Origin of the sequence: Nonomuraea gerenzanensis (genome assembly GCF_020215645.1) — a bacterium.
GTDB classification, from domain to species: domain Bacteria; phylum Actinomycetota; class Actinomycetes; order Streptosporangiales; family Streptosporangiaceae; genus Nonomuraea; species Nonomuraea gerenzanensis.
The window spans coordinates 3270603-3497454 of sequence record NZ_CP084058.1; the positions used below are offsets into that span (position 1 = coordinate 3270603).

At 70.5% G+C, this 226852-nt stretch carries 211 protein-coding genes, 1 tRNA gene and 1 pseudogene (2 of these 213 only partly in view); 117 read left to right on the top strand and 96 right to left on the bottom strand.

The window, feature by feature from the left end:
- Positions 1 to 85: the 3' portion of a fibronectin type III domain-containing protein gene (locus tag LCN96_RS15570; protein WP_225273341.1), read on the top strand. Its footprint begins 1754 nt before the window's first position; the window shows 85 of its 1839 coding nt (coding positions 1755-1839); the start codon falls outside the window, past its left edge; its stop codon occupies positions 83 to 85.
- 179 nt (positions 86 to 264) lie between these two features.
- Here the strand turns inward: LCN96_RS15570 and LCN96_RS15575 are convergent, their stop codons facing one another.
- Complete coding sequence (locus LCN96_RS15575) at positions 265 to 750, bottom strand: hypothetical protein (protein WP_225273342.1); 486 nt, start codon at positions 748 to 750, stop codon at positions 265 to 267.
- 1204 nt (positions 751 to 1954) lie between these two features.
- Here LCN96_RS15575 and LCN96_RS15580 point away from each other — a divergent pair.
- On the top strand, positions 1955 to 2260 hold the full coding sequence (locus LCN96_RS15580; RefSeq protein ID WP_225273343.1) for a hypothetical protein: 306 nt from the start codon (positions 1955 to 1957) through the stop codon (positions 2258 to 2260).
- Positions 2261 to 2349: 89 nt separating this feature from the next.
- Here the strand turns inward: LCN96_RS15580 and LCN96_RS15585 are convergent, their stop codons facing one another.
- Positions 2350 to 2568 carry a DUF4277 domain-containing protein gene (locus tag LCN96_RS15585; protein WP_225273344.1) on the bottom strand — a complete coding sequence of 73 codons (219 nt, stop codon included), beginning with the start codon at positions 2566 to 2568 and terminating at the stop codon, positions 2350 to 2352.
- Between the two features lie 689 nt (positions 2569 to 3257).
- Positions 3258 to 5819 (bottom strand): FG-GAP-like repeat-containing protein, encoded by a 2562-nt coding sequence (locus tag LCN96_RS15590; RefSeq protein WP_225273345.1) that lies wholly within the window; start codon positions 5817 to 5819, stop codon positions 3258 to 3260.
- 291 nt (positions 5820 to 6110) lie between these two features.
- Here LCN96_RS15590 and LCN96_RS56560 point away from each other — a divergent pair, with 291 nt between their 5' ends.
- Positions 6111 to 10028 carry an ALF repeat-containing protein gene (locus tag LCN96_RS56560; protein WP_263657484.1) on the top strand — a complete coding sequence of 1306 codons (3918 nt, stop codon included), beginning with the start codon at positions 6111 to 6113 and terminating at the stop codon, positions 10026 to 10028.
- A 32-nt stretch (positions 10029 to 10060) separates the two neighbouring features.
- Positions 10061 to 10546, top strand: a complete 486-nt coding sequence (locus LCN96_RS15610; protein ID WP_225273346.1) for a hypothetical protein — start codon at positions 10061 to 10063, stop codon at positions 10544 to 10546.
- 218 nt (positions 10547 to 10764) lie between these two features.
- On the opposite strand, the gene LCN96_RS15615 is transcribed toward LCN96_RS15610, so the two are convergent.
- A complete protein-coding gene (locus tag LCN96_RS15615) occupies positions 10765 to 11058 on the bottom strand; it encodes a hypothetical protein (RefSeq protein WP_225273347.1) in 294 nt (97 codons plus the stop codon).
- Positions 11059 to 11147: 89 nt separating this feature from the next.
- Here LCN96_RS15615 and LCN96_RS15620 point away from each other — a divergent pair, with 89 nt between their 5' ends.
- Together LCN96_RS15620 and LCN96_RS15625 are read left to right on the top strand one after the other, a co-directional pair.
- Positions 11148 to 11834 carry a hypothetical protein gene (locus LCN96_RS15620; RefSeq protein WP_225273348.1) on the top strand — a complete coding sequence of 229 codons (687 nt, stop codon included), beginning with the start codon at positions 11148 to 11150 and terminating at the stop codon, positions 11832 to 11834.
- Positions 11834 to 12004, top strand: coding sequence for a hypothetical protein (locus LCN96_RS15625; RefSeq protein WP_225273349.1), 171 nt, complete (start codon positions 11834 to 11836; stop codon positions 12002 to 12004). Before LCN96_RS15620 ends, LCN96_RS15625 begins: the two co-directional genes overlap by 1 nt.
- A 120-nt stretch (positions 12005 to 12124) precedes the next feature.
- Here the strand turns inward: LCN96_RS15625 and LCN96_RS15630 are convergent, their stop codons facing one another.
- Together LCN96_RS15630 and LCN96_RS15635 are read right to left on the bottom strand one after the other, a co-directional pair.
- Positions 12125 to 12547, bottom strand: coding sequence for a DUF5709 domain-containing protein (locus tag LCN96_RS15630; protein ID WP_225273350.1), 423 nt, complete (start codon positions 12545 to 12547; stop codon positions 12125 to 12127).
- A gap of 176 nt (positions 12548 to 12723) precedes the next feature.
- Entirely contained in the window at positions 12724 to 13092 is a 369-nt protein-coding gene (locus LCN96_RS15635) for a GNAT family N-acetyltransferase (RefSeq protein ID WP_225273351.1), read from the bottom strand.
- A 209-nt stretch (positions 13093 to 13301) separates the two neighbouring features.
- On the opposite strand from LCN96_RS15635, the gene LCN96_RS15640 reads away from it, so the two are divergent.
- Complete coding sequence (locus LCN96_RS15640) at positions 13302 to 13919, top strand: GNAT family N-acetyltransferase (RefSeq protein WP_225273352.1); 618 nt, start codon at positions 13302 to 13304, stop codon at positions 13917 to 13919.
- 75 nt (positions 13920 to 13994) lie between these two features.
- On the opposite strand, the gene LCN96_RS15645 is transcribed toward LCN96_RS15640, so the two are convergent.
- From LCN96_RS15645 to LCN96_RS15660, 4 genes are all read right to left on the bottom strand, one after another.
- Positions 13995 to 14621 carry a TetR/AcrR family transcriptional regulator gene (locus LCN96_RS15645; protein ID WP_225275987.1) on the bottom strand — a complete coding sequence of 209 codons (627 nt, stop codon included), beginning with the start codon at positions 14619 to 14621 and terminating at the stop codon, positions 13995 to 13997.
- Between the two features lie 26 nt (positions 14622 to 14647).
- Positions 14648 to 15097 carry a hypothetical protein gene (locus LCN96_RS15650; RefSeq protein ID WP_225273353.1) on the bottom strand — a complete coding sequence of 150 codons (450 nt, stop codon included), beginning with the start codon at positions 15095 to 15097 and terminating at the stop codon, positions 14648 to 14650.
- Positions 15098 to 15361: 264 nt separating this feature from the next.
- Positions 15362 to 15787 (bottom strand): GNAT family N-acetyltransferase, encoded by a 426-nt coding sequence (locus LCN96_RS15655; RefSeq protein WP_225273354.1) that lies wholly within the window; start codon positions 15785 to 15787, stop codon positions 15362 to 15364.
- A 72-nt stretch (positions 15788 to 15859) separates the two neighbouring features.
- Positions 15860 to 16777, bottom strand: a complete 918-nt coding sequence (locus LCN96_RS15660) for an NADP-dependent oxidoreductase (RefSeq protein ID WP_225273355.1) — start codon at positions 16775 to 16777, stop codon at positions 15860 to 15862.
- Positions 16778 to 16987: 210 nt separating this feature from the next.
- On the opposite strand from LCN96_RS15660, the gene lpdA reads away from it, so the two are divergent.
- From lpdA to LCN96_RS15685, 5 genes are all read left to right on the top strand, one after another.
- Complete coding sequence (gene lpdA / locus LCN96_RS15665) at positions 16988 to 18415, top strand: dihydrolipoyl dehydrogenase (RefSeq protein WP_225273356.1); 1428 nt, start codon at positions 16988 to 16990, stop codon at positions 18413 to 18415.
- A 351-nt stretch (positions 18416 to 18766) separates the two neighbouring features.
- Positions 18767 to 19276 carry a molybdopterin-dependent oxidoreductase gene (locus LCN96_RS15670; RefSeq protein ID WP_225273357.1) on the top strand — a complete coding sequence of 170 codons (510 nt, stop codon included), beginning with the start codon at positions 18767 to 18769 and terminating at the stop codon, positions 19274 to 19276.
- Positions 19269 to 20090 carry an FAD-binding oxidoreductase gene (locus tag LCN96_RS15675; protein ID WP_225273358.1) on the top strand — a complete coding sequence of 274 codons (822 nt, stop codon included), beginning with the start codon at positions 19269 to 19271 and terminating at the stop codon, positions 20088 to 20090. The genes LCN96_RS15670 and LCN96_RS15675 overlap by 8 nt, the downstream gene beginning before the upstream one ends.
- A complete protein-coding gene (locus tag LCN96_RS57395; protein ID WP_225273359.1) occupies positions 20087 to 20407 on the top strand; it encodes a DUF6510 family protein in 321 nt (106 codons plus the stop codon). The genes LCN96_RS15675 and LCN96_RS57395 overlap by 4 nt, the downstream gene beginning before the upstream one ends.
- Before the next feature lie 161 nt (positions 20408 to 20568).
- Positions 20569 to 20874 carry a DUF427 domain-containing protein gene (locus tag LCN96_RS15685; protein ID WP_225273360.1) on the top strand — a complete coding sequence of 102 codons (306 nt, stop codon included), beginning with the start codon at positions 20569 to 20571 and terminating at the stop codon, positions 20872 to 20874.
- 25 nt (positions 20875 to 20899) lie between these two features.
- On the opposite strand, the gene LCN96_RS15690 is transcribed toward LCN96_RS15685, so the two are convergent.
- Positions 20900 to 21577: a DNA-3-methyladenine glycosylase family protein gene (locus LCN96_RS15690; RefSeq protein WP_225273361.1), complete on the bottom strand. Its 678-nt coding sequence runs from the start codon at positions 21575 to 21577 to the stop codon at positions 20900 to 20902.
- Between the two features lie 203 nt (positions 21578 to 21780).
- On the opposite strand from LCN96_RS15690, the gene LCN96_RS15695 reads away from it, so the two are divergent.
- Entirely contained in the window at positions 21781 to 22536 is a 756-nt protein-coding gene (locus tag LCN96_RS15695; protein ID WP_225273362.1) for an SDR family oxidoreductase, read from the top strand.
- A 390-nt stretch (positions 22537 to 22926) separates the two neighbouring features.
- The gene (locus tag LCN96_RS15700; protein ID WP_225273363.1) at positions 22927 to 23565 is read left to right on the top strand and encodes a sigma-70 family RNA polymerase sigma factor; all 639 of its coding nucleotides are present in this window, start codon (positions 22927 to 22929) and stop codon (positions 23563 to 23565) included.
- 49 nt (positions 23566 to 23614) lie between these two features.
- On the opposite strand, the gene LCN96_RS15705 is transcribed toward LCN96_RS15700, so the two are convergent.
- On the bottom strand, positions 23615 to 24202 hold the full coding sequence (locus tag LCN96_RS15705) for a GNAT family N-acetyltransferase (protein ID WP_225273364.1): 588 nt from the start codon (positions 24200 to 24202) through the stop codon (positions 23615 to 23617).
- A gap of 267 nt (positions 24203 to 24469) precedes the next feature.
- On the opposite strand from LCN96_RS15705, the gene LCN96_RS15710 reads away from it, so the two are divergent.
- From LCN96_RS15710 to LCN96_RS15730, 5 genes are all read left to right on the top strand, one after another.
- A complete protein-coding gene (locus LCN96_RS15710; RefSeq protein WP_225273365.1) occupies positions 24470 to 24850 on the top strand; it encodes a nuclear transport factor 2 family protein in 381 nt (126 codons plus the stop codon).
- 9 nt (positions 24851 to 24859) lie between these two features.
- Positions 24860 to 25681: an isocitrate lyase/PEP mutase family protein gene (locus LCN96_RS15715; RefSeq protein ID WP_225273366.1), complete on the top strand. Its 822-nt coding sequence runs from the start codon at positions 24860 to 24862 to the stop codon at positions 25679 to 25681.
- 145 nt (positions 25682 to 25826) lie between these two features.
- Complete coding sequence (locus LCN96_RS15720) at positions 25827 to 27128, top strand: MFS transporter (protein WP_225273367.1); 1302 nt, start codon at positions 25827 to 25829, stop codon at positions 27126 to 27128.
- A gap of 216 nt (positions 27129 to 27344) precedes the next feature.
- Positions 27345 to 27725, top strand: coding sequence for a nuclear transport factor 2 family protein (locus tag LCN96_RS15725; RefSeq protein WP_225273368.1), 381 nt, complete (start codon positions 27345 to 27347; stop codon positions 27723 to 27725).
- Positions 27726 to 27919: 194 nt separating this feature from the next.
- Positions 27920 to 29179: an MFS transporter gene (locus LCN96_RS15730; protein ID WP_225273369.1), complete on the top strand. Its 1260-nt coding sequence runs from the start codon at positions 27920 to 27922 to the stop codon at positions 29177 to 29179.
- 668 nt (positions 29180 to 29847) lie between these two features.
- Here the strand turns inward: LCN96_RS15730 and LCN96_RS15735 are convergent.
- Positions 29848 to 30114, bottom strand: a complete 267-nt coding sequence (locus LCN96_RS15735; protein ID WP_225273370.1) for a MerR family transcriptional regulator — start codon at positions 30112 to 30114, stop codon at positions 29848 to 29850.
- On the opposite strand from LCN96_RS15735, the gene LCN96_RS15740 reads away from it, so the two are divergent.
- Together LCN96_RS15740 and LCN96_RS15745 are read left to right on the top strand one after the other, a co-directional pair.
- Positions 30107 to 30925, top strand: coding sequence for a methyltransferase domain-containing protein (locus LCN96_RS15740; protein WP_225273371.1), 819 nt, complete (start codon positions 30107 to 30109; stop codon positions 30923 to 30925). The genes LCN96_RS15735 and LCN96_RS15740 overlap by 8 nt on opposite strands.
- Before the next feature lie 238 nt (positions 30926 to 31163).
- Positions 31164 to 32165 (top strand): saccharopine dehydrogenase family protein, encoded by a 1002-nt coding sequence (locus LCN96_RS15745; protein ID WP_225273372.1) that lies wholly within the window; start codon positions 31164 to 31166, stop codon positions 32163 to 32165.
- 21 nt (positions 32166 to 32186) lie between these two features.
- Here LCN96_RS15745 and LCN96_RS15750 read toward each other — a convergent pair whose 3' ends face one another.
- On the bottom strand, positions 32187 to 33092 hold the full coding sequence (locus LCN96_RS15750; RefSeq protein WP_225273373.1) for a helix-turn-helix transcriptional regulator: 906 nt from the start codon (positions 33090 to 33092) through the stop codon (positions 32187 to 32189).
- Between the two features lie 267 nt (positions 33093 to 33359).
- On the opposite strand from LCN96_RS15750, the gene LCN96_RS15755 reads away from it, so the two are divergent.
- From LCN96_RS15755 to LCN96_RS15765, 3 genes are all read left to right on the top strand, one after another.
- Positions 33360 to 33593, top strand: coding sequence for a heavy-metal-associated domain-containing protein (locus tag LCN96_RS15755; RefSeq protein ID WP_225273374.1), 234 nt, complete (start codon positions 33360 to 33362; stop codon positions 33591 to 33593).
- A gap of 223 nt (positions 33594 to 33816) precedes the next feature.
- Positions 33817 to 34425 (top strand): TetR/AcrR family transcriptional regulator, encoded by a 609-nt coding sequence (locus LCN96_RS15760; RefSeq protein ID WP_225273375.1) that lies wholly within the window; start codon positions 33817 to 33819, stop codon positions 34423 to 34425.
- A gap of 125 nt (positions 34426 to 34550) precedes the next feature.
- Positions 34551 to 35924 (top strand): MFS transporter, encoded by a 1374-nt coding sequence (locus LCN96_RS15765; RefSeq protein WP_225273376.1) that lies wholly within the window; start codon positions 34551 to 34553, stop codon positions 35922 to 35924.
- A 144-nt stretch (positions 35925 to 36068) separates the two neighbouring features.
- On the opposite strand, the gene LCN96_RS15770 is transcribed toward LCN96_RS15765, so the two are convergent.
- Positions 36069 to 36740: a GNAT family N-acetyltransferase gene (locus LCN96_RS15770; RefSeq protein WP_225273377.1), complete on the bottom strand. Its 672-nt coding sequence runs from the start codon at positions 36738 to 36740 to the stop codon at positions 36069 to 36071.
- Positions 36741 to 36800: 60 nt separating this feature from the next.
- On the opposite strand from LCN96_RS15770, the gene LCN96_RS15775 reads away from it, so the two are divergent.
- Together LCN96_RS15775 and LCN96_RS15780 are read left to right on the top strand one after the other, a co-directional pair.
- Entirely contained in the window at positions 36801 to 37328 is a 528-nt protein-coding gene (locus tag LCN96_RS15775) for a carboxymuconolactone decarboxylase family protein (RefSeq protein WP_225273378.1), read from the top strand.
- 226 nt (positions 37329 to 37554) lie between these two features.
- Complete coding sequence (locus tag LCN96_RS15780) at positions 37555 to 38202, top strand: serine hydrolase domain-containing protein (protein WP_225273379.1); 648 nt, start codon at positions 37555 to 37557, stop codon at positions 38200 to 38202.
- A 50-nt stretch (positions 38203 to 38252) separates the two neighbouring features.
- Here the strand turns inward: LCN96_RS15780 and LCN96_RS57645 are convergent.
- The 3 genes and pseudogenes from LCN96_RS57645 to LCN96_RS15790 form a co-directional block, all read right to left on the bottom strand.
- Positions 38253 to 38555, bottom strand: a pseudogene (locus LCN96_RS57645) (IS30 family transposase); the annotation flags it as partial.
- Between the two features lie 95 nt (positions 38556 to 38650).
- Positions 38651 to 41320 carry a family 78 glycoside hydrolase catalytic domain gene (locus tag LCN96_RS15785; RefSeq protein ID WP_225273380.1) on the bottom strand — a complete coding sequence of 890 codons (2670 nt, stop codon included), beginning with the start codon at positions 41318 to 41320 and terminating at the stop codon, positions 38651 to 38653.
- Between the two features lie 19 nt (positions 41321 to 41339).
- A complete protein-coding gene (locus tag LCN96_RS15790) occupies positions 41340 to 42677 on the bottom strand; it encodes an MFS transporter (RefSeq protein ID WP_225273381.1) in 1338 nt (445 codons plus the stop codon).
- A gap of 201 nt (positions 42678 to 42878) precedes the next feature.
- Here LCN96_RS15790 and LCN96_RS15795 point away from each other — a divergent pair, with 201 nt between their 5' ends.
- From LCN96_RS15795 to LCN96_RS15805, 3 genes are read left to right on the top strand one after another with little or no spacing between them, the layout of a single operon-like run.
- On the top strand, positions 42879 to 43517 hold the full coding sequence (locus LCN96_RS15795; RefSeq protein WP_225273382.1) for a TetR/AcrR family transcriptional regulator: 639 nt from the start codon (positions 42879 to 42881) through the stop codon (positions 43515 to 43517).
- Between the two features lie 54 nt (positions 43518 to 43571).
- Positions 43572 to 44171 carry a TetR/AcrR family transcriptional regulator gene (locus tag LCN96_RS15800; protein WP_225273383.1) on the top strand — a complete coding sequence of 200 codons (600 nt, stop codon included), beginning with the start codon at positions 43572 to 43574 and terminating at the stop codon, positions 44169 to 44171.
- Between the two features lie 24 nt (positions 44172 to 44195).
- Positions 44196 to 45011, top strand: coding sequence for an SDR family NAD(P)-dependent oxidoreductase (locus LCN96_RS15805; protein WP_225273384.1), 816 nt, complete (start codon positions 44196 to 44198; stop codon positions 45009 to 45011).
- Between the two features lie 46 nt (positions 45012 to 45057).
- On the opposite strand, the gene uidA is transcribed toward LCN96_RS15805, so the two are convergent.
- Both uidA and LCN96_RS15815 read right to left on the bottom strand, forming a co-directional pair.
- Complete coding sequence (uidA, locus tag LCN96_RS15810) at positions 45058 to 46809, bottom strand: beta-glucuronidase (RefSeq protein WP_225273385.1); 1752 nt, start codon at positions 46807 to 46809, stop codon at positions 45058 to 45060.
- Positions 46809 to 48008, bottom strand: coding sequence for a glycoside hydrolase family 1 protein (locus LCN96_RS15815; RefSeq protein ID WP_225273386.1), 1200 nt, complete (start codon positions 48006 to 48008; stop codon positions 46809 to 46811). The genes uidA and LCN96_RS15815 overlap by 1 nt, the downstream gene beginning before the upstream one ends.
- Positions 48009 to 48098: 90 nt before the next feature.
- Here LCN96_RS15815 and LCN96_RS15820 point away from each other — a divergent pair, with 90 nt between their 5' ends.
- On the top strand, positions 48099 to 48764 hold the full coding sequence (locus LCN96_RS15820) for a TetR/AcrR family transcriptional regulator (RefSeq protein ID WP_225273387.1): 666 nt from the start codon (positions 48099 to 48101) through the stop codon (positions 48762 to 48764).
- A 13-nt stretch (positions 48765 to 48777) separates the two neighbouring features.
- On the opposite strand, the gene LCN96_RS15825 is transcribed toward LCN96_RS15820, so the two are convergent.
- The 5 genes from LCN96_RS15825 to LCN96_RS15845 form a co-directional block, all read right to left on the bottom strand.
- On the bottom strand, positions 48778 to 49605 hold the full coding sequence (locus tag LCN96_RS15825; protein WP_225273388.1) for a carbohydrate ABC transporter permease: 828 nt from the start codon (positions 49603 to 49605) through the stop codon (positions 48778 to 48780).
- Entirely contained in the window at positions 49602 to 50531 is a 930-nt protein-coding gene (locus tag LCN96_RS15830) for a carbohydrate ABC transporter permease (protein WP_225273389.1), read from the bottom strand. Before LCN96_RS15830 ends, LCN96_RS15825 begins: the two co-directional genes overlap by 4 nt.
- Positions 50528 to 51823 (bottom strand): ABC transporter substrate-binding protein, encoded by a 1296-nt coding sequence (locus LCN96_RS15835; protein ID WP_225273390.1) that lies wholly within the window; start codon positions 51821 to 51823, stop codon positions 50528 to 50530. The genes LCN96_RS15830 and LCN96_RS15835 overlap by 4 nt, the downstream gene beginning before the upstream one ends.
- A 48-nt stretch (positions 51824 to 51871) precedes the next feature.
- The gene (locus LCN96_RS15840; protein WP_225273391.1) at positions 51872 to 54013 is read right to left on the bottom strand and encodes a hypothetical protein; all 2142 of its coding nucleotides are present in this window, start codon (positions 54011 to 54013) and stop codon (positions 51872 to 51874) included.
- A gap of 105 nt (positions 54014 to 54118) precedes the next feature.
- Entirely contained in the window at positions 54119 to 55336 is a 1218-nt protein-coding gene (locus tag LCN96_RS15845) for a glycoside hydrolase family 1 protein (RefSeq protein ID WP_225273392.1), read from the bottom strand.
- Positions 55337 to 55612: 276 nt separating this feature from the next.
- Here LCN96_RS15845 and LCN96_RS15850 point away from each other — a divergent pair, with 276 nt between their 5' ends.
- Complete coding sequence (locus LCN96_RS15850) at positions 55613 to 56638, top strand: LacI family DNA-binding transcriptional regulator (RefSeq protein ID WP_263657485.1); 1026 nt, start codon at positions 55613 to 55615, stop codon at positions 56636 to 56638.
- 355 nt (positions 56639 to 56993) lie between these two features.
- Positions 56994 to 57425: a DODA-type extradiol aromatic ring-opening family dioxygenase gene (locus tag LCN96_RS57400; RefSeq protein WP_404823969.1), complete on the top strand. Its 432-nt coding sequence runs from the start codon at positions 56994 to 56996 to the stop codon at positions 57423 to 57425.
- 572 nt (positions 57426 to 57997) lie between these two features.
- On the opposite strand, the gene LCN96_RS15860 is transcribed toward LCN96_RS57400, so the two are convergent.
- A protein-coding gene (locus LCN96_RS15860) for an IS3 family transposase (RefSeq protein WP_404823970.1) occupies positions 57998 to 59463 on the bottom strand; the annotation gives its coding sequence in 2 pieces (ribosomal slippage) (positions 57998 to 59124 and positions 59124 to 59463; 1467 coding nt in all).
- Between the two features lie 845 nt (positions 59464 to 60308).
- Here LCN96_RS15860 and LCN96_RS15870 point away from each other — a divergent pair.
- From LCN96_RS15870 to LCN96_RS15905, 8 genes are all read left to right on the top strand, one after another.
- Positions 60309 to 61229, top strand: coding sequence for a hypothetical protein (locus tag LCN96_RS15870; protein WP_225273395.1), 921 nt, complete (start codon positions 60309 to 60311; stop codon positions 61227 to 61229).
- Between the two features lie 34 nt (positions 61230 to 61263).
- Positions 61264 to 63405 (top strand): hypothetical protein, encoded by a 2142-nt coding sequence (locus tag LCN96_RS15875; protein WP_225273396.1) that lies wholly within the window; start codon positions 61264 to 61266, stop codon positions 63403 to 63405.
- A 76-nt stretch (positions 63406 to 63481) separates the two neighbouring features.
- Positions 63482 to 64132 (top strand): hypothetical protein, encoded by a 651-nt coding sequence (locus LCN96_RS15880; RefSeq protein ID WP_225273397.1) that lies wholly within the window; start codon positions 63482 to 63484, stop codon positions 64130 to 64132.
- Positions 64133 to 64213: 81 nt separating this feature from the next.
- The gene (locus tag LCN96_RS15885; RefSeq protein WP_225273398.1) at positions 64214 to 65011 is read left to right on the top strand and encodes a hypothetical protein; all 798 of its coding nucleotides are present in this window, start codon (positions 64214 to 64216) and stop codon (positions 65009 to 65011) included.
- Positions 65012 to 65441: 430 nt separating this feature from the next.
- On the top strand, positions 65442 to 67463 hold the full coding sequence (locus LCN96_RS15890) for a tellurite resistance TerB family protein (protein WP_225273399.1): 2022 nt from the start codon (positions 65442 to 65444) through the stop codon (positions 67461 to 67463).
- Positions 67460 to 68779, top strand: a complete 1320-nt coding sequence (locus tag LCN96_RS15895) for an ATP-binding protein (RefSeq protein ID WP_225273400.1) — start codon at positions 67460 to 67462, stop codon at positions 68777 to 68779. The genes LCN96_RS15890 and LCN96_RS15895 overlap by 4 nt, the downstream gene beginning before the upstream one ends.
- On the top strand, positions 68751 to 71693 hold the full coding sequence (locus LCN96_RS15900) for a DEAD/DEAH box helicase (RefSeq protein ID WP_225273401.1): 2943 nt from the start codon (positions 68751 to 68753) through the stop codon (positions 71691 to 71693). The genes LCN96_RS15895 and LCN96_RS15900 overlap by 29 nt, the downstream gene beginning before the upstream one ends.
- A 270-nt stretch (positions 71694 to 71963) precedes the next feature.
- A complete protein-coding gene (locus LCN96_RS15905) occupies positions 71964 to 76829 on the top strand; it encodes an NACHT domain-containing protein (RefSeq protein ID WP_225273402.1) in 4866 nt (1621 codons plus the stop codon).
- A gap of 153 nt (positions 76830 to 76982) precedes the next feature.
- Here LCN96_RS15905 and LCN96_RS15910 read toward each other — a convergent pair whose 3' ends face one another.
- A complete protein-coding gene (locus LCN96_RS15910; protein WP_225273403.1) occupies positions 76983 to 78110 on the bottom strand; it encodes a hypothetical protein in 1128 nt (375 codons plus the stop codon).
- A 291-nt stretch (positions 78111 to 78401) separates the two neighbouring features.
- Here LCN96_RS15910 and LCN96_RS15915 point away from each other — a divergent pair, with 291 nt between their 5' ends.
- The 3 genes from LCN96_RS15915 to LCN96_RS15925 all read left to right on the top strand — a co-directional run bounded on the left by LCN96_RS15915 (position 78402) and on the right by LCN96_RS15925 (position 81543).
- Positions 78402 to 78956 (top strand): transglutaminase domain-containing protein, encoded by a 555-nt coding sequence (locus LCN96_RS15915; protein WP_225273404.1) that lies wholly within the window; start codon positions 78402 to 78404, stop codon positions 78954 to 78956.
- Positions 78949 to 79620, top strand: a complete 672-nt coding sequence (locus tag LCN96_RS15920; protein WP_225273405.1) for a 3'-5' exonuclease — start codon at positions 78949 to 78951, stop codon at positions 79618 to 79620. Before LCN96_RS15915 ends, LCN96_RS15920 begins: the two co-directional genes overlap by 8 nt.
- 276 nt (positions 79621 to 79896) lie before the next feature.
- Positions 79897 to 81543 (top strand): endonuclease NucS domain-containing protein, encoded by a 1647-nt coding sequence (locus tag LCN96_RS15925; RefSeq protein ID WP_225273406.1) that lies wholly within the window; start codon positions 79897 to 79899, stop codon positions 81541 to 81543.
- A 52-nt stretch (positions 81544 to 81595) separates the two neighbouring features.
- Here LCN96_RS15925 and LCN96_RS15930 read toward each other — a convergent pair whose 3' ends face one another.
- From LCN96_RS15930 to LCN96_RS15960, 7 genes are all read right to left on the bottom strand, one after another.
- Complete coding sequence (locus LCN96_RS15930; RefSeq protein ID WP_225273407.1) at positions 81596 to 82573, bottom strand: thiopeptide-type bacteriocin biosynthesis protein; 978 nt, start codon at positions 82571 to 82573, stop codon at positions 81596 to 81598.
- Positions 82574 to 82602: 29 nt separating this feature from the next.
- On the bottom strand, positions 82603 to 83763 hold the full coding sequence (locus tag LCN96_RS15935) for a lanthionine synthetase C family protein (protein WP_225273408.1): 1161 nt from the start codon (positions 83761 to 83763) through the stop codon (positions 82603 to 82605).
- The gene (locus tag LCN96_RS15940) at positions 83760 to 86906 is read right to left on the bottom strand and encodes a lantibiotic dehydratase (RefSeq protein WP_225273409.1); all 3147 of its coding nucleotides are present in this window, start codon (positions 86904 to 86906) and stop codon (positions 83760 to 83762) included. Before LCN96_RS15940 ends, LCN96_RS15935 begins: the two co-directional genes overlap by 4 nt.
- A 7-nt stretch (positions 86907 to 86913) precedes the next feature.
- Positions 86914 to 87063: a hypothetical protein gene (locus LCN96_RS15945; protein WP_225273410.1), complete on the bottom strand. Its 150-nt coding sequence runs from the start codon at positions 87061 to 87063 to the stop codon at positions 86914 to 86916.
- Positions 87064 to 87108: 45 nt separating this feature from the next.
- Positions 87109 to 88365 (bottom strand): methyltransferase, FxLD system, encoded by a 1257-nt coding sequence (fxlM, locus tag LCN96_RS15950; protein WP_225273411.1) that lies wholly within the window; start codon positions 88363 to 88365, stop codon positions 87109 to 87111.
- A gap of 117 nt (positions 88366 to 88482) precedes the next feature.
- Entirely contained in the window at positions 88483 to 88731 is a 249-nt protein-coding gene (locus tag LCN96_RS15955) for a hypothetical protein (RefSeq protein WP_225273412.1), read from the bottom strand.
- Between the two features lie 359 nt (positions 88732 to 89090).
- Positions 89091 to 89399: a hypothetical protein gene (locus tag LCN96_RS15960; protein ID WP_225273413.1), complete on the bottom strand. Its 309-nt coding sequence runs from the start codon at positions 89397 to 89399 to the stop codon at positions 89091 to 89093.
- Between the two features lie 498 nt (positions 89400 to 89897).
- On the opposite strand from LCN96_RS15960, the gene LCN96_RS15965 reads away from it, so the two are divergent.
- Positions 89898 to 91076, top strand: a complete 1179-nt coding sequence (locus LCN96_RS15965; protein WP_225273414.1) for a helix-turn-helix domain-containing protein — start codon at positions 89898 to 89900, stop codon at positions 91074 to 91076.
- Here the strand turns inward: LCN96_RS15965 and LCN96_RS15970 are convergent.
- The gene (locus tag LCN96_RS15970; protein ID WP_225273415.1) at positions 91073 to 91900 is read right to left on the bottom strand and encodes an alpha/beta hydrolase; all 828 of its coding nucleotides are present in this window, start codon (positions 91898 to 91900) and stop codon (positions 91073 to 91075) included. The two genes, LCN96_RS15965 and LCN96_RS15970, sit on opposite strands and share 4 nt — an antisense overlap.
- A 194-nt stretch (positions 91901 to 92094) precedes the next feature.
- On the opposite strand from LCN96_RS15970, the gene LCN96_RS15975 reads away from it, so the two are divergent.
- Entirely contained in the window at positions 92095 to 92271 is a 177-nt protein-coding gene (locus LCN96_RS15975) for a hypothetical protein (RefSeq protein ID WP_225273416.1), read from the top strand.
- 1687 nt (positions 92272 to 93958) lie between these two features.
- Positions 93959 to 95725, top strand: coding sequence for a tyrosine-type recombinase/integrase (locus LCN96_RS15980; RefSeq protein WP_225273417.1), 1767 nt, complete (start codon positions 93959 to 93961; stop codon positions 95723 to 95725).
- Between the two features lie 409 nt (positions 95726 to 96134).
- On the opposite strand, the gene LCN96_RS15985 is transcribed toward LCN96_RS15980, so the two are convergent.
- From LCN96_RS15985 to LCN96_RS15995, 3 genes are all read right to left on the bottom strand, one after another.
- A tRNA-Ile gene (locus LCN96_RS15985) sits at positions 96135 to 96208 on the bottom strand.
- A 288-nt stretch (positions 96209 to 96496) separates the two neighbouring features.
- A complete protein-coding gene (locus LCN96_RS15990) occupies positions 96497 to 97945 on the bottom strand; it encodes a S1 family peptidase (protein ID WP_225273418.1) in 1449 nt (482 codons plus the stop codon).
- An 84-nt stretch (positions 97946 to 98029) separates the two neighbouring features.
- The gene (locus LCN96_RS15995) at positions 98030 to 98962 is read right to left on the bottom strand and encodes a LysR family transcriptional regulator (RefSeq protein WP_225273419.1); all 933 of its coding nucleotides are present in this window, start codon (positions 98960 to 98962) and stop codon (positions 98030 to 98032) included.
- Between the two features lie 96 nt (positions 98963 to 99058).
- Between LCN96_RS15995 and LCN96_RS16000 the strand changes: the two genes are divergently transcribed.
- Positions 99059 to 99286 carry a DUF6158 family protein gene (locus tag LCN96_RS16000; RefSeq protein WP_148440223.1) on the top strand — a complete coding sequence of 76 codons (228 nt, stop codon included), beginning with the start codon at positions 99059 to 99061 and terminating at the stop codon, positions 99284 to 99286.
- Positions 99283 to 99525: a hypothetical protein gene (locus tag LCN96_RS16005; protein WP_225273420.1), complete on the top strand. Its 243-nt coding sequence runs from the start codon at positions 99283 to 99285 to the stop codon at positions 99523 to 99525. Before LCN96_RS16000 ends, LCN96_RS16005 begins: the two co-directional genes overlap by 4 nt.
- A gap of 87 nt (positions 99526 to 99612) precedes the next feature.
- On the opposite strand, the gene LCN96_RS16010 is transcribed toward LCN96_RS16005, so the two are convergent.
- The 4 genes from LCN96_RS16010 to LCN96_RS16025 all read right to left on the bottom strand — a co-directional run bounded on the left by LCN96_RS16010 (position 99613) and on the right by LCN96_RS16025 (position 104126).
- Positions 99613 to 100278: a hypothetical protein gene (locus tag LCN96_RS16010; RefSeq protein ID WP_225273421.1), complete on the bottom strand. Its 666-nt coding sequence runs from the start codon at positions 100276 to 100278 to the stop codon at positions 99613 to 99615.
- Positions 100279 to 100461: 183 nt separating this feature from the next.
- The gene (locus tag LCN96_RS16015) at positions 100462 to 101871 is read right to left on the bottom strand and encodes a vWA domain-containing protein (protein ID WP_225273422.1); all 1410 of its coding nucleotides are present in this window, start codon (positions 101869 to 101871) and stop codon (positions 100462 to 100464) included.
- Positions 101868 to 103100 carry an AAA family ATPase gene (locus LCN96_RS16020; protein ID WP_225273423.1) on the bottom strand — a complete coding sequence of 411 codons (1233 nt, stop codon included), beginning with the start codon at positions 103098 to 103100 and terminating at the stop codon, positions 101868 to 101870. The genes LCN96_RS16015 and LCN96_RS16020 overlap by 4 nt, the downstream gene beginning before the upstream one ends.
- A gap of 72 nt (positions 103101 to 103172) precedes the next feature.
- A complete protein-coding gene (locus LCN96_RS16025) occupies positions 103173 to 104126 on the bottom strand; it encodes an NADP-dependent oxidoreductase (protein ID WP_225273424.1) in 954 nt (317 codons plus the stop codon).
- Between the two features lie 57 nt (positions 104127 to 104183).
- On the opposite strand from LCN96_RS16025, the gene LCN96_RS16030 reads away from it, so the two are divergent.
- The 3 genes from LCN96_RS16030 (at position 104184) to LCN96_RS16040 (ending at position 105806) form a co-directional block, all read left to right on the top strand.
- On the top strand, positions 104184 to 104594 hold the full coding sequence (locus LCN96_RS16030) for a winged helix-turn-helix transcriptional regulator (RefSeq protein WP_225273425.1): 411 nt from the start codon (positions 104184 to 104186) through the stop codon (positions 104592 to 104594).
- Between the two features lie 205 nt (positions 104595 to 104799).
- On the top strand, positions 104800 to 105579 hold the full coding sequence (locus LCN96_RS16035; protein ID WP_225273426.1) for a putative hydro-lyase: 780 nt from the start codon (positions 104800 to 104802) through the stop codon (positions 105577 to 105579).
- A 20-nt stretch (positions 105580 to 105599) separates the two neighbouring features.
- Positions 105600 to 105806: a hypothetical protein gene (locus LCN96_RS16040; RefSeq protein ID WP_225273427.1), complete on the top strand. Its 207-nt coding sequence runs from the start codon at positions 105600 to 105602 to the stop codon at positions 105804 to 105806.
- On the opposite strand, the gene LCN96_RS16045 is transcribed toward LCN96_RS16040, so the two are convergent.
- Entirely contained in the window at positions 105748 to 106344 is a 597-nt protein-coding gene (locus LCN96_RS16045) for an AAA family ATPase (protein ID WP_225273428.1), read from the bottom strand. The two genes, LCN96_RS16040 and LCN96_RS16045, sit on opposite strands and share 59 nt — an antisense overlap.
- A gap of 87 nt (positions 106345 to 106431) precedes the next feature.
- Between LCN96_RS16045 and secY the strand changes: the two genes are divergently transcribed.
- A complete protein-coding gene (gene secY, locus LCN96_RS16050; protein ID WP_225273429.1) occupies positions 106432 to 107721 on the top strand; it encodes a preprotein translocase subunit SecY in 1290 nt (429 codons plus the stop codon).
- A 21-nt stretch (positions 107722 to 107742) separates the two neighbouring features.
- Here secY and LCN96_RS16055 read toward each other — a convergent pair whose 3' ends face one another.
- Both LCN96_RS16055 and LCN96_RS57405 read right to left on the bottom strand, forming a co-directional pair.
- On the bottom strand, positions 107743 to 108450 hold the full coding sequence (locus LCN96_RS16055; protein WP_263657486.1) for a response regulator: 708 nt from the start codon (positions 108448 to 108450) through the stop codon (positions 107743 to 107745).
- The gene (locus tag LCN96_RS57405) at positions 108447 to 109019 is read right to left on the bottom strand and encodes a sensor histidine kinase (RefSeq protein WP_225273430.1); all 573 of its coding nucleotides are present in this window, start codon (positions 109017 to 109019) and stop codon (positions 108447 to 108449) included. Before LCN96_RS57405 ends, LCN96_RS16055 begins: the two co-directional genes overlap by 4 nt.
- A 36-nt stretch (positions 109020 to 109055) precedes the next feature.
- Between LCN96_RS57405 and LCN96_RS57410 the strand changes: the two genes are divergently transcribed.
- Entirely contained in the window at positions 109056 to 109388 is a 333-nt protein-coding gene (locus LCN96_RS57410) for a hypothetical protein (RefSeq protein ID WP_397351902.1), read from the top strand.
- A gap of 309 nt (positions 109389 to 109697) precedes the next feature.
- Here LCN96_RS57410 and LCN96_RS16070 read toward each other — a convergent pair whose 3' ends face one another.
- The gene (locus tag LCN96_RS16070; protein ID WP_225273431.1) at positions 109698 to 110081 is read right to left on the bottom strand and encodes a PPOX class F420-dependent oxidoreductase; all 384 of its coding nucleotides are present in this window, start codon (positions 110079 to 110081) and stop codon (positions 109698 to 109700) included.
- Between the two features lie 46 nt (positions 110082 to 110127).
- The gene (locus LCN96_RS16075) at positions 110128 to 111039 is read right to left on the bottom strand and encodes a phosphotriesterase family protein (protein WP_225273432.1); all 912 of its coding nucleotides are present in this window, start codon (positions 111037 to 111039) and stop codon (positions 110128 to 110130) included.
- A gap of 185 nt (positions 111040 to 111224) precedes the next feature.
- Here LCN96_RS16075 and LCN96_RS16080 point away from each other — a divergent pair, with 185 nt between their 5' ends.
- On the top strand, positions 111225 to 111644 hold the full coding sequence (locus tag LCN96_RS16080; protein WP_225273433.1) for a TIGR02611 family protein: 420 nt from the start codon (positions 111225 to 111227) through the stop codon (positions 111642 to 111644).
- Between the two features lie 70 nt (positions 111645 to 111714).
- Positions 111715 to 112647 (top strand): TolB-like translocation protein, encoded by a 933-nt coding sequence (locus tag LCN96_RS16085; protein ID WP_225273434.1) that lies wholly within the window; start codon positions 111715 to 111717, stop codon positions 112645 to 112647.
- On the opposite strand, the gene LCN96_RS16090 is transcribed toward LCN96_RS16085, so the two are convergent.
- Positions 112642 to 112935, bottom strand: a complete 294-nt coding sequence (locus LCN96_RS16090; protein WP_206067080.1) for a GroES family chaperonin — start codon at positions 112933 to 112935, stop codon at positions 112642 to 112644. The two genes, LCN96_RS16085 and LCN96_RS16090, sit on opposite strands and share 6 nt — an antisense overlap.
- 121 nt (positions 112936 to 113056) lie before the next feature.
- Here LCN96_RS16090 and LCN96_RS16095 point away from each other — a divergent pair, with 121 nt between their 5' ends.
- The gene (locus LCN96_RS16095; protein ID WP_225273435.1) at positions 113057 to 113620 is read left to right on the top strand and encodes a DUF1349 domain-containing protein; all 564 of its coding nucleotides are present in this window, start codon (positions 113057 to 113059) and stop codon (positions 113618 to 113620) included.
- Here the strand turns inward: LCN96_RS16095 and LCN96_RS16100 are convergent.
- Positions 113607 to 114554, bottom strand: coding sequence for an endonuclease/exonuclease/phosphatase family protein (locus LCN96_RS16100; RefSeq protein WP_225273436.1), 948 nt, complete (start codon positions 114552 to 114554; stop codon positions 113607 to 113609). The genes LCN96_RS16095 and LCN96_RS16100 overlap by 14 nt on opposite strands.
- Before the next feature lie 35 nt (positions 114555 to 114589).
- On the opposite strand from LCN96_RS16100, the gene LCN96_RS16105 reads away from it, so the two are divergent.
- Positions 114590 to 115846: an ArgE/DapE family deacylase gene (locus LCN96_RS16105; RefSeq protein WP_225273437.1), complete on the top strand. Its 1257-nt coding sequence runs from the start codon at positions 114590 to 114592 to the stop codon at positions 115844 to 115846.
- Here the strand turns inward: LCN96_RS16105 and LCN96_RS16110 are convergent.
- The gene (locus LCN96_RS16110) at positions 115797 to 117092 is read right to left on the bottom strand and encodes an FAD-dependent oxidoreductase (RefSeq protein ID WP_225273438.1); all 1296 of its coding nucleotides are present in this window, start codon (positions 117090 to 117092) and stop codon (positions 115797 to 115799) included. The two genes, LCN96_RS16105 and LCN96_RS16110, sit on opposite strands and share 50 nt — an antisense overlap.
- A gap of 111 nt (positions 117093 to 117203) precedes the next feature.
- Between LCN96_RS16110 and LCN96_RS16115 the strand changes: the two genes are divergently transcribed.
- Positions 117204 to 117797 (top strand): TetR/AcrR family transcriptional regulator, encoded by a 594-nt coding sequence (locus tag LCN96_RS16115; protein ID WP_225273439.1) that lies wholly within the window; start codon positions 117204 to 117206, stop codon positions 117795 to 117797.
- Here LCN96_RS16115 and LCN96_RS16120 read toward each other — a convergent pair.
- From LCN96_RS16120 to LCN96_RS16130, 3 genes are read right to left on the bottom strand one after another with little or no spacing between them, the layout of a single operon-like run.
- Positions 117794 to 118600: an ABC transporter ATP-binding protein gene (locus tag LCN96_RS16120; protein WP_225273440.1), complete on the bottom strand. Its 807-nt coding sequence runs from the start codon at positions 118598 to 118600 to the stop codon at positions 117794 to 117796. The two genes, LCN96_RS16115 and LCN96_RS16120, sit on opposite strands and share 4 nt — an antisense overlap.
- Positions 118600 to 119607 carry a FecCD family ABC transporter permease gene (locus LCN96_RS16125; RefSeq protein WP_225273441.1) on the bottom strand — a complete coding sequence of 336 codons (1008 nt, stop codon included), beginning with the start codon at positions 119605 to 119607 and terminating at the stop codon, positions 118600 to 118602. The genes LCN96_RS16120 and LCN96_RS16125 overlap by 1 nt, the downstream gene beginning before the upstream one ends.
- On the bottom strand, positions 119604 to 120668 hold the full coding sequence (locus tag LCN96_RS16130; protein WP_225273442.1) for a FecCD family ABC transporter permease: 1065 nt from the start codon (positions 120666 to 120668) through the stop codon (positions 119604 to 119606). The genes LCN96_RS16125 and LCN96_RS16130 overlap by 4 nt, the downstream gene beginning before the upstream one ends.
- 86 nt (positions 120669 to 120754) lie before the next feature.
- Here LCN96_RS16130 and LCN96_RS16135 point away from each other — a divergent pair, with 86 nt between their 5' ends.
- Complete coding sequence (locus LCN96_RS16135) at positions 120755 to 121774, top strand: ABC transporter substrate-binding protein (RefSeq protein WP_225273443.1); 1020 nt, start codon at positions 120755 to 120757, stop codon at positions 121772 to 121774.
- 21 nt (positions 121775 to 121795) lie between these two features.
- On the opposite strand, the gene LCN96_RS16140 is transcribed toward LCN96_RS16135, so the two are convergent.
- Positions 121796 to 124216 carry a helicase-associated domain-containing protein gene (locus tag LCN96_RS16140; RefSeq protein ID WP_225273444.1) on the bottom strand — a complete coding sequence of 807 codons (2421 nt, stop codon included), beginning with the start codon at positions 124214 to 124216 and terminating at the stop codon, positions 121796 to 121798.
- A gap of 78 nt (positions 124217 to 124294) precedes the next feature.
- Complete coding sequence (locus LCN96_RS16145; RefSeq protein ID WP_225273445.1) at positions 124295 to 124789, bottom strand: ATP-binding protein; 495 nt, start codon at positions 124787 to 124789, stop codon at positions 124295 to 124297.
- A gap of 373 nt (positions 124790 to 125162) precedes the next feature.
- On the opposite strand from LCN96_RS16145, the gene LCN96_RS16150 reads away from it, so the two are divergent.
- The 6 genes from LCN96_RS16150 to LCN96_RS16175 all read left to right on the top strand — a co-directional run bounded on the left by LCN96_RS16150 (position 125163) and on the right by LCN96_RS16175 (position 128568).
- On the top strand, positions 125163 to 125984 hold the full coding sequence (locus LCN96_RS16150; RefSeq protein ID WP_225275990.1) for a helix-turn-helix domain-containing protein: 822 nt from the start codon (positions 125163 to 125165) through the stop codon (positions 125982 to 125984).
- On the top strand, positions 125985 to 126221 hold the full coding sequence (locus LCN96_RS16155) for a DUF397 domain-containing protein (RefSeq protein WP_043632079.1): 237 nt from the start codon (positions 125985 to 125987) through the stop codon (positions 126219 to 126221).
- A gap of 100 nt (positions 126222 to 126321) precedes the next feature.
- Positions 126322 to 126567, top strand: a complete 246-nt coding sequence (locus LCN96_RS16160; RefSeq protein WP_225273446.1) for a 3'-5' exonuclease family protein — start codon at positions 126322 to 126324, stop codon at positions 126565 to 126567.
- Between the two features lie 62 nt (positions 126568 to 126629).
- Complete coding sequence (locus LCN96_RS16165) at positions 126630 to 127388, top strand: hypothetical protein (RefSeq protein WP_225273447.1); 759 nt, start codon at positions 126630 to 126632, stop codon at positions 127386 to 127388.
- A gap of 20 nt (positions 127389 to 127408) precedes the next feature.
- The gene (locus LCN96_RS16170; protein ID WP_225273448.1) at positions 127409 to 128308 is read left to right on the top strand and encodes a maleylpyruvate isomerase family mycothiol-dependent enzyme; all 900 of its coding nucleotides are present in this window, start codon (positions 127409 to 127411) and stop codon (positions 128306 to 128308) included.
- The gene (locus LCN96_RS16175) at positions 128308 to 128568 is read left to right on the top strand and encodes a sigma factor (protein WP_225273449.1); all 261 of its coding nucleotides are present in this window, start codon (positions 128308 to 128310) and stop codon (positions 128566 to 128568) included. Before LCN96_RS16170 ends, LCN96_RS16175 begins: the two co-directional genes overlap by 1 nt.
- A gap of 19 nt (positions 128569 to 128587) precedes the next feature.
- Here LCN96_RS16175 and LCN96_RS16180 read toward each other — a convergent pair whose 3' ends face one another.
- Both LCN96_RS16180 and LCN96_RS16185 read right to left on the bottom strand, forming a co-directional pair.
- On the bottom strand, positions 128588 to 129166 hold the full coding sequence (locus LCN96_RS16180) for a histidine phosphatase family protein (protein ID WP_225273450.1): 579 nt from the start codon (positions 129164 to 129166) through the stop codon (positions 128588 to 128590).
- 27 nt (positions 129167 to 129193) lie between these two features.
- Positions 129194 to 130105: a TIGR03621 family F420-dependent LLM class oxidoreductase gene (locus tag LCN96_RS16185; RefSeq protein ID WP_225273451.1), complete on the bottom strand. Its 912-nt coding sequence runs from the start codon at positions 130103 to 130105 to the stop codon at positions 129194 to 129196.
- 128 nt (positions 130106 to 130233) lie between these two features.
- Between LCN96_RS16185 and LCN96_RS16190 the strand changes: the two genes are divergently transcribed.
- The 10 genes from LCN96_RS16190 to LCN96_RS56570 all read left to right on the top strand — a co-directional run bounded on the left by LCN96_RS16190 (position 130234) and on the right by LCN96_RS56570 (position 138604).
- Positions 130234 to 131001, top strand: coding sequence for a phytanoyl-CoA dioxygenase family protein (locus tag LCN96_RS16190; RefSeq protein ID WP_225273452.1), 768 nt, complete (start codon positions 130234 to 130236; stop codon positions 130999 to 131001).
- The gene (locus LCN96_RS16195; protein WP_225273453.1) at positions 130986 to 131945 is read left to right on the top strand and encodes a phosphotriesterase family protein; all 960 of its coding nucleotides are present in this window, start codon (positions 130986 to 130988) and stop codon (positions 131943 to 131945) included. The genes LCN96_RS16190 and LCN96_RS16195 overlap by 16 nt, the downstream gene beginning before the upstream one ends.
- The gene (locus LCN96_RS16200; RefSeq protein WP_225273454.1) at positions 131942 to 133165 is read left to right on the top strand and encodes a cytochrome P450; all 1224 of its coding nucleotides are present in this window, start codon (positions 131942 to 131944) and stop codon (positions 133163 to 133165) included. Before LCN96_RS16195 ends, LCN96_RS16200 begins: the two co-directional genes overlap by 4 nt.
- The gene (locus tag LCN96_RS16205; RefSeq protein ID WP_225273455.1) at positions 133159 to 133965 is read left to right on the top strand and encodes an SDR family NAD(P)-dependent oxidoreductase; all 807 of its coding nucleotides are present in this window, start codon (positions 133159 to 133161) and stop codon (positions 133963 to 133965) included. Before LCN96_RS16200 ends, LCN96_RS16205 begins: the two co-directional genes overlap by 7 nt.
- A 9-nt stretch (positions 133966 to 133974) precedes the next feature.
- A complete protein-coding gene (locus LCN96_RS16210; protein ID WP_225273456.1) occupies positions 133975 to 134844 on the top strand; it encodes a Gfo/Idh/MocA family protein in 870 nt (289 codons plus the stop codon).
- A gap of 199 nt (positions 134845 to 135043) precedes the next feature.
- Entirely contained in the window at positions 135044 to 135991 is a 948-nt protein-coding gene (locus tag LCN96_RS16215) for an ABC transporter substrate-binding protein (protein ID WP_225273457.1), read from the top strand.
- 1 nt (position 135992) lies between these two features.
- Complete coding sequence (locus LCN96_RS16220) at positions 135993 to 137027, top strand: FecCD family ABC transporter permease (RefSeq protein WP_225273458.1); 1035 nt, start codon at positions 135993 to 135995, stop codon at positions 137025 to 137027.
- Positions 137024 to 137797, top strand: a complete 774-nt coding sequence (locus tag LCN96_RS16225; RefSeq protein ID WP_225273459.1) for an ABC transporter ATP-binding protein — start codon at positions 137024 to 137026, stop codon at positions 137795 to 137797. The genes LCN96_RS16220 and LCN96_RS16225 overlap by 4 nt, the downstream gene beginning before the upstream one ends.
- A complete protein-coding gene (locus LCN96_RS16230) occupies positions 137794 to 138435 on the top strand; it encodes an adenosylcobinamide amidohydrolase (protein WP_225273460.1) in 642 nt (213 codons plus the stop codon). Before LCN96_RS16225 ends, LCN96_RS16230 begins: the two co-directional genes overlap by 4 nt.
- A gap of 46 nt (positions 138436 to 138481) precedes the next feature.
- Entirely contained in the window at positions 138482 to 138604 is a 123-nt protein-coding gene (locus LCN96_RS56570; protein WP_263657488.1) for a hypothetical protein, read from the top strand.
- On the opposite strand, the gene LCN96_RS16235 is transcribed toward LCN96_RS56570, so the two are convergent.
- Positions 138601 to 140262, bottom strand: coding sequence for a hydantoinase B/oxoprolinase family protein (locus LCN96_RS16235; RefSeq protein ID WP_225273461.1), 1662 nt, complete (start codon positions 140260 to 140262; stop codon positions 138601 to 138603). The genes LCN96_RS56570 and LCN96_RS16235 overlap by 4 nt on opposite strands.
- Positions 140259 to 142274 (bottom strand): hydantoinase/oxoprolinase family protein, encoded by a 2016-nt coding sequence (locus LCN96_RS16240; protein ID WP_225273462.1) that lies wholly within the window; start codon positions 142272 to 142274, stop codon positions 140259 to 140261. The genes LCN96_RS16235 and LCN96_RS16240 overlap by 4 nt, the downstream gene beginning before the upstream one ends.
- 103 nt (positions 142275 to 142377) lie before the next feature.
- Here LCN96_RS16240 and LCN96_RS16245 point away from each other — a divergent pair, with 103 nt between their 5' ends.
- From LCN96_RS16245 to LCN96_RS16270, 6 genes are all read left to right on the top strand, one after another.
- On the top strand, positions 142378 to 143841 hold the full coding sequence (locus LCN96_RS16245; protein ID WP_225273463.1) for a zinc ribbon domain-containing protein: 1464 nt from the start codon (positions 142378 to 142380) through the stop codon (positions 143839 to 143841).
- Complete coding sequence (locus LCN96_RS16250) at positions 143841 to 145715, top strand: serine/threonine protein kinase (RefSeq protein WP_225273464.1); 1875 nt, start codon at positions 143841 to 143843, stop codon at positions 145713 to 145715. The genes LCN96_RS16245 and LCN96_RS16250 overlap by 1 nt, the downstream gene beginning before the upstream one ends.
- A gap of 79 nt (positions 145716 to 145794) precedes the next feature.
- The gene (locus LCN96_RS16255; protein ID WP_225273465.1) at positions 145795 to 146451 is read left to right on the top strand and encodes a response regulator; all 657 of its coding nucleotides are present in this window, start codon (positions 145795 to 145797) and stop codon (positions 146449 to 146451) included.
- Between the two features lie 77 nt (positions 146452 to 146528).
- On the top strand, positions 146529 to 148655 hold the full coding sequence (locus tag LCN96_RS16260; RefSeq protein ID WP_225273466.1) for a DUF6421 family protein: 2127 nt from the start codon (positions 146529 to 146531) through the stop codon (positions 148653 to 148655).
- Positions 148652 to 149281, top strand: a complete 630-nt coding sequence (locus LCN96_RS16265) for an SDR family NAD(P)-dependent oxidoreductase (RefSeq protein ID WP_225273467.1) — start codon at positions 148652 to 148654, stop codon at positions 149279 to 149281. Before LCN96_RS16260 ends, LCN96_RS16265 begins: the two co-directional genes overlap by 4 nt.
- Positions 149278 to 150330, top strand: coding sequence for a threonine aldolase family protein (locus LCN96_RS16270; RefSeq protein WP_225273468.1), 1053 nt, complete (start codon positions 149278 to 149280; stop codon positions 150328 to 150330). The genes LCN96_RS16265 and LCN96_RS16270 overlap by 4 nt, the downstream gene beginning before the upstream one ends.
- A gap of 31 nt (positions 150331 to 150361) precedes the next feature.
- Here LCN96_RS16270 and LCN96_RS16275 read toward each other — a convergent pair whose 3' ends face one another.
- Together LCN96_RS16275 and LCN96_RS16280 are read right to left on the bottom strand one after the other, a co-directional pair.
- Entirely contained in the window at positions 150362 to 151762 is a 1401-nt protein-coding gene (locus LCN96_RS16275) for a phytoene desaturase family protein (protein ID WP_225273469.1), read from the bottom strand.
- Between the two features lie 3 nt (positions 151763 to 151765).
- On the bottom strand, positions 151766 to 152425 hold the full coding sequence (locus LCN96_RS16280) for a DUF305 domain-containing protein (RefSeq protein ID WP_225273470.1): 660 nt from the start codon (positions 152423 to 152425) through the stop codon (positions 151766 to 151768).
- Between the two features lie 133 nt (positions 152426 to 152558).
- Between LCN96_RS16280 and LCN96_RS16285 the strand changes: the two genes are divergently transcribed.
- The gene (locus LCN96_RS16285) at positions 152559 to 153272 is read left to right on the top strand and encodes a DUF3105 domain-containing protein (RefSeq protein ID WP_225273471.1); all 714 of its coding nucleotides are present in this window, start codon (positions 152559 to 152561) and stop codon (positions 153270 to 153272) included.
- Positions 153273 to 153362: 90 nt separating this feature from the next.
- Here the strand turns inward: LCN96_RS16285 and LCN96_RS16290 are convergent, their stop codons facing one another.
- Both LCN96_RS16290 and ald read right to left on the bottom strand, forming a co-directional pair.
- Positions 153363 to 153860 carry an EF-hand domain-containing protein gene (locus LCN96_RS16290; RefSeq protein ID WP_225273472.1) on the bottom strand — a complete coding sequence of 166 codons (498 nt, stop codon included), beginning with the start codon at positions 153858 to 153860 and terminating at the stop codon, positions 153363 to 153365.
- A gap of 88 nt (positions 153861 to 153948) precedes the next feature.
- Positions 153949 to 155064, bottom strand: a complete 1116-nt coding sequence (ald, locus tag LCN96_RS16295) for an alanine dehydrogenase (RefSeq protein ID WP_225273473.1) — start codon at positions 155062 to 155064, stop codon at positions 153949 to 153951.
- 150 nt (positions 155065 to 155214) lie between these two features.
- On the opposite strand from ald, the gene LCN96_RS16300 reads away from it, so the two are divergent.
- The gene (locus LCN96_RS16300) at positions 155215 to 156234 is read left to right on the top strand and encodes an excalibur calcium-binding domain-containing protein (protein ID WP_225273474.1); all 1020 of its coding nucleotides are present in this window, start codon (positions 155215 to 155217) and stop codon (positions 156232 to 156234) included.
- On the opposite strand, the gene LCN96_RS16305 is transcribed toward LCN96_RS16300, so the two are convergent.
- From LCN96_RS16305 to LCN96_RS16315, 3 genes are read right to left on the bottom strand one after another with little or no spacing between them, the layout of a single operon-like run.
- On the bottom strand, positions 156231 to 157616 hold the full coding sequence (locus LCN96_RS16305; protein WP_225273475.1) for an NCS2 family permease: 1386 nt from the start codon (positions 157614 to 157616) through the stop codon (positions 156231 to 156233). The genes LCN96_RS16300 and LCN96_RS16305 overlap by 4 nt on opposite strands.
- A gap of 54 nt (positions 157617 to 157670) precedes the next feature.
- Complete coding sequence (locus LCN96_RS16310; protein WP_225275991.1) at positions 157671 to 157964, bottom strand: EF-hand domain-containing protein; 294 nt, start codon at positions 157962 to 157964, stop codon at positions 157671 to 157673.
- Complete coding sequence (locus LCN96_RS16315) at positions 157939 to 160107, bottom strand: xanthine dehydrogenase family protein molybdopterin-binding subunit (RefSeq protein WP_225273476.1); 2169 nt, start codon at positions 160105 to 160107, stop codon at positions 157939 to 157941. Before LCN96_RS16315 ends, LCN96_RS16310 begins: the two co-directional genes overlap by 26 nt.
- A gap of 95 nt (positions 160108 to 160202) precedes the next feature.
- Between LCN96_RS16315 and LCN96_RS16320 the strand changes: the two genes are divergently transcribed.
- Positions 160203 to 161696: a helix-turn-helix domain-containing protein gene (locus LCN96_RS16320; RefSeq protein WP_225273477.1), complete on the top strand. Its 1494-nt coding sequence runs from the start codon at positions 160203 to 160205 to the stop codon at positions 161694 to 161696.
- A 15-nt stretch (positions 161697 to 161711) separates the two neighbouring features.
- On the opposite strand, the gene LCN96_RS16325 is transcribed toward LCN96_RS16320, so the two are convergent.
- Positions 161712 to 164552 carry an AfsR/SARP family transcriptional regulator gene (locus LCN96_RS16325; protein ID WP_225273478.1) on the bottom strand — a complete coding sequence of 947 codons (2841 nt, stop codon included), beginning with the start codon at positions 164550 to 164552 and terminating at the stop codon, positions 161712 to 161714.
- 464 nt (positions 164553 to 165016) lie between these two features.
- On the opposite strand from LCN96_RS16325, the gene LCN96_RS16330 reads away from it, so the two are divergent.
- The 4 genes from LCN96_RS16330 to LCN96_RS16345 all read left to right on the top strand — a co-directional run bounded on the left by LCN96_RS16330 (position 165017) and on the right by LCN96_RS16345 (position 169582).
- Positions 165017 to 166300: a helix-turn-helix domain-containing protein gene (locus LCN96_RS16330; RefSeq protein ID WP_225273479.1), complete on the top strand. Its 1284-nt coding sequence runs from the start codon at positions 165017 to 165019 to the stop codon at positions 166298 to 166300.
- A gap of 59 nt (positions 166301 to 166359) precedes the next feature.
- On the top strand, positions 166360 to 167010 hold the full coding sequence (locus LCN96_RS16335; protein ID WP_225273480.1) for a copper resistance CopC family protein: 651 nt from the start codon (positions 166360 to 166362) through the stop codon (positions 167008 to 167010).
- Positions 167007 to 168983 (top strand): cytochrome c oxidase assembly protein, encoded by a 1977-nt coding sequence (locus LCN96_RS16340; RefSeq protein WP_225273481.1) that lies wholly within the window; start codon positions 167007 to 167009, stop codon positions 168981 to 168983. Before LCN96_RS16335 ends, LCN96_RS16340 begins: the two co-directional genes overlap by 4 nt.
- Positions 168984 to 169192: 209 nt before the next feature.
- Positions 169193 to 169582, top strand: a complete 390-nt coding sequence (locus LCN96_RS16345) for a sensor histidine kinase (protein WP_225273482.1) — start codon at positions 169193 to 169195, stop codon at positions 169580 to 169582.
- An 11-nt stretch (positions 169583 to 169593) separates the two neighbouring features.
- On the opposite strand, the gene map is transcribed toward LCN96_RS16345, so the two are convergent.
- The gene (gene map / locus LCN96_RS16350) at positions 169594 to 170442 is read right to left on the bottom strand and encodes a type I methionyl aminopeptidase (protein WP_225273483.1); all 849 of its coding nucleotides are present in this window, start codon (positions 170440 to 170442) and stop codon (positions 169594 to 169596) included.
- Between the two features lie 5 nt (positions 170443 to 170447).
- Between map and LCN96_RS16355 the strand changes: the two genes are divergently transcribed.
- Both LCN96_RS16355 and LCN96_RS16360 read left to right on the top strand, forming a co-directional pair.
- On the top strand, positions 170448 to 170651 hold the full coding sequence (locus tag LCN96_RS16355) for a hypothetical protein (protein ID WP_397351903.1): 204 nt from the start codon (positions 170448 to 170450) through the stop codon (positions 170649 to 170651).
- Positions 170652 to 170678: 27 nt separating this feature from the next.
- Entirely contained in the window at positions 170679 to 171671 is a 993-nt protein-coding gene (locus LCN96_RS16360; protein WP_225273485.1) for a LysR family transcriptional regulator, read from the top strand.
- Here the strand turns inward: LCN96_RS16360 and LCN96_RS16365 are convergent.
- Entirely contained in the window at positions 171646 to 172224 is a 579-nt protein-coding gene (locus LCN96_RS16365; RefSeq protein WP_225273486.1) for a hypothetical protein, read from the bottom strand. The two genes, LCN96_RS16360 and LCN96_RS16365, sit on opposite strands and share 26 nt — an antisense overlap.
- 172 nt (positions 172225 to 172396) lie before the next feature.
- Here LCN96_RS16365 and LCN96_RS16370 point away from each other — a divergent pair, with 172 nt between their 5' ends.
- On the top strand, positions 172397 to 173542 hold the full coding sequence (locus LCN96_RS16370; RefSeq protein ID WP_225273487.1) for a lipase family protein: 1146 nt from the start codon (positions 172397 to 172399) through the stop codon (positions 173540 to 173542).
- Positions 173543 to 173600: 58 nt separating this feature from the next.
- Entirely contained in the window at positions 173601 to 174254 is a 654-nt protein-coding gene (npdG, locus tag LCN96_RS16375; RefSeq protein ID WP_225273488.1) for an NADPH-dependent F420 reductase, read from the top strand.
- Positions 174255 to 174328: 74 nt separating this feature from the next.
- Here npdG and LCN96_RS16380 read toward each other — a convergent pair whose 3' ends face one another.
- Genes LCN96_RS16380 through LCN96_RS16405 form a run of 6 tightly spaced genes read right to left on the bottom strand, consistent with a single transcriptional unit; the run spans position 174329 to position 179935 of the window.
- On the bottom strand, positions 174329 to 174934 hold the full coding sequence (locus LCN96_RS16380) for a response regulator transcription factor (RefSeq protein ID WP_225273489.1): 606 nt from the start codon (positions 174932 to 174934) through the stop codon (positions 174329 to 174331).
- Positions 174931 to 176139: a sensor histidine kinase gene (locus LCN96_RS16385; protein WP_225273490.1), complete on the bottom strand. Its 1209-nt coding sequence runs from the start codon at positions 176137 to 176139 to the stop codon at positions 174931 to 174933. The genes LCN96_RS16380 and LCN96_RS16385 overlap by 4 nt, the downstream gene beginning before the upstream one ends.
- Positions 176140 to 176168: 29 nt before the next feature.
- Entirely contained in the window at positions 176169 to 176888 is a 720-nt protein-coding gene (locus tag LCN96_RS16390; RefSeq protein WP_225273491.1) for an ABC transporter permease, read from the bottom strand.
- Complete coding sequence (locus LCN96_RS16395; RefSeq protein WP_225273492.1) at positions 176885 to 177766, bottom strand: ABC transporter ATP-binding protein; 882 nt, start codon at positions 177764 to 177766, stop codon at positions 176885 to 176887. The genes LCN96_RS16390 and LCN96_RS16395 overlap by 4 nt, the downstream gene beginning before the upstream one ends.
- Positions 177767 to 177811: 45 nt before the next feature.
- A complete protein-coding gene (locus LCN96_RS16400; protein WP_225273493.1) occupies positions 177812 to 178501 on the bottom strand; it encodes an alpha/beta hydrolase in 690 nt (229 codons plus the stop codon).
- A gap of 12 nt (positions 178502 to 178513) precedes the next feature.
- Positions 178514 to 179935, bottom strand: coding sequence for an aminotransferase-like domain-containing protein (locus tag LCN96_RS16405; protein ID WP_225273494.1), 1422 nt, complete (start codon positions 179933 to 179935; stop codon positions 178514 to 178516).
- 59 nt (positions 179936 to 179994) lie between these two features.
- Here LCN96_RS16405 and LCN96_RS16410 point away from each other — a divergent pair, with 59 nt between their 5' ends.
- Positions 179995 to 181167: a trans-sulfuration enzyme family protein gene (locus LCN96_RS16410; RefSeq protein WP_225273495.1), complete on the top strand. Its 1173-nt coding sequence runs from the start codon at positions 179995 to 179997 to the stop codon at positions 181165 to 181167.
- Positions 181168 to 181178: 11 nt separating this feature from the next.
- Positions 181179 to 182117: a serine/threonine dehydratase gene (locus LCN96_RS16415; protein WP_225273496.1), complete on the top strand. Its 939-nt coding sequence runs from the start codon at positions 181179 to 181181 to the stop codon at positions 182115 to 182117.
- Positions 182118 to 182168: 51 nt separating this feature from the next.
- On the opposite strand, the gene panB is transcribed toward LCN96_RS16415, so the two are convergent.
- On the bottom strand, positions 182169 to 182999 hold the full coding sequence (gene panB / locus LCN96_RS16420; RefSeq protein ID WP_225273497.1) for a 3-methyl-2-oxobutanoate hydroxymethyltransferase: 831 nt from the start codon (positions 182997 to 182999) through the stop codon (positions 182169 to 182171).
- Between the two features lie 149 nt (positions 183000 to 183148).
- Between panB and LCN96_RS16425 the strand changes: the two genes are divergently transcribed.
- The 6 genes from LCN96_RS16425 to LCN96_RS16450 all read left to right on the top strand — a co-directional run bounded on the left by LCN96_RS16425 (position 183149) and on the right by LCN96_RS16450 (position 190729).
- Positions 183149 to 184399, top strand: coding sequence for an MFS transporter (locus LCN96_RS16425; RefSeq protein ID WP_225273498.1), 1251 nt, complete (start codon positions 183149 to 183151; stop codon positions 184397 to 184399).
- A gap of 125 nt (positions 184400 to 184524) precedes the next feature.
- Complete coding sequence (locus LCN96_RS16430; RefSeq protein ID WP_225273499.1) at positions 184525 to 186087, top strand: DHA2 family efflux MFS transporter permease subunit; 1563 nt, start codon at positions 184525 to 184527, stop codon at positions 186085 to 186087.
- Between the two features lie 103 nt (positions 186088 to 186190).
- Positions 186191 to 186814 (top strand): TetR/AcrR family transcriptional regulator, encoded by a 624-nt coding sequence (locus tag LCN96_RS16435; protein ID WP_225273500.1) that lies wholly within the window; start codon positions 186191 to 186193, stop codon positions 186812 to 186814.
- A gap of 386 nt (positions 186815 to 187200) precedes the next feature.
- The gene (locus LCN96_RS16440; protein ID WP_225273501.1) at positions 187201 to 189018 is read left to right on the top strand and encodes a right-handed parallel beta-helix repeat-containing protein; all 1818 of its coding nucleotides are present in this window, start codon (positions 187201 to 187203) and stop codon (positions 189016 to 189018) included.
- Positions 189015 to 189425, top strand: coding sequence for a cupredoxin domain-containing protein (locus tag LCN96_RS16445; RefSeq protein WP_225273502.1), 411 nt, complete (start codon positions 189015 to 189017; stop codon positions 189423 to 189425). The genes LCN96_RS16440 and LCN96_RS16445 overlap by 4 nt, the downstream gene beginning before the upstream one ends.
- Complete coding sequence (locus LCN96_RS16450; RefSeq protein WP_225273503.1) at positions 189422 to 190729, top strand: hypothetical protein; 1308 nt, start codon at positions 189422 to 189424, stop codon at positions 190727 to 190729. Before LCN96_RS16445 ends, LCN96_RS16450 begins: the two co-directional genes overlap by 4 nt.
- Before the next feature lie 3 nt (positions 190730 to 190732).
- Here LCN96_RS16450 and LCN96_RS16455 read toward each other — a convergent pair whose 3' ends face one another.
- Both LCN96_RS16455 and LCN96_RS16460 read right to left on the bottom strand, forming a co-directional pair.
- Complete coding sequence (locus LCN96_RS16455; RefSeq protein ID WP_225273504.1) at positions 190733 to 191512, bottom strand: ABC transporter permease; 780 nt, start codon at positions 191510 to 191512, stop codon at positions 190733 to 190735.
- Positions 191509 to 192453 (bottom strand): ATP-binding cassette domain-containing protein, encoded by a 945-nt coding sequence (locus LCN96_RS16460; RefSeq protein WP_225273505.1) that lies wholly within the window; start codon positions 192451 to 192453, stop codon positions 191509 to 191511. Before LCN96_RS16460 ends, LCN96_RS16455 begins: the two co-directional genes overlap by 4 nt.
- Before the next feature lie 48 nt (positions 192454 to 192501).
- Here LCN96_RS16460 and LCN96_RS16465 point away from each other — a divergent pair, with 48 nt between their 5' ends.
- The gene (locus tag LCN96_RS16465) at positions 192502 to 193266 is read left to right on the top strand and encodes a TetR/AcrR family transcriptional regulator (protein ID WP_225273506.1); all 765 of its coding nucleotides are present in this window, start codon (positions 192502 to 192504) and stop codon (positions 193264 to 193266) included.
- Here LCN96_RS16465 and LCN96_RS16470 read toward each other — a convergent pair.
- Positions 193240 to 194391 (bottom strand): hypothetical protein, encoded by a 1152-nt coding sequence (locus LCN96_RS16470; RefSeq protein WP_225273507.1) that lies wholly within the window; start codon positions 194389 to 194391, stop codon positions 193240 to 193242. The genes LCN96_RS16465 and LCN96_RS16470 overlap by 27 nt on opposite strands.
- Before the next feature lie 82 nt (positions 194392 to 194473).
- Between LCN96_RS16470 and LCN96_RS16475 the strand changes: the two genes are divergently transcribed.
- Positions 194474 to 195181 (top strand): TetR/AcrR family transcriptional regulator, encoded by a 708-nt coding sequence (locus LCN96_RS16475; protein ID WP_225273508.1) that lies wholly within the window; start codon positions 194474 to 194476, stop codon positions 195179 to 195181.
- Here the strand turns inward: LCN96_RS16475 and LCN96_RS16480 are convergent.
- Positions 195135 to 196022, bottom strand: a complete 888-nt coding sequence (locus LCN96_RS16480) for a PP2C family protein-serine/threonine phosphatase (protein WP_225273509.1) — start codon at positions 196020 to 196022, stop codon at positions 195135 to 195137. The genes LCN96_RS16475 and LCN96_RS16480 overlap by 47 nt on opposite strands.
- Before the next feature lie 92 nt (positions 196023 to 196114).
- Here LCN96_RS16480 and LCN96_RS16485 point away from each other — a divergent pair, with 92 nt between their 5' ends.
- Positions 196115 to 197197: a sigma-70 family RNA polymerase sigma factor gene (locus LCN96_RS16485; RefSeq protein ID WP_225273510.1), complete on the top strand. Its 1083-nt coding sequence runs from the start codon at positions 196115 to 196117 to the stop codon at positions 197195 to 197197.
- Complete coding sequence (locus tag LCN96_RS16490; RefSeq protein WP_225273511.1) at positions 197184 to 197582, top strand: nuclear transport factor 2 family protein; 399 nt, start codon at positions 197184 to 197186, stop codon at positions 197580 to 197582. Before LCN96_RS16485 ends, LCN96_RS16490 begins: the two co-directional genes overlap by 14 nt.
- On the opposite strand, the gene LCN96_RS16495 is transcribed toward LCN96_RS16490, so the two are convergent.
- The gene (locus tag LCN96_RS16495) at positions 197583 to 197948 is read right to left on the bottom strand and encodes a MerR family transcriptional regulator (RefSeq protein ID WP_225273512.1); all 366 of its coding nucleotides are present in this window, start codon (positions 197946 to 197948) and stop codon (positions 197583 to 197585) included.
- An 80-nt stretch (positions 197949 to 198028) separates the two neighbouring features.
- On the opposite strand from LCN96_RS16495, the gene LCN96_RS16500 reads away from it, so the two are divergent.
- The gene (locus LCN96_RS16500; RefSeq protein WP_225273513.1) at positions 198029 to 198661 is read left to right on the top strand and encodes an SDR family NAD(P)-dependent oxidoreductase; all 633 of its coding nucleotides are present in this window, start codon (positions 198029 to 198031) and stop codon (positions 198659 to 198661) included.
- A 58-nt stretch (positions 198662 to 198719) separates the two neighbouring features.
- Here LCN96_RS16500 and LCN96_RS16505 read toward each other — a convergent pair whose 3' ends face one another.
- From LCN96_RS16505 to LCN96_RS16540, 8 genes are all read right to left on the bottom strand, one after another.
- On the bottom strand, positions 198720 to 199472 hold the full coding sequence (locus LCN96_RS16505; RefSeq protein ID WP_225273514.1) for a GNAT family N-acetyltransferase: 753 nt from the start codon (positions 199470 to 199472) through the stop codon (positions 198720 to 198722).
- Complete coding sequence (locus LCN96_RS16510; RefSeq protein ID WP_225273515.1) at positions 199469 to 200560, bottom strand: hypothetical protein; 1092 nt, start codon at positions 200558 to 200560, stop codon at positions 199469 to 199471. Before LCN96_RS16510 ends, LCN96_RS16505 begins: the two co-directional genes overlap by 4 nt.
- Before the next feature lie 45 nt (positions 200561 to 200605).
- Positions 200606 to 201100 (bottom strand): SRPBCC family protein, encoded by a 495-nt coding sequence (locus LCN96_RS16515; protein WP_225273516.1) that lies wholly within the window; start codon positions 201098 to 201100, stop codon positions 200606 to 200608.
- Positions 201097 to 201540, bottom strand: a complete 444-nt coding sequence (locus LCN96_RS16520; RefSeq protein WP_225275992.1) for a metalloregulator ArsR/SmtB family transcription factor — start codon at positions 201538 to 201540, stop codon at positions 201097 to 201099. The genes LCN96_RS16515 and LCN96_RS16520 overlap by 4 nt, the downstream gene beginning before the upstream one ends.
- 77 nt (positions 201541 to 201617) lie before the next feature.
- Positions 201618 to 203393, bottom strand: coding sequence for an NAD+ synthase (locus LCN96_RS16525; RefSeq protein ID WP_225273517.1), 1776 nt, complete (start codon positions 203391 to 203393; stop codon positions 201618 to 201620).
- 52 nt (positions 203394 to 203445) lie between these two features.
- Positions 203446 to 204885 (bottom strand): BTAD domain-containing putative transcriptional regulator, encoded by a 1440-nt coding sequence (locus tag LCN96_RS16530; protein ID WP_225273518.1) that lies wholly within the window; start codon positions 204883 to 204885, stop codon positions 203446 to 203448.
- 49 nt (positions 204886 to 204934) lie between these two features.
- The gene (locus tag LCN96_RS16535) at positions 204935 to 206788 is read right to left on the bottom strand and encodes a sensor histidine kinase (protein ID WP_225273519.1); all 1854 of its coding nucleotides are present in this window, start codon (positions 206786 to 206788) and stop codon (positions 204935 to 204937) included.
- A 126-nt stretch (positions 206789 to 206914) separates the two neighbouring features.
- Positions 206915 to 208108: an MDR family MFS transporter gene (locus LCN96_RS16540; protein ID WP_225273520.1), complete on the bottom strand. Its 1194-nt coding sequence runs from the start codon at positions 208106 to 208108 to the stop codon at positions 206915 to 206917.
- Positions 208109 to 208167: 59 nt separating this feature from the next.
- Here LCN96_RS16540 and LCN96_RS16545 point away from each other — a divergent pair, with 59 nt between their 5' ends.
- The gene (locus LCN96_RS16545) at positions 208168 to 209142 is read left to right on the top strand and encodes a DUF5937 family protein (protein WP_225273521.1); all 975 of its coding nucleotides are present in this window, start codon (positions 208168 to 208170) and stop codon (positions 209140 to 209142) included.
- On the opposite strand, the gene LCN96_RS16550 is transcribed toward LCN96_RS16545, so the two are convergent.
- Both LCN96_RS16550 and LCN96_RS16555 read right to left on the bottom strand, forming a co-directional pair.
- A complete protein-coding gene (locus LCN96_RS16550; RefSeq protein ID WP_225273522.1) occupies positions 209133 to 210164 on the bottom strand; it encodes a terpene synthase family protein in 1032 nt (343 codons plus the stop codon). The two genes, LCN96_RS16545 and LCN96_RS16550, sit on opposite strands and share 10 nt — an antisense overlap.
- A gap of 23 nt (positions 210165 to 210187) precedes the next feature.
- Entirely contained in the window at positions 210188 to 210733 is a 546-nt protein-coding gene (locus LCN96_RS16555) for an EF-hand domain-containing protein (protein WP_225273523.1), read from the bottom strand.
- Between the two features lie 156 nt (positions 210734 to 210889).
- Between LCN96_RS16555 and LCN96_RS16560 the strand changes: the two genes are divergently transcribed.
- Entirely contained in the window at positions 210890 to 212251 is a 1362-nt protein-coding gene (locus tag LCN96_RS16560; protein ID WP_225273524.1) for a glutamine synthetase family protein, read from the top strand.
- Here the strand turns inward: LCN96_RS16560 and LCN96_RS16565 are convergent.
- Positions 212233 to 212829 (bottom strand): AAA family ATPase, encoded by a 597-nt coding sequence (locus LCN96_RS16565; protein ID WP_225273525.1) that lies wholly within the window; start codon positions 212827 to 212829, stop codon positions 212233 to 212235. The two genes, LCN96_RS16560 and LCN96_RS16565, sit on opposite strands and share 19 nt — an antisense overlap.
- A gap of 478 nt (positions 212830 to 213307) precedes the next feature.
- Between LCN96_RS16565 and LCN96_RS16570 the strand changes: the two genes are divergently transcribed.
- A complete protein-coding gene (locus tag LCN96_RS16570; RefSeq protein ID WP_225273526.1) occupies positions 213308 to 214021 on the top strand; it encodes a PaaI family thioesterase in 714 nt (237 codons plus the stop codon).
- Positions 214022 to 214071: 50 nt separating this feature from the next.
- Here LCN96_RS16570 and LCN96_RS16575 read toward each other — a convergent pair whose 3' ends face one another.
- Positions 214072 to 214926 (bottom strand): alpha/beta fold hydrolase, encoded by an 855-nt coding sequence (locus LCN96_RS16575; protein ID WP_225273527.1) that lies wholly within the window; start codon positions 214924 to 214926, stop codon positions 214072 to 214074.
- Between the two features lie 21 nt (positions 214927 to 214947).
- Between LCN96_RS16575 and LCN96_RS16580 the strand changes: the two genes are divergently transcribed.
- Positions 214948 to 215637, top strand: a complete 690-nt coding sequence (locus LCN96_RS16580; protein ID WP_225273528.1) for a type 1 glutamine amidotransferase — start codon at positions 214948 to 214950, stop codon at positions 215635 to 215637.
- Here LCN96_RS16580 and LCN96_RS16585 read toward each other — a convergent pair.
- Positions 215543 to 216121: an HXXEE domain-containing protein gene (locus LCN96_RS16585; protein WP_225273529.1), complete on the bottom strand. Its 579-nt coding sequence runs from the start codon at positions 216119 to 216121 to the stop codon at positions 215543 to 215545. The two genes, LCN96_RS16580 and LCN96_RS16585, sit on opposite strands and share 95 nt — an antisense overlap.
- 81 nt (positions 216122 to 216202) lie before the next feature.
- On the opposite strand from LCN96_RS16585, the gene LCN96_RS16590 reads away from it, so the two are divergent.
- Entirely contained in the window at positions 216203 to 219130 is a 2928-nt protein-coding gene (locus LCN96_RS16590; RefSeq protein WP_225273530.1) for a bifunctional [glutamine synthetase] adenylyltransferase/[glutamine synthetase]-adenylyl-L-tyrosine phosphorylase, read from the top strand.
- 60 nt (positions 219131 to 219190) lie between these two features.
- Entirely contained in the window at positions 219191 to 220219 is a 1029-nt protein-coding gene (locus LCN96_RS16595) for a hypothetical protein (RefSeq protein ID WP_225273531.1), read from the top strand.
- Here LCN96_RS16595 and LCN96_RS16600 read toward each other — a convergent pair.
- Positions 220203 to 221558, bottom strand: a complete 1356-nt coding sequence (locus tag LCN96_RS16600) for an aminotransferase class I/II-fold pyridoxal phosphate-dependent enzyme (protein ID WP_225273532.1) — start codon at positions 221556 to 221558, stop codon at positions 220203 to 220205. The genes LCN96_RS16595 and LCN96_RS16600 overlap by 17 nt on opposite strands.
- A 164-nt stretch (positions 221559 to 221722) precedes the next feature.
- On the opposite strand from LCN96_RS16600, the gene LCN96_RS16605 reads away from it, so the two are divergent.
- The 6 genes from LCN96_RS16605 to LCN96_RS16630 are packed head-to-tail and all read left to right on the top strand — an operon-like array spanning position 221723 to position 226654.
- Positions 221723 to 222607 (top strand): substrate-binding domain-containing protein, encoded by an 885-nt coding sequence (locus tag LCN96_RS16605; protein WP_225273533.1) that lies wholly within the window; start codon positions 221723 to 221725, stop codon positions 222605 to 222607.
- Positions 222604 to 223404, top strand: coding sequence for a deaminated glutathione amidase (locus tag LCN96_RS16610; RefSeq protein ID WP_225273534.1), 801 nt, complete (start codon positions 222604 to 222606; stop codon positions 223402 to 223404). The genes LCN96_RS16605 and LCN96_RS16610 overlap by 4 nt, the downstream gene beginning before the upstream one ends.
- 31 nt (positions 223405 to 223435) lie before the next feature.
- A complete protein-coding gene (locus LCN96_RS16615) occupies positions 223436 to 224455 on the top strand; it encodes an ABC transporter substrate-binding protein (protein WP_225273535.1) in 1020 nt (339 codons plus the stop codon).
- Positions 224452 to 225360 carry an amino acid ABC transporter permease gene (locus LCN96_RS16620; protein WP_225273536.1) on the top strand — a complete coding sequence of 303 codons (909 nt, stop codon included), beginning with the start codon at positions 224452 to 224454 and terminating at the stop codon, positions 225358 to 225360. The genes LCN96_RS16615 and LCN96_RS16620 overlap by 4 nt, the downstream gene beginning before the upstream one ends.
- Positions 225357 to 226121, top strand: coding sequence for an amino acid ABC transporter ATP-binding protein (locus LCN96_RS16625; RefSeq protein WP_311132306.1), 765 nt, complete (start codon positions 225357 to 225359; stop codon positions 226119 to 226121). The genes LCN96_RS16620 and LCN96_RS16625 overlap by 4 nt, the downstream gene beginning before the upstream one ends.
- A 5-nt stretch (positions 226122 to 226126) precedes the next feature.
- Positions 226127 to 226654 carry a GNAT family N-acetyltransferase gene (locus LCN96_RS16630; protein WP_225273537.1) on the top strand — a complete coding sequence of 176 codons (528 nt, stop codon included), beginning with the start codon at positions 226127 to 226129 and terminating at the stop codon, positions 226652 to 226654.
- A gap of 28 nt (positions 226655 to 226682) precedes the next feature.
- Here LCN96_RS16630 and LCN96_RS16635 read toward each other — a convergent pair whose 3' ends face one another.
- On the bottom strand, positions 226683 to 226852 hold the 3' portion of the coding sequence (locus tag LCN96_RS16635; RefSeq protein WP_225273538.1) for a LysR family transcriptional regulator. 661 nt of this gene lie beyond the right edge of the window; the window shows 170 of its 831 coding nt (coding positions 662-831); the start codon falls outside the window, past its right edge — the gene reads right to left on this strand; the stop codon is at positions 226683 to 226685.

A 226852-nucleotide genomic window follows, 5' to 3' on the forward strand; every position in this document is an offset into this window, starting at 1 on the left:
CAGCACCACCAGCTTCGGCTTCCAGGCCGGCCGCCCCGGCGGCAACACGGCCCTGCCCTCCGGATACACCTGCACCAGCGCGTAATCTCGCGACCGGAGATCGGCCCAGCCCCCAGGCGAACGTCTCGGCGGGGCTGGGCCGCACCCGTTCTTCCTCACCGCTGCTGACAGCGCCGGCGCGCTGGTGACGGGCGCGGTATCCGTGCCCGCATGCGAGAAGGCCATCCGCGGTGAAAGCGGACGGCCTTCCGGGAGGCGGGAGCCTCAGCTGTAGGAGTAGGACTGCGCGCTGCAGCCGGTGATGTAGGGCCCGGGGTAGACCTGCTGGGTGGAGCAGCCCCAGGTGGCGGTCAGGGTCGTGGCCGAGGAGGGAATGCTGATCGCCGGTCCGTTGGTCCAGCCGACCTGGTCGTACTGGTGACCGCCGCTGCAGATGGCCGACACGCTCACCGAGGTGCTGCCGCCGGGCAGGCTGATCGTGAACGACCACGTGTGGTTCACCGGGTTCGCGACCATCGAGCTGTAGGGCATGGTCACGCCGTACGAAGGAGGCGAGGAGCCGACCGAGACGTACGAGGCGTACCAGTCGCGGGTGTCGCCGGAGTAGTTGACGTTGAGGCAGTCCACCGTGGCGTTGAGCGTCAGGGTTGAGGCGGCGGCGGGCTGCTGCGTGGTCACGACCATCGCGGCGGTGGTGGCCAGCATCACGCCGACCGCCAGTGTCCGGCGGATCAGGCTGCGAGCGATCATGGGGTCCCCTTTTCTTCGCGCCGTTGACTGTGGAGATTTCGCCAGAGTTGCCGGCCTCGCCGGCCGCCAGGGCCTCCGCCCCGATCGGGCGTGGGGGCGGACGCGCACGTCGGTGAGGCCGGTGAATCCGTATCCCATGACGTGGTGGTCACCGGGCACGCACGACACCATGGTGGTTTCATCGGCGTGAGCCACATTGTTCTGATGGGTCTCGGTGGAACCCGGATAGCACCGTCCCGCTACAAGGAGAGATATCCACCGATGTGCAAAACTCGCTGGTTGCAGTGGGCACAAGGGCGCGGATTCTGTGCAAAGATTTGCCATCTCTCCCTGCCGCCGGTCGCTATCCAGAGCGCGCGGGCCGCGCGCCCGAGACGCCCGCGGGATATGCCTTCTCGAGGGGAGGATCACACAATGGCCACAGAGTGGACAGTCCCATAGAAAGGACCGCTCTCCGAAACAAGCGGTGTATCGCGCTTTCCGTACGGTCCGTAAAAGGGCGGCGATCTCGCCCCACGGATCAACAGGCTGGTCGCGGGCCATGTGACGCCGTGCGATGCGGCGGTCGTACCCGCGTCATCACAGTCGTCCGCGCGGCGGTGTTAGTGAAACTTTCAACACGGTGACGCCTGCGGCGAGCTGTCGAGGCTCGCCGTCCGGAGATGCTGAACGCCGCGGGGAGCGACCCGCACTGCGCGAAGGCTGGCTGTTCTCCGTCTCCTCGGTGGTGAGGTCCTCCGGGTGTTGGCCGGACTGCTTCAGCGCCTTGTTCTCGTCACAAGTGCCGATGCGGCCCCGCCAGCCTGTCGGCGACGACCGAATGCGAGGAGCTACCTGCCTGGGGAGGGGCGCGGCGGGCAAGGGCGCGGACCTGGTCGTGACCGTCCTGCCGGCCGGGTTCCGCCAACGGTATCCGGGTCGCACGTGTCACCGGCACGTGGGATCCGGAGAATCTGTATTGGGCCAACAAGCCCGCCTTCACCACCGAGGACGCCTCCACCAACTTCCACCTGGCTGGACAGCATGGAGTGGAACGTCATCGGCATCACCCAGAACTGGGCCGCCGGCGCCGCCAACCACGGTCTGGTGCTCAGGTCGCCCGGCGAGGCCAACATCGACAACCACCGGGTGTTCACCGCTACGGCGGCCATCGCGGCCAGGTTGGCATACCGATCAGCTTCGAATCGCCGATCATCAGCATCGGTTGCGGGCCGGCCAGCCGCTGCAGCGCCTGCATCGCGCCGATGACCTGGCCGACCTCGCCGGCCCCGCCGTCGGAGGCGCGGTGAAAGACCGGGATCGCCCCATCGGAGCTGACCGCCGGCCCGGCCTGGATCTGTTCGAGATCCGGCCGGCGGTCCTGGGGATGGCCGAACTTCGGCGCGGCGAAGCCGGGCTCGGTCTGCTGGTAGTCGCCCTGCAGCGAGATCGAGGTGAGATACCAGTGCAGGCGCCCACCTCGATGCCGAGCGCCTCGATCGCGGCCGGCCCGACCGAGCCGGCCAGGTGATCGAGGTGCGGGGCGATGGCCTCCAACGCCCGGCCGATCCGGTCATTGTCGAGCAACTCCGGATCCACCCCGAACGCCTCGCCCATCGCTCACTCCTGCACGTGCACCAGCGGCGCGGGCGAAAACAGCCGGTGGGTCACCAGCACCTCGATCACCTGCCCGTGCGTGAGTTCCGCAGTATCGCGTACCGGAGAGGCCGCGTCCACCAACTCCCGGATCCGCAACCACGGGCAGAACCCCGCGATGACCGGCAACGCTCCCAGCATCTTCTCGACACTGGCCTGACCCCACTGCGCACGCTGTCTCACCGGGCCACGTCATACCGCGCGACGATCACCACGGCAACCCGGCGATCTTCACTTACCTCGACGTGCGGAAACGGGGGCTAGCAAGACAGACGGGACAGGTACGTTCCAACCCCATATCCCTCACGGCCCCCTCCACCGGCATGCCTCAACCGTTCCCGCTGGGCCCGTAAGAGTGCGCCTGCCGATCATTACATCCGCCCATGTCACGACCATGTGAGGCCTTCGCGTGGCGGCGCGAACTCAGGGCCACCCGGGGGACGGCAACGCGTGCGGCAGGATGATCAGTCGTGCCCCTTCGCCTGGCCACCGTTACGAACACGTTCGCCGCGCTGCGGTTGCCGCCCCTGAGCGATCGGGTGAGGACGTGGAGGCACTCGCTCTACGCCACCAGATCACGGTCCTCCGCCGCCAGCTCGGCGCCGATACCCGAGCCAGATTCGCACCCGAGGACCCGAGCCTTCTTGCCGCTCGTCCATGACGACTACCGCGCGAGCGGCCCGATCGCGCAACGCCACCCAGAGGGGACCAACTGGGAGGGCCTCGGTGTCGCTCCTGTCTGTCGCGTGAACTGCTCGGCCGGGGCGGCGACGCAGCGGCCGGCCATGCTGTCCCGTGCGGCAGGAAGACAGCATGGCCGGTGCGATGATCACGACCAGTGGGCTGAACACCTGCGTCCGACCCGACACATGTCAGCCGACGGCGGTGACGACCCATTCAGGGACGATGACCCCACCGGAGCGCGGCTGGTACCGGGTGCCGAAGCGACCGTTACCCAGTCCGGGATAGACCCACAGATCGCGGTCCCCGCTGACGGCGACCAGGTCGGTCTTGCCGTCACCGCTCAGATCCATGGCCGCGACCTTGTAGTTGGTCCAGCCGCTGCCAGCGTGGGTGCGGGCGCCGAGGGTGATGCCGCTCTGGCTCGTGTTGGGATAGAACCAGAGGTCACCGTTGCGGTCGATGGCCATGATGTCGGTGCGGTTGTCGCCGTTGAAATCGAAGGGGAAGGTGCGGTAGCCGGTCCAGCCGCTGTTGCCGATCTGGATCCTGGTGGCACCCGCTGCCCCGTCCGGATAGTGGAACAGCGTGCCGTTGGCGTTGTGGATGGCGAACAGGTCGGCGTGCGGGTTGCTGTTGGCGTTGCCCGCGGTGAAGGTGTATTTCTCCCAGCCGGAGCCGACATCATCTCTGCTACTGGTGGTCAGATATCCGCCCTTGTTGGGATACATCCACAGAACGCCGTCGGAGCCAGACCTGAGGAGGTCGGCCAGGCCGTCCCCGTCCCAGTCGGTGACGACCCATCCCATGCCCCAACCGCTGCCGATCTTGACCCGGTTGCTGACGCTGACCGTGTTCTCTCCCGAACTGCTCTGGTTCGGATACATCCACAGGTCACCGGCGCTGTCGGTGAGAATGAGATCGTTGCGGCCGTCTCCGTCGAAGTCGTGGTTGTTCTTGGCGGGCGTCAGCGAGACCCTGTTCCAGGTCTGGACCGTGGACAGCACACCGCTGAAGTAGCCGCCGAGGCTCGCGGCGCCGGTCTTGTGCGCGCCTACGCGCAGCGCGCCGGTGGCCTTCCACTTCGTTGTGTGCCGGACACTGGCGACGTTCTGGCCGTTGACCCAGAGGATCACCAGGCCGGAGGCGGCTTTGTAGGTCACGGTGACCTGCGACCAGACACCCAGCGCAGCGCTGCCCGCGGGCGCGACGGCGGTGTCCCAGACGGGACTGGCCACGTCCGACTGGCTCATGGCGAAGTGCCAGGCCCCGTTCTGGATCCAGAGCTTGAAGCCGGCGGTGTTGACGCCGTCCTGGGAGAGTACGGTGCCACCGGCGGTGGAGGGGGGCGAGTAAGTGCCCTGGATGGTGGGTTTGGCCCAGGCGCTGAGGCTGAAGTCGGCGTCGGTGACGACGGCGGGGCCGCCGGCCGCGAGCGTTCCGGTGGTGCGGTCGAACGCGATGGCCGGGCTGTAGGTGTCGCCGGTCTTCCACGTCGCGCCGGCGGTGGCGGTCAGCGGGAGGCCTGTTCCGGTGAAGGCGCTGTCGGCGACGGTGCCGACCGCGGTGCCCGACGTAGCCGTGGCGGGCAGGTCGGCCAGGGTCCAGGTGTGGTCCGCCGCGGCGGTGGTGATGGCGTTGACCCAGGTCGTCAGATCGTCAGCGCGGGCGGCGGTGAGGGAGCTGTCGCTCCCGGCGGGGTCGGGGCAGCCGGCCTGGCCCGCCTGGCTGAGCACGGCGGCGAGCTTGCCGCCGTTGAGTACGGGTGCACCGGCCATCCCGCTGCACACGAGCGGGCCGGTCGCGGTGGTCAGCGTCGTGGCGGTCGCGGCCGTGAAAGTGACCTGCGCGGTGCGCTGCTGGTCGTTGGTCCAATCGGCGGCGGTCACCCCGGCGCGGCTGTAGCCGACCGTGGACAGTTCGACACCGGTGGGGGCGGTGGTGGCCAGCGGGATCGGGGTGATCCCGTCAACCGGGGTGGCCAGCCGGGCCAGGACCACGTCGCGGCCGGGCCGCGGGCTCAGCCAGTCGACCTTGATGCCGGCCTTTCCGGGGAACGTGACGTAGGTCGCGCCGGCCGGCGCGCCTTCGGCGAGCTGGGGCTGGTTCGGGTCGGGGGCCAGGCAGCTCACGGCGCCCAGCACCCAGCTCGGCGCGACCAGCGTCGCGGTGCACTCGCGGCCGTCGCCGGCGAGTTTGCCGACTGCCGCCTGTGCTCCGGTGCCGGGCGCGGGGCCGGTGCCGGCGCGCAGCTGCAGCAGCATGGTGGGGGAGGCGGTCGGGTCGGTGCCCTCGCCGACTTGGGTGTAGCCGTCAGGGTCTACGTCGACGGTGAGGCTTTCGCCGTCGTTGTTGCGTAGTCTGGCGGTCATTCGGTGGCCGGTGCCCTCGCGTAGGCCGTCCCCGCGGATCTCGTACACGCCGGGAACTTCGAGGTTCAGTACGCCGGAATTGGCGGTTACTTGGAAGCAGACACGGCCGATTCCGTCGGCGCCGATGGCCTCGTCGGTGGTTCGGACCTTCAGCAGGCCGATGTCACCCTGCACCGGCGTGGCGCAGTCGGCCAGCAGGATGTGGCCGTCGCCGGAGATCAGCCTGACGTTCTGCGCCTCCAGGATCTCCGCCGCACCAGGGTAGGGATAGACGCCGTTGTCCACCAGTGACGGGAGCGAGATCGCAGACGCGCCGGCCGCCGCCGGCCAGGCAGCTACCGATAAGGACGCTGCCATCGCTGTGGCGACGCCCAGCGTCACCCAGCGTGGGGATAACTTCATGACCACAAACCTCCGATGTCGCCTGTGCGGAAGTTCCGATAGGCCTGCCAACGCTTGAAGGGTTCACGACCCGTTCACATTGCTCGCGCCTCTGCGGATAGAAACGAGGCTAAAGAAGCCCGGTATGCCGGTGGTATATCCGATCATGTCTGGGATTGCCCGGCATTCGAGCATCGTGTGACACTCCGCTCTGCTGAATGGAGGGTGAACCGGATTCGCCTCGTCAGCGCTTCCCGTAGGCGAAACTTTCGAGCGGTGATGGAGGCTGCGGTGCAGCTGAACGTGTGTGCGCGGATACCCATACGGTGGCAGGCGGTGATCGCGACATGCACGGTCCTGGCTGTGCTTGCCGGCCTGCTGCACGCGCCGCCGGCGTATGCCCAGGGGACGGTTCCCGCTGATCGCCCCCTCGTGGTGTCGGCCTGGCAGGAGGGCGGTCCGCAGGTCCGATTAGCTGCCGAGGCCGCGTTGCTGGGTTCGGACGCTCAGGTCAGCGCGTTCCTGGATGGCGGATGGGCCCAGGCCCAGCGTCTCGATCAGCGGGAGAATCTTGCGCGGGTCATCAGTAACGGTGGTCCCGCCCTGCGCGCGAAGGCTCAGGCCGCCCTGGACGCGGACGTCGCAGGTGACCAGAACGCGATCCCCACGTTCCTGAAGAGCGGTTGGCAGGGCCCGTCGGACATCGACACCCGGGTGTCGGTGAACCAGCTGATGGCCTCCGGCGGCGATCAGGTCAAGCAGGCGGCGCAGGCCGTACTGGACTCCGGGACCGCCGAGGAGATGCGGAAGTTCCTGGAGTCCGGCTGGCAGGCGCAGTGGAACACCGACCAGCGGCTGCGGATCAACCAGGCCATAGCCACAGGTGGCCCGCAAGTCCGCGCCGCGGGCCAGAAAGCACTGGACGCAGGTGCGCCGGAGGCGCTGGAGGCATTCCTCTCCTACGGCTGGGCCGTGGCCTCGGCGCGGGACGAGGAGACCGCGACTCTAGAAGACCTGCTGGGCCAGGCGAAGGAGGCCAAGGCGCTGGCGGAGCAGGAGACCGCCAACGCCACGAGCGAGGCCGATCGCGCCAGGGACTCCGCAGCCGCGGCGCGCCGGTCGGCGGCGGAGGCCGCTGCCGCAACCGCGGCGGCACGCGACAACATGGCTGAGGCGAAGGCGCAGGCCAAGCGGGCGGCCAGGGCGGCGGAGCAGGCGGCTGAGGCGGCGCAGGTGGCCGTTCAGGCTGCGGCTGCGGCGAACCGGGCGGCGCGTGCCGCAGCCACCGCGGCGGCACGCGCCGCGCAGATGGCGTCGAAGGCCAACCAGAAAGCTTCCGAGGCTTATCAGCACGCCGCAGCCGCGGCCGTCGATGCCACTTTTGCGGAGAACGCACGGCAAGCGGCGCAGGCAGCCCGAAGGATCGCCCGGGAGACGGACGAGTTCGCCGAGCTGGTCAACTTGGCGCTCACGGCGGTCAGGGAAAACTCCCATGCGGTCACAGCGGCTACGGCTGCGGCTGAGAATGCTCTGGCGGCAGCGGCTGCCAATGACGAGGCTGTACGGTACGCCAACGCGGCCGGCGCGGACGCCCAGGAGGCGGTCGCCGCGGCGGCAAGGGCACGGGCCAACGCCGAGCGGGCCGCGCGGGCGGCACGGGCGGCACAGACGTACCTCCAGACAGCCATCGATGCCGCGATCAAGGCGCGAGACGCTGCCATCAAGGCGGCAGCCAACGCCCGGGCCGCGGCCGTCGCGGCCCTCGAAGCCGCCGAGCACGCGGGCGACGCCGCCAAGGCGGCGGAACGGGCCACCGAATACGCCAACCTGGCCACCACGGCCGCGCAGCAGGCGCTGGACACCGCGACCCAGGCCGCCGCGGTCTACGATGCGGCGCGTGTCGCCGACGCAGAACGCCTGGCGGTGGCTCGGGACGAGGGGTTGGAGACCGCCCGGACAGCCAACGTCGCGTATGAGAGGCAGCAGCGGGCCGCCGACTGGGATGTCGACCAGGCCGCCAAACGCGACGCCGAGACCAACAGGCTCATCGCGGTGGTCCTCGACCCGGCCACCGAGCGCGCGGCCGCGGTCGCGGCCGCTCGCAAGGTCGCGCTCAATCTGGCCGGCGGCCAGAGCGCCTGGACCAAGCAGGCGGCGCTGGGCGCACTGGGTGGCGCCGACGATCTCGTGCTGGAGTTCGTGCGCGCCGGCCTCGCCCGCGCTGAGGCGCAGGACAACCGCATCGCGGTGACCAAGCTGTCGGTGGCCGACAACGCCGCCCTGGAGACGGCGGCCATGAACGCCCTGGCCGGCAGCGACCAGACGGTTGCGACCTTCCTGCGTACGCAGAGCTATCCCGGCCGGTACACGGCGGACCGGCTGAAGGTCAACCAGATCCTGGCCGCGGCCAAGACGGCCGGCGATGTCGTGCTGGCGCAGCGAGCCGAGCAAGCCCTTGAGGCCGACACGCCGCAGGCGTTGCGAGACTTCCTCGACACCGGCCAGTACACCGCGGCGGTCATCGGTGAGCGGGTGCGGGTCAACCAGATCCTGGCCAGCCCGGACAGCGGGCCGGAGGTGAAGGCGGCAGCGCAGATAGCCTTGGAGGGACCCGCTCCGGGCCTGCGGCAGTTCCTCAGCACGGGCCGGTTCACCGCGGCCGAGCGGGACCACGAGACCGCGGTTCACCTCGCTGTGGTCGCCGGCCTGCTGACGAAGATCAGCCAGGCCGCCGAGTCGGCCGTGGAGAGCGCTCTGGAAGCGCAGGCCGTAGCCGCCCGCGCCCGCGACGACGCCGCGTTGGCCGCATCCTACGCTCAGCAGGCGATCGACTCGGCGCAGCGGGCCGCCGGCTACGCTCAGCAGGCCAGGGTGCACGCCGACCGAGCCGCTGCCTCGGTGGAGAAGGCCGCGGCCGCGGTCAAGACCGCCGTCGGGGCGGCCACGAAGGCCAGAACCTCCGCCCACAGCGCCCTCCGGTCGGCCACCTGGGCGATCGCCTCCCACGCGATGGCCGTCGACGCCGCCAACAGCGCCACCCGAGCAGCACGCCTTGCCTACAATTCGGCCATCAACGCCGGTCAGAGTGCCGACGCTGCCGCCAGGGCGGCCGATGCGGTTGCCAAGGACTATGAGTACGCCGCCGGCGCGGAAATCGCCAAATGCGACTTCGAGTACAACCGGGATGACTATGCACGGCTGGAGGATGCATACGGCTTAGAAGAGGGCAAGTTCTATCGCGACTGCATCTACAACATCCTCGGGGATCCGGAGGAGCTGGCCACACGGGTATACCTCAACTCCGCCTTCTGTGACATCTATCCGCAGGACAGCCAGTCCTACGAGAACTGCATCGCCTCCACATCGGCTCCCGGCTTCGAAGCGATACAGGAATACAACCTTACCTTCGAGGCGCTCAGGTATGCGCTCACGATGTTCGAAGTGGGGTGGATGCCGGCCATTGTCGGCTGTCAGGTCACACTGGTCTGCGGAGCAGCGCTTACCGTCGCCACGGTTGGTGTTGAAATATATCGTTTCGTCCAGGGTGACCAATCGCTGGCCAAGACGCTGCTCAACCTCGGCACCATCGCTCTTGAATCGCTGGCCGGATATGGGATCGGAAAACTGCTCAGCAGTGGGTTCCGGGCGCTCAAGAGGGCCTTCGCAGCTTCCAAGACGGGCACGAGCGCGATATCGGAGATCCGTAGGGGCCTGCTCCAAACCGAGCAAAAGCTGGTCCTCGCGCACGTCCGGACCATGCTTGCCAGCGAATACCCCACGGTCAGGGACACCGCCTTCTTCTGGTCCGGCCGCACAGAGATAGCACCTGACAAGTATGTGTCTGCCGGACCCGATCTTGTCGCTGAAATTGCGAAGGCGAAGGGTGGCACCTCGCTCGAAATGCTCATGGACAGCCGTGGGATCCCACAGGCGCAAATTCCGAAAGAGATAGAGTGGGACCCCTGGGAGGTGCCATGGGATGCCATCCAGGACCAGGTCAATGATGCGTGGACCCAGATCTCCCTGAATTACGCACGAAATGCCTCCGGCGTGGTCAGGGTGGTGCACGGAACAAGCCTGCGCCCGGGCAACGTCTGGGAGACGACGGAGTTCCCCGCGCTCAAGGCCAATCCCAACGTCACCAAAATAATCAGAATAACCATCGTCGACGCGACCACGCGGACGGAGGACGTGATCTTCGAGCGATAGTCGACAGCAGACCGCGCTGGTATCCTGTTTCGGTGGAATTTGCGATCAGTGAAGAATGGAAAGAACGGGTCGTCTACCGGGAACAGGATGCCGGCTTCACTTTCGACTGCGCCTGGGGCGTCAAGCCTCACACCGTCTTCGTGCCATCCGCCGCATACTGGCCGCAGGCGACTCCGGCCTGGATGCACGATCGGCGGGACGAGATCATCGGTCGCCTCCGCGCTCATCTGGGTGCACGCTACGTCATCGAGGAGTTCGAGAAGAGCGACACCGGTCCCCGGCAATGGGTGACGGTTCTCGGGGCCCGCCATTCGGACGGGTCAGTTCCCGGCGAGTGGATCGCCGTGCTCATGGATCCCGACGAAACAGCCACCCCCCACGCCTCCTGGACGCCCGAACAGCGCAGTCAGTTCTTCGCTGATCACGCGGGGCGGGTCGGCGGCGGGTCCACACCGGACGAGGCGGTGGAAGATCTCCGGCAGCGGGTCGGCCGGCCCGAATTGCGCTGGGGAACCTGAACGAGACATCCGCGTGCCGCAGCCACAAGGGCTGTGGCCGGGAACGGTCAGATCCACGTCACAGCCACCCGCACTCCGGCGCTCCTTGCCCGGGTGAGCGACCCGGCGGGCAGGCCGCTGCGCGCCGGGGCCGAGATCGAGCACGACCCGGCCGCACCGGACGGCCAGGGCACCGGCCAGATCTGGATCGGCAGCGTGGATAACGTACCGGAAGGCAGTCAGGCGAGCATCGCCGTCCTGGCGAACACGCTGTCCGACGGATGGAAGGTACGCTGGCGGGTCCGCGCGGTCTCACCCACCGCTACCTCCTCCTGGTCGGACTGGCAGACCTTCACCATCAACCTGCCTGAACCCAGCGCTACCGGCCTGACCATCACTCCATCCAAGGTGGTGGACGGCACCACGGTGACCACCACGCTCACCCCGGCGTTCGCGGCCAAGGTCACGGATCCCGCCGGCGGGGCGCTGCGGGCGAACCGGTCCGGTGTGTGCCTGCCGATGATTACATCCACCCAGGTCATGACTCTGCGAGGGCTTCTCAGGGGTCCGCGAGATCCGGTCACCCGGGGAGACGGAAGCGCGTACGGCAGGATGATCCGCCGTGCTCCTTCGCCTGGCCTATCTGACCGTCATGAATGCGTTCGCCGCGCTGCGGTTGCTCCCCATGAGCGATCGGGACAAGGACGTGAAGATTCTCGTCCTGCGTCACCAGATCGCTGTCCTTGAACGCCAACCCGGCACTGACACCAGAGTGAGATTCGCTCCCGAGGACCGGGCCTTTCTCGCCGCGCTCCTGACCTCGCTGCCGCGCGAGGTCCTTCGTCGGCTGTGGCTCCTCGTTCGGCCGGACACCGTCCTGCGCTGGCACCGCGATCTGATGGAACGACGTCACGCCCATATCTGTCGGCCAAAGCGACGTGGGCGCCCACCCACCATCCGTGCCCTCATTCTGCGTCTGGTTCGGGAGAACCCCGGCCGGGGTCATCGGCGGGTGCATGGTGAGCTCACCACGCTCGGTATCAAGGTCCCGCCGTCCACGGTGTGGGAGATCCTCGAACAGGCCGGTCTTGATCCGGCGCCCGAGCGGGCGTCCATCACGTGGGCCGACTTCCTGCGCTCGCAAGCCGACGCCCTGCTGGCCTGCGACTTCATCGAAACCCTCACTCTCAGCGGCAACGCCAGTACATCCTGGCAGTCATCGAGCACGCCACCAGGCGCGTCCGTGTTCTCGGCACCACCGCTCACCCGAGCGCGACCTGGGTCATCCAAGCGATCAGGAATCTGGTGATGGATCTGGACGACGCGGGCTGCCGGCCGCGTTACTTGATCCGAGACAAGGATGGGAAGTTCCCCGCCCTCGTGGACGAGATCCTCGCCGAGGCCGGCATCAAGACAGTCCTCACAGGCATCCGAATGCCGCGGATGAACTCCATCAAGACGGACAGGTTGCCGCCCTGATCGTCTACAACGTGGGTTCCAGGGGCGATCGCAACACCTGACCCGGTGGGTGTTGCTTGACCAAAAAGCGTCGGTCAGGGCTTCCGCGGGATGGAGCCAGAACTGCTCCTTGGATCCCTCCTACACCTCGAACCGGTCGTCGGAGACGATATGGATCGCGGCCTCCTCCGCGGACGCGCCCGCACGGTCGACGCCGATGTCTTCGGCCCAGAGATCCGATGACGGGTCGCCAGCTTCTTGGGTGGCCCAGACGAGCCGCCCTGCCCTCAGATATCCGACCTGGTCGTCGATGAGCTCGCCGTCGGTATCGGATGCGTCACCGATCCCGTCACCGAACTCTTCGGCTGCGATGTCGGGAACCTCATGGGCAAGTCTCTGGCTGAAGGGTTCATGGGTGCGAGCTTCGTCGGCGGTCAGCCCCCAGGCCAGGCTGCCGATGGGGCGATCCCCCGGCAGATAGCCGGGGCCGTCGCCGTCCTCGCCGAGTTCGTCGTCATCGAGACTCTCCTCTGGTGGCAGCAGTCCGGGGACGTAGTCGTCCATGGTTTCTCCTCAGTGGGTTGCATGGTGGGCTGGGCCGACCGGATCGCTGGTCAGGGACTCGGCCGTGTACGGCCGAAGGCGGTGAGCAGCGCTGGCGACGGAGCTTGGCCGTGCCTGGGTGACCGGGTCGCGGCTGAGTCGCTGGAAGCTCAGCAGGCGTCGGGGGCCCGGTGGTCTCAGTCGCCGGCCTTCGTGCTCACCGACTCGGCGGCAGCGCGATCGGAGTAGCCCGGGTGCCGGGGGTCGATCAGATCGGTATGGGTGGTCGTTCGTGAAAGGTAGTCGGCGACGAAGGGGCAGATGGCGGTGATCGTGCCCTCGCGGGCGCGGATCTCGTCGAGCACGTGCCGCACCATCGCGCTCGCCACGCCCTGGTGCTGTTGGCTCGGCTCCACCTCGGTGTGCAGCAGGGCGTACCGGTTGGGCTTCAGATGGGTGTAGTAGAGCCAGCCGACCAGATCGCATGCGCGGTGAAGCTCGAACCGCCCTTGATCGGTGTTGTCGATCAGCACCTCGGTCACCGGTACCTGTTCCTCGCCGCTCATCGGCTCACCCTTCCAGCGTGGAGGTACGCCGCGCCCTCGTGCACGCCTGCCATCCGGACTGTCCCATCCACGTGTGACGTCAATCTGCTGCCAACATACACATAGGTACCATATATTTGGACTATAAGGTCCCGTTTTCCCTCTCGGGATTGCTCGGGTCCGCCACCGATGACGAACGAGCCGAGAAGAGGACAGGGAGCACTGACGTCATGGACGATCTGCACGTCACCATCGAGCCTGAGCGCATCGTCACCCCGACCCTCATCCTGCGTTCCTGGTCCGCCGAAGATGCCCAGGGGGCGTTCGAGATCTACGGGGACCCGGCAGTCGCCCGGGCCATCGGCAGGCGGCGGCCTGTGCGTGATCTCGCCGAGATGCGGGAGTCGCTGGGAGGCTGGGATCTGCGATCGTCACGGAGCCCTGTGCCGCAGGGCCTGTGGGCCGTGGAGGCGGCCGATGACGGCCGGCTGCTCGGCGGCGCGACCCTGCTTTCCTTCAGCCCACGCGATCCCCGGCTTGTGATGGGATGGCATCTGCGGCCCGAGGCCCGTGGCCGTGGCGTGGCCGGCCAGATCGGCCATGCGCTGGCACACCAGGCCTTTCTTGCCCCCGACGTCGAGGAGCTCTTCGTGGCGGCGCCGGCGCAGAACGCCGGCAGCCTCGCCGTCGCCAGGCGGCTCGGAATGACCGCCGTCGATGACTTCACCTGGGTACGCGACGGCGTGCGGCTCGAGGTGCTGCGGATGGGCCGGGCGGACCTGCACAGGATCCGGCCCGGGATCTCGCTGGACCACTCCTATGACCCGGACGGGTTGAACGACTGGTGAGCTCGACGACGGCGCCCGACGTCTCCTCGAGACCTGATCGATCGCCGGGCCGAATCGCATGCCGCCGACGTTGGCTCAATCGGCAGACAGGCTCTCGATGTACGCCAGCGCCATGTCGATGGAGGTCGCCATAGGTGTGACATCGCGCGCGGTCTGGGCCAGCATGTATCCGCCCTGGAGAGCGGCGATGAGCCCGGTCGCGAGCTGGTCGATGGGAGCCTCGGCCGGAAGTGTGCCCTTGTCCTGAAGCCTGCGCAACACGCCTGCCAGGAGCTCCTGCCATTCGCTGAAAAGCTGGACCAACGCCCGGCGCGCGAGCTCGTCCTGATCGGAGACCTCCGAGGCCAGCGTGCCGAGCGCACAGCCGTAGGCGCCGTGCCGTAGGGAGTTGCTCTGTACCAGCGCATCCCGCCAGCGTCGCAGGCCCGGGATGGTCGAGACATGGCCGAGGGCATCGCGCTCACGCTGGATGACGCGTTCTCCCACGTGATCGATGACGGCTCGCACGAGCGCTTCCTTGCCGTCGAAGTGGTGGTACAGCTGCGACTTGCTCACTCCACTCGCTGCGAGCACGTCGTCGAGCGTGGTGTCCCCGACTCCCTTGACGTACATCAGGTCGGCCGCTGCGGCGACGATCCTTGCCCGCGTCTTTGCGCCGCGCGCCGTCAGGCGTCTGCCAGTGTGCGAGTCAGCGGTCGTCATCACGTCTTCATGTTACTGATATCGGACTACTCGTTCTCCGTCCTCGCAGGGCTGTCATCCTCGGCTCCTGCAAAAGGCGCGAGCGCGATGTCGAGCGCGGCGTTGAGCGGCCAAGGGTCTCGTGCGATCTGGCTCAGGGTGCTGCCTCCGTGAAGCGCTGCAAGGATCAGCACGGCGGTCTTCCGGACGTCGACATCCGCTCGCGAGGCCTGCGCGGAAGGGCACGGCGAGTCTGCTGCGGCGCCGGACTTGAGCAACCGGTCCAACGTCTCTGCGATGAGCTCGCACCAGCGCTCGAGGAGATCGGCCCGCTCGGGCGCATCGCCCGATTGCCGCAGCGCCAGCACGTACGGTGATCGCGGGGTCATGAGCTCCTTGACGACGCGGCGACGCCAGCAGGCGAGCTTGGCCCGGTCGGTGACGCCAGACAGGGAAGCGCTTTCGCGGGCCAAGACTTCCGCGAAGTGTGTCGTCATCAGTCCCTCCCGGCCAGTCGAAATCGCTCACATATTCTGCCACGGGATGGGACTAAAAAGTCCAAAAGAGGTGCGTGGGGCACGCGCGGCTGGTCCGTGAACGGCTGCCGAGCTGTGCCACAGACGGTGATGCTCACGGTGCCGGCGTCGAGCACGCCGGCCGGCACCCGGCCGGTGACCTGGGCCGAGATGAGGTTCTTCTCGAGCTGCTTGAGGTCAACGGCCGGGTCATGGGCGATGATGCGGCGCCAGGAGCAGCCAAGGTCATCGGTGGCCGTTGGCTACTCCGGGGTGCTCGGGGTCGACCAGGTCGGTGTACTCGGGGTGGTGATCGATGAAGGCGCGTACGACCGGGCACATGATGGTGACCGTCTTGCCCTGCGCGCGCACGTCGTCGAGGACGCGTCTGATGAGTTCGGTGGCGATGCCCTGTTTGCGGTACTCGGGGAACACCGAGGTCGCCAGCAGTACGAGCCGGTCGTCGCCGGCGACGTCGTAGGGCAGTCCGGCGATCTCGCGGTCGTCGAGGATGGCCTCGTAGATGCCGGCGTTCTCGTCATTGACGACTGTGAAGTCGAACGCGGGAGCACGGGGATCGTCGATCACCTCGTCCATGAGGACGCTCTGGTCCTCGCTGAGGGAGTTCTTCCCCTCGGGGTACTCGGAGGCGTAGCGGGTCGGGTCGGTCATGGGATGCTCATTCGTGGTCACTCGTTCGCAGGCCGGGGCCGGTCATACGTGTTCTGGGGTGTGCCGGATCCTTCAGGGACGAATACAAATGATCGTCTTTCCTTTGATCCGTTCAGTCGGGTTGAAGGCGGCGACGGCGTCGTCGAGGGCCGCCACGTTACCGATGTTCGTGCGCAGCCGGCCGTCCCGGACCCGCTGGACGATCTCACCCAGTTGTGCGCGATCGGCCTCGACCACGAAGTCGACCGCCAGGCCCCCGGCCGGCTGCGCCTCGGGCGGGCCGGCGATGGTCACCAGCATCCCGCCGGCGCGGACCAGGCCCGCGGACCGCCTGGCGATGTCGCCGCCGATCACGTCGAAGACCAGATCGACCCCGCCGACGTCTTCCAGGGTGTCGTGGTCCAGGTCGACGAACTCCTGCGCGCCGAAGTCGAGCGCCGTTCTCCGGTCGGCGGCACGTCCGGTGCCGATGACGTAGGCGCCGGCCTCCTTGGCGAGCTGGGTCACCATCGAACCGACTCCACCGGCCGCGCCGTGCACGAGAACGCTCTGCCCCACCTCGAAGCGGCCGTGCACGAACAGTCCCTGCCACGCGGTCAGGCCCGAGATCGGCAGGCTCGCCCCCACCGTGAAGTCGACGTCGCCCGGCAGCGGCGCGAGATTACGCGCCTCGACGGCCACGAACTCGGCCAGGGTGCCGTCACGAGTCCATTCCGCGAGCCCGAACACCCGCTGCCCCACCGACAGTCCTCTCGTGCCATAGCCGAGCGCGGTGACCACCCCGGCCACCTCGTGGCCGGGGATCGACGGCGTGCGGTCCCGGCCGAGGCGGTCGGTCCACGTTCCTGGCCACGTCAGCTCGCCGGGGGTGAATCCCGACGCGTGAACCTCAACCAGAACATCGTTCCCCGTCGCCTCCGGCTCAGGCCGTTCCGCCAGCGTCATCCCGGCCGTTCCCGCCGCCTCGTCCGTCACCACAATGGCCTTCATCGGTACGCCTCTCGCTGTATCAGTCGCTCGCCGACACGAAAACTTCGGCTCATCCCCTTGGTGACGCGGGACGTCCCTGTCTTACCCGGCTGATCGGACGATCTGCGACGGGGAACGCAGCCCCGCCGCGCCGCCTCCGAGGCCAGGCGTCGCCTGAACGCCGCCGTTCCCCGGTGCGTTGGGAAGTCCCGTCGTGGACCGGCGTGACGTATGGCGCGACCGAGGCGGTCTAGGCTCTGGCTCGTGACCCATTTCGATGTCCTTGTCCTCGGTGCCGGCCCGGGGGGATACGTCGCCGCCATCCGCGCCGCGCAGCTCGGCAAGTCGGTCGCCGTCGTCGAGGAAAAGTATTGGGGCGGTGTCTGCCTCAATGTCGGCTGCATTCCGTCCAAGGCGTTGCTGCGCAACGCGGAGATCGCCCACATCATCACCCAGGAGAAGGACACTTTCGGCATCACGGGTGAGCCGGGCATGGACTTCGCCGTCACCCACAAGCGCAGCCGTGGCGTCGCCGAAGCGAGCGCCAAGGGCGTGCACTACCTGATGAAGAAGAACAAGATCACGGAGATCAACGGCTGGGGCACCCTCACCGGGCCCACGTCGATCGGCGTCGTCAACGACTCCCGGACCGCGTCCTACACCTTCGACAATGTGATCATCGCCGTTGGTGCCACGGTGCGGCTGGTACCGGGGGTCACGCTCTCCGAGAACGTGGTCACCTATGAGGAGCAGATCCTCACCGATCAGCTGCCGAAGTCCATCGTCATCGGCGGTTCGGGCGCGATCGGGGTGGAGTTCGCCTACGTGCTCAAGAACTTCGGTGTCGACGTCACCATCGTGGAGTTCCTGGACCGGATGGTGCCGACCGAGGACAGCGATGTGTCCAGGGAACTGCTCCGCGCCTACAAGAAGCTGGGCGTCAAGGTGCTGCTGTCCACGGCGGTCAAGGGCGTCCAGGACACCGGCTCCGGCGTACGGGTGACGGTGGCCCCGTCCGCCGGCGGCGACGAGCGGCTGATCGAGGCTGACAAGTTCCTGGCAGCCTTCGGCTTCGCGCCGCGCACGCAGGGCTTCGGCCTGGAAGCCGCCGGTGTCGCGCTCACCGACCGTGGTGCGATCGCGGTCGATGCTCGCGGTCGCACCAACGTCGAGGGCGTCTACGCGATCGGTGACTGCACCGGCAAGCTGATGCTCGCTCACACCGCCGAGGCGATGGGCGTGGTCGCCGCGGAGACGATCGCCGGCGCGGAGACCATGGAGATCGACTTCGACATGATCCCGCGGGCGACGTTCTGCCGGCCGCAGATCGCCTCCTTCGGATACTCCGAAGCCCAGGCGAAGGAGAAGGGATACGACGTCAAGGTCGCGCAGTTCCCCTTCTCTGCCAACGGCAAGGCCCGTGGGCTGGCTGAAGGCGTCGGATTCGTCAAGGTCGTCGCGGACGCGACGCACAACGAGTTGCTCGGCGCGCACATGATCGGCCCGGAGGTCACCGAGCTGCTACCCGCGTTGACGCTGGCCCGGCAGTGGGACCTGACGGCCGACGAGGTGGCCCGCAACATCTTCGCTCACCCGACACTGTCGGAGGCGATGAAGGAAGCCATCGAAGGCATCGCCGGCCACATGATCAACCTCTAGCCGTCTCCGCACCACAGCCGCGTCTGTGCATGATCGACGGGTGCCGCTCGCACACGCTGACGTAGCCGGGGGAGGACCTCTGCCCCGAACCAGCGGCCTCCCGGAGAAGCGCGCTGCGCGCGGCGGACTGCGTGCGCGTTGACAGTGGCTGCGGCAGGACCTTACGTTGGACTAAATCGTCCATTGTCGAGGTCGCTGTCGCCATCGGCCCCGACCGTGCGACGCCCACCACTAGAGACCGTTGAGTCTGGAAGAGAGCACAGGGTGACAATCTCCCGTGGCTTCTTCGGCCATCACGATCCGCGTGCCGTCGATCTGCCGCCCGGTCAGCATCTGACCCACGGATTCCCCGTGCTGACGGCCGGGCCGACACAGCTGATCTCGACGGAGGTGTGGAGCTTCACCATCACGCCTGAGAGCGGCCAGCCGAGGCGGTGGAGCTGGACCGAGATGATGGCGCTGCCCTCCGAGGAGATCGACGTCGACATCCACTGCGTGACCCGGTGGACGAAGCTCGGGACCCACTGGCGGGGCGTGGCACTCGACACCTTCTTCGAGGAGGTCGAGACCGACTACGCATACGCGATGGTGCATTCGTACGGGGGCTACACCACGAACCTCCCCTTGGAGGACCTTGTCGGGGGCAAGGCCTGGATCGTGTACGAGTATGAGGGAGAGCCGCTTCACGTCGAGCACGGTGGTCCGGCCAGGCTGCTGGTGCCCCATCTCTACTTCTGGAAGTCCGCGAAGTGGGTGAACGGCGTCTCGATGCAGCGCTCCGACGAACCGGGCTTCTGGGAAGGCTTCGGCTATCACAACTACGGGAACCCATGGCGCGAGGAGCGCTACGCCGGTGACTGACACGACTTCGACCGGGGGTCAGGCCGACGGCTCTGCTGAGGAGGCTCCGCCAGGAGGCATTCACTGGCGCAAGGCGACGCTCATCGGTCTGCACCCGCAGTCCTGGCATTCCCGGACACTCGCCCTGGACGTCCCCGGCTGGACCGGCCATCTGCCCGGTCAGCACGTAGACCTACGTCTCACAGCCGCGGACGGCTACTCGGCCCAACGCAGCTACTCGCTGGCGGAGCCCGCCGCGTCCAGCCGCGTCGCCGTCACCGTCGATCTCCTGCCTCACGGCGAGGTCTCGCCGTACCTGGTGGAGAGCATGGAGCTCGGTGACGAGCTCGATGTGCGCGGGCCCATCGGCGGATGGTTCGTCTGGGAGCCGGGGGACCCGTCCATCGGGGGCGGTCCGGTACTCCTGATCGCCGGCGGGTCAGGGGTGGTGCCGCTGGTCACCATGCTGCGAGCCCGAAAGCGAGCAGGGGATTCGACGCCGACGATGCTCGTGTATTCGCTTCGCGGCCCCCGCGATCTCATGTACGGGCCCGAGCTGGAAGAGTTGTCGGCCGATCTGTCCGCACCAGGGTCCGCCGAAGTGCGGCTCGTCTACACGCGCAAGATCCCCTACGGGCACCCCCGTCCAGCCTCACACCTCGCGATCGAGGACATCGAACCGCCGTCCGCGTGGCCGGAGCCCCTGGCGGTCCGGGTCTACGTGTGCGGATCCTCTGGCTTCGTCGACCACGCCACACGCCTGCTCCACAAGGCGGGATACCCCGACGATCGCATACGCACGGAACGATTCGGACCAACAGGAGCTGATCGATGAGCTCGGATTACTCGCCCCCGGCCACGCCCCACGGCGGCGCCGATTCAGGTGCGGTCTTGGACGGCAACGCCGCCGCCGGTGATTTCGCCGGGATCCTCGCAAGCGACCCGACCACCGTCATGGTCCGCTGCGGTAGCTGCGGCGCCACACAAGCGTTCGGACAACTGTCGGCATACCTGGGCGGACCGGGAACCGTGCTGCGCTGTCGCCGGTGTGAGGCGATGGTCGCCCGCGTGGCCAGGACACCACGGGGCACCTGGCTCGACCTCTCGGGCTCCAGCTCATGGCTGTTCCTGCCCACCCCAGGTCCCGCCTGACCGCGACCGCCGGGCGGCCAAGCCGCCCGTTCCGACACGAAGGTCCGGCCTGGACTGGGAAGGGCTGATGAGGGGTACGGGGTGGGTGCTTGCCGGTGCCCGCCCTGGGCCGGTCGCGAGGGCGGATGCGGCCGGGTGAAGGATCGATGAGAGGAAGCGGAATGAAGGCTGTGGTCGGGGAGACCGTCGTGGCCGAGGCCACGAACGAGGCGGTTGTCAGGATTGAGGGAAATGTCTACTTCCCGCCGGACTCGGTCGTGGCCGGCGCGCTCCGCGACAGCCCCACCCCCTATGCCTGTCCCTGGAAGGGAAGGGCCCAGTATCACGACGTCCTGGCCGGCGAGACGGTGCTCCATGACGGGGCTTGGTCCTACCCGGACCTCTACGAGTCGGCGGTGGCGCGTGTAGGCCGCGACTTCAGTGGCTATGTCGCGTTCGATCAGGGCCAGATCCGGATCGAGAGCTGACCGGCCACGACGATGACCGAACAGGTCAGCCATGCGCAGGAAGAACGGCAGGGCGCAGTTCCCACATGTGACCCCTCAGGTACGACGTGGCATACGACCGATACGGTTGCCACGGCCCACTGCGCCGCTCCGCGGCCTTCGGCGTGATCACGCTGTTCAGCTGATCGAGTACGGTGATCGCTTGGCGCACAGTGAGGTCACCGGCCAGGAAGATGTCTGACCTGCGCAGGTAATGCAGCATGAACCGTTGCGCGGACGATGGACCGATACCGGGTACGGCCACGAGGAGGGCGTGGATCTCGGCATCCGTCATGGTCGCGAGTTCGTCGGGATCCAGCAGGCCGTCATCCACGCGTTCGGCGAGTGCACGGATCGTCCTGGATTTCTGGTGAGACAACCCGGCGTCGCGCAGGGTCCGTGCGTCGGTCGAGACGACACGCTCCGCAGTGATGGCGCCGCCGAACTGCGCGAGCAGCCGATGGTAGATCGCCAAGCTGGAGGCCCTGCTGAGCTGCCGCGAGGTGACGGCGAAGGAGAGCCATTCGAGCGGGCTGCGCACCGTGACGGGCAGATGCGCGTCGTAGGCATCGATCGGCCCGGTCGACTGCACCCACCGGGCGAGCGGGTCGTCGAGCGAGCCCAAGTACTCAGCAGCCGCATGCTGCTCCTTGGTCGCACGCTTCCCCGTACGGGTCATGGTCATGGTCACCAGCCTGGCAAATCTGGACGATATAGTCCAGTAGAGGTTTGTGCTCCGGACGGACCGGCTAGACATCCAGGTACACGATGAGGGCGGGAACCGGCTCGCCGGCCTGCGAGCTCGGTGACCGAGGGCGAGTTCTCCTGCCCGCCTGGCACCCACGCGATGCCATGGGGCTGTCCAGCCGAGCCAACAACGAGGATGGGATGATTGTCATGTCGGCACGTACAGCCCTGATCACGGGCGGCACCAGCGGAATCGGGAAGGCGGCCGCGCGGACTCTGCACGAGCGCGGTTACCGCGTCGCTGTCACCGGACATCGTCAGGAGAGCGTCGCCCGGGCGCGGGAGGAGCTGCCCGACGACGTCCTGGTTCTGCAAGCCGATGCACGGTCGCTGTCGGACACCGACCGGGTCGTGTCCGAAATCGGAGCGCAATTCGGCAGCCTGACCACGCTGTTCCTGAACGCCGGTGTGAACCATCCGATGACGCTGGAGACCTGGGACGAGGCCGCCTACGACGATGTGTTCGCCGTCAACACCAAGGGAGTGTTCTTCACCCTGGTCAAGGCGTTGCCGCTGCTGTCCGACGGTGCTTCGGTCATCGTCACCGTGGGGATCGGAGCAACACGCAGCCTGACCGGTAGCAGCGTCGCCGCCGGGTCCCACGGTGCGATGCTGGCCATGATCCCGACTCTGGCCCTGGAGCTCGCGCCGCGCCGCATCCGCATCAACGCGGTCAGCCCCGGAATGACCGACACCCCGATGACGCGGGCCTCGATCCGGACGGCGACCGAAGACGTCGCGGGGACGATGACCGCGATGGCCGAGCGCAACCCCTTCGGCCGCCTCGGGACGCCGGAAGACGTCGCCGGGACGGTCGCTTTCCTGGCTTCGGACGATGCCGCGTACGTCACCGGGCAGGAGATCGTCGTGTCCGGGGGCGCAGGCTTGGCCATCTGACCGAAGCGTCACAGATGGGCGGGCCCGCTCTGCCGGCATTCGGCGTCGCCGCCCGACGCGAAGCGTGGCGCCAACGCGCGCCATCTCGTTGACCATCGTCCATGGCCGCGTGGACGACAAAGCGCACCACGCATCCGGCGATCAGCGAAATGCTCACTGGGCTCGACCGGACGCCCTTTCTCCGACCGACCCGCGCGACGCGGACTGGGGCGAAGCGATGGCGATGCCGGACCAACTGGACTATAGAGTCCTCTAAGTGCGGCCATCTACGAGACAGAGCGCATTTGGACGGACTATATCGTCCATTATACGGTGGGCGTAGGCGCGGTGTCGGGAGCGGCTCGACCAGCGCGTACACGGCTTGTACCGCTCTGACGAAAGAGGTTTGCGGTGGACGACTCGGAGATCGATCAAGAGAACCGCCGATGGGTGCGGGATCTCGCCGCCGCAGGCCCACGGAGAGAAGCGACATGCGCCGAGTTGTATCCCTTGCTGCTCCGCGTCGCGCGTTCCGAGGCTCGTCGACGCGCCTCCCTCCTCAAGCTGGACGGCCCGGAACTCGAGGACATCGCCCATCAGGCCGCCGCTGACGCGCTGATGGCCGTCACCGAGCGGTTGGACACCTTCCGGGGCGAGGCGCGGTTCACCACGTGGGCGAGCAAGTTCGCGATCCTCAACGTGGCCACGAAGATGAACCGCCACTTCTGGCGTCGCCACGAGATCCCCTACGAACAAGAGGATTGGTCCAAGCTCGCTTCTCGGCTCGACGTCGGCCCCGAGGGTGAGGCGCAGATGCGGGAATTCGCGGACGCTGTCTCGGCTGCGGTGAACGAGAACCTGTCCGACCGGCAGCGGCTCGTGTTCGTCGCGACGGTTCTCGACGGCATGCCGATGGATGTTCTGGCCGAAGAGCTGGGCTCGACCCACAACGCGCTGTACAAGGTGCTCTTCGACGCCAGGAAGAAACTCCGTGTCGCGCTGGTGGCCGATGGCTACCTGCCTGAGGCGCCTGTGATTCGGTCGGCCTGAGGGTCGCCTGCAGCCATCTCGATCGAGAACGACCGGGCGTGAACCGGGATCAGCGTTCGACGGGGCCCGGCTCGAGCGCGGAGGTGTCCAGGTCGCCCTTGCGGAGCCGGAAGACCTGAAGCCGCAGTTCGTAGTACTTCTCCGTTTCTCCGACCCACTCCATCCCGATGCGGCGGGCGGCGCGTGCACCGCGATCGTTCTTGGGCCGTATGACGGCGAAGACCTCTTCCTCGCCGTTGCTGAAGGCGTAGTGGGCCAGAGCGTGACCTGCCTCGGCCGCCAGCCCGCGGCCCCACGCCCAGCGAGCGAGCTGGTAGCCCAGCTCCAGGTCGTCGCCCTCTGGCGGCAGCGGAAGGATCTGCCCCGAGCCGGCGACACGCCCGCTCTCGGTCTCTTCGATCACCCACCGGCCAGTCGGACGCCCTTCGGATCCCAGGGGTGCGGCGATCCATCTGGTGATCACCGCCCGCATCTGTTCGAGATCGTTGACGCGATCCATGGCCGGGGCCAGCCACCGGGAGACCTCCGCGCTGCCGTAGATGTCGAGCGCCTCCGCTGCGTCTGCTTGATGCCACGGACGCAGCCGCAATCGTGGTGTGCTGATGGTCGAGCCGACGATGGTGACCTCGTGAGACAACGCTGCTCCTCGGCGGGGGACAGGACACACCCAACAGGGCGATCAGGGCTGATTACACTACGCCGGATCGGACGAAGCCGTCCATCCAAGCTCCCGGGTCGAGCCAATTCGGCTCATGCTCCGCACGCTTGCCTAGTGGCGTCAAGGTGACCTAGCTTGGACTATATAGTCCTATTGGGAACACCGGCCGAGCCGGGGCCGCGCAGACGGCGCGGAAACGACGACCCAGCCGCGGTACGCCGAATCGCATTGAAGAAGGAGCGAGAGATGAACGACACCAAGTCGTCGGCCGGAGATCTGGCGATCCTCGAGCAGCTCAACCTTGACTACAACCGTTCGGACCAGGCCAGCGATGCCAAGCGCCTCGGTGAATTCCTCGCTGAGGACTTCATCGTGCAGACACCGGGTGTCACCCGCAATCGTGAGGAGTACCTCGAAGACATTGCCCAGCCCCGACCCTTCAAGGATCAAGTTCTGCACGAAGTCAAGATCCGAATCCTCGGCGATGTCGCGCTGATCCACGGCAGGGTGACGTACACCATGATCGCCGATGGGGTGGAGCACGACGCGCTGTACACGGACGTGTACCAGAAGCGTGAGGGCGCCTGGCTCTGCGTCTCCGCCTGCGCGATCGCCCCCGGCGCCTGACCCGCCGCCATGTCCGACGTTGCGGTCCAGACGCGCTACGAACAGTTCGCCGAACTCCACCGTGGCCCCGGCACGTTCATCATGCCCAACGCATGGGACGGCCCCTCGGCCCTGCTTTTCAAGGAGGCCGGGTTCACGTCCATCGCCACCTCTTCAGCGGTCCTCGCCGCGACCCTGGGCCGGCTCGACGGCATCCACGCTGTCAGCCGAGATGAGCACCTGAACCATGCCGCCCTGCTCACGTCCGTGAGCGGCCTACCGATCAACGGCGACTTCGAGGACGGCTGCGGCAAGACTCCCGAGGATGTCCGGGCCACTGTCGACGCTGCCGTCGCCCGCAATATCGCCGGCATCGGAGTTGAGGACACCACTGGTGACCCCTCCAGCCCGATTCGTGACTTCGACGACGCCGTTCGCCGCATCGAGGCCGCCGCCGCGGCCGCGTACGGACGGATCGTTCTGACTGGCCGGACGGACAACTTCCTGTGGGGAATCTCCGACCTCGATGACACTATCCGCCGTCTCTCCGCCTACGCGGAGGCAGGAGCTGACGTCCTCTATGCGCCGAGCCTGCCGGATCTGGCCTCCATCAGCGCAGTCGTCAGGGCCGTCACCCCCAAGCCGGTCAACGTCCTCGTCGGTCCCCAAGCCGCGGTTACCCTCGCGGACCTCCAGACAGTCGGTGTCCGCCGGATCAGCCTCGGGGTCGACCCCTACACGCACGCTCTCGGAGCAACACAAGCGGCTGCGGCGAAGCTTGCGAAGGGAGACCTGACGGCACTCGCATCCGATCTCAACTTCGGCCACATCATCGACCTCATCAAGGGCTAACGCGGCCGCGCAGCCCCGCACTTGGCGCATAGAGCCACTTCTCGCCGTGAGCCGTTCCGCCCGCCCGAGGGGCTCGTGCAGATACGCCGTGGCGCGCTAACCGAGCAGAGTCCGGTCAGAAGCATGCGATCAGCCAGGAGAACACATGATCGAAAACGAAGAGCCGACGCTGACGCACGACGCATCGCAGATACGCGTGGTCACGGCATCCTTCTGCGCCGCGGCCGTCCGCGTCCCGGCCCAGACTTCAGCCGCCCGCGCTGCTGCCACTGGTGCCGAGGCCGGTAGCAGGCGGGGCTGGGCGTCCGTCGGTGCGGTCGCGCTCGGTGCGTTCGTCATCGTCATGACGGAGACGCTGCCAGTGGGGCTGCTACCGGAGATCGCCGACGGATTGCATGTCTCGCTCGGCCTCGCAGGGCTGATGGTGCTCGTGCCGGGCTTCAGCGCGGCGGTGTCGGCGCCGCTGTTCTTCCTCGGCTCCGGCCGCTTCAACAGGCGCTCCGTCATCGTCGTCCTGGGGCTGACGGTGCTGGTGTCGAACGCGGTCGTCGCAGTGGCGCCGGACTTCGTCCTGGTGCTGATCGCCCGTATGATCTTCGGCGCCACTCTCGGGGCCTTCTGGACCGTGGTCTCACCGGTCGGACCCAAGCTGGTGGGCCCGGCTGGCGGCACTCGCGCCATCACCGTCATCGCGGCCGGTATTTCGGGTGGGACGGTGGTGGGGCTGCCTGCGGGGCAGTTCCTGGGCAACCTCGTCGGCTGGCGTCTCACTTTCGCCATTGCGGCGGCGGCGACGCTGCTCGTCGTGGTCGTGCAGGCAGTCGTGCTGCCCGGTATTCCGCCGGACGGGCGTACACACCTGCGTGATCTCGTGGGAGTCGTGACACGGCGGGCCGCCCGGTTCGGGATGGCAGCGGGCGCGATGGTGTTCATCGGACAGTTCGCCGCCTGGACCTATGTCACCCCGTTCCTGATGGACCACACGCAGCTGTCCAGCGGCGTGATCTCTCTGCTGTACGTCACCTACGGCATCGGTGGCATCGTCGGCTCACTCATCGCTGGATCGCTGTTCAAGCGCGGCGTGATCGGCAGCTTCGCCGGGGCGGCGGCGGTGGTGGCCGCCCTGCTCATCGCGCTGGCGAGCGTGGGCGCCATACCTTGGGCTGCCGGCCTGTTGCTCGTGCTGTGGGGCTTGTTCTGGGGAATCGTGAACCCGGGAACGCTGGTCTGGATACTCGACGCGGCCCCGGAGTCCCCGGAGGCCGCATCGGCGGTGAATGTGACGAACCTTCAGATAGCCCTGGCGGCAGGGTCCGGCCTCGGCGCGATCCTGGTCTCGTCGACAACCTTGCGGGCGGTGTTCTTTACGGCGGGCTTCATCGTCCTGGCCTCCGCCGTACTCGCCGTGGTGGCGGGGCGGGTCGTCACACTCGTCCGGAGGGGATGAGGAGACCGGAACGAGGCAAGGGGCTTACATCGCCCCTCGGCGTCATCCCGCGCTGGCCGCCAAGGGCCGGCGGCGCGAGGGCCGCGACGAACGAGCGAGATCGCGACAGTGAAGGTAAGACGGCGCCGCGATCCGACACCAATCAATCAGACCATGACGCAGTTCTTTGTGCGCACCTACAACGAGCACCGAACCGCACAGAGTAGGAGCAAGAAGATGAACGACACCAAGCAGTCGGCCGAAGACCTGGCGATCCTCGAGCAACTCAACAACGATTATGTCCACTCCGACCAGTTCAACGATGTCAAGCGCTTCAGCGAGTTCCTTGCCGAGGACTTCATCGTGCAGCTTCCGGGAATCACCCGTGACCGTGCCGAGTTCCTCGACTACATCGCCGAGCCGCGCCCCTTCGAGGATCTCGCCGTGCACGACGTCAACATCCGCATCCTCAGCGACGTTGCGCTGATCCACGGCCGGAGCACCTACACCATGCTCGCGGATGGAGCGAAGCAGGAAGCTCTGTATACGGACACGTACCAGAAGCGTGAGGGGACCTGGGTCTGTGTCTCCGCCTGCGCGATCGCTCCGGGCGCCTGACGGTGCCTGCGAAGCTCCTGGTCGCGACGTGGCAACAAGCCGAGACCGTACGGTGAGCCGCCCCTCATGATCCTCTCCGACATGCCCGGCTGCTCCGGACGGTGGAACACTTCCCGAGGACTCATCCGAGAAGGCCCACCGCACGATCCCGGCTACGTCGCCGTGCGCACCGCGCAACCTCCAGAAGCGCTGGCATGGTCCGGAAAGAGGAACACGGCTCGATGCGACACGTGACCCCAGCGACCAGCCTGGGCGGCCGGGACACCAGGCTCCGGCTGGCGTTCGTTTCCGCGGTGGTCTCCCTGATGGCCGTATTTGCCGCAGTGGGCTCGACGATCCCGCTGTTCAACATTTACCGAGCCGAGGACGGACTCACCACCGCCGGGATCTCGCTGACCCTCGTCGCCTACTCCGCCGCTACTCTCAGCACCCTGCTGACGCTGGGACGAGTGTCCAATCATGCAGGCCGGCGGCCCACCGCGATCGTCAGCCTCGGACTGCTCGTACTGGGTTGTCTGCTGCTTCTGAACGTGCACGACCTCGGCATCCTGATCGCCGGCCGGTTCCTGATGGGTCTTGGCGCCGGGCTGGCGAGCAGCAGCCTCACCGCCTACATCGTCGATGCCGCACCGACCAGGCCGACCTGGCTGGCCTCCGTTGCCTCCAGCCAGACAGTCATGCTCGGACTGGCCGTCGGTGCCATCGCCTCCGGAGCGTTGGTTCAGTTCGGCCCCTGGCCACGCAACCTCATCTACCTGATTGTCGTCGGTCTGTTGCTGCTGTCCGCCGCACTCGTCGCCATCAGCTCGGATACCGTGACCCCGGCGCCGGGCGGTTGGCGGTCTCTGCGGCCCAGCGTTCGCGTACCGGTCCGAGTCAGGCATCTGCTCCCCGTCGCGGCCGCGGTGTTCCTGGCCACCTGGGCGACCGGGGCGTTCTACCAGACCCTCGTGCCCGCACTGGTCGAAGATCAACTTCATACCGACAGCCCGCTCGTCCTCGGACTGGTGTTCGCCGCTTACATGGGCCCCAGCGCTCTGGGCGCTCCCCTGGGAAGCCGTTTCCCGCCGGCCACGGCTCAACGCATCGGCATGATCGCCTTCCTGGCCGGATGGATCGGCGTGATCACAGCGATTACCACCGGCGCACTGCCATTGTTCATCGCCGCCACCATCGTCGCCGGGGCCGCTCAAGGCATCGCCATCAGCGCCGCCACCCGTGGCCTTCTCTACGGCAGCAGGCTGACCGACCGGGCCCCGATCTTCGCCGTGGTCTATCTCCTCAGCTACAGCGGTGCGACCATCCCCAGCCTCATCTCCGCACAGCTCTCCAGCGTGTTCTCAGTGCCGCACCTCACGCTCGGATACGGAGCACTCGCGCTCATCGCCACCCTGCTCACCGTCATCGCCGTCCGCAACCCGCACGCTGGCACGATCAGCCAGCCCTCTGAGTGATCATGACAATGTGATGTACCGGTACAGCAGGTTCTGGCTGCCGGTGCAGCCGAACTCTTTGATCTCGGCGGGCATCTACTACGTACTGGGGCCAATCGCCTACCGGCGCAGGGCAGACCTGACGAAGGCTGATCCGCGCCGTGCACCTCAGGCACCGCGAGCCGTGCAACCGCTTCGAACGCCTCCTGCAACAAGTGACCCGGACGTGGCGCTGCACTACTGGGACTGGACGCAGGACCCGCGCGCCGCCGACGACGGCAACGGCGGCTCGGTGGACCTGACGGCCGATGCCTTCTTCGGCACCGCCGGCGGCCTGGTGCAGGGCATTCTGGCGGCGCTGCACAACGGCGACCAGGTTCAGGGCAGCCGCGACCAGACAGGCGACCCCGCCGACCCGCCCCCCGGCCATCAAACGGTTCTGCGATCCCGGCGCGCCGGGCGTGAACCCCGATGTCACGATCGTCACCAGGATGGCCCACTCCGGTGGCCGGCCTCTACCGGGTGCGCCTGCGCGCGAGCGGAACGTCGCTGCGCGGCGAGCCCTTCACCCGGGGAGAACTACGCACGATCCCCATGTGGAATCGCGTCGACGACCGGATCCGGACGGGAGACGGACGCGCGTAAGACACGGACCTGGCCGGCACCGCGTGTGCCGGCCAGGTCCGTGATCACTGCCCGACCGGCACCGCAGACGGGGCGGCGGCCTGCTCGACGCGTTCGGTGAGCTCGGTGGTGGTGAGCATCTGGCGGAGATCTCCAGGCCGATGCCGGCTTCCCTGGCGCGCAGGATCACCCGCGATCCGGTAGAGGTCGTCGCGGCTGTAGCGGCGGCGATCGCCCTCCGCGCGGGCCGGGGCCAGTAGCCCCATCGCCTCCCGATGGCGGAGCACGTGCGGCGCGAGCCCGAACTGGGCTGCGACGTCGCCGATGGCCATCACCGGATTTGACTTCATGTCGGCATTAAGTCGCATGGTGGCGTACATGTCCAACGACACAGAACTCATCAAGCTGCTCGACCTCGCCGACGCCCTCCCGGCAGCCGCCATGCTGCGCGCCCGATCGTACGAACTGCTCAGGCTCCAGCCCGGAGACACCGCCGTGGACGTGGGCTGCGGCGCGGGCCGGGCGGTGGCCGAGCTCAACGACAGGAGGGTCACGGCGGTCGGCGTGGACGTCAGCGAAGAGATGATCACGGTTGCCCGGCGGCGCTGGCCCGATGCCGACTTCCGCGTCGGCGACGCCTACCGGCTTCCCCTGGGCGACCACGAGGTGGCTGGATACCGGGCGGACAAGGTCTTCCACGAACTCGGCGACCCGGCCCGGGCCTTGACCGAGGCCGCCCGCGTGCTGGTCCCCGGCGGCCGGATCGTGCTCATCGGGCAGGACTGGGACACCTTCGTCATCGACTCCGATCAGCCCGCCCTCACCCGGACCATCGTGCAGGCCCGCGCGGACCTGACCGCCAGCCCGCGCGCTGCCCGCGGCTACCGCAACCTGCTGCTGGACGGCGGATTCGGCGAGGTGGAGGTGGAGGTGCACGTCGGGGTTTTCACTGGCAAGACGATGCTCGGCATGCTGACCGGCATCGCGCAGGCTGTGCACGCGGCCGGGATCATCACCCGGGAGCAGTGTGACGCCTGGACGGGCGAGCAGGCGCGACGAGCGGAGCAGGATCGGCTGTTCCTCGCGCTGCCGCTGTTCCTCGCCTCCGCCACCCGGACGGATGGTCATTCGTCAAGCGGCTGATGGGGGCGGGGCAGGGTGGTGAGCAGGCCGACCAGGGCGTCGAAGGTCCAGCCCCGCCAGCGCGCCCGGCTCCAGCCGCGGCTGTGGTGAACAGCTCGGTGGCCGCCGCGATGATGCGGGCGCGGGTCGATCTGGTCCGCGCCGCCCTCCCGTCCTCCTTCTCGGAGGTACGGCCGCTGTCGTGTCGTCCTGCGCTCACGGCTTGACTATAGCGGCACTACGAAAACATTCTTGTAGTGTGACTACGAAGAGAGCGGGAAGCGGTGGTGTCGTCCTGATCCTCGGCGGATACGGCGCGGTCGGCCGCGAGGCCGCGCTGGCCCTGTCAGGACGTCCCGGCACGCGGGTGATCGTCGCCGGCCGCCATCCCGGCCGGGCCCGGCCCCTTCCCGGCGTGACACCGGTACGCGTGGACGCCGCCGACCCCGCCGGCCTGGCCAGAGCTCTGGAGGGCGTCACGACGGTGCTCATGTGCGCCGAGACCGGCGACGCCTCCGTCGCCCGCGCCTGCCTGGAGCGCGGCATCGGCTACGTCGACGTGTCGGCCTCCCACGACGTGCTGGCCTCGATCGAGGAGCTGGACGACCTCGCCACGGCACACGGCACGACCGCCGCCCTGAGCGCCGGCCTCGTCCCCGGCGTCACCAACCTGCTGGCCCGCGTGGTCGCCGAGCGGTCACTGGGCAGCGACCTGCGCATCGGCGTGCTGCTCGGCTCGGGGGAGCAGCACGGCTCCGCGGCGATCGCCTGGACGCTCGACGGGCTCGGCGTGCTCGAAGGATCGTGGACGATGGCCTTCCCCGAGCCGTACGGAACCCGTACCGTGCATCGCTTCCCCTTCTCCGACCAGTACACGCTGCCCCGCACGATCGCCGTGCCGGCCGCCCGCACGGGCCTGTGCCTCGACTCCCGCCTGTTCACCACGCTGTTTGCCGCCGCCCGGCAGCCCGCCGTCGCAGGGCTGCTGCGCCGTCCCCGCACACGAGAGCTGCTGCTCAAGGCGCTGACGAAGATCCACCTCGGCGGTGAAGGGTTCGCCGTGACGGTCAACGCCGGGGCGGCTCAGGCGTCGTTCAGCGGGCGCTCGCAGAGTCGTGCAACTGGACGCGCAGCCGCGCTGCTCGTCCGCCACCTGCCGGGGCTGCCGGCCGGCGTGCGCCACATCGAGCAACTGGTGGACCCGATCGCCTTCCTGACCGAGCTGGCCGCCGACGGGTACGTCCTCGACGTTGATGGCTGAATCGCTCGGCAGGCCAACCTGTCAGCCGGGGTCGAGCCAGCCGAGCCGGGCCGCCCGCACGCCTGCCTGGAACCGGCTGCTCGCGCCCAGTACCGCCGTCAGCTCGCTGACCAGCCGGGTGATGGTCCGCGTCGAAACGCCCATGCTGCGCGCGATGGCGGAGTCCTTCGCCCCCGCGGCGAGCATGCGGAGAACCGCGAGCTGCTGCTCGGTGAGCGACACGCCATCGGCTGACCGTGGAACGTCCTCGGGCTCCGAGGCCGTCGTCCAGCAGTAGTCGTAGATCGCCGCCAGGGACCTCACCACGCCGCCGCCGCGAATCAGCACGGTGCCGGCCTGTAGCGACTCCGGATCGGCTTGGACCACGGCGGTGTGACGGTCGTAGATGAGCATGCGCGTGGGGATCACGGGCGTGACGCGCACCTCGATGCCGCATCTGCGCCATTCGCCCATGAACTCACGGATCAGCGGGTTCGACATGGCGATCTGCGCGTGCAGAGCGCGCAACCGTACGCCGTTGCGGGCGGTGGTCTCGCTACGGGCCAGGCCCGCCTCCAGCGACTCGCGGGTCCACGGCGCGACCGGATGCATGCCGAGCACTTCGTGTTCAGCCTGTTCGGCCAGCTCGTCAATGCGCTCGGACAGGTGTTCGCGGCGGTCGGGCCAGGGGAAGAACTCCACATGCGCGTGGTTGTCCGCCGGTCCGGACATGCCGAGATAATGCTTCGCCAGCGAAGCCGTCTTGACATGCTGCTCGACCAGGCTGTCGAGCAGCCGATGGCTGCTCTGCAGGCTCCGGTTGAGCGCGGTGGCGACGTCGGCGGCGGTCTGCGTCTCAGGATTCAGCAGCTGGAGCCGGACGAGCTGGGAGCGAGCGCGGTCGATGTCCGCCGCCGCCAGGCGCAGCTGCTCGGCGGCCTCGGGCAACGACTCTCCTCGGTCCCGCATGCGGGCGTACAAGGAACGCGCCACACTGTCATCCGCAGCAAGCGGCCCCCCGTCCACCACCGAACTCCCTTCCTGGCGCTGGTTCAACGCTGAACAGTGACATATCCGGCCCTTTGTGGCAAAAGGTTCCGGTTTCCGCCATGTCGCGTTTCGGAAGCGTCTGATACCTCCACGCCGGTACTTCTGTGCAGCACGATCTGTGCTGACGCGGCGCAGTACTCGCCGTGAAGCAGAAGGAGGAATCCAATGATCACTGTTGCCTACAGCCTCGTCGCCTACCGCATCACCGGCCTGTCCCCAGAGACCTGTGATCACTGCCTGGCCGCCATCAAGTCGGAGCTCATCCAGGTGCCAGGAGTCGTCGGTGTGGAGGTCGATCCGGCTGCGGGGCGGGTGAGCGTCCTGACTGACGGCCCTGTCGGCGAGGAACAGGTCCGCGTGGCCGTGGAAGCCGCCGGTTGCGCCGTCGCGGACTCCTGAGGGTTTGGGCACCGGGTCCACCGGCACCGTTCTGGTGGACCCACTTCAGTCGCCGACTCTGACCCTACTAGGGAACCTTGCAGATCAGGGCTACGGCGACGACACGCGTGCATGGTGCTGTGCCACACCAGGATCGGTGCGGCCGGGGCGTGCTGGTGGCGTGGTGCTGTGTTGCCCGGTCATGTTGGTCGGCCGCGGCGGGTGGGCGTCATAGGGTGGTCGCATGGTGAAGGCCGCCTCACGACAGTCCGTGCCCGTCCGGCGAGCCGACGCCGAGCGCAACATCGCGGCCATCCTCGCAGCGGCTACGCGCCTGCTGAGCTCCGACCCGGCCGCCAGTGTCGCGGCCATCGCCAAGGCCGCCGGGGTGGGACGAGTGACCCTGTACGGGCACTTCCCGTCGCGTGAGGCGCTGGTGGAGGCGGTGCTGAACCACGTGATCGGCGCTGCGGACGCGGCGCTGGAGGACCCGGCGCTGGAGACCGTGCCGGCGCCGGAGGCCATGGCGGCCCTGCTGCGTTCGTCGTGGGAGATCCTCGACCAGCACCGCCGGCTTTTCGTGGCCGCCGATCGGACGATGGCGACCGAGCGGATCAGGCAGCACCATGACCGGCCTCTGCGCCGGGTGGAACGGCTCATCGAGCGCGGGCGGCGTAACGGTGACTTCCGCACCGACCTGCCGCTTTCCTGGCTGGTGTCGATGTTCTTCTCACTCGTGCACGGCGCCGCTCAGGAGCGCGAGGCGGGCCGGCTGGCTCCCGAGGACGTGGAGCGCGTGCTGATCACCAGCATGCTGTCGCTACTGACGGACGGCGTGCCCGCCTCTTCCTGAAACTCGTCATGCCCTACCGGGGTATCCGCATGCGTGCTAACTTGAACATCACTGTTCGAGTTAAGGGGTTCTGGATGATAGAAACCAAGTCTCCGCACGCGTCTGCGCCTGCTGGCGGATGGACCGTGCTGGTGCTGCTGTGCCTGGCCCAGTTCATGCTGATCGTGGACATCACCGTGGTTCAGGTCGCGCTGCCCGCGATCGGCACGGACCTGGCGCTCGGCCGCGAGGCGCTGACCTGGGTGGTGACCACGTACACGCTGTGCTTCGGCGGCCTGATGGTGCTCGGCGGGCGGCTGGCCGACGCGCTCGGCGCGCGCCGGACGCTGCTCGCCGGGCTGGGGCTGTTCACGGCGGCCTCACTGCTGTGCGGGCTGGCCGCCACCGGCCCAGCACTGCTGGCCGGGCGGGCGCTGCAAGGGGTGGGGGCCGCGCTGCTCAGCCCCGCCGCCCTGGCCGTGATCACCGCCACCTTCCACGGCCCGCGGCGCGGGCGGGCGCTCGGTGTGTGGGCCGCCATCGGCGGCACGGGAGCGGCCCTGGGGGTGCTGCTCGGCGGCATCCTGACCGCCGGCCCGGGCTGGACCTGGGCGTTCTTCGTGAACGTGCCCATCGGACTGCTCGTGCTCGCCGCCATCCCCGCCGTCGTGCCCGCCACGCGGGGACGGGCGGAGCCGGTCGACGTGCCCGGGGCGCTGATCGTCACGGCCGCGACGGCGCTGCTGATCTACGGGCTCGTCACCGCGGGCGACGCCGGCTGGGGCGCGGCCGGCACGGTGCTGCCGCTGACCGGCGCGGGGCTGCTCTACGCGCTGTTCGTGCTGGTGGAGCGGTCGGTACGGGCTCCGCTCATGCGCGCCGCCACCCTGGCCAGGCGGCCGGTCATCTCCGGCACGTTTGTCATGCTCGTCGCCACCGGGCTCATGCTGGGCCTGTTCTTCCTCAGCTCGCTCTATTTGCAGCGGGTGATGGGGTTCGGCCCGCTGCGGACCGGGCTGCTGTTCCTGCCCGTGGCGATCGCCATCACGATCGGCGCCCAGGCGGGCGGGCACCTGATCGGCAGGCTCGGCGGGCGGCCGGTGGCGGTGGCCTCGTTCGTGCTGACGGCGGCGGGCGCGGCGCTGATGACCCGCATCTCACCGGACGCCGACCCGTACCTGACGCTGCTGCCCGGATTCGTCCTGGCGGCGCTCGGCATCGGGCCGGCGTTCGTCACCGCCACCACGACGACCATGGCCAACATCCCGCCCGGCGAGAACGGCGTCGCCTCCGGCGTCATCAACACCTTCCACGAGCTCGGCGGCTCGATCGGCGTGGCGGTCGTCTCGACCGTGGCCGCGGCGAGCCTGGCGCCCGGCGGCGCGGGCGGCGTCGGCGGGTTCGTCTCCGGGCTGACACTCTGCGCGGTGGTGGCCGGCGTCGCGGCGGTCGTGTCACTCGGCCTGGTCCCGCCGGGCCGGCCCGCTGCGGCCTTCGTCGGGCACGGCCATGGGCACTGAGGCGCATGGGCACTGAGGCGCATGGGCACTGAGGCGCATGGGCACTGAGGCGCATGGGCACTGAGGCGCATGGACACTGAGGCGCATGGGCACTGAGGCGTCGAGAGCATGGCCGCCGCGCCTCGATGCGGGTAGCGACGGGTGTCAGCGGGCCTCGGTCGTGCCGTAGGCGAGCCATCCCAGGTCACGGAAGCCGGCGGCCTCCGCCACGGCGGCGGAGGCCAGGTTGACGGGATCGTGCATGTCGGTGGGCAGGGCGCCTTCGTCCAGCACACGCCTGGCCGCCTGTGCGACGAGCCTGCGCGCCAGACCGCGGCCGCGTGCCGGGGGAGCGGTCACGACGGCCAGCTCGTGCCCGTAGGCGTCGTGCCGCTTGATGCCCACCCCCGCCAGATGCTCTCCTGTCGCGGGGTCCGTGGCCGCCAGGACCTCCCCGTCGAACGGCAGCAACCAGTCCGGCACGCCGGGCGCGTCGGCGGGCACCCATTCGCCGGCGTCGGGCAAGGATTCCGGGCGGGTGGTCCAGCGGTAGACGGCGGTGAACCAGCCGCGTTCAGGGAAGCCCACCAGGTTAGGGATCATCGGTCCCACGAGGTCGAGATCCCCGTCCTTCGCGTACTGCTTGCTCACGCTCGCGGCGGCGTGCGGCGGGACCGACAACACCCCGCCCTCAGGGCTCGACACTCCGAGGGCGGGGTGCAGCTTGCCGTCCCAGCCGGGCCGCTCCCGTGCCGGCGAGCCGATGACGTCCAGCTTGATAGTCGTGGGCCAGCCGCCCAGCCAATGAGACAGCTGCCGAACCAGCAAGCGCTCCATCGTCATTCCCTTCTTGTACCCTAGGGGGGTATGGTACATCGATGGCACTGAGGAGGACACGTGAGACGTTTCGCCCCGCTTGAGCCCGCGACCGCGCCCGGCAGGTCGAAGGAGCTGCTGCAGGACATCCTGGACAGAAGAGGCAGTGTGGGAGAGATGGCCGCCACCATGGCGCACTCCCCGGCGCTGCTAGAGGGCTATCTGAACCTGTCCCGCGCCATGAAACGGGTCAAGCTGCCGCGGGCCCTCAGCGAGAAGGTCTCGCTCGCCGTCCAGGAGTGGATCGGATGCGGCACCTGCATACAGGCGCACATCGAGGCCGGGCGCGCGGCCGGGCTCAGCGAGGCCGACATCGCGCTGGCGCGGCAGGGCACGGCCGCCGACGCCAGGGAGGCGGCCCTGATCGCCGTGGCCGTCCGCGTGCTGGCCGAGCCGTCCTCCCTCACGGACGCCGACGTCGCCGAGCTGCGGGCGCGCGGGTGGAGCGACCGGATCATCGCAGAGATCGTCGGCGTGGTCGCCCTGAACCTCCTGACCGGCGCTTTCAATCTTCTGGTGGGCTTGCAGCCGGAGGAACGCACCGCATAGCCGCCATTGAGCGGCAGGTTGGCCCTGGAGGTGGACGCGCCAGGGGCTTGAAAGAGGTGCTTGCCGTGGAGGCCAGGTGTTGAGTCAGGGGGCGAGACGCCGGTGACACCCCTGGTGGCGGGGTTGTTCACTCTGACAACGGGTCCGGCAAGTCACGGCTCCTGGCTAGCGCTTGATACCGGGCAGGGGTATTTTCGGAGAAGTTGACGTGTGGGAGGCGTGCAGCATGAGTGACGCATTCGGGAGGCCCGACGAGGCTCAGGTGGAGGGGTTCGTCGCGGACGGATACGGCAAGGTACGCGAGGTCTTCCAGAAGCTCGTCCACGACGGCCGGGAGACGGGGGCCGGCGTGTCGGTCTGGCGCGACGGGCAGGAGGTCGTCCGCCTGAGCGCGGGGTGGGCCGACGCCGCGCGGCGCCGTCCCTGGCACGGCGGCACGCTGGTCCAGCCGTACTCGCTGTCGAAGTCCTTCGTGACCCTCGCGGCCCTGGTGGCGGTGCGCGACGGCCTACTGGCACTCGACGAGCCGGTGGCCAGGTACTGGCCCGAGTACGGGGTCAGGGGCAAGGACCGGACGACGCTGCGCCACGTTCTCACCCACCGGGCGGGCCAGCCGCGGTTCCCGGCGGAGGCGGCCGGCCTCGACCTGCTCGACGACGCCGGGCTGCGCGAGAGCCTGGCCCAGGCGGCGCCCGAGTACGTGCCGGGAACGTCGCTCGGCGAGCACGCGCTGACCTACGGGCATCTGGTGGACGGCATCCTGCGCGCGGGCGCCGGCACCACGCTGGGGGAGACGTTCATTGACCTCACGCGGCAGCTCAGGCAGGCCCGCGGCCCTCTGTCGTGGGCCCGCCTCATCGTGGTGGCGAAGTGATCAGTGAGTTGCCTCCGGCGTCAGAGTTCATGACCTCTGACGGGGAAGGCGGTCCGCGGGTCGCGGTTGCGACGTACTACCCGGCTGGCCGTGGCCGAGTCGCGATCGAGCTCCCGGGCGATCGTACCCAGAGGGTTCCCGGCTCGGGGCGGATCGGCCATGACGATGCACTCTTCTTCCGAAGGAACCGTGGCGAGATGGCGTCGTCTCGGGCTGCTCGGTGATCGGTGGGCAGAAGCGCTCACGCCCGGCTCGGCCGACGATCTTCCTTCCGTACCTTCAGCGGGTGCCGGTCTTTGCGGTTGATGCCGAGTTCCCCGGCACGCAGCCGAGTTGCTCATCCCCTGCGCCATGAGGTGACGGTATTGATCAAGTCTGTCCGTGAGAGGGGCGGGTCCAAGCTTTACGGCCATCCGGCGCACCTTGGCCAAAGCAACACCCCACAGGGTCAAGTGCTGCGATCACCTCTAGAACTTCTAGAACCCAAGTCGCCAAACCGGCCCAAGGACTCGTGCCAACAACCAGAGCGGCCGGGTTCGACCCGGTACGTGTTGCCGCCGGGGAAGCGGATCTGCGCTTGGGAGCCTGCGGGGACGTCGGCCGAGATGGTCAGGTGGCCGTCCTGGACGTGCCAACTGACGGTGATCCTTCCCTGAGGGCTGTCGAACGTGCCTTCCGCCCACGTGATCGACTCATGGAGCACGGGCGCGACGACGAAGGACTCCCAGGCGACGGAGCCGGGCGCCTGGGACAGGCCGAGGGTGTGGGTGTGCAGGAAGCGGACGACTGCGCCCTTGCTGTAGTGGTTGAGGGAGGCGGTGGCGGTGCCGTGCTCGTCGACGCCGTCCCAGTCCTCCCAGATGGTGGTGGCGCCCCGGTCGAGCATGCCCAGCCAGGAGGGGGAGGTGCGCCGGCGCAGCAGCCGGTAGGCGACGTCGGCGTGGCCGGTGTCGGCGAGGACGGGGAGCAGGTCCGCGGTGGACAGGAAGCCGGTGGTGAGATGGCCGCCGGCCGCGTCGATGAGGTCCACGAGGTGGCGCGCGGCTTTGCCACGCAGGTTCTCGGGCACGAGGCCGAAGGCGAGGGCCCGGACGTAGCTTGCCTGGCTGCCCGCCTTGGTGCGGCCGTCGGCGTCGAGGAACTCAGTCTGCCAGGCGTGGCGCACCTGCTCGGCCGTGGCGTCGTAGCGGGCGGCGTCGTCGGTGTGGCCGAGCACCCGCGCGGCGGCGGCGAGGGTGCGGGTGGATCGGTAGAGGTAGGCGGTGCCGACCTCGCCCTTGTCGGCGCTGTACCAGGCGATGGGGTCGCTCATGACGGGGTCGATGAGGGAGCCGTCGGCGGCCCGCTGCTTGGGTTCGGCCCATTCGCCCCAGTGGAAGGAGCCGTCCCACAGGTACTGCTCGTGGGGGAGGCTTCCGGTGCGGGAGGGGTGAGCTGAGGTGCGGGCGGTCGTGAGCGCCCACTCGACCCAGCGGCGCATGGCCGGCCAGTTCTCGGTGAGGGCGGCGGTGTCGCCGTAGGTCTCGTAGAGCACCCAGGGGACGTGGACGATGGCGTCGCCCCAGCCCGCCGAGCCGGTGATCGCCTCCGCCATCGGGTCGGCGCGGGTCTTCAGCCGGTTGGCGTCGGGGGAGGAGTTGACCACGCGGCCGTCGGGGAGTTGGTCGTCGCGGACCGAGCGCAGCCACTTGCGGCTGAAGCCGTCCACGTCGAACAGGCGGGCGGCGGTCGCGGCGAAGATCTGGTAGTCGCCGGTCCAGCCGAGGCGTTCGCGGGTGGGGCAGTCGGTCGGGATGTCGACGGCGTTGCCGCGGAAGCTCCAGCGGGCCGCCTCGTGCAGCCGGTTGAGGTCGTCGTCGCTGCAGGCGAAGGTGGCCGTGGGGCGCAGGTCGGTGTGGACGGCCCGCATGGTGATGCTCGCCGGGTCGATGGTGCGGTTCAGCCTGGCGTAGCGGAAGCCGTGCACGGTGTGCCGGGGCTCGAACACCTCGCCGGGCCGGCCGGCGGAGACGACCTCGTCGCGCTGCACGAACGGGATCGGCTGCTCGCCCGGCTTCTGGCTGTCGAGGTGGGAGGTGGTCAGGTCGCCGGTGGGGGAGAGGTGTTCGCCGTGGTCGATCACGGTGCGGGTGCCGGCCGGGCCGAGGTCGGCCAGGCTGATCCAGCCGGAGGCGTTCTGGCCGAAGTCCACCACGCAGCCCCCGTTGTCCAGAGGGGTCACCGAGCGCGGGGCGAGGTCCTCGACGCGGCGCACGGGCGGCGCGGGTGACCAGCCGATCGGCGGCGCGGTGACCGCGTCCACAAGGACGGGACGGGGTTCGCCCGGCGGGGCGGTGAAGTCGGTCGTCTGGCCGTCCATGAGGTCGGCCGCCACGACGGGGCCGCGGCGCGCGGTCCAGCTCCCGTCCGTGACCGCCACCGTCTCGGTGCCGTCGGCGTGGCGGACGTGGAGCTGGAGCCGCGCGGCGGTGATCGTGCCCCAGCACTCGCGCTTGCGCCAGGTGCCGACGCCGCCCCGGTACCAGCCGTCCGACAGCACGATCTCCAGGTCGTTGACGCCGCCGCGCAGCAGTGCCGTGACGTCCATGGCCTGGGCGTACAGCGTGTCGCCGTACGACGTCCAGCCCGGGGTCAGCTCGGCCGTTCCGGCCCGCGTGCCGTTGACGAAGGCCTCGTAGACGCCGAGCGCGGTCGCGTACAGCCGGGCCTCGGTGATGTCGCCCCGCAGCTCCGCGCGGCCGGAGAGCACGCAGGGCGAGGCGACGTCCTCAGGGGGCGAGATCCAGCGCGCCGACCAGTCGCGGTCCAGCAGGCCCGACTCGAACGCGTGCCACGGCGACCATCGCGACGACGAGCCGCCCAGGTGCGTGCGCACCCGCCAGGTGACGTGCTGCCGGCCGCGCAGCGGCGGCAACGGCCACGCCACGAACAGGTGCCGCGCCGAGGTGACGTGATCGAGCGTCGGCTCGGCGCCGTCCACGCTGATCTGCAGGTCGTAACCGTCCTGACCGCTCCACTCGCGCGGCAGCTTCCACGACAGCCGGGGCGCCGGGTCGCAGACCGGGAATTGGTCCCCGCCGCTGTCGATGCGCAGGTCGTAAGGCGATTGGCTGATCATGTTCTCTTTCTGCCTGGATTTACCTGACGGACTTGACCTTGAGGAGGATGAGCAGGCCGCCGGCCAGGGCGAGCACGGCTCCGGTGAGGTAGAGCAGGGTGTAGTTCCGCTCCGCGCCGGTCATGCCGGCGGTGATGATGAACGGGGCGGCGAGCGGGGCGATCGCGCTGGGGATCTTCTGCGCGAACGCGACCACCGCCATGTACCGGCCCGCCTGCGCCCGGTCGGGCAGCACCGCGAAGACGATCGCCTGGTCCACGGCGGCGAACACGGCGATGGCGAGCTGCATCAGCACCGCGCCCGCGATCAGCGGCGGCAACGAGTACGCGAACGCGTCGACGCACGCCCCGGCGACGAACAGCAGCGAGCCGATGAACGTGAACAGCTTGCGCCGCCGGAGCTTGTCGGACAGGAAGCCGCCGGCCAGCGCGCCCACGGACGCCGCCACGACGCCCAGGATCCCGATGGACGCCACCACCCCGGCGACCTCCTTGACGGGCAGGTCGAGGCGCTGGGCGTAGAAGAAGGTGCCGAACGTGGTGTTGAAGTACAGGCCCATGAAGAAGATGAAGCGACCGAGCCAGTTCCACCCGAAGTCCGGATATTTCCTGGGATTGAAGACGAAGCTGGCGAACAGCTCCCTCGCACTGACGCCGGTGGAGCGGACGAGCTCGTACGAGCTGCCCTCCGACTTCAGGAGCGGCAGCAGGACGATCATCACGAAGCCGATCAGCCCCGGCACCATGAACACCAGGAACGTGCTCGACGAGACCGCGTAGGCGACGCCGATGCCGATCACCGGGGCGATCTGCGTCGTCAGGCCGGTCAGCGCCGACACCCGGCCGCGCTGCTCCTCGGGGACGTGGTCGGCCTGCAGCGTCTGGATCGCTCCACCCGCCACCGACCAGCCGATCATCCCGAACACCCAGCCCAGCCCGATCAGCGGCACGGTCGGCGCGACGGCCACGACCGCCAGCGCGGCCAGGCCGAGCACCGACCCGGCCACCATGAAGGGCGCCCGCCGCCCGTACCGCGACCTGGTGCGGTCGCTCCACATGCCGATCAGCGGGCTGAGCACGAGGTAGACGAGCTGCGCGGCGCCGGTGACGTAGCCCAGCACCTCCTCCTGCCCCGGCGCGATCTCTGAGATGCGCACCGCGAGCGCGTACGTCAGCGGCACCATGAGCGCGATCGACGCCCCGAAACCGGCGGTCATCAGCAGCGCGAGGTAGCCCGCGCCGATGCGCTGCAGCGGCGGCGCCGCGAGGTCCGCCTGGTCGGCGCCGGGCGCGGTCACGGGCCGGGAGGCCGCGGCGTCCACGGCGAGGGCATCACTGTCCGGTCGTTCTTCGGCCACTGGGGCTCCTCAGGGGTTGGGGTGGTGCTCTCGGCGCGCAGGCCCCACGAAATGCAGCGCGCGTTTCAGAAGATCTCTAGCGGTCGCGTCGATGCGCGACTCCCCCGCACAAGGCAAAAGTAACCACAGTGGAAACTTTTTAGCAATACTAGAATCCGGATCAATCGCCGCCGAGGGCGCGACAGCAGACGGAGGACGTGCGTGGCCGCTGAACAGGGCAAGGAACCCGCAAGGCGCCGGCGGGGCCAGAACGCCGCCACTCCGGCCCGGCGCGCGCAGATCGTCCGGGCCGCACTGGAGGGCTTCGCCCAGCACGGCTACGAGCGGGCGTCCCTGCGGGACATCGCCGCCCGGGCGGGCGTGACGCACGCCGCGCTGCTGCGGCACTTCTCCGGCAAGGACGAGCTGCTCCTGGCCGCCCTGGCCCAGCGGGAGGCGGACGAGGAGAGGCTGGCCGAGGAGATCATCCGGTCCGGGCTGAAGGGAGGCAGCGTGCTGGGCGCGGTGCTGCGCGAGGAGTTCGGCAACCCCGGCTACCAGCGCAACTGGCTGGCGCTGTCGATCGCGGCGACCGACCCGGCGCATCCCGCGCACGAGTTCTTCGTCACCCGGCGCGAGCGCATGCGCACCCGCTTCAACAGCAGCCCGCTGCCCACCTCGCGCGACAGCGCCTACCTGTCGGCCGACGAGAAGGTCACGCTGGTGCTGGCCATGGTCGACGGCCTGCGCATCCAGGCCCTGCTGGACCCGTCCCGCGACCCCCTGCGGCTCCTGGAGGTCTTCATGAAGCTGGTAGTCAGCCCGGAGGAGGGCGGTCTGGACGCCGCGGAGGCACGTTAAGCTACACCTGCAAGAAAACTTGCAGGTGTAGTTTTTCGAAGGGCAGGATGCGTCGTGGCCACCAGCGAGAACACCGACCGGCGCGTGCGCCGCACCCGGTCCGCCCTGGCCGGAGCCCTGATCGAGCTGGCCGAGGAACGGGACCTGTCCCGCATCAGTGTCTCGGACGTGGCCGAGGGCGCGGGGGTGAGCCGCTCGGCCTTCTACGATCACTACCGCGACGTCCACGAGCTGGCCGAGGACGCCTGCACCGCCATGATCGACGACCTGATCGAGTCCCTGCCCGGCCCCGCCCTCGACTCGGCGGACCTGGTCCGGGAGGCGATCGCGTCGCTGACGGCGTTCTTCGGCAGCCTGGCCGGGCACGCCGGCCTGTACCGCGCGCTGCTCGGCTCGCAGGGCAGCGCGCGCGTCGCCGGGCACATCCGCCGCCGCGTCGCCGTGGTCATTCATGACCGGCTGCGGCAGGCCGACGCCGGCGAGTGGCCGGAGCGCGTCCCGCACGACGTGACGGCGGCGTTCACCGCCGGCGCGCTGCTCGGGGTGGCCATGGACTGGCTGGAGCGCGGCTGCTCCCGCCCGGCGGCCGAGATGGCCGAACTGACCTGGCCGCTGCTGAACGCCCAGTACCGCGTCAGCGCGAGCCGGATCTGATTTCTTATTTCAAGGAGATATTTCATGTCCACTGCTGATGTGTCGGGCAAGTCCCTTGCCGAGCTGGTTTCGCTGAAGGGGCGGCGCGCGGTCGTCACGGGCGGCGGCCGCGGCCTGGGCAAGGCCATCGCCGCACGCCTGGCCGAGGCGGGGGCCGACCTGCTGATCGGCGACCTCGACGAGGGGCTGGCGGTCGCGGCGGCCAAGGAGCTGGCCGGGCGGCACGGGGTGCGCGCGATCGGCGCCGCCATGGACGTCACCGACGCGGCGGCCGTCTCCGCCGCCGCCGACCGCGCGGTCGCCGAGCTGGGCGGCCTGGAGGTGTGGGTGAACAACGCGGGCATCTTCCCGGCCGTTCCCCTGCTGGAGATGACCGAGGAGACGTGGGACCAGGTGTTCGCCGTGAACGCGCGCGGCGTGTTCGTCGGCGCGCGCGAGGCCGCCCGCCGCATGTCGGCGGCCGGCGCGGGCGGCGTCATCGTCAACATCGTCTCCACCGCCGGCTTCCGCGGCAGCGCCCCCGGCCTGGCCGCCTACGTCGGCTCCAAGCACGCCGCCCGCGGCCTCACCCGTGAGCTGGCCCTCGAACTCGCCCCGATGGGCATCCGCGTGCTCGGGGTCGCGCCGAGCTTCGTCCCCACGGAGGGCAACATGGCGATGGCCGCGGCCGCCGGCGTGAACCTCGCCGACCTCCCGCCGACCGACCTCATGCTGAACAGCCCGATCGGCCGGGTCGGCACGCCGGACGACATCGCGCGCGTCGCGCTGTTCTGCGCCTCGGACCTGTCGGCGTTCATGACCGGCAGCACCCTGCTGGCCGACGGCGGCGACACCGCCTGACCCGCCCGCCCACGCCCGGGGTGGCCCGCACCGCCCCCGGGCTCCGCTACCGCGGGTTCGCGGGCTTCCGGCCGGCGAGCGGCTTCCAGCGAGCCCGCAGCGCGTGGGCGGCGGCCTTGGGGCGGCGGTCGCGGGTGAAGACGCCCTTCTTGTTGCCGTCCACGCGGTGGATGCCGTGGGCGGTCTGGAAGTCGGCGAAGTTCCATACGTGCTCGCCCACGAACGCCTCGATCCGGTCGAAGACACGGTGGTGCATCTCCAGGTAGGCCTGCTGGTACTCCTCGGTCCACGGCGTGTCCCAGACCGAGTGCAGACCGGGCTGGGTGTCGGCGCCGTACTCGCTCATCATGACCGGCTTGCCGAACCTCTCCGCCCAGCCGCGCAGGTCGCGCTCCAGGTAGACCTCGGCGGTGGCCAGGTCGCCGGTGGCGATGTACCAGCCGTAGTAGCGGTTGACGCACACGACGTCGAACAGGTCGGCGATGCGGTCGTTGTCGTGCGTGGCGAACATGACCGCGGAGGAGGTCACCGGGCGGGTCGGGTCGAGCTTGCGGGTCAGCGCGACCAGCGGCTCGAAGTACTCGCGCGCGCCCTCCTCGTTGGAAGCGGGCTCGTTGGCGATGCACCACATGACCACGCTCGGATGGTTCTTGTCGCGGGCGACCAGTTCCCGGATGGCTTGGGCGTGCGCCTCCCGGGTGGCCTCGCCGAACGTCTCCGGCGAGAACGTGGGCCGGGGCGGGGCGCCGGTCAGGCCGGAGGCGACGGCCAGGTTGAGGCCGACGGCGGCGGTCTCGTCGATGACGACGATGCCGTGCCGGTCGGCGAACTCCATGACCTCCTCGGCGTACGGGTAGTGGGAGGTGCGGAAGGAGTTGGCGCCGATCCAGTCCATGAGCTGGAAGTCGTGCACGAGGTAGGCGTCGTCGTGGCCCTTGCCGCGTACGGGCGTGTCCTCGTGCCTGCCGAAGCCGGTGAAGTAGAACGGCTCGCCGTTGATGAGGAACTCGGTGCCCCGTACCTCGACGGTCCGCACGCCGAACGGCTGCGGGTAGGAGTCGCCGTCGAGCTCGGCGACCAGCTCGTACAGGTAGGGCGCGCCGGGCCGCCACAGGACGACGTCCTCGATGCGCAGGGTGCCGGTGGCGCCTTCGCCCGCCGCGACCTGTGTGCCGGCGGCGTCGAGCACGCGCACCCGGACCGGCGCGGGTTCGCTGGTCTCCACCGTGTACCGTACCGTTCCGTCGAGGTCGGTGACGATGGTGATGTCCTGGACGTGCACGGGCGGGCGGCTGTAGAGCCAGACCGAGCGGGCCAGCCCGGCGTAGTTGTAGAAGTCGTGCAGGTAGGTCTGTCTCCTGCGCCCGCCGGCGGTGACGGTGATCGTCCCCGGCGGGATCGTGGTCTCGGTCAGCTCGTTGCCGACCGCGGCGGTGAGGCGGAACTCCTGCCCGGCGCGTACATGCTCGGTGATGTCGGCCTCGAACGGCGTGTAGCCGCCGCTGTGCTCGGCCACCAGCACGTCACCGACGTAGACGCGGCCGTGGTGGGTGGCGGCGTCGAGCCGCAGCATGATCCGCTCGCCCGCCCAGCCGCGCGGCACGCGGACCTGGCGCTGGTACCACACCCAGCCGACGTGGTCGCGGATGGCGGGGTCGGTGAACAGGTCGTTGTAGCTGGCCGGGACCGCCGCCTCCAGGGTGGTGTCCAGCGGGCCGGGGCCGCCGTCCAGGGCGAAGCGCCACAGACCGTCGAGGTTGACCAGCTCGCGGGTGGAGGTGGAGCGGGGCTTGAGCATCAGACCTCCCCGCGCCGGGCGACCTCGCCGAGCCAGGCCAGGCTGGGTTTCGGGTGGCGCTCGAACGTCTCCCGGTCCACGGCGATGAGGCCGAAGGTCGGCTCCCAGTGGCCCCACTCGAAGTTGTCCAGCGCGCTCCAGTGCAGGTAGCCGCGCACGTCAACGCCGTCGTCCATGGCGGCGAACAGGTGGCCGAGCGCCTCGGAGGTGTAGGCGATGCGCCGGGTGTCGTCGGCGGTGGCGATACCGTTCTCGGTGACGAGGATCGGGGTGCGGCCGGTCACCTCCCAGGCGTGCCGGACGGCGATGCCCAGTGCGTCGGGCCGGTAGGCGTTGCCGACCTGGGTGTTGTCCGGGCTTTGCGGGTGCGGGACGACGCCGTTCTCGTCCACGGCCTGGCTGGAGTAGGACTGCACGCCGATGAAGTCGTCCCCGCGGGCCGCCTCCAGGTAGAGGTCCTCGCGGACCTGGCGCACCTCGCGCAGCCTGGCCTCGTTGCCGGGGGTCGCGGTGAGCGCCTGGCAGGCCACCGTCCAGCCGACGGCCGCCCCCGTACGCTCCTTCAGCACCTCGCGGGCGGCGTGGTGCGCCTCGGCCAGCCGGACGCCGATCTTCGGGTCGGGGTCGGGCAGCACCGGCCGGGCGGCGCCCTCGACGGTGGGGCTCATCCAGTCCTCGGTGGACCGCTGGGCCTGCGCGTCGCGGGCCATGCCGATCATGAGGGCGAGCATGTTGGGCTCGTTGATCGTGCACACCCACGCGACGCCGTCCAGAATGCTCGCGGCCTCGCTCACGTAACGCCGGAAGCGCTCGATCGCCTCCTCGCCCAGCCAGCCGCCGGACTCGGCGAACCAGCGCGGGTTGGTGAAGTGGTGCAGGGTGACGACGGGGGTCAGGCCCAGGTCGAGCGCGGTGTCGATCATGCGGCGGTAGTGGGCGAGCTCGGCGCGGGAGAACTCGCCGGGGACCGGCTCGACGCGGGCCCATTCGATGCCGAAGCGGTAGGCGTTGAGCCCGGCCTCGGCCAGCAGGCGCATGTCCTCGGCGTAGCGGTGGTAGCTGTCGATGGCGTCGCCGCTGCGCTGCATGCCGGGCATCGCCTGTTCGAGCTGCCACCAGTCGCTGTTGACGTTGTTGCCTTCGATCTGGTGCGGGGCGGTCGCCGCGCCCCAGAGGAAACCGGAGGGGGTTTTGGGCATGGTTGAGTTCCTTGCTCGAGAGCATGGGGGTGACGCTGGTGGCACGCTAGCATGAAAACCGAATCGCGTTACTAATTTGAAGGGACGTCCATGACGGCACCACCCGGCAACCGCGGCCCGTACGCGAAGACCGCAGCGGTACGGCGCCGCGTCCTCGAAGCCTGCGTGGAGGCCTTCGGCGAGACCGGCTTCTACGGCGCGACCATGAAGGACCTCGCCAAGCGCGCCGGCATCAGCCACACCGGCCTGCTGCATCATTTCCCGCGCAAGGAGGACCTGCTGCTCGGTGTGCTGGCGCTGCGCGACGAACGCGGCACCGAGTTCCTGCAGTCGGCCAAGGTTCTGGACCCGGCGGCCGACCCCGTCGAGATCCTCGAAGGCATGATCGCCGTCATCGTGGACAACGAGCTCCAGCCGGGCCTCATGGAGCTGCACTGCGTCGTGTCGGGCGAGGCGACCTCGCCCGACCACCCCGCGCACGCCTACTACGCCGAGCGCTACCGCAACCTGCGCCGCTTCTACGCCGAGACCTTCACCGCGCTCGCCGAGCGCGGGCTGCCCCCGTCGATCGACCCGGAGACCCTGGCCACCATGACGGTCTCGCTCATCAACGGGCTGCAGGCGCAGTGGCTGTTCGACCGCGACACGGTGAGGGTCGAGCCCGCGATCCGCCGGTTCTTCCGCGCGGTCATCCCGGGGTTGCCTGGAGAGGCCGACCTTGGTGGCGAGGGATACCCCTCGGACGGACGCGGGTGAGGAGGGGGCTCGCCTACTTGATCGCGCCTGCTCCGATGCCCTTCACGATGTGCCGCTGCGCCATCAGATAGAAGATCACCACAGGCACGATCGAGATGGTCGTGGCGGCTAGGAGGATCTGCTGCTGCGGCGTCTCGGCGGAGGAGAAGGCGGTCAGACCGCGCTGGACCGGCATGAGGGAGTTGTCGTCGAACAGGACGAGCGCCATGAGGTATTCATTCCAGGCACCCAGCCCCTGGATGACCGCCACGGCGGCGAGGCCGGGGCGGGCCAGCGGGAGGATCACGCTCCAGAAGACGCGCAGCGGGCCGGCGCCGTCCAGCGTGGCCGCCTCCTCCAGCGCAGCTGGTTGGCCGACGAAGAAGCTGCGCATGATGAGCGTCGACATCGGAATGCCCGAGGTGATGAGAATCAGGACATAACCCACGGGGTTGTTCGTCAGGTTCAGCGAGATGAGCAGTTTGTACTGCGCGAGGAACATGGCGGGCGCCGGGATGATCATCACGGCGAGGATGATGAACGTGAACACGCCCTTGCCGGCGAAGTCGAGCCGTGCGAGCGCGTACCCGGCGAGGCTGGACACCAGCAGGATGCCGACGACCGCGGAGCCGGTGTAGAGCACGCTGTTGCGCAGGTAGACGCCGAGGTCACCCTGCACCCACGCGGTCACGTAGTTGTGCCACTGCGGGTCGGCGGGCAGAAAGCTGTCATTGGCGAGCAGCTCCGTGAGGCTCTGCAGAGAGCCGGACAACATCCACAGCAGGGGGAACAGCGCGATCAGCGCGGCGACGCCGAGCAGCCCGTACAGGCCCAGCTTGTGGATCGATGTCTTGCCGCTCATACGCGGGACCTCCGCCTCGTGATCGCGAGCTGGAGCACCGACAACAGCACGAGCGCGCCGCCAAAAATGACCGACATCGCCGCGGCGCTGCCGTAGCGCCAGTTGACGAACGCCTCGTTGTAGATCGCGAGGGTCGGCACCATCGTGTGGTTGCCCGGCCCGCCGTTGGTCAGCACCTGCACGGTCCCGAAGATCTGGAGTGCGGCCAGCAGTGTGAGCAGGCTGACGATCGAGGTGACCGGGGCGAGCTGCGGCCACGTGATGTACCTGAACCGCTCCCAGCGGTTCGCGCCGTCGAGCTCGGCGGCCTCGTACAGCTCCTTCGGCACGTCCTGCAGTCCGGCGAGGAAGAGCAGGAAGCCGAACCCCCAGTGAAACCAGACGAACACCGCCGCCACGACGGGCAGCGCGACGGCCGGATCGCCGAGCCAGTTCTGCCCGTCCAGGCCCACCAGGCCGAGCAGCCGGTTCAGCACGCCCGACCCGGGCGCCAGGATGAAGGAGAACAGCAGGCCGACGACGACCACCGACAACACGCCCGGCAAGTAGAAGACGGTGCGGAAGAACGTCTTGCCGCGGGTGACGCTGTTGACGGCCAGTGCCATGCCCAGGGCGACCCCGTTGCCGACGATGAACCCGACGACACCGAAGAAGACGACGTTGCGCATCGACGCCCAGAAGATCGGATCGGAGGCGACGAAGGCGTAGTTGTCGAACCCCACCCAGGGGGTGTCGGGGCTGACGCCGTCCCAGGACTGGAAGCTCAGCAGGATCGCCTGCCCGAACGGCGTGATCGTGAAGACGCCGATGAGCGCGATGGCCGGTGCCAGGAACGACCAGCCGATCAGGTTGCGCCGGAGTGCGCGCTTCCCGCGCGGCGTCCGGGAGGGACGCCGCGCGGGAAGCACAAGCTGCCGCGTCGTCATGACGTGCGGTCCTGCGCCGCCTGGATGGTGGTCAGCGCCTCGTCCACCGTCGTCTCACCCAGCACCAGACGCTGGGACTCCGTCCTGATCGCGGTGTTCACGTCCGGAGTGAAGGTCGTCGACATGACCTGCATGTCCTTCACGCCGGAGGCGAACCCCGCGAGCTGGGCGGGAATGTCCGCGCCGGCCAGGAGCTCCGGGTTGCTGGGCAGGATGCGGGCGTCCTTGGCGAACACCGCCTGCTGTGCGGGCTCGGTCAGCCACTTGACGAACGCGAGGGCCTCCTTGGCGTGCTTGCCCCTCGGGTTGATCACCGCGCCCTTGCCAGGGATGCCCGGCGAGCGCGGGTTGTGGATGCCGCCAGGAGCCTTGGGCAGGCCGGTGGAGAAGTAGTCCTCGAATTCCGGGTTCGTCCGCAGGCCCACCGAGACGCCGGGGGCGGCGTCGAAGATCGCGCCCATCGACTTGGTGAAGAAGGCGGACTCCACGTTCGGGTGGTCGTCCTGGCCGCCGGGGATGGAGTCGTTAGCAAGGACACCGGCCTTCTTCAGGTCGAGCAGGAATTGGAAGGCGTTGCGCCAGCCGTCCTGCTTCCAGCTCGCCTTTCCGTTGAGGGTCGCCGCGATCTCGTCGTCGGTCAGCCAGTTCGAGGCGAGACCCTGGATGACGTTGGGCGTCTGCGAAGCCGCGATGGCGAACTTCGCCTTCTTCGCGGCGAGCGCGTCGATGAACTCGGTCGTCGTCGCGGGCGGCTTGTCTGCCGAGACGCCGGTCAGCGCGGGGTTGATGAGGAAGCCGTACGTCTGGGTCTCCCAGTGAACCGCGTAGGTGCCGGGCTTGACCCCGAGGTTGTTGCCCTCCTGGAACGCCGACATCTTGAGCACGGCGGGGCTGAAGCTCTTGCTCCACCCGGCGTTCAGCTCGGCGGTGAGGTCCATCGCCCAGCCGGCCTTGTAGAACGGCGCCATCTGGGTCGCGTCGAACGACGAATAGACGTCGGGCATGGACCGGGACTGCGCCTTCGCCTGCAGCTTGGGCAGGTAGTCGGCCGGTCCGGGTGAGTCGATGGTGATTTTGACGCCGGTCTTCTGGGTGTACTGCTGCGCGAGTTTGGTGAGCGCGGCCTCCTGCCCGCGCGACTGGTTCATGAAGGTCAGCTCGACGGCCCCGGTGGTGGCGGGTTCGTCGGACGGCGAGCAGCCCGCGAGGGCGAGTGCCCCGACGACCGCCAGTGATGCGGCCACGATGGTGGAACGGCGACGGGCGCCGCGTGCTGTGGTGTTTGTACCCATGGTTCTCGCCTTCGGAAGCCGTGGACGGGAGAGCTGGAAACGTTCGGTTCAGGGGTGGGGCATGACGCTGGGGTGGGGGAGCGCGGGTAGCCCCTCCGCGGTGATCAGCCAGCCGTCGGGGAGCTCTGCCCCCTGGTTCACCGCCGTGGCGAGGTGTGCCATCGCGGCCAGCAGTCCTCCGTTGGCCGGGAGATAAACCGTGAGGAAGCCCGGTATTTGTGGATTGTGTCCATTGGGGAGGAAGACGTTCTTGGGGGAGGGGAGCAGGAGGGCGTCGATGGCGCGGCTGGTGTCGCCGAGGCGGGCCGCGGTCATGGCCATGACGGGGTAGTCCCAGCCCCAGGTGGACTGGAGGTCCCAGTGCTCCCAGACGGAGTCGAGCGTGGCCGACATCGTGGCGGGGTCCACGAGGTGGGTTTCCGGGAGCCAGCCCAGCGCCATGAGCATGGACGGGTGGTCCTTCCGGATGAGCAGCGGGGGAGTCGCGATCGCGGCGTAGGTTCCGTCGGGAAGCACGGTGGGCCGGCGCATGTTCCGCGCCACCCGGTCCCATTCCTGGTTCGCTTCGAGACCGAGCTCGACCCTCCAGTCGTTGGCCACGCGGAGCGCCCATGACCAGTACGCCAGCTCGAAGGTCGGGTCGGCGTTCGTCGCCCGGTCGAGGAGGTAGCTCTCCTGCGCGGGAATGAGCGGCGGCGGCAGCTCGTACGAACCGTCGCGTTCCTCGGCGAAGTCGGCCATGAAGTCGGCGGTCGCCTCGACGAGCGGGTAGTGCTCGCGCAGGAACGCCTCTCCCCGGCCCTCGCCACGCAGCAGCTCCAGCAGGTAGATGACGTGCGGTTGCTGCCACAGTAGGAAGACGCCGATGTTGCTGGGCGACTCGCGCGCGGACGGATCGGTCTGCTTCGGCCAGCGGGCACCGCGGCATCCCTGCCGGCGGGCGGTCACCTTCCCGGCATCAAGGGCGCCGTGGTACCAGCGCAGGCTGCGCTCCAGCAGATGTCCTCGGCCCCACAGCGAGAAGTGCGCCGCGTGCCACCAGTGCATCTCGAGGTGGAACTTGCCCGTCCAGGTGTTGTACGTCAGTCCGGACTCGGCGGGAGGTGTGGCTCCGGCGCTGTTCACGGCCGTGAGGTACTGCGACAGGACGATGCGCCGTTCCAGCTCCCCGGCGCGCGCGTCGGTGCTGCCGGCGAGGCTGATCGCGGCGCCGGTGCTCCAGTGCTCCGCCCACCATGCCCTCGCGGAGTCGCGGACGGCGGAGAAGCCGCGCTCATCCTGCTGCCGGTCCGGCGCCAGCGTCACCACGACCTCGAGAACGGCGGTGTTCGCGTGCGCGACGACGGAATCGGCCGCCTGCCGCAGGCTGCCGGTGGTGGAGACGCTGACACCGTAGGTGAGCGTCTCCACCGTGCGCCGTGCGTTCCAGTGGTGCTCCGCGCGCCGGTCCCAGGTCGTCTTCTGGGCGAGCGGGAGTTCGAAGGCGGCCAGGTCGTCCGGCTGGTCGTCGAAGACCCAGGCGACGCCCCAGCCGCGGAGCAGCAGGCCGGACTCGACGCGCACGGCGAAGCGGTGATCGTGCGGGTCGGCGACGGTGGTGACGCGGACGGGCTCGCCGTCGAGAACGTACGCGGCATGGATCGTTCCCGTCCACAGGTCGAGCTCGGTACGGACGTCCGACAACGCGGCCGGATGGCCGGGCCCGGTTCCGTCGGGGCGGACCAGGGCCAGGCGGCCGAGGTGCGCCCGGCGGGGGTTGAAGTGGTACCAAGCCCCGGTCACGAATTCCTCGGCGATGGGGTCACCGGCCCGTTGCAGGCCCATGCGGTCGAGGTAGGGCACCGGGCCGCGGGACGTCTCGTACAACGTGGTCGCGTCCTCCAGCCGCAGTTCCCGGTCGGCGCGGGTCTCGTACCAGCCCCAGGTCGACTGGGTGCGCAGCGGGATCTGGAAGTCGTCGGCGTCGAAGACGCGCGGGCGCTGCTCGGGTAGCCCGGTCAACCCGTCGCGCACGACGCGATGCGGGTCGGGGACCAGCTCGTGGAACGACGGGAACGTTTGCAGCCCGGAGACGTCGACCGTGAGTGCGATGTCGCCGTTGCCGACTGTCAGTACGTCGGCCGGGTGAGCGGACGTCAGCACGGGGTTGTGCCGTCGTACGAGCCGGCGGCGGTCGATTGCTTCGGGCATCCTCGTCTTTCCTCTTGCTTCTTCAGTGTCGGCCGCGATGGTGGCAGGGACCGTGGGACGACACGCGCGTGCTGTTCGAACAGCAGACTGCCGGGTCTCACTGCCTCAGAGCGCGTTGGCCTTGGCGACACTGCCCAGCCACGCGAGGCTGGGCTTGGGCCGGCGCTCGAACGTTTCCCGGTCGACGGCGACGAGACCGAACGTCGGATCCCAGTGCCCCCATTCGTAGTTGTCGAGCAGGCTCCAGTGGAGGTAGCCGCGCACGTCCACGCCGTCGCCCATCGCCGCGGACAGTGCGGTGAGAGCACCGGTCGTATAGGCGATGCGGCGGGAGTCATCGCCGGTCGCGATGCCGTTCTCGGTGACGACGATCGGCACGTCAGGCAGTACGTCGGCGGTGTGCCGGACGGCGATGCCGAGGGCGTCGGGGCGGTAAGCCGTTCGTACGAGGGTGTTGTCCGGGTGGACGGGGTGCGGTTCGATGCCGTCCGGCCCCACCCACTGCGCCGAGTAGGCCTGCACGCCGATGAAGTCGTCGCCGCGCGCCGCCTCCAGGTACAGGTCCTCCCAGACGTACTCGAGCCGCCGGCGCACCTCTTCCGCTCCGGGACGAGTCTCGAACGCGCGGCTGGCGACCGTCCATCCGACCTGAGCACCGGTGCGCTCCCGCAGCACGTCCCGGGCCGCATCGTGCGCTTCGGCGAGCCGGCGTCCGATCTTCACCGGCGGGGCGGGCTTCACCGGCCGGGGCGTGTCCGCCTCCAGCGTGGGGCTGAGCCACTCCAGCCCCGAGCCGGGGTTGAGCGTCGCCTCTGCCTCGCGCACCATGATCGCGAGCATGTTGGGCTCGTTGATCGTGCAGATCCACTCGACGCCGTCGAGGATTGAGGTGGTCGTCTCGGCGTAGGCCCGGAAGCGGTCCACGGCCCGTTCCCCGCGCCAGCCGCCCTCCTCCGCGAACCACCTGGGCGAGGTGAAGTGGTGGATCGTGACGAACGGGGTGACGCCCGCGGCGAGACACGCCTCGATCATGCGCCGGTAGTGCGCGAGCACCGCGCGGGACACCCTGCCTGGGGCCGGCTCGACGCGCGCCCACTCGATGCCGAAGCGGTAGGTGTTCAGGCCCGACTCCGCGACGAGCCGGATGTCCTCGGCGTAGCGGTGGTAGCTGTCGAGCGCGTCGCCGCTGCGCTCCGCTCCCGGCATGCGCTCCTCCTGTGCCCAGAAGTCGCTGTTGACGTTGTTGCCCTCGACCTGGTGCGGTGCGGTCGCCGCGCCCCAGAGGAAGCCGTCGGGGAAGGTGTGCATTCGTCTCTCGATCATGGTTCGTCGCCGCGGGAATCATCGGCGGAGGCCGGGGGCGGCCCCCCGAGTGGCAGTTAACGTAGCTGTTACGCCACGCAGAGGTCAAGGAAAATGTGTACCGGTCTACGACACTTTCCCTGGCTGTGTTCCTCCTCGAATGGATCTACCGTTATTCTGCATAGACCGGTCTACACACGTGACGATCTCGGCGCCGTAGGATCGGGGAGAACTTCGGTTGGAGAAGGGAAGCCCATGGTCGCGCCCGAGCGACGACGACGAGCAACCATTTCTGACGTGGCGAAACACGCCGGGGTGTCCAAGGCGGCGGTCTCCAAGGTGATCCGCAACGACTACGGCGTCAGCGACGCCATGCGTGAGCGCGTTCAGCGGGCCATCGACGAGCTGGGCTACCGCCCCCAGTCCGCCGCACGAGCGCTGCGCGGCAGGGCCTACACCATCGGCGTGCTCCTGCAGCACATCGGGGTTCCGTTCTACGCCGAGATCGTGACCGGGCTGGTGGATCAGCTCGCTGAATCCGAATATCAGGCGATCATGATCCAGGGCGGCACGCGCGACAAGACCGAGAAACGCGCCATCGATGCCCTCATCGACCGGCAAGTGGACGGCATACTGCTGATCGCTCCCCTGTCCGGCCGTACGCACCTGGAGCAGGTGGCCCGCGAGATCCCCATGCTGGTGCTCGGCCGGCACGACCGGTCGCCCGCCTACGACTCGATCGTCGACGACGATCGGATCGGCTCCGAGCTGGTCATGGAGCACCTGCTCGGGCTCGGTCACCGGCGCATCGGGCACATCACCTTCGAAACCGAGCATGGGCAGGGCGCCGACCGGACGCCGCAGATCAGGGCCGAGACCTACGAACGAGTGATGCGCGAACACGGGCTGGCCGAAGAGATCGTTGTCGCCACGACCTCCTACACCGAGGAGGGCGGCTACCGCGGCGCGCAGGAGCTGCTGAGCCGGTCGCCACGCCCCACGGCGATCTTCGCCGGCTCCGACGAAGCCGCTCTCGGTGTCCTGGCCGCGCTGCACGATGCCGGCCTGTCCGTCCCCGGCGACGTCTCCGTGGCCGGCTATGACAACACCAAACTGGCTGCTCACCCGAACATCGCGCTGACCACCGTCAACCAGGACGGCGTCGTCATGGGCCGCACGGCCGGGCGGTTGCTGCTCGAACGCATCGAAGGTCGCACGTCGGCCGCCCACTTCTCGGTCATTCCCAGCCTGGTCGTGCGGAACTCCACCGCCTCTCCTCGCCCGTGCCCCAGCGAGACCGGAAACCAACCGCCGTCGGGGTGAGGGCGTGTCAGAGCGTTCTACGAGCGCAGTGGTACTGCCCCGGGGCGGCCATCTTCGGCTCAGCTGTGGGAGGTTGAGGCCATCTATCGCCCCTGGCCGATCGAACGCGCTCGGTCGTCGAGAGGCGACGATTCGACAATTGCGGTGATGCTCCAGCCCATCTCCGCGTGCGACCCGCTCTCTTTGATGCGGACGCCGAAAGGGGCTGCTCGCCTGCGACTTCTTCCACGCCGGTGCGGAGGCGGCCACGTCATCCGCTGGTCCACCGGGGGATCGGCCAGGCGGCGCCGATGGTGGCCGTGCACTTGTCACGGTTACACACCGTTCATGGTCTCACCCAGCACAGCAGAGCAGAATGTGCACCCCTCACGCGGCCTGGACCACGGCGCCTGGGTTCCGCTCATGGCCATGTACCCTTTGGCCGACGTCCCTGTCCTCCAGCTCAGCCTGCCCACCTGCGACCGCGCCCGGCTCCTGGGACCTCGGAGCCCGCCTCGCCCCGTTGCGCGACGAGGGTGTCCTCGTCGTCGGGTCCGGCCACATGACTCACGGTCTGCCCTACGTTACCCGGGAGATGCTCCAGGGCGCAGTCCCCGCCTGGTCCGCCGACTTCGACGCCTGGGCCGCTGATGCCCTCACTCGTGGTGACATCGACCAGCTCGCCGCCTACCGCGACAGTGCGCCTGCCGACAATTACATCCGTCCAGGTCATGACTCTGCGAGGGCTTTGCTTGGCGTACGCGAGCTCCGGCCCCCCCGGGAGACGATAGCGTGTGCGGCAGGATGATCTGCTGTGCTCCTTCGCTTGGCCTATCTGACCATCACGAACGCCTTTGCCGCGCTGCGGTTGCTGCCCATGAGCGATCGGGACAAAGACGTGGAGATCCTCATCCTGCGTCACCAGATCACCGTCCTGGAACGCCAACTCGGTGCCGACACCAGAGTGAGATTCGCACCCGAAGACCGGGCTTTTCTGTCCGCTCTCCTGACCCCGCTGCCCCGCGAGGTTCTCTACCGGTTGCGACTCCTGGTTCGCCCGGACACCGTAGTGCGCTGGCACCGCGATCTGATGAACGGCGCCATGCCCGTACCTGCCGGCCGAAGCGGCCCGGGCGCCCACCCACGGTCCGCTCCATCCGCGCCCTCATTCTGCGCCTGGTCCGGGAGAACCCGGGCTGGGGCTATCGGCGCGTTCACGGAGAGCTCACCACGCTGGGCGTCAAGGTCGCACCATCCACGGTCTGGGAGATCCTCAAGCAAGAGGGCTCGATCCGGCGCCCGAGCGAGCGTCCACCACCTGGGCGGACTTCCTGCGCTCGCAACGGAACCTGTCAATTTGATCAAGGCAGTTGAGCTGGGCTAATTGTGTGTCGTCTTCTCTGTGGCGTCCTTCGGTTCGTTGGTCTTGGGCTTGTTGATCCAGGCGGGTCCGGGCAGGTCGGGCGGGGTGGGCAGACCACCGCTGGCGAATCGTTCGGGGTGTGTGGCGTGGGCGGCGGTCAGGACGGTGGCGCGCCGGTCGCGGATGGCGGCGGCGCGGCCGTAGTGCACGTCGACGGGGTGGTGGTAGCCGATCCCGGAGTGGAAGTGATCATGGTTGTACCAGGCGTAGAACTCCTGGCAGAAGACGCGGGCGTGTTCGATGGAGCCGAACCGGCCGGGGAAGATGGGGCAGTACTTCAGTGTCTTGAAGCTCGCTTCGACGTGCGGGTTGTCGTTGGAGGTCCGAGGCCGGGAATGAGACTTGGCCACGCCCAGGTCGATGAGGAGTTCGGCGAGGGTCTTGGAGGTCATCGAGCTGCCGCGGTCAGCGTGCAGGGTGAGGGTGCCTGCGTCGATGCCGTGCTTGCGTGCGGTCGCTTCGATGAGGTGTCGGGCCAGGTCAGCCGATTCGCGGGAGGCGACCATCCAGCCGACGACGTAGCGGCTGAACAGATCGATGATGGTGTAGAGGCAGTACCAGACGCCCTTGTCCGGGCCGCGCAGCTTGGTGATGTCCCAGGCCCAGACCTGGTTGGGGGCGTCGGCGACCAGCTCGGGCACCGCCCGGGGCGGATGGGTCGCCTGCCGGCGCCGGTCGGTGCCCACCTCGCCGTGCTGGCGCAGGATGCGGTACATGGTCGACTCCGACGCCAGATACACGCCCTCGTCGAGCAGGCTGTAGTAGGCGGTGGCCGGGGAGGCGTCAGCAAAGCGCTCGTTCAGCACCGCGCGGACCTGGTCGCGCTCGGCCGGCGACAATGCGGCCGGGTGCGGCTTGCGCGGCCGGGCGGGCCGCACCGGAGCCGGGCTCTGGCGGTGGTGGCGATACCAGGTCGCCTGCGACACCCCGGCCGCCGTGCAGGCGTTGCGCCGCCCCAGCAGCGGCACCAGTTCCTCGATCGCCTCGGCCTGGGCAGCCTGGAAGGTCTCGGTCACTGCTCGCCCCGGCCCGGCGGTGTCTCGCTGCTGGTGGCGAGCTGATCCAGCAGCGCGAAGAGCTTTCCCTGCACCTCGATCACCTGGCGGGTCTGGCCAAGCTCGGCACGCAGCCGCTCGACCTCCGCCTGCAGCTTGTCGATCTCCTTGTCACGCGGGTCGGCCTTCGGCCGTCCGACCGGACGGGCCAGCGCCTGCTCCGCACCGTGATCCCGCGCGGTGCGCCAGCTGGAGATCAGCGACGAGTACAGGCCCTCCCGGCGCAGCAACGCGCCCTTGCCCGCCTTGTCCAGACGGTCGTACTCCTCCAGGATCCGGGCCTTGTAAGCGGCGGAGTAGGAACGCGGACGCCCTCGTTCACGCACCTGAGGATCAGGAACCTCCGGATCCGGCTTGCTTGCTCCCACGAAGGGATGTCTCCTTCCCCACCCTCAGCACAGAGTTTCATGCCTATTTGCTACCTCTGTCCATTTTGGCAGGGAGGGCGGTTCGATTAATGTCGCTCAGTGTCGACGAGTGTCGATCTGTGCCGTTGTGACAGGGATTCTCCACGGCGTCGTGTCTGGCTGTGTCCGTGAGTGTCGCGCCGGATCGCATACGCGCGAGCAACCACCGAGCAACCACGCGTTCTTGACCACCGTCATCCTGTGCCATTTGTCCCCTTTGCCTCGGCACGGGTGTAGGGCCAGGTCTTCGTGATGAGGCCCAACCCAACGGCAGACCGAACGCGTACGAGCACCCGCCAATCAGTCATCGGCAGGAGATGTGCGTCTGCTCGTCAGGATGACTTGCAGTTGCTTCGGAAGCGACGCAGAGATTACTTGACGCGTATGGATGAGACTATCGGCCATCATAGAACTCCGAGCGTTCGGCCGTGTGTGGGGGCCCGTACACGGAGACCACCAGGTTGCCGCCGTGCGCGTCTGTCAAGGCGGGGCCAGTCCCGTCGAGTCCCCTTCGACCAGGGGCGCGTTCCATTCCAGCCGCCCTGTCAGGGTCGCGACGCGACGTGCTTTCGCATGCCGTGATAAGACAAATTGTGTATTTTTTGCTATGGCTGTCGCATGCAAGTTCGAATAACTTAGTGCTGACAGGCTGCTGACTGGCCAAAATTACATATTTTGGGCGGCGAAATAAGGCAGTCCGATCGCGCGCTCATCTCGGCGGTCTTCGTGGCGCAATTTTGTCGGTGGCAGCTCGTACGCTGACCGCGACAGTTCAAAGGGCTCGCGAGAACAGGTGGGTGATCCGTATGAACGATCGACTCTCTTCCCCCAAGGCCACTGGAGGAGCCGGAACAATCTTCGAGTATCAGTTCGCCGCCATCATGTTCAGTCGACTCCTGCGAGGCGCGCACGTCCCCATTGCGATTCAGCTCCCACTAGACCGGATCGGACTGCAGCAGCAAGTAACCGGCCATCCCTTCGACGACCTCGTCGCTCACGCCTTCCCTGCTCACACCGGGCCGCGCATCCAGATACAGGTGAAGCAGAAGATCCACATCCGGGGCAAGGACCAGGACTTCATCAAGGTTATGGCCGCTGCTTTGCGAGCCGTTCGAGAACAAGAAGCCGAGATCGCCGACGGCGCCCTACGGCTCGGCCTGGTCGCAGGAGGGCCGATGAATGATCTCGCTGAACTAAGAGAGGTCACAGAGATGGCCCGAACCATGCCGGATCACCAATCTCTGCACGCGCTACTTGGTGAGCACGTCACTAGCAGTCGGATAAGAGATCGCCATGCCCACGTCGTCGCCGCGGTTGCGTCGGCGGCCGCGGTGCAGGGCGAAGACGAGGCGGCAGCTCTTACTCATCGAGTACTCGGCGCCCTGCATGTCTGGCAAGTCGATCTGGGACCGGATGGTCGTGATACGCGATCAGAAATGGACCAGCTCGAAGTAGCCTTTTCGGGCAAAGTAAGTGCTGTTGCCCTATTCGCGCACCTATGCGATCTCGCACAAGAATATGGACCACGGGCCGGTCAGATAGATGCGCCATCTCTGCGCCGTGTGCTCCGAAGCAGATTCGGCCTTCAACTCGACCAAGGGCCAGCAGGTGGCGCACTGGACGAGAACAAGAAAGTCTTGAAAATATCGGTAACCACCAAGGGGTCGGGGCCAACCTGGGTGGCCGAAACCCAAACATTCCACAATCTAGACTTCCGCGGTGCCTGAACATCCATCCTCCAAATCAACATCGAGGTAGAGCATGAACGGCATGACCCCCGTAGGACTTACGGCCCACAATCACGATGACGACACCTCGTCGGCCGCTCCCTCGTCCGAAAATCTCGAGGCGGACCCCGAGAATCCCCTGCTAGCGACCGACAACGGCACCGAACCCTTCCCCCGGGAGACCGAGGTTGCCCCTGGTGCGTTCGATGACGTCGCCCCTGACACCTCTCCTGCTGAGACCGATGAGGGGACCACGCCCGCTTCGAAGGAGGCCGAGGCCATCACCGGGGTCTCCGTCGTGGTCGATGGGGAAGGGAACACTACCTTCGCCGCCTGGATGCAGGGCTTCCACTATTACTCCGGGGACCATGTAGAGCCCACACCCGTTCCAGACAGGGATCTGGCCGCGTGTGCAGAAGGACGCTTCGTGCCGCCGGCCTCGGGATGGGAGGATGCGGCGACAACACTCGCCAGCCAGGGGATCGTCGTACTTCTTGCTCCGGCAGGCAGCGGTCGGCGCACGGCGGCCCTGCGCCTTCTCTCCGATCGGTGCAATGGATCAGTCCTGTGCGATCTGGAAACTGCCTGGCAAAGACCCAACGTCAAATGCCTGCAGAACGTGCCGGCCGGGGCCGGAGGCTACCTGCTGGACATGTCCGAGCCCGCCGAGAAAACACCGAAGAAGGGCTTCGGCGTAGCGCTAGTTCAATGGGCGGCGCAGCGCAAGCGCCAGGGAACCTACCTCGTAGTCATTACCACGGAAAGCGCCTGGAGCGGTCCATGGGCAGACGAAGCCATTGATGTGGTGGTGGCACTCGGCTCCCCGGACGCTAAAACACTGGTTAAACGGGAGCTGACCCAGCACAAGGCTGCGCACCGCAGCGGTATGGTCGACGACCACAGACTTCAGCCAATCTGGGATTCTAACCCCAGCGCCGAAGACGCTTGCCAGCTCGCCAAGAAGATCGCTGCCTCTCGTGATGCGGACCCTCAACCCATCGTCGACGAATACACGGGCTGGACATCCTGGTTCACAGACTTTCCTGACAAGCTACACGCCAGGGTCGTTCTCTGGGCCGGCGCTCTATGCGATGGCGGCCGCCGCGAGTCGGTGCTCCGGATGTCGGACGCGCTGATCGAGCTATTGGGGGACGATCGCAGTCCTGCGGAGATCCTGGGCGGAGCCATATCGTCCAAACGATTCGACGCCGCGCACCTCAAGGAAACGGGAGATCGCGTCCAACTCCCTCCGGACAAGCATGGGCTGCCTTCGGCCGTGCTCCGCCACTTCTGGCGTGAGTTCCCCACCCAGCAAAAGCGCTTCGTGGGCTGGGCCACCAATCAGGCAGCCGAACTGCCCGTAGACGATGCTGAACGGGTAGCCGATGCTCTGGTAGAGCTCGGTGCCCATCATCGCGCAGGGGAGGTGTTCAAACAGTTGCGTGACACGCTGGCTCCTCGGCGCCGCGCCCTGGCGGTTCGAGCGCTGTCGGCGGCTGCCCTGGATAAGCGCTCCGGCCCTTATGTGCGAGGTCGCCTCTATACCTGGCTGTACGACTCACCCGCCCAAGGAGTGATCGACCTCGTTGCCGAGGTCTGTGGTGGTACCTTCGGCACCAAGATGCCCCTTCGCGCGTTGGCGCGGCTCCGCCTTGCCGGCGAGCACTCGGCATTCGGCAGCCTGCCGGTCGCTCAGGCATGGGTCTCGCTGACCGAGACACATCCGACGTATGTACGCACCGCAGTCACATCGTGGCTCACTGGCGATCGCTACCCCCGCGCCGGACTGGTGGCCTTCATGGCGCTAGCATCCACCAGCGTCGGTAGCGTGCTGCTCTTTGGTGAAGATGGGCGCGATCTCGAAGTCGAGAGCACCCAGACCATGATCGTCAACTGCCTTCGCCAAGCCCTGGGAGAGCCCGAGGCCATAGCGGCCGCCGACACCATCATCCAGAACTGGGCTGCCCAGGCCGATGAGGGTTCACTTCCAAGACGGGTGGTGGTAGACATGCTCGGCGCGGTGTTCACTGGTGACCGCTACCAGGACATCAAGAGATTCCTGTCGCAGGAAAAACTCCCTGACCCGGGAACTCTCTGGCATGAGATCCTCACAAAGGCCCTTCTACCTACAGGCTCCCGGGAACCGGCCTCCGAAACAGCGGCACGGGCTGAGTGACATGCGGCTCCTGCCGTGGCCGCGGAGTGCTGCATTCCGTACGGCCCTGCCGACACATGTACCCGGAATCCACGTCTTGGCGGACGGGCGCGTCTGGTTCAGATACGGCGGAGCAGAATGCACGCTGACCTCGGCCAGGGCGGCGCGAGCCGCCGCCTTGGCCGAGGTCTATGGCGCAGCTGCCGCACGCGTTTCGTGCCGCTTGCCGAGAGAAGTATTCAAGGCGGAGCAGCAGCTCGCACTTGATCTCGCTACATGGCAGCAGGCTAAGAACTATCCAGGTATGCGATTCAAGGCACGCATCACTCTGACACTCACCAGCGAGAATGCAAAACGAGCCGTCCTCTATGAGGAAGCATTGCGCGCCGGGCAGCTTGAACAGACGCTCGCCGCCGACGAGCTCGGCCACCTCAAGAAAACAGCACTGGTGGACATAAGGACAGCCCGAGTCTGGTGGTTCCAGCAGCACCTTATCCAGGGGAAGTTGCTCGAGTCGTGGGACTCTTTCGACGAGGTTATCCGTCCTATGATCAACGATCATACTCAAGACGCCGCAAGTCGGTTTGCGCAGGTATTTGCAACAGCCGCACAACGCGCGCTGGATGACCCAAGTAAGGTGCAGGACCTGCGTCTAATGGCTCACATGCTGCTTACCACTGCAGGATGGCAAGATCTTGCCGATGAGCTCAAAAACGGTGGCGTTCAGTCCAGCAACGGGGACTCGTAGTGCGCACCGGAGAGTGATGCATCCACGGTTTCAGTCGCCTATGATCGGCGCTCTGCTAGCCGTCGATAGTGGGGAGCTGCCATGTCTGCCGGTGCCGACGAACCTATGTGGACCGATATTCTGGCGGCCATCGGGGGCTTGATAACCGGCATGATCTCGCTGATCGCTCTTGGTGTCGCGATCTACGCAGCGACCAAAGCCGGACGCCAGGCCAGCGCGGCCGAAGACCAGACCATTGCGACGCAGCACTCAGCCGATGGCACGTGGGATCAAGCAATGTCGGCGCGCCAGCAGTTCGAACTGGCGGAGAAGATCCGCCGGGAGCAGCAGGAGCCGCACATCGTGGTGGACATCCACCCGTCGCCTCACGTCAGCAGCGTCCTCATTCTCGTCATCGAGAACATCGGCTCCACAGTCGCCAGGGATGTGCGAATCGCCTTCGACAAGCCGATCGAACGAGCGGTGGAGGACAACCCCAATCAGCACAGACTGAATGAACACCGCATCTTCACCGAGGGCATTCCGCACATGCCTCCGCGGCACCGTATCGAGCTGCTCTTCGACTACGGGCCAGATCGCTTTGAGGCGGACCTCCCGATGGCGTACACCGTGACTGTGGACGCCGAGTGGACTGGCGGGCGGGTTGACACGCTGACCTATCTCATCGATCTCTCGGTCTACTACAACGTCAACTACCTTGGGGTCAAGAACCTGCACGACGGCGTGAAGATGCTCGGAGAAGTCAAGAAGCAGCTCGAGCTTATGAATAGGCACGCCAACCGACACGCCAGCTCGCTGATGCTGGCCGACCGATCGTCCCGGCTCGGCGAGTTCCGCCGCGCAATCCGGACTGTCTTAAGAGCCACGATTAGGCGTTAGCCGTCCGCTGCCTGGGCGGCGGTGCTCGGCGTCCATCGCCAGCCCGGGCAGGTAAGGCACTAAGTGGTGCCGCTCTAAATATTGGACGGTCCAAAATATCTATAAGTGCTGCGGTCGTTGCACCGGATCGGTAACAGTCGATCCTGCTGATGCTATGAGGAAGAGAAGGAACTGAGGTTCCTTCCGCGAAGTGGGGGATGGCCTCGGGCGTCTTAAACGTTGAGCCGAGCGGGCTGAGCAGGGGTGATCAGTGAGCTTCTTGGACCGGTTCCGGCGTGAACCCCCTCCACCGATGAGGACCGCTCCGCCATCTGTATCCGCTCAGCACCCGTCTTCTGCGCGCCCTGGTCGCCACGCGATGCACGCTTCCGCGCCGCCGGCGCCACAGGCTCATCCGTACGCTCCCGTAGATCCGTGGCTGCGTCCGGGAATGGGCATCACCATCGCGGGCTACAACATCGTTGGCGGGCTCCTCTACGTCGGTACGCAGTTGGGCACGCCATCGGGATACACGGTGGACCCGGCGCTGATCAACCCGAACTTGCCCGTTGACCTGCGTCAGCCGGACTGGGGCGGGCAGGGTTTGGACTACTGGCCGTCGTACAGCGACATTCCACCGCAGTCGAGGGCTGCCTATCTGGCCTGGCTCGCCGATGGGCGGCGCTTCCCGCAAGTGCCGATCGGTTATGTGTTCCTCTACTTCTACGGGCTGGAACGGCGGGTGCTGTACGACCTGCAGCGGGACCGTTCCATGGCGGCCTCCGAGCTGCCGATCATCCATCAGGAAGTCCGACGTCTCCTGGCCGTCTACGGCGGCCACAAGGCTTTCAAGCGCTACGCGGGACAGTTTGAGCAGGTGCTGGACATGTTCACGGCTGAACCCTCCGCGAAAGCGCCGGAGCCCACCCGCGACTACCCGCCCCCGTTACGGTTGCGTGCCGGCCTGGGAACGTTCGCGGCACAAGGCGTACCCGTGCCCGCCGACTGGGCGTTGACCTGGATCCGCTCGCATCCGGATTACTACCCGCGTACCCCTGCGACCCGCTGCGCCGCCGAGTTCGACGCGCTCTTCGTGCAGCGCTATGCCGCCCGCCATGGCCAGGGGCTCATGGTCCGGCCGGGCCGCAAGGAGGTCACCCTGGACTACCGGCCCGCCAGCGCGGGCTTTCACAGCGTCGCCGAGCTGACCTTGCCTGGCATCCCCGACGTGCTCGGGTACGCAGCGCCGACCAGGAAGCTGACCGCGCTGGCCGACGAATGCACCTCGGACCTGGAGGCCTACAGCCGTTACGTCGGCCGGGTGCCCGACGGGCAGCGCTCGGTCCAAGCGCAGGCGCTGCTCCCGGCCGAGCTGGTGAACCTGTCCGGCGGTGGTGCCGGGCAGGCCATCGCGTGGGCGCGCCACCGGCTCGGCACCCAGGAGCTCGCCGTCGTGCCGGTGGGGGAGTTGTCCGCCTTCATCTCCTCACCTCAGGAAGCGAGGCCGGGCAAGAAAGACGTCGTCGCGATGGCGCAGGTGCTGGGCCGGGCGGGCGTCGGCATCGAACCCGATCCGCGCCTGGGCGGTCCGGTGCTCACCTCGGGCAGCATGGTGTTGTTCGCTGCCCCGGACGGCCCGACGGCGGCCGCCTCGGACGCCTACCAGGCGGCGACGCTGCTGCTGCACCTGGCGGCGGCGGTCAGCGCCGCCGACGGCGACTTCGACGAGAGCGAGCAGCGCCACCTGAGCGACCATCTGGAGCGGGCCCTGCACCTGACCGCCGAGGAGCGGCGGCGCCTGCACGCGCACCTGCGCTGGCTGACCGTCACCCCGGTCAAACTCACCGGCCTGACCCGGCGCATCGCGGGCATCGACGCGGCCCAGCGCCAGTATGTGGCGGAGTTCCTGACCGCCGTGGCCGGGGCCGATGGCCGGATCTCGCCGGACGAGGTGAAGACCCTCACCAAGATCTACCGCCTGCTGGAGCTCGATCCCGCCTTCCTGCCGACCTCCACCAGGCCGACGGCGGCGACGGAGCCGGTGGTCGTCCGCCCAGCGCGACCAGAACGCGGTTACGCCATCCCGCAGCAGGCCGAGCAGACCGTCGCCCCGCTCGTTCGGCTGGATGCGGCGGCGATCGCGGCCAAGCTGGCCGAGACCGCACGCGTTGGCGCGCTGCTGGGCTCGATCTTCACCGAGGACGAGCCCCCGCCGGCCGCCGCGCCGCTACCCGCCGCCGCACCCGTGGCCGGGCTCGACGGGCAGCACTCCGGATTGGTGCGCGAGCTGGCCTCGGCGGAGCAGCTCGCGCGGGCGGAGTTCGAGCAGCTGGCGGCGCGCTGGAAACTGCTGCCGGACGGCGCGCTGGACCGGATCAACGAGGCCGCCTACGAGCTGGCGGGCGAGCCGCTACTGGATGGTGACGACCCGATCTGGGTCGACCGGAACCTGCTGGGAGAGATGCTGACGTGACTTCGACCGCGATCCGTCCCCGAGAGCGTGACGCCCTGCTGCAGTCCCTGCGGGCCGGCGTCGTGCCGCGCATCGGGCAGCGCCACATCCAGGTGGGACGTGAGCCCGAGGTGAAGGCGCTGGTGACCGACCTCGACCGGATCTCCGACGGCGGGTCGGCGGTGCGCTTTGTGATCGGCGAGTTCGGCGCCGGTAAGACGTTCTTCCTGCATCTGGTGCGTTCCGTCGCGATGGAGAAGAAGCTGGTCACCGCGCACGCCGATCTCAACCCGGACCGGCGCCTGCACTCCAGCGGCGGTCAGGCCCGCGGCCTGTACGCCGAGCTGATGCGCAACCTGGCCACCCGCGCCAAGCCGGACGGGGGAGCGCTGAGCAGCGTGGTGGAACGTTTCGTCTCCACCGCGCTGGCCGAGGCCCAGCAGAGCGGCGCCGACCCGGCGCAGGTCATCCGGGCCAGGCTGGCGCACCTGAGCGAGATGACCGGCGGCTATGACTTCGCCGAGGTCGTCGGGGCCTACTGGCGCGGCCACGACAGCGGCGACGAGCAGCTCAAGTCGGCGGCGGTGCGCTGGCTGCGCGCGGAGTACGCCACCAAGACCGAGGCCCGCTCGGCGCTCGGCGTGCGCACGATCATCGACGATGCCGCCGTTCACGACCACCTGAAGCTGATGAGCCGCTTCGTTCGGCTGGCCGGCTACGACGGGCTGCTGGTGTGCCTGGATGAGATGGTCAACCTCTACAAGCTGTCCTCCACCCAGGCGCGCAACTCCAACTACGAGCAGATCCTGCGCATCCTCAACGACACTCTGCAGGGCACCGCCGCCCACCTCGGGTTCGTCTTCGGCGGCACCCCGGAGTTCCTCGCCGACACCCGTCGCGGCCTGTTCAGCTACCCCGCTCTGCAATCACGCCTGGCCGAGAACACCTTCGCCGCCGCCGGCCTGGTCGACTACTCCGGCCCAGTGCTGCGCCTGGCCGCGCTCACCCAGGAGGACCTGTACGTCCTGCTGACCAAGCTGCGCCACGTCCAAGCAGGCGGCGACACCTCCCGCTATCTGCTGGCCGACGACGCGCTGGCCGCGTTCATGTACCACTGCGCCAACCGCATTGGCGAGGCCTACTTCCGCACGCCCCGCACCACGATCAAGGCGTTCTGCGACCTGCTGGCCGTGCTGGAGCAGAACCCGGGCGTGGACTGGCGGCAGATCCTGCCCTCGGTGGAGCCGGTGCCGGAGACCAATCCCGACCTGGCGCCACTCGACGAGGACACCGACGGAAGGCCCGGCGATGACGACCTCGCCTCCTTCCGCCTCTGACGCCTTCGAACGGCTGCACCCCAAGGTCCAGCAGTGGATCTGGCAGCAGAACTGGCGCGAACTGCGCGAGGCCCAGGAAGCCGCCGTCGCGCCGATCCTGGCCGGTGATCGGGACGTGCTCGTCGCCGCCGCCACCGCCTCGGGCAAGACCGAGGCGGCGTTCTTGCCGATCTGCTCGGTGCTGACCGAGCAGCCGGACACCGTCGGGTTCGCCGCCGTCTACATCAGTCCGCTCAAGGCCCTCATCAACGACCAGTACGGGCGGCTCGACCAGCTCTGCGACCACCTGGGCATCACGGTCTCCCGCTGGCACGGCGACGTCGCCGCCTCATCCAAGAGCAAGCTGCTCGACCGTCCCCGGGGCATTCTGCTGATCACCCCGGAGTCGCTGGAGGCGATGTTCGTTTTGCGCGGCTGGAAGGTCCGCGACTTCATGGCCTCTGTCCGCTACCTCGTCATCGACGAGCTGCACTCCTTCATCGGCACCGAACGCGGCGCCCAGTTGCAGTCCCTCCTGCACCGCCTTGACCTGGCGGCCCGCCGCCGCATCCCTCGCATCGGCCTGTCGGCGACCCTCGGCGACATGGGCAAGGCCGCCGACTTCCTGCGCCCGCGGGCCGGCGACGACGTCACCGTGATCGTCTCCAGCAGCGACGCGCAGGAGCTTCGCTTGCAGATCCGCGGCTACGTTCAGACCGCCCCCGTGCTCGACCCGCGCGCCCGAGCCGCCCACGAAGCGCTCGGCGAGGAGGTGACCGCGGACGATGTCGCCACCGGCGACCGGCTGGCCATCGCCGACCACCTGTTCGCCACGCTGCGCGGCTCGCACCACCTTGTCTTCGCGGGCTCCCGCGCCGCCGTCGAGGACTACACCGACCTGCTCAACCGCCGCTGCGAGGACGCCCGCGTACCGGAGGAGTTCGTCCCGCACCACGGCAACCTGTCCAAGGACATCCGCGAGCACGCCGAAGCCCGCCTCAAGGACCGCACCCGCCCGGCCACCGCCGTCTGCACCTCCACTCTGGAGATGGGCATCGACATCGGCTCGGTCACCTCCATCGCGCAGATCGGCGCCCCACCCAGCGTGGCCGCCCTGCGGCAACGCCTCGGCCGCTCCGGCCGGCGCGGCGGCCCGGCCATCCTGCGCCTGTACGTCAGTGAACCCGAAGCCACCCCGGCCATCCACCCGGCCGACGAACTACGCGCCCAGCTCGTGCAGTCCATCGCCACCATCGAGCTGCTCCTGCAACGCTGGTACGAGCCCCCGGCCGCCGAGGCCCTGCACCTGTCCACCCTCACCCAGCAGCTCCTGTCGCTCATCGCCCAGCACGGCGGCATCACCCCCGCCGACGCCTACCGCACCCTGTGCGCGCAGGGCCCCTTCCGCGCCGTCGACAGCCCGACCTTCGCCACGCTGCTGCGCGACCTCGCCGCCGCCGACCTCGTCCGCCAGGAGAACGACGGGCTGCTGCTGCCCGCCGAGACGGGGGAGCGGCTGGTCAATCACCACACCTTCTACGCAGCCTTCGCCGCTCCGACCGAATACCGCATTGTCACCGAGGGCCGCACGCTCGGCAGCCTGCCCATGGAACAACCGCTTCCGGAAGGGAGCCTGATCATCTTCGCCGGCCGGCGCTGGCGCATCCTGACCATCGACACCCACGCCAAGCTCATCGAGGTCACCCGCGCCTCCGGCGGCCGGCCGCCTCGCTTCACCAGCGTCGGCCCGCTCGTGCACGACCGCATCCGCACCACCATGCGGCGCCTGTACGAGGACACCACGGTCCCGGCCTACCTGGACGCCGCCGCCCAGAGTCTGCTCGCCGAGGGCCGCGCCGCCTACCGCCGTCTCGGCCTGCACGACACCCCGCTCGTCGGCTACGGCAACGACACCCTGCTGTTCCCCTTCCGCGGTGACGCCATCATGACCACCCTCGGCCTGGCCCTGCACGCCTACGGCGTCGACGTCGTCCGCTACGGAGTCGCGCTGCTGATCAGCGACACCTCCCCGCAAGTCGCCGCCGGCCTGCTGGCCGACCTGGCCGCGGAGGGTGTTCCCGACGCCCTCGCCCTGGCCGCGCTGATCCCCGACAAGCGCGTCGACAAGTACGACGACGTCATCGGCGAGGAACTGCTCACCCGCTCCTACGCCCGCCGCCTCGACGTCACCGAAACGCAGCAGTCCATCAGCGCCCTCGCCACCACCACCGACCGCACCCGCGCGGTCACCTTGGACACGCCCAAGGCTGCCGCGCCGCCGCGCCGTCACCGCATCGGGTCGCTGCCGTACGCCGTCGTCGACATCGAGACCACCGGCCTCGACACCCGCAAGGCCCGCATCGCCGAAATCGCGATCATTCGCCTGCACCCCGACGGCAGCGAAGACCGCACCTACTCCACCTTGGTCAACCCGGGACGCCGGCCAGGCCCCACCCACGTCCACGTCCTCACCGAAGGTCAACTGGCAACGGCACCTCATTTCCCGCAGATCGCCGGAGACGTGGCGGCCATGCTGGACGGCGCGGTCATCGTGGCTCACAACGTCCGCTACGACAGCGGAGTCCTCAGCACCGAATTCGCCCGCGCCGGGTACGCCCCCGACAACCTCATGACCTTGTGCACCCTGAACCTGGCGCGCCGCTTCGGGCTGCCACTGCCCTCCCATCGCCTCGCCGACTGCGCCGCCGCCGAAGGACTCGACCACGGTCCAGCGCACCACGCCGAGAGCGACGCCCGAACCTGCGCCGCCCTGCTGCGGATCTACCTCGAACGGGCAACGGCACAGGGACTGCAGTGGTTCGGCGAACTCGGCGTGCTCGGACGACTTCCGGCGAGGCCGTGGTGTCCGGCACCCGTTTCCGCCCTCGCCCGACGCCGTGTTATGTCGGGGCGAGAAGACCTTCATGAGCCGTAGTCGAATGGGACCTCCGCGGCAGACCACGCTCCTCTCGCTTCTCGGTATCGGCGCCGTCCTTTTGGTTGAGCTGCTAGGACCGCGGATCCCGACACCGCCGAACGTACTCAGCCTGATCCGGGCTGCTGCAGCTCTATTAACTAACAGAATGCGTACCGTAGGTCTGTCCTAGAGCAGGAGATCTTAATGACACGAAGCTCGGCGGGTGGGGCTGGGGCAGCTGGAGGCGTGGGGCATGAAGCCCGATGCCTCGCTTGGGCCGCGGCGCACATGCTGGCTGAGGAGCCCCTGCCGTCCTGGGCTGGTGGCCATAGGGTCGTCGCGATCGGCGGCCAGACGGAACGGCCGGTCGATGACGTCGGGATCATCACGGACGTCGATGGCTGTGTGACCGTCCAAGCGAAGAAGGCCATGGATCTGGCCAAGGCGGCGTCATCCGCAATGGCGGAGGCGCTTGAGCAAGTGGTCGATATCGCAACGATCGGCGTACCTGACAGCCCGTCACGTCTTGACCAACTGCGTCCGCTCGATCCGGCGAGGGACCGTGTCCTCATTCTGACCGACGATGCGGCCCCGAAGACCGTCAACGAGATGTTGGCCCCGGTGATTGATCGCTTGCGAGACCTGCCAGCCACAGTACCCATCACAGAGGTGTATCGGAACAAGGGCGAGGAGAAGGCATTCAAGCTGCTCGAGGCTCACCTCGGACGAGTGTGGACAGGTCGCCATGGCGTGCAAATGGGTGAGCAAGATCTGCGCGCTCTTGGCCGGGTGCTTGGTGTCTACGCGGTGCATCTCGTCGATGGAGGCAGCCATGCCGCCGCAGCGCGGGAGTTGATCAAGGGCATTGCTCCAGACGCAGGCGACGTTTCGCGGATATGGGATCGGCTGGAACTAGAGGCTCGCCGCCTGGCCGAGGATCGCACCTACCTTGACCGAAGTGGACTCGTTCGGCGTCTGGAGGAGGAAGGCGTCTACCTGCTTCCCGTAGCGCGGCTTCGGCCCGATATCGCTCGGCTGCGTAGCCGTTCAGCGGGAAACCTCGCCACGATCTTCGGGGCATTGACGATTCATGCACCCGAGGGTCCTGTTTCGCTTCCGAGAACGGTTCTTCCGGCCGTTCTCGCTGCTGATGGCAACCTCGCAATCATAGGTGAACCTGGTGCGGGCAAGACCGTCATCCTTCACGCCTTGGCGACCCAATGTCAGGCACGGGGGATGGACGTAGTCGTGCTGCGGGCCAACGACCTCGGTGCCACGCGGGGGCAGACTCGTAGCGAACTCGGCGTGACGCACGATCTCGATGACGTGCTGGTCGGCTGGCCAGGGTCGGGCAGCGGAGTCGTTGTGATCGATGGGCTGGACCAGGCACGTGGAGCTGATCCATCGGTCTGGATGGCGGAGCTCGTCAAGAGTCTCAGCGGAACACGCTGGAGGGTCGTGGCGACTATACGCAGCTACGATCTCCGACACGGACACCGCTGGCGGCGCATGTTCGCCGGCGCTCCGATCGAACAGCAGCAGAGCGATTCTGCCTTCTCGAACGTCCGACACATCGTCGTACAGAACCTATCCCAAGCCGAGCTTGCCCCGCTCCAGTCCAGCAGCCCTCGACTATGGCATCTGATCGAGGGCGCCGAACCACGATTGGCGGACCTGCTCGCCAACCCCTTCAATCTCGATGTTGCCGGGGAGTTGCTCTCTGATGGTCTAACAACCGACCTTCTGGCGGTGCGCAGCCAGGTCGATCTGCTGCATGCCTACTGGGAGCGACGCGTAAACGATGAACCATCAGGTCGAGTGGACCGCACGCGTGCACTCGGCTCGATCGTGGGCCGCATGGTTGCTCAGGGCCGTCAGACGCTGAACCTCACCGATCTACCGGCAACGGCCTCAAGCTCTGCCGTGGAGGCCCTTACCAGTAGCGGCGTGCTTCGTGACGCTCCGGCAACTGCAGGCCACGCCGCAACACCCATCGAGTTCGCTCATCCAGTGCTGTTCGACTACGCCGTGGCCATGCTGGCGCTGGGCGACACGAATCGGCCCGACAGCTTGGCAGACGTCCTCGACGGATCGCCGAACCTTGCCATCACCGTCCGTCCCAGTCTCCACTATCGGCTCGCCACGGTATGGAAAGACGACGCGTCCCGCGACGTGTTCTGGAAGCTCGCCCTACGGCTGGCATCGCGTTCAGAAGGCCATCCACTTGCCGTGCTCGCGGCCGGCCGGGTCGCGGTCCTTGAGGTTGAGCAGCCCAGCGATTTCGAGCCGCTCGGGGCCGCGTGCACCGCTGCCACCGGTGACTCGAATGGGCGATGGACTGTCGTTGACGCACACGAGATGGCCTTTCTCGTAGCGGCCACTGGTGCCTCCGCTCCCGAAGCCGCGTTCGCGGGCCTGACGGTGATGAGTGCCAAGCTCGCGCAGGAGACGCGAAGCGCCGACGATGTTGGACTTGCGCTGCTGGCGGTGCAGCTCCCGCTACGCGCGTTCAATGACGATCTCGGCATGGTCCAACGCCACCTCGGCGAGCTGGCTGATGTAGTGGTGGCCAGCATGAGCGTGGCAAGCGCCGACCGCAGTGACCCTTCCCGGGCCCAGCTGGCGAAATTGAGTGGTCGTCTCCTCTCCCTGGTAGCGGTGGCAGATCCATCTCCCGTCGCCGCCATCATCGTGGAGGCTTGCCAGCCGACGGCGATCTACGCCTGGGGCGTGTCTCACCTGCGCCCGCTCATTGAGAAATTGCCTGAGATCGTGCGATTGGACCCCGAACTGGCGGTTGCGCTCGCTGCCTCCGTGTGGGAGTTCCAAGAGACCCGTGACGAGCCGACGCCCGTACTGGACAGTCTCATCCTCGGTATGAGCAGCAACCGCCGGCAAGATCTCGACGGTGCGAGGTATCAGGTAGGAAGCAAGTTCCCCGCCATTCTGCAGGCAGACCTGGCCGCCGCGACCAGGATTCTGATACGCGCAGCTGAAACAGAGCAGCGCTACCCTCCAAATCCGCTCACGGACTACACCGCTACGCCCAGGCCTCTACTCGGCGATTCTCTGCAGTTTTCGGCCGGACACCAGGTGCTCCTGCCCATGGTGCAGGCATGGACCGAGCAGCTTGTGCAGACGGCCGACGCTGCTGAGGATGCGGCACGCGATGCCGCGGGAGCCGTTCTAGGGGAGCGCCTGAGCCAGGTCGTGGCACATGTGATCCAGAACCTGCGTCACGCCGAGGTCTGGCAGCATCTGCTTCTTCGGGCGTCCCTCGCGCAACGGCCAAGTCTAGCCCGAGCGCTCTTTCCTGCTCTGCTTTCCCCGAACCTCTTTGATCATCCCACAACACGCCATCAGGCGGCTCAGGTGGCGCTGCGACTTTCGCCTTTGCTTAACGGCCCTGAGCACGCCCAGCTCGAAGAGGCTATCCTGCAGATCGCCGCCCCCCATCCCTCGAATGATGGCTGGGAGGGCACGACGGACATACTCGACGCAGCGTGTACAAGAATCATCGGCAGTTTCTCTGAGCAGAATCTACAGACAGTTGAAGCCCAGGCGCGTTGGCTGACGGCCAGCCAGGACCCGGGTTTCGAGGGCGTTCCTGCCCCCGATGAGAGCCAGTTCGACAGTATCGAGGCGGTGTGGGATAGCCCATCGCCTGAACCTGGCACTGTCGCCTATTACCGCGACGCGGTCCTGCAGGCAGCCGAACGAATTAGAAGTAAGGATCCCGCTGAACGCGCCGACGCGGAAACCCAGCTGATCAACCTCTGGGCATTGCTCAAGCCGGCGGTCTCACCGGAGGGACGTGAGCGGAGCGAAGGCGACGAGGACAGTCTCTACGATCTGGCGCTGAGAACAGCCGAGCAACTCGCAACCGTTCCTCAGTGCGCCCCCGCCACAACGCTGGGCAGTGAGATTTTCGGAGCGCTGCTTGGCGCCCTGCCATCGGCATCGGCGCCGGCACTAGTCGATGATGTCAGCGGCACGTGGCATGTGCGGCCCGCTCCCGGTTGGAGCATGACCGCAACCATGAGTGCCCTGCAAGGTCTCGTATATCTCATCGGGCGCACTGACTGGCGTGATGCACACCGCGAAGACCTCACCGCGGCGCTTAGCCCGTTCCTCGACAGCTCAAATCCGGCCTATCGATTCGTCTCCCTGAAAGCGCTCGTGGTCATCTATGAGCAACCGGCTGAATTGCTGACTGAACTTGGACGGCGTCTAGTACAAGAGTCTGACCAGCATGTCAGCGCGTACTTGCTTCGTCATCTGAGTACGCTAACTCATAAGTTTCCTCAGGATGTTGACCGCCTGCTACGAGATCTTGCGAACCATCCGTCCTGGCTGGTGCTTACGCCAGATCCCGCAGGCGATAAGGTTGAGCTGCGTGACAGCCGATCGACCCAAGCTGTTCATCTGCTGTCCGCTCTCGCGACTATCCATGCCACTGCTCATGCGGAAACCGTGGTCTGCACATGGTGGAGTAATCCATGCGATCACCCAAACCGAGTCACGCAATCCATGAGATCCTGGCGTAGCCTCCTCAATCCGGACGACGAAGTGCTCAGAGGGGCTCAGAGGCAGGCTTTCCGCATTATCAACCTCGGCCTGAATAAACTCGGTGAAACTTGGGTCCAGCGGGGATCCGCTGGACAACCACCACACACCATGGCATGGGAGCGAGGGGCGCGTTCCGCCAGGATTGCGGAGGAGATCGCGCAGCAACTTTACTTCGCTAGCGAGGCAACTCAATCTTCACCCCTAGAACAGCCGGCATCGGGTAAGGATTTCCGCAAGTTCTGCAGCTACGCCATGCCAATCCTGGACGCCCTTACCAACGTGCAGCACCCGGCCGTAACCCATCACATTGTGCAACTGGCCGACGTCCTCTGTTCGTATGAGCCGCACGCAGCAGTCCTGACCGCCGAAAAGGCCGTAGTCGGCGATAGAGGCTACGCCCGTGAAGCGCTCGGGCTGGACGCTACCCTGAGCCTGGCCAGGCGCTATTTGACCGATCATCGCGATCTCCTCCGTACGGACGTCCTCTGCTTGACCGCTATCCGGGCGCTCTTGGAGGTGTTCGTACGAGTTGGCTGGGACCAAGCGCTGAGGCTCTCCGAAGACCTTGACGAACTGTTCCGATGAACGTCAACATACGGCACTCGGCGCTACGCCGGAGTCAAGGAAGCCACCAGTACGCGTACACACGCAGCCTCGGTCGAAGCTGCGTTTTGGGCGCTGCTCTGCGGTTGTAGGGATCGAACATCACGGCCGCTGAAGGGAACACAACCCGTGGCGCTACAAGAGGCGCTCGCGATGAGCGGTGGCTTCCTCCCGAACTTCCGCGAAGAACGCCGCTGTCCGGCGCTTTTGCCACTCCTCATCGTCGAGGTCTTCAGCTTCGTCGAACTCGGTCGCGTCTTCGGCGTACAGCAGCCAGCAGCCACGGATGCCGCTGAGCAGGTCCTCCAGAAGGTCGAGGGCCGGGCGGGCGGGGTCCAGAGGCGTGATCCGCAGGCCGAGCGCGTCCAGGCTCGGCTCGGACTGGTCCTCGCTCCGCTTGTCGAGCAGTTGCTCGGCGGCGGTGATGCGCTGCTGAAGTGCCGTGATGTCAGGGATCTCGCCTTCCGCGACCCGGAGGGCGTTGCGGATCAAGGGCATCACCGCCTGGCGAGGCGTGGCGCCATCGGCCATTAGCTCCAGGACGAGGGTGGGGGTTTCGTGGGGAAGTGCCTCGATGTTGTCGGCTTCGACCACGATCTGGGTGACGGGCAGCCCGGTGGAATCGCCGGTGACGGTGGCGGCCGCGTCCAGCCAGTGGGCGGCGGCGATGGCGGCTGCGGCCGGGTCGATCTCGGTGAAGAGTGCTTCGGGGCCGAAGGGGTTGTCGTGCAGCAGGTTGCTGGCCTGGGCGACTTGAAGCGGGGAAGCGTCTTCGCGGGTGAGGGTGACGGCCTGGCGGGCGCGTTCGGACAGATTGCCCAGCTCGGCCTGTTCGATGGCGGCCAATTCGGCGCCGACGTCGATGGTGACGCGGGTGGTCAGCTCGGCGGCGTTGAGGACGTGCAGGGCTCGGCCGACCTGGTGGGCGGCTTCTTCTACCTGGATGTAGGACTGGATCATGTAGCCGTCGGCGGGCAGGTTGGGGTTCGTCAACGCGGTCAGGACACTGGCGAAGGCGTCGCGTTCTTCCTGGCGGCGTTCGCCTTCGGAGTTGGGCTCGTGGCTGTCGGCGGCGCTGGCCGGATGGGTGTAGCACCGCCAGCAGGTCTCGGAGAGCTGGGTCAGGGCCTTGGCGAGGTTCAGGGCATCGTGGCTGGAGATCCCGGCAGGAAGATCGGCGACGTCCACCGCGGTGTCTCCTGCCCCGGTGCTCCAGGAGGCGATGAGGGCGTTGCGACGGTGATCGACGGCGTACCGGGTCAAGGGGGCTCCTCACAGATGCGCGAAAACGGTGCTGGGACACGCCCAGCATGGAGCATTGGGGGTCTGCGAGTACCGAATTCAAGGGCGAGTCTCTTCTTTGCTCGTCTCTGTCGGTCGGTCAGCGAAGGGTGATGCGACGCGGGCGTGGATGGGCTCGAGGTGTTCGGGCCCGGAGCTCGGCTACGGCCCGGCGTCACGTAGCCCTCGATTTTGCCCTTCGAACTGGCGTGAACTGCTGGAATCGGTGCGGAGTGAGATGCGTATGGGGGAGGTTGGGGGTACCGTCGGCGCGTGGATGCGCATGCTGAGCGGATCGCTTTGTTCCTTGCTGTTCGGGACGTGCCGTATGCCACGGACGGCGCCCATGACGCCGACACGTTGATGACGCTGGGGCGCGGCGATTGCCTGGCCAAGTCTGCCTACTTGATCCGGGGCTTCCTGGCGCTCGGTTACCTGGCACGGCGGGTCCGGTGGCTGTATCACCTGCCTGATCGACCGGCAGAAGTACGGCTGCTGCCCTCGAGGGAGGACGTACATTCGGCTGTCGAGGTGCTGATCGAAGACCGATGGACGCTGGTGGACGCCACCCATGATCCGCCCCTGACCGCCGCCGGGCTGGCCGTGGCCGAATGGGACGGCATCACCGACGCCGTCCCGGCCTACGAACCGCGTGGGCCACTGTGGCGGCCGAGGGACGGACCAGAACCGGTGCCAAACGCCGGCATCGACGAAACCGCCGACGTCGACAGCGGCGACCGCTATCAGACGGCATTCAACCGGTGGTTGCGCCAGGTCCGCGCCGGAGCTGCAACGAACGCACGCGGAACGGGGGCAGCGGATGTCTGACGCCTCACCGCTCTGCGGCGATGCCGCCTTTGCCCGCCACACCTACCTCATCATCGACTTCGAGGGGTTGACTCCCGCCGGGAGGCCCACCGTTCCGGTAGAGGTGGCGGTCCTCGCCCTCACCGTCGCCGGCGACGGGCTGTCGCCGCTGTGGAGTTTTGAGTCGCTGATCGCACCGCCCGCCGAGGTGCCCGTCACCTCCTTCGACGAGCGGATGACGGGCATCACCGCGGCGATGCTGGCCACGGCCGCCGGCCCCGCGCATGTCATGGCTGACCTCGACCGTCGGCTGACAGCGCCGTCGTACCGGCTGGTCGCCCACCACGCGCCCACCGAGGCGGGGCTCATCGCCCACCAGCGTCGGCACTGCCCCGTCTTGGCTGCTGTTCCGCTGCTAGACACCGTACGGCTGGCTCGCGCGCTGTACCCGGAGTTGCCGTCGCACCGGCTGGACGATCTCGTGCGGTATCTGCGGGTTGAGCCGCCTGCGCGTCGTCATCGGGCGATGCCGGACGTGCGGGCCACGGCGCGCATCTTCGAGCGCCTGGTGGCTGAGGGCGGACGCGCGGGTCGCTGGCGCACGCTTCTCGATCTTGACCGGGTGGGTGGGCTGGCGCCCAAGCGGCTGCCATCATCGGCCGGAGCTCAGGCCGGTCTGTTCTGAAGCCACGAGGCTTGGCGAGGGCGGCCTGCACGGTTTGGAGAGAAGCGTTCGGCGCTCATGGTGGCATGCCGTTCTCCTGCTGGAGCTCACCTTCGAAGTTGGGCTCGTGGCTGCAGGCGGCACTGGCCGGAGGGGCTAACTGGGAGTGCCGACAGGTTGAGGTCTTAAATGACCAAGTCCACCGAATGCGCCCATGCGTCCCCGTAGAGCGAGAGGGGGCAAACTGTCCGAGGCGGCCGCTATGGTGGCACTTGACGAACAGTGAGGAGTCACTGCATGGCCGCTACTCCGCACGAAAACCGCATCCGGAAGTTCCTTGCGCAGCGTCTGCATGTGCTTGAGCCGGGTCTTCGTCGGGTCGATGAGGAATATATCCTCGTCAATCCTTTGGGTGCTGGAGGCAGGATAGACATTCTTGCACGTGACCAGCACCAGATGTGGGTGGTAATTGAACTTAAAAGATCGAATCAGACCGCTCGTGAGGCCACGCAAGAGATCGCGAAATATGTCGAGCTGCTTCGACGTGAGAAACGGCTACCGGCTGACCGTATCAGGGCGATCGTGGTTGCGCTTGAGCCCCAGTGGAAGGAGCTCTTGGCCCCGCTGAGTAATCTTGAGCGTGACTGGCATCATGATCTTCGCGGCTACAGTCTACGGGTAGACGATGAAGGTATTCCGCTCGATGCGCGGCGCATTGATCTCCTTCCGGAACCGCTTGACCAGAAGCTCACATCGATTCACTTCATCTACCTGTTCGGACACCGGGAAAGCCGGGATCGGTGCTGGAGTCAGGTGGTTCGTTGCGCTGCAGAGGCGCACATCGATGACCTCGTTGGCGTTGACCTCGACTATTGCGGCCCTCCGGGGTTCGTGCGTAATCCATATGCCTTGTATCTGGGCCTCGGCCGCGTCGACCCTTCCAAGGGTCTACCGCCCTGCGAGAGCGAGTGTGACCACGAGACCTTGGATGAAGAGGACCGTCGCAACTATGATTATCCCGATGAGTACGACGCATTGTGTCACCTGACTAGTTCAGTCTTTGGTGACGAGTTCGAAACCGCTGGCCCCGGCAAGTTCTCAGACCTGGTCAATCATCCTCACTGGAAGATCGGTCAGATCCGGGCTGCTGGGTCCTTTGCGCTCGGCCTGTACGAGGCCGACGATCTCATCGCTGCTTTACGTGGAAACGATGGCGGGGCACGAGTTCTCTTGCACAGCAGCGCCAGTACAAAAATCGCGTCACGCTGGGCCGAGCTCAGGCAAGCGGCAATGGGATGCCTTGCCACCAATGACGAGTGGTCTGAAATCGTCAGTGGTTGGTTTGACGCGATAGGTGCGCTGCCTTACGAATACGATGTCAAGCTGCACATATACAATCCGTGCGATCTCATCGCGACCTTGGTTTTCGCGCTACCAGAGGGTCTTCGTGAATATCGCTCAGAAGTCATAACAAAAAGTCTTACCGAGTATGTGCCGATGGTCATGGCGGTAGCCCGGCCACGCGACGGAGACGGTGCACATTTCGTGCTGCGAGGGATGCTGCACTGGAATGGCGTCGCAGTCCCTGACTTGCGTCGGCGCATCGGGATCGTCTTTCGTGACCCAATGAGTTGGCATGCAGTCAGAGCTGCTGGTGTTTGTTGGCAGGCTGATCGTGAGCTGTTGCAAATTCTCGGTATGTGGTACGTGGCCCATGCGTCGGTTTTTCGGCCGAAGCCTGAGGGAGGACTTGAGGAGCTTGACAACATGATACTACTGCCCAACGAGCTGAAGCCTGAGACTGTGGAGAGCTGGGGTGGTTTGTTCTCCTTGGTTGACTTCATTGAGCGACACCGCGAAGAGACCTTTCTGCTTGTTCAGGAGTACAGGAAGGGCCTCCATGTCGTCGATACGAGAAATATGCCCTCTTCTCGGGACGCTTGAGACGAGCGTTGCCGACGCACTCCGGCGCGAGCTTTGCCTGTGAGTTTTATCTTCAGTGCCGCTGACGAGTCGGAGTTACGGTTCCCGCGCTCCGTGCGGTTTCGGTAGGGAGAAGAGCCTCGGATGCGGCGCGACTGAGGATGGCTTGTGTGGCGGCAGGCAGGCCGAGACGGTTCCAGTGAAAGATAATCAAGTGGGTAAGAACATGGCGGACGCCCCGGTCGAGGTAACCAGCCGCGGCAGCTTCACCGAGGGAGTCTCCAGCGTTGCGGAAGGCGGCTGCCCAAGGTGTGGCGAACGCGCACGGTCCTCGCCAGATGCCTGAGGCCGTGTCGGAACCAACCAAGGGGCGGATCTGCTCGGCCATGGCTTCCCGCATGCTGGCCGGTGTGCTGGTGGGGAACGGGCGCAACTCGGTGATGCTGGTCCACAGGTTACCGCGTTCGAAAGGATCCAGTCCGGCCGCGTTCTGCAGTGTGGTGCACAGCAGCACGGACATCTCCTTGCGGCCGACCTCTGGCGGGGGTTGGCGCAGGTAGGACAGCATGTGGCGGCTGTCGGCGCAGAACAGGGTGTGGGCGATGTCGGTGCCGACCGCTCCGCCGAATGAGGCGACTTCGGGTTCGTAGATGGCGGGCCACCACCGGGTGAGCACGCCGGATGTGGCCAGGTCGTTCAGCACACGGTTGACTGCGGCCTTCACCTCGGAGACCTGGCCGCTGCGCGGGCGTAGCCGGAGCCGCCAGCATGGGTGCTTGCGGATGAACCACCACTCACTGATCAGGTCCTGGAGCCGGTCCAGGCGTGGGCCGAGGTCGGTCACGGCGGCTTGCTCGGCGCCTTCCCAGTCGGGGAACTGGATGCGGATGCTGTACCAGCCGTGATCGGCGACGCCGGTCTCCAGCGCGTGGTATCCGGCGGTCTGGTAGGTCTCGACTGCGTCGGCGAGGGTTTCGGGTCGGGTGTTGATCGCGGCTGCGGCGACGTCGGTGGGGGTGCCGGAGAGGACGGCCAGCACGGCGTCGGCCATCTTGCGTGATGCGGGCGGCTGTGTGGGTGTCAGGTGATGAGCAGGCATGTGTCCCATCCGGTGTGCGGGGGCGTTCGGTGGGTGGCGGTGTGCATGGCCAGGGCGAGGCCGGCGGCCCCGTCGAGGAGGCCGGTGTCGTTCTGCGCGATGGCGGCGTGCTCGGCGAGCAGTTCGGCCAGGACGGGCAGGTGGGTGCTGAGGGAGGAGGTGCGGGCGTCGCGAGCGGCTCGCCAGACGGTCTGGTAGACGCCGGCGACGCCGTGGCAGAGCCCGGGTTCGGTGAGCTGACGTAGCTGGGCGGGGTCGGTGAGGCAAGCGGTCAGGGCGTATTCGGCCTGCTGCTGGCGGGCGGGGTCGCCGAGGGCGAGGGCGGCGAGTTGCTGGGCGCGGGCGTGGCCCGGTGTTCCGTAGCACCAGGACGGTCGTGCCGGGCGGGTTTGCCGGGTATGGCCGGTGCGAGTTTCGGGCAGGGTGATGATCTCGGGCCACCATGGGCCCGCTGGGTCGTGCTGCTGCCAGGTGTCGGTCCAGGCGCAGATGCGGGCGATCGCCTCGCTTTGGCCGTCCACGCTGATCCCGGATAGGAGGGCCCGGGATAGCAGCGCCAGGGGGCCGGAGATGCCGTGGGCCATGCCGAGATTGCCGTGTCCGCCCGTCGTGCCTGGCGTGCGGCCGCCGGTGGGCTGTTCGTGGGTCCACCAGCCCGGCAACTCGTCGCGGCCGAGAGGTTGGGTGAGCTGGACGAGGTAGATCAGGACGTCGGCGAGCAGGTCGCTGCCGGGGTGGCGGCGCAGCAGATGCGCGCCCAGCCCCGTCAGTCCCTTGAACAGGTCGAACTCGGCCAGAGACGGTTGCGTGCCAAGGTCGATGCGGGTGTGGGCCCGGTCGAGACGCTGCCGGACCAGCAGGGCGACGTGGTGGTCGAGGGTGGCCAGGGCGTGCTCGTCTCGGTCCGGCCAGACGGTGGTGCCGTGCAGGGCGAAGGCGAGCGCTGGTGCGCCGAACAGCAGGTTGGCCTGCGGGCCGAGGGTGAGCGGTGCTGAGGTGGCGTCCGTGAGCCAGGCGTGTGCGATGTTCCAGTCGTCGTGGCCAGTGGCGGCACGTTCGATGTGGAGGAGTGCGATGCCGGCGGCCCCGCGGCTCAGCGATTGGGGGTGCCCGTGTGGTTTGAGGGCCAGGGCGGGGTTCACTGGTTGTTCCTGTGGACGTGGGCGAGGGCGGCGGCGCGGGCCAGTCGTAGGCACAGGCGTTCGCTGTCGGCGTCGAGGCCGGCCATGCGGGCGTGGTGCAGGTGCAGCAGGGACGCCAGAACGTTGTCGGCGTTCGGGCCGTGCCCGGTGGTCAGGAGCGCCCGGTAGCGGGTGACCGCATGGCATCGCCGCCGCCATGCGGTCACGGCTTGGGTGCCGCCGGGCAGGGCCTGTACTGCGGCCCAGTCGCCGGATGGGTCGGCCAGCCGCATCGTCTCGTCGTACAGGCTGCGGTTGATCGCTGGGGTGGCAGTGCGTGGGATGCGGTGGATGAGCCAGTCCATCCCGGCGGGCAGGCTGCCGGTGAAGGCGGCGGTCAGGTTGGTGAGGCTGGCGGCGATGACCGCGGCCGGGGGAGCGGCTTGATCGGTGAGGGGGAGCTGGGCGAGTACGGCTGCGGAGTCGGCCGCGAAGACCTGCTCGGCGGCGGTCAGGGTGGGGCCGCTGCCGTATCGGCCGGGTTCGGGATAGTAGGTGTCGAACACGATGCCGCGTAGCAGCCCTTGATTGCGCAGGGGTTCGGCCCAGGCGCTGGCCTGTTGAGCGGCCTTGCCGTACCGGTTGGGGTTGTGGAGGGGGAGCCGGAGCCGCAGGTGGGGTTCGGGGGTGTGGTGGCGAAGGAACCAGGCACCGTTTTCGGGGCCGTGGCGCCACGCGCTGAGCAGGTTGGGCAGGTGGTCGGTGAGGATGTGGGTTTGCGCTTCCGGGTGGGCGTACAGGCGGGCGTACAACCAGGGGGAGACGCCTGGTGGATGGCCATGATGGTGGACCGGCCGGTACCGCCGGGTGATTGGTGGGGTTGCACGCTTGGCGGGGGCGGTGGTCAGCGGGAGGACGATTTCGTGGACGTGTCCGCCGGTCCAGCCGTAGGCGTCCCTGCTGGGTGCTTCGGTGAGCGTGGCGGTTTGAAGACGATTCAGGTGGGTGCGGAGCAGGGACAGGTGGGCGGGCTCGGTCAGGTCGAGTTGCAGCCGGACATCGTCCTCGCCGAGGAATACCTGATCGGGGATGCGGTGGTGGTCGCGGTGGCCGCGCCAGGCTTGTTCCCACTGAGGCCAGGTGGCGCGCGAGCCGGGCAGATCGGTGGCTGCGATGTTCCAGGTGGCGGGGTGGAGGATGGTGCGGCGGTAGCGGACGCGCGGCAGGAAAGGAAGTCCGGTGGCGGCGCCCCAGGAGAAGGGTGTGCAGGCGGCTGCCCGTGCGGTGCTGATCTCGCACAGGAACCGGGCCAGGGGGTGTGTGGCCCGGCGGAGATCGAGCGCGTTGACCATGAGCGGCTCGACGAGCTGCCCGCGCGAGAGGGAGAGCAGGAAGAGGCGGTGTGCGTCGGCACTGACCGCCAGGTCCTCCAGCGGGAGCGTCTGGCTGCTGTGGGGCTGGTGCTCGCCGAGCGGCACGACGGTGGTGATGGCGGGGCTGCGGGCGAGGTTGGCCGCGCGTGCTGATAGCGGCGGGCAGGAGACCTGCGCGAGCATCGCGCCGGGGTGGAGCGTGGGCAGCGCGGCCAGTGTGCCGGTCAGCCGGTCGCGGTCGGTGGGTTCCAGCAGGTGCAGGAAGCGGCCCGCGGTGGTTCCGGCCTGGCGGGCGGCGCTGAGCACGGCGAGCGTGAACTCGCCACGGTCGATGGCCGTAAGAGTCGGGGCGTGTAGCGCGAACCGTAGCTCGGTGTGCGGCACCGGATGCGGTGGCCGGTCGGCGTCGGTCGCGAGGTTGTTCAGGGTGGTCTCGTCGAGCACGACGTCGCCTCCTTCGAGCGCGGCCCGTTGGGCGAGGCGCAGGAGGGTCCGGTCCCGGGGGGTGAGCGACGGCGCGGCAGGGGTGGTCGTGGAGGTTCGGTAGCCGGCTGGGTAGCCGATGCCGATGTCGGTATCCACGGCGTGGGTGAGCGGGACGACGGCGTCGATGCCCCACCGTTCCAGGAACGCCGTGTGCCAGGCCTGCCAGGCCGGGTTGCCCTGTGGGTGCGGGGTGAGCTGGACCAACGCGGAGGCAGCGGCTTCGGCTTCGGTGGCGACTGCCCGGGGGAGGGCCGCCGTCCAGTCGAGGCGCAGGTCTACCGCGAGCTCGGCCGTGATGTCGTCGCACATGGTGGCCATCCGCTTCGTGGCGGACACGCGCAGGGCATGTCGTTCCACGGCTGAGCCGGTTCGGCCGTGGTGGGTGAGGTCCTTCTGGATCGCCTGCAGCTCCTCGATCAGGTGGAGGGGTGGATCGGGGAGTCGGGCCAGCTCGGTGATGATGTGGCCGAGGGGGTCGGTCACGGTCATCGGCGGGTTGATGCTTGTGAGGAGAATGCCGTGCTCCGCCAGAGCGGCCAGTAGTGCATCGAGGTCGTGCGGTGCATGGTCAGGGAAGGCTTCGATCAGTATGGCGCCCAGCCGGCCGATCCTGATCGGGGTTCGAGCGGCCTTCATGACCGCTTGGACGGGCGCGGTGTTGCGCACGGTGAGGTCGCAGGTGCCTGTCTGACCGGGCGCGAGACGGCAGGGGAGTACGAGCCGCTCGCCGCGTGCGAACACCAGGTTGTTGACCGTCGCAGGCAACTGCGGCAGCACGCCGGGGTGGGCTTCCACTCGCCTGATGAGTGCTGTCACCCACGCGGAGTCAGGACGGGCGAGGGCACGGTGCTGCTTCCCGCGCTGCAGGTTCGTGGTGTCACCGATTCGCGTGGCGGCGACGCCGGCGAACACGCCGAACGGGGTGGCACGGCTGGTGGCACGTAGCAGATAGCGCAGGGTGGACTGGACCGCGCTCTGGATGCGGTGCGGCTGTTGGATACGGCCTGCGCACACGCCCGCGATCTGGTCCGCCAGGATGGGGCTGGCCACCTCGATGGCCTCGACGAACGCCGGGTCGGTCCGGACGTGGCGCAGCCAGCTCAGCCATCCGGCGATATGGCCGGCGCTGGTGCCGGTCAGGTCCGGCCATGGAGGGAGATCTGGCCTTGAGGTGAAGGCGCTGGCGCGGATGACCGCGGCGTCGGCGTGTTCGAAGCGGGGGGTGATCAACGGTTCTTCCTGACGCGAATGAGCAGGTGAAGACAGGCCAGGGGACCGGCTGTGTTTCTCGGGCCGGTCCCCCAAGGGGTTGTTAGCAGGTGACGCCGGCGCTGTCGTCGGTGCCGCCGCAGCCGTCACCGGTGCAGTCCTCTGAGTCGACCCTGGCGGCCGTCACGTTGGCGCGGGTGAATCGCACGTCGAGGTCCAGGTCGCTGCGGCCTTGCTGGGTGCGGGCAGTCATGGTGGTGCTCCTTCCATCGAAGAGAAATAGGGGTGGTGCGGTGCTTCACTGGGCCGGCTGCGGCCAGTGCAGCACGATCGTGGTGTGCCGCTTGTGCAGCACGAGACCGGCAGGCAGGCCGGTGTCCGGGGTTTCGGCCGGGTAGACGGTCATGCTGGGTGCCGGGCGGCCGTGCTGGTCCCACTGGCGGATCTGCTCGGCGAACGTCTCGGCCGCCTCCGCGGCGGTTGGGCCGTGGGCGTAGACGCCGAACTCGAACGTGGTTCGCTCGCGGTCGAGGGGACGCAGTTTGGCTCGGTAGGCGAGCGTCTGCCGGCTGATGGTCGCTGGGGTGCCCAACCGCCATGAGGGGGCGACAACACCGGCGTCGAGGGCTTCCTGTTTGGCGGTGAGGAGCGCGAATCCGTGCAGGTGAGTGGCCAGCCACAGGTCCTGGTCGTGGAAGGGCTGCCGTTTGCCTACCGTGACGCCCGACCAGGCTTCCGCTCGTGGCGTGGACAGCACCTCATCGAGGGTGGTGGTGTCGAGGTGCTGGTCTTCGTCCAGCCACAGGCCGGCCTTGTCGTGGAGAGGCACCGCGTGGCCCTGGTGCTGGCCGCTGCCCTGCATGGGTACGAAGCCGCACATCAGCGGTCGGCCGTGGCTTTCGAGGAGGGGACCGCGGCGGTCCAGCGCCCAGGATCGGGTCAGGCCGAGGGTCCGCAACGGCAGCACCAGGCGGCCGCCGTCGGCGAGTTGGCTCAGCCACGCCGGGGCGATGTCCCACGTCCCGGCCGTCACGATGATCGCGTCGAACACGCTGCCGGCCGCGCCGTACTCGCCGTCGCCCTGCATCACCTGGACGTCGTCATAGCCTGCGGCGGCCAGGCATGCCTTGGCCCGGTCGATCACGTCTGAGTCGATGTCCATCGTGGTCACCGATCCGGTGGAGCCGACCATCTCGCTCAGGAGGGATGCCTGGTAGCCGCCGCTGCCGATCTCCAGTACCCGCTTGCCGGACAGGTCGCCCGCCTGGCTGAGCATCATGGCGATGGTGGGCGGGGCGGATACCGTGCTGAGCATGATGCCCCGGTCGGCGTCCCGCTTGGCGACTACCGAGTCGCTACCGTAAGCCGCCTCGAGCGACGCGCCGGGCGTGAACAGATGCCGAGGCACCTTCCGCAGGGCGGCCTCGACCGCCGGGGGCACTGTGATCCCTAGCTGTTCCTGTCCGGCGATGATCTGGTCGACCATGGCGTCACGGAGAACCGCCGCTTGCTTGCCCGTCTCTGCGCTGTCACTTGCCATGTCGGACGTCGTCACGCTCGTCTCCTGTTCCTGGGCCGCCGTGCGAGCCGTGTCGATTCCGGTAGTCATAGGGTGGCCTGCGCTTTCTTGGTCGTGGTGGGCAACTGGCCGATGGTGGCCGGTGGTGGACTGCTACGAGGGCTCGCCACGCCGCCCCTCGTCTGTCGGGATGGAGGTGTCGGGCTCCGGCCTCTCCTTGCGGCTGAGATGCTCGGCGTGGTGCCGTTTGACCAGGGCGATGTAGGTATTGAGAGCCTGGCGGTAGCGGCCCCTGTTGGTCTCCTCATAACGATCGCCGCTTCGGCGCAGCACGAAGAAGACGCCGCCCCCGGACGCGAACTCATACAGCCCGCAGCACGAGGTGTGCCTGACTCGCAGCACGCCGCTCGGCGTGTACGGCTTCCACTCGAACGCGGGATCGTTCTGCTCTGGCGCAACCGTCTGAGGTCGGCCGGCTCCTGCCAATGTCTGCTCTCTCCACCCGGGCCTGACTGTCTGCTGGCGTGGGATGAGCAGTAACGGGATCGTGGTCCTTGTCGGTGCGCTTGGGGCGTCACACGTCTGGTGAAGGCGGGGGAGACGGAAGGACAAGCGTGCGGAGGCGTCGCCCTCGACCCGGGCAACCATGTGAGCAGCGCGAGAGAACGCGACGTGCAGGGAAGACGTCCCCCTACGACCGGCCGGGCGCACACGCGGAGAGGCGGTCGGCCGGCTCGGCGCGGCCTCGTCCACGCCTTGACTCAGCACCTGGGGCTCCTGCCGTGATGGCCGGGAAGCGTGTCCCTCAGCATGAGCCACGGCTCGAGACGAAGCTCTCCGATCCGCTCATTGACAGCCCGCAGCAGTTCCTGCGGGTTGGAGGCCTTGACGTAGATGCCCACGGGGGACGGGCCTTTGTAGAAGCCGGTGAGGTGACGCCCGGCTACCTCCCACAGCACGAGCAGGAGGCCGCCGTGCTGCTGCTGGAGCTGAGCAGCCCACGCCTGACCCGTGTCGTCGTTAGTGCCCGCGGGCCGGGCGACAGGAGGGGCGGTAGCACGGCTTCTCATGTGAGCCCCTCGATCAGGTGCCGCTCGTCGGCACGGTGCCCCGGACTGGCTCCGTCCACTCGGAACTTCGGCCGTCCGAGCACGAGCGCGGGGCGCTCCTGCGTCGGGCGTGGTGACGTAGACCGGTCGTAACCTCGGGCGATCCGCCTGGGCTCCGCGAGGCTCTTCGGACGTGGACGGTCACCGGGAAAAGCGGTGTTCGCCGTGGTGAGCATGTTGTTCATCACGACGCCGTCCCACTGCGATCTGCGTACGTACCGATCGTGGCGGCTCTACGCTTCCTCATGGGTCAGGACCTCTTCCTGATCAAGGCCTCGGGATCCCCCGGTGTTCACGCACCGGGGCCGAGGCCGCCCTACTTCGTGGTGAAGGGCGCTGGTGGCTTCAGCCCTCGGGAGTAGCGTTGTCGGCACAGGCAGTGATGGTCTAGGGGTGGACTGTCCGCAAGGGTGTACGCGGAGTTGCGGACACCCCTGCGGACGCGACAGGGAGCGCCGCATGGACATGGAGACGTTCGGTGGGACGCTTCGACGTCTACGGCTACGTGCTGATATGTCCCTGCGTGAACTGGCCCGGCTGGCTCATTGCAGCAAGACCCACGTCGCCGATCTGGAGAGCGGGCGGCGCGCACCGACCCGGCCCATCGCCGGCGCCCTGGATGAGGCGCTGGAGGCCAAAGGTGAGCTCGTGGCCTTGGCCGACGACCGTCAGCGTGTCGTTGTGTGGCCGGCGGCGAGCATGGACGCGCTTCCGTCCGCCGCGGTGATCTCGGAAGATCCTCGCCGCTACGTGGACGGGACCGTGGTGGGACAGCTGCACGTCCAGCTCGACGCGAGCAAAGCCGATGACGGTGCTCTCGGCCCGTCCGCCGCGTTGCCCAAAGTGCAGATCGTGCTTGCGGCCGTGCAGCGCTCCGTCCGCGAGGTGCGGCCTCAGATCCGGCGGCCACTGCTGGCCGTAGGAGCGGACGCCGCGGAGTTCGTGGGCTGGCTGTACCGCGATCTTGGGGATCTACCCACGGCAACGTACTGGTACGACCGGGCCATCGAGTGGGCCCAAGAAGCCGACGACGGCCCCATGCAGGGCTACGTGTTGCTGCGCAAGTCCCAGCTCGCCTACGACCGGCGCGATGCGCTGAAGGTGCTGACCTTGGCGGAAGCTGCCGGCCTTGAACGGTGGCAGTTGCCGGCGCAGGTCAGAGCCGAGGTCGCGCAACAGCAGGCCCGCGGCTATGCCATGGTCGGTGAGCCCATGGACAGGGTGGAGCGGGCGCTCGGCGAGGCCGTTCAGTGGCTCGACATGTTCGAGAGCGGCCGTGGCGACGGTGGTACGCACCTCAGCAGTACGTACGGCCGCGCCGACCTGACCTTGCGAACGGCCAGTTGCTACATCGAGGCCGGGCTGCCGGCGCGGGCGGCTGGCCTCTACCAGGAGGTATTGGACGGCACGTCGCTATCTCGACGGGACCGAGGCTACTTTCTGGCCCGCCGGGCCTTCTCGCTGGCTCTGGCCGGTCAACCCGACGAGGCCGCTGCTGTGGGCCTGGTGTCGGTGCGGCTTGCCAATACCACCAGTTCCCGGCGCACCAAACGAGAACTGGAACGCGCCGTTCGCGCTCTCGGGCCGTGGGCCGCGCGACCCGGACCGAGGGAACTGGAAGAGGCGCTACGTGCTTAGCGGTCCTGCTGGGTCAGCCACTCGGCTACCGTCCGGATGACGAACGCCTGCCACTCCTGGCTCTGCGGGTCAAGGTACTGCGGGTCATCGTGCACGGCGAAGCCGTGCTGAGCGCCGTCGATCTCGACAAGCCGGCATGGCGCCCGAAACTGCGGCACTGCCGCCCTGGACGCTTCCACCGGCACGAAGGTGTCCTTGGTGCCGTGCACGATAAGCGTGGGCGCGGCCACCTCGCCGAGTGCTTCGTGGGGACGCAGCCAGAACACCTCGTTGTAGATGGCCCGTCCGTGCTTCAGGGCCGATGAGTGGAGGAGGTAGCCCTGGCTGCTCAGTTGCGACGCGGCCTCGTCGGTCAGGTGGTCGTTCTGCCAGAAGGGACGGCTGTCGATCGTGCGCTCTTTGTAGTTCAACCGAGGGTTGAACAGCACCAGGCGGGAGATCTCGTCCGGGCACTTGGCGGCGTAGTAGGCCGTGATCCCGCCGGTGAAGCTCGTACCGAGCAAGGTGAGCTCTCCCGCGCCGGTCGCGTCACTGACGTGCCGCAGCGCGACGCGGATGTCGTTGAGGATGGCCGAGAGCGTCAGCTCTTCTTGACGACCCTCGCTGTCCCCATGGCCGCGCAGGTCGAAGCGCAGGGACGCCAGGCCGACGTCGCTCAACCCGCGGGCCAGCCGGGTGAAGAAGCCACCCTCCTCGCGTGTCACTCCGCCGCCATGCACCAGGACGACGGCATGACTGGGTGGTTCGGCTGGTGTGACGAGTGTTCCGGCGAGGTGAAGGCCGTCGATGGTGCGGATAGTGATCTCTTGCTCGGTTGCCGTCACCTACAGCAGCATAAAGACGGCTCCGTCAGCGTGGAAGCATCCACCATGGCCCGGCGGGAAGAGAAGCAAGGTCGCGTCCCCCACGTTCGACCTGTCCGACAGCGAGACCGTGCAACGCGAGGCCGAACAGGCCAAGCAGATGGGCTTCTCCGGCAAGAGATCCGTGCACCCGCCACGCCGCCATCCTGCGCACGGTGTTCACCCCCTCGCCTGAAGAGCTCGCGCACGCCATCGTCGCCGCAGGCACACGCAGCAAAGGAGGAATCACCTCCGTCACTGGGCAGATGGTCGGGCTGCCCTTCTTCGCCGCAGCACAGCGCCTGATCGACACCGCCGCGCCGACACCCCGCGCACGCCCGGCCTTGCCTTGACACCGGGCGTGCAGGTGGGGGTTGATATCGGGCCCCCCGTCCGGCGCGGAGGGGGCCGGGTGGGCGGGGCTGGTCGGGTTCGCCTCGCGTTGGGGGCGGGGCGAACCTGTTCCGGGCAAGGGAGAGAGCCGGGTCAGTCCCGGTCTCCGGATGGCGTGGTCGGAGGGTGGGCGGTAGCCGGAGGCGTCTCGTGTGGGGGCAGATTTCGCTGATGGAGATAGGGGTAGCGTTCCCTGGTGCGGTTAAGGCTGCTACCCCGCCAAGGTGTTGTTTTTGCGGGTCTTCCCGGTTTCGGGCAGTGCGTTGGGCGGCCCGACTCGTCTAGAGACGAGTCTCGCGAATATGTGTGTGAGCTAATGGCTGGCTCTGTCGCTGCTGGTGTCCCGTGTGGCCTTTTATGGGGCCCTGGATGGGCGGGCCTGGTGGAGTCGTCCCGCGTCAGGGGCGGGGCGGCTTCGCCGTCGAGCCCAGTTCCCATAGGACGGGTGTGAGTAGTTGCCGTGTCTGCTCGCGTACGGACAGCAGGCCCGCTATCGCTGGTGTTGCGTTCGCTGTGGCGGGTTCACAAAGAGGGCGTTGATCGGTGTCGCGCTCGGTGTCGCGTTTTGTTGTCGCGTCCAGTGGTGCCGCTGAGAGCGCGACATCCGGTGGGTTGCCGTCTGCTCAGGTCATGCGAGTTTCGGCTGGTGCGATGGCCGGCCCGAATCGCCTTAAGGCGACTCCTGTGAATATGTGTGCGTGCGGGTGAATGGCTGGCCTGCCGCTGCTGGTTGTCCTGCGCGGACGCTTTCTCTCCTGTCTGTCTCCTTCTTCCCGGCGGGAAGCGGTCGGCCGCGGCCGGCCCCTGTTGTGACCTTGCCGCGAGCGGCGAGCAGTCTCCTCGTCTGGAGCGTCACCGGGGGTTGACATGTGGCGAGGCGGCGGGGTCGGGGAACCCGTGCGGGTGGGCATGGTCGTCGGGCGATCGGCCGGGGGACGCGCACGGCTTCGGTACCGCCGTAGGGCTGTTGGGCCGTGCGGGTGTGGCGGGGTGGGGCCTAGGCGGTGGTGAGCGTGTTGTCGGTCCCACGGGCGCGTTCGTGCCGCACGTGCCGCACGTGCCGCCTGTGCTGTCCGTCCTGGCGGCGCTGCCCGTGCTGTCTGTGTCGTCTGTGGAGGCGCTGGCGGAGATTTGTCTCCTAAGGTCGCGGTTTCGAAACCGCGTGCCGCTGTTGGCCGCTCGGCGCAAGTGCCGATGCGGCTTGGCCAAAGGTTGACCCGTCGTGCGGTCCCAACTCGGCCTTTCTGGCCGGTATTTCAATAAGTGACAGGGGTGAGCCCGTGCGCCGGATCGGGGCGTCTGATGGTGATCGTGCAGTCCGGCCACTTCGCCGAATCTCGATGCTGCGCCGTGCCGCCAGATGAAGCCGCCGCCATGCGATCAGCGCCAGGCTCTTCTGCGTCAGGCCGGCCGTCCTGCGTCGGGGGCAAGCAGCGGCACATGTCCGCGCCCGGTCGGCGCGCGGGCCGGGGCAGGTGACCAGCGGATATCGCTTGACATGGGTGGTGGAGGTGGGCGTCGATACCGACCGCCCCGGACCGGCCGGTGGCCCCGGTACGTCCCCGCTACGGGCCCATAACGGGCTTGTACGGGCCGATCGGGGCCGTCCTGAGGCCCGGGGCATGGCAATCCCCTTCCTGGTCGCCGATGGCGGTCCGCGTGGTGATGGGCCCCGGTACGGCGCTGCGCCGCCGGTCGCGTCCGCCATCGGCCGTGCCCACGGAGGCGCCGGGGATGGGGGAGCGCCGAAGGAAGAACGACGTCGAGCACATCGGCGACGCAAGGTCAGCGAACAGCAGGAGAGGCGCGACAGCGACGATGAACGGAACCACCTTCAAGACGTGTTCCTGCCGGGACGAGGAGACCGGGAAGAAGCTGGGCAAGGCCTGCCCGAAGCTGCGCCGCCCGGGCGGTGGGGAACGGTGGAGCAGCACGCACGGCCGGTGGGCCTACCAGTTGGAGTTGCCCTCGCACGCGGACGGGCGGCGGCGCAACCCGTTGCGACGGCGCGGGTTCGCGACGCTGGAGGAGGTCGAAGCGGAACTAGAGCAGGCCCGGGCGCTGCTGGCGTTGGATGAGGACCCGCACATCCAGCGGAAGGTCACAGAGCTGATGCTGTCGGTGCTCAAGGACGCCAAAGCTCTGCCCGCGGTGGAGGAGGTGCGGCGCAAGGTCCGTACCCGTCAAGATCTCAACCCCACCGTCACGGTGGCCGAGTGGATGACGGAGTTTCTGCGGCGCAAGCGGAAGATCGACGTCACCACCCGCCGCTCCTACGAGGCCCACATCCGCCTCTACTTCGTCCCCTACCTGGGTGACATCCGGCTGGATCGGCTGCGGGTGTCGGATGTGGCCGGGATGTTCGATGCGATCGAGGAGTTCAACGACGTCATCACCACCGCCCGCGCCAGTGGGGATGCGGAGGAGCGGGCTAAGGTGCGGTATCGGCGGCCGGTCGGTCCGGCCACGATGCACCGTATCCGCGCCACGCTTCGGCATGCGCTGAACATCGCGATTAAGCAGGATCGGTTGATCGACTTCAACCCGGCCGCGGTGGTCGAACTGCCCGATGCCGCCTCTCCCAAGGCGCTGGTGTGGACCGATGAGCGGGTCGCTGCCTGGAGTCGCGATCTGCAGCATCGGCTCGATGTCGAGCAGCGGCGGCGCGGGGCCGCCAGGCTCGGCCGTGCCGCCATGGTCAACGTGTACGCGTCCACGGAACGGCCATCACCGGTAATGGTGTGGACGCCCTCGCACACCTACGCCTTCCTCGCCCAGGCGGCCACCCATCGGCTGTTCGCGCTGTATCGGCTGATTGCCCTGCGTGGGCTGCGCCGGGGCGAGGCGGTTGGGCTGCGCTGGAAGGACGTCGACCTGCCCGCCGGGGTCGCCGGGGTGCACTGGCAGATCACCCAGTTGGGCTGGGAGCCGGTGCAGGGCAGGCCGAAGACCGAGGCCAGCGACCGCACTATCGCCCTGGATGAGGACACCGTCACCGCGCTACGCGCACACCGCAAGCGACAGGCTGCCGAGCGGCTGGCGGCGGGCGAGGGCTGGGTCGACAGCGGGTTCGTCTTCACCGACGAGATTGGACGGCCGCTGCATCCGCAGCAGGTCAGCGACCAGTTCTACCAACTGGCCTTCCAGGTGGGGCTGCCGCCGGTGCGGCTGCACGACCTTCGCCACGGCGCCGCGTCGCTGATGCTGGCCGCCGGGGTCGATCTGAAGGTGGTGCAGGAGACGCTCGGCCACGTGTCCTCCACCTTCACCCGTGACACCTACACCAGCGTCTATCCCGAAGTGGCCCGCGCCGCTGCGGAATCAACAGCCGCCCTGGTCAACACGGCCGCCAGCGGCGCTCAGACGGCCCGGCTGATCACCCTGCCCACCCATGCCGCAGACACCGCCATCTGAACCACCGAACTCCCACAGGCCCGCCTATCCCTCGGCGGGCCTGTGCCTTGTCTGGGATGGCGACCGCACAGCCGATCGATTGCAATGGAAGCGGGCAGGGAGGATCCCCTCGAGAAGCAGTGGATCTTTTATCTGCTGGTCAGAAATGCCAGGCCGGGGCGACGAGCCGGCTTGGACAAGGCCTGACCGCGTATCAGGCCAAAGCTGACCAGCGACGCTGTAGGCACCTTCTGGCTTGATCTTCTGATGATCGTCACCGGGGTCTGAACTGACAATGGCGGTCTAAATGATCTACCACCGCACACAGTCCGAACACAAGAGCAACCACCGAGCAACCAACCATGATCAAATACGAGATTCGAGGCCGGCGGAAACCGAGAAACCCCAGGTCGGACGCGGTATTGGTGAGTAGGGCGGGTGGGACTTGAACCCACGACCCACGGATTATGAGTCCGATGCTCTAACCGGCTGAGCTACCGCCCCTAGATGAAGTTGTCCGCCGCACGCCAGCCACCCCAAAGGATCACGCCAGCCCCCGCGCAAGGCTAAGGCTAGAGCATCGAACCCGGTTGTGGCGCCCGGCCGGACGGGGAGGGAGGCCTCCGCCGACATCATTCCATGCCGGCCGACCTCGTGGCAGCCCAAGCCGATCAATTTCACCCACCCCAAGGGCGGCAGGAGGTGGGCAGCGAGTGCTGGGGTGCGCGAGCGAGGGTGCTCGGGCAGGGCGCGCGCCCCGCAGCACTCGCTGCCGTGGTCGGTGACAGGGTGTTACGGGCGGTTCAGGCCGAGTGTGTACGCACCCGAGCCGCTGTACGCGTGCACCCGGTACCGGTAGTACCCGGCGGTGCCGTTGTAGGAGAGGGTCTCGTCAGGGTTGGGGCTGGTGCCGCTGGCCACCACGGTCCAGGACGAGCCGTTCCAGCGTTGCAGGTAGACGTCGAAGTCGACGCCGTTGGGGCCGTCGAGGCAGGCTGCGTGGGTGCCGGAGACCGTTGCCTGGTAGTAGGAGTTGTTGGGCTGGTAGGCGTTCTGGTTGGAGGTCAACGAGCCGCTGTACGTTTCCTCGTAGCCCTGGCAGCCCGTCGGGGGCGGTGGGTCGGTGCCGCCGGCCGTGACGAGGGTGAGGCCGCCGACGGAGAGGAGCTCGGCGATGGGCTGGAAGTAGGTGGTGCCGCCCACCGAGCAGTTGCCGGAGCCGCCGGAGGTCATGCCCTGGGCCTGGTCGCCCGAGATGAACGAGCCGCCGGAGTCGCCGCCTTCCGCGCACACGTTCGTGCGGGTCAGGCCCGTCACCGTGCCCTCCGGGTAGTTGACGGTGGAGTTCAGCGCCTGGACGGTGCCGCAGTGCCACTGGGTGGTGGAGCCCGAGCGGCAGATCGAGCCCTGGGGCTGGGTGACGGCCGCGCCGCGGACGGGCAGGATGCCGGCGCTGTAGCCGTTGACGACGCCGGGGGCGGTCCAGTTGGTGTTCGTGGCGACCCAGGCGTAGTCGTTGCCGGGGAAGGAGGAGATCTGGAACGTCCCTTGCGCCACCCGGTTGTAGCCGGTCGTGGTGATGCCGTTGCTGCCGCAGTGGCCGGCGGTGGTGAAGCCGAGCTGGGTGCCGCGCCTGGCCGCGAAGCCGATCGAGCAGCGGTAGCCCTCGGAGGTGTAGTAGGCGTCGCCGCCGCGGATGTCGTAGAACAGGCGCGGGCGTTCGGCCGAGGCCTCGAACGTGACCGCGCCGGCGTCGGCGACGCCGCTGCTCGCGACCCAGGCGCGGGCGGCCTGCTCGTCACTGGTGAGGACGACGACGGAGTTGCTCTGCGGGGAGACGGCCCAGCTGTGGATGGAGTCCGGCGGCGCCGCCCGGTCGAGGCTCGTCTTGACAGAGGTGAGCTGGGCGTACGAACGCGGGACGACCCGGGCCCTGGCTCCGGCGCGGGTGATCTCGGTCGTGTCGGCGCCGGACGTGCTGGCCACGACGAGCGCGCTTTCGGCGCCTTCGTACCAGATTCCGGCATAGCGGTCGCCGAGCTTCTTGCTCAGGGCGGGTGCGGCGGCGTTGCCGCGCGCCTCGTTGGCCAGGCGGTTGATCGCCTGTTCCGCGGTGATGCCGAGGTCGCGCTGCAGGGAGTCGACCACGCCTGAAGGGGGTTTCGCGTTGGCGACGGCTGGGGTCGCCGTCACGAGTAACGCGCCGATCGCGATGGCGATCAGCGCCGGGGTACGGCGCATGGATGTCTCCTCGCTGCTGGGGGTGCCGTCACGGTAACGGCGGTCCCGGACGAGGAGGAGTACTACTTTGCCCCTATCACGGTGTTATGGAGCGGTGCCGTAACCCGGATTTCGTACCAGCCAGTCGTAGTAGACCGGGCTCCGGCGTACGGCGTCCATGTGAGCCTGTTTGGCCTGTCCGACCACCCAGGCGGCTTCGGGTGCGGTGGGGTGGCGGCCGAGGAGCTGCCGCCAGCGCAGTGGCGCGCCGGCCAGCGGCACCATGATCAGGCCCTGGGCGGCCTGGTGGGTCGCCTGGCAGAGCACGACGGCCCGCCCGACCTGCGCGAGATGGGCACAGGTCGGCACGTCGGTCTCGTAGATCGTGCCCGGCGTGAACCCGGCCCGCGCGCACGCCATCGCGAAGCAGTCCGCGAAACAGCCGTCGCCGGGCGTCACCGCCCACTGCTCGTTCGCGAGGTCCGCCAGCTCCACCTCCTTCTCCTTGGCGACGGGATGGTCCTCTCCGACCAGGCAGAAGACGGGATCGAGGCTGATCGTCTCCCACAGGAGCGTGCCGGTGGGGGTGCCCGAGTCGCCGCAGGCGCCGGTCAGCACGTAGTCGAGGCGACCGAGCTCGACCATGCTGTTCAGCTCGTGCGTCGACCAGGACGTGTACGTGCTGACCTTCCGCTCCGCGGCGAGCCGGTCGACCAGGCCGCCGAGTATCGGCCCGTTCGTGGCGCCGATGCGGAAGCCGGGGGAGGGGGTGTGAGCGAAACGTACGGCTTCGTCCTGCAGTTCTTTGGCTGCGGGGAGAAGGACGCGTGCTCTGGCGAGCACGAGTTCGCCGAGGCGGGTGGGCCTGGCGCCGTGGCGGTCACGCTCGAAGAGGGCGCCGCCGAGCACCCTCTCGATGCGCTTGAGCTGTGCGGTCAGGGCCGGTTGTGCCAGCCCGAGCAGGGACGCGGCCTTGCTCACACTTCCCGCGTCCGCGACCGCGCGGACGATCCTGAGGTGCCTGAGCTCGAGGTCCATAACGGGAAGGTAAGGCGGCGATCTCTTACAAACAATGCCTCTATGTCAGGAATTGTGACAGATATTGGTCGGGGGTTCCTGGGGTAGGGGGAGCGCATGACGACGATGGGAATCGATCCGGCCCAGCTCAGCGACGATGATCTGGTACGCGAGCTGCGCCAGCTGCACACGACCCGGAGCGATACTTTTTTCCACGGGTCCGACGACGCACTCGACCGCCACACCTCCCGCACGAACGAGCTGGAGGCCGAATACCTCCGCCGCTACCCCGACCGCGAGGTCGACCCGCTGCGGCTGAGGGAGGGAGCGAGGCAGCGATCATGACGGAAGGTCACGATGTGCAGGCCCTGTCGGACCTGGACATCCACGTGTACGAGGCCGTCGCCTCCCAGGCTGTGGAGTCGGGCGGCGGGGGTGCGGGGCTCGGTGGGGTGGTACGGGCCTCGGGGATGGATGAGGAGGAGGTTCGGGCCAGCCTGGCGAGGTTGGTGGAGCATGGGTATGTGGTGCCGTATGGCGATGGGTACGGGTTGGGGCCGCATACGTTCGAGGTCGAGTACTGAGGGCTGGGGCCGCGTGGGTTCGAGGTCGAGGGTCTGAGGGCCGAGGCCGCGTGCGTTCGAGGCCGAGTGCCTGAGGGCCGTGGTCGGCTATTGAGGCGTGCGGTGGTCCGGGCCGAAGGCTGACAGCGCGCGGAGGACGGCCGCCTGCTCCGCCGTGACCCCCGACGCGCGCTGGCGGGCCGCCTCCCCGGGTGAGAGCCCGGCCGCGCACCAGGCCGCCACCTCGGGCAGGGGCACGGCGCCCCACCAGGAGGTCATGATCTCCACCGCGGGCCGCCGCACCCCGGCCGCCTCGGCCGCCGTGAACCCGAGTGCCCGGAACACCCGCGCGTCCCCCTGGTCCACCCGGTGCCGCGCCCACTCCTCGGCCTCGGCCCCGTCCCAGCCGGCGTCGGCGTACGCACGGGCCACGTCGGCGGGCACCCCAGCCCGCAGCAGCCGTCGCAGCACCTCCACCAGCTCGGCGGCGGGCGCGGCGGGCTCCGGCGCGGCCAGTCGCCGCGCCAGCCAGGGGACGCGGCGGGGGCGCTCGCCCGCGAGATGCCTGCGGGCGGCGTCGTGCGGGGCGACGCCCAGCTCGTGCCAGCGCACCGCGTCCTGCGGGGTCATGCCGGCTCGCTGCCAGGTGATGATCGTGCCGGGGGTGGCGGCGGCGGTGCTCCACAGGCGAGCCTGCGCGGGGACGGTCACGCCCGCCGCACGCCAGGCTGCCGCCTCCTCCGGGGCGAACCCCTGCTTTCGCCATCGCCGCATCTCACCCTGCGTGAAGCCGCTCCACTCCGTCATCGCCTCGTCCCCCTTGCGCGACGCCTGTTCACTCCGGTCCTCTGCGGGAAGTTCGTCCACTCCGGTCCTCTGCGGGCAGCCTGTCCGCTCCGGTCCCCCTTCGGGCAGCCTGTCCGCTCCGGTCCCCCTTCGGGCAGCCTGGCCGCTCCGTCATCGCGGGCTCTTTGCGTCCGGTACGCGTACCGCGCTCGCCCAGGCGGGGGCCGGGTGCCGGTCGCCGAACAGGCAGGCGATCACGTACGGGCGGGGGCGCCGGGCCGGCCACGGGGTGTCGCCGTCGGTCAGCACGACCAGTACGTCGGTCTTGTGGTCGGCCGCCTCGAAACCGGGTCGCAGGTCCGTGCCGCCGCCGCCCATCAGCTTCACCTGGGCCGCCGTGCGTACGCGCTGGGTGGGGTGCGCCTCGGTGTCGCAGCAGATCACGTCCAGCCGGCGGTGCCCGGTGGCGCGCAGCACGCCGTCCAGCTCGGCGAGGGCCTGTTCGAGTGCGGGACGGGTGACGCTGCCCGACGTGTCCACCAGGACGGTGACGCGGGGGAGCGGGCGTACCAGGGCGGGCAGGACGATCGTCGGTGTGGTTGCGGCGCGTCTGGACGGGCGGCGGTAGCTGTAGTCCACCCTGCCCGCGGTCTGGGTCAAGCCCCTGCGGACGAGCCTGGCCAGGCGGGCACGCCAGTCCACCTCCGGGTGGAGCGTGTGTTCGGCCCAGCGACGCCAGCGGCCGGGGGCCGTTCCTCTGGCTTCGATCTCGGCGGCCACCGCTCTGGTGAGGAGCTCGCGTTCCAGGGCGGTCAGGGCTTCCGGGCCGGTGAACGGGGGTGGGGAGCAGGGGGTCAGGTGTTGCGGGGGTTCTATGAGGTCGAGCAGGTCGGCGTACCGCTCGGCCAGGAGGCCGTCGGGCAGGCCGAGGGTGTCGGGGGAGATCGCGTCGGCGGGGGTGCCGGGGAGGTCGTCGTTGACCTCGGCGTCGGCGGCTTGGGCCCAGCGCAGGGCGTGGTCCTGGTGGTTCTGGTACGGGCGGGAGCGGGTGGGGTGGTCTCTGAGGAGGTGTCCTACGTGGTGGAGCAGCCACCAGGCTAGGCCGGGCACCGGGATGGTGGGGGTGGTGGCGGGGTTGAGGTGGAGGTTCCAGTGGGCGTCGGCGGTGGGGTGGTGGGGGGCTGTGTCGTGGGGGAGGGGGGTTATGGCGAAGAGGGCTGAGGCGAGGTAGGGGGCTTGCGTGGCTGCCCATAGACGGGCGCCGGCGAAGCGTTCCAGCGCTGCTCGTGCGGCGGCCGGATCGGCGTTCCGCGCGACTGGATCGTTGTTCCGGGTGACCGGACCGATGTTCCGTGGCACCGGACCGTTGGTTTGTGAGCCTGGACCGTTGGTTTGTGAGTCTGGGCCGTTGTTTCGTGCGACTGGATCGTCGTTTCGCGGCACCGGATCGTTGGTCCGTGGCACCGGATCGGTGGTCCGTGAAACTGGACCGTCGTTCCGGGCGAACGGATCGTCGTGCGGGGCATGTGGGACGTCGGCGTGGTCTGGCGGTCCCGGGTCGCGGGGGTTGGGCTCGTTCATGGCATCAGCCCCGCGGACCGCAGGATCGGCGCCAGCTCCAGCACCGTCGGTGGTAGGACGGCGCCGTGCGGGCGGTGGGCGGCGAGGGAGCGGGCAGCGGTGGCCGCCACGTCCGGGGTGCGCCGGGCGACCCGGCCGATCACCGTCCATGCCCGCTGCCAGGCGTCCGCGCTTCCGTCGGCGGTCACGTGCGCGACCACCGAGCCGAGTACGGCGTGCACCCGGTCCACCCGGTCGGGCAGCGGGGCGGCGGGGTCGGCGAGCAAGGTGGCGGGGTCGGGCAGGTCCAGGTCGCGCAGCCAGGACAGCAGCTCGAACCCGGCGGCCTCCCCGACGGCGCCGACCACCAGCTCGGCCCGCACCCGTTCCATGCCAGGGGCCGCCGCCTCCACCCGGGGCGTGCCGGTGGACGTGCCGGCCGGTGTGGTGCCGTCCGATGTGCCGGCTGGAGTGGTGCCGGTGGACGTGCCGGCCGGTGTGGCGCCGTCCGATGCGCCGGCCGGTGTGGCGCCGTCCGATGTGCCGGCTGGAGTGGCGCCGTCCGATGCGGCGGCGTCGGTGGACGTGCAGGCCAGAGCGGTGGCCGCCAGCTCCCACGTACGCGGACTAGGCCAACCCCGCCCACCCCCCTCAGGCACCACCAACACCAACTCAGGCCGCACCCGCAAAAAAGCCCCCACCAACGCCCGAGCCCGCCCCGTACAAGCCCCATCAACCTCCCCAAACCCCCCAGCAGGCGCGGAGAAGCCACCGATGAACCCCTCCGCCACCGACTCGGCGCTCACCCTCCAGTCCAGATGCACGAGTCGGTTGGCGAGCGGCGCCGACAGCTCCCACCCATCGGCGGCCTGCTCGGGCGGGTTGGCGGCGGCGACGATCCGCACCTGCGCGGGCAGGGCCAGATCACCCACCACCCGCTCCAGCACCACCCGCAACATCGCAGCCTGTACGGCGGGCGGCGCCGTGGTCAGCTCGTCGAGGAACAGGATCCCGCGCCCCGCGGCCGCCAGCCGCTCCGCCCACCGGGGCGGCGCGAACCAGGTCTTGCCCTCACGCAACATCGGCAGCCCCGCGAAGTCGCTCGGCTCCCTGATCGAGCCCACCACGACCTCCACCGGCAGCCCGAGCCGCTCGCCCAGTGCCAGCACGGCCGAGGTCTTCCCGGTCCCCGGTGCGCCCCAGAGCAGGACCGGCAGGTTCGCCGCCACGGCGACGGACAGTGCGTCCATGTACAGAACCCCCTCGCGTCAACTTTGATTGACCTCTGCAAGGGTCAACGTAGGTTGACGCGAGGGTGGTTGTCAAATCTCCAGCACGAGCTTGCCGACGAAGTCGCCGCTCTCGATCAGCGCGTGCGCCTTGGCGGCCTCCGCCAGCGGGAAGACCCGGTCCACGTGCACGTTCATGGATCCCTCCGCCGCCAGCGCGGCCACCGCGGCCAGCCCCGCGTGGTCGGGCTCGACGACGAACACGCCGTGCCGCACCCCCGCCGCCGTGAACGCCTCCACGTCCGCGGGCGTCACCCCAGATACGGCGATGAACGCGCCCCCCGGCCGGATCAGGGGCAGTGACCTGGCCGGATAGTCGCCGCCGACGATGTCCACCACGACATCCACCTCGGACACGGCCGAGGCGAAGTCCACGGCGGTGTAGTCGATCACCTCGTCGGCCCCGAGCCCCCGGACGAACTCGTGCTTGGCCGCCCGCGCCGTGCCGATCACGTACGCCCCGCGCAGCTTGGCGAGCTGCACCGCCAGGTGCCCGACCCCGCCCGCGGCGGCGTGCACGAGCACCCGCTGCCCCGGCGAGACGTCGGCGATGTCCGTGAAGCCCTGCCACACCGTCAGCGCCGACATGGGCAGCGCCGCCGCCTGCACGTGCGTGATCCCGGCGGGCTTGAGCGCGAACTGCCGTGGCCTGGCCACCACGTACTCCGCGTAGGCCCCGGCGTAGCGCGGGAAGTTCAGCATGCCGAACACCTCGTCGCCCGGCTTGAACCGGCCGACGTACTCGCCGACCTCCTCGACGACGCCCGACACGTCCCAGCCAGGGGTCAGCGGCGGCTCGGTGTAGTCCGGCGGGTACGGGACGCGCCGCAGTTTCCAGTCCGGCGGGTTGATCCCCGCTGCCTCGACCCGGACGAGCACCTCGTGCGCCAGCGGCCGGGGGCGGGGGACGTCGGCGAGCTCCAGGACCTCGGGCTCGCCGTATGAGCGATAGACGATCGCGCGCATGTTCTCAGTCACAGAGAACATGCTGGTCAGACTGGTTCCTCTTGTGAAGAAGGCACCTGATTGGTATTCAGGTACCTGATGGATACCACCTTTCCCGACCTCCGTAGCTACGGTGGTGCGGACGCGTACCTGCGGGCCTGCAAGCCCAGCGCCGTGTTCGGCCTGTTCACCAACAAGTGGACCGGGCTGGTCATCAGCGCCCTGCTCGGCGGGCCCCGGCGGTTCAACGAGCTGCGCAGGATGCTCGACGGGCTCACCCAGAAGATGTTGTCGCAGACCCTGCGCACGCTGGAGCGCGACGGCCTGGTCATCAGGAGCGTCTATCCGACGATCCCGCCCCGGGTCGACTACGAGCTCACCGACCTGGGGCGCAGCGCCGCCGCCATGTTCCAGGCCATCGGTGAGTGGGCGGGCGCGCACGCCGACGAGGTGATCGCCGCCCGACAGGCCTACGACGAGCGGGCCGAGGAGCCGGTCAAGCCTGTCTGACCCCGCGAACGGCCCGGAAAGCCGGTCAAGCCCGTCTGACGGGCTGAGCGGGCCGAGCGGACCAAGCGGACCAAGCGGGCCGAGCGGGGCGAGCGGGCCGATCAAGACCGTCCGCAAGACCGGGGAAGCCGGTCAAGGCCGATCTGACAGACCGAGCCGGCCCCCCGTAGTGGACCTTCGTATCCCACGCTCCTACGCTCAAGACGTGGATGTCGCCGACCTGAGCCCCGCGCAGGCGCGGGAGCGCTTCCGCACCGGCGAGCGGGTGCCCACCGCAGGCTGGTGCCGGGGCTGGACGCAGGCCAACCTCATCGCCGTGCCCAAGCGGCTACGGTACGAGCTGCTGCTGTTCGCCCACCGAAACCCCCAGGCGTGCCCGGTGCTCGACGTCGGCGAGCCCGGTGCGTGGTCCACCGAGCTGTTCGCCGGCGACCTGCGCACGGACCTGCCCGGCTACCGGCTCTACCGCGACGGCCGGGCGGTCGCCGACCTCGACGAGGTGGTGGCCGAGTGGCGTGCGGACCTGGTGCCGTTCCTGATCGGCTGCAGCTTCACCTTCGAGCGGGCGCTGCTGGCCGCCGGGGTGCCGGTGCGGCACCTGGAGTCGGGGACGAACGTGCCGATGTACGTCACCAGCCTGCCCTGCGAGTCGACCGGGAGCCTGTCGGGGCCGCTGGTCGTGTCGATGCGGCCGGTGCCGGGCGACCTGGTGAGCACCGCCGTCGAGGTGAGCGGCCACTACCCGATGGTGCACGGCAAGCCCGTGCACGTCGGGGACCCGGCCGCGATCGGCATCGGCGACCTGGCCAGGCCCGACTACGGCGATCCGGTGGAGGTGCGGGCCGGGGAGGTGCCGCTGTTCTGGGCGTGCGGGGTGACGCCGCAGGCGGCGGTGCTGGCCAGCGGCATCGACTACGCGATCGGCCACCTGCCGGGGCATATGGCGATCATGGACGTCCGTGACGACGACTATCTAGTGACATAACGAGATATTTCGCCGTATGGGTGGACGCGCTGGACGCCGTCACGCGCGGCGAGCTGCATCCGGACGCCGTGAGCGAGGAGGGCCTCGCCCTGGCGGCCAGCCTCATCGCCGGCCCGATCTCCCAGCAGCTCGCCAACGAGCCGGGCGCCACCTACGAGGAGGGCCGCTTCACCCGGCTCGTCCCCCGGCTGCCCGCCGTGTTCGCGGCGGTATACCCGCCGCGCTGAGCTGCGCCCCGATCGCCGGCGCACCAGGCCGGTTGTCGATCTCCAGATGCGGTACGGCCGGCGGCTCGTCCACCCGGATGGCCCGCAGGTAGTCGCCGAACGCCGCCAGCTTGCCCGTGTCCCTGCCCAGCCCTCTGGCCGTCAGCCGCTCGCGCAGGGTCGGCCCGTCGGAGCGCACCCACAGCAGCCGCACCGGCGGCCCGCCCAGCTCCGCCACCCACCGCGCCCACCTGGCGGCGTCGTGCACCTGCGTGGTGAACGGCCCGTCCAGCATGACCGGGCAGCCGTGCTCGCGGACCTGCCTGGCGATCCTGGTCAGCCCCGCGTACTCGTGCCGCTTGATGTGCTCGTCGTACCACGGGCCCTCGCGCTCGCCGTCGGGACGGCCGTGGGCCCGCAGCACCTCGGCCGCGAAGTCGCCGTACACGGTGTCCTTGTCGAGCAGCGCGGGCACGGGGGACAGGCGGGCGAGCAGCTCGGCCGCCACCGTGGACTTGCCCGCGCCAGGCGGCCCGCTGATCACCCAGAGCGTGCTCACGAGATCACCGTATACGCGGATCTGCGTACGAGGGTGCCTCGCCTCGGCGGACGACCGCGACGCGCCCGGCCAGCAGACTCGGTGCCCATGCTGACCGTCTTGACCAGAGTCTTCCGATCGCCGGACCTGCGGGGAAAGGTGCTGTTCACGCTGGGGATCATCGTGCTGTTCCGGCTCGGACAGCTCCTGCCCGCCCCCGGCGTGGACATCGTGGTGGTGCGCCGGTGCCTGGGGTCCGCCAGCGGTGGCGTGTTCGACATGGTGCAGCTGCTCAGCGGGGGCGCGATGCTGCAGTTGTCGGTGTTCGCGCTGGGCGTGATGCCGTACATCACCGCCAGCATCGTCATGCAGCTGCTCGCGGTGGTCATCCCCAGGCTGGACGCGCTCAGGAAGGAGGGGCAGAACGGCCAGGCCAAGATCACCCAGTACACCCGATACGCCACCGTCGGCCTCGCCGTCCTGAACGCCGGCACCATCGTGGCCCTGGCCCGCACCGGGCAGCTCCTGCCCGGCTGCTCCCAGCCGCTGCTGCGCGACGACGGGCTGCTCGCCGTGACGGTGATCGTGCTCACCATGGTGGCCGGGACCTGCGCGGTCATGTGGATGGGCGAGCTGATCACCGAGCGCGGCGTCGGCAACGGCATGTCGCTGCTGATCTTCACGCAGGTGGTGGCCGTCTTCCCGGCGTACCTGTCGAAGATCTTCGTGCTCAGCCCGGTGAGCTTCGTGGTGATGATCGGCGCCGGGCTGTGCCTGGTGGCCGCCGTGGTGTTCGTGGAGCAGGCGCAGCGGCGGGTGCCCGTCTCGTACGCCAAGCAGCTCATCGGCAAGCGCATGTACGGGGGCAGGAACACCTACATCCCCATGAAGGTGAACCAGGCGGGCATCGTGCCCGTCATCTTCACCTCGTCCCTGCTGTACCTGCCGTCACTGGCCGCGCCCCTGCTCGGGCCGGAGGCGCGGGCGTGGGTCGAGCTCAACCTCACCGCCGGGACGCATCCGCTCTACATGACCGCGTACGTGCTGCTCATCGCCGGGTTCGCGTACTTCTACGTGTCGATCACCTTCAATCCCGAGGAGGTGGCCGACGGGATCAGGAAGTACGGGGGGTTCGTGCCGGGGATCCGGCCGGGGCGGCCCACGGCTGCCTACCTGGCGTACGTGCTGAGCCGGTTGACCGCGCCGGGGGCGTTGTACCTGGGGGTGCTGGCGTTGCTGCCGCTGGTGGCGTTCGCGATCCTGCGGGATCCGGGGACGCAGCAGAACTTCCCGTTCGGCGGGACCAGCATCCTGATCATGGTGGGGGTCGGGCTGGACACCGTGAAGCAGATCGAGGCCCAGCTCCAGCAGCGCAACTACGAGGGCTTCCTGAAGTGAGGGCTTCCCGAAGCAGGACACTCAACCGGGCAACGCCAGGCCGGCGCGCATCGCGAACACCACGAGCTGCGCCCGGTCCCTGGCGTGCAGCTTGACCATGGCGCGGCTGACGTGGGTGCGCACGGTGTCGGGGCTGATCGTCAGCTCCCCGGCGATCTCCTCGTTCGACCGGCCGGTGGCCACCCACGCCACCAGCTCCCGCTCCCGGGGCGTCAGCGTCTCGATGCCCTCGACCGGGCGCGCGTCGCCGTGCCCGCCGAACAGGCCGATGACCTTCCTGGTGATGGCGGGCGAGAGCAACGCCTCGCCGGCGGCCACCACGCGCACCGCGTTGACCAGCTCGTCGGGGGCGCTGTCCTTGAGCAGGAAGCCGCTGGCGCCGGCCTGGAGTGCGGTGAAGACGTACTCGTCCATGGCGAACGTCGTCACCACGACGATGCGGGTGCCGCGCAGCTCGGGGTCGGCGGCGATCGCCCACAGGGTGGCCAGGCCGTCCATGCCGGGCATGCGGATGTCGAGGAGCAGGACGTCGGGGCGGGTGCGGCGGATCAGCGCCAGCGCCGCCTGCCCGTCACCGGCCTCGCCGACGCACTCCATCCCGGGCTCCCGCTCCAGCAGCGCCCGCAGGCCCATGCGCACCACGGCCTGGTCGTCGGCGACGGCGACCCTGATCAGCCCCGTCGGCCCGGCGGTGCCCGCTGCGCGGGTGGGCTCCTCCACGGTGGTCACGCCGAGACCCGCGGGAACCGGGCCTCCACGCGGAATCCGCCGCCCTCGCGGGGACTGGCCGTGAGGTGGCCGCCCGCCTCGCTCACCCTGGCGCGCATCCCGGCCAGCCCGCGCCCCTCGCCCGCGCCCGTCGCGCCGATGCCCCGGTCCGAGACCTCCACCACGAACGTGCGCGAGTCGCCGGAGGCGCGCACCAGCGCCCGGGTGGGGCCCGCGTGCCGCAACACGTTGGTGAGGGACTCGCGCACCACCCGGTAGACGGGGCTCCGGAGGTGGGTGGGCACGGTGATCGCCGGGGGCTCGACGTCCACGGGCAGGCCCGCCGCGCGGACGCCGTCGATGAGCGCGGCCAGGTCGCCGGCGGGCGGGTCGATGCCGTCGAGCGCCGCCCGCAGGTGGGCGAGCGCTGTCGTGCTGGTCTCCCTGATCGCGCGCAGGGAGGCCCGTGCCTGCTCGGGGTCGTCGTCGAGGGTGACGAGCGCCAGCCCGGCCTGCATGGCGATGGCGGCCAGCCCGTGACCGGCGGCGTCGTGCACCTCCCCGGCGATCCTGGCCCGCTCCCGCACCACCGCCGCCTCAGCATCCGCCCCGTCGACGCGTGCGTCGTGAACGCGTGCGGGGTCAACGCGTGCGCCGTCAACGCGTGCGCCGTCAACGCGTGCGCCGTCAACGCGTGCGCCGTCAACGCGTGCGCCGTCAAAGCCTGCGCCGTCAAAGCCTGCGCCGGGGAACGCCGCGTCGGCGCCGTCCAGGCGGGGCGTGGTCGTCTCGTCGGGCGGTGCGACGGGGCCCGCGTGCCAGGGCCGGACCGTCGCCGTGGGAGCGGTGCGGGCGGCGGGGATGCCCCATGCCACCGACCGGCCCTGGGACTGGCCCGCGCCAGGCGGCTGTGCCTGGGTTGCGTCCGCGCGGGGCGGCGATGCCCGGGATGCGCCTGAGACAACCGAAAGCCCATGGGACCGGCCCGGGACGTGCGCCTGCTCGGCCGCGGCCGACTGCAACCGAGGCGTCTCCGCGTCGGCCGCGGCGGCGGCAGCGGCCGCGCGCGCCTGCGCGAGCCCGCTGAACGACCACGGAACGGCCAGCCACCCGGCCCACGCCAGCATGACGACGACCGGCACGTCACCCAGCCGGCTCAGGCGCGACAGCGCGGCGAGCGGCCTGCGCAGCCGCCCGGTGCTCGGCGTGTCGTCGGTCGCCATCCCCCCACCCGCTCAGGCTCGTGTAGCCCCGATCCTAGCGAGCTTTCAGACGGTGCGGCTCGACCGAGCCCCGTCCAGCCCCCAAGAGATGATCTTGCTGGGCACGAGGTGGATGACCTCGCGGGAGAAGAACGGCACGGGCGGCTCGGCGTCCGTGAGCGCGACCGCCGTGCCGCGGATCTCGATGCCCCTGGCCACCCAGGGATCGACCGAGGCCAGGTCGTCCACCACGAAGGACACCGTGCTGCCGCGCTGGATGTTCTTGAACTTCTTCGACACGCCCAGGGCGTGCCCGCCGATGACGATCGTGCCGTCCTGCACGAAGAAGCCGACGGGGTTGTTCTGGACCTGGCCGTCGGCCGCCACCGTGGCGAGGCGGCCGAGCTGCTGGCCTGCGAGGTAGCCCAGTTCCGCTGTTGTGAAGATCATGCGGTTCAGTCTGCAACCTTGACATAGGTTGAGGTCAAGGCGGGGCTCAGGTGGCGAGCCCCTGGGTCAGCCAGCGCAGCGGGTTGTCGTGGGTGATCAGGCGGATGACGTCCTCGGCCGTGCCCGCCTCGCGCAGCCGCGGCAGCAGCGCCTGGAACAGGTGGGCGTACCCCGGCCCGTCGTAGCGGCGCACCTGCGCCACCCGGCTGAGGCCCGTGCTGAGCAGCAGGCGTTCGGCGTGGCCGTCCTCGATGAGGCCGAGCGCGATCCTGGCCGCCTGCTCGGCGCCCAGGCCCAGCGTGCCCAGGCTCACGTACGCGCCCGACTCGGCGATCTTCCTGGCCGCGCCCAGGTCGGTGCCCGCGTAGCCGACGGCGATGCGCGAGCCCGGCAGGTTCTGGCCGAGCAGGATCTCCAGCAGTGCCAGGGCGTTCTTGCCGTGGGTGGCGACGGGCAGGCGCGAGCGCAGGGAGGCGCGGGCGGCGGCGACCAGGCAGCGCTCCTCGCGCGCCGTGGGCTCGGCGCCCCAGCAGCCGACCTCGCCGATCACGCCGGGGAAGACGCCCGTCCCGTCCACGCCGCTGACGATCTCCTCCATCAGGCGGGCGGTGAGCGTGTCCACGTCCTCGTCGCCGACGTTCGTGAACGGCTCGGCGAACAGGCCGGTCGAGGCGATCACCGGCACCCGGCTGCCCGCCGCGATGCGGGCCAGGGCGGCGGCGTCGCGGCCCATGCCCATGCAGGTCAGGTCCACGACCAGGCCGAGCTGCTCGGACTGGCGCAGCTCGCGCAGCTCCGCGCTGACCGTCATCTCCTCGTCGAGCCAGCGGTGCGGGTCGGAGTCGATGCCGACCGCCCAGCGCATGTCGGTACGCAGGTGCTCATGGGGGAGAACGGTGCCGTCGATGGCGGCCAGGCGTACAGGGCCGGTGACGGTACGGAGCAGAACCTCGGGCATAACAGACATTAACCGATGTTTGCCGGATAAATGCTGATCAGGCGGGAAATTTTACCGATAGAAGGGTTTGGTGGTTTGCTAGTCGTCTGCAAGTGGGCAGGGGGAACCGGGTCGTATCCTGGGTGGCACACTGACAGCCGGGGGGACTTGTGCCGATTCCGAACTCCGACACGGGCGAAGCCGACGTGATCAAGAATGAGGCCGCCGATCATTCCAGCATGCCCGGGCGCCGCTCCGGGTTCCGAGGCTGGCTGGACGGCGTACGTTCCACGCGCGCGGGAGCGCTCACCCTGAAGATCGTGGTCGGCGTGATCGGCGCCGTCATGGTCATCGGCGGGTTGATCATGGTGCCGTTCCCCGGCCCTGGCTGGCTCGTGGTGTTCGCGGGCCTGGCGGTGCTGGCCACCGAGTTCCACTGGGCGCACAAGGTGCTGGAGTTCGGCAAGCAGACGCTGCACGCCTGGACGGAGTGGTACAAGCGGCAGGGCTGGACCGTGCGCATCATCGTGCTGATCGTCACGGTGGCCGCCGCGGCGGTGATCGTCTACTTCGGCCTGCTCACGCTGGGCATCGACGTCATCGAGATCGCCCAGCGCTACATCTGACCCCGCCCGCATCCAGACCCGGTGGTTATCACCGCCGGGATCGCGGCGCTCCGCTGTCTATTCTGCGGGCGTGATCGCTCACCTGGTCGTCGCGCTGTCCCTCACGTTCTCCACCGCCGTCGCGCCCGCTCGGGCGGACGTGGTGCTCCCCGGCACCGGTGGTGTGAAATATCAGGAAAAAGCGGGCGATCCGGTACGTCTGGCCGCCTACGGGCTCGGCACCCGGCGCACCTACCTGCGATCGGCCACCGGCAACGCCTTCACCTGGGAGAAGACGCTGTCCGAAGTGTCGGTCTCGCCGGGCGACCGCTGGACCGCCGGCGTACCGGCCGCGTACCGCTCCGGCTACGACAGCCTCGTCGTCACCGACCGCACCACCGGGCGCAGCACCAGCATCCGCACCGTCAAGAAGCCGATGACCGCCTCCTACGTGTCCTGGTCGCGCGACGCCAGGCGGGTGGCGCTCACGGTCGAGCGGAAGAGCGCCGGCAAGTGGCGGGTGCTCGGCTTCACGGTCGTGGACGTGGTCTCCAAGACCGCCCGCACGGTGCGCATCTCCGGCCTGAGCGCGGAGGCGGGCTTCTGGTGGAGCCCCGACGGCAACCTCGTCTCCCGGCACGGCGCCGGCCTGCGCGTCCACCGGGTCTCCGACGGGGCCGTGCTGCGCACGTACGCGGGCGCGGGGCTGCCGACGGGGCCCGAGGACGCGTTCTCGCCCTCGGGCAGGCGGCTGGTCACCTGGTGCCCGGCACGCCTCAGCGAGCACGTCTGCCTGATCGACCCGGCCACCGGCAGGATCGCCCAGCGGGTGGCGGCGCGGCCGGAGGCGGTGTTCGGCTGGTGGGACGACAGCCATCTCATCGCCGTCGTGGCGCACCGCGGCGCCTACCGCCTGGCGGTGCTCGACCTGCGCGGCCGGGTGACCCGCGTGCTGGCCGGCCTGCCCGCCCGGACGTGGGCCGCCGACCTGTGGCTCAACTTCACCCGGACGCGGGCGTCATAGGTACAGGCCGGTGCCGTGGTCGGTCTCCTGGGTGGCCACGGCGTGCAGGTCGCGCTCGCGCATCACCAGGTACACCTTGGCGTGCACCTCCACCTCGAACTGGTCCTCGGGGTTGAACAGCACCTTGTCGCCCACCTTGACCGAGCGCACGTTCGTGCCGACGCCGCAGACCTCGCCCCACGCCAGGCGGTTGGCCATCTTGACCGTCGCGGGAATGACGATCCCGGAGCCGCTGCGCCGCTCCTCGGCCTCCTGCTCCAACCTGATCATGACTCGGTCGTGCAGCATCTGAATCTCGAACTTGGGCTCTACCACAGGCTCAAGTTTACGAGCAGCCGGAGGCGCGGACCCCCAGGACGCTCACACCGGCGACCTACCGTGACCGGGGTGATCATGGCAGGATGACGTCATGATCATGGCCTTCGGCGAGACCGGCTGGCAGTGGCTGAACGCTCCGGGGCAGTGGACCGTGGACGACGGCCTGAGCCTCTTCTGCGACCGGAGCACGGACATGTGGCGCACCACCCACTACGGCTACGTCACCGACAACGCGCACCTGTTCGGCCGCACCGTCCCCGGCGACCTGCGGCTCACGGTCACCTTCACCGGCGAGTACGCCGAGCAGTATGACCAGGCCGGCGCCGTGCTGCGGATCGACGAGCAGCACTGGATCAAGGCCGGGGTGGAGTACGTCGACGGCGGCTTCCACCTCAGCACGGTCGTGACCAGGCAGTTCTCCGACTGGTCGGTGCTGCCGCTGGGACGGGCGGCCGGCTCGGTGACGTTCGACCTGGAGCGGACGGGCGACGCGGTCACCGTGCGCTACGGCCTCGACGGCGCCGCGCCGGAGACCATGCTGCGCCTGGCCTACCTCCCGCCCGGCGAGCCCGCGCTGGCGGGCGCCATGGCCGCCGCCCCCGTCGGCAAGGGCTTCGCCGTCCGCTTCACCGACCTGCGCCTCACGGCAGCCTGAGCTCGGCGAACACCGGCCGGTGATCGGTGCCGTGCAGCTTCAGCACCTGGAAGCCGCGCACCGCCATCCGCGAGTCCGCCAGCACGTGGTCGATGGTCACCCCGGGCGACTGCACCCACGACCCGAACTGCGGCCAGGTCACCACGAACCCCAGCCCCATCACGTCGGCGGCGTCCCGGTAACCGGAGGCCAGCAGGTCCCGCACCGCCAGGTGGTCGAGCGTGGCGTTGAAGTCGCCCGCCAGCACCCGCAGCGCGTCGCCGCCCCTGGGCAGCGCCTCCAGCCCCGCCTCCCAGCACGGCTGCCGGCCGATCCGCTTGGGCGCGCACGGGTGCACCGAGACGACCTCGATCCGCTTCCCGCCCGGATGCGACAGCCACGCCCTGGCCTGGCCGAACGCGCCGATCTTGATGAATCCGCCGTCCTTGAGCGGATGCCGCGCGTACACGGCGGACCCGCCCACGCCCGTCAGCGGCTTGGTGACCGCGTGCGGCAGGGCCCGGCGCAGCCCGGCCCGCTCCAGCCGCCGCATCGCGTCCGGTGTGAACTCCTGCAGCGCCAGCACGTCCGGTTTCAGCCGCCCGACCAGCGCGACCAGCTCGGCCGAATCGGCCTGGCCGACCATCAGGTTGGCCGCCAGCACCCGCAGCTCGGGCCCGCCGGCGTCGGGGTTGCCGTCCGTGAGCCCGCGCGGCAGCACGGCGGGCACCAGGGCCAGCACCGACACCAGCGCGAGCGTGCCCGCCGCCCACCGCCGCAGCACGCAGGCCAGCGCCAGCGCGAGCACGGCCGCGCACACCGCGTACGGCGTGTACGCCACCGCCGGCACCCACGGCCAGTCCGGCTCGGACCCGCTCAGCCGCACCGCCGCCCACAGGGCGAAGGGCACCACCACGATCCAACTCGTCCACGTACGCACGACCTGTATCGCCATAAATCCGGGTTCGGGTTCATGAGAAGGTGTGCACCATGCAAGAGGCAGAGACCAGGGTCCTCGACGCCATCGACGAGGCCGAAACCGTGAACCTGCTGGCCGAGACCGTCAGGGTCCCCAGCGTCACCGGCACCGACGCCGAGTCCGACCTGCAACACCGGATGGCCCGCCTGCTCACCGAGGCGGGCATGGACGTGGACGTCTGGAAGCTCGACCTCGCCGGCCTGACCACCCGCCCCGGCTTCCCCGGCACCGAGGCCCCGAGGGTGGAGGGGTACGGCGTCGTGGCCGTCACCCCGGGCGGCGAGGGCCCGCCCGCGCTGGCTCTGCAGGGTCACGTGGACGTCGTGCCGACCGGCGACCTGGCCAAGTGGGCGGGCAGCGACCCGTTCGCCGCCCGGATCAGCGGCGACGTGCTGCACGGGCGGGGTGCCTGCGACATGAAGGCCGGCCTCGTGGCGAACCTGGCGGTGGCCCGCGCGATCAAGAAGTCCGGGATCAGGCTGGCCAGGCCGCTGGCCGTGCACTGCGTCATCAGCGAGGAGGACGGCGGGCTCGGCGCGTTCGCCACTCTGGCCAGGGGCCACACGGCCGAGGCCGCGGTGATCAGCGAGCCCACCAGCGGCGCGGTGATCACCGCGAACGCGGGCGCGCTGACGTTCCGGCTGGAGATCGCCGGCCGGGCCGCGCACGGCGCCACCCGGTACGAGGGCGTCAACGCGATCGAGGCGTTCTGGCCGGTGTTCCAGGCGATCAGGCGGCTGGAGGCCGAGCGCAACAGGGACGTGCCCGAGCTGTTCGCGGGCAACACGATGCCGTACCCGATCGAGGTCGGCACCGTGCGGGCGGGCGACTGGGCCAGCACCGTGCCCGACCTGCTCATCGCGGAGGGGCGGCTCGGCGTGCGGCTGGAGGAGGACCCGGCGGCGGCGCGGGCGGCGTTCGAGGAGGCGATGGCGGAGGTCGATGACCCGTGGCTGCGCGCCAACCCGCCGGTGGTGACCTGGCCGGGCGGGCAGTTCGCCAGCGGCAGGCTGCCGGCCGGGCACGAGCTGCTCGACCAGGTGGGCCGGGCCGTCGAGGACACCACCGGCGCGCGGCCCGCGCAGACGGCGGCGCCGTACGGGAGCGACCTGCGCCTCTACGCGGCGGGCGGCATCCCGACGCTGCACTACGGCCCCGGGGACGTGCGGTTCGCGCACGCCCCCAGGGAGCAGGTCGCGCTGCGGGAGCTGCGCGAGGTCACGCGGGCACTGGCACTGCTCGCTGTGCGCCGCTGCGCAGCACTCTGACCAGGGCGGCGGGGCTCAGCAGCGCCTGCGGGGGGTCGTAGAGGTTCGTCACCCGCAGGAAGCGCCGCGTCAGCTCGGCATCGTGCGCGGCGGCGGCGTGGAACCGGTCGAGGTAGGCACCGATCAGCCGCATCTTCGCTGTCGGACTGCCGGACGTGGTGGGCAGCCGCAGGTCGGCGCCGACCGTGATCTCCCAGGGGATGTCCACAACGGCGGCGATCCGCCGGAAGAACGCCCGCGGGCTCAGGTCCGGGTCGAGCAGCTGCCTGGCCTCCAGCGCGGCGACCGTCATGCCCTGGCCGTAGAGGGGGTTGACGGAGCAGACCGCGTCGCCGGTGACCAGCAGGCCGTCGGGGAAGGCGGCCAGCCGCTCGTAGCGGCGCCTGACGGCGGTCGGCGTGTGGTACGAGCGCGGCTCCCCGAGCGGCTCCGCCGTCATGACCAGGTGGTGCAGGTCGGGCGCCGTCAGGGTGGCGGCGAAGGCGGCGAAGTCGCCGGGGCCGCGCGGCGGGCCCTCGCTGTACCCGGCCAGGGTGACGACCCAGCGCTCGTCCTCCAGCGCCAGCGCCACCCCGGCCCGCGGCACCCCGGGCGTGCAGCCGACGACGGCCAGCAGGTCCCCGGCGAGGTGGTCGTCGCGGCGGCGGAACTCGCGGCTGGCGTAGCGCAGGTCGATCGTGACCCGCTCCTCCTTCGGCGGCCGGCAGCCCAGGTCGCTGAGCCAGAACGGCGTGCGCGAGCCGCGGCCCGCGGCGTCCACGACGAGGTCGGCCGGGATGCGGTCACCCTCGGCGAGCCGCACCCCCGTGACGCGGCCCTGGCTGGCCAGCAGCCCGGTGATGGTCCGCTCGGCCAGCACCCGCACGCCGGGCAGGGCGCTCACCCTGCGCCGCACCTGGCCCTCCAGCAGGGGCCGGCTGACCAGCAGCGCCGTGAGCCCGCTCGGGCCGCGCGCCAGCCGGTGGCCCGCATGCACGTGGCGGGCCCTGTCCTGCATGTCGCCCCTGATCGCGCCCTGCGCGACCAGCTCGGCCGTGAGGCCGGGCAGCAGCTCGTCCATGACCTCGCTGCCCCGGGCGAGCAGCCCGTGCGCGTGCCGGCTCTGCCCGACGCCTCTGCGATGGGCGTCCACGGCCGGCAAGGTGTCCCGGTCGAGCACCGTGACCTGCGCGAAGCGGCGGTGCAGGGCCGCGGCGGACAGCAGGCCGGCGATGCTCGCTCCGATGACGACGGCGTGGTCCATCATGTCTCCCCCTGTGCGGCTGTTCTGAGCATTCGGCAGAGGGTCGCCCGCGGATGGTTCTGTTTCCACGTCTTTTGGCGCGTTCCGCCGCGAGCGCAGTGGACTAGAGTCCGGATGGTGCGGGAAACGTCGCTGGAGCTGCTGATGAGCCGGCCCGTCCAGGAGCGGGCGGACGCGGCGCGCAACCGGGAGAAGGTGCTGGCCGCTGCGGCGCGGCTGTTCGCGGAGAAGGGCGTCGACGCGGTCTCGATGGACGCCGTGGCGGCCGAGGCCGGCGTGGGCAAGGGCACGCTGTTCCGGCGCTTCGGCGACAAGTCGGGGCTGGCGGTGGCTCTGCTCGACTCGCGCGAGCGCGACCTGCAGCAGCGCATCCTGTCCGGGCCGCCGCCGCTCGGGCCCGGCGCCGAGGCGGGGGAGCGGCTGGTCGCGTTCGTCCGCGCCTACCTCGGCTTCCTCTTCGCCCACCTCGACCTGGTCCGCATGTCGGAGACGGCCAGCCCCGGCGCGCGGTACCGCATCGGGGCGTACTGGTTCTGGCACCGGCACGTGACGATCCTGCTGGCGCAGGCCAGGGGCGGCGACGCCGACGTCCTGGCGCACACGCTGCTGGCGGCCATGCAGGCGGAGCTGGCGGAGGTGCTCCAGGGCGAGTACGGCCGCGACCGCGCGATCGCCGCCGTCACCACCCTGGCCACGGCGCTGACCTAGGAGGAGGCGCTCACCCGTCGGCGCGCTTCGGGAACGATGAGCGGAGTGCCCGACTGCGGGTCCTGGATGATCTCACAGCGCAGGTCGAACACCTCGTGCACCAGCTCCGAGGTGACGATCTCCGTGGGGTCGCCCTCGGCCACGATCTGCCCGCCGCGCATCACGATGAGGTGCGTGGCGTACCGGCACGCCTGGTTGAGGTCGTGCAGCACGGCCACCATGGTCCGCCCCTGCTCGTGCAGCTCGGCGCAGAGGTCCAGCACCTCGATCTGGTGGGAGATGTCGAGGAACGTGGTCGGCTCGTCGAGCAGCAGGATCGGCGTCTCCTGGGCCAGCGCCATGGCCAGCCACACCCGCTGCCGCTGCCCGCCCGACAGCTCGTCCACGATCCGGTCGGCCAGCTCGGCCACGTCGGTGGCGCGCATGGCCTCCGCCACGGCGGTCTCGTCGGCCTTCGACCACTGCCGCATGAGCTTCTGGTGCGGGTACCGGCCACGGGCCACCAGGTCCGCCACGGTGATCCCGTCGGGCACGATCGAGCTCTGCGGGAGCAGGCCGAGCCGCCGCGCCACCTCCTTCGACGGCAACGAGGTGATCACGCTGCCGTCCAGGTGCACGGCGCCGGTCCTCGGCTTGAGCATCCTGGCCAGCGCTCGGAGCAGGGTGGACTTGCCACAGGCGTTCGGGCCGATGATCACGGTGAACGACTCGTCGGGGATCGCCACGCTCAGGTCCGTGGCCACGACGCGCTGGTCGTAGGCGAGGGTCAGGCCGGTACCGGACAGGCGGCAGGCGGATTCCATCAGTGGCGGTCCTTTCGCAGAAGCAGGACGAGATAGGTGCCGCCGATGGCGGCGGTCAGCACACCGACGGGGAGCTGGGTGGGGGCGAGCACCCGCTGCGCGGCCAGGTCGGCGGCGGTCAGCAGCACGGCGCCCATGAGGGCGGAGGAGGTCAGCGTCACGCCGGGGGAGCGGGTCAGCCGCCGGGCGAGCTGCGGCGCGGCCAGCGCGACGAAGATGACGGGCCCGGCGGCGGCGGTGGCCACCCCCGACAGCAGCACGCCGGCCGTGACGGCCGCCGCGCGGACGAGCTCGACCTTGATGCCCATGGCCTTGGCCGCGTCGTCGCCCATCTCGATCATCCGCATCGGCCGCGCGATGTACAGGCACAGCGGCAGCAGCACGAGCAGCGCCAGCGCCACGGGCCAGGCGTGGTCCCAGCCGCGCCCGCCGAGGCTGCCGGTGAGCCAGGCGCCCGCGTTGGCCGCGTCGTTGATGTTGGCCCGGGTCAGCAGGTAGGAGTTGACGGCCAGCAGCAGCGCGTTGGCCCCGATGCCGACCAGGACGAGCCGGTAGCCCTGCACGCCTCCCCGGTAGGCCAGCAGGTACACCAGCGCGGCCGTGATCACGCACCCGGCCAGCGCGCCGCCGGCGATCATCATGGCGGAGCCGCCCGCGACCACGGCCAGGATGCCGCCCGTGGAGGCGCCGGCGGTGAAGCCGATGAAGTCGGGGCTGCCCAGCGGGTTCCTGGTCAGGCTCTGGAAGATGGCTCCGCTGAGCCCGAACGCGGCCCCGACCAGCAGCCCGGTCACCACGCGCGGCGCGCGCAGCTTGCCGACGATCAGCTCGGCGACGGGGGTGCCCTGGCCGAAGAGGGCCGAGACGATGTCCGGCACGGGCACGGTGAACTCGCCCGTGGACAGCGCTGCCACGGTGACCAGGAAGCCGATCACGATCAGGGCGGCGCTGACGAGCAGGGCGCGCGGTGCGAGCCGTACGGACCAGGAGCCGACGCGGACGTTCACAGCGCCGCCACCCGCTTCCGCCGGGCGAGCATGATGAAGATCGGCGCGCCGATCACCGCCCACACGATGCCCACCTGCACCTCTCCGGGCCGGGCGATGAGCCGCCCGATCACGTCGGCGCCCAGCAGCAGGATCGGCGCGGCCAGCGCCGAGTACGGCAGCACCCACCGCTGGTCGGGGCCCACCAGGGCACGCACCGCGTGCGGCACGATCAGCCCGACGAACACCAGCGGCCCGGCGGCGGCGGTGGCCGCGCCGCACAGCAGCGTGACGGCCACGCCGGTGAGGAGCCTGGTCCTGTTGACGTTCACGCCGAGCGCCTTGCCGGCGTCCTCGCCGAGGGCCAGCATGTTCAGCGGCCTGGCCAGCAGCAGCCCGAGCACCAGCCCGGCGACCATGAACGGCGCCAGCCGCACCAGCGTGTCGGCCGTCTGCCCGGCCAGCGAGCCGGTCAGCCAGAACCGCATGCGGTCGAAGGTCTGGGAGTCCATGCGCAGGATGGCCGAGGAGATGGCCGTGCACACCATGCCGAACGCGACTCCGGCCAGCGCCAGGCGTACCGGGCTGGAGCCGGCGCGACCGGCGGAGGCCAGCGAGTACACCGCGACCGAGGCCAGCGCGGCCCCGCCGAAGGCGAACCAGACGTAGACGACGGGGTCGGAGAGCCCGAACAGGCCCAGCGCCAGCGTCACGCCGAGCGCGGCGCCCTGGTCGATGCCGAGCAGCCCGGGGTCGGCGAGCGGGTTGCGGGTCAGGCTCTGCATGAGCGCGCCCGCCAGCCCGAGCGTGGCGCCCACGCCGAGGCCGAGCAGCGTGCGCGGGACGCGCAGCTCACGGATGACCGTGTGGTCGTTGGAGCCGTCCGGCGCGACGAAAGCATCGATCACCGTGCCGAACGGCACCGAGCGGGCACCCAGCGCCACGCTCGCCATGGCGACCAGGGCCACTAACCCCACCGTGACGACCAGCCCGGCGACGAGCACCGAAGGACGTCCCTTGGCCTTGCGTCCGCCGTCTTCCTGGCCCGCTCCGGCCGCGACCGTTACCTCAGCCGGGCGCACCCGACCCCCTCTCGTAGCAAGTCAAACTTAGGCAAGGCTAATCTAATGGCCACACAAGAAGGCAAGCCTAACCTTAGGAGATGTACATGTCGGGACCGGTACTGGCTCGCAGGGGCTTCCTGTCGGGCGCGGCGGGACTCGCGGCGGCCCTGACACTCGCGGCATGCGGTGACGGCGGCGCGAGCACGCAGGCGACCTCCGGAGCGTCGGCCCCGGCTTCCTCCGCCGCCGCCCAGGGCTGGACGTTCACCGACGACCGCGGCAAGAAGCTGGAGCAGCCCAAGGTCCCCACCAAGATCGTCGCCCAGGTGGGCGCCGCGGCCGCCCTGTGGGACTTCGGCGTGCGCCCGATCGCGGTGTTCGGCCCGCACAAGCTGAAGGACGGCAGCAAGGACCCGCAGGTCGGCAACGTGGACATCACCAAGGTCACGGGCCTGGGCAACGTGTGGGACGAGTTCAACGTCGAGCAGTACATCGCGCTGCAACCCGACCTCCTCGTCAGCAGCATGTACATCAACGGCACCCTCTGGTACGTGCCCGAGAAGTCCAAGGACACCATCGAGCAGGTCGCCCCGACCGCCGGCATCATGCTCACCGGCAAGAGCGCCACCGAGGTGATCGGCAAGTACGAGGAGCTCGCCAAGTCGCTCGGGGCCACCATGGAGGGCGTGCCCGAGGCCAAGGCCCGCATGGAGGCGGCCACCAAGGAGCTGGCCCAGTTCAAGGACCTCAAGATCCTCCTGGCGTCGGGCGGCGCGGACGCGTTCTGGGTGGTCAACCCGCCCGAGTACCCGGACATCGTGCACCTGGTGAACGCGGGCCTGAACGTCGTCACGCCGTCCAAGGTGGACGAGGGCGGCTTCTTCCAGACGCTGAGCTGGGAGAACGCCGACGAGTACGACGCCGACGTGATCCTCTACGACACGCGTACGCAGGCGCTCAAGCCCGAGGAGATGATGAAGAAGCCCACCTTCGCCAAGCTCCCCGCGGTCAAGGCCGGCCAGCTCTACCCATGGTCCGCCGAGGCCCCCTTCAGCTACCAGGGCTACGCCACCTTCCTGGAGGAGCTGGTGGCGAACCTGAAGAAGGCCCAGCCCATCAAGTAGGGCCCCTCAAGCAGGGCCCCCTCAGTAGGCGCCCCGCACCTCGACGATCTCGGCGAGGGGGAACTCCAGGTAGTCGCCCGCCTCCTCGCACCAGGCGTCCAGCGCGGCGCCCTTCAGCTCGCCGTGGCTGATGGTGGCGGTCAGCCCGCCGGTCAGCGTGATGCCGGCGCGCACGCCCCGGTCCACCACGAACCCGAGCAGCGACTGCTGCGCCGTCGGCAGCCTGGTCGCCATCCGGCCGATGATGGCCCAGGTGCGCCCGTGCCTGTTGTCGTCGGCCCGGCCGGCGGCGACCAGTCGGCGGGCGTGCTCGTACGGGTCGGGCGGCGGCTCGGCCAGCATGTGCGGCGGCGCCTCGAACTCCGCCAGGCCGGGGAAGTCGGACAGCTCCGCCACCTGCCCGCCCGGCAGCAGGATGAGCTTGCCGGGCACGCTCTCCTCGACCCTGGCCCGGTGGATGGTGATCTCGCCGGTGTCGGAGACGGGCACGGGGGAGTAGCCGACGTCGCGCAGCGCGGCCAGGGTGCGGTCGGCCGGCGCGGCGCTGACCAGCACCGTGGGCGCCAGCAGGCGCAGCCCGAGCCGGCCCAGCCGCCGGTGCGCGGCGATCTCGGCCAGCAGGGTCGGGTCGGTGGCCTGCACCACGCAGCCGACCGTGGTCACCGTCACCTCGCCGTGCCGGCGGGCGGTGTCGCGGACCAGGTATTCGAGCGGCTGCGGGATGGTGCCGACCGCGGCCAGCTCGTCGAGCAGGTCGTCGGCGTCGTAGCCCTGGTCGAGCGCGCGCCGCACGCTCGGCGTGGTGAAGCGCCACACCGAGGCGGCGCCGCGCGACTCGCGGTCGGCGCAGCGGTCGAGCAGCGCCGCCAGCTCCGCCGACGGCGGGCCGGTGACGACCGCGGTCAGGTCGGGCCCGAACAGCGCGCTCCTGCGCACGCTGGCCAGCGCCCTGGTGGCCGCCTCGGCCAGCACCGGGTCGTGCTCCACCATGGGCACGGCGTCGTCGTTCTCGTCGCCGGGCCGGGCCGTCAGGCCGGCCAGCGCGCGGCCGAGGTCGGTGAGCGTGTTGTTGGCCAGCAGGCCGAGCAGCCTGGCCTCGTCGAGCACGGCGGGCGCGCACTCGCGCAGCAGCGCCCTGTCGATCAGCGGGGCGTGCCAGTGCACGCCGGCGACGAGGCTGTCGCGGTCGGCGAAGGCCGTACCCGCGGGCAGGTGGGCGAGCACCGCCAGCACGGCCCTGCGCACCTGGGCGATCGCGGCGCCCGCGGGGTCGTCGCCGAGCACGGTGCCGTACTTGCCGTCGATCTTGCGCAGCGAGGAGCGCTCCATGCGCCACCACGCGGCCAGCAGCACCCGCAGCCGGGCCGAGCCCTCGTCGAGCCGCCACCGGTCGAACCGCTCGGTGGGGATCATGCCGCCGGACGGCTCGTCCCAGGCCAGCAGCCTGGCCACCGCGCACACCTCCAGCAGCAGCCGCGTCTCGTCCTCGTCGCAGCCGGTCTCCTTGGCGATCCTGCGCACCTCGCGCACGCCCACGCCGCCGGTCTTGAGCAGCGGCAGCGGCGACTTGGAGGTGTTGTCGAGCAGGGCCGCGCACCGCTCGACCACGTGCGGCGCGGCCAGCGTCATCAGGTGGTCGACCTCCTCGGGATCGACCGGGAGCGTGGCCACCTCGGGCGCCTCGGGCAGGAAGGCCGGGTGGTAGCCGGAGCCGCGCAGGCAGATCGCCACCTCGCGGGGGATCTCGGCCTTGTGCCAGCTCGGCCGGAAGAGCAGGCCGTGGTCGGCGCACCACCGCTCGGGCGTGCCCGGGCTGACGAAGCGGGCGCCGTCGACGCTCAGGGCGGGGCCCTCCCAGGCGAAGCGGTCGAGCAGCGGGACGGTGCCCTCGGGGGCGTGCCGCATCAGCGCCCTGATGCGGTCGATGTCGCTGAGTGCCTCGATGACGCGGGTGATCATGCGGCGCTTGTTGCCCTGCACGGGCAGGCCGAGGTTACGCGCGAGGGTGTGCAGCGCGTCGTTGCTGATGGACCAGGCGTTGAGGTAGTGCTCCAGCGGCTCGCCCAGGCTGAGCGGCGCCGTCCACCAGCGCGCGACGCCTTCGGCGAGACGGATGACGCCGTCGTCGCCCGGCCAGGCCAGCGCGTGGTCGTAGAGGGTCTCCAGCCAGGGGGACACCTCCTCCACCGGGCTGCTGAGGAAGCGTGCCAGCGACTCTTCTGTGGGGCGGGTCATGGCCAGGGCGGTCTCGGCGACCTGCAGGCAGGGCAAGGGCAGGCCGCGCAGGGTCTCGATCACGGCGACGGCGTTGCCGAGCCGCTGGGCCAGGGTGTCGAGCCGCCTGGGCCAGGGCGCGGCGATGGCGTCGGGCCGGTTGGCCAGGATGCGGCCAAGCCTGTCCTCGTCCAGTGTTCGCAGCCAGCCGAGCAGGTGATCTTCCATCTGTCAGCACTCTCATGGGGTCGCGCGCGGGACTCACCGTGAGCCATGACCATCCACGGTAATGCAGATCACCCCCGGTCAGGAGAGGACTGCCCAGACGATCTTTCCGTGAGGCGCGAGTGCGGACCAGCCCCAGCGGAGGCTGAGCGATTCGACGATGTGGAGTCCGAGGCCGCCGGTGTCAAGGGGGCCAGGGTATCGCAGCACCGGGACCGAGGAGCCTGGATCGGTGAAGGCGCTGGTCACCAGCGGCCCCCGGCGGACGAGGGACATGTGGACCGAGCGCTCGCGGGACGGGTCGTCGAGGCACAGGCCGTGCCGCAGCGCGTTGGTGGCGAGCTCGGAGACCACCAGCTCCATGTTGTCGGCCAGCTCGCCCAGACCCCAGCCGGTCAGCGCGCCCACGGTGAAGACGCGGGCGGAATGGACCGAGGCGGCGGTGGGCGGGAGGACGAACGTGGCGCTCGTGGAGGGGCCGGGGACCAGCAGATCGCGGGCGGCCTCCGGCCACCAGCCGACAGGGGGCCACCAATCGAACGTGGTCCACTGGCCGGGTGCCGTGGTGGATTGCACGTGATCATTCTGCTGCAAACTCTCGTGCAGGTGCAAGAGCGAATGCACGTGCAGACAACTCGTGCAAGCGCTACGGTTGCCCTCAAATGGTCAATATGGGGGAAAGGGGATCTTGTCCGCGGCCCATGATCTTTCGGCCGTGAAGTGACAGACTGTAGGTGCATACTCCGCTACCCTGCGGTCGCCCGTACAAAAGGGGCGTATCGCGGGTGGGCAACTTCGCTACGTGCGGTGGGCGCCGCCGAGAACGGTGCGGTCCCTCCGTGTTGCAAGGAAACGACCCTTCGGGGATATAGGACCCTTCAGGGATAGGACCAAGGAGCAGCACGTGTCGATTGATCCGCCCGGGACCGGTTCAACCGTTCGGCGCATCATGCTGGGGGCGAGTCTCAGGCGCCTCCGCGAAGCCAGCGGGCTCGACCGGGCACAGGCCGGATTCCACATCCGGGCGTCCGAGTCCAAGATCAGCCGCATGGAGCTCGGCCGCGTCGGCTTCAAGACACGTGACGTGGAAGACCTGCTCACCTTGTACGGCGTCGTCGACGATGCCGAACGCCGTGCCCTGCTGGAGATGGTGCGCGAGGCCAACACCCCCGGGTGGTGGCACAAGTACTCGGCCGAGTTGCCGTCGTGGTTCACCACGTACATCGGCCTGGAGGAGGCCGCGAGCGTGATCCGTACCTATGAGGTGCAGTTCGTGCCCGGCCTGCTGCAGACGGCCTCGTATGCGCGTTCAGTCTTCAAGCTCGGCAACCCCGATGCGAGTCCGGAGAGAATCGAACGGCGCGTGCACATGCGCATGCAGCGCCAGGAGCGTTTCACCCAGAAAGACGGACCCCGGCTGTGGGCCGTCATCGACGAGGCGGCGCTCAAGCGGACCATCGGCGGGCGGGAGGTCATGTCCGAGCAGCTCCGGCATCTGCTGGAAGTCGCTGCCCTGCCCAACATCACCCTCCAGGTGATGCCCTTCAGATTCGGCAAGCACGCCGCTGAGGGGGGCGCGTTCAGCATCTTGCGGTTTCCCGAGTCCGATTTGTCGGACGTTGTCTACGTCGAGCAGCTCTGGGGTGCCCTGTACCTGGACAAGCGTGAGGACATCGACCCGTATCTCACGGCCATGGAGCAGTTGTGCGTGGAGAGCACCACGCCAGGGGGCACCGTCGAGCTCATCGGCGGTCTTCTCAGAAAGATGTAGATGAACCAGACCTACAACGGCATGCCGGCGGCGGACCTGACCCAGGTCGCCTGGCGTAAGAGCCGCTACAGCAACTCGCAGGGCAACTGCGTCGAGCTCGCCGAGCTCCCCGACGGTGGCATCGCGGTGCGCAACTCGCGTTTCCCGGACGGCCCTGCTCTCATCTATACCCGCGACGAGATCCGGGCCCTGGTGCTCGGGGTGAAGGACGGAGAGTTCGACGGCCTGCTCGTGTAACAGCATGTTCACATCCGGCGCGCCCGCGTAACGGGGGCGCGCCGGAGGCGTAACCGCCCGGCCTCGTCCCTCGGCCAGGATTCGGGTCATGCTCGACCAGATGACTCTGTATCCGATCGCCGACGACGTGCTGTTCGCGCCGGGCGGCAAGGTCGTGATCCGCACTTATGGCGTCGCGCCCGCCACCACGGGCGCCTCGGTCTCCTACCGCACCTGGGTGACCGGCATCAGGGACCAGCCGCGTTACTGGCACTGGGGCCACTTCGAGGACGCCGCGTCCGGGCACCGCAAGGTTCTCGAGTGGCTGACCGGGCGGGGGCCCCAGCCTTCCCAAGCGCTGTCCTGATCGCTATCCTCTGAGCCAAGCAATCGCTTGGTAGCCGAAGTGGGTGGCTCGGAGGAGGCGTGGTGCGGCGCGCGATCCATCTGATCGAGGAGGTCGACTTCCGGCCGATGAACTCCAGGCGACCGCTGGAGTACCTCACCTGGCTGACCCGCTACAAGCGCGAGGACGAGGAGCGCACCGCCCCCGAACTCACCTCCGGCATGTCCATCAGGTCGCGCGAGATCGACCTCGTGGGCGCCTTCTACGCGGTCGGCATCACCGGCCATCCCCAGTTCAAGGCCGTCACGCTGTGGGACTGCCACGGCGGCTGGGACGGCGGCTGGCGGCAGATGATGGAGATCTACCAGGGCGTGGACGAGCGCCTGTTCCTGTCCGACATCGACGACCTGCGCTTCTCCGCCTACTCGCGGCCGCTCGGGGCCGTGCCCGGCTGCCCGCCGCTGGCCGAGGCGCCCGCCGCCGAGCTCTACCTCTTCGAGAGCGCCCGCGTGCGTCCCGGTGCCGCGCTCGACTACCTGCACGCCGTACGCACGGAGCGGGCCCCGCTGCTCGCCGAGCACGGCCACACCCTCGTCGGCCTGTACGAGGTGCTCTTCTGCGACAGTGAGGCGGTCACCGTCTGGGCCGTCTCCCTCGACGACCACCTGGCCACCCAGCGCGCCCGCGACGCCGCACTCGGCCTCGACGACGAGGTGGAGCCGGATTCTCGGCTGCTGGACTGGGGAAAACGCGCGCGCGACTACCTTGAAGGCCGCTGGCGTGAGACGCTTCTGGCACCGTTCCCCGGCTGCCGCCTGGCACCAGGGACCCCGCCGGGTTAACGTCGGCTGCGGAGGTGGCCATGACGGACTCCTACCTCTACAACGGGCAGAGCCCAGACGACCATGTCGCCTCGTGCCCTGACTGCAGCGCCGCGATCGCGCTGCTCGACAAGCCGGAGACGGCCGTCGAGCCGCCGCCCTCGCTGCGCGAGGCCGTGCTGTCCATGGCGCGCAGGCGCCGCAGCCCGGCCGTGCTGCCCGTGGCGACGGTGGCGGTCCCGTACGCCGAGCAGGTCGCGCTCATGGACGACCTGCTGGCCGAGCTGAGCGCGCCCGACTGGGAGGCCCCCGTCGCGCGGCACGGCACGATCAGGGGCATGGTCGAGCACCTGGTCGCCAACGACGCGACCGTGGCCAGGTTCATGGGCGTGGCGGGCGCGGGCGTGGCGACCATGGCCGTGCCGCTCCACCGGCGCTGGCGCGAGCAGGCCGGCTCGCTGCTGCAGCGCGTGTCGGCGGGCAACGAGGTGCTGCTGGGCGTGGAGGTGGCGCTGGCCGGCACCAGCCCCACGCCGGTGCGCGCGCCGCTGCGCCAGGCCATGATCCAGCGCACGTTCGAGACGTGGACGCACGCCGACGACATCAGGGCCGCCACCGACCGCTCCAGGGCCGAGCCCCGGCCCGAGCACGTGCGCATGATCGCCGAGTTCGGCCTGGCGATGCTACCGCGCGCGATGAAGGGCCCGCGCCGCGACGTCTCCGCCACCGTGGTGCTGACCGGCTCCGGCGGCGGCACCTGGACCATCCCGCTCTCGCCGACCTCCGACCACGTGGGGGTGCTGATCTCGGCCGACGCCGTGGAGTTCTGCCGGCTGCTGGCCAACCGGTTGCCGCCCGACTGCTTCCCGTACGCCGCCGAGGGCGATCCCGCGGTCGCCCGCGACCTGATCCGCGCCGCCGCCACGCTGGGATGCGACTGATGAGCGACATGGACCTGTGCGCGCGACTGACGGCCGGCGACCTCGCCGCGCTCGCCGACGCCTACGACCAGCACGGCCCGTACGTGTACGGCGTGGCCGTCAAGGTCACCGGCAGCCAGACGTACGCGGAGGAGGTCACCCAGAACGTGTTCACCGCGCTCTGGGAGCAGCCCCTGTCCTACGATCCCAGCCTGGGGTCGTTACGGGGCTGGCTGGTGAGCAGGGCCCTGCACGAGTCGGCCCTGCGCACGAAGGTCTAACCCCGGCATCCGGGGGGCGTCAGACGGGGGCGTTCCATGCCATGAGCACCGGCTCGGCGTGCTCGAAGCCGAGTCGCGAGTAGGTGCCCGTGTCCAGCTTCAGCAGCCTGCCGTCCTCGGGCGCCAGGCCCAGCCAGCGGGCGGCCAGCACGCGCAGGAAGTGGCCGTGCGCCACCAGCGCCACCCGCCCCTCCGCCTGCCTGGCGCGCTCGATCACCCGGTCGGCGCGCGCGCCCACCTGCGCCGCGCTCTCTCCGGGATGCTCGGCGTCGCCCGGGATCACCCCGTCACGCCACAGGTACCAGCCCGGCCGGGTCTTCCTGATCTCCGGCGTGGTGATGCCCTCGTAGCCGCCGTAGTCCCACTCCCACAGGTCGGCGTCCACCTCCGAGCGGGTCAGCCCGGCCAGCTCCGCCGTGCGGCGGGCGCGCTGGGCGGGGGAGACCAGCACCAGGTCGATCGGCTCCTTCACCAGCGGCGCCAGGGCCCTGGCCTGCTCCTCGCCGTGCTCCGTCAAAGGCAGGTCGGTACGGCCGGTGTGCTTGCCCGCCTTGCTCCATTCGGTCTCTCCGTGCCGGAGCAGCAGCATCTCGTTCATGGCTCCCATCATCGGGCACGACCGTTCTCAACCTGAGGCCAGGTCTTCCACGACGGGCTCGAAGGCGTCCAGATCCCGCTCGTGGTGCAGCACGAAATACGACAGGTCATGCTCGTCACGCCAGTACCGGAGCTTGTCGACGATGTCCTGCCGCGTGCCGAGCAGCACCTGCGGCGTCTCGTCCAGCGCGCTGCTGTCGGCCGCGCTCCACGCCTCCTCCGCCTTCCGCTCGCCCGCCTGGATCACGCTGGTGCCCAGTTCGAGCGCCGCGTACCGCTCCCCGGCCGCCTCGCGTACGGCGGCGAGCTTGTCCAGCAGCGCCCGCACCCCGCCGTCGCGTAGGTCGGGCCCGCTGCCGTCGGGCCGCACCCGCATCCCGATGTTCACGACGTCGGCCTCCTGAGCCGCCAGCCGCACCATCCGCGCCCCGCCCGCCCCGATCACGATCGGCGGCCGGGGCCGCTGGAGGGGCTTGGGCCGCTGGTCGAGCCCGGAGATCCGGTAGTGCCGTCCCTCGAAGTGGAACGGCCCCTCCCCCCAGAGCCCCTTCAGCACGGCCAGCGCCTCCCGCAGCCGCTCGACCCGCACCCCGGGCGGCTCCAGCGCCAGCCCGGCGCCCGCGTAGTCGCCGGCCATCCACCCGGTCCCGATCCCGACCTCCAGCCGCCCGCCGGACAGCACGTCCAGCGTGGCCGTCTCCTTGGCCAGCACGGCCGGATGCCGGAAGTCGTTGGCGAACACCAGCGTGCCCACCCGCAGCCTCGTGGTGGCGCAGGCGGCGGCCGTGAGCGCGGCGATGGGGGCGAACCTGGGGCCGACGAGGTGATCGGGCACGAGCAGCACCTCGAACCCGGCGCCCTCCAGCCGCCTGGCCTTCTCCGCCCACGCCTTGCCCGACTCCGCCTCCCGCACCACCGCCCCGAACCTGAACCGCCGCACATCTCCTCCTACCAAGTGCTTGGTTGGGACCATTGTGGCGTACGGGCCCGCGCGGCGCGACAGGCGTCGAGCGGCGGCCGGACATCGAGGTCTTACCAAGCGCTTGCTTTAGGTGCCAGACTGAGGGCATGGAGATCCCGGTGCGTCAGGTGACCGACGACGAGGCGGCGTTCTTCGCCGAGCACGGCTGGGTGCGGCTCGGCCGGCTGGTCCCGCCCGGCACCGCCGCCGAGCTGCGCGAGCGGGCCACGGGGTATCTGCGGGCGCGCTCCAAGCAGCACCAGACGCTCGTCGACCAGGCGTTCGGCCAGGCCAGGGACATCGCGGCCGGTGATGAGGCGTTCGCCGCGCTGACGATGAGCCCCGCGATGGGCCGCACCGCCGCACGGTTGCTGCGCGGTGTGCGGGCGGTCCGGGTGCAGGTCACCAACCTGCTGGTGAAGGAGCCGGGCGAGCACGGGGCCACCGAGTTCCACCAGGACTTCCCGTGGATGCCGATGGACCGCTCGGCCATGCTCACCGTCTGGCTGGCCCTGTCCGACGTGCCCGCCGACATGGGCTCGCTGCGTTTCTACGACGGCTCTCATCGCCACGGCGTGCTCGGCCGCAGCTTCACCCGCCCCCGCGACGACCAGCTCAGCCAGCACCCCTGGCTCAAGGAGCTGGAGCTGTCGCCGCCGCTCGACCTCAAGGCGGGGGACGCGACCGTGCACCACGCGCTGACCGTGCACGGCGCCCCCGCCAACCGCCGCGACACGCCGCGGCTGTCCTTCACCGTCACCTACTTCGACGCCGACGCCCTCTACACCGGCCTGCCGTACAAGCAGACCGACGGGCTCGGCCTCCAGGTGAACCGGCCGTTCGAGCACGAGAGGTTCCCGTGCCTGAAACCGTGAGGGGCCCCGTCGCCGACCTCGGGGCGACGCTCATGCACGAGCACGTCTTCGGGCTGAGCCCCGAGATCCTGTGGAACTGGCCGGACATCCCGGAGGGCTGGGACCTGGAGGCGCGGGCGCGCGAGGCGGCGGGCAAGCTCGACGCGCTCAAGGCGGCGGGCATCGACACGATCGTGGACCTCACCGTGGTGGGCCTGGGCAGGTACGTGCCCGCCGTGCAGCGGGTGGCCGAGCTGACCTCCGTCAACATCGTGGCCGCCACCGGCCTCTACACCTACGACGCGCTGCCGCCGTACTTCGCCAACCGGGGCCCCGGATCGTTGTTCGGCGGGCCGGACCGGCTGGCGGAGTTCTTCGTCAGGGACCTCACCGAGGGCATCGGGCGCACCGGCGTCAAGGCGGCCGTGCTGAAGTGCGCCTCCGACCACCTCGGCCTGACCAAGGGGTGCGAGCGGGTGTTCAGAGCCGTCGCCGAGGCGCACCTGGAGACCGGCGCGCCGATCACCACCCACTCCCACAGCGCGTCCAGGGGCGGGCTGGACCAGCAGAAGCTGCTCGCGTCGCTGGGCGTGGACCTGGGGCGCGTGGTCATCGGGCACGCCGGCGACTCGACGGACGTGGCGTACCTGGAGGAGCTGGTCGCCAACGGGTCGTACCTGGGCATGGACCGGTTCGGCATCGAGACGATCAGCCCGTTCGAGGACCGGGTGGCGATCGTGGCGGAGCTGTGCGAGCGCGGGCACGCCGATCGGATGGTGCTGAGCCACGACTCCTACTGCTTCAACGACCGCTTCGACGCCGAGGTCGTCCGGGAGCGGCATCCGCGCTACCACCTGCTGCACATCTCCCGCGACGTGCTGCCCGCGCTGCGCGCGCGGGGCGTCACGGACGACCAGATCCACCAGATGCTCGTCGTGAACCCCCGGAGGATCTTCAAGCCATGACCGAGCCCGCCATGACCGAGCCCGCCATGATCGAGGATTTCGACGTCGGGGCCGACTGGCACGTGGCCGCCCCGTACCCGTTCCTGGCCGGGCTGCGCGAGCACGCCCCGGTGTTCAAGAGCGAGCACCTGGGCGCGTACGTGCTGACCCGCTACGCCGACGTGCGGGCCGCGTACGGCGACCCCCGGCGCTTCTCCTCCCAGGGCTCCCTGACGATCTCCCGCAGCCTCACCAGGCAGACCAGGCAGAAGCTCGGCGAGCACGGCTCGTTCCTGTCCAGCTTCGTGGCGAACGTGGACCCGCCCGACCACACGCGCCTGCGCCGGTCGGTGTCGCGGGCGTTCACGCCGCGCGCGGTGGCCGCCATGGAGCAGCGCTTCAGGGCGCTGAACGAGGACCTGCTCGACCGCGTGGCCCCGCGCGGCCGGGCCGACTTCGTCAGCGAGATCGGCCACGAGCCGTCGATCAAGCTGACCGCCCGCTTCATCGGCCTGCCGGAGGCGGACGAGGCGTTCGTGCAGGCCCGCGTCAAGGACTGGTTCCAGCTCTTCCTCTCGCCGCAGCCGCCGGAGCGGCAGCTGGAGCTGGCCGACGGCTTCCTGACCTACCTCGACTACGTGGATCGCCTGGTCGCCGCGCGGGCCAAGGAGCCGAAGGACGACTTCACCTCCCTGATGACCTCGCTGATCGGGGAGGAGCTGACGCACCGCGAGGTGGTCGAGCTGATCTCCACGATTCTGCTCGGAGGCAACGACACCGTGCCGAACCAGCTCGGCAACACCGTGCTGCGGCTGCTGCGCGAGGGCGCCTGGCCGGTGCCGCCCGAGCTGGTCGCCAACGCCTCCGAGGAGTGCATGCGCATCGACGGGGCCTCGCTCGGCTCCTTCCGCTACGCGGCCGAGGACATCGCCCTGCACGGCGTGACGATCCCGCGCGGGGCCCTGGTGCTGCTGTCCACCGACTCGGCCGGGCACGACGGGAGCGTCTTCCCCGACCCGGACCGGTTCGTGATCGACCGGCCGAACGCCGCCGAGCATCTGGTCTTCGGCTACGGCATCCACTTCTGCGTGGGGGCCGCGCTGGGGCGGTTGCAGCTGCGTACGGCGCTGGAGGTGCTCGGCAGGCGGCTGCCAGGGCTGCGGCTCGCGCCCGGCCAGGCCGTCGCCTACCGCAGATCGATCGTGGGCCGCGGGCTGACGTCCCTGCTGGTGGAATGGTGAGCGGGCGCTTCGACGGCAAGGTGGCGCTCGTGACGGGCGCCGGGTCCGGCATCGGCGCGGCCTGCGCGGCCCGCTTCGCCGCCGAGGGGGCCTGCGTCGGGGTCCTCGACGTCAGCGCGGCGGGCGCGCGGGCCACCGCCGCCGCCATCCGCGCCCACGGCGGCACCGGGACGGCGCTGACCTGCGACGTCTCCGACGACAAGCAGGTGCGGGAGGCGATCGCGACGCTGGTGGCCTCCTTCGGCAGGGTGGACGTCCTGCACTCCAACGCGGCCGTGTTCGAGCCCGGCGTGTACGGGCGGGACCGCGAGCTGGAGACGCTCGACGTCGCCGTCTGGGACCGGACCATGGAGGTCAACCTGCGCGGCGCCATGCTCATGGTCAAGCACACGATGCCCGTCATGCCCGACGGCGGCGCCGTCGTCCTCACCTCCTCGGTGTCCGCCCTGGTGGGCGACACGGTGCACGCCGCCTACGGCGCCTCCAAGTCGGCGCTGATCGGCTTCACCCGGTACGTGGCCACGATGTACGGCTCGCGCGGCGTCCGCTGCAACGCGGTCGCGCCCGCCCTCGTCCTGACCCCGAACGCCCAGCGCGCGATGACCCCCGAGCAGCTCGCCGTGAAGCAGGCCGAGCGGCTGCTGCCGTGGGCCTGCTCGGTGGAGGACGTGGCCAACCTGGTGGCGTTCCTGAGCTGCGAGGAGTCCCGCTGCCTGACGGGCCAGACCCTGGTCATCGACTCCGGCACGCTCGCCCACCGGCCCCAGCACGCGGTTGAGCGGTGGCGCTCACGGCCATAGGTTGCACCGGTGGACAATCACAGAGAGCCGGTGTCGGTGGGGCTGATCGGGGCGGGGCCGTGGGCGCGGATGGCGCACGTGCCGATGCTGGCCAAGGGGCCGCACACGCGGCTGGCCGGGGTGTGGGCCCGCAGGCCGGAGGCCGCCGCCGAGCTGGGGGCGCCCGTGTACGCGACGGCCGAGGAGTTGTTCGAGCACTGCGAGGCCGTGGCGTTCTGCGTGCCGCCCGCCGTACAGGCGCGGTACGCCGTGCGGGCCGCCCGTGCGGGCAAGGCGCTGCTGCTGGAGAAGCCGCTCGCCGACACCCTGGAGGGCGCCGAGCGGGTGGCCGCCGCCGTCGCCGAGGCGGGCGTGGCCTCGCAGATGGTGCTCACGCTCAGGTACGCCCCCCAGACCCGCGCGTTCCTGGCCCGTTGCGCCGAGATCGACCCGTTCGGCGGCCACGCCGCGAACATCTCCGGCCTCCTGCTCGGCGACCACCCCTTCGCCACCCCCTGGCGGCACGAGCACGGCCCGCTCCTCGACGTCGGCCCGCACCTGATCGACCTCCTGGACGCCGCCCTGGGCCGCGTCACCGGCGTGCGCGCGCACGGCCGCCCGCTCGGCTGGGTCGGCCTGCTGCTCGAGCACGAGGGTGGCGCCGTCAGCGAGGTGTCCCTGTGCATGACCGCCGGCGGCGACCAGCCCCAGCAGACGATCGCCGTGTACGGCCGCGCGGGCAGCGCCGTCCTGCCGGACTCCGACGAGGACCCGCTGGAGAGGATCGCCGAGGAGTTCGCCGGCACCGTGCGCGCGGGCGGCGGGCACCCGCTCGACGCCGCCCACGGCCTCCGGTTGCAGCGGATCATCGCCGAGGCCCGCGCCCAACTCGCCCCTTGACGCGGGCGCCATCTGGGTCATTGATAACGTTTGTCCGATGCGCAGAGCGCAGCGAAGTCCGGTGCGAGTCCGGCGCTGTCCCGCAACTGTCATAGCCAGGTCGCCTGCCTCCGCGCTGACGTCATCAACCCTCGTGGAAAAGGGTGATCCGTCCCTCAACGCGGGTCTCTCGGTTCCGAACAGTGTGAAAGGACTTCTCGTGAGGCCCGTACGCACGGCTCTCGCGGGCGCGCTGCTGGGAACGCTCCTTCTGGCCGGATGCGGCCAGGACGGCGGCACCACCACAGCGTCCGCCCCCACCACGGCCCCCGCCTCCCCCTCCGGCGACTTCCCCGTCACCGTCGAGGCGGGCAACGGCAAGGTCACCATCGCCAAGAAGCCCCAGCGGATCGTCTCGCTGTCGGCCACCCACACCGAGACGCTGTTCGCCATCGGCGCCGGCCCTCAGGTCGTGGCGGTGGACGACCAGTCGAACCACCCGCCCGAGGCCCCCAAGACCGACCTGTCCGGCTTCAAGCCGAACGTCGAGGCCATCGTCGCCCAGAAGCCCGACCTCGTCATCGTCTCCGACGACCAGGACCAGGTCGTCGCCGAGCTGGGCAAGGTGAACGTGCCCGTCCTGCTCCAGCCGGCCGCCACCAAGCTGGACGAGGCGTACGAGGAGATCGCCGAACTCGGCGCCGCCACCGGCAACAAGGCCAAGGCGGACGAGGTCGTCGCCGGGATGAAGACGGCCATCGACGGGCTGGCCGCGCAGGCGCCCAAGGACAAGCAGCTCACCTACTACCACGAGCTCGACACCACGCCGTACGCCGCCACGTCCAAGACCTTCATCGGCCAGATCTACGGACTGTTCGGCCTGACCAACATCGCCGACAAGGCGCCCGACGCGGCCGGCGGCTACCCCAAGCTCTCCGCCGAGTTCGTCGCCCAGGCCGACCCCGACCTGATCTTCCTGGCCGACGTCAAGTGCTGTCAGCAGAGCAAGGACACCCTGGCCAAGCGGCCGGGGTGGAAGAACCTGTCCGCGATCGAGAACGACCAGGTGATCCAGCTCGACGACGACATCGCCTCCCGGTGGGGGCCGCGGGTGGTCGAGTTGGCCGAGGCCATCGGCGCGGCGGTGTCCAAGGCGGGCACGAGCTGACGTGGTGACGCAGGCCGGCCCGTCCAGGGCCAGACCCCTGTGGGTGGTGTGCGCGCTGGGCGTGCTGGCCGTCTCCATGATCGCCGCCCTGCTCGACGGGGCCGCCGACATCTCGCCGTGGCAGGTCGTCCTCCAGGTGGTGGACTGGCTGCCGTTCTTCCAGGTGGACTCGGGGCTGGCGCCCGTCGAGCAGGGGCTGCTGTTCGAGCTGCGGCTGCCGCGGGTGCTGGTCGCCGCCGTGGTCGGCGGGCTGCTGGCGATGGCCGGCGCCGGGTACCAGGGTGTCTTCCGCAACCCGCTCGCCGACCCGTACCTGCTGGGCGCAGCCGCCGGCGCCGGGCTGGCGGCCACCGCGGCCATCGTGCTGCTGCCGGCCACGACCGGGAGCATCCCGGTGGCGGCCTTCCTCGGGGCCGTGGGCGGCGTGCTGCTGGCGTACACGCTGGGCAACACCGCCGGGCGGGCCGGCGGCACGGCCACGCTGGTGCTGGCCGGGGTGGCGGTGACCTCGTTCCTCACCGCGATCCAGACGTTCGTCCAGCAGTTCAAGGTGGAGGAGCTGCAGCGCATCTACTCGTGGATCCTCGGCGACGTCGGCGGCGGGTGGGACCAGCTCTGGCTCGTCCTGCCGTACGCCGCCGTCTCAGCCGTGCTGCTCCTGCTGCACGGGCGCATGCTGGACGTGCTGTCCGTCGGCGACGAGGAGGCCACCAGCCTGGGGCTGCGGGCCGGCCGGGTGCGGCTCATGGTGCTGCTGGCCGCGTCCCTGGCCACCGCGGCGGCCGTGGCGGTGAGCGGGCTGATCGGGTTCGTGGGCATCGTGGTGCCGCATGTCGTGCGGCGGATCGCGGGCGGCTCGTACCGGATCGTGCTGCCGCTCTCGCTCATCGGCGGGGCGGCGTTCCTCGTGCTGGCCGACCTCGTGGCCCGCACCGTGATCGCGCCCGCCGAGCTGCCGATCGGCGTCGTGACGATGTTCGTGGGCGCGCCGTTCTTCGTGGTGGTGCTGCGCATGACCAGGCGGGCCGCCACATGATCAGCGCACACGGCCTGACCGTGCGGCTCGGCGAGCGCGACGTCCTCGACGGCGTGGACTTCGAGGTGCGGCGCGGCGAGTGGGTGGGCGTCATCGGGCCCAACGGGGCCGGCAAGTCCACCCTGCTCAAGGCCCTCATGGGGCTGGTCGCGCACCGGGGCGGCGTGCTGCTCGACTCCCGGCCGTCCGGCGGGCTCAAGCCGCGCGAGCGGGCCAGGCTGCTGGCGTACGCGCCGCAGACGCCCGCCCTGCCGCCCGACATGACGGTCTTCGACTACGCGTTGCTGGGGCGCACGCCGTACATCCCCTACCTGGGACGCGAGAGCCGGCACGACCGCGAGGTCACCGGATCCGTGATCGAGCGGCTGGACCTGACGGCGCTGGCCGGCCGCCGCGTCGGCGAGCTGTCCGGCGGCGAGCGGCAGCGCGTCGTGCTCGCCAGGGCGCTCGCCCAGCAGGCCCCCGCGCTGCTGCTGGACGAGCCCACCACCGCCCTCGACCTCGGCCACCAGCAGCAGGTGCTGGAGCTGGTGGACCGGCTGCGCCGCACCGACGGCCTGACCGTCGTCACCACCCTGCACGACCTGACCGTGGCCGGCCTCTACGCCGACTCCCTCCTGCTCCTGACCGGCGGCCGGGCCGTCGCCTCCGGCGAGCCCGCCCAGGTGCTGACGGAGGAACTCGTGGGACGGCACTTCGACGCGCATGTGAAGATCGAGCCGGGGCCCGACGGGCGGCCCGTCGTGCACCTGGTGCGGGGAGGGTCGTGAAGCTCAGCTATCGCGTGGAGGAGGGGGCCCGGCTCGGGTCCCTGCTCTGGGAGTTCGGGCCGGGCTGGCGGATGATCTCCTCGGCCATGCTCGGGGGCGGGATCGGGCCCCGGGAGTGGGTGCTGAACGCGCAGGTCGTGGCCGGGTACTCGCGGATGGACCCGGTGGACCACCTGACGTCCTTGGGGCCCAGGGAGGGGGCGGGGGTCGGGATGATGACGGCGGCCTCGGTTGACCGGTACGTGCGGGCCGCCGACGGGGGTGTGCAGGCGTACGCGACCGTCGGGTTGCGGGTGCCGACCTGGGCCGCCGCGCCGGAGGGGCAGGTGGATCCCGAGTTGGCTCCCATGCGGGTGGGGACGATCAACATCGTGGTGGTGGTGCCTGTGGCCATGACGGATGCGGCGCTGGTGAACGCGGTGATGACCGTTACGGAGGCGAAGACGCAGGCGCTGGTCGAGACGGGGTTCGCGGGGACGGGGACGGCTTCTGACGCGGTGTGTGTGGCGGTGCCCGTGGCGGGGGAGGAGGAGGTGTTCGGGGGGCCTCGGTCGGAGTGGGGGGCTCGGGTGGCCCGGGCTGTGCACGCGGCGGTGCGGCGGGGGGCCGAAGGGTGGCGGCCTCGTCACTCGAAGTGAGGGGATCGTGGGCACCGCTACGAGCTAGCCCTGCCCCGTCGTCTACGTGTACGAACTGGACGGCGACACCGACAAGGAACCCGTCGTGCACAAGCCCGGCACCGTGCTGACCACGTCGTCCCCCTGCACCGTCAGCTTCGACCCCGCCGACCTGATCGACGCCGGCTAGCCGGCACCGTAGTCCTGCGCCGCACCTCGCGCCGACACGCGCCCGGCGTCGAGGTCGGCCCCCACCGCCCCCTGATCCCGCTCCGACGCGGGCCCCAGCCCGCCCCCGCCCGTCGTCTCCACGATGAACGCCTCCCCGGCCGCGAACAGCACATTGTTCACCTTCGACGCCAGCCGCTCCACCGTCCCATCCACCCGCCGCCGGTAGAACCCACCCAGCCGCCCCGGCTGCCCGCCCTCCCGCCCGGGAGGCGCCAGCCGCAGCCGGTCGCCGCGCGTCGTGACGTGGCAGTCCGCCAGGAACCGGTACACCGTCCGCGACCCCAGCCCGCCCCGATACCGGCCGGGACCGCCCGAGTCGGGGATCGTCTCGATCGACTCCACGATCAGCGGGCAGCGGCTCTCCACCGGCTCCACCTGCGGCACCGAGTTGCGGCCGACGCCGAAGTGCACGCCTGTCGCGTCCGGCCCGTCCAGGCCGCGGCGCGCGCCGACGCCGCCGAAGTCGTACGACAGGTGGATCCAGTACGGCGCCCCCACCGCCGCGATCGAGAACGGCTGCAGGATCCCGCTGGCCGCGATGGCACGCTCGGGCAGCGCGTCCGACAGCGCCTGGAAGACGGCCTCCATGGCGGCGTAGATCGGGACGTACCGGCCGCCGCAGGGGTGCGGGGAGCGGGCGTTGAGCAGCGAACCCTCGGGCAGGTGCACGTCGATGGCGCGCAGGCAGCCGTCGTTCATGGGGATCGTGGGGTCGAGGAAGCAGCGGATCGCGAACACGGCGGCGGCCAGCGACTGCGACGCCGACGCGTTGATCGCCGCCGGCACCTGCGGGTCCGTGCCGGCGAAGTCCAGCGCCGCCGTACGCCGGCCGAGCGTGACGGCCACCCGGACGTGGTGCCGCCGCTCCTGGTCGATCCCGTCGTCGTCGATCGGGTACGCCGCCTCGAACCGGCCCTCCGGCAGCTCCGCCAGCGCCGCCCTGGTCCGGTCCTCGGTGTGGTCCAGGTAGTCGTCGATGCCCGAGGCGAGGCCGTCCGCGCCGTACTCGGCGATCAGGGACTCCAGCCGGGCGGCGGCGACCGCCGTGCCGGCCACCAGGGCGCGCACGTCGCCCATGACCTTGTCCGGGGTGCGGCTGTTGGCCTTGAGTATCGCCTCGACCGCCGGCTCCAGGCCGCCGGCGGTGGCCAGGCGGACCGGGGGGAGCCGGAGGCCCTCCAGGAAGATGTCCGTGGCCAGCGGGGCCATCCCGCCGGCCGAGAGGCCGCCGAGGTCGGAGACGTGGATCATGGTGGCGGTGAAGTACGCGGGTGCGTCCCGGACGAAGACGGGGCGGTAGACGAGCAGGTCGTTGGTGTGCACGCCGCCCCGGTAGGCGTCGTTGAGCGCGTACACGTCGCCGGGGCGCATCGTGTCCGGCGCGATGTCCTTGAGCAGCTCGGGGAGGGCGAGCTTGAGCGCCATGCTGTTCATCAGCGTGGTGGCCATGGACTGGGCGATCAGGCGGCCGCGGGCGTCGAGGACGGCCGCGGAGGCGTCCGAGCCCTCGACGATGAAGGTCGAGTAGGCCGAGCGGACCACCACGATGCTGGCCTCTTCCGCGGCCACGACCAGGGCGTTCCTGAGCACCTCGGCGGTCAGGGGGTCCGTGGTCATGGGGTGCCGCTCCTGGTGAGGTGGATGGCCTGGGCGGGGGTGAGGGCGGCGGTCCAGCCGGGCGGGACGACGATCGTGGACTCCGGGTCCTCGACGACGGCGGGGCCGGGCAGCCCGGCGGCCTCCCGGGCCAGGGTGTCCCGGGTGTGGACCGGGACGTCCGTGTAGCCGCCGCACTCGGGGAAGTAGGCCCGCCGCGTGGCGGGGGTGCCGGTGCCCGCCGCCCGCGCGGGGCCGGGGTGGGCGGTGACGGCGTCCGGTGGGGTGGTGACGCGGACGCGGTAGCTGACCAGCTCCACCTCGCCCCGCTGCGTGATGCCGTACACCTCCGCGTACCTGAGGAAGAAGCGCTCCTCCAGCTCGGCGCGGTCGTCGGACCAGTCCACGGTCAGGTCGTGCGACTGGCCCTTGAAGCGCACGTCCACCGAGCGCAGCACCCGCACCCCGGCGGCGCAGAGCGAGAGGCCGAGGTCGGCGGCGGCGTCCTCGGCGAGCGAGGTGAAGAGAGACTCGGGGTCGGGGGCGTCGAGGCGGGTCAGCACGCGGGAGGTGGACAGGGCGCCGGAGAGGAGGCCGGCCGCCGAGGCCACCCCGCAGCGGGCGGGCACCACGACCGTCGCGATGCCGAAGCGTTCGGCGATGCGCGCCGCGTGCATGGGCCCCGCGCCGCCGAAGGCCACTAGGGCGAAGCCGCGGGGGTCGATGCCGCGTTGCACCGTGACCACGTGCACCGCCGAGGCCATCGCGGCGCTGACGATCTGGTGCACGGCGTACGCGGCCCGCTCGCGCGCCACCCCCAGCGGCGAGGCCAGCCGGTCCAGCGCCTTGTCCGCCAGCGGGGGCGACAGCGGGATGGAGGCGGAGGACAGGTAGCCGAGCACGAGGTTCGCGTCGGTGACGGTGGGCTCGGAGCCGCCGAGGCCGTAGCAGGCGGGGCCGGGGGAGGAGCCGGCCGAGCGCGGGCCGACGCGCAGCGCGCCCGCCGGGTCCAGCCACGCCACGCTGCCGCCGCCCGCCCCCACCTCCGCCAGGTCGATGGCCGGGGTCTTGATGGGCACGCCGGTGCCCGCCCGCCGCCCGCCGAAGCTGCCCTTACCGCCCACGTGGAACTCGTGGGTGATCTCCGGCCGCCCGCCGCGCACCACGCACGTCTTGGCCGTGGTCCCGCCCATGTCGAACGAGATCGCGTCCGCGAACCCGGCCCCGGCCGCCGCCAGCACCCCCGCGGCCGGGCCCGACTCGATGGTGGCCACGGCCCGTCTGGCGGCGAGCTCGGCGGAGATGACGCCACCGCTGGACTCCATCACGTGGACGGGCGCGCGGATCCCCAGCTCGGCGAGCCGCTCACGCAGGCGCGAGAGGTAGGAGGCCATCAGCGGGCCGATGTAGGCGGACATGATGGTGGTGGTGGCCCGCTCGTACTCGCGGATCTCGGGCCAGACCTCGGACGAGGTGACGACGGCGGGGATCGAGGCCCGGAGGATCTCCGCGACCCGGCGCTCGTGGTCGGGGTTGGCGTAGGAGTGCAGCAGGCAGACCGCCGCCGACTCGATCCCGCGCGCCGTGATCGCGGCGGCGACCCGGTGCACCGAGCCGGGGTCGAGGGGGGTCAGGACGGCGCCGCGGGCCGAGACGCGCTCGGCCACCTCGAAGCAGTCGCCGGGCGCGACCGGGGGAGGGGGCGGGGTGAAACGCAGGTCGTAGCGGTCCTCCTCGACGCGGGCGTACCGGCCGAGTGGAATGGCCGCCCGGAAGCCCTGTGTCGTGACAAAGGCGACACGCACCCCCTTGCGTTCGAGCACCGCGTTGGTGGCCAGAGTGGTCGCGTGCACCACCCGCGTGACCTGCGCCGGGTCCCGGCCGCCGAGGACGCGCGTAACGCCGGAGACGATGCCCGCGATGGGGTCGTAGTGGGTGCTCAAACATTTGGCCACGGATATCGCGCCGGACGTGCCTGTCAGGACCACGTCGGTGAAGGTGCCGCCGACATCGACGCCGATCGCGTAACCCATCCAGGTACGTTATGTCCCCGAGCAAGCGCTTGTCTATGTGGTGGTCTATTGACTTACGCCATGTGATTGGGAACCTGGTCCTATTCCAGTGTTTGGAGCGGAGATGGCGCGCCTCACAGCTCTTGCCGGTGGCGCCGCGGTGGCACTGGTGCTCATCGCGACGCCGGTCGTGGCCCACGAGCACCCGAGCGGGATCACCGACCTGGTGAGCCCGGCCGTGGTGCGGCTGGAAGCCGTGTCCCAGGTGAAGATCACCCTGCTCGACCACGTCGGCGAGCTGAAACACGTGGACCGTTCCTACACCCTGCCGTTCGCCCAGGGCACGGGCACGGTCGTCAACCCCGACGGCACCATCGTGGCGCTCAGGCGCCTGGCGGTGAACCCGAACGACGTCGCCATCCACGCGGCCAACAAGATCTTCGCCGAGCACCACAAGGTGAAGATCCCGGCCGACTACGACAAGCACCGGCTCTCCGACGACGTGCTCGACCGTCACCTGCAGCAGTGCTACGCCCCCGACAGCGACACCGCGACCTGCATCGTCAGCGTCACCACCGAGATCACCGCCTTCCCCAACGTCTCCCCGGCCAGCCCCGACGGCTACAAGGTCAAGTGCATCAAGGCCGGCCCCAACCCCGACGACCCGGCCGTGCTCGTGCCGGTGACCCCCGCGGCCGGCGGCGTCGGCATGCCGACCGCGCCGCTCGCCGACAAGGTGCCCGACCAGGAGGGCGCGCCCACGAACGTCGCCGGCTTCCTCGGCAGGCCAGGCCCGAACGTCGCCCACTCGGTCGAGATCGCCCACCTGGGCAAGGGCGGGGTCGAAGGCGGCGCGGGCAGGCCGTTCGCCGACCCGGAGAAGAAGATCGACGAGCCGGTCAAGCTGGGCGGCCTGGCAGACAAGGGCCTGGTCGGCGCGCCGGTCATCGGCGACAAGGACGGCCACGTCATCGGCCTGCTGGTCGGCGGCGGCAAGGACGGCAGGATGATCGGGGTCAAGGAGGTCAGCGCCATGCTGGCGGCGGCCAAGGTCGTGCCGCGCAGGGGCGCCATCGACACCGCCTTCGAGGCGGCGCTGACCCGGTATCACACGAAGTACTACACCGAGGCCGCGCCGGGCTTCCAGCGCGTGCTGGAGCTCTACCCGGGCAACGTGGTGGCCGCCGGGCTGCTGAAGACCTCGCTGGCCAAGCGGGGCGGGCCGGAGGACCAGGGCACGAAGAAGGCGTCGAGCCAGACCGAGCAGTCCACGCCGCTGTGGCCCTACCTCGCGGCTGCCGCGATTCTTTTCACAGCCGCGGGGGGTGGCGCGTATCTGCTGTGGCGCCGCCGCACTCCTGAAAGACAGACAGAACTGCCACAGCCGCTGGCGGCCGGTCCGACGCTCGACGACGGTGCCAACCAGACCGTGGTCGTGCGGCGGTCCCAGTCGTTCCAAGTGGTCCCGCAGCAGCAGCAGGTGATGACCGCGCCGGACCCGGCGATCAAGTACTGCACCTCGTGCGGCATGAGGCTCGGACCGGCGCACCGCTTCTGCGGCTACTGCGGCCACCCCATCGAGACGTGATGCCATTGAACGAAAGATCGCTCATCGGCCAGGAGGTGGCCGGGTACTACATCGAGGACATCGTCGGCAAGGGCGGCATGGCCGTCGTCTACCTGGCACTCGACCCGAGGTTGAGCCGCCGGGTGGCGCTGAAGATCCTCAACCCGGTGCTCAGTGTCGACGACAGGTTCAGGCAGCGGTTCATCCTGGAGTCCAGGACGGTCGCCAGCATCGAGCACCCCAACATCATCCCGATCTACGAGGCGAACGCCGACGTCGACGGCGTCCTGTACATCGCCATGCGGTACGTGGACGGTCTCGACCTGCGCCGCCTCATCTACGACCGCGGGCCGCTGCCGCTCGGCCAGGCCAACCAGATCTTCGCGCAGGTGGCGGCGGCGCTCGACGCCGCGCACGCGCACGACCTGATCCACCGCGACGTCAAGCCGGCCAACATCCTGCTGGCCGGTGACCACGTCTACCTGACCGACTTCGGCATCACCAAGCATCGCTCGTCGATCTCCGGGCTGACGCAGACCGACCAGTTCATCGGCACGCCCCGGTACATGTCGCCCGAGCAGATCAACAAGGAGCACATCGACGGGCGCTGCGACCAGTACGCGCTGGCCTGCGTGGTCTACGAGGCGCTGTCGGGGCGGCTGCCGTTCCAGCGCGAGAACGACATCGCGCTGCTCTGGGCCCACCTGGCCGAGCAGCCGGCGCCGCTGTCGCAGCTGCGGCCCGAGCTGCCGGCGCAGGCGGACGGCGTGATCATGCGCGCGCTGGCCAAGTCGCCCGAGCAGCGGTACGCCACCTGCACCGAGTTCGTGACCGCGCTGCGCGACGCGATCAGCGGGCACCAGCCCGATCCCCTGGGCGACCCCTTCGGCGCCTTCGGCCACCATCCGGGCTTCGGGGCCGGCTCGCACCTCGTGCCGCCTCCCGGGCAGAGCCCGCACTCCGGGCCCTATCCCGTGCAGCGTTCCGGCGCGCACGCCGCGCCCCCGTCGGGGCCGCAGCACGCCGCGCCGCCGCGCGGGCCGGACTCGGGACCTGGCGCGGGACCTGGCTCGGGACCTGGCACGGGACCTGGCTCGGGGCCGCATTCCGTGCCGGGGGCGGGACCGGGTTCGGGGCCGCATTCCCTGCCGGGCGCGGGACCGGGTTCCGGGCCACACTCCGGGCCGCATTCCGGGCCGCATTCCGGGCCTGGGCCGGTGTCGTCGTTCGCGGGGTCGTACACACAGGCACCGGGGACGGCCGGGCAGACGCGGCAGGCGGCGGGCAGGCGGCCGGGGCGGATCCCGATCGTGGCCGCCACGCTGGTGGCCGCCGTGGCCGCGCTCGCGCTGGTCGCCTTCGTGATCATGAACAACCGCGGCGACAGCTGGGCCAACTACAAGACCAGCGCCGCCGCGCCGCTCACGTTCGACTATCCGGGCGACTGGACGGTCCGCACCCACCAGGACCTGTTCGCCGTGGCGTCCTCGCACGCCTCGGAGTTCGAGGACCTGTTCGTGGCCGGCCCCGGCGCCGACTGGTCGAAGATCAAGGAGATCGTCAACAGCGACCCGGAGGGCGTCGCCGGCGTGTACGTCCAGGTCTCCGACACCCTCGACGCCAGCGGCACCGCCGAGCTGATGAAACCCAAGATGGAGGCCCTGCTCCCCGGCCAGGTCGACTTGGACAAACCCGTGCAGGACCAGGCGGGCAGCAGCCCCGCCACCCGCTTCGACGGCTCCCTGCACGACCCGGCCAGCGGCGCCAGGCTGGCCTTCGTCAGCTACGTGATCGACCGCGAGCCCAAGACCATGCTGATCATGTACTTCTGCGGGAAGGCCAGCTGCGACGACGCCACCCAGACGAGGATCAGGCAGAGCGTACGCCTGTCCTGACTTGGAACTCACTTGCGTACGGCTTGGCCGGGATGTTCCCCCGGTGTTCAAGGCGCCACCCGGCGTCTAACCTCCGCGTGTGGGCATTCGCATAGTCATCGCCGACGATCAGGCGATGGTCAGGGCCGGGCTGCGTATGGTCGTCGAGAGCGACCCCGGCATGGAAGTCGTCGGAGAGGCGGCCGACGGGCGGGAGGCCGTCTCCGTGGCCAGGCGCACCCGGCCGGACATCGTCCTCATGGACATCTCGATGCCCCGGCTCGACGGGCTGGCGGCGGCCAAGGAGCTGCTCGACGCTCCCGCGCCGCCCAAGGTGATCACGCTGACCACGTTCGACACCGACGAGAACCTCTACGCGGCGCTGCGCGCCGGCACCAGCGGCTTCCTGCTCAAGGTGTCGCCGCCGGAGCAGCTGCTGGAGGCGATCAGGGTGGTGCACTCCGGTGACGCGCTCCTCGACCCGGCCGTCACGAGCCGGGTGATCGCCACGTTCGCCGGCCGCGCCGAGCCCCGGCCGGCGCCGGCCCTGGCCGAGCTGACGCCGCGCGAGCTGGAGGTGCTGCGGCTGCTGGCGCGCGGCCTGACCAACGCGGAGATCGCCAGGGAGCTGTACGTGGGGGAGGCCACGGTCAAGACGCACGTGGCGCGGGTGCTGATGAAGCTGTCGCTGCGGGACCGGGCGCAGGCCGTGGTGTTCGCGTACGAGACCGGCGTCGTACGGCCTGGGGCGGCCTAGCCGGGAGGGACTAGCGAGGATAGGCGTAAATGTGTGTATATTTTCCTGCATTAGGCCGCTGATGCAGGAGATATTTCATGCGAACCTTCCCCAGGGTGCTGTTCGACGAGGCTCACAGCGAGTCGTGGACCATCCGGCGCGAGCTGGCCGAGTCCATCAACCCCGCCCATCCCGACGACAACAGCTACGCCCGCGCGGCCGGGCTGCTGCGGCACCTGGGGCACACGGTCGCCGCCCACACGGCGGGCCCCCTCGGCGCCGAGACGCTGGACGGGCAGGACGTCCTGGTGATCGCGCACCCGTCTGGTGAGCGCTGGGAGCGCACGACCGGGCAGGGCAGCCCGGTCTTCACCGGCGCCGAGCTGGACGCCGTCGAGTCCTTCGTGGCGGGCGGCGGCGGGCTGGTCGTGCTGGCCGAGGAGGAGCAGGACAAGTACGGCAACAACCTGCGCGAGCTGCTCGCCCGGTTCGGCGTGGACGTCCGGCACACCACCGTCCGCGACCCCCGCCACGCCCACCGGGACGTGGCCACCTGGGTGATGGGGGAACGTTCCAGTGACTCCGGGCTGATGGCCGGGGTGCGGGCGGCCTGCTTCTACCGTGCGGGCACGCTCGCGGCGCCCGGAGCCGAGGTGCTCTTCGCCACCTCGGCGGCGGCCGACCCGGCGGGCGAGCCGCTGGCTGTGGCGCTGCGGCACGGGCGCGGGCGGGTCGTCGTCTTCGCCGACTCCGACCTGTTCGGCGACGACTCCATCGACGATCACGACCACCGCGTGCTCTGGCAGAACGTGGTCACCTGGGCCGCCAGGCTCCCCGCCGACGACCGTGCGGATGGCGAGGCGCGCAACGAGGCGCGCAACGAGGCGCATGGCGCGGCGCATGGCGTGGCGCATGGCGTGGCGCATGGCGAGGCCAAGGCCGCCCTGTTCGCGCGCCTCAAGGAGGCCGTGGAGGAGCTGCGCCCGCTCCAGGCCAAGGACGGCTCGGTGCCGGCGGAGGCCAAGGACCAGGCGAAGACCCTGGTGAGCCGAATCGCCGGGCACGTAGGCGAGATCTCACCCCACTTCCCCCACGACGCCGCCTACCTCCAAGCAGTCCAGGCCGACCTGACCAAGTGGGCCGCGCAGGACCTCGGCGTGCCCGACTTCCTGGACTCCCTCGACCTCTTCCACCCCGACACCCAGCGCCTCGACGGCCTGGAGCACGTCGTGGTCTTCCCCATGTACACCCAGAACGGCAACCCCTCCCGCAACCTCGAAGCCGTCTGGATCCGGACGATCTGGCCGGACTGGCTGGCCGAGCTGGAGGCGGGCGGCTACGACAACCCGATGTTCGTGCCGATCGCGTTCGTCGACTTCACCTCCGGCTACGACACGCACTCGGCCGTGCTGTTCCCCGAGACGGTGGCGGTGCGGCAGGCGCCCGCCAGGTTCACCTGGGGCGGGATCTTCGCCGACCGCGAGGCCGCCAGGTTCAGGCGGGTGTCCAGGGCCGCCGTCGAGACGCTCAAGCTGGACCTGCCGCCGGACGCGGAGCGGCTGCTGGCCTCGCAGCGGCTGGCGCAGGACACGTTCGTGCTCTGGGACCTGGTGCACGACCGCACGCACAGCCACGGTGACCTGCCGTTCGACCCGTTCATGATCAAGCAGCGGATGCCGTACTGGCTGTACGCGCTGGAGGAGCTGCGCTGCGACCTGACCGCGTTCGGGGAGGCCGTGGAGCTGGAGCGGCGGGGAGTGCCGTATGCGCGGTACGTGCAGACGGCGATCCTGTTCGACCGGCTGTTCCGCTTCCCCGTCACCGGGGCGCGGGTGCGCAACTACGACGGGCTCGGCGGGCAGCTCCTGTTCGCCTACCTGCACCGCAACGACGTCGTGCGGTGGACCGACAACCGGCTCACGATCGACTGGGAGCGGGTCGCGGACGGGGTGGCCGACCTGCGCGGGGAGGTCGAGAAGCTGTATCGCGACAGCATCGACCGCTCCAAGCTGGCGCACTGGCTGGCGGCCTACGAGCTGGTGAGCGCGTACGTGGCCCCGCACCCCGGCTCCACCTGGGCCAAGGGGGTCGAGGCGCTGCCGGAGGAGCAGAAGGCCAAGGTGGACGCGGTGCTACCGGACGAGTTCCCGCTCAGCATGTTCTACGAGGCACTGCGCCGTAAGCTGACGGATGTGGTCGAATCGACTAAGGGACTCCGAGCATGATCATTCTGGTTACCGGCGCCGGCGGGCCCACGGGTGAGGCCGTTTCCGGATATTTCCGGAAAAATGGCCACACCGTGATCGGCGTGGACAAGCAGGACGTGGACCTGCTCGACCGCGCCGCCGTCCAGGGCCTGGCCGACCGCATCGAGCGCGAGCACGGCCGCGTGGACGGCGTGGTGCACCTGGTGGGCGGCTGGCGCGGCGGCAGGTCTTTCGCCGAGACCAGCCTCGACGACTGGGAGCTCCTGCACGACCTGCTGATCCGCACCCTCCAGCACGTCTCGCTGGCCTTCGAGCCGCTGCTGCGCCGCAGCGAGCACGGCCGGTTCGTGATCGTCTCGGCCAAGGCGGCCCAGCGCCCGACCGCCGGAGGAGCCGTCTACGCGGCGGCCAAGGCGGCGGCGGAGGCGTGGACGCTGTCCTTGGCCGACGCGCTCAAGGACACCCCGGCCGCGGCCACCATCCTCGTCGTCAAGGCCCTGGTGAACGACACCATGCGGGCGGCCGACCCCGAGGCGCGCTTCCCCGGCTTCACCGACGTCAACGACCTGGCGGCGGCCATCGGCGGCCTCTACGAGCGCCCCGCCGCCGAGATCAACGGCACACGATTGGACCTGACTTCTTGAACCCCCGGCACGACCCCCGGCTCAAGGCCTTCGCCAGCGACAACTACGCCGGGGTGCACCCCGAGATCCTCCAGGCCATCGTCTCGGCCAACGGCGGTCACCAGACCTCCTACGGCGACGACGTCTACACCGAGGCCACGCAGGAGGTCTTCCAGCGGCACTTCGGCGAGCGGGCGCAGGCGTACCCGGTGTTCAACGGCACCGCCGCCAACGTCGTCTCCCTGCGTGCCATGACCGCGCAGTGGGAGGCGGTCATCTGCGCCGAGAGCGCCCACATCAACACCGACGAGGGCGGCGCGCCCGAGGTGGCGGGCGGCATCAAGCTGCTCACCGTCCCCACGCCCGACGGCAAGCTCACCCCCGAGCTGATCGACCGGCAGGCCTGGGGCTTCGGCGACGTGCACCGGGCCCAGCCCAAGGTGGTCTCGATCTCCAACACCACCGAGCTGGGCACCGTCTACACCGCCGAGGAGATCGCCGCGATCTGCGCGCACGCCCACGACCTGGGCCTGCTCGTGCACCTCGACGGCTCGCGGCTGACCAACGCCGCCGCGGCGCTCGGCGTCCCCATGCGGGCGCTGACCACCGACGCGGGCGTGGACGTGCTCTCCTTCGGCGGTACGAAGATCGGTCTGATGTACGGCGAGGCCGTCGTCGTGCTGAACCCGGAGGCGGCCACCGGCGTCGACTACCTGCGCAAGACGTTCATGCAGCTGTCGTCGAAGATGCGGTTCGTCTCGGTGCAGTTCGAGGCGCTGCTCTCGGGTGACCTGTGGCTGCGCAACGCCCGCCGGGCCAACGAGATGGCGCGGCGGCTGGCCGAGGCGGTCGGGCGCGTGCCCGGGGTGCGGGTGGCCAGGGCGGTCGAGGCCAACGCGGTGTTCGCGGTGCTGCCGCCGGACGTGGCCGAGCGGCTGCGCAAGCGGTACAAGTTCTACGACTGGACGGACGGGGAGGTGCGGTGGATGTGCGCGTTCGACACGACGGAGGAGGACGTGGACGCCTTCGCCGCCGCCCTGGCCGAGGAGATGACCGACACCCGCCGCTGAGCCCCCACTCCAGGGCCCTTGGGCGGTGCCTTCAGGGATGCCGGAGGGCGAGGCGGGCGGCCTGCCAGCCGCCCATCCCGTGCACCCCGGGCCCCGGCGGCGTCGCGGACGAGCAGAGGAACACCCCCGGCAGCGGGGTGCGCCACGGGGCGGGCGACCAGACCGGCCGGCGGACGAACTGCGCCAGGCTGGCCAGCCCGCCCCCGATGTCACCGCCCACCAGGTTGGGATCGGCCGCCTCCAGCGCAGCCGGGCCCATCGCGTGCCTGGCCAGCACCCGGTCGCGGAAGCCGGGCGCGTACCGCTCGATCTGGGCCTCGACGGCGTCGGTCAGGTCGGCCCGCGAGCCGTGCGGCACGTGGCAGTAGGCCCACAGCGTGTGCCCGCCCCGCGTCGGATCGGCCGCGTACGGCTGGACGAGCAGCACGTACGGCCGGGGCGAGACCCGCCCGGCGCTCGCCTCGGCCTCGCTGAGCGCGATCTCCTCCAAGGTCCCGCCCAGGTGCACCGTGCCCGCCCCGGCCACCGCCGGGTCGCGCCAGGGCACCGGCCCGTCGAGCGCCCAGTCCAGCTTGAACACGCCGGGCCCGTACCGGTAGCGCGCCAGCCGCCGCCGGTAGCCGCCGGGCAGGTCGGCCATCGCGAGCAGCTGCCGGGGCGTCACGTCGAGCACCACGATCGGCGCGTCCAGCTCCGTCAGCCGGCGCACCCGGTGCCCGGTCACCGCCTCGCCGCCCAGCGACCGCAGCTCGGCCACCAGCGCGTCGGCCAGCCCCTGCGATCCGCCGCGCACCACCGGCCAGCCCACCAGGTGCGCCAGCGTCGCCAGCATCAGCCCGTAGCCGGCGGAGACGGGGGCGCGCAGGTCCAGCATGGAGTGCGCGGACATGCCGGCGAGCAGCGCGCGGGCCTCCACCGTGCGGAACGCCGCCCTGGCGAACGTCGTGGCGGGCAGCGCCGCGGCCAGCCCGAACCTGGCGGCCTGCGCGAACACCCGAGGGTCGGCCGGCCACGGCCCGAGGGGCTTGAGCAGCAGGTCCACCAGCGGGAGCCCGGCGCGCACCGCCGCGCCCACGGTGGCCAGCCACGCCGCCCGGTCGCGCCCCAGCCCCTCGGCGGTGCGCCGGACGTCGCGGTGCACCAGCACGGCGGGCCGCCCGTCGAGCGGATGGGCCGCGACCACCGGAGGATGGGCGAACTCGACCCTCTTGAGCTCCAGCCCCCTGAACGCGGGCGAGGCCAGCGCCATCGCCATCACGGTCGCGCCCAGGTCGTGCACGTGCCCCGGCAGCGTCAGCTCGCCGGACCGCAGCCCGCCGCCGAACCGCTCGGCCCCCTCCAGCAGCAGCACCTCGCGCCCGGCGCGGGCCAGCAGGACCGCGGCCATCAAACCGTTGGGCCCGGAGCCCACGACGACCGCGTCGGCGCCCATCGCCTACGGGCTCTTCAGTATCGACGGGTACGGCTTCGCGCCGCGCTGCTGGAGCAGCTCCGTCATCAGCTTGATCTCCCCGCTCTGCCCGTCGACGATCTTCTGTGCCATGCTGACCACCTCGCTGCGCGTGGACAGCTTGAGCAGCCCCTCGGCCATCTGCACGCCGCCTTCATGGTGACGGATCATGAGCTGCAGGAACAGCACCTCGGCCTGCGTGCCCTGCGCCTGCTTGAGCTTGGTCAGCTCGTCGGCGGAGGCCATGCCGGGCATCAGCCCCGGCGTGGCGGCGGGCGCGGCGGCGGGCGTGGCGGCGGGCGCGGCGGCGGGACCGGCGCCGTGGCCGTGGCCGCTCATCCAGGCCATCGGCCGCTCGTCGGTGGCCTGGCTGAGCCCCCACTGCTGCAGCCAGCCCTGGAACATGCCGCGCTGGTTGGCCTGGGTGTTGATGATGTCGAAGGCCAGGCTCCTGATCTCCCTGGCGGGGCCCTTGTCCCTGACGATGAACGCCATGTCGACGGCCTGGGCGTGGTGCGTGGCCATGTCGCGGGCGAACCCGGCCTCCGGCGAGGTGTCGCCCGGCGTGCTGTCGCGGCCGAACAGGAAGAAGGCGGCCACGGCGAGCACGAGCACGCCGCAGATGATCAGAACGGGTTTCCTCACCGGCTTTTCCATGGCGGCTCCAGCGTACCCACCTGCGGGACGGGCTGTGATCGGACCCTTATGCGGCTCTTATTCTCCGCATACGCCCGGAGGGCATAGGGTGACCCGGAGTTGGTACGCCGATGGAGGAACGATGACGAAGGAGAAGGCGCAGGCGAGGCGCGAGCACCTGCAGAAGATGCGGGCCGAGCAGAAGCGCAAGCAACGCCGCGCCGCACTGCTGATGTGGGGCACCGGCGGGCTCATCATCGTGGTGCTCGTCGGCGTGGTCGGCTTCTACCTGGTCAACCAGGCCAGGCAGACCTCGCTGGACGCCGTGACCAGTGTGAAGTACGAGGCCGGTCAGCACGTGTGGAACACGGTCGCCTACAAGGAGACGCCGCCGGTGGGCGGCGAGCACAACAACTACTGGCAGCAGTGCGCGATCTACGACAAGCCGATCCACAGCGAGCACGCCGTGCACTCGCTGGAGCACGGCGCGGTCTGGATCACCTACCGGCCGGACCTGGCCAAGGCGCAGGTCGACAAGCTGAAGGAGGTCGCGTCCTCCACGGGGCAGCAGGACTACATGCTGATGAGCCCGTTCCCCAACCTGCCGTCGCCGATCGTGGTCTCCTCCTGGGGTCACCAGCTCAAGCTGACCGACGCGGCCGACCCGAAGCTCGGCGCGTTCATCAAGCGCTACCAGAACGGCGCCGACACGCCTGAGCCCGGCGCCACCTGTGGCGGCACGGACGCGATCACCACCACGGCCGACCAGGCGCCGCTGCCGCCGGAGCCGACGAACCAGCAGCAGGCTCCGATGGAGACGCCGGCCCCCTCGGCCAGCCCGTCGCAGCAGCAGTAAGCCCAAGCAGCAGTAAGCCAAGCAGCAGTAAGCAGGACCAGTAGGCCCAGGGCGCCAGGGCCCGGCCCCCGCAGGGCCCTGGCGCCGGGCTCAGCCCTCGCCGATGAGCAGGCCGTGGCGGGCCCTGGCGAACTCCTCGTAGGAGATGCGGCCGTCACCGTCGGAGTCGGCCCTGGCGAAGGCGGCGGTGAGGCCGGTGCCCGGCTGGCTCCACAACGAGCGGAACTCCTCGGCGCTGATCCAGCCGTCGCCGTCGCGGTCGGCCGCCGTGAAGGTGGCCCTGGAGATGGGTGCCAGCACCGCCTGGAGCGCGCCGGTGCTCACCAGCATCTCGAAGGAGCGCACGTACTCCTCCTTGCTGATCTCCCCGTCGCGGTCGGTGTCGAGGGTGCGGGCGTGGGTGTCCCAGGCGTTGAGGAACGCCTCGACCAGTGCCTCGCCGTCCGGTGTGTCGGGCCTGACGCCGGTCTGCTGGAGCCGTTGCCGGGCGAGCGCCAGGTAGTCGTACCGGGTCAGGAATCCGTCGCCGTCGGCGTCCAGGTCGTCGAAGTTGCGCTCCGCGCTCTCGCGGAAGCTCGGCTGGGACATCACCACTCCGTTCGTCACAGTGAGTAGCTGATCGCTACTTAGCGTAACTCTTCGGGTGCGGGATGCCCAGGGGTAGCGGAGAATTGGCTCAGGCGAGCACGTCCTGCGGCGCCGTCCACTCCAGGCCGTGCGCCTGCGCCACGGGGCGGCTGGTCAGCCGGCCCTCGTGCGTGTTCAGGCCGAGCGCCAGGGCGGGGTCCGCGCGCATCGCGCGCTGCCAGCCCAGGTCGGCGATCTCCAGCGCGTACGGGAGCGTCACGTTCGTCAGCGCGAACGTCGAGGTGTGCGGCACCGCGCCCGGCATGTTGGCCACGCAGTAGAAGATCGAGTCGTGCACCCGGTACGTCGGCTCCTCGTGCGTCGTCGGCCGCGAGCTCTCGAAGCAGCCGCCCTGGTCGATCGAGATGTCCACCAGCACCGAGCCCGGCTTCATGCGGCTGACCAGGTCGTCGGTGACGAGCTTGGGCGCCTTGGCGCCGGGCACGAGCACCGCGCCGATGACCAGGTCGGCCTCCAGCACCGCGCGCTCGATCTCCAGCGTGTTGGAGGCGACGGTCTGGCAGTGGCCCTGGTAGATCAGGTCGGCCTGGCGCAGCTTGTCGAGGTTCATGTCGAGCAGCACCACCTCGGCCTGCATGCCGAGGGCGATGGCGGCGGCGTTCATGCCGGAGACCCCGGCCCCGATCACCACCACGTGCGCCGCGCGCACCCCCGGGACGCCGCCCATCAGCACGCCTCTGCCGCCCGCCGAGCGCATCAGGTGGTAGGCGCCCACCTGCGGCGCCAGCCGCCCCGCCACCTCCGACATGGGCGCCAGCAGCGGCAGCGCGCCGTTCGCCGTCTGGACCGTCTCGTAGGCGACCGCGGTGCAGCCCGACTCCAGCAGCGCGCGCGTGCAGGCCCGGGAGGCGGCCAGATGCAGGTACGTGAACAGCACCAGCCCCTTGCGCAGCCGGTGGTACTCCTCCGCCTCCGGCTCCTTGACCTTCATCACCAGGTCGGCCCCGCCCCACAGCTCGTCGGCCTCGGGGACCATGACGGCGCCCGCGGCGGCGAAGTCGGCGTCGGGGATCGCGGACCCCGCGCCGGCGTCGCGCTCGACGAGGACCTGGTGGCCGTGGCGGACCAGCTCGTGCACCCCCGCAGGGGTCAGCGCCACCCGGTACTCGCTGTTCTTGACCTCTCGTGGCACACCGATCCTCATGCCGTCACTCTTCCCGGCGATCCTCGGTTTCCTCCTCCATTCTTCCCCGGCTCTCACAGTTGAGTGAGGATTATCCGGCGGATTACCCCGGTGTGCCTTCTCCTCGATAGGCTCACCGGCAGCCCGAACGTCAGGATGGGATCGTCATCGATGGACAAGCCGGAAGAGCCGCCACCCGCGGACCCGGGGGAGCCGACCGCCAGCAGACTCACCACCATCGTGCTGATCGTCTCGCTGGTGCTCGTCGTGCTCATCGCAGGCGTGCTCGGCACTGTCGCCGTCCTGATGACCAGAAGCCCCGACACGCCGCTGTTAGGCGGCGCCCCGCCGCGCTACCTGTCGGTGCCCATCCACTTCGCGCCGGTCAGGGAGACCAAGGTCGCGCCCTGCCCGGGTGACCCCGCCGTGCTCGACGCGGCGCAGACCACCTGCTACCTGCTGGAGGACGGCGTCACGGTCGCGGCCGTGCAGCGCATCGAGCCGCTGCGCGAGGACGACGGCCTCTACTCCGTGCGCATCGCGGTCGCGCCGGCGTTCAAGGACAAGCTGGTGCAGCTCGTGGACGAGCTGGCGCCCGAGCAGCAGCAGATCGCGATCGTGCTGGCGCCCGCGCAGGCCGACCAGCCCAAGACCGTGGTCGCCGCGCCCATCGTCACCCAGCCGATGGACGGCGACAGCGTGAGCATCGCCGGCTTCACCAAGGAGGACGCCGACGCGCTGGTGGCCCGCCTGCTGGGCGGCACGCCGAGCCCGGGCACGGGCGCCACGACCCCTCCGACCGGCCCCGCCACACCCCCGACCGGCCCCGCCACACCCCCGACCGGCCCCGCCACGCCCCCGACCGGCCAGCCCACCGGCCCCGCCACGACCGGCCAGCCGACCGGCGGCACCGGCTCCACGGGCTCCACGGGCTCCACGGGCTCCACGGGCTCCACCGGGACGACCGGCACGGGAACGACGGGCTCCACAGGCACGGCTGGGCCCGGCGCGACGGCGCCCGCGACGGGCGGCCGGGGCGGCCGGGGCGGCCTCGACAAGCGCTACACGAGCTGCAAGGAGGCCGTGGCGGCCGGCGACGGGCCCTACTACAAGGGCACGCACGAGGAGTACGGCTGGTACACCGACGTCGACAACAACGGCGTGGCCTGCAACAGCGGCGACATCCGCTAGGCGAACAGCTCTTCCAGCCAGTCGATGCCGAAGTAGGCCAGGAAGATCAGCGTCACCACCCACAGCAGCCAGGGGATCTCGGAGAACCGCCCCCTGACCGCCTTGATCAGCGTGTAGACGATCACGCCCGCGCCCACGCCGTTGGTGATCGAGTACGTGAACGGCATCAGCGCGATCGTCAGAAATGCCGGCACGGCCAGCTCCAGGTCGTCCCACGGCACGTTCCTGCTCTGCGTCATCATCAGCGCCCCCACCAGCACCAGCGCGGGCGCCGCCGCGGCGGCGGGCACCACCGCGGCCAGCGGCGTGAACAGCAGCGTCAGCCCCAGCAGCGCACCCGTCACCACGCTGGCCAGGCCGGTACGCGCGCCCTCCCCGACACCGGCGGCCGACTCCACGAACACGGTGTTGGCCGAGGCGCTGGCCGCGCCGCCCACCATGCCGCCCACCCCGTCCACGGTCAGGATGCGGCCCAGCCGGGGCACCCGGCCCTGCTCGTCCACCAGCCCCGCCTCGTCGCTGACGCCGATGATCGTGCCCATGGCGTCGAAGAAGCCCGACAGCACCAGCGTGAACAGCACCACGGTGGCCGTCAGCGCCCCCGCCGTGACGAACCCGCCGAACAGGTCGAACTGGCCGACCAGCCCGAAGTCCGGCGCCGCCACCAGCGACTCCGGCATGCGCGGCGCGACCACGCCCCAGGCCGCCGGGTCGATGGTGTTGACCGAGTTGACCACGATGGCCAGCACCGCGGTGACGGCGATGCTGATGAGGATGGCGGCGGGGACGCGGCGCACGTACAGGAGGATCATCAGCAGCAGGCCGAAGCAGAAGACCGCGACCGGCCAGCCCGTGAGGTGCCCGGTCGCGCCGAGCTGCACGGGGGTGCCCGAGCCCGAGGCGACGAAGCCCGCGTCCACCAGGCCGATCAGTGCGATGAACAGGCCGATCCCGACGCTGATCGCGTGCTTGAGCGCCAGCGGGATCGCGTTCATGATCAGGGTGCGCAGGCCGGTCACGGCCAGCACGATGATCACGAAGCCTTCCAGCACGACCAGGCCCATGGCCTGCGCCCAGGTCATGTGCGGGGCGGCCTGATAGGCGACGACCGCGTTCAGGCCCAGCCCCGCGGCCAGGCCGAACGGGGCGTTGCCGACGAACGCCATGAGCAGCGTGGTGATCGCCGCGGCCAGCGCCGTGGAGGTGGTCAGCTCGGCGATCGAGAGCCGGGCGCCGGTGACGTCCTTGGCCCCGGCCAGGATGATCGGGTTGAGCAGGATGATGTAGGCCATGGCCATGAACGTGGTGAGGCCGCCGCGCACCTCACGGCCTGCGGTGGTGCCGCGCCCCGTCAGCTCGAAGAATCTGTCGAGCACCGCCATTCCCCCCTTGTGATCAGGGGGAATGCCGGGTTGCCTACCCCGCAGGGGGTGAGATCACGCCTTCTCGTGGCGGCCGTGGCCCACCAGGGCGACGAACTCCTCCAGCTTGACCATGCCGTCGCCGTCGCTGTCGGCCGAGGCGATGAACGCCTCGATCTCGCTCTCGGCCGCGCCCTGCCCGCCGAGCGCCTGGTTGGCCTGCCTGATCTCGTCGGCGGTCAGCAGGCCGTCGCCGTCGGTGTCGAAGCGGTTGAACTCCGCTTCCGCCGCCTCGCGTGCGGTTGCCATCGCGGTGCCCCCTTGTCTAGCCCTTGTCGGACGTCTAGCCCTTGTCGAACAAGGCGATATCTTCCGGCCTGATCGGAACGCGAGTCAACCGAAGTCCCGTGGCCGCTCTGACGGCGGCGGCGATGGCGGGGGTGGAGGAGAGCGTCGGGGGCTCGCCGGCGCCGCGCAGCCCGTACGGAGCCGCCGGGTCCGGATTTTCCAGGATTTTCAGCGTCATGGGTGGCATGTCGAGAATGGTGGGGATGAGGTAGTCGGTGAACGACGGGTTCAGCACCTGGCCGTCGCGGACCTGGATCTCCTCCATCAGCGCCAGCCCGAGCCCCTGCGCCGAGCCGCCGTGGATCTGGCCCTCCAGCGCCTGCGGGTTCAGCATCCGGCCCACGTCCTGCACCGCCGCCAGCTCCACCACCTTCACCAGGCCCAGCTCCACGTCCACGTCCACGACCGCGCGGTGCACGCACAACGCGAGCTGCGTGTGCGAGTCGCCCTGGCCGGTGAGCGGGTCCAGCGGGTACGTCGGCCGGTGCCGGTACTCGCGCGTCTCCTCGATCGGCCCGAACCGCGCCAGCGCCTCCCCGGGCGGCAGCCCCTCGAACCGCTTGCGCACCGCCTCGCAGGCCGCCTTGACCGCCCCGCCCGTCACGTACGACTGCCGCGAGGCCGACGACGAGCCCGCGGACCCGACCGAGGTGTCGGCGGTGGCCACGGTGACGTTCCGGATGCCCAGCTCGGTGCGGGCGATCTGCGCCTGCACGGTCACCAGGCCCTGCCCCACCTCGGCGGCGGCCGTGTGCACGGTGACGTGCGGCTCGCCGCCGATCAGCTCGGCCCGCACCCGGGCGGTGGAGTAGTCGTCGAAGCCCTCGGAGAAGCAGATGTTCTTGATGCCCACGCCGTAGCCGACGCCCCGGCGCACGGACTCGCCGTGGGTGGTCTGGGACACGCCGCCGGGCAGCCCCCGCAGGTCGCCGTCCCCGGTGCCGCGGGGCAGCGGCATGGCCTCCAGGTCACGCAGCATCTCCGCCAGCGGGGCCGGCGAGTCGATCACCTGGCCGGTGATCAGGTGGGAGCCCTGGGAGACGGCGTTGCGCACCCGGATCTCGACCGGCGACAGCCCGCACGCCTCGGCCAGCCGGTCCATCTGCGACTCGTAGGCGTAACACGCCTGCACGGCGCCGAAGCCGCGCATCGCGCCGCACGGCGGGTTGTTGGTGTAGACGCCGGTGGCGTCCACGCGCACGTTCGGCACCTCGTACGGGCCCACGCCCAGCGACGCCGCGTTGCCCACCACGGCGGGGGAGGAGGAGCAGTACGCGCCGCCGTCGAGCAGGATGTCGGCCTTGACGTAGACGAGCCTGCCGTCGCGGGTGGCGCCGTGCTCGTACCGCATCAGGGCCGGATGGCGGTGCACGTGGCCGAAGAACGACTCCTCCCGGCCGTACACGATCTTGACGGGGCGGTTCAGCCGCAGGGCCAGCATGCAGGCGTGCACCTGCATCGACAGGTCCTCGCGGGCGCCGAACGCGCCGCCGACGCCCGACAGCGTCAACCGCACCTTGTCGGGCGGCAGGCCCAGGCAGGGGGCGAGCTGGTCGCGATCCACGTGCAGCCACTGGGTGGCGATGTAGAGGTCCACGCCGCCGTCCTCGGCGGGCACGGCCAGGCCGGACTCCGGGCCGAGGAAGGCCTGGTCCTGCATGCCGACCTCGTACTCGCCGGTCACGACCACGTCGGCCTCGAACGTGTCGCCGCGGCGTACCGGCTGGTGGCGGACGAAGTGCTGGGACTGCCTGGGGTCGGTGATGGCGGGGCGGGGCTCGTACTCGACGACGACGGCCGCCGCCGCCCTGCGTGCCGTCTCCGGGTGGTCGGCCGCCACCAGCGCCACCGGCTCGCCCTGGTAACGCACCTGGTCGATGGCCAGCACCGGCTGGTCCTTGTGCTCCAGGCCGTAGAACTTCTCACCCGGCACGTCCTCGTGCGTCAGCACGGCCCGCACGCCAGGGATGCGCAGCGCCGGGCCCACGTCGATCGAGCGCAGCCACGCCGACGGGTGCGGGCTGCGCAGCGTCGCGCCCCACACCATGCCGTCCAGCCACAGGTCGGAGGCGTAGGCGAACTCGCCGGTCACCTTCAGCGTGGCGTCGGGCCGCCGCGCGCTCTCCCCGACACCGTGCAGGAGCGCATCAGAGGTCTGCGTCATCCTCCGAGTAGAGCACCGGGCCTCGGGGCCGTCCTATCCGCGCGATGTCAAATTGCGGTCATCGCTTGCAACATACGACTTGTACATTCCTACAGGTGCGCATCTCCGACCTGCTGACCATCGACGATCTGCGCCTGCGGCTGCTCACCGGCGACCCGGCCCGCGAGTTCAGCACCGTGCACATCACCGACCTGCCCGAGCCCGGCCGCTACCTCAGCGGCGGCGAGCTGGTGCTGACCGGGCTGATGTGGTGGCACGAGCCGCCGGACTCCGCCCGGTTCGTGGCCGCGCTGGCCGAGGCCGGCGTCGCCGCGCTCGGCGCCGGGCAGGCGTGGCTCGGGCACGTGCCGGACGACCTGGTGGCCGCCTGCGCGGACGCCGGGCTGCCGCTGGTGGAGGTGCCCGTCGAGGTCTCCTTCCGCACGCTGGCCGAGACGGTGGTGCCCCGGCTGGCCGGTGACGTGCGCGACGCGCTCGGCCGCCACCGCAGGCTCGTCGCGGCCATCGCCGAGGGCGCCGACCTGCGCGAGCTGTTCGAGCTGACCGCCGCCGAGCTGGGCGTCACCGGGGCGGTGGTGTCCGCCTCCGGCGAGGTGCTCGTCGGCGCGGCCGGCGACCCGGTGGGCCTGGCCAAGGCCTACCTCACGGCTCCGCGCCTGCCGGTCAAGGTCGGCGACCACACGATCTTCGCTGTCGGGCGCGGCCACCGGGCCGCCGGCTGGGCGCTGGCCTGCGACGGCGACCTGATGGACCGCGCCGACCTGGGCTACGAGCTGGCCGCCTGCGTGGGCCTCGAACGCAGCCGGATGGAGGAGGGCCGCCGGGTCGAGCGCCGGCTCATCGAGCAGCTCATCGTGGCGGCGCTGGGCGGGGCCGACGTGGCGGAGCTCAACGCCGGGCTGCGGACGTGCGGGGTGGCCGCGGCGGAGCCGTACGCGATCGTGAACGTCACCGCGCCCCGGCCGGGCGCCACCCGCGGGCCCGACCCCGCCACCCTCGGCGGCCAGGTCGTCGAGGAACTGCTCGGCCGCGAGGTCGTGGCGGCGGCGGGCGCGGACGGCGCGATCGCCGTGGTCCCGCTGCGCGAGCGCACCACCGCCGAGCTGGCCGACCGGCTGCGCGCCGGCGCCGGCGTGCTGGCCGCGCTGCCCGACACCCGCCTGTGCGCGGGGCTCAGCGGCGCGCTGACGGGCGCCGCCGCCGTCAAGGGCGGCGTGGAGGAGGCCGGGCACGCCAGGCGGCTGGCCGAGGCCCGCGGCGGCGGGGTGGTGACCAGCGACGAGATCTACACGCACGCGCTGCTGCTGGCCACGGTGCCGGGTGACATCCGCCGCTCGTTCGCCGCCCGGCTGCTGTCGCCGCTGCTCGACTACGACCGCAGGCACCAGTCGGAGCTGGTGCGCACGCTCGGGATCTTCCTCGACTGCGCCGGGTCGTGGAACGCCTGCGCCGAGCAGCTCCATGTGCATGTGAACACCGTGAGGTACCGGGTGCGCAGGATCGAGGAGCTGACGGGCAGAGACCTGTCGACGATGGCCGATCGGGTGGACTTCTTCCTGGCGCTCAGGGACACGGCGCCGCCCCGCTGATCGGGTGGGGCCCGCTCACGCGCGGATCGACGACTGTGACCGCGCGGCTACGTCGCGCTCCTTGATCGCCCGTTCGAGCCAGTAGTCGCTGCCCGCCTGCTCGGCGACCACGATCGCCTCGGAGCCACACCGGACGGCCTCGGCGGTCCTGCCGAGGAGGCGGTGGGCGCGTGCCAGATAGACCAGGCAGCCCATCTCCGTCGTCTTGGCGACGACCCGCGCCGTCTGGAGGACCTCGGTGAGCACGGTGACCGCCGTCTCCAGCTCGCCGAGCTCGATCAGGGCTCTGCCGCGCGACACCGCGAACTCCGCCTGCCCGTGCACGTCACCGGCGCGGGCGGCCATCGCCGCCCCCTCCTCCAGCAGGACCGCGGCGTCCTCGAACCGCTCGAGGTGGATGTGGGCGCGCGCCGCCACCAGCAGGGCGTAGCGTTCCCCGACCTCCGAGCCCGCCTCGCGGGCGATGGCGCGCTGGGCCAGCGCGTGCCCCAGGGCGTCGGAGAACCGCTCCCACTTCAGCAGCGTGGAGGCCAGGTTGCCGTGCGCCCGCTGCTCGTTGAAGCGATCGCCGAGCTGCCTGGCCAGGCGCAGGTGCCACTCGTGGTGATCGAGGGCGAGGGGGTCGCCCTTGAAGTACAGGCCCGTCGCCAGGTGGGCGTGCGCCTCCATCCTGATGACCGGATCCTGGAGGCGCTCGCCCGTCGCGAGCAACCGCTCGCCCAGCGAGATGAGCCCGTGCACGCGGAAGGCCCGCTGCTGGTACCACCACAGGGCGAGACCGATCGCCGCGCCCGCGCGCGCGATGTCGTCGTCCGGATCCGCCATCGCCTGGAGGGCTGCGGCGAGCAGCGTGGCCTCCTCCCGCCCGAGCCATTCGCGGGCCTCCTCCGCGCCGTCGAAACGGCGGCCCCGCGCATCGAGCTCCGGGTACAGGCAGTGCACCCGATGCGGGTCGCTGGTCGTCGCCGCGGCGCGCGCGGACTCGGCGTAGTAGCCGATCGCCCGCTTGAGCGGCGGGATGCGCTCGGCGGCGGGAATCAGGTCGCCGGCGAAGAGCCGGACGAGATCGTGTGAATGGTAGCGCCCCGGCTCGCCGGCCTCGAGAAGATGGGCGTCACACAGGCGGTCGAGCGCGCGTTCGACGTCGGAGGCGGGCAAACCCGACAGCGCCGCGGCCGCCTCCACGGTGACGTCGGGCAGGTGGAGGAGCCCGAGCAGGGCCAGCAGGCGCGCGGCCGCGCCGTCGGCCTCGCGGGTGCTGGTGTTCAGCGCGCCCCAGCTCGCCTCCAGGCTCGAACGTACGGCGAGCTCGCCCGCCTCCAGCTCGCTCAGCCGGCGCCGTTCGTCGGAGAGCCGGGCCGTCAGCGCGCCCACCGTCCAGTCGGGGCGATCGGCCAGCCGCGCGCCGGCGATGCGCAGCGCCAGGGGGAAGCCGTCGCACAGCCGGGCCAGCCGCGCCGTCTGGTCGAGGTCGGCGGAGACCCGATCGGCACCGACGAGCTTGGACAGCATGGCGGTGGCCTCGGCGTCCGAGAGAGGGGCCAGGCTGAGCTGGGCGCAGTCGTCACCGGCCATCAGGGACTCCCTGCTCGTCACCAGGACCGCCGTGCCCAGGGGCGCGGAGACGAACGGCCTGACCTGGCCGAGGTCGGCGGCGTTGTCGAGGAGCACCAGCAGCCGCCTGCCCTGGAGCTTGCTCCGCCACAGGGCGGCGGCCTCGTCCTCGTCCGAGGGGACGGCGTCGTCCGGCGTGCCGATGCCGCGCAGCAGCCGGCTGAAGATCTCGTGTGAGGACAGGCGAGGGACGTTCGGGGTGCCGCCGCGCAGATTGACGTACAGCTGCCCGTCGGAGAACCGCTCCCGCACCGCGTGGGCGACCCGGACGGCCAGCGCCGACTTGCCGACGCCAGGCGGGCCGCAGATCCCGACGAACGGATGCGGCGGCGCGTCACCCCAGGGGTCGAGGAGGGCCTTCAGGCTGACCGTCTCCCGGGCGCGCCCGACGAAGGCGATCAGGTCGCGAGGTAACTGCCGGGGGATGACGGGGTCGGGGACCGCCGGCCCGCCGGAGCCGGACAGGACGACGCGGTGCGCCAGCCGCAGGCCCTCGCCGGGATCGACGCCCAGCTCGTTCGCCAGGACGCGCCTGGCCTCGTCGAAGGCCATCAACGCCTCGGCCTGCCGCCCGCATCCGTGCAGCGCCAGGACGAGCAACTCGCGCGGACGCTCGCGGAGAGGATGGCCGCGGATCAGGTCGTGCAGCTCGGCGAGCCCCTCCTCAGGGCGGCCGAGGCGCACCAGAGCCTCGGTACGGGCCTCGACGGCGGTCAGCCGCAGCTCCTCCAGCCGGGCGCACTCACCGTCCGCGAAGGGGCCGGGCACGCCGCTCAGCGGACGGCCCCGCCAGAGCTTCAGCGCCTCGTCGAGGTCATGTAACGCCTGCTCGACGTCGTCGGCCTTCTTGGCCTGCCCCGCGGCGTCCACCCGCTCGGCGAAGGCGTGCGCGTCGATCCGCCGCGGATCGAGGTCCAGCCGGTAACCGCCCGCCGTGCGGGCCACGATGCCGGGCGGGTCACGCCGCTTACGGTGGGGCTCGAGAGCCCGCCGTAAGCCCGCGATGTAGGTGTAGACGCTCTGCGCGGCGCTGGGTGGAGGACTGTCGCCCCAGAGGCCCTCGATCAGCTGGGCCAGGGTGACCACGCGGCCGGAACGCGTCGCGAGCATCGCCAGGAGTGCCTGCTGGAGCGGCGGTCCGACGTCGGCTTCCCCGCCGCCGACCACACAGACGACCGGGCCGAGGAGGCCGATGGACAGACCGGGCGCCAGCGGCCCCTTCTGATCGAGACTCGGATACACGTAGGGAGCTTAGTCCCGTTCGGTGAGGCCGGAAGGGCCCGTGTGCCGCGTGTAGAAGATATGTAGATGCGGCCGGTAGCTTGTCAACCGACCATAACTGGTGTGTATTGGGTCACGTGGGCCCTTCCTGATGAATGACTCAGGCAAGGACGAGCGGGCAGCGGGTTGCGGGACCGCGGCGCCTCTCTACTTGCCGAGCCATCGTGCTCCGGTCACGGAGTGCGGTCCGCGTCCGGACGTGCCTTGCCTTGGAGGACGTTGGCCACCGGTCAGCAGCAACCGGCGTCTCCGGTCATGCTCGAGAGGGAAGACGTCGTGGCACTCGCGGCCGTAACATTACCTCCAAGGGCTATCGCGGTGCCGACCGCGACAGCCAGGATCGACAGGGCAATGCGCATGCGCATGGGGGTTCTCCCTCGCCTATGTGGGTTGCTCGGATTTCATCTTCTCAGGGAGCGGCAGCTGTGACCACATCTGACCTCGTCGGTCTCCGTATCAAGACGGTTCGGCGGCAACGCGGCTTGTCGCAGGCGCAGCTGGCGCATCCCGAGCTGTCCGACAGCTACGTCTCGCTGATCGAGAGCGGTAAGCGCACTCCTACCCCTGCGGTCCTGGAGCTCCTGGCCAACAAGCTTGACTGCTCGCTGTCCTATCTGATCAACGGTGTCACCGCCGAGCAGATGGAGGATATCGAGCTGGCTCTCGGCTACGCGCGGCTGGCACTCGAGAACGGTGAGGTCGCCGAGGCCCGCACCCGCTTCGCGGAGCTCCTGGGAAACAGTAACTTGGCAGGTTTGACAGGGCTTCGTCAAGAAGCCGAGTTCGGGCTGGCCCTCGCCACGGAGGCGGCCGGCGATCTCGACCAGGCCATCTCGATCATGCTGAAGCTTCGCGAGGAGGAGCTCTCCCCCGAGCGCGCCATCGAGGTGGCCGTGGCGCTGTGCCGCGCCTACCGCGAGAGCGAGCGGCTGAGCGAGGCCGTCGAGGTCGGCGAGCAGCTGCTGAGCGGCAACGTCCGCCAGCCCTGGAACGATCTGCTGGTCGAGCTGGCCGCCACCCTGCTCATGGCCTACAACGAGCGCGGCGACATGCTGCGCGCCAGGCAGTTCGCGGCCGAGCTGCTCAACGCGGCCGACGCGCTGGGCACCCCCCGCTCCATCGTGGCGGCCAACTGGAACGCCTCCCTCGTCGCCCGCGCCACCGGCCACCGCGAGGAGGCGGTGGCCTTCATCGAGCGGGCCCTGGCCGTGCAGCTGGAGCACGGCCAGCCGCGCAACACCGCCCGGCTGCGGCTGCAGGCCGCCCGGACACGGCTGCGCACCGGCGCGCAGGACCCGAGAAGCGCGCGCGACGTGCTGCGCGCGGCGATCACGGAGTTCGAGCAGACCTCGACCAGCACCGTCGACCAGTCCATCCTCTACCTGGAGCTGGCCTGCGCCGAATACATGAGCGACGACCTCGACAGCGCGGCCGAGCACGCCGCCTCCAGCAGGAGCCTGCTGCCCGAGTTCGGCCACTCGATGGGTGCCGAGGCCAACCTGCTGCTCGCTCGCATCTACGGCGCCGTCGGCCGCATGGAGGAAGGCCGCGCGCACGCCGCCGCCGTCGAGAGCTGGCTGTCGCCGCTGCCCGACTCCCGCCGCTCGGCCGCCCACTGGTACGCCACGGCCGAGACCATGGAGCAGCTCGGCGACGCCGACGGAGCGGTCGACGCCTACCAGCGGGCGCTGGCCTGCGCGGGATTGTAGGCCCGGTTCGCAGCGCGACGTCCGGACCGGGCAGGGGCGTCGGTAGCCTTGGGGGTGCCATGAAGAGATCCCCGTTCGCGGCCCTCACCGCGATTCTCGCCGCCGCTCTGCTCACGTCCGGGCTCGCCGCCGGGCTCGTGCTCGGCCTCGCCGGGCCCGCGCTCGCGCACGACACGCTGAAGAGCAGCTCCCCGGCCAAGAACGCCGAGGTCACGTCCCTCGACGAGGTCAAGCTCGAGTTCAGCGCCAAGGTGCGCATGCCGTTCGTCATCGTGCGCGGCGACGGCGACGCCCAGCACCAGAGCGGCAAGCCCGAGGTCGACGGCGCCGTGGTGACACAGGCTGTCAAGGGGCCGCTGCCCGACGGGAAGTACACGATCGCCTACCGCGTCGTGTCCTCCGACGGGCACCCCATCGAAGGGGAGATCCCGTTCCGGGTGAAGGGCGCCGAGCCGCCGTCCCCCAGCCCGTCCCCCTCCCCGTCCGCATCCGCGTCCCCCTCTGCGGCTGCGTCCGCGTCCGCGGCTCAGGAGCCCGCGGCCACCGTCGCGTCGAGCGCGCCTGCGGCCTCGCCCACCGGCGTCGCCGCCACCGAGCAGGCGGCGGCCGAGCAGGGCGGGACGTTCCCCGTCTGGCTGATCATCGTCATCGGGGCGCTCGTCGGCATCGGCATCGGGTTCCTGCTCAGCGCGAGGAAGAAGCAGCCATGAGCCGGGCGGCGCGCCTCGCGCTCGTGACCGCGGCGGCCGCGATCGCCGCCCTGGTCATCGGCATGATCGCCGGGGGCAGGGCGTTTCCCCGGATCATCCCGGGGCTGCCCGACGCCGGCGCGGTCGTGCGCTGGGGGCTGCCGCTGTCCAAGCTGCTCATGGACGCCTCCGGCGTGATCACCGTGGGCCTGCTGCTGATGGCCGCCGCGCTGCTGCCCAACGACAAGGGCGTGCTCGGCAAGAGCGCCCTGGAGTACGTCAAGGCCAGCTCCTGGGCCGCCCTGGTGTGGGCGGGCGCCGCGTTCCTGTCGATCGTGTTCGGCGTGGCCGACTCCATGGGCAGGAGCGTGCCGCAGATCCTCGACCGCGCGTTCCTGACCAGCTACGCCACCCAGACCACGCAGGGCGTCGCGCTGACGCTGGTCGTGCTGTTCGGGGTGGCCATCGCGCTGTTCTCGCGCGGCGCCATCACCGCGGGCGCGGCGGCGGGGCTGCTGGTGTTCGCGATGGTGACGCTGCTGCCCGCGCCGCTGACCGGGCACACCTCCTCCTCGCCCAACCACGACCTGGCCACCTCCTCGGTGTCGCTGCACCTGCTCTCGCTCGCTCTGTGGACGGGCGGCCTGGGCGTGCTGGCCCTGCACGCGCTGCGCAAGCAGCCGCAGCTCGACGTGGCCGCGGCGCGGTTCTCCCGGATGGCGCTGTGGTGCTACGCCGGGGTGGGCCTGTCCGGGGTCTTCGCGCTGGTGGCGCGGCTGGGCGCGGTCTCCGACCTGTGGACCTCCGAGTACGGCCTGCTCGCCGTGGCCAAGCTCGTGGCGTTCGTGCTGCTCGGCTACATCGGCTACTGGCACCGCCAGCGCACGCTCGCCGACCTGGAGGCCCGCAAGCCGCGGGCGTTCACCCGGCTGGCCGCCGGCGAGACGGTGCTCATGTTCGCCACCATCGGCATCGCTGTGGCGCTGTCGCGCACGCCGCCGCCCGAGTACACGATCCCCGCCGACCGGGCGTTCGAGCTGCTCGGCTTCCCCCTGCCGCCGCCGATCACCATCGGCAACGTCTTCTCGCTGTGGTGGCTCGACCTGTTCTTCGCCGTGGTGGCGGCCGTGCTGGCCGGGCTCTACGGGGCCGGAGTGCTGCGCCTGCGCCGGCGCGGCGACAAGTGGCCGTGGGGCCGCACCGCCTCCTGGTTCGTCGGCGTCGCGCTGCTCGTCCTCTGCACGCAGAGCGGCCTGGCCCGGTACGCGCAGGTCATGTTCGACGTACACATGATCGAGCACATGACGCTGTCGATGGTGGTGCCGATCTTCCTCGTCCTGGGCGGGCCGGTCACCCTGGCCCTGCGCGCGCTCAAGCCCGCCGCCCGGAGGGGCGACAGGGGGCCGCGCGAGTGGATCACCACGATCCTGCACAGCCGGTTCACCAAGGTCGTCACGCATCCCGTGGTCGCCACCGCGATCTTCGTGGCCTCGACGTACGCGCTGTACTTCACGCCGCTGTTCGAGTCGGCGATGAAGGAGCACCTCGGCCACATCTGGATGACCCTGCACTTCCTGATCAGCGGGTGCCTGTTCTTCTGGGTGATCATCGGCGTCGACCCGGGGCCCAACCGGCTCCCGTACGTCGGGCGGCTGCTGATGCTCTTCGTCACCATGCCGTTCCACGCCTTCTTCGGCATCGCGCTGATGATGATGGGCGGCGTGATCGCCTCCGGCTGGTACGAGCAGCTCGGCCGCACCTGGGGCGACACGCTGTTGCAGACGCAACGCGACGGCGGCGCCATCGCGTGGGGCTTCGGTGAGATCCCCACGCTCATCGTCCTGCTGGCCATCGCCGTGCAGTGGTACAAGGACGACAACAGGCAGGCCCGGCGCGCCGACCGCAAGGCCGAACGCGGCGGTGGCGGCGACCCCGAACTTGACTCCTACAACGCCTATCTCGCCCGTCTCAACCGCGCCGACAAGGGCGAGTAGCGGATCGGTCATGCCCTTCTACCTTCCGATTACACGTCCCTGGACCGGCAGGTAGCCTTTCTTCGAGGGGAGACGGGCATAACCCCATCAGCTAGCGTGCGTATGCCTTGAGGGGGGACGCGCACCGCACGGATGGGGGCGCCGGAGTGGGGACCGGTGCTTGGCCCGGGTGCCAAGGAAGGCGAGAACCATTGTCGGAAGAGACACGGATGCGCGGGGGGCAGAGCCTGGCCGAGGCGCTCGAAAGTTATCTGGCCGAATGGTCGGAGCGCACGGGAATCACGGTCGAGACGTGGGCGCTGCCCGCCACCGACGTGCCGTCCCGGGTGTCGAGCGGCGTCATGACCACCATGCGTGAAGCCCTGTCCAACGTCGAGCTGCACAGCAGGGCCCGGACCGTGTCCATCGCCGTGACGGTCGGCAAGAGCGGCCTGCGGATGACCGTCAGCGACAACGGCCAGGGGTTTCCCAGCGTGCGGGCCGGGCGCGGGATCGCCAGGATGCGGGCGGCCCTCGCCGAGGTGGGCGGCACTCTGTCGGTCAACAGCGTGCAGGGTGAGGGCACCACGGTGACGGGGGTGGTGCCGAGGCGGCGGTGAGCGGGCCGGGGTCAGGGCAGGGTGAGGATCTCGCTGCCCGTCTCGGTGACGACGATCGTGTGCTCGAACTGGGCCGTGCGCTTGCGGTCCTTCGTCACGGCCGTCCAGCCGTCGGCCCAGATCTCGTACTCGATCGTGCCGAGCGTCAGCATCGGCTCGATCGTGAACGTCATCCCCGGCACCAGCTCCACCCGCAGCGACGGATCGTCGTAGTGCGGCACCATGAGCCCGGAGTGGAAGCTCGTGCCGATCCCGTGGCCGGTGAAGTCGCGCACCACGCCGTAGCCGAAGCGCTTGGCGTAGGCCTCGATGACGCGGCCCACCACGTTGAGCTGGCGGCCGGGCGCGACCGCCCTGATGGCGCGCATCGTCGCCTCGCGGGTGCGCTCCACCAGCAGCCGCGACTCCTCGTCGACCTCGCCGACCAGGAACGTCGCGTCGGTGTCGCCGTGCACGCCGCCGATGAAGGCGGTGATGTCGACGTTGACGATGTCGCCGTCGCGCAGCACGGTGTCGTCGGGGATGCCGTGGCAGATGACCTCGTTGATCGAGGTGCACAGCGACTTCGGATAGCCCTTGTAGCCGAGCGTGCTGGGGTAGGCGTCGTGGTCGAGGAGGAACTCGTGGCCGATCCTGTCGAGCTCGTCGGTGGTGACGCCCGGCCGGACGTGCTTGCCGACCTCTTCGAGAGCCTGGCCGGCGATCCTGCCCGCCACCCGCATCCGCTCGATGATCTCAGGGGTCTTCACGTCGGACTCGCCGGTCCTGGGGCGCTTCTTGCCGACGTACTCCGGCCGCTCGATGTGGGCGGGGACCTTTCGCATGGGCGAAACTCGCCCGGGCTGGAGCAGTGTCGTCATGAAACATGAGTCTACGGGGCAGAATTGACCTCGTGAGCGAAGGCCAGTGGTGGTTCTGTCTCAAGCACATGCGGGTCGAGCCCGACCAGGGCTGCCCCAACAAGGACCGGATGGGTCCGTACGCGTCCGAGGAGGAGGCGGCGGGGGCGCTGCAACGCGCCGCCGACCGCAACAAGTCATGGGACGAGGCGGACCAGGACGACGACTGATCGAGGACCAGAAGTAGGCTGAGCCGGGTGGAGATCGATCCTCGGCGGTTACGCGTCCTGTACGAGGTCGCCCGCCGGGGCGGCGTCCTGCGGGCCGCCGAGGCGCTGCACCTGACCTCCTCCGCCGTCTCCCAGCAGCTCGCCCAGCTCGAACGCGAGGTCGGGCTGCCGCTCATCGACCGCTCCCAGCGCAGCGTCTCGCTCACCCCGGCGGGGCGGGTGCTGGCCGGGTACGCCGAGCGGGTGGAGGAGGAGCTGGCCGAGGCCAGGCGGGAGCTCACCCGGTTCACCGAGCGGCTGGCGGGGCCGGTGCGCATCGCCGCCTTCGCCACCGTGATCAAGCACATCCTGGTGCCCGCGCTGGCGGAGCTGGCCGTGCGCCATCCCCGGATCACCCCGGTCATCCATGAGATCTACGGCCAGCCGGCGCTGCAGGAGCTGCGGCTCGGCTCGGTGGACGTGCTGATCACCGAGCAGGACATGGGGCTGCCCGCCCTGTCGCAGCCGTCGCTGACCACGCGGCTGCTGTACGTGGACGAGTACCGCATCGTGGTGCCGCCCGGCTGGGAAGAGCCGCCGGCCACGGTGACCGACCTCATGCGCTGCCCGTGGGTGGCCAGCGTGCCGTCCCACGCGACCGGGCAGGCGCTGGACCGGCTGGCGGGGCTGCACGGGTTCGAGCCGCGCAAGGTGCACTTCGTGACGGAGTTCGACTCGGCGCTGGCGCTGGTGGCCGACGGGCACGGAGTGGCGATCGTGCCCGGCCTGGCGCTGCTGGACGTGCCCGAGGGCGAGGTGCGGGTGAGCGACATCCGCGAGGTGGGCGCGCGCAGGGTGGACGTCGTCACGCGGGTCGGGCGGACCCGCTCGGGGGAGCCCGATCCGGTGCAGGCCGTGGTGATCGAGGCGATCGAGGAGGCCACGGCCGCGCTGGAGGGGTCGCTGCGCGGGCGGCTCCAGCGGCGGGAGGAGCCGTCCGGCGCTCCTTCCGACGTCAGTCGGCGACCTGCGGGCCGCTGACCTTCTCCAGGAGGCGGGCCAGGCGGTCGCGCAGCCGCGGGCGCTGCTCCAGCTCGCCCGCCGCCGCGCTGACCAGGTGCTGCGCCCCGTCGAACGTCACCAGCCCGTCGCGCGGCACCGCGATCGCGTCGTGCGCCAGCCCGGCCAGCTCCCGGTCGCCGCCCTCGATCGCCAGGATGGTGGCCCCGGTACGCCGCGCGTCGTCCACGCGTTCGAGCAGCGGGACGGGAGCCTGCTGCTCCGACAGCACGAACAGCGTCTCCCCGCGGGCCGCCCGCTCCAGCCGGTCGAGGCCGACGCTCAGGTGGGCGGGCGCGCCGGGGGGCGGGTCCCAGCGCACCAGGGTGGGCGCGAGCTGCGACAGGCCGGACAGGCGGGCCTCGTCGGCGAGGTGCGCGGTCAGGTGCCAGGGCTCCTCGTCGGGGGTGCCCACCAGCAGCAGGCCGCCCGGCGAACGCGTGGCGCGCAGGGCCAGGCCCAGCTCGCGGGCGCGTTCGAGCCAGCCCGTCTCGGCGAGGAGCTCGCGCAGGAAGGCGACCGATCCTGAGTCCATGCCCCCATGGTGCCCCACGCGGGATGAGCGGGGTGGTTGATTCGGGAGTGATGTCTTGACACGAGGCGTGTTTCTCCGTCATTTCGGGCCTTGACATGGAGTTACCCTCGGGTAACGATCGGCTCGCGGCGCCGCCGTCCCAAGTGGTGATCCTCACGGAGAGGGGCGGCACATGACCTTACGTGTGCGCGTCAGCATGTCCATGATCCTGTTATCGATCATGTCGCTTCTCGTCGCGGGCCCCGCTCGCGCCGCGGCACCGGGAGACGTCGTCTCCGCTCAGCCCACCACGGTCTACCTCCTGCCGGGCCAGCTGCTGGAGGTCCCGGTCAACGCCTGGCACCTGCGCTACAACTCCACGTCCGCAACCGGCGCCGTCAACACCGTCTCCGGCACGCTGCTCGTGCCCAAGGCCGGCTACCCGCTCGGCACCCGCCCGATCATCGGGTACGCGTTCGGCACCCACGGCCTCGGCGACCAGTGCGCGCCTTCCGCAGGCATGCAACGGGGCGGGGAGGCCGAGCTCGCGCTGGTCAGCCTGTTCCTGCTCAAGGGGTACGCGGTCGCGATGACCGACTACGAGGGCCTCGGCACGCCGGGGCAGCACACGTACATGGTGGGGATCTCGCAGGGGCACGCCGTGCTCGACGCGATCAGGGCGGCCAGCCGGGTGCCGGGAGCCGGGCTGTCGGCCGGCGCGCCCGTCGGCATCATGGGTTACTCCCAGGGCGGCGCCTCCGCCGCCTGGGCCGCCCAGCTCCAGCCGTCGTACGCGCCCGAGCTGCGGCTGCGCGGCGTGGCGGCCGGTGGGGTGCCCGCCGACCTGCGTGCCGTGGCCCAGCACCTGGACGGCAGCCCCGACTTCGGCCTGGCCGCCGCCGCCGGGATCGGGCTCGACGCCGCCTACCCCGAGCTGGACCTGGAGGCCGACCTCAACGACCGGGGCCGCGCGCTGCTCGCCGACGCCGCCGACGACTGCGTGGGCGACCTGAGCAAGCTGGCCGGGCTCCGCTTCTCCGACCTGAGCCCGATCGACCTGCTCAACCAGCCCAAGTGGCTGACCCGCCTGGCGGAGAACCGGCTCGGCGCCGTCGCGCCGCGGGTGCCGGTCTTCCTCTACCACGCGCGCGGCGACCAGATCATCCCGCTCGCCGTGGGCTCCACGCTGCGCACCGAGTACTGCAGGGCCGGGGCGCGGGTGCGCTGGCTCTCGCTGCCGGCCCCCGACCACGTCACCGGGGCCATCGAGGGCGGCCCGCCGGCCATCGAATGGCTGGCCCTGCGGATCCTCGGCCTGCCCGCCTCCAGCAACTGCTGAGGGACCCGCGACGGACCCACCCGGCCCTCGTGCCGGGTGGGCCTGGCATGATCTGGTTATGACAGACGTGAACGGACTTTCCATCGCCATCCTCGGCGGCACCGGCGACCAGGGCAAAGGGCTGGCGCGGCGGTTCGCGCTGGCCGGGCATCCGGTGCTGATCGGCTCGCGCAGCGCCCAGCGGGCCCAGGAGGCGGCCGACTCCATCGGGGCGGGCGCGACGGGCGACGAGAACGCGGCCGTGGCCGCGCGGGCCGACATCGTGATCGTGGCGGTGCCGTACGAGGGGCACAAGGCGCTGCTGGAGTCCCTCAAGGGCGAGCTGGCCGGCAAGATCGTGGTCGACTGCGTGAACCCGCTCGGGTTCGACAAGCAGGGCGCGTACGCGTTGCCGGTCGAGGAGGGCAGCGCCGCCCAGCAGGCCGCGGCCGTGCTGCCCGACAGCCGGGTGGTGGCCGCGTTCCACCACGTGTCGGCCGTGGTGCTGATGGATCCGGCGGTGGACAAGGTGGATCTCGACGTGCTCGTGCTGGGCGACGACCGGGAGGCCACGGACACCGTGCAGGCGCTGGCCGAGGTGATTCCCGGGGTGCGGGGGGTGTACGGGGGGCGGCTGCGTAACGCTCACCAGATCGAGGCGCTCACGGCGAACATCATCTCGGTCAACCGCCGCTACAAGGCGCACGCGGGGCTGCGCATCACCGACATCTGAGCGCCGTGCGCGTGCTGCTCGGGTGCGGGGGTGTCACATGAGGGCCGTGAGCGTGCCGCTCGGGTGCGGGGGTGTCAGAGCCAGCCGGCGTCCTCGGCGATGCGGATGGCGTCGATCTTGTTGCGGGCGCCCGTCTTCGTGATCGCCCCGGTGAGGTAGTTGCGGACGGTGCCGGGGGAGAGGTGGAGGCGGGCGGCGATCTCCTCGGCCGAGGCGCCTCTGGCCGCCTCCTTGAGCACGGTCGACTCCCTGGGCGTCAGCGGGCTCTCGCCGTACTCCATGGCCGAGGAGACCAGCTCGGCGTCCAGCACGCGCAGCCCGGCGGCGGTGCGCCTGATCGACTCCGCCAGCCGGTCGCCGGGCGCGTCCTTGACCAGGAACGCCTCGATGCCGGCGGCCAGCGCCCTGCGGACCTGGCCTGGCTGGCCCATCGCCGTGAGCACCAGGATGCGGCAGGACGGCAGGCGCTCGCCCAGCGTGGCGGCGGCGGTGATGCCGTCCAGGACCGGCAGGTCGATGTCCACGACCGCGACGTCGGGCCGGACCCGCAGCGCCGCCGGGACGATCTCGTCGCCACGGGTGACCTCCGCGACCACCTCGATGTCGGGCTCCAGGCGGAGCAGGGCGGTGAGGGCGGCGCGGATCATGTGCATGTCCTCGGCCAGCAGCACCCTGATCATGCCGCGACCTCGACGGCCAGGAGGAAGCCGCCCTCGCCGGTGGGGGCGGCGCTGCAGGAGCCGCCGGCCTGGGCGGCCCGCTCCGCCAGGCCCGTCAGGCCATTACCCGTGACGCCGGCCTCGAGCCCGCCGCCACGGCCGTGATCAAGGCCGCGCACGCCGCCACGGTCGTGATCAAGGTCGCGCACGCCGCCATGGCCGTGATCAAGGTCGCGCACGCCGTCACGGCCGCCATCGGGGGCGGGCGGTGCGCCGTCGTTGGCGATCTCCAGCCGCACCGCCCCGCCGTGCAGCGACGTGGTGATCGTGCAGGTGGTGGCCCTGCTGTGGCGCAGGACGTTCGTGACGCCCTCCCGTACGGCCCACGCCAGCGCCTCCTCCGACCGCCGGGGCAGCGGCACGTCCGCCAGATGCGCCTGCACCCCCACCCCCGACGACTCCAGCAACGCCACCGCCCGGTCCACCTCGCCCGCCAGCGACAACTCCCGATACCCCCTGGCGACCTGCCGCACGTCCTGGGCGGCGTCCCTGGCCACCTGCACCAGCTCGCCCACCTCGGTGCGCGCGGCGCCGGGGTCGCGGTCGATGAGCCGCCCCGCCAGGTCGCCCTTGAGGGCGATCGCGGTGAGGCTGCGGCCCAGGCCGTCGTGCAGGTCGCGGGAGATGCGCAGCCGTTCCCTGAGCACCGCGGCCTGCGCCAGCTCGGCCCTGGCCTGCTCCAGCTCGACCGTCACCCGGACGAACCGGACCAGCGCGTAGATCATGGCGCCCGTCGTCGCGATGGTGGCCACGTAGAAGAACGTGACGTGCGCCCCCGCCGGCCCCCACCACATCCGGGCGCCCTCGCTCAGCATCATCAGCCCGACCAGCGCACCGCCCCAGCCCAGCGGCAGCAGCACCAGCAGGGACCCGGCGAGCAGCGGCGCGGTCAGCGCCGACATGCCGCCGGGCAGCAGGAAGTCGGGCAGGTAGGTGGCGACCGCCTGCAGCACCAGCGTCGCGGGGAACAGCGGTGGACGCACGCCGCGCAGGCCGGCCCTGATGTTGACGTAGTGGGTGACGACCACGGCGGTCATGGACAGGACGGCCAGCACGCCGTAGTAGGCGCCCTGGAGGAAGTAGACGAGCGTGATCGCCGTGTACGCGCACGAGACGGCGGTGATGAGCCCGCTCGCCAGCCTGCGGGCACCGGAGGAGGAGGCCACGACGACGATTATCCCGGACCCCCGCGGGCCTAGGACCTGCGCGGTTCCCAGCGGAACCACAGCCGCAGCGCCACGACGCCCGCCACCGCCCAGCCCGCCAGCACGAGGAACGGCACGACCGGCTCGCCGCTCCTGACCGCGTCCACCACGACCGTGGTCGGCAGCAGGTCGAGGACGGGCCGCAGCCAGGACGGCACCGGGATCGGCCCCATCGCGCCCGCCGACACCGCGGCGACCAGGAAGACCGGCATGGTGTAGGCGGCGGCCAGCTCGGCGCGCGGGATCGCCGCCGTGTAGGCCGCGCCGAGCAGGGCCATCACCACGGAGCCCGCGACGGTGACGGCGGCGAAGGCCAGGGGGTTCGCCGGGAGCGGGACTCCGGCGGCCAGCCGCACCGCGACCGTGCACAACGCGATCAGTGCCACGGTCTGCGTGGCCGTGCTGGCGATCTGGCCCAGCAGGAGCTGCCCGTCCGTCAGGCGGGTGGCGCGCAGCCGCTTGAGCACGAGCTGGTCGCGGCGGGCGGTCAGGGCCACGGTGATGTTCATGAACGCGGTGATCGCCAGCAGGATCGAGATCGAGCTCTGGGCGAGCGCCGTGGCGCCGGCGACGCCCTGCGCGGTGACGTGCCGCATCAGCGTGGGCAGGCCCACGGCCAGGCCGACCGGCGTGACGACCGAGGCGAACAGCATGGACTTGTCCCGCCAGAACAGGCGGGTGCCGAGCCGGTAGGTGGCGGTCAGGCTCATCGGGCGCTCAGCTCCAGGAAGAGGTCCTCCAGGGTGGCGGCGCGGACCTCCAGGCCCGTCAGGCGCAGCCCACGCTCGGCCGCCCAGGTCAGCAGCTTCTGCGCGGCCAGGTCCGGGTCCTCGGCCCGGCACACGGCGAGCCCCTCCTCGACGGTGACCGGCAGCGGCAGGGAGCCGGGGTCCACGTGCGCGGGCAGCCGGAACGCCACCCGCCCGCCGCGGGCCGCGAGCGTCTCCGCCATGCCGCCGGAGGCCACGATGCGGCCCTCATCCATGATCGCCATCGACGAGGCCAGGCGCTGCGCCTCCTCCAGGTAGTGCGTGGTCAGCAGGATCGTGGTGCCCCGGGCGGCCAGGTCGCGGATGACGGCCCAGGTGGCGGTGCGTGCCTCGGGGTCCATGCCGGTGGTCGGCTCGTCGAGGAAGAGCAGGTCGGGGCGGCCCAGCAGGGCCAGCGCCAGGTCGAGCCTGCGCTTCTCGCCGCCGGACAGCTGCCGCACCTTGGTGCCCGACCTGGCCCGCAGCCCGGCGAGGTCGAGCGCCTCGTCGCGGGGACGGGGCGCGGAGGTGAAGTCGCGCCAGGTGTCGACCGTCTGGGCGACCGTCAGCTCAGGGAAGAACCCGGCCTCCTGCACCATCACGCCGGTGCGCCGGCGGACGGCGGCGCGGTCGGCGTGCGGGTCGAGGCCGAGCACCCGCACCGTGCCGCCGTCCGGCCGCTGGAAGCCGGCCAGCACCTCGATCGTGGTGGTCTTGCCCGCGCCGTTCCTGCCGAGCAGCGCGAAGATCTCTCCCTCGGCCACCTCGAACGAGATGCCCTTCACCGCCTCGAAACCCTGATGGCTCTTGCGGAGCCCGCTCACGTCGATCGCTGTCATGCGTCCCACTGTCGCCGGGGGCGCAGGCGGGCGACAGTGAAGAATTCACGACTTCCTGGAGAGCTTGAGCAGCGCGTCGGTGACGCCCTCGGGGTCGACGAGCTGGTGCAGGTGCAGGCCGGGCACCCGGGTGACCGGCCAGCCCCGGCCGGCCGCCGCCTCGGCGACGCCGTCGTACGGCGGGCCGAACCACAGGTACGAGCACCGGACGGTGTCCCACCCGGCCGGCACGGGGATCGGCTGCGTGTAGTAGTCGAGCGGCAGCCGCGGCTGCTCGGCCGCCACGCGGATCCGCACGGCCGGGTCGGGCAGCATGGCCACCACGTCCTCCTCGTCCCACCAGTCGGTCCAGCGCGGCAGCACGCCGTCGGGGCCCGCCAGGTCGTGCAGGAACGGCAGGAACTCCGCCTCCGCCGTCCTGACCATCCCCTCGCGCGGCGGGACGTGCGCGTCGGCGAACACGCAGGCCACCACCCGCTCGCCCAGCCCCTCGCTGATCACCGGGAGGAAGTGCCCGGCGTTGCTGTGGGCGACCAGCACCACGGGGCCGTCGCCGGGTGCCGCGGCGCGCACCGCCGCCACCACCCTGTGCCAGTACGGCGGCCCGCCCGCCGACACGCCGGTCAGGTCGGGCACCACCGCCGCGTGCCCCCGGCGCTCCAGCGACTCGGCCACCGCAGCCCACGTCGAGGGCCCGACGGAAGGGCTGTGCACGAGTACGAAGGTCGTCTGCATGCATCCACCCTTTCAGACGACGAGGGGGTGGCGGGAGACCGTGCGACCGGCTCCGTCGTAGGAGGCCCAGGCCACGGCCAGGTTGTTCACCGCGCGCGAAAGCTCGTCCTCGGGGAAGAGGAAGTGCAGCCGCATGTGGTCGGCGTAGGCGCCCAGGGGGTCGAAGGAGCGGCCGGGCGGCACCGCGACGCCGTGCCTGAGCGCCACCTGGGCGAAGGAGTCGACGTCGCCGTGCGGGACGCGTACCCAGATGGTCTGGCCGCCCAGGGCGGGCTCGAACGTCCAGGACGGCAGGCGGGCCCGCAGCTCGGCGCACAGGTGGTCGTGGCGGCGGCGCAACGTCGCGAGCTGCGCGGCGCGGACCTCGTCCAGGCGGCGCAGCAGCGCGGCGGCGGCGAGCTGGCTGATCACCTCGCCGCCGAGGTCGTGCACGGCCCGCAGCCTGGCCAGCCGCGAGACCAGCGGCGCCGCCGCGCGGACCCAGCCGACCCGCAGCCCGCCCCAGACCAGCTTGCTCAGCGAGCCGACCGTGATGACGTGCTCGCCCCGGTGGAAGCTCGCCAGCGGCGCGGGCGTCTCGCCCGAGAAGCACAGCTCGGCGCGGACCTCGTCGTCGATCAGCGGCACGTCGTGCTCGGCGGCCAGGGTGGCCAGCCGCCTGCGGGACGGGTTGTCCATGATCGCGCCGTCCGGGTTGCGGACCGAGGGCATGAAGTAGGCCAGCGCCGGGCGCTCGCGCAGGTCCTCGACGCCGGTCGCGGGCCGCACGACCGCCGCCGCGTGCCTGAACGCCTCCAGCGCGCCCGGGTAGGACGGCGTCTCGGCCAGCACCGTGTCACCGGGTGCCACCAGCAGCCCCGTGAGCAGGGTGATCGCCTGCTGGGCGCCCGTGGTGACGATGATCTCGTCGGGCGTCGTGGGCAGGCCGCGGCCGGTGTAGTACGCGGCCAGCGCGGCCCGCAGCTCCGGGTTGCCCGCCGGCTGGTACCCCATCTCGTGCAGCCCGGTCAGGCGCTGGGCGGCCTCGGCGTAGGCCTCGCACAGCGCGGGCGGCGGGTGGTGCGGGGCCGCGCACGACAGGAGCTGCACGTTGTCCGGCGGGTGCAGGATGTGCAGCAGCAGCGGGTTGGCCGCCACGCCGTCGGCCGTGCGGGTGGCGGGCAGGTCGAGCGCGGCCACCCTGGTGCCGCTGCCCTGACGGCGCACCAGCCGGCCCTCCTGCTGCAGCAGGTCGTACGCCGCCACCACCGTGCCCCGGCCGACCGCCAGCCGCCTGGCCAGCACCCGGTCAGGAGGCAGCGGCTCCTCCGGCGCCAGCACGCCGTCGTCGATCAGCGCTCGCAGGCGGGCGGCGAGCAGCAGGTACAGCGGCCCGCGCCCGGACGCCCACCGGCCGAGCAGATCGACGAGGTCATCGAGATTGGCCCCATTCATGGACCAATTGTGCCGGATTGGCTCTGACGCCGGATCTCCCGCCGGTGGATTCTGGTGACATGAATGATTTCCGCCCCGAGACGAGAGCGGTCCACGTCCCGCAGCCGCCCATCGAGGGCAGCCGCCCGATCAGCATGCCGATCTACCAGACCTCCGGCTTCACCTTCGACGACCCGGCCGTGATGGCCGAGTCGATGGGGCGCCCCGACGGGGCGTTCGTGTACGGGCGCTACAGCAACCCGACCGTGCGCTCGCTGGAGCTGGCCGTGGCGGGGCTCGAAGGCGGCGCGCACGCCATCGCCACCGGCTCGGGCATGGGCGCGATCAACGTCGTCCTGCTCGGGCTGCTCAAGCCGGGCGACCACCTCGTGGCCCAGCGCTCGCTGTACGGGGGCACCGCCGCCATGATCAACGAGCTGGTCGCCCGGTTCGGCATCGCGGTCACGTACGTGCCGGAGAACGACCCGGCCGCCCTGCGCGCCGCCGTCCGGCCCGAGACCCGGCTGCTCTACCTGGAGACGATCAGCAACCCGATGACGCTGGTCGCCGACCTGCCCGCGATGTGCGAGGCCGCCCGCGACCTGGGGATCCTGTCCGTGGTGGACAACACGTTCGCCACGCCGCTGCTGTGCCGTCCGTTCGAGCACGGGGCGGACATCGTCGTGCACTCCACCACCAAGTACCTGTCCGGGCACACCGACGTGGTGGGCGGCCTCGCCGTGTTCGCCGACCGGGCGCTCTACGACGAGCTGTGGCACTTCGCGATCGAGCTGGGGGCCTCGGCCGACCCGTTCGCGAGCTGGCTGACGGTGCGCGGGCTGCAGACGCTCGGGCTGCGCATGGAGCGCCACTGCGCCAACGCCGACCTCCTGGCCACCCGGCTGGCCGAGCACCCCGCCGTCACGGCCGTGCACTGGCCGGGACTGGCCACGCACCCGTCGTACGAGCTGGCGGGCAAGCTGCTGTCCGGGTTCGGCGGCGTGTTCTCCTTCGACCTGGCCGGCGGGCGGGCCGCGGGGGAGCGGTTCATGAAGTCCGTACGCCTGGCGCTGCTCGCCCCCTCGCTCGGCGGCGTCGAGACGCTCGTCCTGCACCCGGCCACCACCTCCCACCGCGCGCTCAGCGCCGAGGAGTTGCGGCGCAGCGGCATCGGCGAGGGCACCGTACGCATCGCCGTCGGCATCGAGCACCCCGAGGACCTGTGGGCCGATGTGTCGCAGGCACTGGCATAGCCTTGGACGACGTGACGACTGTTACCCATGCGCACGTCCAGGAGGCCGCGCGGCGGATCGCCGGGCACGTGCTCCGCACGCCCGTGATCGAGGTCTCGCCGGGGCTGGTCCTGAAGCTGGAGCTGCTGCAGCACTCGGGGTCCTTCAAGGTACGCGGGGCGTTCAACCGCATGTTGTCGGCCGGCGAGCTGCCCGACAGCGGCGTGATCGCCGCCAGCGGTGGCAACCACGGGCTGGCCGTGGCGTTCGCGGCGCGGGCGCTGGGCGTGCGGGCGGAGATCTTCGTGCCGGAGGTGACCAGCCCCGTCAAGGTGGCCGGGCTGAAGGCGCTGGGGGCGCACATCACCCAGACGGGCGCCATCTACTCCGAGGCCGCCGACGCCGCCGCCAAGCGGGCCGCCGAGACCGGGGCGCTGTCGGTGCACGCCTACGACCAGGCCGAGGTGGTGGCCGGGCAGGGCACCACGGGGCTGGAGCTGGTGGAGCAGACCGGCGGGGTCGACACGGTGCTGGTGGCGGTGGGCGGGGGCGGCTTCGCGGCCGGCATCACGCTCGGCACGGCGGGCTCGTCCAGTGCCTCCAGCGGGCCGAGGATCGTGGCCGTCGAGCCTGAGCTGATCCCGACCCTGCACGCGGCGCGTCAGGCGGGCGAGCCGGTGCGGGTCGACGTCAGCGGCGTGGGGGCCGACGCGCTGGGGGCCAGCAAGATCGGCGGGCTGGCGTTCGAGGTGCTGGCCGGGCCCCGGGTGGAGAGCGTGCTCGTGCCGGACGAGGCGATCGTGGCGGCGCGGCGTACGCTCTGGGAGCGGCACCGGCTGGCGGCCGAGCACGCGGGCGCCGCCGCCTACGCGGCGCTGCTGTCGGGCGCCTACCGGCCGGCTGAGGGGGAGCGGGTGGCCGTGGTGGTCTGCGGCTCGAACACCGACCCCGCCACCCTGACCACCGGCTGACCCGCACGTACGACCGGTGGCCGCCCGACGCGGACGGCCACCGGGTGCGGCTCAGCTGTAGGTGTGCTCCTCAGCGGGGAACGCCCCCGACACCACGTCGTCGGCGAAGGCCCGGACGGCGCGGTCCATCTCCCCGGCCAGGTCGGAGTACCGCTTGACGAAGCGGGCCGGCCGCTCCGTGAGCCCCATGAGGTCCTGCCACACCAGGACCTGCGCGTCCGTCGCCGCGCCCGCCCCGATGCCGATGGTCGGGATCGCCAGCGACGTCGTCACCCGCTGCGCCAGGTCGGCGGGCACGCACTCCAGCACCACCGAGAACGCCCCGGCCCGCTCCAGGTCCTTGGCGTCGGACATCAGCTCGTCGCCCGACTGGCCCCGGCCCTGGACGCGGTAACCGCCCATGACGTTGACCGACTGCGGGGTCAGGCCGAGGTGCGCCATGACCGGCACGCCGGCCGAGACCAGCGCCTCGACCTGCGGCAGGACCCGTCGGCCGCCCTCCAGCTTGACCGCGTGCGCCCCGGCCTCCTTCATGAACCGCGCCGCCGACTCCAGCGCCTGCTGGGGCGAGGCCTGGTAGGAGCCGAACGGCAGGTCGGCGACCACCAGGGCGCGGGAGGAGCCGCGCACGACGGCGGCCGTGAGCGGCAGGAGGTCGTCGACCGTGACGGGCAGCGTGGAGTCGTAGCCGTAGACGACCATGGCCGCCGAGTCGCCCACGAGCAGGACCGGGATGCCCGCCGCGTCGAACACCCGCGCCGTCATCGCGTCGTAGGCGGTGACCATGGGCCACCGCTCTCCGCGCTCCTTGGCGGCGGTGAGGTCGCGGACGGTGACGCGGCGCCCGGACCCGCCGCCGTACAGCGTGGTTGAAGAGGACATGTGTGAACCCTCCAGGAAGACGTCTCGAGGCGCCCCAGTGGCGTCCCCGGACTCACTCCGATGATGTCACGCGCTGTCATACGGGGAAAACCTGTGGCAAAAGTGTCGGTGCCTCTTGACACAATCGACGTCGGAGGTAACGAACAAACATGGCTCTCGATCCTTACCGGCGCCTGCTCAAGATCCCCGGCGTCCCGACGCTGCTCCTGGTGGGGCTGCTGGCCCGCGTGCCCGCCACGGCCGTGGGCATGGCGCTGACCTTGCACGTGGCCGAGGTGATGGGGCTCGACTACGGGCCGGCCGGGCTGATCTCCATGGCCAGCACGATCGGCATGGCCATCGGCTCGCCGCTGTCGGGGAGGTTCGTCGACAAGTACGGTCTGCGTCCCGTCCTCGCCGTCACCACGGTGGCGCAGGCGGCGTTCTGGGCGAGCGCGTGGGCGCTGCCGTTCCCCGTGCTGCTCGTGGCGGCGGCGGTGGCGGGGCTGCTGGCGCTGCCGGTGTTCAGCGTGACCAGGCAGTGCCTGGCGGCCATGGTGCCGGTCGAGCAGCGGCGCAGCGGGTTCGCGCTCGACTCGATGCTGGTCGAGATGTCGTACATGGTGGGGCCCGCGCTCGCGGTGGCGGGCATCACGACGCTCGGCAGCGGCGTGACGCTCACCGCCATCGGGGCCGGCCTGACGGCGGCGGGGCTGGGGCTGATCCTGCTCAACCCGCCCGTCCGCTCGGCCGCCGAGCTGGCGGCGGAGACGGTGCGGGTGCCCAGGCGGCAGTGGCTCACGCCGGCCTTCGTGGCCCTGCTCGGCACGGCCGCCGCGGCCACGTTCGTGCTCACCGCGACCGAGCTGTCCCTGGTCGCGACCATGAACCAGGCGGGGCAGACCGTGTGGGTCGGGCTGGCGGTGGCCATCTGGTGCGTGTTCTCCCTCGTCGGCGGCTTCGTCTACGGCGGGCTGTCGCGCGGCTTCTCGCCGCTGGCCCTGATCGCCGCCATGGGCCTGCTCACCATCCCCGTGGGGCTGGTCGGCGGCGGATGGCACTGGCTGGTGCTGGCGCTGCTGCCCGCGGGGCTGCTGTGCGCGCCGGCGCTGTCGTCCACGGTCGACGCGCTCAGCCGGTGGGTGCCCAGCGCGGCGCGGGGCGAGGCGATGGGCTTCCACGGCACCGCCCTGCTCATCGGCGGCGCCGCCTCGGCGCCGATCGCCGGGGCCGTGATCGACGGGCCCGGGCCCGAGTGGGCGTTCGTGCTGGCCGGGGTGGTGGGAGTGGCCATGGTGGTGGTCGCGCTGCCGTTCTGGCGGCGGCGGCCGCCCGGCGCGGGCGGGTCAGGGCCTGCCAGGTCACTGGAGCAGGAGGCGGCCGAGCTGGCCGGGGCCGCCGCGGCGTCGTCCCGGGACTGAGCGGGGCCGCGCCTCCCGTCGGAAGTTCATCCCCTGTTTACGAAACGGGACCGTTGCGTATCGGAATACCCTACGATACGGTGGCGTTGCGAAACTTAGTCGTATCGAAATTAAGGACCTTCCCCATGGACCCCAACGCAGGGCATCCACGCCGCTGGCCCATCCTCGGCGTGCTGGTGTTCAGCCTGCTGGCCGTGGTGCTCGACAACACGATCCTCAACGTGGCGATGAAGACCATCGCCGACGAGACGGTCGGGCTGGGCGCCACCCAGAGCGAGCTGGAGTGGGCGATCAACTCCTACACGCTCGTGTTCGCCGGACTGTTGTTCACCTTCGGCGTGATCGGCGACCGGACGGGTCGCAAGCGCATGTTGTTCATCGGCATGTTGCTGTTCGGCCTGGCCTCGCTGGCCAGCGCCTATGCCCAGGATCCGATGCAGCTGATCCTGGCCAGGGCGGCGATGGGCATCGGTGGCGCGGCCATCATGCCGGCCACGCTGGCGATCATCTCCAACGTGTTCCCGCCCGCCGAGCGCGGCAAGGCGATCGGCGTGTGGGCCGGTGGGGTGGGCCTCGCGGTGGCGATCGGCCCGATCACGGGCGGCCTGCTGATCGAGCACTTCTGGTGGGGCTCGGTCTTCCTGATCAACGTGCCGATCGTGCTGATCAGCATGGTGCTGATCGCGGCCGTGGTGCCCGAGTCGCGTGACCCGAAGCCGTCCAGGCTCGACCCGGTCGGCGTGGTGCTGTCCATCATCGGCCTGGTCGCCCTGGTGTACGGCATCATCCGCGGCGGCGAGCTGGCCACCGTGGCGAGCGCGGAGGTGCTGATCCCGACGCTGGTCGGGGTGGCGGTGCTGGGCGTGTTCGTGTGGTGGGAGCGGCGCATCGACCACCCGGTGTTCGACGTGCGCAGCTTCGGCAACGTCCGCTTCAGCTCGGCCATCGGCATGATGGGCATCGTCTTCTTCGCGATGATGGGCGGGATGTTCTTCCTCACGTTCTACCTGCAGATCGTGATGGGGTTCTCACCGATCCAGGCGGGCGCGCTGATGATCCCGTTCGCCGCCGCGCAGCTCATCTTCGCGCCGCTCAGCCAGCGCATCAACGAACGCTTCGGCGCCAAGCTGTCGGCCACCGTCAGCATGGTCGTGGTCACGCTGGCCCTCGGCAGCTACGCGCTGATGGACCAGAGCACGCCGATCGTGCTCATCGAGCTCATCTTCTTCGTCCAGGGCGCCGCGATGGCCAACATCATGCCGCCCGCCACGACGGCCATCATGGAGTCGCTGCCCAGGGAGAAGGCCGGTGTCGGCTCGGCCATGAGCAACACCGTCCGCCAGGTGTCCGGCGCGCTCGGCGTGGCCGTGCTCGGCTCGGTGCTGTCGTCCAGCTACCGCGGCGGCATGGAGCCCGCGCTGGCCGCCCTGCCCGAGGGCGTGCGGCACGCGGCGGGTGAGTCGATCATGGCGACCATGGCCGTGGTGCAGGAGCTGGGCGACAGGGGCCAGGCGCTGGTCCAGCCGGCGTTCACCGCGTTCGTCGACGGCATGCACGTCACGGCGCTGGTGTCGGCGGTGATCGGGCTGCTCGGCATCGGGGTGGTGGCCCGGTGGATGCCCGGCAAGCCGAGCTCCGCCAAGCACGCGGAGCGCGACGAGCCGGTGCTCACGTCGTCCCGCGGATGAGAGGCGGGCCGGCTGATGGAGCGATCAGCGGGCGGCGGCGCGTACCCGACCGGCTGCCCTGAGGTCCGGCGCGCCAGCGCCGGCGAGGTATGGTGAGGCCGCGATGACCATCCAGGAATCCGGGACCGCCCGCCCCGCGGGCCGTCCGCGCAGCGAGAAGGCCGAGAAGGCGATCATCGAGGCGACCCTCGACCTGATCGGCGAGGGCATGGGCCTGTCCGAGCTGACCATCGAGGCGATCGCGTCGCGGGCGGGCGTCGGCAAGACCACGATCTACCGGCGCTGGTCCAACAAGGAGGACCTGGTCGTCGACGCGCTCTCCACGCTCAAGGCGCCGCTGCCGCCGCTGTCCGGCACCTCGGTGCGCGAAGATTTGATCGCCCTGGTCGACGCGATGCGCAGGGAGCACGGCCAGGCCCGCAGCCGCTGCGTGATGAACATCGCGATGAGCGAGGCCGACCGCTATCCGCAGCTGTTCGAGCGCTTCCTCAAGCGCGCCGTGGAGCCGCGCAGGGAGGCGATGCGCCAGGTGATCGAGCGCGGCATCGCCTCCGGCGAGCTCCGGCCCGACCTGGACGTGGACATGGCCCAGGCGATGATCTCCGGCACCATGCTCTGGCACACCAAGTGGGGCCCCGCGGGCGACCTCTCGCCCGACCTGGCCGAGCGGGTCGTCGACGCGGCCCTGGCCGGAATGGCGCCGCAGAGGCGTGCAGAAGAAATGTAGGACCGCTCGCTAGCATTCTGATCTGCCCCACGGAGTTGCACGGATGGCCGACTTCGCGGGGCACCATCATTTCCGGATCTTTCGGCCTAGGCAGAACGTGAGCCTTGTTCTAATCTCCGGCCATGGGCCACATGCGGAAGCTCGCGTCCATCGTCGCACTCGCGTCGGGCCTGCTGGTGGCCGGTGCCGGTGCGGCCCTGGCCCACGAGGAGCGGCCGGTCACGTTCCCTGACGGTACGGGCTCGGTGCCGGTCCTGCGACAGGGCGAACCCGACCTGCTCGTCTGCAAGACGGATAAAGCCGATTTCGAACGCCGAATCGCGAATTTTCCGGCTGCCCTTAAAAGCCGCAACCTCGACTTATTCGCGAAATGTAAGGAAAAAGGGGTGCGGCACCTCCAGGAGGCCGTCGACCGGGTGGACCGCCCCGGCATGACGATCGCCATCCTGCCCGGGCTCTACCGCGAGGAGCCCAGCCAGCCCGCCCCCACCGGCGCCTGCGCCCGCCTGCCCGCCCGCTGGTCCGACTGGGGCTACCAGATCCTCAGCTACGATCAGCAGGTCCAGTGCCCGCACAACCAGAACCTCGTCGCCATCCTCGGCAAGCGGGACCTCCAGATCGAGGGCACCGGCAGCGGCCCGCTCGACGTCGTCATCGACGCCGAGTACCGCAAGCTGAACGCCGTCCGCGCCGACCGCGCCGACGGCGTCTACTTCAGGAACCTCACCGCGCAGCGCACCACGTTCAACTCCCTGTACGTGCTGGAGACCGACGGCTTCGTCATCGACCGCGTCCTGACCCGGTGGAACGACGAGTACGGCTTCCTCACCTTCGCCAGCGACCACGGCCTCTACACCGACTGCGAGGCGTACGGCAACGGCGACGGCGGCCTCTACCCGGGCAGCGCCTCCAACCTGAACGAGGGCCGCGGCCACGACGTCCCCCGCTACGCCATCGAGATCCGCCGCTGCAAGAGCCACGACAACGCGCTCGGCTACTCCGGCACCGCCGGCGACTCGGTCTGGGTGCACGACAACGAGTTCTACGACAACATGGTCGGCGCCACCATGGACAGCCTCTGGCCGTCCCACCCCGGCCTGCCGCAGAACCACGCCAAGTTCGAGAACAACCAGATCTACGACAACAACCGCGACTACTACCACCACACCCGCGACGGCACCTGCGCCAAGCCGCCCGCCGAGCGCGGCTACGAGCGGGGCGTGGTGTGCTCGCAGGTGGGGGTGCCGCCGGGCACGGGCGTGATCGTGGCGGGCGGCAACTACAACGTCTTCCGGAACAACCGGGTCTGGGGGCACCGGCGGGCGGGCTTCCAGCTCTTCGGGGTGCCGGCGTTCATCAGGGGTGAGGAGGACCTGGCCAAGCAGGCCGACACCTCCGACTTCAACCGGCACGAGGACAACGTGTTCGGCGTGAGCCCGACGGGGGAGCGGCGGCCGAACGGGCTCGACGTGTGGTGGGACGGGCAGGGGACCGGCAACTGCTGGCAGGCCGACGCGGGCGCGTCCTCACCCGTGGTGCTGCCCGTGTGCGCGCAGGCGGCGCCCGAGCTGACGGGCGGCACGCGGCGGCTGCTGGCCGAGCCGGTCAAGCTCGTCAAGCTGTATCTGTGCGCCGACTTCAGCGCCGCCGAGGCGCGGCTGCCGGCGGGGTGCGACTGGTTCGGCGCGTCGGGGATGGGCACGGTGGAGGCGCAGCTCGCGCTGGGCGGGTCGGTGGTGCTGGGGCTGGTGGCGGGGTTGTTCTGGTGGCGGGGGCGGCGGGGCGATCTCGAGAAGTCGCCCGGTGGTGGTCCGGCGGCGGTCCGGCGGCGGCAGCGGCTGATCCTGGCCGGGACCGTGGCGGGTGGGCTCGGGCTGGTGCTCGACGTCGTGGCCGCGGCTGTGGGGACCGCGGCGCAGACCGGGGTGGCGTTGTTGCTCATGGGGGCGTGGTGGTGGTGCCTGGGGGCGGCGTTGGTCGCCGGGCGGCCGGTGTTCGGCTGGTTCACCGTGGTGGTGGGGGTGCTGGCCTGCGTGGATGCTTTTGATCGGCTGGTGTACCTGATCCCCTTCGTGCCGTTGGGGCCGGGGTGGGTGCGGGGGTTGCTCACCGGGTTCTGGGTGTTGTGCGCCGTGGTGGTGCTGGCGCCCCGGCGCTCGCGCGCGGTGGCCGAGCGGTCCGCCGAGGCGGAGGTGGCCACGTGAGAGCCGCGTTCCGGAGGCGCGAGGTGGTGTGGGCGGGCTGTGTCGTGGCGTTGGCGTGCGGGCTCGTCGCCGGGTGCGGGCCGTTGTCGCGGACGCATCGCGATCCCGGCAACAGCCACGCGGTGGCGACCGGCGCGCCGGGCGGGCGGGCGGACGCCGAGATCACCGTCTCCGGCGGGCGGGTGGAGCCGCCGCCCGGCTGGCTGGAGGTGCGCAAGGGGCGGCAGGTGAGCATCACCGTCACCAGCGATGTCGCCGACGAGCTGCACGTGCACGGGTACGACCTCGTGGCCGAGCTGCGGCCCGGGGTGCCCGCCACCATCCGGTTCACGGCCGGTCTGACCGGCGTGTTCCAGGTGGAGACGCACCGCGGCAAGCTGGTCCTGACCCAGCTCGCGGTCCGATGACGGCCTGGCCGGCGGCGGGCACTCTCGCGGCCGGCGCTGCCATGGGGGCGCTCGCGTGCGGTGGCGAACCGGCGGCGGCCCGGGTGCTGGCGCACGGGGTCGGGGAGCGGGCCGATCTGCCGATCCCGCTCTTCTACGCCTACGCCGGCGCCTTCGCCGCGCTGGTCGTCTCGTTCCTGGCGCTGGCCCTGCTCTGGGCCGACTCCCGGTTCCGCGGCGACCTCGCCGGCCGCCCGATCACCCTGCGCCCGCCGAGCGGAACCGCCCGGGCGGCCCGCGTCGTGACCCTCCTGGCCGCCGCCTACACCCTCGCCTGGCTGCTCCTCGGCCCGCCCACCGAGAACGCGGCCCCGTACCTGGTGTACGTGTTGTTCTGGGTCGGCCTGGTGCCCGCGTCGCTGCTGCTCGGCCCGGTGTGGCGGGTGCTGAACCCGTTCCGGCTGCTGCCCGACCGCCCCCGCCGCCCGTACCCGGCCAGGCTGGGGTACTGGCCCGCGGCGGCGGGCCTGCTCGCGTTCACCTGGACGGAGCTGGTCGCGCCCGAGCCCGCCGCACCCCGCACCCTGCTGATCTTCCTCACCCTGTACGCCGCCGCCCAGCTCACCGGCACCGTCGTGTACGGCCACGCCTGGCTGGAGCGCGGCGACCCGTTCGAGGTGTACTCGACCCTGATCGGCCACCTGTCACCCCTGGGCAGGCGGGCGGACGGCGGCCGCGTGCTGCGCAACCCGTTCGACGGCCTGGACGCCATCGCCCCGTCAGCCGGCCTGGTCGCCACGGTCTGCGTGCTGCTCGGCGGCACCGCCTACGACGGCCTGTCCACCGGCCCCGCCTGGGTGAACGCCCTGCAGTCGGCCCCCTTCGGCGGGCGCGCGGGCCTGGGCACGCTCGGCCTGCTGGCGGCCGTCGCGGGTGTGGCCGTCCTGTACGCCGCGTGCCTCGGCGTGGCCGGCCTGATCGGCGGCACGAAGGGGCTGGCCGGCGGCTTCGCCCACTCGCTGCTGCCGATCGCCGTCGGCTACCTGATCGCGCACTACTTCTCGCTGCTGGTCATCGAGGGCAGGCACGCGCTCATCCTGGCGCTGGGCCTGGACGCCGAGGTGGACCAGAACGCCGTCGCCCCCGGCACGATCGCCACCGTGCAGGTGCTGGCCATCGTGCTCGGCCACGTCGCGGGCGTGGTGGCCGCGCACGACCGCTCGGTCCGGCTGCTGCCGCCCGCGCGGGCGGTGGCGGGTCAGATCCCGCTGTTCGTGCTGATGATCTGCTACACCACCGGCGGCCTGACCCTGCTACTGGCGTGACGGCTAGCGCGCGCTCGTCCTGCGGCGGAACAGCACCGCCGCGACCGGCACGCAGATCACCACCGTGCCCGCCAGCCACGCCGTGGCCACCGCCCCCGACGCGCCCATGGGCAGGCCCAGCAGCAGCGACCGCATGGTCTCGATGATCGGCGTCAGCGGCTGGTTGTAGGCGAAGTCGCGCAGCACGCCCGGCATGGTCTGGGCCGGGACGATGCCGTCCGACACGTACGGCAGGAACAGCACGACGAAGCTGAACGCCCCCGCCGCCTGGGACGAGCTGACCAGCAGCCCCCAGACCGCCGCCAGCGCGGACATGGCCAGCACGTACCCGGTGACCAGGGCCAGCACCAGCGCCCAGTCGGTGAGCGAGGCGACGGGACGGAAGCCGAGCAGGAGCGCGACGGCCAGGGCGATGGCCGAGGACAGCACGTTGCGGATCACCGAGGCCACGACGTGCCCGGCGGGGACGGTCCAGCCGCTGATCGGCAGGGTGCGGAACCGGTCGATCATGCCGCCGGTCATGTCCTCGGCGATCGCCACGGCGGTGAGGGCGGCGCCGTACCCGCCGGACATGAGCAGGACGGCGGGGACGACGAAGTCGATGTAGGCCAGGCCGCTGGAGCCGGTCGTGATCGCGCCGCCGAACACGTACACGAACAAGACCATGATCATGACGGGCAGCGCCGTGTTGACGATGAGGCCGTCCAGCACGCGCACGTCCCTGCGCAGGCCGCGGACGACGAGGCGGCGCAGGTCGCCGGCGGCGGTGACGGGGGTGCTCATGCCGCGGCCGCCGTCAGCTCGAAGAAGACGTCGTCCATGGTGGGGGTGCGCAGCTCGACGTGCGCGACCGGGATGCCCGCCCCGTGCAGCGCCTCCAGCGTGTGGCGCAGGTGGTCGGGGCCGTGCAGGGCCAGCGTCAGCTCCCCGGCGCCGGGGTCGAGCTGGGAGCCGGGCAGGGCGGCGCCGGCGCGGGGCAGGTCCGCCGGGCGTGCCGGGCGCAGGGCCAGGCGCTCCCTGCCGACCTGGCGCTTGAGCGCGGCGGGGGAGTCGTCGGCGACGACCCGGCCCGCGTTGATCACCACGACGCGGTCGGCGAGCTGGTCGGCCTCCTCCAGGTACTGCGTGGTCAGCAGGATGGTGGTGCCGGAGGCGAGCAGCTCGCGGATCACCGACCACAGCTCGGCCCTGCTGCGCGGGTCGAGGCCGGTCGTGGGCTCGTCCAGGAACAGGATCGGCGGCGCCGACGCCATGCTGACCGCCAGGTCCAGGCGCCGCCGCATGCCGCCGGAGTACGTGCCGGCCCGCCGGTCGGCGGCGCCGGTCAGGTCGAAGCGCTCCAGCAGCTCCGCGGCCCGCAGCCGGCTCCGGCGGCGGCCGAGGTGGTAGAGGCCGGCGAACAGCTCGAGGTTCTCCCGCCCGGTCAGCAACGGGTCCACCGTGGCCTGCTGGGAGGTCAGCCCGATGGCGCGGCGCACCTGCGGGCCCTCGCGCGTCACGTCGTGCCCCGCCACCGTGGCGGTGCCGCCGTCCGGGGCGAGCAGCGTGGTCAGGATCCGCACGGTCGTCGTCTTGCCCGAGCCGTTGGGCCCGAGCAGCGCCAGCAGCGAGCCGGTGGGCACGGTCAGGTCGATCCCGGCCAGCACCCTGGTCGCGCCGAACGACTTGGTGAGCCCCCGGGCGTGGACGGCATCTGTGAATGGCCTACTGTGTATGACGTTCATAGTTTCAAGGTAATGCAGAATCCTAGGAGTGAGTCAAGGAGGACTTCGATGGCGCAGGACCGGTTGCCCCCCATGCTGCAGCGGTTGTGGGGGCGCGAGCCGGTGCCGCGCAGAGGGCCGCGGCCCCGGCTCGACCTGCACACGATCACCACGGCCGCCGTCGAGATCGCCGACGCCGAGGGGCTGGCCGGGGTGTCCATGAACAGCGTGGCCACGCGGGTGGGGGTGGCCGCGACCGCGCTGTACCGCTACATCGGCAGCAAGGACGACCTGCTCACCCTGATGGCCGACGCCATCGCCCCCGACCCGCCCGAGCCTGCGGGGCTGCCCTGGCGTGACTACCTCGCCCTGTGGACGCGGCTCCAGCGCGATCTCGTGCTGCGGCACGCCTGGGTGCTGCCGATCACGAAGTTCGCGCCGCCGCTCGGCCCGCGGCGGCTGCTCTGGCTGGACCGGGCGCTGGCAGCGCTCGACGGCACGGGGCTGGACGACGGGGAGAAGATCAACGTGGCCAGCACCCTGACGGGCTACGCGCTGACCGACGCGGCCATCATGGACTCGGCCGGCAGGGGCTTCGAGGACATGGAGGAGGCCGGGGTCGGCAGCGCCGCCGACTACGGTGAGCTGCTGGTGGAGCTGCTCGATCCCGAGCGCTATCCCGCGGCGGCGGCCGCCGTTCGCGGCGGCGCCTTCCGCGGCGCCGAGGGCTGGGTCCACGACGACGACTTCCGCTTCGGCCTCGACCTGCTGCTCGACGGCGTGGAGCAGCTCATCGCGCGGCGTGCCTCAGGACGTGACGTCGGCGGGCAGTAGCTGCTCGGTGAGGAGCCGGCGCACCCGCTCGGGGCCGGTCGCCCAGCGCCGCAGCAGCTCCCACCCGTGGAAGTAGCCGAAGAGGTACGGGCTCATCGGCGACGGCTCCAGCAGCCGGAGCGCCGCCGCCATCTCCTCCTCCCCGTAGAGCGCCCACCGCCCCAGGTACGCCCCCACCTCCGGCCGCCCCTCCGCCGCGAGGAACGCCGCGTTGCCCCAGACGCCCCACAACGCGTTCCTGGCCCGGTGCACCGCCGCGAAGTCGCTGCCGTCGGGCCGGATGCCCAGCTCGGGCAGGACGTTCGCGCTCAGCCACGCCTGCGCCTCGTCCCCGGGGAACACCAGCTCCTCGGCCAGCAGCCCGAGCCCCTCGCTGAGCACGAACGACGGCGACAACATGAACCGCACCCACCGCTCGTCCCCGAGCCGCTGCTCCTTGAGCATCGACTCGGCGATGTGCCCGGGATGCCCCTCGTGGGCCACGAGGTTCAGCAGGTCGGCGACGTTGAAGGGGATCGCCCGGTTGATGTGGATCGTGGACTTCAGCCCGCCCTCGTACTCGCCCGCCCCGTGGAAGGCCACGCCCTCCACCAGCCGGCACTCCACCACCTCGCCGGGCGGCAGCGGGACGATCGCGGCCGTCCTGGCCCGCGTCTCGGCCACCGCCCGGTCCACCAGCGCGGGCAGCCGCTCGACGTCGTGCAGCGTGTGCGCGGCCTGCCACGCCCTCAGCCGGTCGGCCGGCGTGCCGGACGTCCCCGGCAGGGCCGCGTCCAGGTCGGCGTGGGCCTGCTCGAACACCTCCTCCGGCACCCACCGAGGCTCCAGCCCCAGGCACTCCCGCCCGTACTCCGCCAGTGGCAGCCGCTCGCCGTCCAGGTGGCGGGCCATGGCGCGCACGGCACGGACGTGGGCCGCGAGATAGGCGGACGGCGCGCACTCCAGCAGCCGCTCCGCCTCCTCCGCCAGCGCCCCCGCCACGGCCGGCGGCTCCGCCTCGACCGCCGCCGCCCACTCGGCCGGCCCCCGGTAGATCAGCGCGGTGCCGCTCGGGCTGCCCGTGGCCAGCCGGTTGATCCGCAGCGCGAGCATCGCGTAGTCCCGCCGCCACCGCTCGTCGGTCATGTCGTCCCTCCCATGAGGACGTCGGGGCGGCCTAAGCTAGCGGTACGGTTTTCCGTACAGTGCACGGAAAGGTCTTCGGCCGATGCCGGACACGATCTGGTTCCGCGACGACGCCCGCCCGCGCAGGCCCCGGCTCTCGCGCGAGCGCATCGTCGCGGCCGCCGTCGCGCTCCTCGACGCCGAGGGGGTGGCCGGGTTCTCGATGCGCGGCCTCGCGGCGCGGCTGGGTGCGGGGACGATGTCGCTCTACGAGTACGTCCGCACCAAGGAGGATGTGCTGGACCTGGCCCTGGACGAGGTGATCGGCGAGATCGAGGTGCCGAGCGAGATCCAGGCGCACGGCGAGATCGAGGGGCACGGCGAGCCGAAGCCGTGGCGTGAGCTGCTGATCGCGCAGCTCACGCAGAGCCGCGCCGTTATGCGCCGCCATCCGTGGGTGCCCGCCCTCACCGCCACCCGCCCGCTGCTCGGGCCCCGGGCGCTGGCGCGTTCCCGGCTGTTCTACGCGGCGCTGGCGGAGGCGGGGCTGGCGGGGCCCGTGCTCACCGCCGCCGTGGGGACGTTGTCGTCGTACGTGAACGGGTTCGTCGCGGCGGAGAACATCTGGTGGCAGAAGGTACGCACCCCCGCCGCGGACGCCGAGATCCGGGCCAGGGTGGCGGGGCACCTGGATGCGGAGTTCGCCCGCCTCAGCCAGGTGGAGGACGCCGACTTCGACGGGCAGTTCCTGCTCGGGCTCGGGCTCATCCTGGATGGGATCGAGGGGCGGCTGGGAGGAGCAGGGCGGTGATGTTGTCCTCGCCGCCCGCCGTGAGGGCGTGCGTCACGAGGGCGCGGGCCGTGTGGAGGTGGTCGGTGCCTCGCGTGGTGCGGGTGCGCAGGGCGGCGGGGGTGGGCAGGTGGCGCCACAGGCCGTCCGTGCAGAGCAGCAGGACGCCGGGGGTGTGGGGGCGGTAGCTGCGCAGGTGCGGGTCCGGGCCGGCCGCGTCGGCGCCGAGCCAGGCGGACAGCGCGTCGTGGGTGCCTGTGTCGTCCTCCGTGAGGGTCATCGGGGTGCCTTCGCGGGGGAGCCAGTAGGCGCGGCTGTCGCCTATCCAGGCGGTCCAGACGCCGTCCGGAGATGCGATGCCGGCGACGTAGGTGCAGGCGGGCGGGTTTTCTCCCGGTTTGTCCGATGGGCCGAGAGCGGGCTGGTCGGGAGAGCGCCGATCCGGCGGCGGGCCGGGCGGGGCCGGGCTCATGCGCGGGGCGGCGAGGGCCGTGACGGCGCGGGCCGCGCGGATGGTGCCCTCCGTCAGCGCCGTCTCCGGCAGGGCGCCCGCGCGTAACAGCGCGACCGTCGTGGCCGCGCCCGTGTCGGCGGCCACCTGGGCGGCGCGTTCGGGGCGGGACGACATGGAGACGCCGTCGCACACCACGCCCACCGTCCACTCGCCCACCCTCACCAGGGCCATCGCGTCCGCGTTCACCGCCCGCCGCAGGCCGCGGTCGCTGACTCCGGCGGCGCCTCCGGCCGCCGTGAGCTCGAGGTGGGAGCGGAAGGCCGGTTGGGGGGTGCCGCAGTCCCAGCAGTGGCCGTCGGGGGCCACGGTGCCGCCGCCGCACGAGACACAGCATGTCATCTCCGTCATGGCCTCACGATCGTCTCAGATCCGGCGGGGGCCGGGTGGGCGGTAGCTTGGCACCCGACACGAGTGGAGTGGCCGGACGCCGAGGGGCCTGGATGACGCGGACCTGGACCGACGAGCCCGACGAGGCCGTGGGGGAGCTGCTCGCCGCGGCGCGAGACGGGGACGAGGAGGCGTTCGGGCGGCTGGTCGGGCCGCTGCGGGACGAGCTGCGCGCGCACTGCTACCGGATGCTGGGCTCCGTGCACGACGCCGAGGACGCCGTCCAGGAGACCCTGGACCGGGCGTGGCGCAGCCTGGGCGGGTTCGAGAACCGGGGCTCGATCAGGCCGTGGCTCTACAAGATCGCGACCAACCGCTCGCTGACCCTGCTCGACCGCCGTGGCCGCCGCGAGCTGCCCACCGACCTCAGCCCGGGCGGCGCGCCGGTGACCGAGGCGGCGTGGCTGGAGCCGTACCCGGACCGGCTGATGAGCTGGGCGGACGAGCTGAGCCCAGAGGCGCGCGTGCTGGCGCGCGAGAGCGTGGAGCTGGCGTTCGTGGCGGCGCTGCAGCACCTGCCGGCCCTGCAGCGGGCCGTCCTGCTGCTGCGCGACGTGCTCGGGTACGCCGCCCGCGAGGTCGCCGACCTGCTGGGCACCACGGTCGCCGCCGTCAACAGCGCCCTGCAACGGGCCCGCGCCCGGCTGCGTGAGCTGCTGCCCGGCACCACCCAGCAGCAGGCCCTGCGCGAGCTGGGCGAGCGGGGCAGCCGGGAGCTGGCCCAGCGGTACGCGGACGCCTGGGAGGCCGGGGACGTCGAGACCATCGTGGCCATGCTGACCGAGGACGCGAAGTACTCGATGCCACCGTTGACCACCTGGTACCGGGGGCACGCGGGCATCAGGGCGTTCCTGGAGGAGGGGCCGCTGCGGTGGCGGTGGCGGTTCCTGGTGGCGCGGGCGAACGGGCAGCTCGCGTTCGGCACGTACCTGTGGGACCAGGAGCGGGGCCGCTACGTCCCGGCCGGGCTGGACCTGCTCGTGGTGCGCGGCACCCGGATCGCCGAGGTGGTCTCGTTCCTGGAGGCCGGCTTCGCCGCGTTCGGGCTGCCGGACGGCGATGAGTTTCCCCCGCCGCCCGGGTTGTCACCGGTGAACGGAACAGCCCACGCGGGAGGAAACCATGATCGACGATGAGCGGCAGGTCCGCACCCTGATCGAGCGGTGGGCGGCGGCGGTGCGCGCCGGGGACCTGGACGGGGTCGCCGCCGACCACGCCGACGACATCGTGATGCACGACGTGCCGGAGAACCTGCGCGGCATCGAGGCGTACCGCGCGGCGTGGCCGCCGTTCTTCGGCTGGCTGGCGCAGGGCGTCGCGTTCGACATCCGGTCGCTGGAGGTCACGGCCGGCGCCGACGTCGCCTACGCGCACGCCCTGCTGCGCTGCGGCCCGGCCGAGGAGGAGCGGGAGGCGCGGCTGCGGATCACGTTCGGGCTGCGCAAGGAGGACGGGCGGTGGGTCGTCGCCCACGAGCACCACTCGTTCCCCGTCGTCGATCCCGTGGCGGCGGAGGGGTGATCAGCGGCGCTCCTCCAGGGCTGTTGCGAGCATGGTGTCGAGTGCCTGCTGGGACGTCCGCAGCCGGTCGATCGTCTCGGCGAGGCGGCGGCTTTCGCGCCGGAGGCCGGCGACCATGCCGGGGCAGGCGGACGGCACCATCCGTTCGCCGTCGTCGTGGACGCAGTCCAGCAGCCGCGCGATGACCGCCGTGGGCAGGCCGGCGGCGAGCATCGTGCGGATGTGGCGCACGGCGGCCACGTCCGCCTCGCCGTACTCCCGGTAGCCGTTCGGCAGCCGGTGGGGGCGCAACAGGCCCTGCTCCTCGTAGTAGCGCAGCAGCCGCCTGGGAACCCCGGTCTCGCGGGACAGGTCACCGATCCTCATGAGCTTCCTTGACCTTCACATCGATGTGACGCCTTACCGTCGTCGGCGTCATGCAAGGCAACAACGTGAAGGAGCGGATCATGCCTGGAGCGGTGATCGTCGGATCGGGGCCGGGCATCGGGCGGTCCGTGGCCGCCCGGTTCGCCAGGGAGGGGCTGGCGGTGGGGCTCCTCTCGCGCAGCGGCAGCGCTCTCGGCCTGGACGGGGTGCGCACGTACCGGGCCGACTGCGGTGACGAGGGCCAGTTGCGTGCGGCGCTCGACGCGGCCACGGGGGCGCTCGGCACGCCGGACGTGGTCGTGTACAACGCCGCGATCATCCGGCCGGACACGCTCGGTGCGGTGGACGCGCGGGCGCAGCTCGACGCCTGGGCCGTCAACGTGGTGGGGGCGATGGTCACCGCCTCGCACGTGGTGCCCGCGATGGCGCGGCGAGGTGGTGGCACGTTCATCGTCACCGGGGGGATGCCTGAGCCCAAGGCGGCGTACGTGAGCTTGTCGCTGGGGAAGGTGGGGGTTCGGGCGCTGGTGGCGATGGTGGATGAGGAGTATGGGGCGGCGGGGGTGCACGCCGCCAGTGTCACGGTCGCGGGGGTCGTCGCGCCGGGGACGGCCTTCGATCCGGATGACATCGCCGAGCACTACTGGAGGTTGCACACGCAGCCGCGTGAGGGGTGGGAGCGGGAGGTCGTGCACACAGGTGGCGGCCGGTGACGCCGGGGTGCCGGGGTGCTGCGGTGTCGGGTGAGCGGGCAGAGGTCTGCGAGTGGTCTCAGGCGGTGAGGTGCCAGAACCAGCCGAGCGGGCGTAGGCCCAGCCGCCGGGCCACCCGCTGTGACGAGTGGTTGTCCGCGCTCGTGCTGTAGAACGCGTGGATCCCCGGCAGCATGTCGGCCCAGGCGGCCGTGGTGGCGGCGGCGTAGCCACGGCCGCGGCAGGCGGGTGCGGTCCAGGTGCCCGCCTCGGCGCCGAGCGGGGTGAGGCGGGCGCTGTGGCAGATGGAGACCGGCCGGCCGTCCTCGGCGATCATGGCCCAGGGTGCCCCCGCGCTGCGGGTGGTGAGCTTGTCCCACTCGTCGGGCTCCCAGGAGCTGGGGCGCGGTAAGGAGCGTACGAGCTGGACGTGCTCCGCAGAGTCCGACCTCAGGACGTCCACGGGTACGCCGGGCCGGACCGGCGGGACGACGAGGTAGCTGGGGCCGCCCGTCACTGACACCCGCTCGCCGCCGAGAAGCTGCCGGCAGGTGGCGAGCACGTCCGGTGGTGTGCCGAGGTCACGGGGGATGCCGAGGCTCGGCGGGGTGCTGAGGCGGGTTGAGGTGTCGGGGTGTGAGGAGGCGAAGAGCGCGAGGAGGCGGGCGGCCAGGTCGTCCGGTACGCCGCTCGCGACGGCGGCCGTCAGGCCATCGGCTGCCACGCCGATGACCAGGTCCTCGGGGCCGGGCAGGCGCCCGCGCTCGTCCAGGCGCCAGATGACGCCCAGCTCGATGCGGACCAGATCGATGTCGCGGGCTACGTCCGTCACAGGACCCCTTCCTGCGCAGGCTCTCCTGGCGCCGTCAACGTGAACGGGACGGTCGCGGCCACCCTACCGTTGACGATCACGTCGAGCTCCCGCGCGCCCGGCGGCTCGTCGCGGGTGGTGACCGGGCGGAAGGAGTGGCTCTTGCGCACGGTGAACGTCGCGCCGGCGCCACTCGCGTCCCGCTGACCGAGGTGGAAGACGCGGCGCGAGCCCGGCCGCCGCACCGCGTACTTCAGCAGCACCGGCCCCGCCGCCTCCGCCGTCACCGTGACGGTGAAGGCCAGCTTGCCGCCCACGGCCACGGTGGGTGAGTCGAGGGACAGCTCGTGCACCGCGCCGCTGCCCGGCGTGGCGCCCACCAGGGCGAGGGCCTCCGGGTGGCCGGCTCGCAGGAGGCCGCGGACCGCGTGGCGCAGCACCCGCTCCACGTGGGAGCCGCCGTCGGCGCGCCACTTCGCCAGCAGCTCCAGGGCTGTGTCGGGATGGTCCTTGGCCAGGTCGTTGACGTGGTTGGCGACGGAGCGGCGTACGTACTCGCTCGGGTCGTCGCGCAGCCGGTCGAGCAGGGGCAGCGTCGGGCCAGGGGTCATCAGCCAGCCGACCCGGCCGGCCCACGGCAGGCGCGGGCGGGAGCCCTCCGAGGCCAGCCGGCGCAGGTGCTCGTCGGGGGACTCCGCCCAGCCGTACATGATCTTGATGGCGTCGTCGCGGTAGCGTTCCAGGTAGGGGCGGACGGCGAACTCGCCCGTCGCGTACGGCGTGAGCGCGGCCAGCGTCTCCATCGCGGCCTCCAGGTGGTCGAGCCCCTGGGTGGCGGTGTGGTCGGTGGCGGGCCAGCCGCTCCACATGTCGAGCGTGGCCGCGCACTCCCGGACGAGCGCGGCGGCCTGGGGATAGGGCAGGGGCAGTGCGTCGTGCAGGGCCGCGGAGACGTGGGTGACGCGGGCCTTGAGCTCCAGGCCGTCGAGGCCGGTCAGGGCCTGTGCGGTGAAGCGGGCTCGGGGGAACGCGGGCCACGCGGCGGCCAGCCCGTCGGCCAGCACCGACACCGACTGGGCGTTGATCAGGTCTTTGAGCGGTTGAGCCACGCGGCAACTGTGCCAGGAGCCACCGACATTTCCTGAGCGGAGGACTCAGGTGGACAGGCCCGCGTAGTACGACTTCATCGACGGGTAGTAGTCGTCGAAGCTCACCGGCGCGGACCCGTCGCGCGAGGCGACGAGCAGGTCCAGGTAGTACTCCCAGCCGGGCCCGATCTCGCCGATGCCCTCCTCGGTGTCGAGATGCTGGACGAACCGCAGCTCCGTCACCCCCTCCGACTCCGCCAGCAGCAGCTCGACGTGCCAGGCCCCGTGCTCGTCCAGGGAGGAGACGGCCAGGCGGCGGGGCGGCTCGCAGGCGTCGATGTGCAGGTCGTACCGGGGCTGCTGGTCCTCGAAGAGGAGCTGCACCTTGATCGTGCGGCCGGGGGCCGCGTCGCCCTCCCACGGGCCGAACCAGCGGGCCGTGCGCTCGGGCTCGGTGATGCTGGCCCACACGTCGGCGGCGGGCGCGCGGAAGGTGCGGGTGAGGACGAGGTCGGTGCCGTTCGCGGTGCTGAACAGGGCGCCGGTGGGGATGGGGCTCATGCGGTGTTCTCCTGTCCTGCGACGCCGTGCGAGGCGTCCCTGGTGGTACGGCGTTCGCGGCGGGTGCGGTACACCTCGGTCTCCAGCGCGTCGAAGCGGTGCTCCCAGCCGGTGGGGCGGGCGAACCGGGCGAGCCAGGTGATCAGCTCGCCGAACGGCTCCGGGTCGAGCGTGTAGAGGCGCTGCCTGCCGACCAGCTCGGCGCGGACGAGGCCGCTCTGCCTGAGCACCCGCAGGTGGCGGCTGACGGCGGGGCGGCTGATCGCGAAGCGCTCGGCGATGTCGCCTGCCGGTAGCGGCCCGTCGCGCAGCAGGACGAGGATCTGCCGCCGCACGGGATCGGCGACAGCGCCGGCCACCTGGTCCATGCGTGCCGCACCCGCCTCATCCACGCGAGCCCCGCCCGCCGCCTGGTCCGCGCGTGCGGCCGCCTCGTCCATGTTCACTCCGAAAGCGTAACCTGTGGGTTACGCTTTCTCAAGACGGGTGTCGCGACGGCCCGGCGGAAGAGAGAACCTCAGCCCGTGGTCTCCCGCCACCGGTTGGTGATGGGCAGGCGGCGGTCGCGCCCGAAGTTCTTGGGCGTGATCTTGGGGCCGGGCGGATACTGCCGCCGCTTGTACTCCGCCAGGTCCACCAGCCGGATCACCCGCGTCACCAGCGCCGGATCGTGCCCCGCCGCGATCAGCTCCTGCGAGCCCATGTCCTTCTCGACGTAGTCGTCCAGCAGCCGGTCCAGCACCTCGTACGGCGGCAGCGAGTCGGTGTCGCGCTGGTCGGGACGGAGCTCGGCGCTCGGCTCCTTGGTGATCGAGTTCTCCGGGATCGGCTGGTCGGCCTGGAGCAGGAAGTCCGGGTCGGAGTGGGCGTTGCGCCACCGCGACAGCTCCCACACCATCGTCTTCGGCACGTCCTTGATCGGCGCGAAGCCGCCGGCCGAGTCGCCGTAGAGGGTGGAGTAGCCGGTGGCCAGCTCGCTCTTGTTCCCGGTGGTCAGCACCAGGTGGCCGTGCTCGTTCGACAGCCCCATGAGGATCATGCCGCGCACCCTGGCCTGGAGGTTCTCGGCGGCCAGGCCGGACAGCTCGATCTCCTTCTCGAAGGCGTTGACGATGTCGGCGATCGGCACCACCTGGGCGTTGACGCCCTGCCTGCGCACGAGGTCCTCGGCGTCGGCCAGCGAGTGGTCGGAGGAGTAGCGGGAGGGCATGAGCACCACGTTGACCCGGGAGGGGCCGATGGCGTCGGAGGCGATGGTGGCGGTCAGCGCGGAGTCGATGCCGCCCGACAGGCCCAGGATGACCGACTGGAACCCGTTCTTGGCCACGTAGTCGCGCACTGCCAGCACCAGCGCCGAGTAGACCTCGGCGTGCAGGTCGAGCCGCTCGGGCACGGCGGCGGGCACGGCGGGATAGGGCGCGACGGGCTCGGCGGACAGCACCAGCCGCTCGACCGTGATCGTGGAGCCGTCGCCCGCGTCGTAGGGGTACGTGCCGGGCTCGGCGTCGGAGACCGGCAGCCCGTCGAGGTCCACGACCAGCAGCTCCTCCTTGAACTGCCCGGCCCGCGCCACCAGCTCGCCCGACTTGTCCACCACGATGGAGTCGCCGTCGAAGACCAACTCGTCCTGCCCGCCGACCTGGTTGACGTAGAGGAGCCCGCACCCGGCCTCACGGGCCCGGCGCGCGCACAGCTCCAGCCGTACGTCGTCCTTCTCCTTCTCGTACGGCGAGGCGTTCGGCGCCACCAGCAGCCCGGCGCCGGCCTGCCCGACGACGGACACGGGGCCGCCCTCCTGCCAGAGGTCCTCGCACACGGCGATCGCCACGTCCACCCCGTGCAGCCGGAAGATCGGCAGCCGGTCGCCGCGCACGAAGTAGCGGTACTCGTCGAACACCCCGTAGTTCGGCAGGTGGTGCTTGGCCGTGCGGGTGACCACCTCCCCCTTGTACAGCAGCGCGGCGGCGTCGAGCGGGGCCCCCTTCGGCTGGCCGACGCGGGGCGCCAGGTCGGCGCGGTCCACGTAGCCGACGACCACGGGCAGGTGCCCCAGGCCCTCGCGCTCCAGCCTGCGCGCGACCTCCTCCAGCGTCCGGATGCTGGCGTCCACGAAGGAGGTGCGCAGCACGAGGTCCTCCACCGGGTAGCCGGTGAGGAACATCTCCGTGAAGACCACGAGATGGGCCTCCCGCTCCGCCGCGTCGCGGGTCCACGCGATCAGCTTGTCGGCGTTGGCGCTCAGGTCGCCGACGGTCGGATTCGTCTGTGCCAGGGCAATGCGCAGTTGTGCCACGTATCAAGCCTAGTACGCCCCGATTTTTATCGTCAAAGCGACGAAAAGTAGGTCATTTCGCGCCGGGGGTGACCAGGCCGGACTCGTACGCGGCCATCACGAGCTGCGCCCGGTCGAACAGCCCGAGATGCTCCAGCAGCGACTTGACCACCAGGCCCACCTCCTCCTCCGGCAGCGCGAGCGTCTGCCCGATCTGCCGGTTGGTCAGCCCGCGGGCGACGAGCTTGAGCACGTCCAGCCGGTCGTCGGGGAGCCCGGCCAGCGCCGGGGGCGAGGCCGGGTCGGTGCGCCCGGTGAACGCCGAGATCAGCCGCGTGGTCACGGCCGGGTCGATGAGCGCGTCACCGGCCGCCGCGGCCCTGATGGCGGCCAGGATCTGCTCGGGCGGCGACGTCTTCAGCACGAACCCGCTCACCCCGGCGCGCAACGCCGCGTACAGGTTCTCGTCGCTGCCGAAGGTGGTCATCATCACCACCTTCGGCGGCCGTTCGCCTGCCAGGATCCGGCGGGCGGCGGCCAGGCCGTCCAGGCGCGGCATCTGGATGTCGAGCAGCACCACGTCGGGCCGCGTCTCGCGGACGGCCGAGATCGCCTCCTCGCCGTTGGCCGCCTCGCCCGCCTGCGCGAACCCGGCCTCGCTGTCCAGCATGGCCTTCAGCCCGGTACGCACCAGCGCCTGGTCGTCGGCCACCAGCACGCGCAGCACCCCGCCGGCCGCCCCCGGCTCGGCCACGGGCTCGGCGGGCGGCTCCTCCAGGCGCTGGGCCAGCATGTCGGCCTCCAGCCGGCGCAGCCCGGCCGACAGGTCCAGCCCCAATTCGTCCCGCCACACGGCGCGCGCCCTGCGCAGCGCCGCCAGCGCGTCGCCCTGGCGCCCCATCCGGTAGAGCGCCACGGCGAGCAGCCGCCACGCCTCCTCCCGCAGCGGGTACGCCGACGCGTGCGCCTCCAGGTCCGCCACCAGCGACGTCGCCCGGCCCAGAGCCAGCCCGGCGTCGGCCCGCCGCTCGACGGCGATCAGCCGCAGCTCCTCCAGCCGCCCGGCCTCGGTCGCGGCCCAGCTCAGCTCCGCGAACTCCGCGAGTGCCGGCCCGCGCCACAGCCCGAGCGCGGTGTCCATGGCCGCCCACACCTGCGCGGGCGTGCCGTCGGACTTGACCAGCGTCTCGAAGTGCCAGGCGTCCACCTGCTCGGTCCGGGCGCGCAACGCGTACCCGGGCGGCGCGGACACCAGCACCCCTGCCTCCTCACGGGGTGCGCGGCCCGGCTCCAGGGCGCGGCGCAGCCGGGAGACGTAGCCCTGGATGGTGGACAGGGCCTGCGCGGGCGGGTCACCCGGCCAGAGCTCGTCGATGAGGGTGTGCACGGGGACGGCGCGGCCACCGGCGACGAGCAGGCGCGCGAGCACCGCCCGCTGCCGCTGGCCGCCGAGGTCGAGGGGGGCGCCGTCGGCCCAGGCCTGGAACGGTCCTAGAGCGGTGAAGGTCAGCATGTCAGGCGTAACTGTAGAGGCAGAATGGGTCTGGGTATATGGGGAAATGTCAGAGAGGCAGCTCGGCGTCGACAACCGTGCCCCCTCCTGCGGCCTCCCGCACCACGCACATGCCGCCCAGCTCGGCGGCCCGCTCCCGCATCGAGCCCAGCCCGACGCCCGCCCGCGCGTCCGCCGGGATGCCGCGCCCGTCGTCGGTGACGGTGATCCGCAGCGTCTCGGCGCGCCGCAGCGCGATGGTGATCGTGGCCGCGCCCGAGTGCTTGCGGGCGTTGGTGAGCGCCTCCTGCACGATCCGGTACGCGGCCACCTCGACGGCCGCGGGCAGCCCGTCGAGACCCCCTGAGACCTCGACCGGCGTGCCCGCCAGCTCCGCCACGGCCCCCGCCAGGCCCAGCTCGTCGAGCGCGGGCGGGCGCAGGCCGTACACGAGCTGCCTGATGTCGCCGCTCACCGCGTCCATGCCGGCACGCAGCTCGGCCAGCAGCAGGTCGGCGCGCTCCGGCGAGCTGCGCACGGACAGGCGGGCGGCGTTGATCGACATGGCCATGCCGGTCAGCGACTGGCCGAGCCCGTCGTGCAGGTCGCGGCGCAGCCGCCGCCGCTCCTCCTCGCGCGCGGTCAGGATGCGCTCGCGCGAGCGCTGCAACGCCGCCGTCAGCCGCACGGCGTGCGCCGCGTCGGCGATGTACGGGGTCAGCATGGCGATCACCCGCTCGTCGTGCGCCGCCGGGAACCTGCGCCGGTCGGTCGGCCCGACCAGCAGCAGCCCGACCGGCTCCCCGTGCCACACCAGCGAGATCACCCGCGCGGGCGGGCCGGGGGCGCCCGAGATGGTGGTCGTGCCGTCCAGCTCGACCGCCACGCCCGTCACCGACAGGCCCTCGCGCAGCACGTCCAGGGTGGCCAGCAGCCCGTGCACGGGGTCGGTGTGCTGCAGCCGGTGCCGCAACCGCCCGGCCAGCGTGCCGGGCACGCCGGTGCTGCCGTACAGGAGCCGGTCCACGCCGCGCTGCATGCCGCGCCGCATCGGCTGGAAGGCCGCCCCGGCGAACACCGCCGCCGCGATCCCGGCCACCCGGTCCACCTCGGCGAGGAACAGGCTGCTCGCGGCGCTGACCGCCACGTACACGCCGGTGGTCACGATGATCAGCCCGGTGCCGATGAGCGCCCGGCTGATCAGCGTGTCGATGCCGAACAGCCGGTAACGCAGCACCGCCACCGCGATGGCCGCCGGGATCAGCGGGATGAACAGCGTCGCCAGCCACCAGAACGGGTCGCCCAGCATCCACGGCACCAGCAGCCCCGGCAGCGCCACCACCAGCCACAGGAGCTGGCGCCGCTCGGCCGCGTCGCCGCGCTTGAAGCGCACCACCAGGGAGACGAACGCCAGCGCCATGGCCGCCGACACCAGCCAGTGCGCCGGGTCCCTGAACGCCTTCTGCCCGCTCAGCGCGCCGGCCCAGTCGAGCGCCACGCCCGCCACGGCCGGCACGATCACCCAGCGCCACCGCCGCGACAGCAGCCTGCCCGCCGGGTAGAGCAGGGGCAGCAGCACGCCGAGCGTGAGCTGCAGCACGTGCCAGGTGAAGTTGATCACCGGCCAGCCGGCGGACGGATGCCCGAACAGCAGGTGGAAGGCGTTGGCCGACAGGATGTTGGCCGCGGCGCTCAGCCCGCCGACGCACAGCAGCCAGCCGATCACCAGCCGGGGCCTGCTGTGCACGAGGATCGCGCCGAAGACGGGGAACGCCGTGCCCGCCATGTCCTCAGGGGCGAACGGCAGCGGCGTCCAGGAGGGCTGCGGCAGCTGCGCCGTCACCCAGATGTCGGTGAGCTCGAACACCACGGCGAGCGTGGCCATGCCGATCGCCACGCCTCGCGCCAGCCCTGCGCGGCGCATCCCACCCGCCCTTCCCACCCATGATCGGGGTGAAAATTATCGGTGGGCTGCCAACGTCCGATCAAAATTTTCTCAACGCGCTCCGCACCTGGTCAGCGCAACGATAGCGGGCTCGGGCCGCCGCGGTCAGCGGCGCCTGATCGCCGGGCCGAGCAGCAGCAGGCCGGCCGCCGACAACACGCCGACCCCGCCGATCGTGAACCACAGCGCCCGCGGGCCCAGCTCCAGCAGCGGCCCGCCGAGCAGCGGCGCCAGCACCGCCGCCAGCGACCACGCGAACCCGAACAGCCCCGAGTACCGCCCGCGCAGCTCGGCGGGCGCCAGCGTGGCCACGATGGCGCCGGGGATCCCGGCCGTGACGATCTCGCCGGCCGTCCAGATGGCGATCGTCACCGCCAGCCCCAGCATGCTGGTCACGTACGCGGTCAGCGCGAAGCCCGCCGCCATCACGGCCAGCCCCAGCGCCAGCGTGCGCGCCGGGTCCCTGCGCCCCAGCCAGCCCGACACCAGCGGCTGCACGACGACGATGAGGATCCCGTTCAGCGCCATGGCCACGCCGAACTCCTGCGGCGTCAGCTTCACCACGTCGGTCATCGCCACCGGCAGCATGGTCATCGTCTGCGAGTAGACCAGCGCGTTGCCCAGCGCGACCAGCGTGAACCCGACCATGACCCGGTCACGCAGCACCACCCCGAACCCGCCCGTCACCTGCTGGGCGGCCGGTGTGGTCTCGGGCACCGCCCGCCACACCAGCACGGCGAAGACCACGGCCGACAGCGCGTCGATCCAGAACAGCCAGAGGAAGCCCTGGCCTGCCAGCCAGCCGCCGGCCGTCATGCCGACCGAGTAGCCGAGGTTGATCGCCCAGAACAGCAGCCCGTACGCCCGGGGCCGCTCCTCGGCCGAGACCAGGTCGGCGACCAGCGCGTTCGACGCCGGCCGGTAGACGTCGATCACCAGGCCGAGCGCGAACATCGAGGCCACGATCGCGGGCAGCGAGCTGCTGTAGCCCAGCGCCAGCATGCACGCGGCGGTGGCCAGCATGCCGCCCGACAGCGTCGCGCGGCGCCCGATCCGGTCCGCCAGCACGCCCGCCACGAGCTGCGACAGCAGCGACCCCACCCCGAACACGCCCATCACCAGGCCCGCCGCCGTGACGGACAGGCCGCGGCTCTGGGTCAGGTAGACGCCGGTGAAGGGCATCACCATGGTGCCCAGGCGGTTCACCAGCGTGCCGCCCCACAAGGCCCAGAACGGGCGGGGCAGCCCGCCGATCTGCGACCGGAGGAAGGAGGGTTTCTCGACTGTTGCGCTCGACACGCCTCAAAGAGTGAGATTTCCGGTTATGTCGTGCGAACGATTTAGCGCACACTAAAAGCATGTCCATCACCTGGGTGCTGAAGCCGGAGGACGTGGCCCACATCCGGTTCGCCTTCTCCCCGATGTGGGAGCTCGTGGCCAGCCTGCGCACCCTCCAGCAGCCCGCCAGGCAGTCGATCCACCTGCCCTGGCTCAAGGCCGTGCGCCCCCGGCTGGCCGGGCTCGACCTGAGCGAGCTGTTCGCGCTGGTCCCGCCGACCGGCTACCTCGCCGACTTCATCACCCCGCCGCCCGACACGCCGATGCCCGACTTCGCCGCCGAGCTCGACCGGGTCAGGGGCACCGACCCGGCACGGGCCCGCGAGGAGGCGGCCAAGGTACGGGGTACGGACCCGGCCGCGATCGAGCGGTTCACGGCCGACCCCGGCGCGGGCGTGCTGCGGGTCGCGGACGCGCTGGAGACGTACTGGGAGGCGTGTCTCGCCGAGTTCTGGCCCCGCGTGTACGCGCTGCTGGAGCGGGACGTCATGGGCCGCTCACGCCAGCTCGCCCAGGGCGGGGCCCGCCGGTTGTTCGCCGGGCTCGACCCGGCCGTGCGGTGGACGGGGGACACGCTGATCATCGACCGGCCCTGGTGCGAGGCGGGCGGGCTGCACGGCGACGGGCTGCTGCTCGTGCCCAGCGCGTTCTACTGGCCGTCGGTGGCCGTGATGACGGCGCCGTACCAGTCGATGCTCGTCTACCCCGTGCAGGGCGTCGGCACGCTGTGGGAGCAGGGGCCGCCGCCCGCGCCCGGCGCGCTCGCCGCGCTGATCGGCAGGAGCAGGGCCGCCATCCTGCTCGCGCTGGCCGAGCCCGCCACCACCTCCGCGCTGGCCACCCGCATGGCGCTCACGCCGGGCGCGGTCAGCCAGCACCTCGGCGTGCTCAGCGGCGGCGGGCTGGCGGTGGGCATGCGGCTCGGCAAGCAGGTCGTCTACCGCCGCACCCTGGCCGGCGACATGCTCGCCGCCGGCCCCGGAGCTCATGCGTAACGCTGCGACTCCAGCAGCCAGTCCAGGTGCGCGCGCGGCGCGGCCAGGTACGCGCAGGCCACCTTGCTGACGTCCCTGGCCGCCTTCGGCTCCAGCTCGCCCAGCGGCAGCCGCTTGGCCGCCTTGCGCATGTCCTGGCAGCGCCCGGTGATCCGGTCCAGCACCCAGGCCGTCGCCTCCCGGTCGCTCAGCCCGAGCTGCCGCATCGCCAGCACCACGAAGTTGTGCACGTCGCCGCGCTCCTTCGGGCGCGAGGCCACGTCGTTGCACCACGCGGTGACGTCGCTGCAGGCGTCCACGAGCTGCCGCCACGGGTCCGACTCGTGCACCCAGACCGGCACCTCGACCCGCAGGCACGGCTCCACCAGGTCGTACAGGTACGGGCCGACCGTGCCCCTGCGCAGCGCCGGATACTCCTCCAGCGTCGGCATCCGCCCCGCCGCGCGGTTCTCCGCCTCGGCGCGGCAGGCGTCGTACTGGCGCTGCAGCCCCACCGCGAACCTGGCCCGCCACTGGTCGCTCATGCGCACGCTCGTCACCCGCCACAGGTCGGCGAAGGCCGCCTCCAGCGGGTGGCAGGAGGTGCCCTTGAGCATGCCGTGGAAGATCTCCAGCGGGCCCGAGCGCTCGTCCAGCTCGTCGTCCAGGTGGAACAGCCAGGTCAGCCACTGCGCGAACAGCGCCGCCGCCGCCGCGTCGAACTCGGCGAACGCGCGGCCGGCCATCCGGTGGAAGCCGACGCCCGGGTCGGCGCGCAGGCCGGTGCGCCTGGCCCAGTCGATGACCGCGGCCTCGATGGCGTACACGGCCGGATGCATCCTGCACGGCGCCGCCATCGCGGGCACCCGCTCAGTCAGCGGCAGCAGCGCGAGCGCGGCCGGGGCGCCCCGGCGCGGCCGTGGCAGCAGGGACGACAGCGCCGAGCGCAGGGCGGTGCGCGCGGTGGTGAGCGCGGTGCCGAACGCCGTGCCAAATACGGTGCTCGTGGCGGCGCCCTCGGTGTCCTTCACGGCGCCCTTCACTGGAGTGTTCCTCACGGTGCTGTTCACAGGGGCCCGAACAGCCAGTTGCCGGCGGCGTTGGGGTCGTCGCCGCGGTAGTAGTCGGCGGCGGCCAGCACCAGCTCCTCCACCGTGAGCGAGCCCCTGCCCGCCCGGTCCAGCCGGTCGAACGCCTCGTCCACGTCGTCGTAGGGCACCCCGAACGCGCACAACATCGTCCGGAAGTCGGCCGGCCCGATCTGACCGTCGTCGTCGCCGTCGCACAGCTCGGCCACCGCCACCGTGGCCGGCCTGAACACCTCGTCGTACCGGTCGCCCGTGACGAACGCCGCCGTCATCCCCCGCCGGAAGTCCGGCCGCGCGATGCCGGAGTCGCCGTCGCGCTCCAGCGTCTCCGACAGGGTGGACCAGATGCGGTCGAAGCTGTCCACGAGACTCGCCCCGGCGACCGAGGTGGGGGACTCCCCGAAGCCCACCAGGATACGGGCGCCCAGCCCCAGCAGGTCCTCGCGCTCGACGACGCCGTTGCCGCTCGCGTCGATGTGGTCGAACGCCCGATCGAGCTTGTGATTGAGCAGGTCGATAGCCACCAATGCCTCCCCCGAGACTGACTGCGTGATCACAGTAAGTCGGGGCGGGCCCTTTGTCAGCGAGGCTCGCACCGGCACCCCCCGTAACGTGTGCGAAACACGGACACGGCATGCTGGTGTGTACGCCTGTACTGTCCGTACGAACGAGGGGAAGCCGTGGACCGCCAGCAGGAGTTCGTGCTCCGCACGCTAGAGGAACGCGACATCCGGTTCATCCGGCTGTGGTTCACCGACGTGCTCGGCTTCCTCAAGTCCGTCGCGATCGCGCCCGCCGAGCTGGAGGGGGCCTTCGCCGAGGGCATCGGCTTCGACGGCTCGGCCATCGAGGGCTTCGCCCGCGTCTACGAGTCCGACATGCTCGCCAAGCCCGATCCGGCCACGTTCCAGATCCTCCCGTGGCGCAGCGAGACGCCGGGCGCGGCGCGCATCTTCTGCGACATCCTCATGCCCGACGGCACGCCGTCGCACGCCGACCCGCGCTGGGTGCTCAAGCGCACGCTGGCCAAGTGCGCCGACATGGGCTTCACCTTCTACACCCACCCGGAGATCGAGTTCTTCCTGCTGAAGAACCGTCCCGAGCCCGGCCAGCGGCCCGAGCCGATCGACTCCGGCGGCTACTTCGACCACACGCCCCACAGCTCCGGCCACGACTTCCGCCGTCAGGCGATCATGATGCTGGAGTCCATGGGCATCTCCGTCGAGTTCAGCCACCACGAGGGCGCGCCCGGCCAGCAGGAGATCGACCTGCGCTACGCCGACGCGCTCACCACGGCCGACAACATCATGACCTTCCGCCTGGTCATGAAGGAGGTCGCGCTGGAGCAGGGCATCTGGGCCTCCTTCATGCCCAAGCCGTTCACCGAGCACCCCGGCTCCGGCATGCACACGCACATGTCGCTGTTCGAGGGCGACCGCAACGCCTTCTACGAGGCCGGCTCCGACTACCGGCTGTCGAAGATCGGGCGCTCGTTCATCGCGGGCCTGCTGCGGCACGCCGCCGAGATCACCGCCATCACCAACCAGTGGGTCAACTCCTACAAGCGGCTCTGGGGCGGCGCCGAGGCCATCGCGGGGCAGGGCGGCGAGGCCCCCTCCTACGTGTGCTGGGGCCACAACAACCGCTCGGCCCTGGTCCGGGTGCCGATGTACAAGCCGCACAAGGGCGGCTCGACGCGCATCGAGTTCCGCTCGCTCGACTCGGCCTGCAACCCCTACCTGGCCTTCGCGCTGATCCTGGCCGCCGGGCTGAAGGGCATCGAGGAGAGCTACGAGCTGCCGGCCGCCGCCGAGGACAACGTCTGGACCCTGACCAGCGCCGAGCGGCGCGCCCTCGGCATCCAGCCGCTGCCCGGCTCACTCAACGACGCCATCGAGGTCATGGAGCGCAGCGAGCTGGTGGCCGAGACGCTGGGCGAGCACGTCTTCGACTTCTTCCTGCGCAACAAGCGCTCGGAGTGGCGCGAGTACCGCCGCCACGTCACCGAGTTCGAGCTGGGCCGCTACCTGCCGGTCCTCTGACCACTGGCGGCGTCGAAGACGATCGCCTCCAGCAGCCCGGCCTCCGCCCGGTTCATGATGCGCGCCGCGATGGCCGGGGCAGGGTCGCCGCCCTTGACCCGGGTGAGCAGGCTGTCCCACCGGCGCTGGTGGCGGGCGAACGTCCGGGGCGCCACCACCCTGCCCCTGGCCCGCTGCCCCGCCAGAGCCTCGTCGGCGGGGGCGTCCAGCAGGAGCAGATGGAGGTCCGCGCCGTGCCTGCGCGCCAGCCAGGCGAAGCCGCGCAGCACGACGGGGGCGCAGCCCCGGTTGTGCGCGAGCACCGAGTGGCCCTGGGTCAGGGCCCGCCGGATGCGGGTCAGATGGGTGACGAACACCACGGCCCGGCGCACCGGGTAGGGCGCCCAGGTGAGCCTGCCGTTCCAGTGCCGCCTGGACTGCGAGGAGTCGATCACCACGACAGGGCCTGAGGCCAGCGGCAGGCTTTCGGCGCCGTCCATGCCGTACAGGCGGCGCAGCAGCGTGGTCTTGCCCGCCCCCGGCAGCCCCGTCAGGATGACCAGGGCTCCCGGCGGATACCGCAGCCTCGCTCCCTCCACAGGCAACACCCTCCCCGTCCGGCCCGCCGCCGTTCAACCCTGCCGCGCCAGCATAGGCGCGTGCTACCAGACTCATCGAGGCCGGGCCCGGATGCGAGCCCTCGTCCGTAATCGGTGGCGGGCGGTGCCCGTGGTGAGCCGGTCCGTGATCAGTGAGTATCGGCGGATTGGTCGCGGCAGGCGGGAAACATCGTTAAGGTACTGGCAACGCCTTGATCGGCCTCACTCCCGTAGCGGTTCTGAGTGAGGCCGATTTTCGTTGCTTCTGACCCCCGAGTCACCTCCGTGTGAGGTGCGGCGCGTAGCGTCTCCTCACCCGGTGGAGGGAAGTTTCGGACCCCTTCAAGGCGTTATGGAGTCGTACCGAGCAGCCATCGGACCCCCGCATCCTAGGTAAACCGGGTGTCCAGTAAAATCGGCCTGCTCTTTATGATATTTCAGGACTTTCGCCTGGCGTGGCGATAGAGGAGGGTGTGGCATGACGACGGCTGCCCTGCAGACCGTGTTGACCGTTCCCGAGCGCTTCCGTGGCCCCGTGGGTGTCGCCAACGGCGGCTGGATCGCGGGCACCATGGCGGAGGCGCTGAACGGTGGCCGATCAGCCGTCGAGGTCACCCTGCACGCCCCCACGCCGCTGGGGACCGAGCTGCGGCTGGAGCACGTGGCCAACACGGTCTCCCTCTCGCACGGCGACAAGCTGCTGGTCGAGGCGATCCCCGTGGCCGAGGAGCTGGAGGGCCCCGGGTTCGTGCCGTTCAACGACGCGGCCCGCGCCGAGGCCGGGTTCGCCGGGCTGAAGGCGCACCCGTTCGCGGAGTGCTTCGCCTGCGGCCTGCGCGAGCCGGGTGACGGCCTGCGCATCTTCCCCGGCCCGGTGGAGGGCACCGACCTCGTGGCGGCCGGCTGGCGGGTGCCGTTCACCGTGACCGGCGAGGACGGCGTGCCCGCCTCGATCGTGGGCGCGGTGCTCGACTGCATCACCGGCTGGGCACACTTCGGCCCGGGTGAGAGCGCGCTGCTGGGCCGCCTGGCCGTGCAGATCCACCGCCCGGTGCTGCCGGGTGGCCGCTACTCGGTGGTGGCCCGCCCGACCGGCCGCGACGGCCGCAAGATGTTCGGCCAGAGCGCCATCTACGAGGCGGACGGCACGCTGGTCGCGGCGGCCCGCGCCACCTGGATCGCTCCACGCTGAAGCCCGCACGACGAGGCCCCCGAGCACACGCTCGGGGGCCTTCGCCGTGCTCACAGCGGCGCCGTGAGCCGGTCCACCACGGTGGCCACGCAGCGCTCGTCGAACAGGATCGTGTAGTGGTTGCAGTCGGGCACCACCTCGTCCCGCAGCCCCGGCAGCCGGTCCGCCCAGGGCCGCACCAGCTCGTCGGGCAACATCCCCGTCGGCTGGTCGAGCAGCCCGCGCGGTGCCCTGAGCAGCAGCAGCGGCGCCGTGATCGCCTTCAGCGCCGCCGCGAGTGCCTCCTGCTCCAGGTGCAGCCACCGCCCGTCCGCCAGCACCGCCTCGCCCACCGCCCGCGACCGCAGCGCGCCCTCGGGGCCGGTCAGGTCGTAGCGCACGTACGCCTCCACGTCGGCGTTCCACCGGCCGGCGAAGGCCGGGTGGGCCTTGAAGAAGTCCACGTACGCCTCCGCCGAGGGGAACGTCCGGCGCAGCCGGGCCAGCGCCGGGCCCAGCACCGCCTCCAGGGCCGCGTCGGGGTCCGTGCCCTCGGGGATCGCGGGCAGCGGGATCCCGCCGTCCACCAGCACCACCCTGGCGAACTCGCGTCGCGCGCCCGCCAGCGCGGCCACGTACGCGCCCATGGAGTGACCTGTCAGCACCGCGTCAGGGCTCGCCCCCACGTGGTCGGCGACGCGCAGCACGTCCTCGGCGTGCCTGGGCAGCCCGTACGGGCCGGGCAGGGCCGCGCTGTGCCCGCGCCCGCGCAGGTCCACGGCCACCAGCGACCAGCCGTCCGGCAGCCGCCGCCCCACGGCGGCCCAGGCCATCAGGGACGCCGTGATGCCGTGGGCCGCGATGATCGTGCGCGGGCCGGCGCCGAACGTGGCGATCCGCAGACCGCCGACCTCGTCAATCCTCATAAACACCACATAATTCCGCATATGCGAATTACCGTCATCGAGCATGAGGCCGAGGCCGGGCTCGGCTACCTCGCGCAGTGGCTCGGGCTGGAGTACGAGATCGTGCGGCCGTACCTGGGGGAGGAGGTCCCCGAGCGGGCGCGGGACGGGCTGGTCGTGCTCGGCGGCGCGGCGGCCGCCTGGGAGGACGAGCGCAGCCCGTGGCAGCCCGCCACCCGCGACCTGCTGCGCAGGGCCGTCGACGAGGCGACGCCGACGCTGGCGATCTGCCTGGGCGCGCAACTGCTCACCCTGGCCTGCGGCGGCACCGTGGAGCGCGGCGCGAACGGCTTGGAGGTGGGCGCCCGCGAGGTGACCGCGCTGCCCGCCGCCGCCTCCGACCGCCTCCTGTCGGGCCTGACCACGGCGGTGGCCGTGCAGTACCACCAGGACGCCATGACGCGGCTGCCCGACGGGGCGGTGCCGCTGATGACCGGCTCCCAGTACCCGAACCAGGCCTACCGGCTCGGCGAGGCGGCCTGGGCGGTGCAGTTCCACCCCGAGGCCACGCCGGAGATCTTCGTCTCGTGGACGGCGGACTCCGGCCTGGAGGCGGCCGAGGAGCTCAACGCCGAGGTCAAGGCCGCCGAGAGCGCGCTCGTGGCGACCTGGCGCCCGGTGGCCCGGGCGTTCGCCGACGTGGTGCGAGAGACCTTTCGAGGCCGCCTGTGAGGGCGTGCGCGAGTGCGTGCACGCCCGCCAGCACCAGCGGGAACGCCGCCACGGCCGCCCCCGGCCCGCGCGCCGGCACCCCGGCCCGCCGCAGCCGCCGCCAGGCCCACACCGAGTACGGGATCACCACGAGGGGCGCGGTCATCACGCCCGGCGTGTACCCGCGCACAAGCGCCGCCTGGGCCAGGTGCACCACCCCGTGCACCCCGAACCCGGCCAGCGCCGCCTGGAAGACCGGGCTGCGCCCGCCGGTGCGCGCCCCCAGGCCCGAGGCCACCGCCACCACCCCGCCCATCAGCCCGATGGCCACGCTCGCGTGCGCCTGCGACACCTCCAGCCGCCCCCACGGCACCTGCGGGAAGCGCTTCTCCAGCCGGGGCCGCGCCGCCCGCGTCCACCGCGCCATGGTGGCCAGCTCCTCCGCGTCGTGCACCGCCCAGGCGGCCAGCAACCCCCACGCCACCCCTGCCGGGACCCGTCCCATCACACCCTCCTCCACGAAACGCAACGCAACGTTGCGTTCGCATGCTACGGCGAAAGGCGCAAGAGCTGTCAAGATGGAGAGGTGCCCAGGATCGAGTCCACCGCCGCCAGGTTCGCCAAGCTCGGGTTCGCCGATGGAGCCAGGGCGGCGCAGCTCGTCCGCCAGTCGGAGGCCGACCTGGACGACATCCTGGAGTCCCTGGTCGCCGTGGCCGACCCCGATCAGGCGCTGGTCTCGCTGACCCGGCTGATCGAGCGCGAGCCCGCCGTGCTCGACGCCCTGCGCGCCGACGAGGGCCTGCGGCACAGGCTGCTGGCCGTGCTCGGCGTCAGTGCCGCGCTCGGCGAGCACCTCGTCCGCCACCCCGGCCAGGTGGCCCGCCTGGCGGAGCCGGCGCTGGGCGAGGCCAGGGCCGAGCTGCTGCGGGCGGTCGGCGCCGAGCCCGCCGACAGCGAGCCGCGCGCGGCCGAGGGCGGCAACGACGCGCTGACGGCGCTGCGCGTGGCCTACCGGGGCCGCCTGGCGCACCTGGCCGCCCGCGACCTCACCGGGCAGGCCACGCTCGGCGAGGTCACCGCCGAGCTGTCCGGCCTGGCGGGCGCCGCGCTGGAGGCCGCGCTGGCCATCGCGCGCACCGAGGTCGAGGCCGACGAGGTGCGCTTCGCGGTCATCGGCATGGGCAAGTGCGGCGCCAGAGAGCTGAACTACATCAGCGACGTCGATGTGATCTTCGTGGCGGAGCCGAGGGAGGGCGCCGACGAGGCCAAGGCGCTGCGTGCCGCCACCCGGCTGGCCCAGGCCATGATGCGGGCCTGCTCGACCACCACCCCCGAGGGCTCGCTGTGGGAGGTGGACGCCGGGCTGCGCCCCGAGGGCCGCTCGGGGCCGCTGGTCCGCACGCTCGCCAGCCACCTCGCCTACTACCGCCGCTGGGCCAAGACCTGGGAGTTCCAGGCGCTGCTCAAGGCCAGGCCCGTGGCGGGCGACCTGGAGCTGGGCGCCGCCTACGTCGAGGCCGTCAACGCGATGGTCTGGACGGCCGCCACCCGCGAGCACTTCGTCGAGGACGTGCAGGCCATGCGCCGCCGGGTCGAGGCGCACGTGCGGGCCGAGGGCGAGCGGCAGCTCAAGCTCGGCCCCGGCGGGCTGCGCGACATCGAGTTCGCGGTGCAGCTGCTGCAGCTCGTGCACGGCAGGCTCGACCCGCTGCTGCGCCGCAGGGCCACGCTGCCCGCCCTGGCGGCGCTCTCGCGGGGCGGCTACGTGGCCCGCGACGACTCGCGGGGGCTGGCGGAGGCGTACACGTTCCTGCGGCGGGTCGAGCACCTGCTGCAGCTGCACCGGCTGCGGCGCACCCACATCGTGCCCACCGACGAGGCCGACCTGCGCAGGCTGGGCCGGGCGCTGGGCATGCAGGCCGACCCGGTGGGGGAGTTCACGGCGCGATGGCGGCGGCACGCGATGGAGGCGCGGCGGCTGCACGAGAAGCTGTTCTACCGGCCGTTGCTGCAGGCGGTGGCGCGGCTGCCGGAGTCGGAGGCGCGGCTGTCCACCGCCGCGGCGGCGGCCCGGCTGGAGGCGCTCGGCTACGTCGATCCCCGCGGCGCGCTGCACCACATCGCCAACCTGTCCACCGGCGTGTCCAGGCGGGCCGCCATCCAGCGCACGCTGCTGCCGGTCATGCTCGGCTGGTTCGCCGACACGCCCGACCCCGACGCGGCCCTGCTCGGCTTCCGCCAGGTCAGCGACAAGCTGGGCAGCACGCCGTGGTACCTGCGGCTGCTGCGCGACGAGACCGCCGTGGCGGCCAGGATGGCCCGAGTGCTCGGCACCAGCCGCTACGCCACCGGCCTGCTCATGCACGCCCCCGACGCGGTCGCCATGCTGGGCTCCGACGACGAGCTGGCCGTGCGCCCGCCCGAGTCGCTGCTCGGCGAGGCGTCCGCCGCCGTCACCCGGCACGCGGGCGATGCCGAGACCGCCGTCGCGGCGGTGCGGGCGCTGCGGCGCAAGGAGCTGTTCCGCACGGCCGTGGCCGACCTGTCCGGCCTGATCGACATCGAGACCGTCGGCACCGCGCTGTCGCGGCTCAACGACGTGACCCTGCAGGCCGCGCTCGACGCCGCGCTCAGCAGGGCCGCCGACGTCACCTCCTTCGCCGTCATCGCGATGGGCCGGCTGGGCGGCATGGAGTGCTCCTACGCCAGCGACGCCGACGTCATGTTCGTGCACTCGCCGCTGCCCGGGGTCGAGGAGAGGGTGGCCACCGACGCCGCCTTCGCCGTCGCCAACGAGCTGCGCAGGCTCCTGTCGCTGCCCGCCCCCGACCCGCCCCTGCTCATCGATCCCGACCTGCGTCCCGAAGGCAGACAGGGGCCGCTGGTGCGGACGCTGGCCTCGTACCGGGCCTACTACGCGCGGTGGTCGTCGCCGTGGGAGTCGCAGGCGCTGCTGCGCGCCCGCTTCTCGGCGGGGGACGCCGAGCTGGGCGCCGCCTTCACCGCCATGATCGACGAGCTGCGCTATCCCGGGGACGGCCTGCCCGACGACTCCGTGAGAGAGATCCGGCGGCTCAAGGCCCGCATGGAGGCCGAGCGCCTGCCGCGCGGCGCCGACCCCGCCCTGCACACCAAGCTGGGCCCCGGCGGGCTCTCCGACGTGGAGTGGGTGGCCCAGCTCCTGCAGCTCCGGTACGCCGGCTCGCTGCCGTCGCTGCGCACCACCCGCACCCTGGAGGCGCTGCGGGCGGCCGTGGCGGAGGGGCTGCTGGCCCCGGCCGACGAGGCGGTGCTGGCCGAGGCGTGGCGGTTCGCCTCCCGGGTGCGCGACGCGATCATGCTGGTGAAGGGGCGGCCGGGCGACAGCGTGCCGCGCGACGCGGGGGAGCGCAGGATGCTCGCCCAGACGCTGGGGTATCCGCCCGACGGGTCGGAGGACTTCCTCGACGACTACCGCCGGGTCACGCGGCGGGCGCGCAAGGTGGTGGACCGGGTGTTCTACGGCGCTTGATCACCGGGGTCCCCCGGCGGTCGATTGCGCCGCCACACGGCGTGGGTGTATGAATGCGCCGTGTTATCCGTTTACCTGGATCTCGCCCTCGGCCTGGTCGTGGCGTTCCTGCTGCTGTCGCTGCTGGTGAGCGGCCTCAACGAGGCGTTCGTGCGGGTGCTGTCCATCCGCAGCAAGTTCCTGTGGGCCTACCTCAGGGACACCCTCGACGGAGTCGGCGAGAAGTCGCCGTCGTGGCTGCCCGCCACCGTCCGCGAGGTCCTGCTGGCGCTGCCCTTCGGCCGCGACCCCCGGCCCAGGCACAGCGACCGGCCCGCGCCCGCGGAGGCCGGCGAGATGCCGGAGACGAAGACCGGCGAGTCGATGATGAACCTGCTCTACGAGCGGGTACGCGAGATCGACCACGCCAAGCGGGGCAGGACCAGCATCGCCGACATCCCGCCCGAGCGGTTCGCGGTGGCCGTGATGGAGCTGGCAGCGGCGGAGAACGGGAACATCACCGAGTTCCTCAAGAAGCTGCAGCGCATCGACAGCCCGCTGCACGGCCATCTCAAGGGCCTGTGGGAGAGCGCGCAGGGCGACCTCGACCGGTTCAGGAAGGGGGTGGAGACCTGGTTCGACGGGGAGATGCAGCGGCTGTCCATGCTGTACAGGCGCTACGTCAAGTGGGTGGTGGCCGTGCTGGGCGTGGTCGTGACGCTGTTGTTCTCGATGGACGGGTTCGAGTACGCCAAGACGCTGCTGCGCGACAACGCCTTCCGCAGCTCGGTGACCGCCGTGGCGGAGGCGGGGCCGGACGCGTACGCGGAGCTGAGGCGGCAGTGCACCGGCGGCGCGCCGGTGCCGTGCGTGACCGAGCTGCTCAGCGAGCCCGCGCTGGTCAAGATGATGGGCCAGGCGATGGTCAGCGTGTCGATCCCGGCGCAGGGCGAGCCCAGCGTGCAGGGGAACTTCGGGGTGTGGTGGGACCGGGTCACCACCCCGAGCCACTGGCCCGGCTACCTGCTGACGTACGTGGCGCTGCTGTTCGGGGCGCCGTTCTGGTGGGACGTGTTCCGGCGCATCACCGGGATCAGGTCGCGGCGCTGAGCCGCCGGCCACCGAGCGCGGCCAGGGCGATCACGTCGGCCAGGGCGGACAGCTCGGCCGGGTCGTCGGTGAGCCGCGCCGTGGCCAGCCGCAGATGGGGGGCGGCGGCGGGCTCGACCACGTAACGGCTGCCCGGCGCGACGGAGATGCCGTGCGCGGCCAGCGTGACCAGGGCGGCCGGCTCGTCACGCACCGGGACCCAGAGCACCAGGCCGTCGCCGCCGCCCGTGCGCACGCCGCGGGCCGCCAGCTCGGCGGCCAGGCGCGCCCGGCGCCGCGCGTACACGTCGCGGGCGTGCCCCACGCGCTCGCGCACGGCGGCGTCCCCGAGCAGGTGGGCCAGCGTGTCCTGGAGGATCCTGCTGGTCCAGCCGGTGCCGAAGCTGCGCAGCACGCGGACCCGCTCCACCGCGTCCGCCGCCCCGCCGACGACCGCGATGCGCAGGTCGGGGCCGTGCGACTTGGAGTACGACCGCACCAGCACCGTACGGTCGGGGAAGTGCGCGCCCATGCTGACCATCGGCGAGATCGACAGCTCGCCGATCCCGTCGTCCTCGACCACGAGCGTGCCGGTCGGCTCCAGCAGCGCCGTCAGCTCGGCCGAGCGCTCCGCGGTCACCGCGTGGCCGCACGGCGACTGGCCGCGCGGCTGGTAGACGAACGCCACCGGCCTGGCCCGCAGCGCCTTGGCCAGCGCTGCTGGGACGGGCCCCCGCTCGTCGCAGGCGACGGGCACGATCTCGACGCCGATCGTCTCCAGGATGTCCAGCAGCCGCGCCCCCGTCGGCTCCTCGATCGCGATCCTGTCGCCCGGCAGGGCCGTGGTCTGGCAGAGGAGCTGGACGCCCTCGTACCCGCCGCCGACCGCCAGCCAGCCCTCCGCGCGGAACGGCCAGCCGGGCTCGACGGCCGCACGCAGGCGGGGCGTGATCGTCTCGCGGGCGTAGTCGTTGAGCCCGTCCGCGCGGGCCGCCGCGATCAGGGCCGCTTCCAGGGGAGGCAGCAGCGCCGCGTCGGGGGAGGCGATGGTCAGGTCGATGGCCAGGCGGTCGCCCCAGTGGCCGATGCGCTCGTACCGGATCGGGCGGGGCACGTCGGGCGGGCCGAGCACGACGGTGCCGCGGCGCCGCTCGGTCCTGATCATGCCGTGCCCGCGCAGCTCGGACCACGCCTCGGCGACCGTTCCCGAGCTGACGCCCAGCTCCCTGGCCAGGCCGCGGACCGTCGGCAGGCGCGTCTGCGGCGGGAGCGTGCCCTGCCTGATCAGGTCGGTCAGGGCGGCGGCGATCCCGCGAGCGCTCGGGTCGGCGATGCGCTGCGCCAGCCAGGAGCTGTCCACTTTGTCCCCCTGTAAATCTTTGTTCAGCAACAAAGATCTTCTTGTGTGGCTACCGCACCTGAACATATGGTTTCTGGCAATTAACGGCAACAATCGCCCGTTTGAGGTGCTTTATGGCGAAAATTCGTATTGCCGTGCGGGATTGGGACCATCTCGTGCCGGTCGTGACCGGGGTCGTCCGGCCCGAGGGGTTCGAGCTGGAGATCGAGTCCCGTGCCGTCACACCCGACGTGCTCAGCGAGCCCGGCCTCGACGGAGGCGAGACCTCCTTCAGCCGGTACGTGCTCGGCCGCGCCTCCGGCGACGACCGGCTGGTGGGCCTGCCCGTCTTCGTGATGCGCGGCTTCCGGCACCGCTGCGTGCTCGTCCGCCGCGACAGTGCCCTGACCTCCCTGGACGAGCTCAAGGGCGCCCGCATCGGGCTCACCGGCTGGCCCGACTCCGGCAACACGTGGACCCGGGCGCTGCTGCGAGCCGCCGGAGTGGACCTCGCGGGCATCGAGTGGACCGTCGGCCCGCTGGTGGCCGGCGAGACCGGCAAGGACCGGGTCGGGCCCGTGCCCTTTCCCGACAACGTCACGCTGACCGGAGACGGCCTGGCCGAAGGGCTCGCCGGCGGCCGGTACGACGCGATCATGACGCCGTTCATGCCTGAGGAGTTCTTCACCGCCGGCAGCCGCTTCCGCCACCTGCTGCCCGACCACCGCGCCGCCGAGCAGGACTACTACGAGCAGACCGGATTCGTGCCCGGCATCCACCTGATCACCCTCAAGCGCGACACCGTGGAGCGGCACCCGTGGCTGCCCGGTGCCGTGCGGGAGCTGTTCGAGCGCTCCAAGCGCCACTGGCTCGCGCGGCGGCGGCTGCTCGCCGACACCACGCCGTGGCTGCTCGCCGACCTCACTGCGACGGCCCGCACGTTCGGCCGGGACTGGATGCCGTACGGCACCGCCATCAACGCCCCCATGGTCGCCGCCTTCTGCGAGGAGCTGCACGCCCAGGGGATCTCGAACCGCCGCATCGACGCCAAGGAGGTCTTCACCGCATGAGGATCGCCGTCGGCCAGTTCGCCTCAGCCGAGGACTGGACCGTCAACCTCAAGACCTGCCAGGAGCTCATCGACCGGGCCGCGGAAGGGCAGGCGGACCTGCTGGTCCTGCCCGAAGGGGCGCTCGCGCTCTTCGTGGACGAGCCCGTCCGCATCCGCGAGGCCGCGCAGCCGCTCGACGGACCGTTCGTCAGCGGGCTCGCCGAGCGCACCCGCGGGTCCGCCACCACCGTCGTCGCCGGCGTGCACGTGCCCGCCCCCGACGGCCGCGTGTCGAACGTGCTGGTCGCCGCCAGGGACGGCGAGATCGTCGCCACGTACGTGAAGCTGCACCTGTACGACGCGTTCGGCCGCCGCGAGTCCGACAACGTTGTCCCCGGCGCGAACGCGCCCGTCGTCCTCGACTGCGCCGGCTGGAAGGTCGGTCTGATGACCTGCTACGACGTGCGCTTCCCCGAGATGGCCCGGCTCCTGGCCGACCAGGGCGCCCAGGTGCTCGCGCTGCCCGCCGCCTGGGTGCGCGGCCCGGCCAAGGAGTGGCACTGGGAGGTCATGGTCACCGCCCGCGCGCTGGAGAACACCTGCTACGTGGCCGCCTCCGGCGAGTGCGGCCGGCGCAACATCGGGGCCAGCATGGTCGTCGACCCGCTCGGCATCACCCGGGCCCGGCTCGGCGACGCGCCAGGGCTGCTGTGGGCCGACGCCTCCGCCGACGAGCTGGCCGCCGCCCGCCGCACGCTGCCCGTCCTCGAGAACCGGCGCTTCGCCGTGGACCCACGATTGGAGCCGCATGCCTGAGCACGCCAGCTCACCGGCCACCCGGAGCCGCATGCCTGAGCACGCCAGCTCACCGGCCACCCGGAGCCGCACGCCTGAGCACGCCGACTCACCCGCCACCCGGAGCCGCACGCCTGAGCGCGCCACCGCCTCGCTTTCCGCCACCGCCCTGCTCTCCGCCGCCGCCGCTCTGCTGCTCGCCGGTTGCGGCGCCAACCCGCCGGAGGCCGAGGGCGTGCTGGAGCCCACAGGCCAGGCTTCGGCCGCCGCCCAGACCAAGGACCAGGCCCTGTACGACCGCCTGCCCGACAAGGTCAAGCAGGCGGGCAAGCTGATCTCGGTCAACAACGGCTCCTTCCCCCCGTACGAGATCGCCGGCCCCGACGGCAGGTCGCTGACCGGTGCCGCCGCCGACCTGTCCGACGCGCTCGGCCAGGTGCTCGGCGTCAGGATCGAGCACGTCACGGTGGACGGCCTGCCCAGCTCGCTGACCGGCATCGCCTCCGGCCGCTACGACTTCGCCATCGGCCCCGTGGGCGACTTCCCCGACCGGCAGAAGAACAACGACTTCGTGGACTGGGTCAAGGAGTACGTGGTCTTCGCGGTGCCGAAGGGCAACCCGGACAAGATCGGCTCGGTGGCCGACACGTGCGGGCTGAAGATCTCGGTCATGGCCGGCGGCTCCGCCGAGGCGGTGATCAAGGGCCAGTCCGCGGCCTGCGTCAAGGAGGGCAAGCAGCAGATCACCGTGCAGTCGTACAAGGACCAGCCCACCTCCGTGCTGGCGGTCAGCTCGGGCCGCGCGGACGCGTTCTTCTCCTCCCAGGCGCCGCTCACCTACTTCGTCGACCAGGCCGGCGGCAAGCTGGAGCTGGCCGGCAAGGGGCAGCCCAACGGGTTCGACGACCTCTACCAGGGGGCCGTCGTGGCCAAGGACTCGCCGCTGCGCGACGTGCTCAAGGACGGCATCCAGCGGCTCATGGACAACGGCACCTACGACCGGATCATGACCAGGTGGAAGACCTCCGACAACAAGCTGGACCAGGCCGGCGTCAACCTGGCGAAATCATGAGCGAACCCTCCGAGATCGACGTCGCCGGTGCCGCGCGCACCCGCCACCCCCTGCGCTGGGTCGCCTCGGCCGTGCTGCTCGTGCTGGCCGCCCAGCTCGTCAGCCTCCTCGTGACCAACCCCAACTTCCAGTGGGACGTGGTCGGCAGCTACGTCAACGCCCAGCTCATCGGCCAGGGCATCGCCACCACGCTGCTGCTCACCGTGATCGCCATGGCCGTCGGCGTCGTGCTGGGCGTGCTGCTGGCCATCGGCCGGCTGTCGGAGAACCCCGTGGCCAGAGGCGCCTGCGGGCTCTACGTGTGGTTCTTCCGCGGCACGCCCGTGCTGGTGCAGCTCGTGCTCTGGTACAACCTGTCGTACCTGCTGCCGGAGATCTCCTTCGGCGTCCCGTTCGGCCCGGAGTTCGTCACCGCCGACACCAACCAGCTCATCACGCCGCTGCTGGCCGCCATCCTGGGGCTCGGGCTGAACGAGGGCGCGTACATGGCGGAGATCATCCGCGGCGGCCTCATGTCCGTGGACCCCGGCCAGACCGAGGCCGCCTCCGCGCTGGGCATGAGCGACGCCCGCACGTTCCGCCGCATCGTGCTGCCGCAGGCCATGCGCTTCATCATCCCGCCCACGGGCAGCCAAGTGATCAGCATGCTGAAGGCCACGTCCCTGGTGAGCGTCATCGCGCTGGCCGACCTGCTCTACACGGTGCAGTCCATCTACAACCGCACGTTCCAGACCATCCCGCTGCTGATCGTCGCGTGCGTCTGGTACCTGGTGATCACCTCGATCCTGTACGTCGGCCAGTCGTTCATCGAGCGCCACTACGCCCGCGGCGCCACCAGGAACGCGCCGCAGAGCTTCTGGGCCTTCGCGGCCTTCCGCCGTCGCACGGAGGTGACCTCCTCATGACCGTCCCCATGGTCCGCGCCCGCGCCGTACGCAAGCACTTCGGCCACCTGGAGGTGCTCAAGGGCATCGACCTCGACGTGCGGCCGCAGGAGGTGGTGGTCGTGCTCGGCCCGTCGGGCTCGGGCAAGTCCACGTTCCTGCGCTGCGTGAACCACCTGGAGACCATCGACGGCGGCTCCATCCACGTGGACGGCGAGCTGATCGGGTTCGAGGCGTCCGGCGGGAAGGTGCGGCACCTGCGCAAGAGCCGGATCACCCGCCAGCGCAGGGAGATCGGCATGGTCTTCCAGCAGTTCAACCTCTTCCCGCACATGACCGTGCTGCAGAACGTCATCGAGGCGCCCATCGGCGTCCGCGGTGAGCCGCGCGAGCAGGCCAGGGAACGCGGGCACGCCCTGCTGCGCCGCGTCGGCCTGGAGGACAAGGCGGGCAGCTACCCCCGGCAGCTCTCCGGCGGGCAGCAGCAGCGCGTCGCGATCGCCAGGGCGCTGGCCATGCGGCCCAAGCTCATGCTGTTCGACGAGCCGACCAGCGCGCTCGACCCCGAACTGGTCGGCGAGGTGCTGGCGACCATGAAGGGCCTGGCCGAGGACGGGCTCACCATGATCGTGGTGACCCACGAGATCGGGTTCGCCCGGGAGGTGGCCGACCGCGTCGTGTTCATGGACGGGGGCGTCGTCGTCGAGTCCGGCACGCCCGCCGACGTGCTCGACAACCCCAGCAGCCCGCGGACCCGGGCCTTCCTCAGCCGCGTACTCTAGGCCGGATGGAGACCGAACGGCTCATCATGCGCAGATGGCGCGAGGCGGACAGAGAGCCCTTCGCCGCCATGAACGCCGACCCCGAGGTCATGGAGCACTTCCCGGCGCCGCTCACCCGCGCGCAGAGCGACGAGCTGGTGGACAAGATCGAGGCGCAGTTCGACCGGCTGGGCTACTCGCTGTGGGCGCTGGAGGTGCGGGAGAGCGGGGAGTTCATCGGCTTCACCGGGCTCGCGCTGCAGACGTTCGAGGCGCCCTTCCTGCCCGCGGTGGAGATCGGCTGGCGGCTGGCGCGACCGGCCTGGGGGCACGGGTACGCGATCGAGGCCGCCAGGCGGGCCGCCCGGTACGCCTTCGAGCAGGCCGGGCTCGACGGCATCATCTCGATGACCGCCGTGTCGAACGTGCGCTCCCAGGCCGTGATGCGGCGGCTCGGCATGACCAGGGACCCGGCCGAGGACTTCGACCATCCACGGGTGCCGGAGGACAGCCCGCTCCGGCGCCACGTCCTCTACCGGCTCAGACGCTCGTGAGCCGGCTCACGCGCTCCCGTAAGCCGGCTCACGCGGCGCTCAGCGCGTACAGGACGTCGCGCAGGGACGGCTCGCGCTCGCGCATCCACACCAGCCGCAGCGCGAGCGCCGGCGCCTGGAGGTCCAGCTCCACCAGCGCCCCCGACTCCACGTCCGCCCCCAGGGCGAAGTCCGGCAGCAGCGCCGCCCCGAGCCCCT

Excerpts from the sequence above, each read along its gene's own strand:
- panB (WP_225273497.1), bottom strand. The coding sequence starts at position 182,999 with ATGTCCTCTTCAACCACGCTGTACGGCGGCGGGTCCGGGCGCCGCGTC.
- uidA (WP_225273385.1), bottom strand. The coding sequence starts at position 46,809 with ATGCTCAAGCCCCGCTCCACCTCCACCCGCGAGCTGGTCAACCTCGAC.
- LCN96_RS15740 (WP_225273371.1), top strand. The coding sequence starts at position 30,107 with ATGGCCATCACCGGATTTGACTTCATGTCGGCATTAAGTCGCATGGTG.
- LCN96_RS15715 (WP_225273366.1), top strand. The coding sequence starts at position 24,860 with ATGTCCGACGTTGCGGTCCAGACGCGCTACGAACAGTTCGCCGAACTC.
- LCN96_RS16150 (WP_225275990.1), top strand. The coding sequence starts at position 125,163 with ATGCTGGGGGCGAGTCTCAGGCGCCTCCGCGAAGCCAGCGGGCTCGAC.
- LCN96_RS16245 (WP_225273463.1), top strand. The coding sequence starts at position 142,378 with ATGGCGCGCCTCACAGCTCTTGCCGGTGGCGCCGCGGTGGCACTGGTG.
- LCN96_RS16365 (WP_225273486.1), bottom strand. The coding sequence starts at position 172,224 with ATGGACTCAGGATCGGTCGCCTTCCTGCGCGAGCTCCTCGCCGAGACG.
- LCN96_RS16260 (WP_225273466.1), top strand. The coding sequence starts at position 146,529 with ATGCGAACCTTCCCCAGGGTGCTGTTCGACGAGGCTCACAGCGAGTCG.
- LCN96_RS15710 (WP_225273365.1), top strand. The coding sequence starts at position 24,470 with ATGAACGACACCAAGTCGTCGGCCGGAGATCTGGCGATCCTCGAGCAG.
- LCN96_RS15805 (WP_225273384.1), top strand. The coding sequence starts at position 44,196 with ATGTCCACTGCTGATGTGTCGGGCAAGTCCCTTGCCGAGCTGGTTTCG.
- LCN96_RS16370 (WP_225273487.1), top strand. The coding sequence starts at position 172,397 with ATGACCTTACGTGTGCGCGTCAGCATGTCCATGATCCTGTTATCGATC.
- LCN96_RS16495 (WP_225273512.1), bottom strand. The coding sequence starts at position 197,948 with ATGAGGATCGGTGACCTGTCCCGCGAGACCGGGGTTCCCAGGCGGCTG.
- LCN96_RS16225 (WP_225273459.1), top strand. The coding sequence starts at position 137,024 with ATGATCAGCGCACACGGCCTGACCGTGCGGCTCGGCGAGCGCGACGTC.
- LCN96_RS15890 (WP_225273399.1), top strand. The coding sequence starts at position 65,442 with ATGGGCATCACCATCGCGGGCTACAACATCGTTGGCGGGCTCCTCTAC.
- LCN96_RS16010 (WP_225273421.1), bottom strand. The coding sequence starts at position 100,278 with ATGCGGCGATGGCGAAAGCAGGGGTTCGCCCCGGAGGAGGCGGCAGCC.
- LCN96_RS15575 (WP_225273342.1), bottom strand. The coding sequence starts at position 750 with ATGATCGCTCGCAGCCTGATCCGCCGGACACTGGCGGTCGGCGTGATG.
- LCN96_RS16115 (WP_225273439.1), top strand. The coding sequence starts at position 117,204 with ATGGTGCGGGAAACGTCGCTGGAGCTGCTGATGAGCCGGCCCGTCCAG.
- LCN96_RS15875 (WP_225273396.1), top strand. The coding sequence starts at position 61,264 with ATGAACGGCATGACCCCCGTAGGACTTACGGCCCACAATCACGATGAC.
- LCN96_RS16315 (WP_225273476.1), bottom strand. The coding sequence starts at position 160,107 with ATGACGCAGACCTCTGATGCGCTCCTGCACGGTGTCGGGGAGAGCGCG.
- LCN96_RS15870 (WP_225273395.1), top strand. The coding sequence starts at position 60,309 with ATGAACGATCGACTCTCTTCCCCCAAGGCCACTGGAGGAGCCGGAACA.
- LCN96_RS16630 (WP_225273537.1), top strand. The coding sequence starts at position 226,127 with ATGGAGACCGAACGGCTCATCATGCGCAGATGGCGCGAGGCGGACAGA.
- LCN96_RS15635 (WP_225273351.1), bottom strand. The coding sequence starts at position 13,092 with ATGAGCGGCGAGGAACAGGTACCGGTGACCGAGGTGCTGATCGACAAC.
- LCN96_RS15905 (WP_225273402.1), top strand. The coding sequence starts at position 71,964 with ATGCTGGCTGAGGAGCCCCTGCCGTCCTGGGCTGGTGGCCATAGGGTC.
- LCN96_RS16235 (WP_225273461.1), bottom strand. The coding sequence starts at position 140,262 with ATGACCACGGACCCCCTGACCGCCGAGGTGCTCAGGAACGCCCTGGTC.
- LCN96_RS15785 (WP_225273380.1), bottom strand. The coding sequence starts at position 41,320 with ATGATCAGCCAATCGCCTTACGACCTGCGCATCGACAGCGGCGGGGAC.
- LCN96_RS16430 (WP_225273499.1), top strand. The coding sequence starts at position 184,525 with ATGGACCCCAACGCAGGGCATCCACGCCGCTGGCCCATCCTCGGCGTG.
- LCN96_RS16005 (WP_225273420.1), top strand. The coding sequence starts at position 99,283 with ATGACGGAAGGTCACGATGTGCAGGCCCTGTCGGACCTGGACATCCAC.
- LCN96_RS16190 (WP_225273452.1), top strand. The coding sequence starts at position 130,234 with ATGGAGATCCCGGTGCGTCAGGTGACCGACGACGAGGCGGCGTTCTTC.
- lpdA (WP_225273356.1), top strand. The coding sequence starts at position 16,988 with ATGGCGCGACCGAGGCGGTCTAGGCTCTGGCTCGTGACCCATTTCGAT.
- LCN96_RS16030 (WP_225273425.1), top strand. The coding sequence starts at position 104,184 with ATGGATACCACCTTTCCCGACCTCCGTAGCTACGGTGGTGCGGACGCG.
- LCN96_RS16465 (WP_225273506.1), top strand. The coding sequence starts at position 192,502 with ATGGCGCAGGACCGGTTGCCCCCCATGCTGCAGCGGTTGTGGGGGCGC.
- LCN96_RS15925 (WP_225273406.1), top strand. The coding sequence starts at position 79,897 with ATGGCCGCTACTCCGCACGAAAACCGCATCCGGAAGTTCCTTGCGCAG.
- LCN96_RS15965 (WP_225273414.1), top strand. The coding sequence starts at position 89,898 with ATGGACATGGAGACGTTCGGTGGGACGCTTCGACGTCTACGGCTACGT.
- LCN96_RS57400 (WP_404823969.1), top strand. The coding sequence starts at position 56,994 with ATGTGCACCCCTCACGCGGCCTGGACCACGGCGCCTGGGTTCCGCTCA.
- LCN96_RS16580 (WP_225273528.1), top strand. The coding sequence starts at position 214,948 with ATGCGAATTACCGTCATCGAGCATGAGGCCGAGGCCGGGCTCGGCTAC.
- LCN96_RS15690 (WP_225273361.1), bottom strand. The coding sequence starts at position 21,577 with ATGACCATGACCCGTACGGGGAAGCGTGCGACCAAGGAGCAGCATGCG.
- LCN96_RS16475 (WP_225273508.1), top strand. The coding sequence starts at position 194,474 with ATGCCGGACACGATCTGGTTCCGCGACGACGCCCGCCCGCGCAGGCCC.
- LCN96_RS16615 (WP_225273535.1), top strand. The coding sequence starts at position 223,436 with ATGCCTGAGCACGCCAGCTCACCGGCCACCCGGAGCCGCACGCCTGAG.
- LCN96_RS15640 (WP_225273352.1), top strand. The coding sequence starts at position 13,302 with ATGGACGATCTGCACGTCACCATCGAGCCTGAGCGCATCGTCACCCCG.
- LCN96_RS16405 (WP_225273494.1), bottom strand. The coding sequence starts at position 179,935 with ATGAATGGGGCCAATCTCGATGACCTCGTCGATCTGCTCGGCCGGTGG.
- LCN96_RS15655 (WP_225273354.1), bottom strand. The coding sequence starts at position 15,787 with ATGACCGACCCGACCCGCTACGCCTCCGAGTACCCCGAGGGGAAGAAC.
- LCN96_RS16480 (WP_225273509.1), bottom strand. The coding sequence starts at position 196,022 with ATGACGGAGATGACATGCTGTGTCTCGTGCGGCGGCGGCACCGTGGCC.
- LCN96_RS16140 (WP_225273444.1), bottom strand. The coding sequence starts at position 124,216 with ATGGAAGATCACCTGCTCGGCTGGCTGCGAACACTGGACGAGGACAGG.
- LCN96_RS16575 (WP_225273527.1), bottom strand. The coding sequence starts at position 214,926 with ATGAGGATTGACGAGGTCGGCGGTCTGCGGATCGCCACGTTCGGCGCC.
- LCN96_RS16585 (WP_225273529.1), bottom strand. The coding sequence starts at position 216,121 with ATGGGACGGGTCCCGGCAGGGGTGGCGTGGGGGTTGCTGGCCGCCTGG.
- LCN96_RS16545 (WP_225273521.1), top strand. The coding sequence starts at position 208,168 with ATGTCCATCACCTGGGTGCTGAAGCCGGAGGACGTGGCCCACATCCGG.
- LCN96_RS16625 (WP_311132306.1), top strand. The coding sequence starts at position 225,357 with ATGACCGTCCCCATGGTCCGCGCCCGCGCCGTACGCAAGCACTTCGGC.
- LCN96_RS16120 (WP_225273440.1), bottom strand. The coding sequence starts at position 118,600 with ATGGAATCCGCCTGCCGCCTGTCCGGTACCGGCCTGACCCTCGCCTAC.
- LCN96_RS16000 (WP_148440223.1), top strand. The coding sequence starts at position 99,059 with ATGACGACGATGGGAATCGATCCGGCCCAGCTCAGCGACGATGATCTG.
- LCN96_RS15695 (WP_225273362.1), top strand. The coding sequence starts at position 21,781 with ATGATTGTCATGTCGGCACGTACAGCCCTGATCACGGGCGGCACCAGC.
- LCN96_RS16340 (WP_225273481.1), top strand. The coding sequence starts at position 167,007 with ATGAGCCGGGCGGCGCGCCTCGCGCTCGTGACCGCGGCGGCCGCGATC.
- LCN96_RS16500 (WP_225273513.1), top strand. The coding sequence starts at position 198,029 with ATGCCTGGAGCGGTGATCGTCGGATCGGGGCCGGGCATCGGGCGGTCC.
- LCN96_RS16240 (WP_225273462.1), bottom strand. The coding sequence starts at position 142,274 with ATGGGTTACGCGATCGGCGTCGATGTCGGCGGCACCTTCACCGACGTG.
- LCN96_RS15820 (WP_225273387.1), top strand. The coding sequence starts at position 48,099 with ATGACGGCACCACCCGGCAACCGCGGCCCGTACGCGAAGACCGCAGCG.
- LCN96_RS16285 (WP_225273471.1), top strand. The coding sequence starts at position 152,559 with ATGACGAAGGAGAAGGCGCAGGCGAGGCGCGAGCACCTGCAGAAGATG.
- LCN96_RS15830 (WP_225273389.1), bottom strand. The coding sequence starts at position 50,531 with ATGACGACGCGGCAGCTTGTGCTTCCCGCGCGGCGTCCCTCCCGGACG.
- LCN96_RS16425 (WP_225273498.1), top strand. The coding sequence starts at position 183,149 with ATGGCTCTCGATCCTTACCGGCGCCTGCTCAAGATCCCCGGCGTCCCG.
- LCN96_RS16180 (WP_225273450.1), bottom strand. The coding sequence starts at position 129,166 with ATGAACGAGATGCTGCTGCTCCGGCACGGAGAGACCGAATGGAGCAAG.
- LCN96_RS15845 (WP_225273392.1), bottom strand. The coding sequence starts at position 55,336 with ATGATCGAGAGACGAATGCACACCTTCCCCGACGGCTTCCTCTGGGGC.
- map (WP_225273483.1), bottom strand. The coding sequence starts at position 170,442 with ATGACGACACTGCTCCAGCCCGGGCGAGTTTCGCCCATGCGAAAGGTC.
- LCN96_RS15945 (WP_225273410.1), bottom strand. The coding sequence starts at position 87,063 with ATGACTGCCCGCACCCAGCAAGGCCGCAGCGACCTGGACCTCGACGTG.
- LCN96_RS16380 (WP_225273489.1), bottom strand. The coding sequence starts at position 174,934 with ATGATCAGGGTGCTGCTGGCCGAGGACATGCACATGATCCGCGCCGCC.
- LCN96_RS16520 (WP_225275992.1), bottom strand. The coding sequence starts at position 201,540 with ATGGACGAGGCGGCCGCACGCGCGGACCAGGCGGCGGGCGGGGCTCGC.
- LCN96_RS15770 (WP_225273377.1), bottom strand. The coding sequence starts at position 36,740 with ATGGAGCGCTTGCTGGTTCGGCAGCTGTCTCATTGGCTGGGCGGCTGG.
- LCN96_RS16460 (WP_225273505.1), bottom strand. The coding sequence starts at position 192,453 with ATGAACGTCATACACAGTAGGCCATTCACAGATGCCGTCCACGCCCGG.
- LCN96_RS15815 (WP_225273386.1), bottom strand. The coding sequence starts at position 48,008 with ATGCCCAAAACCCCCTCCGGTTTCCTCTGGGGCGCGGCGACCGCCCCG.
- LCN96_RS15630 (WP_225273350.1), bottom strand. The coding sequence starts at position 12,547 with ATGGACGACTACGTCCCCGGACTGCTGCCACCAGAGGAGAGTCTCGAT.
- LCN96_RS16110 (WP_225273438.1), bottom strand. The coding sequence starts at position 117,092 with ATGATGGACCACGCCGTCGTCATCGGAGCGAGCATCGCCGGCCTGCTG.
- LCN96_RS16620 (WP_225273536.1), top strand. The coding sequence starts at position 224,452 with ATGAGCGAACCCTCCGAGATCGACGTCGCCGGTGCCGCGCGCACCCGC.
- LCN96_RS15930 (WP_225273407.1), bottom strand. The coding sequence starts at position 82,573 with ATGGCCGACGCCGTGCTGGCCGTCCTCTCCGGCACCCCCACCGACGTC.
- LCN96_RS15645 (WP_225275987.1), bottom strand. The coding sequence starts at position 14,621 with ATGACGACCGCTGACTCGCACACTGGCAGACGCCTGACGGCGCGCGGC.
- LCN96_RS16470 (WP_225273507.1), bottom strand. The coding sequence starts at position 194,391 with ATGACCGACGAGCGGTGGCGGCGGGACTACGCGATGCTCGCGCTGCGG.
- LCN96_RS15995 (WP_225273419.1), bottom strand. The coding sequence starts at position 98,962 with ATGGACCTCGAGCTCAGGCACCTCAGGATCGTCCGCGCGGTCGCGGAC.
- LCN96_RS15760 (WP_225273375.1), top strand. The coding sequence starts at position 33,817 with ATGGTGAAGGCCGCCTCACGACAGTCCGTGCCCGTCCGGCGAGCCGAC.
- LCN96_RS16250 (WP_225273464.1), top strand. The coding sequence starts at position 143,841 with ATGCCATTGAACGAAAGATCGCTCATCGGCCAGGAGGTGGCCGGGTAC.
- LCN96_RS16020 (WP_225273423.1), bottom strand. The coding sequence starts at position 103,100 with ATGGACGCACTGTCCGTCGCCGTGGCGGCGAACCTGCCGGTCCTGCTC.
- LCN96_RS15755 (WP_225273374.1), top strand. The coding sequence starts at position 33,360 with ATGATCACTGTTGCCTACAGCCTCGTCGCCTACCGCATCACCGGCCTG.
- LCN96_RS16265 (WP_225273467.1), top strand. The coding sequence starts at position 148,652 with ATGATCATTCTGGTTACCGGCGCCGGCGGGCCCACGGGTGAGGCCGTT.
- LCN96_RS15735 (WP_225273370.1), bottom strand. The coding sequence starts at position 30,114 with ATGGCCATCGGCGACGTCGCAGCCCAGTTCGGGCTCGCGCCGCACGTG.
- LCN96_RS16305 (WP_225273475.1), bottom strand. The coding sequence starts at position 157,616 with ATGGCGGTGCTCGACAGATTCTTCGAGCTGACGGGGCGCGGCACCACC.
- LCN96_RS16160 (WP_225273446.1), top strand. The coding sequence starts at position 126,322 with ATGACTCTGTATCCGATCGCCGACGACGTGCTGTTCGCGCCGGGCGGC.
- LCN96_RS16090 (WP_206067080.1), bottom strand. The coding sequence starts at position 112,935 with ATGCTGCACGACCGAGTCATGATCAGGTTGGAGCAGGAGGCCGAGGAG.
- LCN96_RS16075 (WP_225273432.1), bottom strand. The coding sequence starts at position 111,039 with ATGCCCGAGGTTCTGCTCCGTACCGTCACCGGCCCTGTACGCCTGGCC.
- LCN96_RS16290 (WP_225273472.1), bottom strand. The coding sequence starts at position 153,860 with ATGTCCCAGCCGAGCTTCCGCGAGAGCGCGGAGCGCAACTTCGACGAC.
- LCN96_RS16435 (WP_225273500.1), top strand. The coding sequence starts at position 186,191 with ATGACCATCCAGGAATCCGGGACCGCCCGCCCCGCGGGCCGTCCGCGC.
- LCN96_RS57395 (WP_225273359.1), top strand. The coding sequence starts at position 20,087 with ATGAGCTCGGATTACTCGCCCCCGGCCACGCCCCACGGCGGCGCCGAT.
- LCN96_RS16390 (WP_225273491.1), bottom strand. The coding sequence starts at position 176,888 with ATGAGCCTGACCGCCACCTACCGGCTCGGCACCCGCCTGTTCTGGCGG.
- LCN96_RS15835 (WP_225273390.1), bottom strand. The coding sequence starts at position 51,823 with ATGGGTACAAACACCACAGCACGCGGCGCCCGTCGCCGTTCCACCATC.
- LCN96_RS16025 (WP_225273424.1), bottom strand. The coding sequence starts at position 104,126 with ATGTTCTCTGTGACTGAGAACATGCGCGCGATCGTCTATCGCTCATAC.
- LCN96_RS16455 (WP_225273504.1), bottom strand. The coding sequence starts at position 191,512 with ATGAGCACCCCCGTCACCGCCGCCGGCGACCTGCGCCGCCTCGTCGTC.
- LCN96_RS16155 (WP_043632079.1), top strand. The coding sequence starts at position 125,985 with ATGAACCAGACCTACAACGGCATGCCGGCGGCGGACCTGACCCAGGTC.
- LCN96_RS16175 (WP_225273449.1), top strand. The coding sequence starts at position 128,308 with ATGAGCGACATGGACCTGTGCGCGCGACTGACGGCCGGCGACCTCGCC.
- LCN96_RS15685 (WP_225273360.1), top strand. The coding sequence starts at position 20,569 with ATGAAGGCTGTGGTCGGGGAGACCGTCGTGGCCGAGGCCACGAACGAG.
- LCN96_RS16530 (WP_225273518.1), bottom strand. The coding sequence starts at position 204,885 with ATGCTGACCTTCACCGCTCTAGGACCGTTCCAGGCCTGGGCCGACGGC.
- LCN96_RS16015 (WP_225273422.1), bottom strand. The coding sequence starts at position 101,871 with ATGAACGAGCCCAACCCCCGCGACCCGGGACCGCCAGACCACGCCGAC.
- LCN96_RS16275 (WP_225273469.1), bottom strand. The coding sequence starts at position 151,762 with ATGGGCGCCGACGCGGTCGTCGTGGGCTCCGGGCCCAACGGTTTGATG.
- LCN96_RS16355 (WP_397351903.1), top strand. The coding sequence starts at position 170,448 with ATGAGTCTACGGGGCAGAATTGACCTCGTGAGCGAAGGCCAGTGGTGG.
- LCN96_RS15825 (WP_225273388.1), bottom strand. The coding sequence starts at position 49,605 with ATGAGCGGCAAGACATCGATCCACAAGCTGGGCCTGTACGGGCTGCTC.
- LCN96_RS15625 (WP_225273349.1), top strand. The coding sequence starts at position 11,834 with ATGGATCTGGACGACGCGGGCTGCCGGCCGCGTTACTTGATCCGAGAC.
- LCN96_RS15660 (WP_225273355.1), bottom strand. The coding sequence starts at position 16,777 with ATGAAGGCCATTGTGGTGACGGACGAGGCGGCGGGAACGGCCGGGATG.
- LCN96_RS15840 (WP_225273391.1), bottom strand. The coding sequence starts at position 54,013 with ATGCCCGAAGCAATCGACCGCCGCCGGCTCGTACGACGGCACAACCCC.
- LCN96_RS16095 (WP_225273435.1), top strand. The coding sequence starts at position 113,057 with ATGATCATGGCCTTCGGCGAGACCGGCTGGCAGTGGCTGAACGCTCCG.
- LCN96_RS16570 (WP_225273526.1), top strand. The coding sequence starts at position 213,308 with ATGACGACGGCTGCCCTGCAGACCGTGTTGACCGTTCCCGAGCGCTTC.
- LCN96_RS16410 (WP_225273495.1), top strand. The coding sequence starts at position 179,995 with ATGAATGATTTCCGCCCCGAGACGAGAGCGGTCCACGTCCCGCAGCCG.
- LCN96_RS15885 (WP_225273398.1), top strand. The coding sequence starts at position 64,214 with ATGTCTGCCGGTGCCGACGAACCTATGTGGACCGATATTCTGGCGGCC.
- LCN96_RS16105 (WP_225273437.1), top strand. The coding sequence starts at position 114,590 with ATGCAAGAGGCAGAGACCAGGGTCCTCGACGCCATCGACGAGGCCGAA.
- LCN96_RS15725 (WP_225273368.1), top strand. The coding sequence starts at position 27,345 with ATGAACGACACCAAGCAGTCGGCCGAAGACCTGGCGATCCTCGAGCAA.
- LCN96_RS16345 (WP_225273482.1), top strand. The coding sequence starts at position 169,193 with ATGCGCGGGGGGCAGAGCCTGGCCGAGGCGCTCGAAAGTTATCTGGCC.
- LCN96_RS15650 (WP_225273353.1), bottom strand. The coding sequence starts at position 15,097 with ATGACGACACACTTCGCGGAAGTCTTGGCCCGCGAAAGCGCTTCCCTG.
- LCN96_RS15730 (WP_225273369.1), top strand. The coding sequence starts at position 27,920 with ATGGTCCGGAAAGAGGAACACGGCTCGATGCGACACGTGACCCCAGCG.
- secY (WP_225273429.1), top strand. The coding sequence starts at position 106,432 with ATGCTGACCGTCTTGACCAGAGTCTTCCGATCGCCGGACCTGCGGGGA.
- LCN96_RS16485 (WP_225273510.1), top strand. The coding sequence starts at position 196,115 with ATGACGCGGACCTGGACCGACGAGCCCGACGAGGCCGTGGGGGAGCTG.
- LCN96_RS16400 (WP_225273493.1), bottom strand. The coding sequence starts at position 178,501 with ATGCAGACGACCTTCGTACTCGTGCACAGCCCTTCCGTCGGGCCCTCG.
- LCN96_RS15990 (WP_225273418.1), bottom strand. The coding sequence starts at position 97,945 with ATGCGCCGTACCCCGGCGCTGATCGCCATCGCGATCGGCGCGTTACTC.
- LCN96_RS16300 (WP_225273474.1), top strand. The coding sequence starts at position 155,215 with ATGGACAAGCCGGAAGAGCCGCCACCCGCGGACCCGGGGGAGCCGACC.
- LCN96_RS16070 (WP_225273431.1), bottom strand. The coding sequence starts at position 110,081 with ATGATCTTCACAACAGCGGAACTGGGCTACCTCGCAGGCCAGCAGCTC.
- LCN96_RS15960 (WP_225273413.1), bottom strand. The coding sequence starts at position 89,399 with ATGAGAAGCCGTGCTACCGCCCCTCCTGTCGCCCGGCCCGCGGGCACT.
- LCN96_RS15920 (WP_225273405.1), top strand. The coding sequence starts at position 78,949 with ATGTCTGACGCCTCACCGCTCTGCGGCGATGCCGCCTTTGCCCGCCAC.
- LCN96_RS16170 (WP_225273448.1), top strand. The coding sequence starts at position 127,409 with ATGACGGACTCCTACCTCTACAACGGGCAGAGCCCAGACGACCATGTC.
- LCN96_RS16395 (WP_225273492.1), bottom strand. The coding sequence starts at position 177,766 with ATGACAGCGATCGACGTGAGCGGGCTCCGCAAGAGCCATCAGGGTTTC.
- ald (WP_225273473.1), bottom strand. The coding sequence starts at position 155,064 with ATGAGGATCGGTGTGCCACGAGAGGTCAAGAACAGCGAGTACCGGGTG.
- LCN96_RS16610 (WP_225273534.1), top strand. The coding sequence starts at position 222,604 with ATGAGGATCGCCGTCGGCCAGTTCGCCTCAGCCGAGGACTGGACCGTC.
- LCN96_RS16200 (WP_225273454.1), top strand. The coding sequence starts at position 131,942 with ATGACCGAGCCCGCCATGACCGAGCCCGCCATGATCGAGGATTTCGAC.
- LCN96_RS16490 (WP_225273511.1), top strand. The coding sequence starts at position 197,184 with ATGATCGACGATGAGCGGCAGGTCCGCACCCTGATCGAGCGGTGGGCG.
- LCN96_RS16450 (WP_225273503.1), top strand. The coding sequence starts at position 189,422 with ATGACGGCCTGGCCGGCGGCGGGCACTCTCGCGGCCGGCGCTGCCATG.
- LCN96_RS16205 (WP_225273455.1), top strand. The coding sequence starts at position 133,159 with ATGGTGAGCGGGCGCTTCGACGGCAAGGTGGCGCTCGTGACGGGCGCC.
- LCN96_RS15980 (WP_225273417.1), top strand. The coding sequence starts at position 93,959 with ATGGCGGTCCGCGTGGTGATGGGCCCCGGTACGGCGCTGCGCCGCCGG.
- LCN96_RS15900 (WP_225273401.1), top strand. The coding sequence starts at position 68,751 with ATGACGACCTCGCCTCCTTCCGCCTCTGACGCCTTCGAACGGCTGCAC.
- npdG (WP_225273488.1), top strand. The coding sequence starts at position 173,601 with ATGACAGACGTGAACGGACTTTCCATCGCCATCCTCGGCGGCACCGGC.
- LCN96_RS16100 (WP_225273436.1), bottom strand. The coding sequence starts at position 114,554 with ATGGCGATACAGGTCGTGCGTACGTGGACGAGTTGGATCGTGGTGGTG.
- LCN96_RS16515 (WP_225273516.1), bottom strand. The coding sequence starts at position 201,100 with ATGAGCCCCATCCCCACCGGCGCCCTGTTCAGCACCGCGAACGGCACC.
- LCN96_RS15720 (WP_225273367.1), top strand. The coding sequence starts at position 25,827 with ATGATCGAAAACGAAGAGCCGACGCTGACGCACGACGCATCGCAGATA.
- LCN96_RS16535 (WP_225273519.1), bottom strand. The coding sequence starts at position 206,788 with ATGCGCCGCGCAGGGCTGGCGCGAGGCGTGGCGATCGGCATGGCCACG.
- LCN96_RS15780 (WP_225273379.1), top strand. The coding sequence starts at position 37,555 with ATGAGTGACGCATTCGGGAGGCCCGACGAGGCTCAGGTGGAGGGGTTC.
- LCN96_RS16335 (WP_225273480.1), top strand. The coding sequence starts at position 166,360 with ATGAAGAGATCCCCGTTCGCGGCCCTCACCGCGATTCTCGCCGCCGCT.
- LCN96_RS16135 (WP_225273443.1), top strand. The coding sequence starts at position 120,755 with ATGTCGGGACCGGTACTGGCTCGCAGGGGCTTCCTGTCGGGCGCGGCG.